The organism is Paenibacillus donghaensis, from assembly GCF_002192415.1.
In the GTDB taxonomy this organism is placed as follows: Bacteria; Bacillota; Bacilli; order Paenibacillales; family Paenibacillaceae; genus Paenibacillus_AQ; species Paenibacillus_AQ donghaensis.
This window is the reverse complement of record NZ_CP021780.1, coordinates 1903159-2133844: the sequence shown is the minus strand read 5'-3', so window position 1 is coordinate 2133844 and position 230686 is coordinate 1903159. Positions and strand designations below refer to the sequence as shown.

At 48.7% G+C, this 230686-nt stretch carries 236 protein-coding genes, 1 tRNA gene and 8 pseudogenes (2 of these 245 running past the window's edge); 53 read left to right on the top strand and 192 right to left on the bottom strand.

Annotation, left to right across the window (positions count from 1 at the left end; all coding sequences use genetic code 11):
• The 9 genes from B9T62_RS09060 to B9T62_RS09020 form a co-directional block, all read right to left on the bottom strand.
• Positions 1-515, bottom strand: partial view of a hypothetical protein gene (locus B9T62_RS09060; RefSeq protein ID WP_245864402.1) — the 5' portion only. Its footprint begins 484 nt before the window's first position; 515 of the gene's 999 nt are visible here — the first part of the coding sequence; its start codon is at positions 513-515; its stop codon lies beyond the left edge, outside the window.
• A 3-nt stretch (positions 516-518) separates the two neighbouring features.
• A complete protein-coding gene (locus B9T62_RS09055) occupies positions 519-1556 on the bottom strand; it encodes a 3-oxoacyl-ACP reductase (protein ID WP_087914955.1) in 1038 nt (345 codons plus the stop codon).
• A 41-nt stretch (positions 1557-1597) separates the two neighbouring features.
• On the bottom strand, positions 1598-2944 hold the full coding sequence (locus tag B9T62_RS09050; protein WP_087914954.1) for a phage portal protein: 1347 nt from the start codon (positions 2942-2944) through the stop codon (positions 1598-1600).
• A gap of 52 nt (positions 2945-2996) precedes the next feature.
• Positions 2997-3203 carry a hypothetical protein gene (locus tag B9T62_RS09045; RefSeq protein ID WP_087914953.1) on the bottom strand — a complete coding sequence of 69 codons (207 nt, stop codon included), beginning with the start codon at positions 3201-3203 and terminating at the stop codon, positions 2997-2999.
• Complete coding sequence (locus B9T62_RS09040; RefSeq protein WP_087914952.1) at positions 3196-3405, bottom strand: hypothetical protein; 210 nt, start codon at positions 3403-3405, stop codon at positions 3196-3198. The genes B9T62_RS09045 and B9T62_RS09040 overlap by 8 nt, the downstream gene beginning before the upstream one ends.
• Positions 3406-3526: 121 nt before the next feature.
• Positions 3527-3730, bottom strand: coding sequence for a hypothetical protein (locus B9T62_RS09035; protein WP_157685531.1), 204 nt, complete (start codon positions 3728-3730; stop codon positions 3527-3529).
• 80 nt (positions 3731-3810) lie between these two features.
• Positions 3811-5232, bottom strand: coding sequence for a DEAD/DEAH box helicase family protein (locus B9T62_RS09030; protein ID WP_425436642.1), 1422 nt, complete (start codon positions 5230-5232; stop codon positions 3811-3813).
• Positions 5225-5956: a phage terminase small subunit gene (gene terS, locus B9T62_RS09025; RefSeq protein ID WP_087914950.1), complete on the bottom strand. Its 732-nt coding sequence runs from the start codon at positions 5954-5956 to the stop codon at positions 5225-5227. Before terS ends, B9T62_RS09030 begins: the two co-directional genes overlap by 8 nt.
• 262 nt (positions 5957-6218) lie before the next feature.
• A complete protein-coding gene (locus B9T62_RS09020) occupies positions 6219-6770 on the bottom strand; it encodes a tyrosine-type recombinase/integrase (protein ID WP_087914949.1) in 552 nt (183 codons plus the stop codon).
• Between the two features lie 170 nt (positions 6771-6940).
• Here B9T62_RS09020 and B9T62_RS09015 point away from each other — a divergent pair, with 170 nt between their 5' ends.
• Positions 6941-7492, top strand: coding sequence for a hypothetical protein (locus B9T62_RS09015; protein ID WP_157685529.1), 552 nt, complete (start codon positions 6941-6943; stop codon positions 7490-7492).
• A 582-nt stretch (positions 7493-8074) separates the two neighbouring features.
• Here B9T62_RS09015 and B9T62_RS09010 read toward each other — a convergent pair.
• The 25 genes and pseudogenes from B9T62_RS09010 to B9T62_RS38880 form a co-directional block, all read right to left on the bottom strand.
• Complete coding sequence (locus tag B9T62_RS09010; RefSeq protein WP_087914947.1) at positions 8075-8731, bottom strand: hypothetical protein; 657 nt, start codon at positions 8729-8731, stop codon at positions 8075-8077.
• 166 nt (positions 8732-8897) lie between these two features.
• Positions 8898-9050 carry a hypothetical protein gene (locus tag B9T62_RS38885; protein ID WP_157685528.1) on the bottom strand — a complete coding sequence of 51 codons (153 nt, stop codon included), beginning with the start codon at positions 9048-9050 and terminating at the stop codon, positions 8898-8900.
• Positions 9040-9396, bottom strand: coding sequence for a hypothetical protein (locus B9T62_RS09005; RefSeq protein WP_087914946.1), 357 nt, complete (start codon positions 9394-9396; stop codon positions 9040-9042). Before B9T62_RS09005 ends, B9T62_RS38885 begins: the two co-directional genes overlap by 11 nt.
• A gap of 15 nt (positions 9397-9411) precedes the next feature.
• Complete coding sequence (locus tag B9T62_RS09000; protein WP_087914945.1) at positions 9412-9657, bottom strand: hypothetical protein; 246 nt, start codon at positions 9655-9657, stop codon at positions 9412-9414.
• Positions 9658-9729: 72 nt separating this feature from the next.
• Positions 9730-10140, bottom strand: a complete 411-nt coding sequence (locus B9T62_RS08995; RefSeq protein ID WP_087914944.1) for a hypothetical protein — start codon at positions 10138-10140, stop codon at positions 9730-9732.
• 219 nt (positions 10141-10359) lie between these two features.
• Positions 10360-10623 (bottom strand): hypothetical protein, encoded by a 264-nt coding sequence (locus tag B9T62_RS08990; protein ID WP_087914943.1) that lies wholly within the window; start codon positions 10621-10623, stop codon positions 10360-10362.
• Positions 10624-10754: 131 nt separating this feature from the next.
• A complete protein-coding gene (locus B9T62_RS08985) occupies positions 10755-11087 on the bottom strand; it encodes a hypothetical protein (RefSeq protein ID WP_087914942.1) in 333 nt (110 codons plus the stop codon).
• Positions 11066-11503 (bottom strand): hypothetical protein, encoded by a 438-nt coding sequence (locus tag B9T62_RS40190; RefSeq protein ID WP_211296433.1) that lies wholly within the window; start codon positions 11501-11503, stop codon positions 11066-11068. Before B9T62_RS40190 ends, B9T62_RS08985 begins: the two co-directional genes overlap by 22 nt.
• A complete protein-coding gene (locus B9T62_RS08975) occupies positions 11496-11993 on the bottom strand; it encodes a hypothetical protein (RefSeq protein WP_087914941.1) in 498 nt (165 codons plus the stop codon). Before B9T62_RS08975 ends, B9T62_RS40190 begins: the two co-directional genes overlap by 8 nt.
• Entirely contained in the window at positions 11990-12139 is a 150-nt protein-coding gene (locus tag B9T62_RS39920; protein ID WP_169834355.1) for a hypothetical protein, read from the bottom strand. Before B9T62_RS39920 ends, B9T62_RS08975 begins: the two co-directional genes overlap by 4 nt.
• A gap of 63 nt (positions 12140-12202) precedes the next feature.
• Positions 12203-12433 carry a hypothetical protein gene (locus tag B9T62_RS08970; protein ID WP_087914940.1) on the bottom strand — a complete coding sequence of 77 codons (231 nt, stop codon included), beginning with the start codon at positions 12431-12433 and terminating at the stop codon, positions 12203-12205.
• Positions 12423-12668 (bottom strand): hypothetical protein, encoded by a 246-nt coding sequence (locus tag B9T62_RS08965; protein WP_087914939.1) that lies wholly within the window; start codon positions 12666-12668, stop codon positions 12423-12425. The genes B9T62_RS08970 and B9T62_RS08965 overlap by 11 nt, the downstream gene beginning before the upstream one ends.
• 220 nt (positions 12669-12888) lie before the next feature.
• Positions 12889-13128, bottom strand: coding sequence for a hypothetical protein (locus tag B9T62_RS08960; protein WP_087914938.1), 240 nt, complete (start codon positions 13126-13128; stop codon positions 12889-12891).
• Positions 13121-13444, bottom strand: a complete 324-nt coding sequence (locus B9T62_RS08955; RefSeq protein ID WP_087914937.1) for a hypothetical protein — start codon at positions 13442-13444, stop codon at positions 13121-13123. Before B9T62_RS08955 ends, B9T62_RS08960 begins: the two co-directional genes overlap by 8 nt.
• A 74-nt stretch (positions 13445-13518) precedes the next feature.
• Positions 13519-14579 (bottom strand): annotated as a pseudogene (locus B9T62_RS08950) (DNA-methyltransferase).
• 34 nt (positions 14580-14613) lie between these two features.
• On the bottom strand, positions 14614-14985 hold the full coding sequence (locus tag B9T62_RS08945) for a hypothetical protein (protein WP_087914936.1): 372 nt from the start codon (positions 14983-14985) through the stop codon (positions 14614-14616).
• Positions 14951-15337 carry a hypothetical protein gene (locus B9T62_RS08940; RefSeq protein ID WP_087914935.1) on the bottom strand — a complete coding sequence of 129 codons (387 nt, stop codon included), beginning with the start codon at positions 15335-15337 and terminating at the stop codon, positions 14951-14953. Before B9T62_RS08940 ends, B9T62_RS08945 begins: the two co-directional genes overlap by 35 nt.
• Entirely contained in the window at positions 15334-15522 is a 189-nt protein-coding gene (locus B9T62_RS08935; RefSeq protein WP_087914934.1) for a hypothetical protein, read from the bottom strand. The genes B9T62_RS08940 and B9T62_RS08935 overlap by 4 nt, the downstream gene beginning before the upstream one ends.
• The gene (locus tag B9T62_RS08930) at positions 15519-16289 is read right to left on the bottom strand and encodes a hypothetical protein (RefSeq protein ID WP_087914933.1); all 771 of its coding nucleotides are present in this window, start codon (positions 16287-16289) and stop codon (positions 15519-15521) included. The genes B9T62_RS08935 and B9T62_RS08930 overlap by 4 nt, the downstream gene beginning before the upstream one ends.
• Complete coding sequence (locus tag B9T62_RS08925) at positions 16286-16678, bottom strand: nucleoside triphosphate pyrophosphohydrolase family protein (RefSeq protein ID WP_087914932.1); 393 nt, start codon at positions 16676-16678, stop codon at positions 16286-16288. The genes B9T62_RS08930 and B9T62_RS08925 overlap by 4 nt, the downstream gene beginning before the upstream one ends.
• A 15-nt stretch (positions 16679-16693) precedes the next feature.
• Positions 16694-16924: a hypothetical protein gene (locus tag B9T62_RS08920; RefSeq protein ID WP_087914931.1), complete on the bottom strand. Its 231-nt coding sequence runs from the start codon at positions 16922-16924 to the stop codon at positions 16694-16696.
• Between the two features lie 63 nt (positions 16925-16987).
• On the bottom strand, positions 16988-18163 hold the full coding sequence (locus B9T62_RS08915; RefSeq protein ID WP_087914930.1) for a hypothetical protein: 1176 nt from the start codon (positions 18161-18163) through the stop codon (positions 16988-16990).
• A gap of 125 nt (positions 18164-18288) precedes the next feature.
• Positions 18289-18558, bottom strand: a complete 270-nt coding sequence (locus tag B9T62_RS08910) for a hypothetical protein (RefSeq protein WP_087914929.1) — start codon at positions 18556-18558, stop codon at positions 18289-18291.
• 11 nt (positions 18559-18569) lie between these two features.
• Positions 18570-19247 (bottom strand): HNH endonuclease, encoded by a 678-nt coding sequence (locus B9T62_RS08905; protein WP_087914928.1) that lies wholly within the window; start codon positions 19245-19247, stop codon positions 18570-18572.
• Positions 19248-19309: 62 nt separating this feature from the next.
• Positions 19310-19483, bottom strand: coding sequence for a hypothetical protein (locus B9T62_RS38880; protein WP_157685527.1), 174 nt, complete (start codon positions 19481-19483; stop codon positions 19310-19312).
• A gap of 191 nt (positions 19484-19674) precedes the next feature.
• Here B9T62_RS38880 and B9T62_RS08900 point away from each other — a divergent pair, with 191 nt between their 5' ends.
• Positions 19675-19857 (top strand): helix-turn-helix domain-containing protein, encoded by a 183-nt coding sequence (locus B9T62_RS08900; RefSeq protein WP_087920197.1) that lies wholly within the window; start codon positions 19675-19677, stop codon positions 19855-19857.
• 22 nt (positions 19858-19879) lie between these two features.
• Here B9T62_RS08900 and B9T62_RS08895 read toward each other — a convergent pair whose 3' ends face one another.
• The 12 genes from B9T62_RS08895 to B9T62_RS08840 form a co-directional block, all read right to left on the bottom strand.
• The gene (locus B9T62_RS08895; protein ID WP_087914927.1) at positions 19880-20251 is read right to left on the bottom strand and encodes a hypothetical protein; all 372 of its coding nucleotides are present in this window, start codon (positions 20249-20251) and stop codon (positions 19880-19882) included.
• On the bottom strand, positions 20248-20448 hold the full coding sequence (locus B9T62_RS08890) for a hypothetical protein (RefSeq protein WP_087914926.1): 201 nt from the start codon (positions 20446-20448) through the stop codon (positions 20248-20250). Before B9T62_RS08890 ends, B9T62_RS08895 begins: the two co-directional genes overlap by 4 nt.
• 2 nt (positions 20449-20450) lie before the next feature.
• Positions 20451-20756, bottom strand: a complete 306-nt coding sequence (locus B9T62_RS08885) for a hypothetical protein (RefSeq protein ID WP_087914925.1) — start codon at positions 20754-20756, stop codon at positions 20451-20453.
• Between the two features lie 83 nt (positions 20757-20839).
• On the bottom strand, positions 20840-21967 hold the full coding sequence (gene dnaN, locus B9T62_RS08880; RefSeq protein ID WP_087914924.1) for a DNA polymerase III subunit beta: 1128 nt from the start codon (positions 21965-21967) through the stop codon (positions 20840-20842).
• Positions 21968-21972: 5 nt separating this feature from the next.
• On the bottom strand, positions 21973-22932 hold the full coding sequence (locus tag B9T62_RS08875; protein WP_087914923.1) for an ATP-binding protein: 960 nt from the start codon (positions 22930-22932) through the stop codon (positions 21973-21975).
• On the bottom strand, positions 22933-24003 hold the full coding sequence (locus B9T62_RS08870; protein WP_087914922.1) for a replication protein: 1071 nt from the start codon (positions 24001-24003) through the stop codon (positions 22933-22935).
• A gap of 80 nt (positions 24004-24083) precedes the next feature.
• Complete coding sequence (locus B9T62_RS08865) at positions 24084-24287, bottom strand: hypothetical protein (RefSeq protein WP_087914921.1); 204 nt, start codon at positions 24285-24287, stop codon at positions 24084-24086.
• The gene (locus B9T62_RS08860) at positions 24284-24697 is read right to left on the bottom strand and encodes an ORF6C domain-containing protein (protein WP_087914920.1); all 414 of its coding nucleotides are present in this window, start codon (positions 24695-24697) and stop codon (positions 24284-24286) included. The genes B9T62_RS08865 and B9T62_RS08860 overlap by 4 nt, the downstream gene beginning before the upstream one ends.
• Positions 24697-25815 carry a ParB N-terminal domain-containing protein gene (locus B9T62_RS08855; RefSeq protein ID WP_087914919.1) on the bottom strand — a complete coding sequence of 373 codons (1119 nt, stop codon included), beginning with the start codon at positions 25813-25815 and terminating at the stop codon, positions 24697-24699. Before B9T62_RS08855 ends, B9T62_RS08860 begins: the two co-directional genes overlap by 1 nt.
• A 13-nt stretch (positions 25816-25828) precedes the next feature.
• Positions 25829-26035: a hypothetical protein gene (locus B9T62_RS08850; RefSeq protein WP_087914918.1), complete on the bottom strand. Its 207-nt coding sequence runs from the start codon at positions 26033-26035 to the stop codon at positions 25829-25831.
• A 43-nt stretch (positions 26036-26078) separates the two neighbouring features.
• Positions 26079-26372 carry a helix-turn-helix domain-containing protein gene (locus B9T62_RS08845; protein ID WP_087914917.1) on the bottom strand — a complete coding sequence of 98 codons (294 nt, stop codon included), beginning with the start codon at positions 26370-26372 and terminating at the stop codon, positions 26079-26081.
• 105 nt (positions 26373-26477) lie between these two features.
• The gene (locus B9T62_RS08840) at positions 26478-26705 is read right to left on the bottom strand and encodes a helix-turn-helix transcriptional regulator (RefSeq protein WP_087914916.1); all 228 of its coding nucleotides are present in this window, start codon (positions 26703-26705) and stop codon (positions 26478-26480) included.
• Positions 26706-26801: 96 nt separating this feature from the next.
• On the opposite strand from B9T62_RS08840, the gene B9T62_RS08835 reads away from it, so the two are divergent.
• From B9T62_RS08835 to B9T62_RS08825, 3 genes are all read left to right on the top strand, one after another.
• Entirely contained in the window at positions 26802-27203 is a 402-nt protein-coding gene (locus B9T62_RS08835) for a helix-turn-helix domain-containing protein (protein ID WP_087914915.1), read from the top strand.
• Between the two features lie 8 nt (positions 27204-27211).
• On the top strand, positions 27212-27622 hold the full coding sequence (locus B9T62_RS08830; RefSeq protein ID WP_087914914.1) for an ImmA/IrrE family metallo-endopeptidase: 411 nt from the start codon (positions 27212-27214) through the stop codon (positions 27620-27622).
• Between the two features lie 77 nt (positions 27623-27699).
• On the top strand, positions 27700-28935 hold the full coding sequence (locus tag B9T62_RS08825) for a site-specific integrase (protein WP_087914913.1): 1236 nt from the start codon (positions 27700-27702) through the stop codon (positions 28933-28935).
• An 86-nt stretch (positions 28936-29021) separates the two neighbouring features.
• Here B9T62_RS08825 and B9T62_RS08820 read toward each other — a convergent pair.
• The 6 genes from B9T62_RS08820 to B9T62_RS08795 all read right to left on the bottom strand — a co-directional run bounded on the left by B9T62_RS08820 (position 29022) and on the right by B9T62_RS08795 (position 31563).
• Positions 29022-29093, bottom strand: a tRNA-Val gene (locus B9T62_RS08820).
• Between the two features lie 152 nt (positions 29094-29245).
• A complete protein-coding gene (locus B9T62_RS08815) occupies positions 29246-29614 on the bottom strand; it encodes a LytTR family transcriptional regulator DNA-binding domain-containing protein (protein WP_087914912.1) in 369 nt (122 codons plus the stop codon).
• A 14-nt stretch (positions 29615-29628) separates the two neighbouring features.
• Complete coding sequence (locus B9T62_RS08810; protein WP_087914911.1) at positions 29629-29772, bottom strand: cyclic lactone autoinducer peptide; 144 nt, start codon at positions 29770-29772, stop codon at positions 29629-29631.
• Position 29773: 1 nt separating this feature from the next.
• Entirely contained in the window at positions 29774-30301 is a 528-nt protein-coding gene (locus tag B9T62_RS08805) for an accessory gene regulator ArgB-like protein (RefSeq protein ID WP_087914910.1), read from the bottom strand.
• Positions 30294-30806, bottom strand: coding sequence for a hypothetical protein (locus B9T62_RS08800; RefSeq protein WP_087914909.1), 513 nt, complete (start codon positions 30804-30806; stop codon positions 30294-30296). Before B9T62_RS08800 ends, B9T62_RS08805 begins: the two co-directional genes overlap by 8 nt.
• A gap of 343 nt (positions 30807-31149) precedes the next feature.
• A complete protein-coding gene (locus B9T62_RS08795) occupies positions 31150-31563 on the bottom strand; it encodes a hypothetical protein (RefSeq protein WP_087914908.1) in 414 nt (137 codons plus the stop codon).
• A gap of 154 nt (positions 31564-31717) precedes the next feature.
• On the opposite strand from B9T62_RS08795, the gene B9T62_RS08790 reads away from it, so the two are divergent.
• Positions 31718-31903 carry a hypothetical protein gene (locus B9T62_RS08790; protein WP_087914907.1) on the top strand — a complete coding sequence of 62 codons (186 nt, stop codon included), beginning with the start codon at positions 31718-31720 and terminating at the stop codon, positions 31901-31903.
• A gap of 206 nt (positions 31904-32109) precedes the next feature.
• On the opposite strand, the gene B9T62_RS08785 is transcribed toward B9T62_RS08790, so the two are convergent.
• Positions 32110-32385 carry a hypothetical protein gene (locus B9T62_RS08785; protein ID WP_157685525.1) on the bottom strand — a complete coding sequence of 92 codons (276 nt, stop codon included), beginning with the start codon at positions 32383-32385 and terminating at the stop codon, positions 32110-32112.
• A 262-nt stretch (positions 32386-32647) separates the two neighbouring features.
• On the opposite strand from B9T62_RS08785, the gene B9T62_RS08780 reads away from it, so the two are divergent.
• Positions 32648-33712 carry a LacI family DNA-binding transcriptional regulator gene (locus B9T62_RS08780; protein WP_087914905.1) on the top strand — a complete coding sequence of 355 codons (1065 nt, stop codon included), beginning with the start codon at positions 32648-32650 and terminating at the stop codon, positions 33710-33712.
• Between the two features lie 154 nt (positions 33713-33866).
• Positions 33867-36302 carry a glycoside hydrolase family 94 protein gene (locus B9T62_RS08775; RefSeq protein ID WP_087914904.1) on the top strand — a complete coding sequence of 812 codons (2436 nt, stop codon included), beginning with the start codon at positions 33867-33869 and terminating at the stop codon, positions 36300-36302.
• Between the two features lie 104 nt (positions 36303-36406).
• Here the strand turns inward: B9T62_RS08775 and B9T62_RS08770 are convergent, their stop codons facing one another.
• Positions 36407-38374: a glycoside hydrolase family 127 protein gene (locus B9T62_RS08770; protein WP_087914903.1), complete on the bottom strand. Its 1968-nt coding sequence runs from the start codon at positions 38372-38374 to the stop codon at positions 36407-36409.
• A 133-nt stretch (positions 38375-38507) separates the two neighbouring features.
• Here B9T62_RS08770 and B9T62_RS08765 point away from each other — a divergent pair, with 133 nt between their 5' ends.
• Together B9T62_RS08765 and B9T62_RS08760 are read left to right on the top strand one after the other, a co-directional pair.
• Positions 38508-39383: a helix-turn-helix transcriptional regulator gene (locus tag B9T62_RS08765; protein ID WP_087914902.1), complete on the top strand. Its 876-nt coding sequence runs from the start codon at positions 38508-38510 to the stop codon at positions 39381-39383.
• 110 nt (positions 39384-39493) lie between these two features.
• Positions 39494-39712 (top strand): hypothetical protein, encoded by a 219-nt coding sequence (locus B9T62_RS08760; protein ID WP_087914901.1) that lies wholly within the window; start codon positions 39494-39496, stop codon positions 39710-39712.
• Positions 39713-39798: 86 nt separating this feature from the next.
• Here B9T62_RS08760 and B9T62_RS08755 read toward each other — a convergent pair whose 3' ends face one another.
• A complete protein-coding gene (locus tag B9T62_RS08755; RefSeq protein WP_087914900.1) occupies positions 39799-40584 on the bottom strand; it encodes a serine/threonine protein kinase in 786 nt (261 codons plus the stop codon).
• A 160-nt stretch (positions 40585-40744) separates the two neighbouring features.
• On the opposite strand from B9T62_RS08755, the gene B9T62_RS08750 reads away from it, so the two are divergent.
• The 5 genes from B9T62_RS08750 to B9T62_RS08730 all read left to right on the top strand — a co-directional run bounded on the left by B9T62_RS08750 (position 40745) and on the right by B9T62_RS08730 (position 44860).
• Positions 40745-41263 carry a DUF3231 family protein gene (locus B9T62_RS08750; protein WP_087914899.1) on the top strand — a complete coding sequence of 173 codons (519 nt, stop codon included), beginning with the start codon at positions 40745-40747 and terminating at the stop codon, positions 41261-41263.
• A gap of 100 nt (positions 41264-41363) precedes the next feature.
• Positions 41364-41945 (top strand): YitT family protein, encoded by a 582-nt coding sequence (locus B9T62_RS08745; protein ID WP_087914898.1) that lies wholly within the window; start codon positions 41364-41366, stop codon positions 41943-41945.
• 145 nt (positions 41946-42090) lie between these two features.
• Positions 42091-43353: a DNA polymerase IV gene (locus B9T62_RS08740; protein ID WP_087914897.1), complete on the top strand. Its 1263-nt coding sequence runs from the start codon at positions 42091-42093 to the stop codon at positions 43351-43353.
• A gap of 352 nt (positions 43354-43705) precedes the next feature.
• Positions 43706-44398, top strand: a complete 693-nt coding sequence (locus B9T62_RS08735; RefSeq protein ID WP_245864565.1) for a threonine/serine exporter family protein — start codon at positions 43706-43708, stop codon at positions 44396-44398.
• A gap of 39 nt (positions 44399-44437) precedes the next feature.
• Positions 44438-44860, top strand: a complete 423-nt coding sequence (locus tag B9T62_RS08730; RefSeq protein ID WP_087914895.1) for a threonine/serine exporter family protein — start codon at positions 44438-44440, stop codon at positions 44858-44860.
• 1316 nt (positions 44861-46176) lie between these two features.
• Here the strand turns inward: B9T62_RS08730 and B9T62_RS08725 are convergent.
• The 25 genes and pseudogenes from B9T62_RS08725 to B9T62_RS08625 all read right to left on the bottom strand — a co-directional run bounded on the left by B9T62_RS08725 (position 46177) and on the right by B9T62_RS08625 (position 63715).
• Positions 46177-46539 (bottom strand): aminoglycoside phosphotransferase/kinase family protein, encoded by a 363-nt coding sequence (locus tag B9T62_RS08725; protein ID WP_157685523.1) that lies wholly within the window; start codon positions 46537-46539, stop codon positions 46177-46179.
• 485 nt (positions 46540-47024) lie between these two features.
• On the bottom strand, positions 47025-47915 hold the full coding sequence (locus B9T62_RS08720; protein ID WP_087914893.1) for a DegV family protein: 891 nt from the start codon (positions 47913-47915) through the stop codon (positions 47025-47027).
• A 294-nt stretch (positions 47916-48209) separates the two neighbouring features.
• Complete coding sequence (locus B9T62_RS08715; protein ID WP_087914892.1) at positions 48210-48743, bottom strand: GNAT family N-acetyltransferase; 534 nt, start codon at positions 48741-48743, stop codon at positions 48210-48212.
• 33 nt (positions 48744-48776) lie between these two features.
• Positions 48777-49205: a hypothetical protein gene (locus tag B9T62_RS08710; RefSeq protein ID WP_087914891.1), complete on the bottom strand. Its 429-nt coding sequence runs from the start codon at positions 49203-49205 to the stop codon at positions 48777-48779.
• Entirely contained in the window at positions 49202-49408 is a 207-nt protein-coding gene (locus B9T62_RS08705; RefSeq protein WP_087914890.1) for a helix-turn-helix transcriptional regulator, read from the bottom strand. The genes B9T62_RS08710 and B9T62_RS08705 overlap by 4 nt, the downstream gene beginning before the upstream one ends.
• Positions 49409-49747: 339 nt before the next feature.
• Positions 49748-50383, bottom strand: coding sequence for an NAD(P)-dependent oxidoreductase (locus tag B9T62_RS08700; protein WP_087914889.1), 636 nt, complete (start codon positions 50381-50383; stop codon positions 49748-49750).
• A gap of 52 nt (positions 50384-50435) precedes the next feature.
• Complete coding sequence (locus tag B9T62_RS08695; protein ID WP_087914888.1) at positions 50436-51302, bottom strand: VOC family protein; 867 nt, start codon at positions 51300-51302, stop codon at positions 50436-50438.
• 391 nt (positions 51303-51693) lie between these two features.
• Complete coding sequence (locus B9T62_RS38870; protein ID WP_157685522.1) at positions 51694-51894, bottom strand: hypothetical protein; 201 nt, start codon at positions 51892-51894, stop codon at positions 51694-51696.
• 512 nt (positions 51895-52406) lie between these two features.
• Positions 52407-52661, bottom strand: a complete 255-nt coding sequence (locus B9T62_RS08690) for a hypothetical protein (protein WP_087914887.1) — start codon at positions 52659-52661, stop codon at positions 52407-52409.
• Complete coding sequence (locus B9T62_RS08685) at positions 52624-53907, bottom strand: IS91 family transposase (RefSeq protein WP_169834340.1); 1284 nt, start codon at positions 53905-53907, stop codon at positions 52624-52626. Before B9T62_RS08685 ends, B9T62_RS08690 begins: the two co-directional genes overlap by 38 nt.
• A 120-nt stretch (positions 53908-54027) precedes the next feature.
• The gene (locus tag B9T62_RS40610) at positions 54028-55695 is read right to left on the bottom strand and encodes a sensor domain-containing diguanylate cyclase (RefSeq protein ID WP_281257705.1); all 1668 of its coding nucleotides are present in this window, start codon (positions 55693-55695) and stop codon (positions 54028-54030) included.
• A gap of 8 nt (positions 55696-55703) precedes the next feature.
• Positions 55704-56561 (bottom strand): phytochrome family protein, encoded by an 858-nt coding sequence (locus B9T62_RS40605; protein WP_281257704.1) that lies wholly within the window; start codon positions 56559-56561, stop codon positions 55704-55706.
• Positions 56554-57168, bottom strand: coding sequence for a biliverdin-producing heme oxygenase (locus B9T62_RS08675; protein ID WP_087914886.1), 615 nt, complete (start codon positions 57166-57168; stop codon positions 56554-56556). The genes B9T62_RS40605 and B9T62_RS08675 overlap by 8 nt, the downstream gene beginning before the upstream one ends.
• A 189-nt stretch (positions 57169-57357) precedes the next feature.
• Positions 57358-57630 (bottom strand): hypothetical protein, encoded by a 273-nt coding sequence (locus B9T62_RS08670; protein ID WP_087914885.1) that lies wholly within the window; start codon positions 57628-57630, stop codon positions 57358-57360.
• 44 nt (positions 57631-57674) lie between these two features.
• A complete protein-coding gene (locus tag B9T62_RS08665) occupies positions 57675-58145 on the bottom strand; it encodes a DinB family protein (protein WP_087914884.1) in 471 nt (156 codons plus the stop codon).
• 130 nt (positions 58146-58275) lie between these two features.
• Positions 58276-59019: a metallophosphoesterase family protein gene (locus B9T62_RS08660; protein ID WP_087914883.1), complete on the bottom strand. Its 744-nt coding sequence runs from the start codon at positions 59017-59019 to the stop codon at positions 58276-58278.
• A gap of 53 nt (positions 59020-59072) precedes the next feature.
• Positions 59073-59249, bottom strand: a complete 177-nt coding sequence (locus B9T62_RS38865) for a hypothetical protein (RefSeq protein ID WP_157685521.1) — start codon at positions 59247-59249, stop codon at positions 59073-59075.
• 128 nt (positions 59250-59377) lie between these two features.
• Complete coding sequence (locus B9T62_RS08655) at positions 59378-59806, bottom strand: Rrf2 family transcriptional regulator (RefSeq protein ID WP_087914882.1); 429 nt, start codon at positions 59804-59806, stop codon at positions 59378-59380.
• A gap of 54 nt (positions 59807-59860) precedes the next feature.
• On the bottom strand, positions 59861-60676 hold the full coding sequence (locus B9T62_RS08650) for a hypothetical protein (protein WP_087914881.1): 816 nt from the start codon (positions 60674-60676) through the stop codon (positions 59861-59863).
• 29 nt (positions 60677-60705) lie between these two features.
• Positions 60706-61287, bottom strand: coding sequence for a DJ-1/PfpI family protein (locus tag B9T62_RS08645; protein ID WP_087914880.1), 582 nt, complete (start codon positions 61285-61287; stop codon positions 60706-60708).
• Between the two features lie 14 nt (positions 61288-61301).
• Positions 61302-61583, bottom strand: a complete 282-nt coding sequence (locus B9T62_RS08640) for a hypothetical protein (protein WP_087914879.1) — start codon at positions 61581-61583, stop codon at positions 61302-61304.
• Between the two features lie 170 nt (positions 61584-61753).
• On the bottom strand, positions 61754-62500 hold the full coding sequence (gene map, locus B9T62_RS08635) for a type I methionyl aminopeptidase (protein WP_087914878.1): 747 nt from the start codon (positions 62498-62500) through the stop codon (positions 61754-61756).
• Positions 62501-62649: 149 nt separating this feature from the next.
• Positions 62650-62790, bottom strand: a pseudogene (locus B9T62_RS41445) (MazG-like family protein); the annotation flags it as partial.
• A gap of 33 nt (positions 62791-62823) precedes the next feature.
• The gene (locus B9T62_RS41440; protein ID WP_342746160.1) at positions 62824-62952 is read right to left on the bottom strand and encodes a nucleoside triphosphate pyrophosphohydrolase family protein; all 129 of its coding nucleotides are present in this window, start codon (positions 62950-62952) and stop codon (positions 62824-62826) included.
• A gap of 133 nt (positions 62953-63085) precedes the next feature.
• Positions 63086-63715: an SGNH/GDSL hydrolase family protein gene (locus B9T62_RS08625; protein ID WP_087914877.1), complete on the bottom strand. Its 630-nt coding sequence runs from the start codon at positions 63713-63715 to the stop codon at positions 63086-63088.
• Between the two features lie 267 nt (positions 63716-63982).
• Between B9T62_RS08625 and B9T62_RS08620 the strand changes: the two genes are divergently transcribed.
• On the top strand, positions 63983-64600 hold the full coding sequence (locus B9T62_RS08620) for a nitroreductase family protein (RefSeq protein ID WP_087914876.1): 618 nt from the start codon (positions 63983-63985) through the stop codon (positions 64598-64600).
• 953 nt (positions 64601-65553) lie between these two features.
• Here B9T62_RS08620 and B9T62_RS08615 read toward each other — a convergent pair.
• The 12 genes from B9T62_RS08615 to B9T62_RS08560 all read right to left on the bottom strand — a co-directional run bounded on the left by B9T62_RS08615 (position 65554) and on the right by B9T62_RS08560 (position 78891).
• A complete protein-coding gene (locus tag B9T62_RS08615; RefSeq protein ID WP_087914875.1) occupies positions 65554-67749 on the bottom strand; it encodes an alpha-galactosidase in 2196 nt (731 codons plus the stop codon).
• Between the two features lie 54 nt (positions 67750-67803).
• Positions 67804-68427 carry a hypothetical protein gene (locus B9T62_RS08610; protein WP_087914874.1) on the bottom strand — a complete coding sequence of 208 codons (624 nt, stop codon included), beginning with the start codon at positions 68425-68427 and terminating at the stop codon, positions 67804-67806.
• A gap of 256 nt (positions 68428-68683) precedes the next feature.
• Positions 68684-69739 carry an RNA-guided endonuclease InsQ/TnpB family protein gene (locus B9T62_RS08605; RefSeq protein WP_087914873.1) on the bottom strand — a complete coding sequence of 352 codons (1056 nt, stop codon included), beginning with the start codon at positions 69737-69739 and terminating at the stop codon, positions 68684-68686.
• A gap of 160 nt (positions 69740-69899) precedes the next feature.
• Complete coding sequence (gene tnpA / locus B9T62_RS08600) at positions 69900-70298, bottom strand: IS200/IS605 family transposase (RefSeq protein WP_087914159.1); 399 nt, start codon at positions 70296-70298, stop codon at positions 69900-69902.
• A 106-nt stretch (positions 70299-70404) separates the two neighbouring features.
• Positions 70405-70566: a 4Fe-4S binding protein gene (locus B9T62_RS41720; protein ID WP_425436682.1), complete on the bottom strand. Its 162-nt coding sequence runs from the start codon at positions 70564-70566 to the stop codon at positions 70405-70407.
• Positions 70567-70922: 356 nt separating this feature from the next.
• Positions 70923-71552, bottom strand: coding sequence for a DUF1775 domain-containing protein (locus B9T62_RS08595; RefSeq protein ID WP_087914872.1), 630 nt, complete (start codon positions 71550-71552; stop codon positions 70923-70925).
• A gap of 54 nt (positions 71553-71606) precedes the next feature.
• On the bottom strand, positions 71607-72599 hold the full coding sequence (locus B9T62_RS08590) for a hypothetical protein (RefSeq protein ID WP_087914871.1): 993 nt from the start codon (positions 72597-72599) through the stop codon (positions 71607-71609).
• A 1489-nt stretch (positions 72600-74088) separates the two neighbouring features.
• A complete protein-coding gene (locus tag B9T62_RS08585; protein ID WP_087914870.1) occupies positions 74089-74778 on the bottom strand; it encodes a Crp/Fnr family transcriptional regulator in 690 nt (229 codons plus the stop codon).
• Positions 74779-74890: 112 nt separating this feature from the next.
• Positions 74891-75715, bottom strand: coding sequence for a MerR family transcriptional regulator (locus B9T62_RS08580; RefSeq protein WP_087914869.1), 825 nt, complete (start codon positions 75713-75715; stop codon positions 74891-74893).
• 59 nt (positions 75716-75774) lie between these two features.
• Positions 75775-76299 (bottom strand): hypothetical protein, encoded by a 525-nt coding sequence (locus B9T62_RS08575; RefSeq protein ID WP_087914868.1) that lies wholly within the window; start codon positions 76297-76299, stop codon positions 75775-75777.
• 139 nt (positions 76300-76438) lie between these two features.
• On the bottom strand, positions 76439-77215 hold the full coding sequence (locus B9T62_RS08570; RefSeq protein ID WP_281257763.1) for an RNA-guided endonuclease TnpB family protein: 777 nt from the start codon (positions 77213-77215) through the stop codon (positions 76439-76441).
• 179 nt (positions 77216-77394) lie between these two features.
• Complete coding sequence (locus tag B9T62_RS08560; RefSeq protein WP_087914866.1) at positions 77395-78891, bottom strand: DUF4153 domain-containing protein; 1497 nt, start codon at positions 78889-78891, stop codon at positions 77395-77397.
• A 248-nt stretch (positions 78892-79139) separates the two neighbouring features.
• On the opposite strand from B9T62_RS08560, the gene B9T62_RS08555 reads away from it, so the two are divergent.
• Positions 79140-80822, top strand: coding sequence for an ABC transporter substrate-binding protein (locus B9T62_RS08555; protein WP_087914865.1), 1683 nt, complete (start codon positions 79140-79142; stop codon positions 80820-80822).
• A 7-nt stretch (positions 80823-80829) separates the two neighbouring features.
• Here B9T62_RS08555 and B9T62_RS08550 read toward each other — a convergent pair whose 3' ends face one another.
• The 12 genes from B9T62_RS08550 to B9T62_RS08495 form a co-directional block, all read right to left on the bottom strand.
• Positions 80830-81654 (bottom strand): carbohydrate ABC transporter permease, encoded by an 825-nt coding sequence (locus tag B9T62_RS08550; protein ID WP_087914864.1) that lies wholly within the window; start codon positions 81652-81654, stop codon positions 80830-80832.
• Positions 81647-82561 carry a carbohydrate ABC transporter permease gene (locus tag B9T62_RS08545; RefSeq protein WP_087914863.1) on the bottom strand — a complete coding sequence of 305 codons (915 nt, stop codon included), beginning with the start codon at positions 82559-82561 and terminating at the stop codon, positions 81647-81649. Before B9T62_RS08545 ends, B9T62_RS08550 begins: the two co-directional genes overlap by 8 nt.
• A gap of 107 nt (positions 82562-82668) precedes the next feature.
• A complete protein-coding gene (locus B9T62_RS08540; protein ID WP_087914862.1) occupies positions 82669-83964 on the bottom strand; it encodes an ABC transporter substrate-binding protein in 1296 nt (431 codons plus the stop codon).
• 81 nt (positions 83965-84045) lie between these two features.
• Positions 84046-84237, bottom strand: coding sequence for a sensor histidine kinase (locus B9T62_RS08535; protein WP_087914861.1), 192 nt, complete (start codon positions 84235-84237; stop codon positions 84046-84048).
• A 524-nt stretch (positions 84238-84761) separates the two neighbouring features.
• Positions 84762-85199 carry a GNAT family N-acetyltransferase gene (locus tag B9T62_RS08525; RefSeq protein ID WP_087914859.1) on the bottom strand — a complete coding sequence of 146 codons (438 nt, stop codon included), beginning with the start codon at positions 85197-85199 and terminating at the stop codon, positions 84762-84764.
• A 6-nt stretch (positions 85200-85205) separates the two neighbouring features.
• Complete coding sequence (locus B9T62_RS08520; protein WP_245864400.1) at positions 85206-85721, bottom strand: histidine phosphatase family protein; 516 nt, start codon at positions 85719-85721, stop codon at positions 85206-85208.
• A gap of 48 nt (positions 85722-85769) precedes the next feature.
• The gene (locus B9T62_RS08515) at positions 85770-86258 is read right to left on the bottom strand and encodes a hypothetical protein (RefSeq protein ID WP_087914857.1); all 489 of its coding nucleotides are present in this window, start codon (positions 86256-86258) and stop codon (positions 85770-85772) included.
• 40 nt (positions 86259-86298) lie between these two features.
• Positions 86299-86844, bottom strand: coding sequence for an AAA family ATPase (locus B9T62_RS08510; RefSeq protein ID WP_087914856.1), 546 nt, complete (start codon positions 86842-86844; stop codon positions 86299-86301).
• Between the two features lie 728 nt (positions 86845-87572).
• Entirely contained in the window at positions 87573-87749 is a 177-nt protein-coding gene (locus tag B9T62_RS40600; RefSeq protein WP_245864399.1) for a hypothetical protein, read from the bottom strand.
• On the bottom strand, positions 87746-87961 hold the full coding sequence (locus tag B9T62_RS40595) for a cupin domain-containing protein (protein WP_245864398.1): 216 nt from the start codon (positions 87959-87961) through the stop codon (positions 87746-87748). Before B9T62_RS40595 ends, B9T62_RS40600 begins: the two co-directional genes overlap by 4 nt.
• A 50-nt stretch (positions 87962-88011) precedes the next feature.
• Complete coding sequence (locus tag B9T62_RS08500) at positions 88012-89445, bottom strand: NAD-dependent malic enzyme (RefSeq protein WP_087914855.1); 1434 nt, start codon at positions 89443-89445, stop codon at positions 88012-88014.
• A gap of 287 nt (positions 89446-89732) precedes the next feature.
• Positions 89733-90329, bottom strand: coding sequence for a TetR/AcrR family transcriptional regulator (locus tag B9T62_RS08495; RefSeq protein WP_087914854.1), 597 nt, complete (start codon positions 90327-90329; stop codon positions 89733-89735).
• Between the two features lie 136 nt (positions 90330-90465).
• Between B9T62_RS08495 and B9T62_RS08490 the strand changes: the two genes are divergently transcribed.
• A complete protein-coding gene (locus B9T62_RS08490) occupies positions 90466-91458 on the top strand; it encodes an acrylyl-CoA reductase family protein (protein WP_087914853.1) in 993 nt (330 codons plus the stop codon).
• Between the two features lie 552 nt (positions 91459-92010).
• On the opposite strand, the pseudogene B9T62_RS08485 reads toward B9T62_RS08490, so the two are convergent.
• Together B9T62_RS08485 and B9T62_RS08480 are read right to left on the bottom strand one after the other, a co-directional pair.
• Positions 92011-92539: pseudogene (locus B9T62_RS08485) on the bottom strand (cupin domain-containing protein); the annotation flags it as partial.
• Between the two features lie 94 nt (positions 92540-92633).
• Positions 92634-94226, bottom strand: coding sequence for a sensor domain-containing diguanylate cyclase (locus B9T62_RS08480; protein ID WP_087914852.1), 1593 nt, complete (start codon positions 94224-94226; stop codon positions 92634-92636).
• Between the two features lie 310 nt (positions 94227-94536).
• Here B9T62_RS08480 and B9T62_RS08475 point away from each other — a divergent pair, with 310 nt between their 5' ends.
• Both B9T62_RS08475 and B9T62_RS38850 read left to right on the top strand, forming a co-directional pair.
• Entirely contained in the window at positions 94537-95415 is an 879-nt protein-coding gene (locus B9T62_RS08475; RefSeq protein ID WP_245864397.1) for an alpha/beta hydrolase, read from the top strand.
• A gap of 1021 nt (positions 95416-96436) precedes the next feature.
• Positions 96437-96718 carry a hypothetical protein gene (locus B9T62_RS38850; protein WP_157685517.1) on the top strand — a complete coding sequence of 94 codons (282 nt, stop codon included), beginning with the start codon at positions 96437-96439 and terminating at the stop codon, positions 96716-96718.
• A gap of 73 nt (positions 96719-96791) precedes the next feature.
• Here the strand turns inward: B9T62_RS38850 and B9T62_RS08470 are convergent, their stop codons facing one another.
• The 7 genes from B9T62_RS08470 to dcuS all read right to left on the bottom strand — a co-directional run bounded on the left by B9T62_RS08470 (position 96792) and on the right by dcuS (position 106700).
• The gene (locus B9T62_RS08470) at positions 96792-97430 is read right to left on the bottom strand and encodes a hypothetical protein (RefSeq protein WP_087914851.1); all 639 of its coding nucleotides are present in this window, start codon (positions 97428-97430) and stop codon (positions 96792-96794) included.
• A gap of 216 nt (positions 97431-97646) precedes the next feature.
• A complete protein-coding gene (locus B9T62_RS08465; RefSeq protein WP_087920195.1) occupies positions 97647-98441 on the bottom strand; it encodes a pyruvate, water dikinase regulatory protein in 795 nt (264 codons plus the stop codon).
• Between the two features lie 34 nt (positions 98442-98475).
• Positions 98476-101169 carry a pyruvate, phosphate dikinase gene (ppdK, locus tag B9T62_RS08460; protein ID WP_087914850.1) on the bottom strand — a complete coding sequence of 898 codons (2694 nt, stop codon included), beginning with the start codon at positions 101167-101169 and terminating at the stop codon, positions 98476-98478.
• 251 nt (positions 101170-101420) lie between these two features.
• Complete coding sequence (locus tag B9T62_RS08455; protein ID WP_425436641.1) at positions 101421-102848, bottom strand: NAD(P)-dependent malic enzyme; 1428 nt, start codon at positions 102846-102848, stop codon at positions 101421-101423.
• Between the two features lie 15 nt (positions 102849-102863).
• Positions 102864-104210 carry a 2-hydroxycarboxylate transporter family protein gene (locus B9T62_RS08450; protein WP_087914849.1) on the bottom strand — a complete coding sequence of 449 codons (1347 nt, stop codon included), beginning with the start codon at positions 104208-104210 and terminating at the stop codon, positions 102864-102866.
• A gap of 175 nt (positions 104211-104385) precedes the next feature.
• Positions 104386-105096, bottom strand: a complete 711-nt coding sequence (locus B9T62_RS08445; RefSeq protein WP_087914848.1) for a response regulator — start codon at positions 105094-105096, stop codon at positions 104386-104388.
• A complete protein-coding gene (gene dcuS, locus B9T62_RS08440; protein WP_087914847.1) occupies positions 105093-106700 on the bottom strand; it encodes a DcuS/MalK family sensor histidine kinase in 1608 nt (535 codons plus the stop codon). Before dcuS ends, B9T62_RS08445 begins: the two co-directional genes overlap by 4 nt.
• 377 nt (positions 106701-107077) lie before the next feature.
• Here dcuS and B9T62_RS08435 point away from each other — a divergent pair, with 377 nt between their 5' ends.
• Positions 107078-107362: an excalibur calcium-binding domain-containing protein gene (locus B9T62_RS08435; RefSeq protein WP_087914846.1), complete on the top strand. Its 285-nt coding sequence runs from the start codon at positions 107078-107080 to the stop codon at positions 107360-107362.
• A gap of 549 nt (positions 107363-107911) precedes the next feature.
• Here the strand turns inward: B9T62_RS08435 and B9T62_RS08430 are convergent.
• Positions 107912-109543, bottom strand: coding sequence for a glycoside hydrolase family 9 protein (locus B9T62_RS08430; RefSeq protein ID WP_087914845.1), 1632 nt, complete (start codon positions 109541-109543; stop codon positions 107912-107914).
• A 19-nt stretch (positions 109544-109562) separates the two neighbouring features.
• Positions 109563-110301: pseudogene (locus B9T62_RS08425) on the bottom strand (GTP pyrophosphokinase).
• Between the two features lie 96 nt (positions 110302-110397).
• On the opposite strand from B9T62_RS08425, the gene B9T62_RS08420 reads away from it, so the two are divergent.
• Complete coding sequence (locus B9T62_RS08420; RefSeq protein ID WP_245864396.1) at positions 110398-110622, top strand: hypothetical protein; 225 nt, start codon at positions 110398-110400, stop codon at positions 110620-110622.
• Positions 110623-110697: 75 nt separating this feature from the next.
• Here the strand turns inward: B9T62_RS08420 and B9T62_RS08415 are convergent, their stop codons facing one another.
• Positions 110698-111732, bottom strand: a complete 1035-nt coding sequence (locus tag B9T62_RS08415) for an HD-GYP domain-containing protein (protein WP_087914844.1) — start codon at positions 111730-111732, stop codon at positions 110698-110700.
• Positions 111733-112000: 268 nt separating this feature from the next.
• Between B9T62_RS08415 and B9T62_RS08410 the strand changes: the two genes are divergently transcribed.
• A complete protein-coding gene (locus tag B9T62_RS08410; protein WP_087914843.1) occupies positions 112001-112306 on the top strand; it encodes a Dabb family protein in 306 nt (101 codons plus the stop codon).
• Here the strand turns inward: B9T62_RS08410 and lepB are convergent, their stop codons facing one another.
• The 8 genes from lepB to B9T62_RS08370 form a co-directional block, all read right to left on the bottom strand.
• The gene (lepB, locus tag B9T62_RS08405) at positions 112307-112804 is read right to left on the bottom strand and encodes a signal peptidase I (RefSeq protein ID WP_087914842.1); all 498 of its coding nucleotides are present in this window, start codon (positions 112802-112804) and stop codon (positions 112307-112309) included. It abuts the gene before it with no gap.
• 51 nt (positions 112805-112855) lie between these two features.
• Positions 112856-113257, bottom strand: a complete 402-nt coding sequence (locus B9T62_RS08400; RefSeq protein WP_157685516.1) for a DUF4265 domain-containing protein — start codon at positions 113255-113257, stop codon at positions 112856-112858.
• A 94-nt stretch (positions 113258-113351) separates the two neighbouring features.
• On the bottom strand, positions 113352-114215 hold the full coding sequence (locus tag B9T62_RS08395) for an SDR family oxidoreductase (RefSeq protein WP_087914840.1): 864 nt from the start codon (positions 114213-114215) through the stop codon (positions 113352-113354).
• A 63-nt stretch (positions 114216-114278) separates the two neighbouring features.
• Positions 114279-115604, bottom strand: a complete 1326-nt coding sequence (locus tag B9T62_RS08390) for a F390 synthetase-related protein (RefSeq protein WP_245864395.1) — start codon at positions 115602-115604, stop codon at positions 114279-114281.
• Positions 115601-116455 carry an MBL fold metallo-hydrolase gene (locus B9T62_RS08385; protein WP_087914839.1) on the bottom strand — a complete coding sequence of 285 codons (855 nt, stop codon included), beginning with the start codon at positions 116453-116455 and terminating at the stop codon, positions 115601-115603. The genes B9T62_RS08390 and B9T62_RS08385 overlap by 4 nt, the downstream gene beginning before the upstream one ends.
• Positions 116452-117444, bottom strand: coding sequence for an NAD-dependent epimerase/dehydratase family protein (locus B9T62_RS08380; protein ID WP_087914838.1), 993 nt, complete (start codon positions 117442-117444; stop codon positions 116452-116454). The genes B9T62_RS08385 and B9T62_RS08380 overlap by 4 nt, the downstream gene beginning before the upstream one ends.
• Positions 117441-118655 carry an ATP-grasp domain-containing protein gene (locus B9T62_RS08375; RefSeq protein ID WP_087914837.1) on the bottom strand — a complete coding sequence of 405 codons (1215 nt, stop codon included), beginning with the start codon at positions 118653-118655 and terminating at the stop codon, positions 117441-117443. The genes B9T62_RS08380 and B9T62_RS08375 overlap by 4 nt, the downstream gene beginning before the upstream one ends.
• A complete protein-coding gene (locus B9T62_RS08370; protein WP_087914836.1) occupies positions 118645-119646 on the bottom strand; it encodes a beta-ketoacyl-ACP synthase III in 1002 nt (333 codons plus the stop codon). Before B9T62_RS08370 ends, B9T62_RS08375 begins: the two co-directional genes overlap by 11 nt.
• A gap of 322 nt (positions 119647-119968) precedes the next feature.
• Between B9T62_RS08370 and B9T62_RS08365 the strand changes: the two genes are divergently transcribed.
• Entirely contained in the window at positions 119969-120778 is an 810-nt protein-coding gene (locus tag B9T62_RS08365) for a hypothetical protein (RefSeq protein WP_087914835.1), read from the top strand.
• Between the two features lie 16 nt (positions 120779-120794).
• On the opposite strand, the gene B9T62_RS08360 is transcribed toward B9T62_RS08365, so the two are convergent.
• Complete coding sequence (locus B9T62_RS08360) at positions 120795-121601, bottom strand: lipid II flippase Amj family protein (RefSeq protein WP_087914834.1); 807 nt, start codon at positions 121599-121601, stop codon at positions 120795-120797.
• An 880-nt stretch (positions 121602-122481) separates the two neighbouring features.
• Between B9T62_RS08360 and B9T62_RS08350 the strand changes: the two genes are divergently transcribed.
• Positions 122482-122625 (top strand): hypothetical protein, encoded by a 144-nt coding sequence (locus tag B9T62_RS08350; RefSeq protein ID WP_169834354.1) that lies wholly within the window; start codon positions 122482-122484, stop codon positions 122623-122625.
• 96 nt (positions 122626-122721) lie between these two features.
• Here B9T62_RS08350 and B9T62_RS08345 read toward each other — a convergent pair whose 3' ends face one another.
• The 8 genes from B9T62_RS08345 to B9T62_RS08315 all read right to left on the bottom strand — a co-directional run bounded on the left by B9T62_RS08345 (position 122722) and on the right by B9T62_RS08315 (position 128404).
• Positions 122722-123654 (bottom strand): DsbA family protein, encoded by a 933-nt coding sequence (locus B9T62_RS08345; protein ID WP_211296430.1) that lies wholly within the window; start codon positions 123652-123654, stop codon positions 122722-122724.
• 98 nt (positions 123655-123752) lie between these two features.
• The gene (locus tag B9T62_RS08340) at positions 123753-124151 is read right to left on the bottom strand and encodes a ribosomal maturation YjgA family protein (RefSeq protein WP_087914830.1); all 399 of its coding nucleotides are present in this window, start codon (positions 124149-124151) and stop codon (positions 123753-123755) included.
• Positions 124148-124747 carry a histidine phosphatase family protein gene (locus B9T62_RS08335; protein WP_087914829.1) on the bottom strand — a complete coding sequence of 200 codons (600 nt, stop codon included), beginning with the start codon at positions 124745-124747 and terminating at the stop codon, positions 124148-124150. The genes B9T62_RS08340 and B9T62_RS08335 overlap by 4 nt, the downstream gene beginning before the upstream one ends.
• A gap of 457 nt (positions 124748-125204) precedes the next feature.
• On the bottom strand, positions 125205-125735 hold the full coding sequence (locus tag B9T62_RS08330) for a putative ABC transporter permease (protein ID WP_245864394.1): 531 nt from the start codon (positions 125733-125735) through the stop codon (positions 125205-125207).
• Positions 125736-126135: 400 nt separating this feature from the next.
• Positions 126136-126309 (bottom strand): hypothetical protein, encoded by a 174-nt coding sequence (locus B9T62_RS39915; RefSeq protein ID WP_169834353.1) that lies wholly within the window; start codon positions 126307-126309, stop codon positions 126136-126138.
• Positions 126310-126422: 113 nt separating this feature from the next.
• Positions 126423-127109 carry an LrgB family protein gene (locus tag B9T62_RS08325; RefSeq protein ID WP_169834352.1) on the bottom strand — a complete coding sequence of 229 codons (687 nt, stop codon included), beginning with the start codon at positions 127107-127109 and terminating at the stop codon, positions 126423-126425.
• Positions 127109-127528, bottom strand: a complete 420-nt coding sequence (locus tag B9T62_RS08320; protein ID WP_087914827.1) for a CidA/LrgA family protein — start codon at positions 127526-127528, stop codon at positions 127109-127111. The genes B9T62_RS08325 and B9T62_RS08320 overlap by 1 nt, the downstream gene beginning before the upstream one ends.
• 195 nt (positions 127529-127723) lie before the next feature.
• Complete coding sequence (locus B9T62_RS08315) at positions 127724-128404, bottom strand: NAD(P)H-dependent oxidoreductase (protein ID WP_087914826.1); 681 nt, start codon at positions 128402-128404, stop codon at positions 127724-127726.
• Positions 128405-128548: 144 nt separating this feature from the next.
• Here B9T62_RS08315 and B9T62_RS08310 point away from each other — a divergent pair, with 144 nt between their 5' ends.
• Positions 128549-128932 (top strand): winged helix-turn-helix transcriptional regulator, encoded by a 384-nt coding sequence (locus tag B9T62_RS08310; protein ID WP_087914825.1) that lies wholly within the window; start codon positions 128549-128551, stop codon positions 128930-128932.
• A gap of 3 nt (positions 128933-128935) precedes the next feature.
• Here B9T62_RS08310 and B9T62_RS08305 read toward each other — a convergent pair whose 3' ends face one another.
• Together B9T62_RS08305 and B9T62_RS08300 are read right to left on the bottom strand one after the other, a co-directional pair.
• Positions 128936-129337: a YkvA family protein gene (locus B9T62_RS08305; protein ID WP_087914824.1), complete on the bottom strand. Its 402-nt coding sequence runs from the start codon at positions 129335-129337 to the stop codon at positions 128936-128938.
• 127 nt (positions 129338-129464) lie between these two features.
• Entirely contained in the window at positions 129465-129887 is a 423-nt protein-coding gene (locus B9T62_RS08300; protein ID WP_087914823.1) for a MarR family winged helix-turn-helix transcriptional regulator, read from the bottom strand.
• Positions 129888-130017: 130 nt separating this feature from the next.
• Here B9T62_RS08300 and B9T62_RS08295 point away from each other — a divergent pair, with 130 nt between their 5' ends.
• Positions 130018-130482, top strand: a complete 465-nt coding sequence (locus B9T62_RS08295) for a DUF2798 domain-containing protein (protein ID WP_087914822.1) — start codon at positions 130018-130020, stop codon at positions 130480-130482.
• Between the two features lie 246 nt (positions 130483-130728).
• Here B9T62_RS08295 and B9T62_RS08290 read toward each other — a convergent pair whose 3' ends face one another.
• Entirely contained in the window at positions 130729-131703 is a 975-nt protein-coding gene (locus tag B9T62_RS08290) for an acetylxylan esterase (RefSeq protein ID WP_087914821.1), read from the bottom strand.
• Positions 131704-131863: 160 nt separating this feature from the next.
• Here B9T62_RS08290 and B9T62_RS08285 point away from each other — a divergent pair, with 160 nt between their 5' ends.
• Complete coding sequence (locus B9T62_RS08285; RefSeq protein ID WP_245864393.1) at positions 131864-132727, top strand: sugar phosphate isomerase/epimerase family protein; 864 nt, start codon at positions 131864-131866, stop codon at positions 132725-132727.
• A gap of 105 nt (positions 132728-132832) precedes the next feature.
• On the opposite strand, the gene B9T62_RS08280 is transcribed toward B9T62_RS08285, so the two are convergent.
• Positions 132833-133339 (bottom strand): DinB family protein, encoded by a 507-nt coding sequence (locus B9T62_RS08280; protein WP_087914820.1) that lies wholly within the window; start codon positions 133337-133339, stop codon positions 132833-132835.
• Positions 133340-133704: 365 nt separating this feature from the next.
• Here B9T62_RS08280 and B9T62_RS08275 point away from each other — a divergent pair, with 365 nt between their 5' ends.
• Positions 133705-134451: an SGNH/GDSL hydrolase family protein gene (locus B9T62_RS08275; RefSeq protein WP_087914819.1), complete on the top strand. Its 747-nt coding sequence runs from the start codon at positions 133705-133707 to the stop codon at positions 134449-134451.
• 362 nt (positions 134452-134813) lie between these two features.
• On the opposite strand, the gene B9T62_RS08270 is transcribed toward B9T62_RS08275, so the two are convergent.
• Entirely contained in the window at positions 134814-135365 is a 552-nt protein-coding gene (locus B9T62_RS08270) for a tetratricopeptide repeat protein (protein ID WP_087914818.1), read from the bottom strand.
• 166 nt (positions 135366-135531) lie between these two features.
• Between B9T62_RS08270 and B9T62_RS08265 the strand changes: the two genes are divergently transcribed.
• The 3 genes from B9T62_RS08265 to thiD all read left to right on the top strand — a co-directional run bounded on the left by B9T62_RS08265 (position 135532) and on the right by thiD (position 138353).
• Complete coding sequence (locus B9T62_RS08265; protein WP_087914817.1) at positions 135532-136065, top strand: RNA polymerase sigma factor; 534 nt, start codon at positions 135532-135534, stop codon at positions 136063-136065.
• Entirely contained in the window at positions 136062-137420 is a 1359-nt protein-coding gene (locus B9T62_RS08260; RefSeq protein WP_087914816.1) for a DUF4850 domain-containing protein, read from the top strand. The genes B9T62_RS08265 and B9T62_RS08260 overlap by 4 nt, the downstream gene beginning before the upstream one ends.
• Before the next feature lie 120 nt (positions 137421-137540).
• Positions 137541-138353 carry a bifunctional hydroxymethylpyrimidine kinase/phosphomethylpyrimidine kinase gene (gene thiD, locus B9T62_RS08255; protein ID WP_087914815.1) on the top strand — a complete coding sequence of 271 codons (813 nt, stop codon included), beginning with the start codon at positions 137541-137543 and terminating at the stop codon, positions 138351-138353.
• A gap of 729 nt (positions 138354-139082) precedes the next feature.
• Here thiD and B9T62_RS08245 read toward each other — a convergent pair.
• From B9T62_RS08245 to B9T62_RS08235, 3 genes are all read right to left on the bottom strand, one after another.
• Complete coding sequence (locus B9T62_RS08245) at positions 139083-140321, bottom strand: MFS transporter (RefSeq protein ID WP_087914813.1); 1239 nt, start codon at positions 140319-140321, stop codon at positions 139083-139085.
• Positions 140322-140448: 127 nt separating this feature from the next.
• The gene (locus B9T62_RS08240; RefSeq protein WP_087920190.1) at positions 140449-141759 is read right to left on the bottom strand and encodes an APC family permease; all 1311 of its coding nucleotides are present in this window, start codon (positions 141757-141759) and stop codon (positions 140449-140451) included.
• 114 nt (positions 141760-141873) lie between these two features.
• The gene (locus B9T62_RS08235; RefSeq protein WP_087914812.1) at positions 141874-142329 is read right to left on the bottom strand and encodes a HEAT repeat domain-containing protein; all 456 of its coding nucleotides are present in this window, start codon (positions 142327-142329) and stop codon (positions 141874-141876) included.
• 350 nt (positions 142330-142679) lie between these two features.
• Between B9T62_RS08235 and B9T62_RS08230 the strand changes: the two genes are divergently transcribed.
• Together B9T62_RS08230 and B9T62_RS08225 are read left to right on the top strand one after the other, a co-directional pair.
• The gene (locus tag B9T62_RS08230) at positions 142680-142991 is read left to right on the top strand and encodes a PadR family transcriptional regulator (RefSeq protein ID WP_087914811.1); all 312 of its coding nucleotides are present in this window, start codon (positions 142680-142682) and stop codon (positions 142989-142991) included.
• A 17-nt stretch (positions 142992-143008) separates the two neighbouring features.
• Positions 143009-143641, top strand: coding sequence for a DUF2812 domain-containing protein (locus B9T62_RS08225; RefSeq protein ID WP_087914810.1), 633 nt, complete (start codon positions 143009-143011; stop codon positions 143639-143641).
• Between the two features lie 188 nt (positions 143642-143829).
• On the opposite strand, the gene B9T62_RS08220 is transcribed toward B9T62_RS08225, so the two are convergent.
• From B9T62_RS08220 to B9T62_RS08200, 5 genes are all read right to left on the bottom strand, one after another.
• A complete protein-coding gene (locus B9T62_RS08220) occupies positions 143830-144876 on the bottom strand; it encodes an aromatic ring-hydroxylating oxygenase subunit alpha (protein ID WP_087914809.1) in 1047 nt (348 codons plus the stop codon).
• A gap of 281 nt (positions 144877-145157) precedes the next feature.
• Positions 145158-147629 carry a transglutaminase domain-containing protein gene (locus B9T62_RS08215; RefSeq protein ID WP_087914808.1) on the bottom strand — a complete coding sequence of 824 codons (2472 nt, stop codon included), beginning with the start codon at positions 147627-147629 and terminating at the stop codon, positions 145158-145160.
• Between the two features lie 130 nt (positions 147630-147759).
• Complete coding sequence (locus B9T62_RS08210; RefSeq protein WP_087914807.1) at positions 147760-147990, bottom strand: hypothetical protein; 231 nt, start codon at positions 147988-147990, stop codon at positions 147760-147762.
• Positions 147977-149170 (bottom strand): MFS transporter, encoded by a 1194-nt coding sequence (locus B9T62_RS08205; RefSeq protein ID WP_087914806.1) that lies wholly within the window; start codon positions 149168-149170, stop codon positions 147977-147979. Before B9T62_RS08205 ends, B9T62_RS08210 begins: the two co-directional genes overlap by 14 nt.
• Before the next feature lie 20 nt (positions 149171-149190).
• On the bottom strand, positions 149191-150198 hold the full coding sequence (locus tag B9T62_RS08200) for an ROK family protein (RefSeq protein ID WP_087914805.1): 1008 nt from the start codon (positions 150196-150198) through the stop codon (positions 149191-149193).
• A gap of 330 nt (positions 150199-150528) precedes the next feature.
• Between B9T62_RS08200 and helD the strand changes: the two genes are divergently transcribed.
• Together helD and B9T62_RS08190 are read left to right on the top strand one after the other, a co-directional pair.
• On the top strand, positions 150529-152868 hold the full coding sequence (gene helD / locus B9T62_RS08195; protein ID WP_087914804.1) for an RNA polymerase recycling motor HelD: 2340 nt from the start codon (positions 150529-150531) through the stop codon (positions 152866-152868).
• Positions 152869-153021: 153 nt separating this feature from the next.
• Positions 153022-153798 carry an AraC family transcriptional regulator gene (locus B9T62_RS08190; RefSeq protein ID WP_087914803.1) on the top strand — a complete coding sequence of 259 codons (777 nt, stop codon included), beginning with the start codon at positions 153022-153024 and terminating at the stop codon, positions 153796-153798.
• Between the two features lie 44 nt (positions 153799-153842).
• Here B9T62_RS08190 and B9T62_RS40590 read toward each other — a convergent pair whose 3' ends face one another.
• The gene (locus tag B9T62_RS40590) at positions 153843-154826 is read right to left on the bottom strand and encodes a hypothetical protein (protein WP_245864392.1); all 984 of its coding nucleotides are present in this window, start codon (positions 154824-154826) and stop codon (positions 153843-153845) included.
• On the bottom strand, positions 154823-156778 hold the full coding sequence (locus tag B9T62_RS08185) for a glycosyl hydrolase 115 family protein (RefSeq protein ID WP_245864391.1): 1956 nt from the start codon (positions 156776-156778) through the stop codon (positions 154823-154825). Before B9T62_RS08185 ends, B9T62_RS40590 begins: the two co-directional genes overlap by 4 nt.
• Before the next feature lie 216 nt (positions 156779-156994).
• On the opposite strand from B9T62_RS08185, the gene B9T62_RS08180 reads away from it, so the two are divergent.
• Together B9T62_RS08180 and B9T62_RS08175 are read left to right on the top strand one after the other, a co-directional pair.
• A complete protein-coding gene (locus B9T62_RS08180; protein WP_087914802.1) occupies positions 156995-158719 on the top strand; it encodes an SGNH/GDSL hydrolase family protein in 1725 nt (574 codons plus the stop codon).
• Positions 158720-158801: 82 nt separating this feature from the next.
• Positions 158802-159770, top strand: coding sequence for a bile acid:sodium symporter family protein (locus B9T62_RS08175; protein WP_087914801.1), 969 nt, complete (start codon positions 158802-158804; stop codon positions 159768-159770).
• 12 nt (positions 159771-159782) lie between these two features.
• Here B9T62_RS08175 and B9T62_RS38845 read toward each other — a convergent pair whose 3' ends face one another.
• Positions 159783-160148 (bottom strand): TroA family protein, encoded by a 366-nt coding sequence (locus B9T62_RS38845; protein ID WP_157685515.1) that lies wholly within the window; start codon positions 160146-160148, stop codon positions 159783-159785.
• A gap of 22 nt (positions 160149-160170) precedes the next feature.
• Between B9T62_RS38845 and B9T62_RS38840 the strand changes: the two genes are divergently transcribed.
• Together B9T62_RS38840 and B9T62_RS08160 are read left to right on the top strand one after the other, a co-directional pair.
• The gene (locus B9T62_RS38840) at positions 160171-160509 is read left to right on the top strand and encodes a hypothetical protein (protein ID WP_157685514.1); all 339 of its coding nucleotides are present in this window, start codon (positions 160171-160173) and stop codon (positions 160507-160509) included.
• A 528-nt stretch (positions 160510-161037) separates the two neighbouring features.
• Positions 161038-161403 carry a winged helix-turn-helix transcriptional regulator gene (locus B9T62_RS08160; RefSeq protein ID WP_087914798.1) on the top strand — a complete coding sequence of 122 codons (366 nt, stop codon included), beginning with the start codon at positions 161038-161040 and terminating at the stop codon, positions 161401-161403.
• Between the two features lie 33 nt (positions 161404-161436).
• Here the strand turns inward: B9T62_RS08160 and B9T62_RS08155 are convergent, their stop codons facing one another.
• The 5 genes from B9T62_RS08155 to B9T62_RS08135 are packed head-to-tail and all read right to left on the bottom strand — an operon-like array spanning position 161437 to position 165392.
• Positions 161437-162408: a zinc-binding alcohol dehydrogenase family protein gene (locus B9T62_RS08155; protein ID WP_087914797.1), complete on the bottom strand. Its 972-nt coding sequence runs from the start codon at positions 162406-162408 to the stop codon at positions 161437-161439.
• Positions 162409-162423: 15 nt separating this feature from the next.
• Positions 162424-163032 carry an ABC transporter permease gene (locus tag B9T62_RS08150; RefSeq protein WP_087914796.1) on the bottom strand — a complete coding sequence of 203 codons (609 nt, stop codon included), beginning with the start codon at positions 163030-163032 and terminating at the stop codon, positions 162424-162426.
• Positions 163029-163799 carry an ABC transporter ATP-binding protein gene (locus B9T62_RS08145; RefSeq protein WP_087920189.1) on the bottom strand — a complete coding sequence of 257 codons (771 nt, stop codon included), beginning with the start codon at positions 163797-163799 and terminating at the stop codon, positions 163029-163031. Before B9T62_RS08145 ends, B9T62_RS08150 begins: the two co-directional genes overlap by 4 nt.
• 20 nt (positions 163800-163819) lie before the next feature.
• Positions 163820-164725, bottom strand: a complete 906-nt coding sequence (locus tag B9T62_RS08140) for a glycine betaine ABC transporter substrate-binding protein (protein WP_087914795.1) — start codon at positions 164723-164725, stop codon at positions 163820-163822.
• A gap of 10 nt (positions 164726-164735) precedes the next feature.
• Positions 164736-165392 (bottom strand): ABC transporter permease, encoded by a 657-nt coding sequence (locus B9T62_RS08135; protein ID WP_087914794.1) that lies wholly within the window; start codon positions 165390-165392, stop codon positions 164736-164738.
• 248 nt (positions 165393-165640) lie between these two features.
• On the opposite strand from B9T62_RS08135, the gene B9T62_RS08130 reads away from it, so the two are divergent.
• The 7 genes from B9T62_RS08130 to B9T62_RS08100 all read left to right on the top strand — a co-directional run bounded on the left by B9T62_RS08130 (position 165641) and on the right by B9T62_RS08100 (position 174364).
• Positions 165641-166549, top strand: coding sequence for an ArsR/SmtB family transcription factor (locus B9T62_RS08130; protein WP_087914793.1), 909 nt, complete (start codon positions 165641-165643; stop codon positions 166547-166549).
• A 200-nt stretch (positions 166550-166749) separates the two neighbouring features.
• Positions 166750-168072 carry an MFS transporter gene (locus B9T62_RS08125; protein WP_087914792.1) on the top strand — a complete coding sequence of 441 codons (1323 nt, stop codon included), beginning with the start codon at positions 166750-166752 and terminating at the stop codon, positions 168070-168072.
• 21 nt (positions 168073-168093) lie between these two features.
• Positions 168094-169608 carry an arabinosylfuranosidase ArfA gene (arfA, locus tag B9T62_RS08120; protein ID WP_211296429.1) on the top strand — a complete coding sequence of 505 codons (1515 nt, stop codon included), beginning with the start codon at positions 168094-168096 and terminating at the stop codon, positions 169606-169608.
• A gap of 21 nt (positions 169609-169629) precedes the next feature.
• Complete coding sequence (locus B9T62_RS08115) at positions 169630-170904, top strand: extracellular solute-binding protein (RefSeq protein WP_087914790.1); 1275 nt, start codon at positions 169630-169632, stop codon at positions 170902-170904.
• A 16-nt stretch (positions 170905-170920) separates the two neighbouring features.
• The gene (locus B9T62_RS08110; RefSeq protein WP_087914789.1) at positions 170921-171820 is read left to right on the top strand and encodes a carbohydrate ABC transporter permease; all 900 of its coding nucleotides are present in this window, start codon (positions 170921-170923) and stop codon (positions 171818-171820) included.
• 10 nt (positions 171821-171830) lie between these two features.
• Positions 171831-172628: a carbohydrate ABC transporter permease gene (locus tag B9T62_RS08105; protein ID WP_157685513.1), complete on the top strand. Its 798-nt coding sequence runs from the start codon at positions 171831-171833 to the stop codon at positions 172626-172628.
• A gap of 689 nt (positions 172629-173317) precedes the next feature.
• Positions 173318-174364, top strand: coding sequence for a Gfo/Idh/MocA family protein (locus B9T62_RS08100; protein ID WP_087914787.1), 1047 nt, complete (start codon positions 173318-173320; stop codon positions 174362-174364).
• Between the two features lie 129 nt (positions 174365-174493).
• On the opposite strand, the gene B9T62_RS08095 is transcribed toward B9T62_RS08100, so the two are convergent.
• From B9T62_RS08095 to B9T62_RS08040, 13 genes and pseudogenes are all read right to left on the bottom strand, one after another.
• A complete protein-coding gene (locus B9T62_RS08095) occupies positions 174494-174952 on the bottom strand; it encodes a hypothetical protein (protein WP_087914786.1) in 459 nt (152 codons plus the stop codon).
• Positions 174953-175026: 74 nt separating this feature from the next.
• A complete protein-coding gene (locus B9T62_RS38835) occupies positions 175027-175167 on the bottom strand; it encodes a hypothetical protein (protein WP_157685512.1) in 141 nt (46 codons plus the stop codon).
• Between the two features lie 316 nt (positions 175168-175483).
• Positions 175484-177283: a cache domain-containing sensor histidine kinase gene (locus tag B9T62_RS08090; RefSeq protein ID WP_087914785.1), complete on the bottom strand. Its 1800-nt coding sequence runs from the start codon at positions 177281-177283 to the stop codon at positions 175484-175486.
• Positions 177280-178881 (bottom strand): response regulator, encoded by a 1602-nt coding sequence (locus B9T62_RS08085; RefSeq protein WP_087914784.1) that lies wholly within the window; start codon positions 178879-178881, stop codon positions 177280-177282. Before B9T62_RS08085 ends, B9T62_RS08090 begins: the two co-directional genes overlap by 4 nt.
• Before the next feature lie 81 nt (positions 178882-178962).
• Entirely contained in the window at positions 178963-179856 is an 894-nt protein-coding gene (locus tag B9T62_RS08080; protein ID WP_087914783.1) for a carbohydrate ABC transporter permease, read from the bottom strand.
• Between the two features lie 29 nt (positions 179857-179885).
• Positions 179886-180752, bottom strand: a complete 867-nt coding sequence (locus tag B9T62_RS08075) for an ABC transporter permease (RefSeq protein ID WP_425436681.1) — start codon at positions 180750-180752, stop codon at positions 179886-179888.
• 261 nt (positions 180753-181013) lie between these two features.
• Positions 181014-182633, bottom strand: coding sequence for a DUF3502 domain-containing protein (locus B9T62_RS08070; protein WP_245864390.1), 1620 nt, complete (start codon positions 182631-182633; stop codon positions 181014-181016).
• 275 nt (positions 182634-182908) lie between these two features.
• Positions 182909-183163 (bottom strand): annotated as a pseudogene (locus B9T62_RS08065) (cellulase-like family protein); the annotation flags it as partial.
• A 170-nt stretch (positions 183164-183333) separates the two neighbouring features.
• On the bottom strand, positions 183334-183735 hold the full coding sequence (locus B9T62_RS08060; protein WP_169834351.1) for a beta-galactosidase: 402 nt from the start codon (positions 183733-183735) through the stop codon (positions 183334-183336).
• 209 nt (positions 183736-183944) lie between these two features.
• The gene (locus B9T62_RS08055; RefSeq protein WP_087914780.1) at positions 183945-184922 is read right to left on the bottom strand and encodes an aldose epimerase family protein; all 978 of its coding nucleotides are present in this window, start codon (positions 184920-184922) and stop codon (positions 183945-183947) included.
• Between the two features lie 5 nt (positions 184923-184927).
• Positions 184928-185347, bottom strand: coding sequence for a glycoside hydrolase family 2 TIM barrel-domain containing protein (locus tag B9T62_RS41715; protein WP_087914779.1), 420 nt, complete (start codon positions 185345-185347; stop codon positions 184928-184930).
• Positions 185348-185353: 6 nt separating this feature from the next.
• Complete coding sequence (locus B9T62_RS08045) at positions 185354-185662, bottom strand: hypothetical protein (protein ID WP_087914778.1); 309 nt, start codon at positions 185660-185662, stop codon at positions 185354-185356.
• A 241-nt stretch (positions 185663-185903) separates the two neighbouring features.
• Positions 185904-189083: a discoidin domain-containing protein gene (locus tag B9T62_RS08040; RefSeq protein WP_087914777.1), complete on the bottom strand. Its 3180-nt coding sequence runs from the start codon at positions 189081-189083 to the stop codon at positions 185904-185906.
• Here B9T62_RS08040 and B9T62_RS08035 point away from each other — a divergent pair, their 5' ends adjacent.
• The gene (locus tag B9T62_RS08035; RefSeq protein WP_245864389.1) at positions 189084-189884 is read left to right on the top strand and encodes a helix-turn-helix domain-containing protein; all 801 of its coding nucleotides are present in this window, start codon (positions 189084-189086) and stop codon (positions 189882-189884) included. It begins immediately after the preceding gene.
• 464 nt (positions 189885-190348) lie between these two features.
• Here B9T62_RS08035 and B9T62_RS08030 read toward each other — a convergent pair whose 3' ends face one another.
• From B9T62_RS08030 to B9T62_RS07985, 12 genes and pseudogenes are all read right to left on the bottom strand, one after another.
• Complete coding sequence (locus tag B9T62_RS08030) at positions 190349-191449, bottom strand: efflux RND transporter periplasmic adaptor subunit (RefSeq protein ID WP_245864388.1); 1101 nt, start codon at positions 191447-191449, stop codon at positions 190349-190351.
• Positions 191450-191605: 156 nt separating this feature from the next.
• A complete protein-coding gene (locus B9T62_RS08025) occupies positions 191606-194212 on the bottom strand; it encodes a hypothetical protein (protein ID WP_087914775.1) in 2607 nt (868 codons plus the stop codon).
• A 139-nt stretch (positions 194213-194351) separates the two neighbouring features.
• Positions 194352-195323, bottom strand: a complete 972-nt coding sequence (locus B9T62_RS08020; RefSeq protein WP_087914774.1) for a polysaccharide deacetylase family protein — start codon at positions 195321-195323, stop codon at positions 194352-194354.
• A gap of 174 nt (positions 195324-195497) precedes the next feature.
• Positions 195498-196241 carry an ABC transporter permease gene (locus B9T62_RS40585; RefSeq protein WP_245864555.1) on the bottom strand — a complete coding sequence of 248 codons (744 nt, stop codon included), beginning with the start codon at positions 196239-196241 and terminating at the stop codon, positions 195498-195500.
• A 23-nt stretch (positions 196242-196264) separates the two neighbouring features.
• Positions 196265-196735: an ABC transporter permease gene (locus B9T62_RS40580; RefSeq protein ID WP_245864387.1), complete on the bottom strand. Its 471-nt coding sequence runs from the start codon at positions 196733-196735 to the stop codon at positions 196265-196267.
• The gene (locus B9T62_RS08010; protein ID WP_087914773.1) at positions 196735-197442 is read right to left on the bottom strand and encodes an ABC transporter ATP-binding protein; all 708 of its coding nucleotides are present in this window, start codon (positions 197440-197442) and stop codon (positions 196735-196737) included. The genes B9T62_RS40580 and B9T62_RS08010 overlap by 1 nt, the downstream gene beginning before the upstream one ends.
• Before the next feature lie 165 nt (positions 197443-197607).
• Positions 197608-198753 carry a hypothetical protein gene (locus tag B9T62_RS08005; protein WP_087914772.1) on the bottom strand — a complete coding sequence of 382 codons (1146 nt, stop codon included), beginning with the start codon at positions 198751-198753 and terminating at the stop codon, positions 197608-197610.
• Positions 198750-200165, bottom strand: coding sequence for a sensor histidine kinase (locus B9T62_RS08000; RefSeq protein ID WP_087914771.1), 1416 nt, complete (start codon positions 200163-200165; stop codon positions 198750-198752). Before B9T62_RS08000 ends, B9T62_RS08005 begins: the two co-directional genes overlap by 4 nt.
• Before the next feature lie 4 nt (positions 200166-200169).
• Positions 200170-200871, bottom strand: a complete 702-nt coding sequence (locus B9T62_RS07995) for a response regulator transcription factor (RefSeq protein WP_087914770.1) — start codon at positions 200869-200871, stop codon at positions 200170-200172.
• A gap of 288 nt (positions 200872-201159) precedes the next feature.
• Positions 201160-201410, bottom strand: a pseudogene (locus B9T62_RS40575) (cellulase-like family protein); the annotation flags it as partial.
• 264 nt (positions 201411-201674) lie between these two features.
• A complete protein-coding gene (locus tag B9T62_RS07990) occupies positions 201675-203627 on the bottom strand; it encodes a glycoside hydrolase family 2 protein (RefSeq protein ID WP_157685508.1) in 1953 nt (650 codons plus the stop codon).
• A 33-nt stretch (positions 203628-203660) separates the two neighbouring features.
• Positions 203661-207044 (bottom strand): DUF5107 domain-containing protein, encoded by a 3384-nt coding sequence (locus tag B9T62_RS07985; RefSeq protein WP_087914768.1) that lies wholly within the window; start codon positions 207042-207044, stop codon positions 203661-203663.
• Positions 207045-207171: 127 nt separating this feature from the next.
• Between B9T62_RS07985 and B9T62_RS07980 the strand changes: the two genes are divergently transcribed.
• Entirely contained in the window at positions 207172-208068 is an 897-nt protein-coding gene (locus tag B9T62_RS07980) for an AraC family transcriptional regulator (protein ID WP_087914767.1), read from the top strand.
• Positions 208069-208132: 64 nt separating this feature from the next.
• Here the strand turns inward: B9T62_RS07980 and B9T62_RS07975 are convergent, their stop codons facing one another.
• Complete coding sequence (locus B9T62_RS07975) at positions 208133-208963, bottom strand: helix-turn-helix domain-containing protein (protein ID WP_087914766.1); 831 nt, start codon at positions 208961-208963, stop codon at positions 208133-208135.
• Between the two features lie 121 nt (positions 208964-209084).
• Between B9T62_RS07975 and B9T62_RS07970 the strand changes: the two genes are divergently transcribed.
• Positions 209085-211421 carry a beta-galactosidase gene (locus tag B9T62_RS07970; RefSeq protein ID WP_087914765.1) on the top strand — a complete coding sequence of 779 codons (2337 nt, stop codon included), beginning with the start codon at positions 209085-209087 and terminating at the stop codon, positions 211419-211421.
• Positions 211422-211525: 104 nt separating this feature from the next.
• On the opposite strand, the gene B9T62_RS07965 is transcribed toward B9T62_RS07970, so the two are convergent.
• Positions 211526-211711, bottom strand: a complete 186-nt coding sequence (locus B9T62_RS07965) for a glycoside hydrolase family protein (RefSeq protein WP_211296428.1) — start codon at positions 211709-211711, stop codon at positions 211526-211528.
• Between the two features lies 1 nt (position 211712).
• Here B9T62_RS07965 and B9T62_RS07960 point away from each other — a divergent pair, with 1 nt between their 5' ends.
• Complete coding sequence (locus B9T62_RS07960) at positions 211713-212333, top strand: alpha/beta hydrolase (protein WP_087914764.1); 621 nt, start codon at positions 211713-211715, stop codon at positions 212331-212333.
• A gap of 1154 nt (positions 212334-213487) precedes the next feature.
• Positions 213488-215317, top strand: a pseudogene (gene ltrA / locus B9T62_RS07950) (group II intron reverse transcriptase/maturase).
• A 779-nt stretch (positions 215318-216096) separates the two neighbouring features.
• Here the strand turns inward: ltrA and B9T62_RS07945 are convergent.
• From B9T62_RS07945 to B9T62_RS07935, 3 genes are all read right to left on the bottom strand, one after another.
• The gene (locus B9T62_RS07945; protein WP_087914762.1) at positions 216097-216564 is read right to left on the bottom strand and encodes a hypothetical protein; all 468 of its coding nucleotides are present in this window, start codon (positions 216562-216564) and stop codon (positions 216097-216099) included.
• Between the two features lie 123 nt (positions 216565-216687).
• Positions 216688-217056: a hypothetical protein gene (locus B9T62_RS07940; protein ID WP_087914761.1), complete on the bottom strand. Its 369-nt coding sequence runs from the start codon at positions 217054-217056 to the stop codon at positions 216688-216690.
• Between the two features lie 244 nt (positions 217057-217300).
• Positions 217301-217630, bottom strand: a complete 330-nt coding sequence (locus tag B9T62_RS07935) for an accessory gene regulator B family protein (RefSeq protein WP_087914760.1) — start codon at positions 217628-217630, stop codon at positions 217301-217303.
• Between the two features lie 70 nt (positions 217631-217700).
• Here B9T62_RS07935 and B9T62_RS07930 point away from each other — a divergent pair, with 70 nt between their 5' ends.
• Positions 217701-218396 (top strand): ATP-binding protein, encoded by a 696-nt coding sequence (locus B9T62_RS07930; protein WP_087914759.1) that lies wholly within the window; start codon positions 217701-217703, stop codon positions 218394-218396.
• A 2640-nt stretch (positions 218397-221036) separates the two neighbouring features.
• Here the strand turns inward: B9T62_RS07930 and B9T62_RS07920 are convergent.
• From B9T62_RS07920 to B9T62_RS07885, 8 genes and pseudogenes are all read right to left on the bottom strand, one after another.
• A pseudogene (locus B9T62_RS07920) lies at positions 221037-222071 on the bottom strand (NAD(P)-dependent alcohol dehydrogenase).
• Positions 222072-222157: 86 nt separating this feature from the next.
• On the bottom strand, positions 222158-222745 hold the full coding sequence (locus tag B9T62_RS07915) for an SDR family oxidoreductase (protein ID WP_087914757.1): 588 nt from the start codon (positions 222743-222745) through the stop codon (positions 222158-222160).
• Between the two features lie 46 nt (positions 222746-222791).
• Positions 222792-223778, bottom strand: a complete 987-nt coding sequence (locus B9T62_RS07910) for an aldo/keto reductase (protein WP_087914756.1) — start codon at positions 223776-223778, stop codon at positions 222792-222794.
• Between the two features lie 984 nt (positions 223779-224762).
• The gene (ascB, locus tag B9T62_RS07905) at positions 224763-226205 is read right to left on the bottom strand and encodes a 6-phospho-beta-glucosidase (RefSeq protein ID WP_087914755.1); all 1443 of its coding nucleotides are present in this window, start codon (positions 226203-226205) and stop codon (positions 224763-224765) included.
• A gap of 35 nt (positions 226206-226240) precedes the next feature.
• Positions 226241-228151, bottom strand: a complete 1911-nt coding sequence (locus B9T62_RS07900; RefSeq protein ID WP_087914754.1) for a beta-glucoside-specific PTS transporter subunit IIABC — start codon at positions 228149-228151, stop codon at positions 226241-226243.
• A 278-nt stretch (positions 228152-228429) separates the two neighbouring features.
• Complete coding sequence (gene licT / locus B9T62_RS07895) at positions 228430-229269, bottom strand: BglG family transcription antiterminator LicT (protein ID WP_087914753.1); 840 nt, start codon at positions 229267-229269, stop codon at positions 228430-228432.
• 348 nt (positions 229270-229617) lie between these two features.
• Positions 229618-230361: an SDR family oxidoreductase gene (locus B9T62_RS07890; protein WP_087914752.1), complete on the bottom strand. Its 744-nt coding sequence runs from the start codon at positions 230359-230361 to the stop codon at positions 229618-229620.
• A 135-nt stretch (positions 230362-230496) separates the two neighbouring features.
• Positions 230497-230686 carry the final stretch of an aldo/keto reductase gene (locus B9T62_RS07885; RefSeq protein WP_087914751.1) on the bottom strand. 656 nt of this gene lie beyond the right edge of the window, so only the last 190 of its 846 coding nucleotides appear in the window; the start codon falls outside the window, past its right edge; the stop codon is at positions 230497-230499.

The following is a 230686-nucleotide window of genomic DNA, read 5'->3' as shown; positions in this document are numbered from 1 at the left end:
GATGCTGCTGCGGAAACCGAGAATGTATTAGTAATTTGTTTACTCAGCCCTCGATATTGCATAGTGGTTGGAACAGATAAGCTTGTGTCGTTTCCTCTCCACAACGCTCTACCATGAGTCAAGCCAACCCCATTAATCATGTCATTTAGGTCTTTAGCTTTGAGTTCTGGGAAGTTATTTTGCTGTTGGCCCAATGTCAGATCATAATGTCCGAATACAACTTCATTGGTGATGGCCTTCATCTTCAAACTATGGGGCGTTCTTGGATTGCTCGATGCATTCGCCGATACTACGCGCGGATCTACAAATTCCCCGCCATTAATCGTATTTTGTTCATAGTACGTTGAGAAGTCTCCGGTTGCAGGAACATACTCGATCCGTCCTTCCAAGACCGAACTTCTCCGGAGGGCGTCGGTAATTTCTCTCTGAAAATCATCAACGATGATAGCGCCCGGTGCAATAATCTGCGCTGCTGCCCGGAAATCAATGAATTGTGCTACTGATTGTTCTGCCATTATTTATTCGCCTTCTTTCACGCCAAAGGAAGCTTTGGCTTTCATTTTAAGTACCATGGATTCACCAGACGGAAGATTCAGTGCATCTACGCTTGCGCAAAATGTTGAAAAATCAGACGTTGCCGACTCTTCAACCTTTCCGTATTTTGATAATAGATTTGCTGCTGAGAAAGTCTTGCGCTCCGGCTCTGGTGGGGTATGACTAGCCTTTAGGTCAGCGAGTTCTTTTTCAAGTGCCGCTGTCTTGTCATTAGCTGCTTTGAGGTCAGCAGCAGCCTGTTCCTCAGCTGTTTTTTGTTCAACTTCTGCATTAGCGGCTTTCATACTTGTGAGATCAGACTTGATAGTTCCGACCTCAGTTACCACGTTTTGTACACTAGCCGTGATTGTGCTCATGCCATCTTGAATAGCTTTCATTGCATCCTGCATTGCCTTGATTTCTTCTGGAGTCATTTTGACATCCTCCTTTGGTTTGTTGTCCCTGGCCGCAAAGCTAGTTGTTTTATAGGCGGCGGCATCGGCGAACAAGATCGCTGCACCGGTACCGCAGAATTCCATTACATCGAGCACGTTTTCCATGTCGGCGGCGTTTTGCACTGAGGCTTCCATTTCAAGCGATGCACCGAATTGATATTCAGACCAGTTGTATTCAGCTGCAAGGCCGTTGTAATAACGAATGGTCGCCACCACATCCGGGAAGTCTTTACCGTAAATGTAGCCTTCCACCCAAGCGCATCCATCCATGGAACGGTAAGCCTTATCGATCACGGCCACCTTAAAGCGCGGTTCATGGTCGGACATCCCTGCGGCGTAGTCGATGTTAAGCGCCATCCCCACGAATGTTTGAAGATATTGATCGCATACGCTTGAAGAAATGCGGATCAGTTTACCGCCTGCCCCTGAAGGCGAACCGTCACTCGGCTGATCAACCGTGAATAATACGCATTTGAAAGGTACCTTGTTGGGGTGGCTTCCAGCGTCAGAGAGTTTGAAGTCCTGGACGCGCATTTTCGAATTACTCATTTTTAATGTCTTAAGCATTTTTGGTTCTCACCTCCCTTCAGGGCAAAATAAAAACACCGTTACGTTTCCTCGGTGTTGGGGTCTTCCTTATTCAGTTCATCTTCTTGTTCTGATGGTATTGGTGGAACAGCCTTGGCCCTCTCCGCTTCTGCAAGCTCTTCTTGAGTCTTGTTTATATCAACAACAGCGATCTTGCTCGGCTGCAATAACACTTCTCCATGCTGGTTAGGGAGTGCTTTCTTCCCTTGCTTGTCCCTTACCTCATCCGGCGTGGTCGTTCTGCGATCTAGATATATTGCATCAATGTCTGCCTGAGTCTTTAGGTCCTTTAAGGACGTAGCATACAGGAACTTAAACTCGATCACGCCGCCCATTTTAAAGATGCCGTCAATGACGTGGTTATTAATATGCTCGACAATGTTCTCGGCGATGGACTGCACCGTAGCTTCCGTATCCTCGTCTTCGCTTTCCGCTGTGGTACGGTTAACGTCCTTTGTCTGACCTAACTTCTTGGGTGATACACCAAAAGAAATCGCTATGATTTCAATCAAGAAACGCTGCCATTCAAGGAATAGTGCCTTGTCGTCAGTAGCTCCTAAATCCAGGACGCTCGGGTTTTCGCCGCCAATGATCGGAAATTTCCCTTGCCCTTGCACTTCAGAGTCCCAGAATGAACGAAAGGCAGACACAGCTTTCGAATCGGCCGTTTTTCCAAGGTTAAGTATCTTTCGAAGAAACGTACCTTTGGTTTGATTTCCTGCAGATTTATGAGAATCAATAAAGTTATTCGCTGATTCCCAAACTGTTTCTAGTGGAGAAAGCCCAAATGGTGTGTTTGTTCTTGGATTCATTCGAATGTACATCAATTCCGAAGCCGTTAGGTGTACATATTTACCATTAACCCTTTGGGCGAATCGATAAGTATCAGGCTTCCCATCCCAATCTGGATGTAGGTCTACTGAAAAAGTGTCCACCGGATACATCCTGAATGGTCTTAACGGATCTCCAGCTTTGAGCATCTCTGTACTTCCAGCGCTACATACAAGCATATCTTCAACGATCTGCTCAAGCCAAGATCTAAATGAATCAGATGGGTTTGGCTTAAGCAAGGATCGCTCAATGATTTTGCATAATTCCTGATACTTTTCAGCATCGTTCTCATCAATGGCAGCTACTGACCAATTAAGCTTTGTTATACCATCCTTCACGACATTGATCGCTCGACGTGGTATAGGCGATTCACTCAATGTCCTGAGGTTTGTTGGTGTTCGCTTTGGGACAGGTTGTTTATTCCCACTGCGTCCCCACCACCCCCACGATTGGGGATAGGCATCAGTCTGTCTTTCCGGTTCATTCTTAGTTCTGCCTGCTGCAAGCCAATCGATAATGATCTGTCTTACACCCAAGGTGTTACCTCCTTTCCTTGCAGACTTCTATGAATTAAGGATAACATCTTATTTATTCAGTTTTGCTACGGATTTTCGCTTGTACACACGCATAAGCATCTACATAACATACCGCCATGAGGCAGTCGGCAGGAATGCTTTCGAATTCACCTTTTGCGTATACTTCCTCTAAATTGAGATTATGAGCACAGAACGCTTCATCTCTTTTCTCTCTCCATTGATTGATAGCGAATTGAACAAACTCAGCAGTTTCATTCATCACTTTCATCTTCCTTCAATTCCCTTGCATAGACAACGCTGGTCATAGGAAAGAAATACTCTTGATTCGAATGAACATCATTAACTTTCAGCATGGAAAATGAACTCATGGCACCATTATAGAATCCTCTTTTAAACGTGTTTAAGAACTCATGGTCACCAACAATCCCCGTACCGTCAATAAGTTTAATTTCCACTTTCACCTTAATTTCCTCCTCCAGACATAAAAATAGAAGGCAGGAAAATTTTCCTGACCTTCTGTATTCGTTCATACTTCTATGGACTAATAATATCATTGGTTTTATTCGGGATTACTGCGGAAATTTAGATATCCTCTTCAACCTTATCAGTTTCAATCGTTATTTGGTTATATTCCCCATCCAGTGGGACTAATATTCCGGTTACTTTACTCCATGACAGTATCACTTTATCCGTTTTTGTAGCTAATAGCCAATGATGGACATTGACTTCAGCATCTTTGTTTGGTATTTCTTGAAGCTTCTCTATTAATTCCGAAACTTTCATCATAGCGCCTCCTCAAATTCACGTATCAATTCCTCTTTATTGTAACACCTCCAATACTAGGAAGCATCACATGTTTCATAGCTTCATCCAAATGCAAAGCCAGTATCCGTCTGTATGTTAGCAAAGGCCAATACAAACCCATCAGCTCTATCCGGTGATTGCAGTCCGCGCTTCTTCATATCCTCTTTACGTTCCAGGTAGATCCTACCGTTACTGCCCATACGCCATTTTCTGGATGTTAATTGAGTTACAAGTTTTTCATCATCTGGCAGTTCCATTACACCAGGGACTCCAAGCATATAGTTACTCATATTATCTTCCAGAAGTTCCTTGATGTGGCCCCACATTTCTGAGCCAAGGTTTCCGTAATGCTCGTCTTCTGCGGACGATCCATTATTAACTCCTATGATTGTGTATCCGAGGTTCTTTTCGTCATTGATCTCATTGAGTCTGTCTGTAACTGCTCCACCTATGCCGCTATCATCGACTCTGATCTCTACTTCTTCCACCTCAGGACGCTCTACCCTAATATCATCAACGAGCCGAAGCACCCAGCCGGTGGTTGTCATCGTGTCCTGTTTGTGGTGGAAGTGACTCTTTACCACTTTGCCGCCGACCTGCCCGTATATGGTGGTTTCGTCGTCACCGAAACGAGCTACGTCCACCCCTACCGTGAGCTTATGTCCTTTAGGTTCAATCCGAACCTCGTTCTTCGCAAACTCAGCCGCTTCCAGCGCTATGAATGTATCGGATTCCCCGCGCGGAAACTCACCTTCAACACGTACACGCCATACGTCAGAGCCTTCACCATATTTACGCTTGAGCATGGCAATATTCTCTTTGCTCGTCCTGGGGCTGTTTAAACAGGAAACCTTACGTGTCTTATAATCAGCGCGGTCTCTGTTATGGGAATCATAGAACACTCCGCTCGTGCGTGTTGGGTTGCCGCACATTAACAGCTTATTGTATGGACCTGACAATGTACCGAGTATAGCCTCCATGATCCTGTCTTCTACGCCGGACGCTTCATCTACGATGAACAACATGTAGTCTTCATGAAAACCTTGCATATTTTCTGGCTTAGTTGCGGTCCGGGCCGTGGCAAACCAGCGTTCTTCATAGTTCCGCATGTATACCTTTGTTTTCGTCCATTTTAGAATAACCTTCAGAATCGGGCTCTTATCCTGCCATTTGCTGATCTCAGCCCACAATACATCATGCAGTTGCTGTCTTGTCGGGGCCGTGCAGACTACCTTCGGATACGGAAAACAAGACAGGAACCAAAGCGCAATTGCCGCCTCAACTCCTGTCTTGCCCACTCCCTGCCCTGATCGTACTGAAACGCGCGGATCAGTAGCTATGTCCATTAGTACTTCAGCTTGCCATTCATCCGGCGTAAAATTAAGCATTTCCTTGCAGAACAACACAGGGTTCTTCCTGTACTCCGGTATTCGCTTCTTGAAGGCATTGAGCCGGCGCTTTGTGTTTGGTGTCTCTTTAGTCATTCTCTTCCACCGCCTTAACCCAATCTTCAATAACATCCTCGTCTGTATCTCCTCCACCATTTTTCAGTTTATCAATTTCAAGCCGTTTCTTCTCAATCTCAATTTTCATTCGTTCCAACTTCAAACGTCGTTCGTCTTTTTCAGGAGCAATTTCAATAAACTGCTTTATTGCTGATCTCAGTTCTTTCATAACAACAGACTCTGCCTTTATAGCGCTGTTATGCTTATCCCAGGCTTGTTGATATTCCCATTCTTGCTCGGTTCCGAACATCCCGGGTTTTTTCTTAGTCAGGACTTTAGTGACATCATCTTTATCTTTAACATGAGTAATGCGGCGGCCCCAAATAAGCCGTTGATACAGACTAAGCACGTTCTCCCAGAGCATATCTGCCGGGCTCATGGTTTCAACAATCTCGCGGATCTCCATAAACTCAGGGTCCTGGGGCATGAACTTACTAAAATATCCGTGCTTAAGCGCCTTCTGATTCCCTTCAGGTCCACCCTTGCCGCCTTTGTTCCCCTTTGCGTTCTGATTGCCCTTCTTGGCTCCTCGCGGTCTGCCTGATGCCGGTATCTCGTCCCATTTATCAGCGCTTTTCCATCTGCGGACCATAGATGGATTGAGCCCAAGTTCTGCTGCAATCTCACTCAATTTCTTCTCCCGGCCACTCTTCAGCCAAATCTTCAGTGCTTTCTCTCGATCCGGGCTTTTCTCTCTTGTCAACTAACTTCACCTCGGCCCCACTACGTATTTGAGTTGGATACACTTTTTAAAGGTCTAAAATGGTCAAACGTTACTAATGAAAATAAGCCTCAGATTTAACTCAGGCCTTGGCTGCTCACTGTATTCTACTAATATTTGTTAATTGAATTCACTTCAGTACTAATTGTATGTCATTCGTAAAGTGCGGATTTTCATTGATGTGATTTGTTTTGTTCTTCGTTCCCCGAAATGAATTCATCATTACCCCATTGAAGTGCATTCGTTAGAGTTCAAAGTCCTCCAAAGCATCGTCTAAGGTATCCTGGAGCAAGCCCACATACCTCAGAGTCACCTTTTCCTCCGAGTGATTGAAGTGATCCATTAGTAACGCTATGTCCTTCGTTTCGAGATACAATCTGTATCCGAATGTCTTCCTCATGGAGTGGGTACCGATTTCTTCAAGATCAAGCTCTTTAGCTGCCCCTCTAATAATTTTGTATGCCATGTTTGGAGAAATGGGGTGTGCTTTACCTCTTTTACGCTTTCTGCTGGGAAATAAATATTCGAAATCTGCTTTATCTTTGATGTAGGCATCCAGTGCTTTGCGAAGTGATTTACGAATCAGTACACTTTTTACCTTCCTGGTCTTTTTTTCAGTTATTGTTATGTGCGTCCCCTTCACATCCCGGACCATTAGGGGAAGGATATCTGAGATGCGAAATCCTGTGTTGATCCCAACAAAAAACATGATGAAGTCACGAATGTTCTTAAAATATAAGTATTTTTTCATGGCCTCTAATTTTTTAGGATCTCGTATTGGTTGTACGAACTTCATTTCATCACCTCCATTGTAGAGTTAAGGAAATTTTTCCTGAGCAAAAGAAAAAGCGCCTCATCGGGCGCTCATAGGTGAAGATAGATTTGTTATACAAGATATCATCTAGTCGATGTGTATCCACTATGAGTTTTTCAACCTCTCATCAAGAAATAGATGTATAATATTGGATGAAAGTAGTTTTAATATATTCAAGAAGAGAGGGATTAAAAATGTATTCAGTCCAGCAACTTCAAGCATGTGATTTTATATTAAAAAGAATAATTTACGATCACACTTCTCCATTATTCGAAAAAAAGTTAAAGCTTGTTATTGAATTTAAAGGCACCTTTTGGTACGGCGATTTTGTTGATTTTGATGGAAGACGAGTATCACAGGATAAAATCGCTGAAGATGGCGAAGTTTTCCCTCTAAAATATTCAATTCCCGGGAACGAAGAGTTGCCGTTGATGAATAAACTTTGGAGTTATTACGCTAATGTTGCAATGCCAGCTAATCGTAGCGACTTTTGGACTAATCCATTCACTCAAATTAAAAGCTTACCATTATTATTCGATAGGCTAGTTGCAATATTAAATACGAGTACTGAAGATGAACCTGTTAGTGTTTTGTTTCCGTATTTATTTAATGCGAAATCTGTAGATAAGAAAATAGAGCTTCCCTTTATAAATCTTGAAAATGAGGTTATTAATTTAGTATCTATTATTGAAATTACTGAATAGCATCGTATCAATTTCAAAACATAAAAACAGTCGATGATGCTTAGGTTTAAACACGCTTCTCAGGCGTGTACCCAGCACTAGCCCCTGCAGAAGGCCATCGACTGTTTTTATGATGCGCTCATTTAACCGTGAGCGCTACGGCCTAATCTATTTGCAATCCACACCCCGCGATAATTGGTTTTGGGTATCAATATCGATGTGTGGTTATTGCTAAAATTAAGCGGTAATTTGTAGTATGCGCCTACCGCTAATGCGCTTCGCCCCGGATTGGGCGATTTATGCGCACCTTTAAAGCTTCGTGGTATTCCCCTCTGTACGCTGTCTCAAATGGGTTAGTCCGGTAGTTATTGACGTATCCGGTCCACGTTCTCGATCCACGTCTTTCGCCGCTGAGATCACGGTTGCCCAGGAGGTGGGTATGAGCTGCGGTGTGATATGCCCGTCACAGATTACCGCAACCAGATATGGAGTGTACGGAAGCTCTCGCCTCGGTATCTTTATTATATTTGGGGCTTATTGCTGATACGCTACGGAAATTAAGCTCTGTTATGTTGATGGACAAAAAAATACCGCTCCAGGTATCTACCCTTCGCGGCTGTTGAGTTGTCTTAATCCGATTTCGCCTTCTTTATTCCGGCCCCGTCCGTAATCGATCGTAACGAAATCAAGAGTGCCGTTGAAAAGAAGCGTATTAGTAAGAGAGGCTATAACTCGACGACGCTTCTCAGCAAATGTTGTAGCCTCTATGCTGTAGAGTGCTTCGCTGTAGCCCACTCTCATATATTTGACAGCGTCTTTGTACTTGACTTCCTTATCTCCAACAAAAAGAAGTTGTACTATCTTATGCTCGTGTATGTTTGCGATGTTATTGCTGGCATGAATAATTGCCTCTACTACGAATTTGTATATCTTGTAGTTGGACTGCCGTGTCTCGCGTGCAATCATTAGATTTTCCGGGATGTTAGATATAAGATCGGTAGTGCCGAGACGTTTGGCCGCCCCGCCCATCCCTGTTAGGTCGAAATCATCCAACCCATCAGCTCGTTTTCTCTTTTGTGCATCTTCATAGCTTTCCTTTAACTCCTTAAATCTCCTGAAATTCTTCAGGAGCCATTTTGTCTTTCTAATATCCTCTTCATCTGGGTTTTCAAAAAACTGCACTTGATAGATTCGGGATATTTCTACGAGATCATCTTTAGGATCAAAGTCGCTCTCCGGGGTCTGCAGTAATTCAATCATTGGGCATATCTCCTCTCTGCGGCTGGCTTATATATTTACTGTCAGTATAGAGTGGATTTCATACGGAGTTACTACGGATAATTGATCTTTGGTTATGCCGTAGGATTCAAGGCCACGGCGATGGAATTCTTCGAAGTCTTCGTCAATCAAGTTGAAATCACTATTATCAATGATTAGCATTCTTCTTCACTTCCTTGTGTTGGTATGCTGGTTGAAGGATGTATATCCGGCCATCCATAGAGATTACGGTTGGAATGCCTTTCTTGATTTTGATCGTCATGATCTGCGCTTCATAGATATCTCCGGGTTTAGTCTCCATTAGGTATGACCTCCAGTTTGTCTAAACGGTAATAGGCTGGTGTTGGAGCCCAATTCACTTTGCTTTTATCATAATTAGGCCAATCCACGTATGCTCGTTCCCCACTTTTAGCAATCTCCAGCACGTTTCCTATGCCCAGGTGTTTCATTTTCCGATGCTTCACTTTATCGCCAGGCTTTGGGGTGTCTGGCTGTACTGGTGTGGGGTCAAAGGTGCTAGACTCTATTTCTTGAATCAATGCCTCAAGCACAACTCCCTTTCCTTCGTTAAGATCATTCTCTTCGTCATTCCACACATGGCATTGGTAATTTCTCAGCCACGATATCAATTTTGGTTTATCGAGCATTGTCTGTATCCTCCCCTACAAATGATTTTGAATTAAATGGCATAATGTAGTGATTGCGTTATCTTCGTAATCGAAATTTACGATTTTTAACTCATCAAAAGTTACGATGTATGTTGATCTGAGTTCAGGTTTGCCAGAGAAAAAGATTTCCAATCGAATTTTATATCCGCCAAAAGGAGTCTCGTTTACTGTTAAATACCTTCCTGTTTCCTCTGGCTGCTTTGGTAGTAACTCATATGTTTTCTTCAATTCATTGATCATAGGTTTGTTGTTCCTTTCTTTATGGGTAGCCAGATGGCTATTAAACCTTCACCCGGCCCCCGCTGCGCTGGGTTATTCGGTCGCGTCTCGATGGCCTCCGGCCAAGGCATATACTCTCCTTGAATTTAATTTACCTATTTTCTCGTTGAGCCATATTTCAAGTATCGATCCGCCACCCGGAGCCTTTATCCAATCGCCTACTTTCAAAGGTGAGGTGTCAGGGTTCAGGTCCCTTGTATCGACCTCGATTTCTCCCCAAGTTTTACCCTGGTCATGGCTTATTCCCATCTTTATTAGTCGAACCTCAGACACTTGCCCCGATTTCTTGTCATAAGCTTCAATTTCCTCAACATCGACCGAGAAAGTAAGTATGAACTGCCTTTTGCATCCGCAGCAGGTGTACGGATCATCCTCATTAGCAAATCCTTCAGAATGGAATTGTTTGCAATTAGGACACTGCCAAACAAAATCAGCGTATAACATATCCTCTTCTCCCCCCTCGATTATGAAAGTTTTACAAGCCTACCTGTGGTGTCGGTGACCGTGTCAACTTCTCCATATCCTCTTTCCTTAAATTCAGCAGCTTTTTGCCGTAAATTGTACTCGTTCAATGGTTCATACCACTCAGATATACAGACAGCCTTACCGCCAGCATAGAACGAACAATAACTTTTCGACTCATACCTCTTCTCCCCCTTATACCTACTCTTGCCAGCAGATTACTTGCGGACCTTGATAGACGAAATCATTGCCGATGAAATCCCGGAAGCTCTGTTCTTTGTATGATCCGTCCTCTTGCTCAAACTTAGCCTTGGCGTCAAGGTTGATAGGCAAGACCGGAACAGCGTCCTTTGTTTCGTAATAGTCATTGCCTCCGATACGTTCCCAATGATCGTCAACCGCTTCCTCAGATGTTGCTGCTACAATAAATTCAGATTCTTCGCCTACTTGGAATACTTTGAACATAGTTTCCCTCTCCCTTTGGGGTGTACCATATCGAGGATGTGCTCGGTATGGTATCTGCCCCCTAAATTAGCGTAACAACCAAATTCCATATTTTCCGGGAATTTAACAACCAATCGGTTGTCTCAGCCCCCTTATAAGTTAAGTACAGCCAACCCTGCGGCCTCCGCTACGCTAAGTATTGCGGTCGGAACGATGCCCTTCGGCCAATTCCCTCCACGTTTTGCTTCGTCCAACATTTCACCTACATAAGCACATTCATATCCATCTGGATCGTTAAATAGAGAAGGGTGGGCATCCATAAATTCTTTAGCTTCATCGCACATGTGCCAATTTTGAAACTCTCCTTCATACTCGCCCCTGTAATTCCAGCAACTTGAACCAGATGGGATTGTACGTCCCGTTGCAGCGCATTTATGATCTTTCCGTGTCCTATTAATTCTCGTTAATTCGTTCCATTTGCCCATTGGTTATCTCCTTCCTCAACTTTACTGAGGTCTGAAATATCTAAAGTCAAGTGATAATCTAGGTCGTCAAACGAAACGCGCACCTTGGTTCCAATAATCTCCATAACGCCGCCTCGCCCGTACTCCGGATGATTAACTGTATCCCAAAGCTCTACCTCCTTGGGTGCTGGGGCTGCTGGAATTATGAGTGGCGTCCAGTGAGTATGATATCCCGGCCAATCTACATCCAGTGGGCTTCCGCAATATGGCGGCTCCTCAATTGGGAATGTCCACCACAGCACCGGACCAATATCTTCGTGCCATTCGTCGATTGATTTCGCTTCTGTCAGAGGTTTAAACAATTCATCTACAACCCAGGATGGACCAGAGGTTGCGGCTTTTAATGTCTTTTTTAACTCTTGGATTAGATCATTCATGAGTACCTCTTTCCTCACCGGTGGGTGCTGGGGTATCTGGGTAAAGGGTGGATAAAATATCATTCAGGACTGTATCAATTTCACTCATGTTTGCCTCGCTGCTGCACCATGTCCACTTTAGAGCGTTCTCTATTGCCTCTTTCAGCCGTTGTTCCCGGGCCTCTGCTGCCTCCGCACGGGCTTTCTCAGCTGTATAAGCCGTTAACGTGGCCTCGTAGGATTGTTTGTATATCTTGGCTTCTTGGAGCCAGTAGGGAAGAGCTGTACGGGCTTCAGCCAAAAGCTTTGCGTCATTCTCACGGATGTATACATAATCGCCGTGGGCGCTGATAGCGTGGCCCACGATACTGTCTGGACCTTTCATTTGAGTATGGTCATATGCTGTTCCAATCAAGGTTTCACTTACACCTTTGAATACTTTCCACGGACCACGCGTTGCAGCCTCGCACATCTCCATATCCTTTTGCCAGTCCCTCGGTGTTTGTGTCATTGAGCTTCCTCCCTTACCTCGAAATTTTCTGAACGATACAATACTCCGTCAATCAACAGCCATCCGGGCTTGTAACGGCTTGCCTGATACTCCTCGCCAATCACAAGATCATAATTGTTATGCCACTTCGCATAGCGGACTTTCATCGTGTATTCCTCCCTTGGTGGGAGAGGAGGGCTGATTACCCTCTCTGTCCCTGTATCTTCGTACTATTCATCAAGCTTGCAGTCGTTTAAGTGGTCAATCATGTTGTTGAGACGACTATTAACTCCACTTTTAAAAGATTCGATTATCTCATCATCATCTTTTCCTTCAAGTTCGATGGAAATTGCCGCTATCTCATAAGGGAATAACACATCCACCTGCATATTTTCGAGATCAATGCTTTCAATTTCAATATCACCTTTGCAAAGCTGATTCAATTTGCCTTCAAGACTCATTAATAATCCCTCCTTCATGGTTTGCGCCTTGCTTTCTTCTCATGGATTTAACCAGGAGTTGAATTTTTTTCGCTATTTCTTCTATTTCAGCAGCACTTTTTTCAATCTCGCTCAATCTGTTAGGCAAACGGTTCCCTGACTCAGTGCGTTGTATAGCGTAATAATCAATATTTTCTTTATGGTCATGGAGAGCATCCATTAATTCAAATAGTTGAGTATATTTACGATTAGCCATTTTTTCTCCTTCGCTATATGCGTCTTAAATAACGTTAAATTTTCGTACTGGACATTTATTTCGTTTATCTAAAAAGATAACCCCTGTCAGAAATAGAAGTCGGATGTATACCGTGTGTGCAAACGAACCTGAGACATACTCTAATCCTACAGTCAGCTTCTTCCAGTCCCAAAAAGTTTCAAATCGCAATACTCTCACCCTTTCTGTTACGCCGTATGCGTCAATCCTGCGGCGCTGAAGTTCCAGCATTACCCACGATAGTCCAGACACCATCTGGATAAACGTCCAGCCAGTCCCCGAGACCAATGATTGTATTTTGAACTGCTAGGCCACTTACACCCGCCTTGTTCTCCGCTTGGACAATCAGTGCCATCTCTCCGGTCTCTTCGTCCTTCAGCACATCATGCTCCTGTATAAGCTTGCCTGTTGTATCGTATCTTGGTTCGACTTTTCTACTCATCCTTTGCCCCTCCTTCATAATCAGTAAGGTCGACCTTCCCGTTTTCGTCATAGACATCGAATAGTTCTCCCGTGGACTGGAGTGTGGTTTCCCTCAGCTCCAGAATCCGCTTAAGCGTCTTGCAGGTGTATACCTTCATCCCTTGATAGCGTCCATCCAGCCCGGTGAAACTGCCACGGTAGAACCGGGAGAACTCGCGGGCCTTGTACACGATCCGGTCGTCGCTCATGAATGGTCTCTCTGGTATCACTGTTCCGTCAGTCTTGTGTATCGCCGGGAGTGTCTTAGCCTCCGGCTCCTTGCGTAAATAGAACATTGTTTCCCCTCCTAATTTAACTGCACCGTATGCGTCTACTCTGTCTTTGGGAGAGGAGGGATACTCCTACTCCCTTAAAATAGGTGCTGTTGTATGATTGCCGTCCGCCGTTGCGCTATCTCCACATACTGCGGGCCGATTTCTATGATGGTGCATTCCCGGTTGTTCTCCAGTGCAACCTTGCGGGTGGTTCCGCTGCCGCCGAAGGGATCCAGTACCGCCCCCCCTGTGGCGCACCAGCGAGAATGCATGGTTCAATCAACTTTTCTGGAAAAGTGGCAAAGTGGGCCTCTTTGAATTGCGCCGTGGCCATTGTCCATACCGAACGCTTATTACGGGATCCGGAATACTCAATGTCCTCTCGATCCTCGCGGTGCTGCTTTGGCTGACCTGGAACATCTCCTTCGTTCACCTTTCGCTTGAAACTGTACGCCCCGCCCAAAGCTTTCATTGGTCTCTCTGTTCTGGTGCCGCCGTTCGCGCGTTTGCTCCCGCTTTGAACCTCAATATTTTGCGATAATCTTGTAACGCTCGTTTCAGTCTGTTTCTCCTTGATCGCTTCGTGATCAAAATAGTATCGTTCTGATTTGGCGAGCAGGAAGAAGTATTCATGGGCCTTTGTTGGTCTATCCGTCACGCTCTCAGGCATGGGATTGGACTTACTCCAAATATTGTCCATCCGGAGATACCAGCCATCTGCTTGCAGCGCAAAGGCTACACGCCATGGAATGCCGATGAGGTCTTTGGTTTTCAAACCCTTCGGTGTACCTATTCTAGGAACGCTATTTTGTGCTTCTGGACGATTCGCTCCTACTCCCGGGTTAGATGATTGTTTCCTATCCGCTTTTGTTCCAGTTGCGTAACTATCCCCATAATTGAGCCAGAGCGTTCCATCCGGCCGCAGTAGCCGCCAAACCTGCCGGAACACCGCCACACTATGAGCGACAAACATTTCAGGTGTCGGTTCCAGCCCCAAGCATCCGGTCCATGCTGGCACAGTCACCGGCGGCAGCCCCGGCATCGGAGTATAGGTAACTTCCGGCCAGGCTGTCGGCGGAATGCCATAATCCCGCAGACCCCAGTATGGCGGGCTGGTGACGCATGTATTGAAGCTCTCGGCTGCCAGTGTCGGCATGATCAGCATGTTGTCCCCTTGCAGGATCATTCCGTCACTCCTTTTGGGATAGCGTGATATATGCCGCCTCTGCCCTCTCTCGGGGGGTGGCTGAAAGTAGTTTAATGATTTCATCCGGTGTCCATGGTGCAAAATCATCGGCATTAGGATTGGTTACCTTACTCAAGTTATGAAGATAATCTATTTGAGATTTGGCTATCGCTGCCTTTCCTGCCTCCAGAGAGGCAGCAGGGTCAGAGCAGTAATCAGGAGCGTCTGCCCAAGCGTGTGATTCTTCTGCCTGCCAATGCCCGTATGACGGCCCTTTTATGATTTGGTAGCAACTCGCAGACTTTCTTACGCTATACCCCATCAACTCCGCCAGCTTGCGGTTAAGCTCGCTGTCTGTTATCTGTACCTGTGTCATGATCCACCTCCAAAATGTCGATTTCCCAAAAAACAAGATCGCGGAGAATTTGGCGGCGCTGTACCTCTGTCATACGGTCAACGTTTGCGATCAACCACGCTGCTTGATCTGAGGTAGGCTCGTCGTGACCGAATGCGTGGCATCCAGAATTCCCTATCTTATCCACCCATGGGTAACACCCAAACTTGATGAAATTCGGAACCTTGTTGCTGTCACCATCATAAAAATTCACGTTATATTGCTTTACAAGCTTCACAGCTAGATTCTTGTGTTCTTGATAAGCGCACTCGTGGAAAACTCCATCCGGCGCAAGGAATCCCGACAGCCCGTTATACTGTGGCGCATGTGTCATGGCTGTGTCTCCTCGATCCAGTCTGTTACAGCCCTGTACACTTCGTCAGGCAAGTTATTTCCCATTTGAGCACTGACCATCTGCACCCGGGTACAATTCAATTTGGCTGCCAATCCTTCAAAATTCAGCCGTTCTATCTGTCTCTTCCGGTAAAATGCTTCTTTTTGTTCTGGAGTCAATTTCATGACTTGTCGCTCCCTTCTCGATACAGCCTGCCGCAATTGATACAGACTGTTGTATTTGTTACAAGATCATTGTTAACGGTCTGCACGTTAGGATTAGAGCAGCATGCCTCTTCCTTGTTTCCTTTAGCCATCGCATATTCAGGGCTGGGATTCTCTAATGCCCATCTATAAATTAGTTGCAGGGCTTCCGCCTGCCCCTTACCGCCGCCGGGATCACGCCACGACATCAACTCTGTTGCCATACTGACAATGGGAACCAAACTTCCCAGCCGTCTGTTCTCGGATTCTAGCCGGGCTATGGTCTGTTGTGCCTCAACCAGCTCACGGTGATATCCGCCAGCAACTTCATGTTCTACCGCACGCCATTTCTTTTCTTCTGCTAATTGTTGTTGTGCCTCTGCTAACTCCCTGCGGATATCCCCGTTTGTTTGGCACTGAACTAAATATTCCCGTCTAGCAAGCGCGGCGCACTCATTCGCCGTATTTAACTGTCGCTGGAGGTCTTGATTATTCATCAGCAACCTAGCATTATGGCCCTTTACAAATATCAGTTCGTTGTAATATTCAGATGATCTGGCGCATTGCTCATCATGAACAGCAAGTATCTTGCGTTTGTCTTTTTTAATGTCCTTGATCTGTTGTTGTGCCTCTTCTAGAGCAGCCAGTAACTCCCGTAATTCTTCGTTGGTAATTGCCGCCCCAGAGTGTTCATATCCGTCATGAGCATCACGTTTGATCTCTTCTACCCGTTCTGGTGTCATGCTCATATGACCTTGCCTCCGTGACGCTGCGGCCGAGTAGCATTGTAGGCCATCTTTTCCTGAATAGCCTGCTCCAGATCAATGCCGTACCGCCCGCAGGCGTCAAACACACGGATTACGATGTCGGCCAGTTCGGACGGGATGCCGCAGGGCTTTTGTGGATCGGGCGCCCAATCTAGCCGTTTAGAGAGATTGAGCACCTTGCCATTTGGAGCTTTGACCTCATACCAAGATTCTGTCGGCTGTTTGCCGGCCCGAAAGTCCTCAAACGCCTCCGAAGCCTCTGAATGGATCAGCGCAATGATCTCCCCGAAACTACGATCCTCGATCCACCAGCCCTTACTGACGGCGTTATCGTGGGCTTCCTGCACCAATTCATTAATAGATTTGCTCATACTGGTTATGCCTCCTCAGCCCCAATGGCCGTTTCTCTTCAAGATTTCAATTACTTCGCCCGCATAGAATTCGTCCTCGTTAATGACCAGATGAATAGGTGCCGTATCCTTCCCGCGTGCCATTCGATCCAGTGCGATTTGACTGAGTATGAGGTTTAGCAAATCCGCATATCCGGGAGCCAGCCGTGCAATATCCTCATTTTTTATCACTGTGAATTTATGGTCCATGCCTGTAATGTCAGCCATTTTATCGTCTCCTTTATAGGGTATAGGGGAGAGGGTGGTTAACCCTCGATCCCGTTAGGTCAATTAAGATACTAATGCACCTATCTCCCAGGCTAACTTCCGTACTTCCGGCCAGTAATGTGCGTCCGGTCCCTGCCCATTGCTATCCTTGCAAAACCATTCTGTAACCGTCCTTTTGCCATGAACCACGTATTCCCTGAGCGCCTTCACCCAGTAGCTTTCTGTCCCGGACATTGGTAGTTCGCGTCCATACAAGCTAAGTTTAATCGGATTCTCATGCACGGTATGGTTTCCCCATGCCTTGCTTTCGATTTCTACCAGGGACAAACGGCCATTGGATTTTAATTCAAATGCAAAGTGTCTTGAAGTCCAATCGAATTTATATAGCTTCGCCAGCATTTCATTAGCTTTCATTAAGCGACCTAATTTGCCTATGCCCTTGCATTCCTTGCTGATCTGGGATGTCGCGGTTTCGTTGAATTTAATGCGCGCTGCTGGTTTGTGATGACCAGACTTCTTAATTAGTTTTCGCTTCCGGTTTTCCTCACTGTCTAAATCGAAGAACTCAAAACTCGCAATATTTCTGTATTTATGTTCATGCAGTATGACCCACCACATGTTGTTGATATTGTGGTAAACCGTACCACGCTGCAGACACCCTTTATGATCTCTGAAATACTTAACTTCTCCGTTCTTGATTCTCTTGCCGCCCTTATCCTTGCTGTTATAACTTGGTACCTCGTACTCCGGTAATTCCTTTCCTTCCCTGTAATGGCAAGAGCTTTTAATATGGTCCATCACCTTATCGAAAGCCCTGGCTATAACGGGCTTGGATTGATCCATATACCCATCTGCCTTGCACGTTTCTTTGATGTGTTTCAATTCAGTAAGAAATGACAACCGAAGCAAGTATGGCATGAGCTTTAATTTTTCGAAGTCATAGTATCCGCCGCTTCTATTGACAGTGTTTATTTCTTGGAAAAATTCTATTTTAAATCCGATACGGTATTTTTCGGCCTTAAACTTCAGGTCGCCCTTCTGCCCCTCAAAATGATCTTTTGCCAAACAAGTGTAATCCCTTAAAATGCGTTGATCAGTCTGAATGAACCACCCTCGCAATTTCATCTTTTCAAACACATGCTCCATAACAGCCCATGAATGATCTGATTCATCTCTCAGATAAAAACTTGTTCCCTGAGAAGCGAGATTGTCCTCGAAATATTTATCATTTTCGCTCATATCGCTCGTTCTCTCCTTATAAGGGTTATGCCCTCAAAATAGTGGGTGGGTGTCTGTTCCCTCCCTGGGGCTATAACAGCCCTTAATATGTTGTTTAAGCGTTGTTATACGATGTTAAAAGACCACTACTTTGTTTTTTTCGGCCTTTTCCTCCACTCTTTTTCCCTCTTCTCCGCTATTTGGTCGATCATATCTGTTACATTTGCACGGATGTATTCGCGACAGTGATCTGCCTTTACACCACACGTAACAGCTTCACTTGAGATGAGAGCAAGCAGATGGTCGACTTCCTCTAATTTTCGATAAATCTGCAATTCATAAGATTCAAAGATAGGTATCATTTCACGTTTGTTTACAAGGTCTTGTATATAGGCTGTGTCTCTGACCTTAGCCATTTGACCAACTCCTAATCTTCAAAACGTTCGCCGTAACTATATACCAGCGCCGGTTCTACTGGTCTTCCTAAAGCATCTGCCATCATACTCGCGAACACTGCCATGTCTCTGTCTTCAAAAGATTGCAGCAAGCGTAATTCATTTGATTTGAGATTACGGCCAGCAGCGGCAGTCAGCAGATCGACAACCGGCTTGATTTGATTCTGCCGTTCTTGTTTCTCACGTTCTTTCTCCCGCTGAGCATTTTGTTTATGGTTGAATTCTTCCCAGTCTTTTTCGTCGAACCAGAAGTGATCCCCATATTTTTCGCGATATATTGAAATCCAATATTGAAGCAATTCATCAGTTATTTGGATTTTGTCATGGCAGGGCCAGCAGACCCTGAGCCCATTCGTTTTTACGCCCCGACCTTTCCGACCTCTAGGCCAGACATGGTGAGTTGTGTTTGATGCTGCAGTTTTACAACAAGGGCATGTTTCGCCTTGTTCGGCAATAAGTTCTGCCAACACATCTTTATCGAAGTCACACCGATCTTTTGAACTCTGTCCTGGTTTGTGGTGAGCAAGGATATCCTTCTTCCATTCTGGGACTTCCTTCTTAACCTTCGGTTTGTTGGAACGCAAACTGTTATATGTTTTCTTTTCTTTGACGGTTTTCGGGGGTTTCCAGTATGCTTGATGTTCTTCCATGCTCTTTTGCACCTCCTATGTATCAATTTTAATTCCCGAACAATCCGGTTCCGCTGCGGAAATCAGCAGATTCGATCCAAGTATCCAGCCTGTTCTAGCGTCGTATAATGCCGTTCGCGCTCAGCTGCGGTGAAATGAATCGGCAACACGGTATGTGCGGCGTAAAATGCAATTGCTTCTCTAATATCATTTGGTTGATCATCAAGTTCTGCGAGGTCAAGTTTTTTCTTGGTCATAATTTTGCTCCTTTTCTACCTAAGGAAAATTTTCCTCAAGGCGTTATATCCGTTATCGCATTTCGTATATTTTTCTGTAACTCAATAATATACGATATCGAATAAAGAGTCAATGTATCTTGCTAAAAAATATTCGCTATCGTATAATCGATGCGAGAGGTGATATCGTGAGCAATGTTAAGCCCAATCTGATGCCTTTATTGAAAGAACTAGGTCTTACTCAAATGCAGTTATCTGAGAAGTCCGGCGTACCTCAAGGATCAATCAGCAGATTTGATAAAAATACTCGACATGAGGCGAATCATCTTTTTTCGATTTCAGAAGCACTGGGAGTTCCAATTGAAAGATTGTTTGTGAAGGAGCAAGAGGGATAATCCTCTATGCTCCTTTTTTTGTTTATTTGAACAGTGTTGTGTTTCTCTTAAGATTTTCAATAAACTGCTTCTGCATCTCGGGGAACAATACCCATGGATGAAAATCTCCGTATAACTCATGTTCCGCCAGAGCCACTACTTTCGTTATCGCTTCTGGCCCTGTCTTTGCCCACACCAGAATCTTTCTATCTCCATATGACCATGAACAATGTTCGGGGAAATCATCGCAGAACCGAATCAGTTGAAAATCCCCTCCGTTTTCTTCAATGAACGTTTCTCTCAAGTCCCAAGCGTCATTCATATCTGTGGAAGGTGATCCCCACGTTTCGCCTTTAATTACCAGTCGATCCAGTTGTTCTCCGGGTTCCATCAATATAATTTCTTCAGCAGTCATTTACTCACTTTCTCCTTTCTATTAGGGATTGAATTTGGAGGCATGTTCGGTTTCGCGTGATGATCCCAGAATGTATCTTTGGGCATGTCACGATATTTCTGCAATTTTTCATCAGATAGATAATAGCGTTCGTATGTGCCATCTGGACCTTTGACCGTTTCAACTTCACCCGGACCTAATACTTTTGGCTCTTCCATAACTAGTCCTTGCTTCCAGGGAGAACCAAAATGTCATCGACTATTTCAAATTGCAGTTGATTAGGATCATACTCCATGACCCAGCGACCATTCTCTTTCAAAATATCCACCACCCTTTGAACATATGGTTCATCCGTGCTTATTACGAGATGAGCTTGTTCAGCTACCTTTCCATCGAGCTTCCGAAGTCTACCGATTTTCCAAAGAAACCTCGAAAGATCACTCTTTTCTCCTTCATCCAGATATTCCTCTATGTCAGCATTTTCTATAACAGTAAACTTCATTTCCTTTCCGGGGAGCTCAATCATTTTCAACTTCCTTTCGTTAAGTTTTTCAATGTATATACTTGGTTTAATTGTTTATTGAAGTCGTTCCAGTAATAGGATTAGAGTTAAATTTCTGTTCGATAAGGCTGTATAATGTACTTACTACCCTCACTCTCTTCCCCTCGAAATGTTACAGATGTCATTTTCCCAGAATACTCAATTGTGACAACGTCCGAATCTATTGCTTTGAGGAGATCAAAAATATATTTGGCATTTAATGATACTGTGAAGGGTTCTCCCTTCAGTGATAGAAGTTGAAGATCCCTCTTCGCTTTCCCCATTCCCTTGCCGTTACCGCGAATGGTCAATTCCGATTTTGAAACTATCAATCGAACCTGATTTTTCTTTTCTTCTTTTGCCAGCGTGTATATAAGATCTAAAGATTTAGAAAATTCCCTTTTATTTACCTCAATTGAAGATACAGTTTCTACTTTTGACAGCAGCCTTTCAATGTCGGGGAATTGCCCTTCGAGTACTCTTGAATAAAAGTTAAAGCGATCTGTCTTAATGAAGATTACAAATACCTCGCCTGATTGCAGCTTTGAAAACCCGAACTGGATCTCATCCTTGTCGTAGAGAATCTTTTCCAGTTCTGATAATCCTCTCGCCTCAACAATTGCATCTCCAAAATCATTGACTTCCATTTTCCGCCGCACTGAAGCAACTCTATTTCTGTCCGTAGCCAAGAATTTTATCTGGTTCTCAGACAGCGTTATGTTTACACCCGTTATTTCCGGCATCTTAGTTTCTGTTGCAACCGAAAATACTGATTTCTTAATGAATTCCTTCAAGTCCTTTCCTAACATCGTTGTTGTTTCACCCCAACTTACATCAGGAGGCTTAGGGAATTCTTCGGGATCAAAACCGGATATCTCAATTTCTTCATTCTTGTTAAGGATCGTTATTTCACAATCTTTACCGACATCAATTTCAATCTCACCTGTTAGCTTACTGATTAGCTCCAGTGCAATTTTCGGGAGGACTACTCCTCCTGATCGAATGACCTGCACATGCTCATCCGGGATATAAGACTGGATCATTGCTCTCTCGCTTGCTCCGGTAACATTTATCCCGTCATCAGTTGTCTGGATGAGAATACCAGACAATATCTCCATGACTGGCTTGGCCGAAACGGCCTTATCAGCGTCTGCTAGAGCCTCAGATAATAAGGCACTGTCCACAACTATCTTCATGAGCTTTAACCCTCCCTACGGCGATTTCTACCGCCTACATGTAGCACTTCAACAAATGGTTCTATCCGTTCTAAGATTCGTTCAACTTTCTTCACGTTTTGACGATGGTCTATTTCTTTTATATTTTTGACATTAAGTAGATGCTGCCGTAGCTCTTTCATAGTTAAATTGGATGTGTAGATTGTAACTAACCTCTCCATGCGGCGCTGGAGGATAGGTCCAAGTATTTCATCCCTTGTCCAAATGGTTAGGGCCTCCGCACCAATATCATCCAATATGAGCACAGTTACGTTCTGTAGCGCCTCTAGCTTTGAAAGGACTGTTTCCGTCTTTGAACTGATCGCGTCCTTTGCCTCGGCCATAAAGTCCGGCACGTAGACCATCGCAACGTCTACTCCCTGAGAGGCCAACTCTTGAGCAATCGCTCCGGCTATCTGACTTTTCCCAACTCCGAACTGACCATAAAGATATATCCCTCGCTTGCTCTTCCCGGCTTTAAAATTCTCGCAGAACTCCATGCATTTCATGATTGCTGCTACCCTGTGCGAGTCCGGTTCGATATCTTCAAAGGTCGCATTTACAATATGCTCAGGAATGAAATGGCTTTTGATCTTCTCCATCACCTTTTGTCGTTTCTCGTGAGATACAAGCAAGGGGCATTTCTGGAGTCTGTAAATCAAATCCTTATCGTCCTTCGGATTCTCCTCGACAATGCTACAATGGCCTTTGTGGTCGTTCTGACAGCCAGTTAATTCGGTGCATCCTCGGCAGTTATCAAAGCTAGTGATGTGTCGTGATATCGCTCCATAGTTCGTCGGGTGCGTCAGGTTAACTACTCGCTCAGGAAAATTTTCCTTGAGCCGTTTTACTTCCGGATGCTCCTCCAGTTTTTTTACCGCGGCAGCTTGGCGTTCGGCGAAGCCTTTGGGGATCAAACTCTTTAGTTCCTCGCCTAAATTCTTCACCTAAACCACAACTCCACGCTTAGCCTTTAGTTTCTCAAGCTTTTTTTGATATTCATCTTGGCTGAATTCAGGCTCAGGTGGACCTGATAGCTTCGATTGCGGTGCTTCTGGATCTTCCTTTTCCGTATCAACCTCGGCTGCTGCTTCTTGCTTGGAAAAAAGTCCGTATATAATTCCTTCGCAGTATTTCAAGCTCTTGATTTCATCGCGTTTGTTCTGTGGCTTATACTTATCAAACGCTTGGTTTATCCCATCGAGCGCAACGGAGATCGGCACACCGTCTGCAATCAGCTGGTCCAAAAGGATTTCATCCTTCACAGTAAGATCGATTCCTTTTGCGCGGCGCTTAAGATAAAGATCAGTGACTTGTCTGCGGTATTCCAAATCAGCAGCTTTCCGGTTGGAGTCGGTATCCCCGGCAGGAACGGCATCCTGGCTAATTGTTTGGAATTCGTTTTGATTTCCTTGATTCATTTCTGTGTCCTCCTTTAAACAACAACTATTGTCTTTTATATTGTTTTTAATAATGTCTTTAGGGATGCGTTTCGCCTTACAGCCGCAAGGGTTTGAGACACCTTTAACTTCTTGTTTTGAGAAGCCAGCACTTCTTGTTTTGAGAAGTATCAACTTCTTGTTTTGAGAAGTGTAGATAATCTTCCCTCTCGGCTTAACTATTTGAAACTTCTTATTTTGAGATGTTTTCGACCTACCTTCACTCAAATTTAAGGATAACAATTCTTTGAATCTCACTTCATCCCATCCACTTACTGGAGTGATTTGCCACTGCTCATAATCCTTGATTACAGAAAATACATTCCCATCACTCCAGGAAATTACCCTTGAAGAAACAAGCAACTTTAATTCCTTTTTGATGTTTTGCGGACTTATACCGCAAATTTCGAAGTCCTTTAGCTTGGGGATTGATGCCATTTTCTTTCGACATCCATAAGACATTCGAATGATTAACAAAATGATGTCTTTTTGGCGCTTTGAAAAATCGCGCCTAATGAGTTCGTTCCATATTTCATTGGCTAGCTTTACATAGCCATCTTCTGGCTGTGGGTTCGCCAATCACCTCACCTCTCCTGCCGAACATGTTGACCGCGTGAAAAGGCTGTGATACGATAAACTCGAAAATTTGATTTTGCCTTTTAAATGGCCGCGTCCCTCAACGTGGTCATTTTTACGTTGTGCTGACATACCGCTTTGCTCCTCAGAAAATCCTCAAGATCGGAAATCTCCTTATCTATCAAACCCATAGCAGCTTCTGTGAGTGATTTATTGGAACGGAAGTTCAGCAGTTCATTCAGCCTGCGCCTTGCCTCAATTCGCTGTAACAGACGCTCTAGACTCATATATAATCCTCCGGCTGAAAGTTTCTGACGAAGTCTATAGCATCATCAAAATCAATTCGGCGTATGTGACTGTATTTCGCGACACTGAAATGCTCCTTCAGCCTACTCCAGATCATTCGCCGATATTTTCCGACCATTTCCTTAAACTTCATATCAGAATCCTTAAAACGATGCTTTGTGAGTTCATTGGATCTCAATCTCACTGCCGTCTGCATCTGATCGCATTCGGCGTCAATAAGAGTGACGCTATCCCTTACTTCCTGGACCATCATTTTCATTTCTTCTTTGTCTTCAGCCATTTCTGTCTTCATAGCACCCATAGCTTCAAATAGCATCCTAACTGCCGCTCCTTGTTGTTCTGACCATTGCAATTGCTGACCTACTACTGCAAGAATTTGTCCTGTTTCCATTACTGAACCACCTTTCTGCCATTCGCGACTGGTCTTACTTGATCGATAAATGATTGAAGCATGTCCAGGCTTTCATTAAGTCTTTTCTTTTCGCTGTTGCTAGCGCTTGATATTGAACCAATCATTAAGGACGTGAGCGCTGCGGTTTCAAGAAATTTCTTGACGTAGATATTGAATTGAGTGGTATTGTAGTCAGCTTTGTATTGGAGACTTTTGAGCTTCAACTTTGCTTGCTGCTCATCGAAATCCTCAGGCTGCCGAAGTTTCAGTTCCTCTAATTCTTCTTGGATTCTTTTGTAGCCAGCGTTAAGGTCACGTACTTTCTGCGATTCTGCTTCAATCTCCTTTTTCCACTTTGCGTCACGCTCTTTAAGGGCCTTCTGAGTCTCTTTATCCTTCTGAGCTATAAATACATCATTTTCTTCTTGCTGGCGCTCTATGGCGGCCGCAACCGCCTCTTCCACTTGATCCGCAGGAACTGAGTCTTTAAATTGCTGGCGAAGCATCTCCTTTTCTCTTTCAGCAGCATCCGCACGTTCATTCGCTTCCATCGCCTCCCTTTCCGCTGACTCAAGGCGTTCTTTGGTTTTAACAAACGCTTTATGAGTGCTGATGAGTCCAGCATCCAGTTGTTCGATGATCTCCGGTGTAGCATTTTCGGCAATGTATTTTGCTTTATCATAATTACGGCCACTACCGAAACCGGCTTGCTCTGCAACAATATCTCTGACTTGACCTTTGTCGCCCTCAGGCAATTTTTCCTTTTCGGCTGCAGACATTCGTTCTTTGGCCTTGATTCGTTCTAACTCTTCGATCTTTTTCCCGTAAGCAATGCGCTCAGAAAAAGTAAAATCCCGGCGATGCTCATTCTCGCTGATCTCTAACTGTAAGTGGTGAGCATAATCACGAACCTCCATAATACTAACCTCTACCTGCTGCCTCCCAAGGTGCTGGTTCGCTCTCAGACGGCGTTCTCCGGCAATCAACTGATAATCCGAGGTGACGACAATGGGGTTGATCAAGCCATTCTCAGCGATGTCCTGGGCCAATTCTTCAATTCCGCTGAAGTCCTGCCGGATGCGGTCAGTTACTTTGATTTTGCTGATATCAATGAGCAATGAGATTCTCCTTTCATAAACTTGATAAGCAGTACGTTTCAGCGCGGTTCAACTTGACTTTGTTGGACCACATAGCCCGTTCGTGAAGTATCATCTTCAACTCCAGCGCTTTCGCCCGAGCAAGACCAGCTTCTCTTAAAACGATCTTGTCACCGGCAACTACTCCAGCAGCCACTACACGGGATAGTGCTTCATAAGCAATTTGTAAATCAGCTTTCAAAGCGTTCGCCTCCTCCATAAGTATTTTGTTCAATCAACATAGGTTAGAGTGGCTGATAGTTTCGATCTTCTTCTTCTTTAATCCATCGATCCAAACTGTTTAACCTAAAAACATATCTCGGTGACTTTGAACCATCCACTCCAATTGTCCTGAATGGTATCCGTTTCGTTTTACAAAGATTACGAAGTGTGTACTCTGACATATTGAGATGATCACATGCTTCAGTGAAAGTGAGTGACTTGTCTTTTTCCAATGACAATCTTTCCATGATCCTTTTCTCTACTGCAGCAACTTGAGTTATAATAATTTCAGTAATCGCCTGTTCAACCGCATTCATGATCATTACCTCCCTTAACTGTGGATACTTTAATTATCCATTTTAGTCAAAAAAAATCTTGACCGGATAATATAAATTACATATAATACGAAGTAGATAATTAAATTATCGCAATTGGACAGACTTATCCTGTTTAAAGTAATCCGAGAATAACTCTTCAGCTGGAACATCAAAGTATCTTGATAATCTAAACATTAAGTCTCTGCCAGGAGTAAATGTTCCATTCTCAATCATTCGAAGGTAAACGGCTGAAATTTCGTTATCTTCTGCTACTTTAACCTGAGTTCCTTTTGATTTACGGAGCCTACTAAACAGCTCCCTTTTTTTAGCCATACCATCTTGACCCCCTTTCGATATTTGAATTATAACGGATAACTAAATTATCCGTCAAGGGGTTTTGGATAATTTAAATTAAAGGATGGATTCTAAGTGGAGTTTAAAGAGAGATTAATTAGCCTAAGGGAATCTACGGGGTTAAGTCAATATGAGGTTGCTGAGAAATTAGGTATTAAACGACCTCGATATAACGCTTGGGAGCAAGGTATTTCTAAGCCTCGAACAGATATGGTTAATAAGATCGCTACTTTTTTCGATGTAAATCCGAACTATCTTTTAGGTTTTGATTCTGAAATTCCTGATTGGGCCACCCCTAAAGATACTCGGGATTTTAAAATAATGCTTGAAGAAGACGGTCCGGTAATGTTTGATGGAATTCCAATTAGCAACGAGAATAGAGAAAAAATCAAACGCGTTATGGAAGCGATGTTTTGGGATGCTAAAGAAAAAAATAAATCCACCTACGGGCGTAAGAAGAAAAATAATGATGAGTAGGGTTGCTCATGGACGATACAGTTTCAAATCTGGTAAAGAGATTTAAGACGAATGATCCTTTTGAAATTGCATTACGCCTAAATATTAGTGTTTGGTATGAGAACTTAGGCGATGGAACGCGCGGGTTATACTATCGAAAATTACGACGAAGATTCATAGTTATACATAACGGTCTTGATGAAGAATGGCAAAGATTCATCTGCGCTCATGAGTTAGGACATGATAGATTACACCCTGGTATCTCTCGATTTTGGTTAGATGAACATTCTTTATATAATGCAGGAAAGTATGAACGGCAAGCTAATAAGTTTGCCGTAAAACTTCTCACGGCATATGATGATCCTAAAAAAGATGAATCCATAAGAGAATACTTATCTCGTAATCAGATTCCCATGGAAATGGATCAATATTTTATTTAACCTTTAGTGCTTTCCAGCTGAAAGGCTGTTTATATATGCCTAAATACAGAACATACGATCTTATAGGAGGGAATTAAATGGCAAGTGGTAGCATCGAGAAGAGAGGTAAACGTAGTTGGCGACTTATTGTTGAAGTAGGCGACTCAGGAGAAAGAGATAAAGAATCAAGAACTATCAGAATAGATGATCCAGCACTTCTTAAAACTACAAAAAAGCTTCAAGATTATCTTGATGATCAACTTCACCAATTTAAAAGAGAAGTTGAATCCGGCACGTACATGAAACCTCAAAAGATGAGACTGGATGAATTTTACGAAAACGTATGGAAGCCAAAGTACGCTTCAAATCCTACAAATCTTTCTCCACTATCTTACAAGACATACCAGACATACTACAATTCACACATCAAAGAGCAATTAGGAGACAAGGAATTAGGGGCAATAAAAACTATCCATCTCGTGACTTTCGTTGCGGATCTCCATAAACCCGAAGCGCGTAAAGATGGTAAAGAAGGTTGTCTGGAGCCGGGGACTATTCAATATATCTATCGCGTATTAAAAAATATTCTCAAGCGAGCCACTGAATGGAAATTGATCAAGGAAAACCCGATAATAGGCGTGAAGAAGCCGGTAGTAGAACAATCTGAAGGAGAATTTTATGAGGAGGAAGAGGCCAACACTGTCATCTCCACTCTATATCAGGAACCTCGTAAGTGGCGCCTCTTCATCTTAGGAGCTCTAGTGGGAGGTTGTCGCCGAGGAGAGCTTGTAGGCCTAGAATGGAATAGTGTGGATTTGAAGAATCGAACAATGGATATAGTTAACAGCATCTCTTTGACTGAAGAAGGAAAAGCCGTTGAAAAAGGGCCGAAAAACAAAAGTTCAAAGCGAACTATTGCATTACCAGATTGGTATGTAGAGGAGTTGAAAATCCACCGAAAGGAATGGCTTAAAAACATGTGGGAAATGAAAGAAGCAGAACTTTGGAAAGGTGAGGATCGTGAATATGTTTTTCACGGTGGATATGGAAAACCGTTTTATCACTCTTACCCTTACCGTTGGTGGACCAGGTTTGTGAATCGGCATAAGTTGAAAAAGATCCGTTTCCACGATCTTCGCCACAGCTGCGCAACTTTACTTATCGAAGACGGCGCTCCCATGAAGGCTATCCAGAAACAACTCGGGCATGCAAGAGAGCAAACTACTTCCGATACCTATGCCCATGTAACTAAAAAGCTTAGTCGCGATACTGCGGATAGGTTTAATAAATTTGCCCCTGAAAATTCCCGTCCCCAATCCGTCCCCAAGTCGTAAAATCAATATTATTTCTTCATTTTAAATATCGCAATACAAAAAGAAAAAAGCCTTATATATCAAGGCTTTTCCGTGGTCTTACTGTATAGGACGGATGGGGTTCGAACCCATGACCCCTACCCTGTCAAGATAGTGCTCTCCCGCTGAGCTACCGTCCTGCAACGAAATTTATAATACCACAGGAAGATTGAAGAATGCAACTGTTTTTTTCTCGTCCACTCTCTCATTTTTGCTCGACTACTCTTTCCCTAACGCCCCAGCCAGACCTGACATCCCGCTGGGTGTTAGAGTTGGCCCCTCCTGCTCAACATCATATAAACGCCACGGTTGTTTCCAGATGGCCCAGCTGCTTTTTGAGATCCTCGTAGCCATTTTTGGACAACATACAGCCAATTTTACTGTCATCGAAGTATGCGGTTTTGAAAAAATTATTCATTCTGACCACCTTGCGCAGATTGATCGCGGCGGTTCGGTCGCCCTCGGAGAACTGATACCCGCTGCTGTTGAGGGCATTGCACCAGTAACTGAGCGGTCCTACAAGATAATAAGACTGACCGGCGGTGTAGACAATTACTCTGCGGATCGAGCTGCTATATTGCATATACAAAATATCCTCTATCGGCACGTCAACTGCGCCGGCGTAGCCATGAATATCATTGGTGACTGATAAGGTAATCATTTATTCGTTAGTCCTCATTTCAGCAGTTCTTCAGGTGCTTGCGGTTGATGGATGTACAGGACACTGGGAGCGGAGACGAATATTACGGCTACGAGAGAAAGACAGGTGGCTGCATGATATACGAAGCTGCGTCTGGCATGGTTAAGCAATCTACTCATTTTAAATCACCTCCCTTCGTGGAAAATGAATCAAGGTCAAGGCCTGGGCAAAGAAACTAACCGCTATAACCGGTGAAGCTACCACAAAATTGATGCCGATCAGCAAGGCGGCCATTATTTTCAGCACAGGATAATAAGCTCTGGGGATGCGGCTCTGCTGCTCGATCCGTGACGGTGCGTACTTGGACACCAGCAGCAAGCTGATGACATTAAGTATCTGTGTAAGCCCCATATCTGGACGAATCCACGACAAAAGGGTGAATGCAGCAGTGGTAAAGATAACGCAGCCGACCCCCGACTTGAGATGTTTGCCGCCGCTGATCTGCCGCAGGAGTGCAAAAGAGATCAGAATCGTAACCGCTTCTGCCGTACGCCCCGTAAACGCTGAGATGAGCAAGGTGCCTACTATAATCAATAATGCGTTATAGACGCCTTCCAGCGCATATTTCAATACCGCCTCACTGGCCGGATGATGGGGAACGATCCGTTTTATCGCTTGTGCTGTGCATGCCGACCATTTCTCAATCATGGCTCCGATCCTTTCTGACCGCATAATACAGCAAGTACATCGACGTCGCAGCGAAATATAGGATGTTTATGTATATCTTGTTGTAATATAATACAGACGAGATTGAAATCAGAAACAACAGGATCATTAAGATCACTGTGATGTCTTCAAATCTGAATCGCAGCCTGTCCATCTCAAAAGTGAACCCGTACCCGAGCCGGTAAAGCAGCCAGGAAAAAACAATAATCACGATCCCGCTCGATGTCTGCAATACATATCCGTGGCTAAGTGAAGCCTGCGCCGATTCAATAGATCCAAATAACAGCAGCGCCAGTCCCGTCTGGACAACCCCAAAGATAACAAAGCCCGAGATCGTGGCCAGCACAGACAATACCAGGGACATACGAACCAAACTGGAAAAATATAAAATAAAGCAGAGAATCGTCACCAGCGGCATCATATTTCCGAGAGAGAAATCATTCCTAAACACGTAGCTCTGGAGGTTGATCAGCAAGCTCAGAGCCATCGCCTGCCAGGCATGCTCCTGAAACCGGAAACGAAATAAACACATTATTAGAAAGTACAACGAGAACATCTCTATCCCTGAAAAGAACATAAACCCCACAGGTTCCCACGACAACAACAAACCACCCCGCCTGACTTCATTTTCAATCACAATTTAAATGGTATAATACATTAATTATATAACTGTCCGAGCCTGTGCGTATACAGCAGATTTATGGTGAATGGGAGCTTCCTAACGGACCGGGGGAGCCCCTATTTGCGCTTATAAACGACATTTATGCTATTTGCGGACTCAGGCGCTCTTAATTGCCTAATATAAAAAACCGGCCATCGGCCGGTTCTAATTATTGCTCTGCACGTTCCTTATACGATTCAAATGGCGCCACGATAACATACATAAGGGCAAGCTCTTTCTGGACGGTTTCAAACACTTCCTCAACGGAGGATTCCCACAGCAAGGTGTCTTGCTTGATGTAAGACAAAATCAAGTTAAAGCTATGCTCATATTGACCCAGATAAGGACTTCCACATTCTTCAAGCAAGCTGCGGTTCACCGCAGCCAGCCTCAGGTAATTATCTATAAGAACCTTCCGGAATTGCTGAGCCTCAGGACTTAGTTCAGACCATACAAACATTCCGCCTTCAACAACTTCGGACGAGTGCTCTACATATGTAAGTTGCGAGTAATCCTTAATGAGAATTCTGCTCTGTTCCTCGATGTATCGGTATTCATTCTTCAAGATTAAATTGGTGTTCATTTAACACTCCCTCCGGCTTAGCGCACAGAACATAAACCTCATGCAAAATACTACAAAAGTGTAAACTTTAAATGTAGTTAAAGTAAGCGCAATGTGTTTAATACTATATCATAAACTTAATTGGAACTGCTCCAAAGGAAATGAGGCTACTGTCTTGCTAAAGAGAGAAATCCAACAACTGTTATTAGAGAATGTTACCCACAGCATCCATCTGATCAGCGGAGAAACTTATATAGGAACATGCGAAATTAACGAGCAATCGGATTCTATCCAGATGATCACCGGACAAGAGAAGGTATCATTCCCCTATTGGGCCGTTAAACGGATCAAGCAACTCTAGGGTGCCCCTTATTGTATATATGCCCAAAGTCCAAAACCATACGTCTATTTACATTCCCAATAAAGCGAACATTTGTTTGTATTATACTTGAATCTTCAATTTGAATCAATGCAAAATTATCCAGATGCTGCTAACACCGCCCCATAACCTGGAAAAAGCACCGCTCTGGGTGCTTTTTTAGAATATAAACCAGGTTAAGTTTCACTTTAGTACTCTCTGGATTCCTGCATGTGAATATAATTGCTGCCTTGCGCTGTTAACGTGGAACCTTCGAGATGAGCCGTAACCTGTTTCTTAACCTTGCCTTTGGATTTCCCGCTCTGTGTGAAACTGATATGCGTAGCCAGCTTGTTCTCCATAATCTGCTCCAACGCACTATGGAAGCCTTCAAGCGTTACGCCCTCCAGATCAGCCAGTTTGGGCTCTTTGCCGCTCTCAATCACCTTAAGAATCTGATAGATCAACGATTTTGTTTCAGCCATTTCATTGTTCACCTCCGTCTCTATCCTCAATTCGACAACCGCTTTCATCTACCTCTTTTTGCCAAAAAATATCTTTGCCCACATACATTTATAGAACGTGAACTTAAGAATGTTACACACGAAGTGGCTAGAAAGCCCTATGCATCAGGTTTCTGGCCACTACACTATTCCATTCTTAAGTTCATCTTATATAGCGATTGATTTCTGATCACGTTTATTTTACAATGAACACATAAACGCGCGTTTATGAAAAGGGGGCAGCATGCGCAGCGAAGATATAGCAAGGTTGGCCGGGGTTTCCCGAAGTACGGTATCCCGTGTCATCAACAACTATTCCAACGTTCCTGAAGAGACCCGGATCAAGGTGCTGAAGGTGATTGAACAGTACCAATATGAGCCTAACAGCTTCGCAAGGGCTCTGGCCGGCAAGAAGACCGATACCATCGGGTTGTTTGCGATCAGCATGAATGAGAAGGAGAACACGACAAGGATCTATCAGAACAACTATTTCGCTCCTTTCGTCGATGCCGTTGTCGACACGTCGAATGAGCGCGGCTGTTATGTGCTGATTCATACCGTCTATTCTCCCGACGATTTCCTGAAAGTGAAGCAGGCCTTCCTGCAGAAGCGGATTGACGGCGGCATTATCGTCGGCACGCAGAAGGACATTGATATTGTCCGCGAGATGGTTGGCCTTGAATACCCTTTGGTGCTGATTGACTATGACATTACCGAGATTATGTCCGAGCATCTGGACCGCAATCATCTGGCTATTGTGAATTCGAAGGATTACGAAGGCGCCACCGAAGCCATGGAGTATCTGATCAGTCTTGGACATACAGACATTGGCATTATCTGTGGGCAAATGAATACCTATTCCGGCAGGGAACGTTATACAGCCTATGAAGATACGCTGAAGCGTCACAACCTTACAGTGAACGAACGTTTTGTACTGAAGGGTGATTTCCTGAAGGATACTGCCTATCAGGAGGTCAAGCAGCTGTTGTCCTCCGGCGGAACCTTACCGACAGCTATTTTCTCGGCGAATGACGACATGGCTATCTCCGCTATGGAAGCGTTATCCGAATTCGGGCTGACCGTGCCGGACGATATCTCGATCGCTGGCTTCGATGATATCCAGATGGCGTCGCGTATTCAGCCGAAGCTGACTTCCGTCCGTCTGCCCATCTACGAGATGTCCAAGGCTGCCGTAGAGAAGGTCATTGAGCTATGCGATTCACAGCAGCCAACGTTCAGCACCATCAGTTTTCCCGCTCGCCTGATGATCAGGGATTCCTGTCAGCAGCCGAAGCCGAATCACGTATAGTCACCGGCTCTGCCGAAGGGCTCCACCCTTTGGCACCCATGCTCTACGTAAAACCAGCATCATTTAGGTTTACACGTAACAAGCCGCTCTCCCCCAAGAGCACTTTTACGGCTGAATAAACGCGCGTTCACAATCGAAAGGAGATTATTCTCTTATGAAATTCGGAAATTTTGACGACACTCGCAAAGAGTATGTAATCAACACACCCAAAACGCCTTACCCATGGATCAACTACCTCGGCAATGAGCAATTTTTCGGCCTAATCTCTAATACAGCCGGAGGTTATACCTTCTACCGTGATGCCCGTATGAGAAGATTGACTCGTTACCGTTACAATAATATTCCGCTCGACGCTGGCGGACGTTACTACTATCTGTATGATGACGGCGATTTCTGGACACCGGGCTGGATGCCGGTGAAGCGGGAGCTTGACTTCTACGAGTGCCGCCACGGCCTTGGATACACCTCCATCACAGGCGAACGCAACGGAATCTCCGTAAACCAGCTCGCTTTTGTACCGATGGGCCACAATGCCGAAGTACACCGTCTGGTCGTGAAGAACACCGGAGCTGTTAAGAAAACAGTCAAACTGTTCTCCTTCGCCGAATTCTGTTTGTGGAATGCCCAGGACGATATGACCAACTTCCAACGCAATCTCAGCACCGGTGAGGTTGAAGTACAGGATTCAGTGATCTACCACAAAACGGAATATCGTGAACGCAGAAACCATTACGCCTTCTATTCCGTGAACAAGCCAATCGACGGTTTTGATACGGACCGCGAAGCTTTTGTCGGCATGTACAATGGCCTGGAAAGCCCGCAGGTTGTCGCTGCCGGTGAAGCTACCAACTCCGTAGCCAGCGGTTGGTCCCCTATCGGTTCCCATGCGCTGAACATTACTTTGGAGCCGGGCGAAGAGCAGAGCTTTATTTTCGTGCTGGGTTATATTGAGAATCCGGAAGACGAGAAATGGGAAGCACTCAATGTAATCAACAAGAAACCGGCCCTGGCTGTAGCTGCACAATTCGCTACCGACGCCCAGGTGGATGCCGCGATGGCAGAGCTTGCTGCCCACTGGGATAACCTGCTGTCCAAATACCAGATCAAGAGCGGCGATGAGAAGCTGGACCGCATGGTCAACATCTGGAACCCGTACCAATGTATGGTTACCTTCAACATGTCCCGTTCCGCCTCCTACTTCGAATCCGGTATTGGCCGCGGCATGGGCTTCCGGGATTCCAATCAGGACTTGCTCGGATTCGTGCATCAGATTCCTGAACGTGCGAGAGAACGTATTCTGGATATCGCCGCCACCCAGTTCGAAGACGGCAGCGCATACCACCAATACCAGCCGCTCACCAAAAAAGGCAACAACGAAGTCGGCACCGGCTTCAACGATGATCCGCTGTGGCTGATCTCCGGAACGGCTGCCTACATCAAGGAAACCGGCGACACTTCGATTCTGGATGAGCAGGTTCCTTTTGACAGCAATCCCGACAACACGGCTACCCTGTTCCAGCATCTGAAGGTGAGCTTCGAGCATGTTACCAACAATCTCGGACCTCACGGCCTGCCGCTGATCGGCCGCGCCGACTGGAACGACTGCCTGAACCTGAACTGCTTCTCAACAGAGCCGGGTGAATCCTTCCAGACTACGGCGAACATTGAAGGCCGTGTAGCTGAATCCGTCTTTATCGCCGGGCTGTTCGTGTTCGTAGGACCGGAATACGCTGAAATCTGCCGTATGCGCGGTCTCGATGACGTAGCTGCTGACGCTGAAGACAAGATCGAAACCATGCGCGGCATCACCCTGACTCATGGCTATGACGGCGACTGGTTTCTGCGTGCCTATGACCACTACGGTGACAAGATTGGCAGCAAGGAGAATGAGGAAGGCCAGATCTTCATCGAGCCGCAGGGCATGTGTGTAATGGCGGGAATCGGCGTAGAGAGCGGCGAAGCCGAGAAAGCCCTGTCTTCGGTCAAAGAACATCTGGATACCGACTACGGTATCGTGCTGCAGCAACCGCCTTACTCCAAGTATTACCTGAACCTGGGTGAAATCTCCACGTATCCTCCGGGCTACAAAGAGAATGCCGGTATTTTCTGCCACAATAATCCCTGGATCATGATTGCCGAAACCGTACTTGGCCATGGCGACAGAGCGTTCGAAATCTATGCCAAAATCGCTCCGGCCTACCTGGAGGACATCAGCGAGATTCACCGCACCGAGCCTTATGTCTACTCGCAGATGATCGCCGGCAAAGACGCTGTGCGTCACGGCGAAGCCAAGAACTCCTGGCTCACAGGTACCGCTGCATGGAACTATGTGGCGATTACACAGTCGATCCTGGGCATCCAGGCGGACTTTAACGGTCTGAAGCTGGACCCTTGTATCCCTGCTGAGTGGAACGGCTTCGAGATTACCCGCGTCTTCCGCGGCGACACTTATGTCATCCAGATCAACAATCCGAACCATGTCTCCAAGGGTGTAGCCAGCATCACACTCGACGGCGCAGCTGTAGAAGGCAATGTTATTGCCCCTGCAGGGGACGGCGGCGTGCATACTGTGGTGGTTGAGCTGGGCTAATCGCTGTTCGGGCTGCTATAGAAGAGCAGCTGGATGTAGTTGTACTTGTATTTCAAAAAGAGTGTCTCCAGGCCAATATGGCCCGGAGACACTCTTTTTGTTACTTATACGCCGGATTCGGCCACCCATACCGTCATTTCGCCGCTGCCGCGGTTCCCCCACAGATAATAAGGCACGGCCCGTACAGTGACAGGCTTACGCGGCGCCCGCTCCCGACCATACAACCCGCCGGTCCAGCTCCCGGCCTCTGTGCGCCAGCCCTCTGCTGCAACGGCCACCGCACCTCCCGGCAGCGCCTCGTCGAAGACTTCCTTGAAGCCACCTTGCCGGCTAAGCATAATCGAGCTGAGCGGCTCGGCGTTGTCTGCACCTTCCAGGCAATAGACCAGCGGTCCGCGCTGAATCGCCGTTCTGTGTGCATCTGCACGCAGGTTCGGGTGGGCATACACCCGGTGCGCCTCCATGGGGATCATCACCTCGATGATATCCCCCTCGCTCCACACTCTGCGGATAACCCGGTAGCCGTTCTCCATGTTCTCAGCGGCAGCAAGCGATGCACCGTTTACGCGGATCTCCATGCCGGTGCTCCAGGAAGGCAGGCGAAGCGCCACTCCAAACTCCGCCGCCTCAGCCGGATGCACGGTAAGCTTGACTGCGCCTTCCCAAGGGAAGCTGCTGGTCTGCTCTATGCGCACCGCTGTTCCGCCCAGCTCTGTCTCCAGTTCACTGCCAATGTATAAGTTGGCATAGAGCACATCGCTATGGACCGTGTAGATATATTGATTCAGCGAGGTCAGCAGCCGCGCCACATTCGGCGGACAGCAGGCGCAGCCGAACCAGCCCTGGCGCTCTGCCTTCACATGATGTTTGCCCGGGTTGCAGCTGCATGCCTGCGGCCAGACCTCCAGCGGATTGACATAGAAATAATGTTTGCCGTCCTGGGCCATCGAACCCAGCACGTTGTTGTACAGTGCCCGCTCCATCACATCGGCATACCTGGCCTGCGGCGCCAGCATCAGCATCCGCCGGGCGAAGAAAATGAGTCCGATCGAAGCGCAGGTCTCGGCATATACCGTATCATTAGGCAGATCATAATCGAACGTAAAGGCCTCGCCGGCATGCGTGGAGCCGATTCCGCCGGTAAGATACATCTGCTTATCCGCCAGATTATCCCACAATCTGACACAGGCCTGGTGCAGCGCTTCATCCCCTGTCAGCGCAGCCAGCTCGGCCATCGCCGTGTACATGTATACCGCCCGCACCGCATGACCGACCGCTTCGGTCTGCTCTCTTACCGGAAGATGGGACTGGTTGTATTTCAGATCCAGCTGCTCCATGCGGCTGCCGCCCCAGAAGCTGAGCTGCCCGCGCTGCTCCCATTCCTGCTGCAGGAAATGTGGCTGCTGTCCCCGCTGGTCAATGAAGAATTGACTCAGCTCCAAATAACGCGCTTCTCCCGTATAGCGGTATAACTTCAGCAGGGCCAGCTCAATCTCCTGATGCCCGTCATACCCCTTAAGACGTCCTTCACCAGGACCGAATACGCTCTCAATATGCTCTACCATCCTGCACATGATCTGCAGCAGCTTCTCCTTGCCGGTAGCTTCGGCATAAGCCACTGCCGCTTCGATGAAATGCCCGGCACAATAGAGCTCATGGCAATCGTTAAGATTGGTCCATCGCTTGCCCGGCTCCTTGATCGTAAAATAAGTATTCAGATAGCCGTCCGGCTGCTGGGCCTCGGCAATCAGCTCAATGATCCCATCCGCCTTCCGTTCCAGTTCCGCGTCCCGCCGGATGCTCAGCGAATATCCGGCCGCCTCCAGCCATTTCGCCACATCGCTGTCCTGGAACACGAATCCATGAAATTCCCCTGTCTTCCTGCCTGCGGCAATTTCGAAATTGGCGATCGCATGGCTCAGCTCGGCCCCCTCCACCCGGTCATGCAGCGTCTCATATTGATAAGGAATAACCACATCCTGCGCCAGCCGGATGTAACGTTCCCAGAACTCGTCCCTAACAGCTGCCGTCAGCAGCGGCTGTGTGTGATAGTCTTGCACAGTTTTGCCCATTCTCATCTTCCCCTTCAACTTGTTTTCTCTGGCTAATTGCAATTATAGACGGTACAATGGATTAAAAATATAAGCATAAGCAACTCTGTTTTTGTACAATTTCACACTGCAACCGGATTGGAGTGATCACAGCATGGCTACCGGCAATACTTCCTATATCCATCTCGCGGCCCCGCCGTTCCCCTATTTCCTCGAAGGTGCCCGTACGGTATATCAAGCCGGGGAACAGCATCCAAACCGCAGCCATATGGGCATGTTTGACCTGTTATTGGTTGAGCAGGGCTGTCTCTTTATCGGGGAAGAGGACAAGCAGTGGGAAGTCTCCTCCGGACAGATGCTGCTGCTGCTTCCGGACCGCTATCATTATGCCGTCAAGCCCTGTGAGGAAACCACTTCTTTTGTCTGGATTCATTTTCACACCGCCGGAGAATGGGCCTGCTCGGAAGGGGAAACGGTATATATAGACCGTGAAGCGCATCTGCGGCAATTTCTTACCGCTCCCTACACCATTCGGGTACCCCAATTCGCTCCGCTTCCCGATCCTCTGGAACGCAGCGTATTGGCAGACCAGCTGCTGCAGCTCTCCAGCGGACCGCGATCCAGTACCGTATGGCAGCAGCAGCGCATCTTCGAGGAATTGCTGCGGATGATGGAGCTGGCGCAGCGTGAAGCCTGGGGCAGCCCTGCGCTGGAGATTGCCGGACAGACCGAGACCTACCTGCGCAATCATTACGCAGAGCCGATAACTAACCGTTCCCTGGCAGAGGCGCTGCATTTCCACTACAACTATCTCGGACGGTGCATGAAACAGGTGTACGGGCTGACGCCGCTGGAGTATTTGACGGACTACCGTCTGGAGCAGGCCAAGCTGCTGCTGCTGAAGACGGAGACCCCGATTGCCGCCATTGCGGAACAGACCGGCTTCGAGAGCACGGCTTATTTCTCACGCCGGTTCACCCGAAAGACCGGAATATCCCCCCTCCGTTACCGTAAACGTTATTCCCGTTAAGAAACATTTGGCAATGGCTATCGTAAGATGGAAATAAGGGTAAGTAGTAGTGTGAATCTGCAACTCGAGGCTTTAGTAGTTGCTTTTACTTATATTAAGGGGGAATCGTAATGTTCAAAAAGCTGATCGGAAAGGTACTCCATTCCATTGAGCATTCCAAATCAGGCCCCGGCCGCCACGGCTCCAGCAGTGCCAAAGACAGGCGCAGAATGGCCCGCTCCTCCAGCAGCCGCCGGGGCTATGCAGGCCACTCATCCTCCGATGCGCGCCACAGCGGCGGCCGCCATGGCCACAAGCATTACAAGAACAGATCCGGCAGCTCCAGCTGATCTTGTCCGCTGAGCGCCAACCGACCTGCTAAAGCAGGCCACCGTTCCTGTTATGAGGAACGGTGGCCTGTTTGAGTTTATTCCGGCTACCCACTATCCGTACGATGGCACTTCTCTAGATCTTGGATCAGCTCTTCAGCACACACATAAGGCTTCCCCTCCAGCTTAAGCAGCCGGCACAGGATCAGCTCCAGCGAAGCAGACAGCTTCAATTCCTCCCGCCAGCTGCCTTCCTGCTCCGCAGCCTGCGGCTCATAGGCAGAATACAGCATAAACAGCATCAGATGGGCAGCATCTTCTAAATCCGAGTCAATCTCGGGAGGCATCCGATCTGGCGGCCTGCTGTAATCGCCTATGTTACGCGCCAGACCGAAATCAATCAGGTACACCTCTTCATCACAGATCATCACATTGGGAATCCGCAGATCCAGATGCACATACCCTTTGCTGTGCACATGGGCTATCGGGTCCAGCAGCCGCAGCGCCCACCGCAGCACCTCCGGCTCTGTGAATACCCGGCCCTGCTCAAAAATCTGCTGCTCCAGCGTTTCTCCCTCCACATAATCCGTAACCAGCCATGCAGATTGCTGATACTCGAAATAATCCCGGCAAGCCGGAATATAGGGGTGCTCCAGCTGCCTCAGAACAGCCTGCTCACGGGCCAGCAAGCTGGTGGCAAGCTTCCTGCGGCTGGGCTTCGCTTGCTTCAGCAGCACTGCTGTTCCATGCTGACCGTCAAGGCAGCAATAGGTTAAGCCGTAGCTGCCCATACCAATGACGGATAGCACCTGATACCTTCCGTTGATCCAGGCCCCTTCTTCCAACGGATAATCCCGCCAGGCACGTATAAATGCACGCCAGCCTACCAGCATGGTTCTCCCCCCTTTCTCTGTGCTCCGACAATTCTGCCGTATTCCACATTCTTATATTTTAACAAACTGCTGCTTCTAATGAATCCCTGGCATAAAACATCTCTCCCAGGACAATCTAATCGAACGATTATAACTTATTCATAAAGGAGCTGTGCCGAAAATGGGAATTCTAAACGGCAATTCCAAAGACGAACCGATGCACTACGGTGAAATATTCAGTATATGGCAATTCTCTGCCAAAGCCAAAGGTACCTTGTCCAACCTGCAGGCTTATCTGTATCATGCCGGAGATAAAGGGCTGAAGAGCATTATTGATGACCTGATCGACCAGTCCCACCGTGAGATCAAGACCTGTGACAAGCTGCTGAAGGACAATGGCATTGCACCTTTCCCACTGCTCCCGGACCGCCCTTCGGTCAAGCTGGAGGATATTCCGGCCGGCGCACGCTTCTCCGACCAGGAGATTGCCGCTGCTGTTTCTGCGGGCATTGCAATGAGCCTGGTGGAGTGCAGCCAGATTATGAGCATGTGCATCCGTGAGGATATCGCCGCGCAGTTCCTCAAGATCCACACTCAGATGGCAGCCCTTGGCCACGCCATCCTGAAGCTGAACAAACAAAGAGGCTGGCTGATTCCGCCGCCGCTTCAGCTCAAACGACCAGAGCTTGTTCACGCTTAAGTTTTTCCCATCCTGCGCAAGCAGGATTTTTTGCTGTATAGAAATTTTTGCCATCTGCCAAGCATATTCATAAGCATGTCTTAATATGGAGATGTGAACGATGCGGTCATGGCCTAAACTCGCGATTATTTTGGTATCCAGCCTGCTCATAGCTGCAGGAACTAACTTCTTCCTGGTGCCCTATAAGATTCTGGACGGGGGAATTATCGGAATTGCGCTGATTATCAATTATTTATCCGGCGCCAAAATCGGACTGGCCATCGTGCTGTGCAGCCTGCCTATCTTCCTGCTGGCCTGGCTGAAGGAAAGGGAGATTTTCTATAACAGTGTGGTGGGCTTGTTATCCTCCTCCATTCTGATTGAGCTGCTGGGTCCCCTGCAGTATCATTTCCTCTACTATTTTGAATTCGGCTCCATCTCCAGCGCGATTATGGGCGGTGCACTGATGGGAACCGGGCTCGGGCTGATGCTGCGCTTCAAGGCCAGTACCGGCGGAACCGATCTGCTGGCTCACTATATCCAGCGATATATTCCGCTGAATGTGGGGGTGCTTATTTTCATGACAGACGCCATGATTATCGCTGCGGGAGGACTGCTGATCTCCAAGGAGACCTTCCTGCATTCCATCCTCACCATTGTGTCCGGCGGGGTAGCCACCGGTCTCTGCACGCTTGAAAGTTGATGAACCTGGAAATAAATATGCATATACGGGATCGTATGTTCGTATTATAATGCTATATTATGCACGGCGCCGGATCGGCGTATTTCTGGGGATGGCAAGCACGCCCTGAGGGCGCAGGCACATGCCCCGGCTGGAGAGTGGTTCCATGAAGAAAGACCGAGTCATTATGCTGTCCGACTGCCAGAGCTTCTATGCCTCTGTGGAGAAGGCTTCCCATCCCGATTACAGCAATCAGCCGCTGGTTGTCGCCGGTGATCCAGCCAGACGCAGCGGCATTGTGCTGGCTGCCTGCCCGCTGGCGAAGCAGAAGGGCATCACCACCGCCGAGACGCTGCGGGAAGCGCTGCAGAAATGCCCGGAGCTGATTGTTGTCAGGCCGCGCATGCAGCATTACATTGATGTCTCTGCCCAGATCACCAACATTCTGGGCACCTTCAGCGATCTTGTCGAGCCTTATTCCATTGATGAGCAATTTATTGATATTACAGGCAGCCTCTCTTTATTCGGCAGTCCGGAGCAGATTGCCACGGCGATTCAGGACCAGATCCGCAGGGATACAGGAGTCTATGCGCGTGTCGGCACTGGCTACTCCAAGGTCACAGCCAAGATGGCCTGCGATCTGTGGGCCAAGAAGAACACCACAGGCCAGTTCACCCTCACTCAGGAGCAGTTGCCTTCCCTGCTCTGGCCGCTGCCGATCAGCCAGCTGTTCATGGTCGGACGGCGGATGTCCGCCCATTTCCAGAGCATGGGCCTTGGCACAATCGGCGATCTGGCCCGGCTGCCTCTGGCTGAGCTGAAGTGGCGAATGCGCGAGAAATTCCGCAAGAAATGCGATATTGATGCCGAGCTGTACTGGCGGATCGCCAACGGCATCGACGACAGCCCGGTCAGCCCGTCCACCTATGAGGCCGCTCCCAAAAGCGTCGGCCATCAGATGACGCTGCCCCGTGATTACCACACGCTCCAGGAGATCAAGACTGTGCTGCTTGAGCTGTCCGAGATGGTCAGCCGACGCTGCCGCAGGCTGAAGGTCAACGGAGCCGTCCTGTCGGTCGGCTGCCAGGGTGCAAGCTTCGAGACGCCCACCGGCTTCTCCAGGCAGACCACCTTGAGCGATCCGACCAATGCCACCAGTCTCGTCTATGAAGCCGCCGTACCGCTGTTCCGGCAGCACTGGGACGGCCAGCCTGTGCGCAGAGTCCACCTGAGCCTCTCCGGGCTGTCGGACGAAAGTGAATATCAGCTGACACTGTTTGAATCCCGGCCGCGCTACCGTGAGCTGGAGCGGGCCACCGATGCCCTGAAGAACAAATTCGGCGACACCATCATCGGCCGCGCCTCCTCCTTCACGGATGCGGGATTGATCAAAGACCGCGCCGGCAAGATCGGCGGGCACTACAAGTAGAAACGGCTTCGCCGTCCTCAGCAAAGCGTATGCTTCCGAAGCAGCGATACTACGTATCGCTTTCAGGCATCCGTTTCTGCGAGAAATAGAAGAATAATTTATGGCGTGAAACATATAATTTTTTATATTTCAAATAAACTTAGCAGCAGGTTATAATTCATATTCATGATTTATGCCGATAAGGGTTGATCTTTTGGGTGAATGCGGCGACAATCGGATATATAACATTCCAGGGGAGGATCAAGAGAAGTTGGAAAGCACAGACCCCATCAGCGATACTGCCGATACCGGCAGTACCGGCAATACCTCAACCTATGAAATTATCGATCTGTGCCTGCTGGCCGGCAAGATTATGCTGCAGAGCGGCGCGGAAACTTACCGCGTGGAGGATACAATGACACGTATGGCTGCCGCGCTTGGCTTCCCCGGCGCGCACAGCTACGTCACTCCTACGGTCATTATGTTCACCACCAGCCGGACCGAGCCGGTCAAGCTGTTCCGCATCGCCGAGCGGACGACCGACCTGCAGAAGGTGTCCGAGGTGAATGACATCTCCCGGCGGCTGAGTGAACGCCAGATCACGGCAGCAGCAGCCCGCGAGCGGCTCGGCAAGGTGGATGATGCCGCACATGCCTACCCGGTGTGGCTGCAGATTGCCGCCGCCGCGCTGACGGGCGGCTGCTTCACCATCATGTTCAAGGGCAGCGTGCAGGATGCGCTGCCAGCGCTGCTGGCCTCGGGGCTGGGCTACGCGGCGGTCATCTACCTGCACCGGCTTGTGCAGGTCCGTTTCTTCGCCGAGTTCAGCGCCTCCTTCCTGATCGGCCTGCTGGCGTTCTTCTCGGTCCAGTTCGGCTTCGGCCGGGAGATGGACAAGATCATCATCGGCTCAGTCATGCCGCTCGTTCCCGGCCTGCTGATCACGAATGCCGTCCGGGATCTGATGGCCGGCCATCTCGTATCCGGCATCTCCAAGGGCGCGGACGCCTTTCTGACCGCATTTGCGATCGGCACCGGCATCGGGCTGGTGCTTTCGCTGTTCTAATCGCTCTGAGATCCCTTATGTGAAAGAGGTTGGCTGTTCATGCTTTTGCAACTTGTAACCAGTTTTATCGCGGCCTCCACCTTCTGCATCCTGTTTAATGCGCCGCGGCGTGCACTGCTGCAGTGCGGCTTGGCTGGCATGGTCGGCTGGATCGTCTACCTGCAGCTGGACCGGCAGTGGGGCATGGTCACCGCCACCTTTGCGGCTACGCTGATTGTGGGCATTATCAGCATCTTTTTCGCGCGTTCCTTTAAGCTGCCGGTGATTATCTTCAGTGTGGGCGGAATTATCCCGCTCGTCCCCGGCGGCCTGGCATACGATGCGATGCGCAAATTCGTTGAGAATGACTATATCGAAGCGGTAGAGATTGCCGTCGAGGCCTTGATGCTCTCCGGGGCCATTGCCGCCGGCCTTGTGCTGAGCGAGGTGCTGGGCCAGATGTTCCGCCGCTCCGGCAGCTAGAGCAGCTTGGGAAGCAGCAGTCAGCTCACTATGTTGCGGAGAGCGGTAACGGAGTGGTCATCGAAGGTCTGAATGTCGGCACAAGGCGATTGGAGTTTGTTTGCACACGTACGCCAGATTTAGTTGCAAAAGTGGTTACTACTTAGAGCCCCCTTGTGTTCCTTGTGTTACTCGTCCGAGCCTGTCATACCACACCGCGCGACAAGGAGGCTGAGCATAACCAAAGGAAGGCTGTCACCCGTAACCAGCGATTACCTTTCAGACTATTAACGGACTCAGGAGCCCCTATTCAAACCGAAACCCACTAGGTAAGGCCTGTTTTTCCGATATAGAGGCTATGCGGTCCGTTACATTCCAAACCAGCGCAGAAATGAGGAAATTGGAGCTATACGGTCCGTTACCTGAAGTTCGGGTGGGGAGGGTTTGGATTACGGTAGTGCGAAAAGGCATCTAATTTAAGATTTTGAGCGTAACAGGCCCGATTTACTCGAGGTTATAGAACGTGAACTTAAGAATGTTACACACGAAGCGGCCAGAAAGCCCTATGCATCAGGCTTTCTGACAACTCGACTACTCCATTCTTAAGTTCATCTTATATAGTTGCAGATTTGGTTACTACTTAGGACCCTGGTTTTTCCCATATAGATTTGAGCGTTCTAAGTCCAAACACGTAGGTGGCTATGGGGATAATCTACCGTTAACTCCCCAGCTAGTGTTTGGTTTTCATGTCATATAGGGAAAAGTTACCACTAAATTGGCTTTCGAGGGCATTATGAAGCGGATAGCACGTAATTAGCGGTAGAAACTCCCTATACCCCCATCGAATCCCCATTCTGAGACCAACTAGCGGTACATTTTCCCTATAATTCTTCGTTGGGCCTAAGTAGTAACCAGATTCGCACTTATTCGCCCCGCTGCTTGGCGATTGGGCTAAATTAAGTGCGCTTTCGCATCTATTTACTCTGAACGACGTTCCACACCCAATAAAAGAAACAGCGGCAGCCATGGACGAGAACATAAAGTCCTAGACTGCCGCTGTTTTATTGAACTAACGTTCACAGTTAACGTAATGTTGTGTCCAACAACTTAGGGTTTAATTGCTTTCCATATATATTTGTGTTCTCTTACTCCAAGTTTTCCTCCAATAACATTTCCTCTAATCTTTTCTTTAAATTCTTTTCTATTTTCTGGTAACGTATAATCGGGATTACCGGGTACATCATATCGAACCATTCGATTCCCATACGTCACCTCCAGCAGTGTATTTTACTAATCTTGATGGTATTGGATATCTAAATTAAGACCATAGGTCGGTCCTATAATTGTATATCGCAACCATCAAACATCTGACCATTGTGGATAAGATTAATGGCTTGGGTAATTGCAGTTTGCTGAAATTCAGACAGGCGACTCTCATCTCCATCCCAGCTATTGAGCCACCAGAAGTATGAGCATATATTCCTATAGTCCATAAACATGGGAATCTGCCGAACCCAGTAGGTATCTAAGTCATTATGCTTGAAGTAGCCTGTTAAAAATTCTTTTAAGAATTGTTTTGTAAATTCATTTTTGGATTTTCGATCATCTGCGGGAGATCCCCACCATACGGCATGAGTTGCCGCAATTGCAATATCCAGCGCATACCAGCCATATATACTGTCATCAAATAAACTAATCATCAAGTACAAATCATTTTATTTCCATACTGTTCATTAAATCTCGGACATATACTATGATTAGACAAGACTCCTTTTCAAGGGGTCTTTTTCAATGTTTGAGACCTCCATAAGTTCTCTATTGAATTCGAATAAATCAACTCTTTTACTGGAGAAAAGACAATCATGAAACATGCCGTTCCCTATGATACGGTTCAGCATATCACAAATAAACTCTCCCGCCCGTTAACTTAATGACTTATGGCCAGTCTAAGAGTTTATTTTCTTTTAACGCCTAAATTCTTTCCAGACCTAGCTTCGCCCTCCTCTGAAAGAGAAGGGGCATCCGTTTCTGCGAGAAACAGAAGGATAAATTAGGGGGTGAAACCTATACATAACACAAAAACCAGCGGACCCACACTCCGGGACCTGCTGGTTTCTTGGATTCAAGCGAATTTCGCCCAGCGGGATCGCCGGAAGATATCTGCTAAATAAGATTAAGTTCACGCTTAAGCCTGAAGCGCAGGCTCCAGCCCCTTGTCCTCCACAGCAATACTGTTCATGGCTGTATTCTTGATCCACGAAAGCGCAAGTGTGCCTTCGCCCATATGAACGCCCACCACCGGCACAAAGGTCATGATCTCCGTGCGCACGGAGGGAGACATCTCCTTGATGGCTGACTCCAGGCTCAGTGCTTCTTCCATATTGTTGGCATGCATAATGCATATATCCTTGATCAGCCGGATATCCTTGCCCAGCGTTTCCAGCAATCTTTGCTTCGTCTTTTTGAAGGTGCGGATTTTGTCCTCGACGATAATTTTGCCTGCCTCGAACTTCAGCAGCAGGTGAATCCGCATCAGTTGGCCCAGCACAAGCTGGGAGCCGGAGAGCCGCCCGCTGCGATGCAGCTGGCTGAGGCTGGCAGGGATCAGGTAAAAGGACATCTCTTCAATGATATTCTCGATTCTACTCTTGATCTCCAGCGCAGAGCAGCCTGCCTGCTGCCAGTGAAGGCCACGCAGAATCATCTCACGGATCGGGTAAGCACCCACCTTGGAATCAATGCCAATCACGGTAACTCCAGCGATGTCCGCCGCCTGCATGGAGGTATGGAACGTACCGCTAAGCTCGGAGGAACAATGTACCGCAATAATCTCGTCGTACTCTTCCTTCAGCCGCTCGTATAATTCCACGAACTCGCCGATCGGCGGCTGGGAACTGCCTACCTTGTCATGCTGGCGCATTTTATCATAGAACTGGTCGGCGGTGATTTCGATATTTTCTTTATAACATTCATTATTGACAATTAGCCGCAGAGGAATAATATAGACATGGTTATTTCTAGCAAATTCCGGATCTATTGTACTGGTGCTGTCGGTTACCCAGGCGATGGATTTCATGGTCACTGCTCTCTTTCGTGAGGGATTGGTTTCGATCAGGAATCAGCAGCTTCAGCTATCTGCATATTCGTAAATTATACAGGAAACCAAGTGATCGTATAGCGATTTGGCGCGGTTTTGCTTACTTTTTTTCAACTTAATTCGACATAAATTCACATTATACATGATAAATATACCTGTTAAAGAACAGACTGCGTATGGTATGTGAAGACGCCAAAAAACGGCTGCAGCCCCCTGTTAAGGAAGCCACAACCGTTCATGGATCATGTGCGAAGCTGGATGAAGAGCTATGGATTACCTGCCAGAAACCTGCGTGTTCCCGACAATCTTCTGGTAGCTGGCAATGTCCAGCCAACGGCCGAACTTGCGGCCAATTTGTTTGAAATACGCACTTCGTTCATATCCGTTTCGGGCAAAAAGCTGCTGACTGCGCTCATTCTCGGAGCATATCGTAGCCACCAGCACATGAAATCCCAGCTCGACAGCCCGCTTCTCAATGAACCGTAGCGCCTGCTCGCCGATTCTGCGGCCGGTGCACTCCGGATGGAGATATACGCTGATCTCACCCGAGGTATCATAAGCCTGCTTGTTCTTGTGTCTGGCAATCAGCACGTAGCCCAGCAGTTCCCCCTGCTCCTGGATGGCGTAAGACCGGTACCTCTTGTCCCCACTGAGCACCGACTGGCGCATCTCGGCCAACGTCAGCAATTCGGTGTGGAAGGACACCGTGCTGTTGCGTACATAATAATTGTAAATCTCAAGCACCCCAGGGAGATGCTCCTCACTGATTTCGGTGAAATCCAGCCCGCCCACCTTGCAATCATCCATTGCGAATCCCCCTATACTCCCTGATAAGCCCTTCTACATTCTGCGTGAATAATAACTGGTTAAGGTGATGGCAAGTACAAGCTCCAGCAGCAAGATAGAAGTTATCATTACTATAACAATAACAGGCGTTCCCATAAACCCCAGAATAACCAGGAGACAGCAAAGGGCATAGATTACAATCTTGTTGAGCGCCGCTCCTACCTTATCTTTGATCCTGCTGTTGCGTTCATCGGCCATTTCAATCTGTTTCCTGCGTGACATTTCGGCAAACTGGGCCTTCGATATGCTTAGAGAACCGATACCATTAGCCGTACCCAACCCAAATACAGCGGCCCCCAATCCTATCAACAAGCCCGAAATCATCCGGTAGTCCTCCCCTGTGACCACGAAGCCGCCTACAACCATAGCCACCGCCCCAAACACTGCTGCCGCCGCATACAGCCATATCTTGTTCCTGTTCATCCTCTGGCTTCCTCCTCATAAATAAAAATGTCCTCAATGCTCAGCTCAAAATATCGAGCCAGCTTAAAAGCAAGCACAATCGACGGGTTATACCGCCCATTCTCCAGTGAACCGATCGTCTGCCTGGATACCTCCAGCGCATCTGCAAGCTCCTCCTGCTTGATTCCGCGCTGCTTGCGAATCTGTTCAAGCCTATTCTTCACTGACGTTGCACCCCGTTTTATTTCAGATCATGTAAAGCAAACTTTCCATCCTTAAAATACCATAAATCAGGAATCATGTAAAGCTAGCTTTCCAAATTTTCGGAGGATATGACTCATATCCTGAGCGCACTAAGAAGAAACGGCTTCGCCGTCCACTGCAAAGCGTATGCTTCCGCAGCAGCGATACTACGTATCGCTTTCAGGCATCCGTTCCTGCGGGAAATAGAAGGATAAATTATAGCGTGCAACCTATAAATATATTTAAAAAAAGACACTTCAGACCGGAGTCTGAAATGCCTGTTTCTACAGCTTATTCTAGTATGCTTGGCCCGTGTTCAATCAGGATTCCGAAACCACGGTAAACCGTTCACGGATATGCTGCGGCTGCTCGATTTCATCAATGATGGCAATCGCATAATCCTCATAGCTGACATAACTTTCTCCTGTGGAATTGACCAGCAGCTGGTCTTTGCCTTTGACATAAGCACCGGTTCTTGTGCCTACGGCGAAGTTAGCCGAAGGGCTGACGAATGTCCAGGACAAGGCATCCGTTCCTTGCAGAATCTCCAGATTCTTGCCCTGGTTCAAGGCTGTCGGTTTCACAAAGTCAGGGAATCCGGGAGTATCTACAACCTTAAGTGTCTTCGCTTCATCCACATACAGGCTGCCTGCGCCGCCGACCACAATCAATCGGACTGCCGGTGTGGCCTTCAGTGCATCAATCAGCACATTCCCGGCCTCCACATGCAGATGCTCCTGGCCAAACGGTGCGCCAAAGGCATTAACAACCACATCAAAAGAATTCAAATCAGCGGCTGTCAATGCGAAAACATCCTTCTCCAGCACGGCTGCACGGCTGTCCGTTACCTTGGAGGCATCGCGGACAATGGCTGTAACCTGATGTCCACGATCCAGCGCCTCCTGTGCGATCCGACTGCCTGCTTTACCGTTTGCTCCAACAATAGCAATGTTCATCTTGTACCTCCTGAGTGTTTTTACTATGATTATTTGTGATTATTGATTGTGATTACTTGTTCAATACCAGTCTGATGCCGATATTCCATGGATCTGTAAAGGACGGCACGCCGGCGGTCTCCATCACTTCATATCCGGCCCGGCGTACACGCTCCAGCACAGCGGCACGTTCCGCTTCGCTCGGCAGCACCAGTGTGAAATAATCAATTCCCGGAGCATCAGCAGGAGCGGCGGGAGCGCCCTGGCCTGCCCAAACGTTAAGACCGAGATGATGGTGATAACCGCCCGCCGAGATAAACAAGGCAGCATCCCCGTAATGCGCTGTGAGCTCAAAGCCGAGCGTCTCTACATAGAACTTGGAAGCCTCTGCGAGATCGCCCACATGAAAATGCACATGTCCGATAACGGTTCCGGCAGGCAGCCCCTCCCACTCCAGACCTTCCGAAGCGGCCAGCAGACCATCCACATCCACAGGGTCCGTTGTCATGGACACGTGATTATCCGCGTTCCAGGTCCAGGTATCACGGGGACGGTCCCGATAGATCTCAATCCCGTTGTTATCCGGGTCCTGGATATACAGCGCCTCGCTTACCAGATGATCGCCCTGTCCGACATGAATGCCGGAAGCAACCAGATTGCGCAGCACCAGTCCCAGGCTGGGACGATCCGGCACAAGGATGGCAAAATGATACAGCCCCGCCGCAGAATTACGGCGCAGTACCCGCGCATGCTCAATCTCCCTAAGAATCAACAATGTCCGTTCGCCATCCGCAGTCATCTCCACCTCGCGTCCATTCCGGCGCAGGATGGCCAGACCGACCACCTCTTGGTAGAACTTCAGGGAACGTTCCAAATTACTTACTCTAATCTGCACAAGACCGATTTCAACCTCTTGATGCAATACAGCTGCAGCTGTCATATTCTCGCCTCCAAATGAATGTATTTCAGCTATTGCCTAAAATGCCATACCCTATAACTATTCAATATCATCCTGTAACTTACTCGGTTACATATTAACTATATTTAGTATAGCTGGTTTCATTATGTTTGTAAAGTTATTAATCGATCGATTGATTGATCCCTCCCAAACCCTCCCTTCCAAGGGAGGGCCCCAAAGGGTTGCACCCTCTGGACTCCTGCAAATTTGGCGAAGGAGTCTGGCGGTACAGTGTTTAGGAGGCTGGGAGATAGGAGCGCTTATCCCTGCGGGACCGCTTGAACGCCGCACTGTACGGCCCGCTATCCCTGACGGGATGCAGGCCGGGGGCTAAGGTCAAAGGCTGGCTGTTCCTTCGGAATGCGCAAGACCTTTAAAGGCAAAAGCGGGTAATGACAAAGGCGGCTGTTCCTTCGGAATGCGCAAGACCTTTAAAGGCAAAAGCGGGTAATGACAAAGGCGGCTGTTCCTGCGGAATGCGCAAGACCTTTAAAGGCAAAAGCGGGTAATGACAAAGACGGGCTGTTCCTTCGGAATGCGCAAGACCTTTAAAGGCAAAAGCGGGTAATGACAAAGGCAGCTATTCCTTCGGAATGCGCAAGTGCTTAACGGAGAAAACGTTACTACTCAGGTTCCAGCCAGGATTTATAGTCTGCCCTGGAGCCTTCCCAGTAATTAGATGCGAAACTGCAACTAAATTCAGCCGAAACGTCCATTAGCAGGAAAATAAGTGCAAATCTGCAACTAATTTCGAGTAAATCACTCCTGGAACGCTCAAAAGTCTAAAATAGATGCGTATTCGCACTTATCTCCTCCAAAACGGAAAAAAACGGTTAAATAGATGCAGTTTCGCAACTAATTGTTCTGCTCCTAAAGATGGAACAGATTCTGCATAATATTTTGATAAGGAGTCCTAAGTAGTAACACCAAAAGCGGGCTCTTCCTTCGGAATACGCAACACCTTAACGGCAAAAGCGAGCTCTTCCTTCGGAATGCGCAAGACTTTATCTACAACAAAAGTAAATCATAATTTCCTGTAGAAAGAACAAAATCACCCTGGCGGGTGAATAACTTTCTAGCCAGCGGTTATTTATCCGCTGGCTCTTCTTTTCTCACCAAGGTTCCATTACAAACAGGACAGAAAAACTCTGGGGATTCTCCGCCTTCCAGTTCATACGAACACTCGGCTACTATAAATTCAGGTACAGGGTCCATCATCCCACATTTCACGCAGATATAATCGATCCATACCTCTGACTCCTCTTCTTCCTCCCATGGATTCCATAGGTCCAGTTCTTGTTCTTTATCCTGTCCGGACTTTTGGCCCTGTTCTTTTCCCATGACTTCGTATCCCCCATTTCTTTTGGTTTTCATATTCTCGCTGCTCGTCATAATAATAAATTCTCCCATATTCCGCATGCCAAATCACCACAAGCAACATCCGGTGCTTGCAGCAGGGACAAAGCATCGGGTCTCGCCCATAGCTCTCCAGCATCCGCTGGCGGTAGCTTTTCTTCTTCCTTTCCTCCGCTGGAAAAGTCATCTCGATTTGTTTGTGCACCATGTACCGCCACAGATTAATTACCTTTTGTGACTCTTTGTTTTTCCCCCGGCTGTATAGACCATAGCGCCCCACCATCCGAAAATGCTTGGGCGGAATGTGCTGCACCAGATCGTAAATGAATTTCATTACCGGCGATACCACATCCACCCGTTTGCCCGTTCGGTGATCCTCATACCAGTAGTGCACCTTGTGGTAGTTGTAGCTTACTACCCGGTACTCCGCGATCGCCGGACGCGCCAAATAGCGCCCAATGTATTTCGCTGCTCCTCGGGCATTTTTCATCCGCTGCTCCGCATTCACATAAAACCCCTGCGAATAGCGCTGGTATAACTCATTCACCAGTCTCTTTATACGTTCTTCCTCCGGATACCATTTCATCATTAAATCCAGTAGCAGTTTCTGCCACGATTTCCGCAAGTACTCATACGAGATATACTCCGCCTTCTTCCACTCCTTGTTCCGGTCTAGCGCGCCTTCCGTAATTAGCGCATGGATATGCGGATTAAACTTTAAATCACGGCCAAAGGTATGAATCACGGTAATCACACCGACTTCGTATTTCTTGCTCTTATTTTTCCGCCGGTAATAATATTGAATGACCTTGGCCACTTGGTTACTCAGTTCATTTAACTTCCGCCGGTCTTGAAAGAATACCTTGCGTAGTTCTTCAGGCACTGTAAATACGAGGTGGCGATGAGGTACATCTAGTATTCGTTCTTGCTGCTTTTCCGCCCATTCATCCGTATATTTCTTCCCACATCCATGACAAAAACGGCTTTTACAGGTGAAGCAAATAAACACGGGTTCCGGCGTTCCCTCCGTGCATCCCTTGCACTCATATCTGGCATAGCCCATATCCCGTGTACCACAGCGTATCGCTTTATTCACGGTTTCTATCATGCTACTGTGGAGTTCCTTGGGCAGATGATGTCCGTGCATTTCCATGAATCCATGAAAGTGATCTTTTAAAATCTGCCGGATGACTCCTCGTTTCTTCCACCTCTCCTGATTCTTCACGTCCATCCCTCCTCCTTTTTTCATCGGAGTTATCCACATTTTTTTACACTCTATAATTTCCTATACAATAAAAAAAAGCCTCTCAAGCCAATAATCCGGCTTGAGAGGCTTCTTCAACTGATATATCTAAATAATTTCAACCCGGTTTTTACCCTGGTCTTTGGCCTTAAACAAGGCTTCTTCGGCCTGCTGTATCAGTACAGATGGACTGAGTGCAGAGTCCGGCTGCTGCACCACTCCGCCTACACTTACCGTCACAAAACTGTCCGCATGGTCGCGGGGGATTTGCAGCGCAAGGACGTTCTGACGGATCTCCTCCGCAAGCTCCGACGTCTCCTCATAGGAAGTGCCCTTCTGCTTCAGCATGAAGGTGCCTCCATTGGTGCGGGCAATCATCACCTCGTGCTGGGTGCCGATAACGGACAGCACATCTGCAATCCATTGCAGGCAGACATCTCCTCCCTGAAGCCCGTAAGTGGCATTGTAAGTGCGGAAGTCATCGATATCAATAATCAGCAGGGATAACATACATTTGTCACGGAGGCAATCTGCCCAGTCCTCCTCCAGCTCCTGCTCAAATACTTTCCGTACCGGAAGCTCTGTCAATGAATCTGTATTCAAATAATTCTGCAGCTGATCGGTCATCAGGCTGTATCCGTCTTGCTTGTCTCCGAGTACTTCCTCACGTGCCAGTACCATAACCGACGGTTTGCCGGCATGGGTCACAGCAGCAAATGTAATATCCAGATTCAACACCTTGCCATCTACGGTTTCGAAGGTTCCTGTGCCCGATTCAAGCGGCGACAGATGATTCTGCAGTTTGGACAGCTGCTGGGTCAGCTGCTCCTTGGAGACATCCTTCACAAACGAATGAAGATCTTTGCCGATCAGTGATTTGGGGTTGTCCAGCCCCAGCAAGGCCGCTCCCATGCTGTTGGAATGAATAATCCGTCTGTCGCTTATCACATAAAAGGCAGCAGGAGACAACTCCATCAGCTGCAGGTAACGCTGCTCATTCTGGCGGAAGATACGCGAGTTCTGGAGTGCCTGCTCTTCCGCCTGGCGCAGCTGGTTCTCCGTCTGCCTGCGCACAATCACCTTCAGCTCAGGCAGCGTATTGAGCTCCTTAAGCGTCCAAGGCAGTGAGGTGGACTGAACCACCTGACGCCACTTCTCGAAGGATTTACGCGGAGAGAGCCGGATGCCATCCGCCTCTTGAATCACAGCCTTAGCCGGATCACCCGCCCAATCCACGATTCCGACTACTTCAGGCCGGAACCACATAATATAGTTCTGCTGGCCTGGAGAAATGGCCAAGTACATTACACCCGAGGCTTTTTCCTTATAGGCTTTGGCTGTATCATATTCCAGACTAAGCCGTGACGTATGATACGAATAATCCTGCGCTTTGCCAACCAGCCAGCCGGACAATTCACGCACCTGCTCCGGCGCAGGCGTATCCCCATAGAGTAGAAGCTTGTCCTGGTAACTGACCGCTGCCCCGGATGCCCCCATCAGCGAGAGCAAGGTCTGCTCTTCTTCCTGAAGCTCTTCCATTACCCTCACAAAGCTGCTGTTGCCGATAAAAATCTGCGCAATCCGTGAAGCCGATTTGCGCAGCTCCAGCTCACTCTGGTAATCATCCAGCTGCTGGCGCTGAAACAATTCGTTGGAGAAAAAAGAGCCCAGAAAGTTGCACAAATTACGGACCCGGTGGGTGATATATTTAGGTGAATAATGATGGCAGGTGATCAGACCCCACAGCTTGTTGTCGTGGATTAATGAGATTGTCACAGTCGCACCTACACCCATGTTGTGCAAATATTCAATATGCAGCGGGGATTGCTGCGCAGGACCGACAGACTTAGATTAAGCGGCTTGCCTGTCAGCGGCTGGACCATCGGCACAATCTCCACCGGCCGATAACTCACATCCACAATGATCCGCAGCCAATTGCGCAGATACAAAGCACGCGCCTGCTTGGGAATATCCGACGCCGGGTAGTGATGGCCGAGAAAAGGCTCAAGGTGCTGCTCCTTTGCTTCTGCAATCACCTTTCCGTTCCATTCCTCGTCGAACTCATAGATCATGACCCGGTCATAACCAAGCATTTCCTTCACCTGCTCAGCTACAACCTGGCTGGCTTCCGTGCGGTTGCGGGCAAATTTAATCCGGCTAAAAAAAACGCGTATCCAATCGAAATCATTGCCGGCAGCAACGGTTTCAGAATAGACCAGCTCCAGTTCCAGAATAAGCAACCCTTCGCTCTCATGAACAATTCCAGTGAAGCTGCATTCTTCTCCGGCAACCGAAATTGTCAGATCAAGATACTGCAGATCAGAGGTAGCCATTCGGATGATGTCCTGCATCTGCAGCGCCGGAAGCTGCTGGTCGCCGAGCAATTCAGCCAGCGGTTTGCCGAGCAGCTGCTCGACAGGCCGACCAAGTAATTCAACCGTGTTGCGGCTGCATTGGACAATCGTAGGGGCATCTCCCATGGTGACTGCCAGCAATACACCATGAGGCTGGATCATTCCGGGGATATGAATAGGCTCCTTATCACAGTTGGTCAAATCTATAGGCTCTTTAAGGACAAAATCTCCTTGTGTAAGCAATGTGCGGTTAAGCATCTCATCTTCATTATTGACAGGATCAGGCATGCTCAGCCTCCAGTTTCTGTGGTTCATCCAGCCAACGGCCCAGCTTAACGAAGGTATCCTGCGCTGCATCCACCACAGCTTGCCGATCCTCTTCCGACAGCGCAGCAGACAGCAGCGTCTCGCGGAATTCGCTCCAGCGCACCCGTGTGTCCTTGCCGTAGCCGTTGAAGTAATGCAGCCCGGCCTCCGGCTCCAGCGCCAACCGCTGCTTCAGCATAGCCGTAATCATCTGCCCACCCAGTGTAGAGCCTTCCATGACATACAGGAAACCATATTGCGCGGCAGGCGTAGAGACATCGGGCAGTGCTGTACAGAGCGGAAGCTGACCGATGTCCTCCTGCGTTAAGCCTAACTGGAGCAGATCCAGCACCAGCAGCCCCGATTTGGTTCTGTCCGTCGCTCTAAGTGTGCTCCCCTTCCATTCTATAGTTGAAGGAAGTCTGCCTTCCATAGGGTATACGAAGCCATAGAATTTCTGCAAGTACAGACGGTATTCATTCAGCGTTAACGTCTGGTCTGTAATTGCTCTGGCATAGCGGTTGGATTCTACTTGTCTATGATAAGGGCCTGTTTCTGCCTTCAGCCGTTCCATAATATTGGATTCCATCAATTAATCACCAAATTTCCTCTATAAGTTGCACTAAATCTCCCAGAACAGCCGTTAGATTTAGAATCAACTTAGTGTAGCATGGGCACTGACTCTAATCAATCAAGCGGGTAATATAACCATTTTATTGAAAAATTACTCATTAAAAAAGCCTCACCGCTAACAGGCGAGACTTTCAGAACAGGCCACTTATTCTTCAAGCCGGTCCAGTTCGGCATCCAACTCCGCGATTTCTTGTTCGGCCGCTGTACACAGCGCCTGCTGGATGGAAGTTTGTGTAAGCAGGTCTTCCTGCTCCGCCGTCTCGTCCCCTTGCGGGGATGCCAATTCGGCTAACCGGAGTTCATAGCTGCTGATCAGCTTCCTGGACTCTGTCAAGCGCTGCTTCGCTGCCTGCAGGCTCTGCTCCAGATGAAGAATATCGGAGATCAGTGAGGGAGATAATTTCTGTGAATAGGACATACGATCCCTCCTTTCTAAACATAGAGCATTCAGCTTTATTCTCCTTAGCCCTGCCATAGGACTGTATGGTGGCCGCTTTCACTGAGAATATGGTTGCAATAGCCGATGTGGTGCTGAATATGCCGGATCTGCATAATGACCACATCGGCCTGCGTCATAGGGGGATAGACCGCCGAAGCTGCCAGCAATCCGCTGTCGTCCAGCTGCTTCAGGAAACCTACTGCTTTGTCCTTCATCTGCCGGATATAGCCGGTCACTTCAGCCATGGTTGGGCTGGCAGTACTTTCATCCTCGAAGTCGGGTGAAATGCCGTTGCCGAAATCCGGCAGTTGAAACGTTTCGTCCTGCTGCCGCATCCAGAACGCAATCCCAGTAATCGCATGAAGCACATGTTTCCAGTAATTGCGTCTGCGGTCCAACCAGATGTCCTCCGGACACACCTCTACCAGCTGCTCCAGCATAACCAGCACCGGTTCAAGATGCCTGTCCAGAACATTAACCATCCCGTATTCCATCGTTATTGTCTCCCTCCAAGCTTCGTTATACTGATCCCGTTACGTTCTCCTGCCGGATAAGTACAGTAACATCTTACAGCTGCCGCCACGAAGCTTTCAGTGACCTTAATCTCAGTTTCCGCTGTTTGAGCTAATCCTGCTTGGGCTGCGGAAGTCCCCGGTACTGCGCGGTACGCAGCTCTCTGATATACGGCTCCAAATAAGGCATTTGCGCTTCCACCGCTTGCTGAACAGCCTGTTCAATATCGTAAGGCACTCTTTCGAAACGGATGCTGAACGGAGCCGGTGTCTCCCCACCGTATTCGCCTTCCAGAATGACATAAGAGGCCTGTGTGATATCGAGCGGATTACCTACACTTCCGGCATTGAACAAGGTCCGTCCCCCGAGATTCTGCAGAAAAGCATTGTGGATATCGCCATAGCCGGCCACATCGGCAGGCCGCTGCACCAAGGATAACTCGGATGCCGCAAAGAGCGACTTCCTCTGCTCTTCATCATCCCAGGGCTGAACCCGTTCATACATGCTGCGCGGAGAAGCATGGAACAGCCGGACGAATCTGCCGCTCATCATGAACTCGATCGAGAACGGCAGGCTGCCGAGATATTCAAGCCGCTCGGAACCCATAAGCTCCTGATGCCATTTCGTGAAATCATGGACGCCTACCTGGGAGATCAGATCATCCCAATTGCCCTTGACCACCTGCTCGCAGGCTGAGCGAATCGTGTCAACAACCAGATCAGAGCTGGGTCCTTTGCCGGCAATATCCCCCAGACACATGATTCTGCTGATGCCGTGCCGCTGTATATCCTGAAGCACCGCTTCCAGAGCGGGCATATTGCCGTGAATATCAGAGATGATTGCAATTTGATCCATCGGTTGAACCTCCTGTAAGCAGGCTAAGCCGCTGCTTTTACTTTTTTATCTTTTTATACTTTTTTATCTATAATATGCTTGTTGTCTTTAATTTCCTTCCGCAGCAGCCGGATCTCCTGAACCAACAGGTCCAGCTTGCGCGACGTCTTCGAGCCATCAATCGCATTGCGGATTACCAGCACAAACACAAACAGGCTTAACAACCATAATCCGGCGAATATAAGTTCCATCTGAATATCTCTCCTTATAGGCCACTAATGCATCATAAAAAGCGCACGCATTAAGATCAGAGCCTGCTCTTCTCTTCCGGTGCACTCTCTTTCGCTTCATTCTTGGCCGGGAATCCACCTGGGCTTGGCTATGATCCGTCGGCAGGTATCGACTCGACGATCTGCGCCAAGGTAACCTCCTGTAGCACTTTCTCCATGGCATGCTGGGCTAATGAGAACACCGGCACGATTGCTCCGGCGATGTTCCGGCCAACCGGACAGGCCGGATTCGGATGCTCATGCACGGAGAACAGGGAATTGGCCTCCACGGCATTCACCGCCTTATAAATCTGCAGCAAGGTGACCTCTTCAGTCTTCCGGGTCAATCTCGCTCCGGCGATACCGGGCCGCACATCGACCAGTCCGGCCTTGCTCAGCATGCCTGTGATTCTGCGGATCACCACCGGATTGGTGTTGACGCTGCCGGCAATCCATTCTGAGGTGCTGCGCCCTTCCTTGTTGCTGTCGATCAACGTCAGGATATGGATAGCCACTGCAAATCTGGTGCTGATGTTCATGATAAGCTCTCCTTCCGTTCAGAACACATAAGATGCAACTATAATAGTTACAATTTATAGGGTTGTCAATCCGGCCAGGAGTTCAGCCACTTCAGCCGCATAACGTTTGCTCAGTCGCGTTTTGCCCAGATTGCTCTTCACAATCCGCAGCAGCCGTGGGTCTCCGGTTGCTGCGAACCTGCGCAGCAAGGCGAAGCCCGGCTCCGGCGCACTCGCCGTAAAGACGCTCAGGCTATACTCCAGCCCTTTGGACAATACGCGGTAATCTTCAGGATTGGCCTGCGCGGTCGAACCGGACAGGATGCCATCCATGATGCCTTCCGCCAGCCGGAGGGCATACATTGCATTCTCCTGCCGCTTCAGCAGCGGCGGGTGAGCCAAGGCCGCCATAACCCCCCGCTGCTCCAGCAGCGTCGCCTCCGGCGCCCAGACTTCTAGCAGCTTCCGCAGCAGGCCGAAATCGGCTTCGCCGAGGCTCTGCAGCCCAATGGCCCCGGCTTCGCGCAGCCGCCACCGTGAATCATTCAGCGCTGATTGCAGCAGCGCTTCCAGCACGCCGCGCCGCTCCGCTGCGGCATAGCTGTAGTAGACACCTGCCGCCTGCACCGCGCAGAACGGCAGAAACTCGCGTCGCTCGTTCACCCCGGCCTCCGCAGCCGGCAGCGCCGCCCAGGCGAGCAGCAGCTCCCAGGCCGGCTCATCAAGCTCCGCACGGGCATATTGCTGTGCAAATTGCCCGCTTAGTTCCAGATTGGCCCGCGGGCCGGGCAGACCACTCTGCTCCAGTAAACAGGCAGCCAGTCTTTCCCATTGCGCTCTATCGCCGATCCATTGATCCATTGGTATTTCTGTCAGCTTCTGCCTGCTCATCACGTTTCCTTCTTCCTTAACTTTACCTTCTACACACAGATTACGCCCTGCAGCTCATAAGGATAGTCGATCTGTTTCATAACCTCGCGTTTCGCTGCATCACCCGCCAAAAGGGCAATAACGTATAGTCCCAGATCTATCGAGGTTGCCACTCCTCCGGCGGTAATCAACGTACCGTCCTGTACAATGCGGGCCTTCTCCACCTGCCGGCAATATGGGGCAAGCAGATCATAAGCCGCCGGATGGGTTGTCGCCGCTTTGCCTTCCAGGAAACCCGCCGCTCCCAGCAGCAACGATCCCGTGCAGACAGATACGAGATAAGGCACATGCCGAGCGCTTCTTAACCAGGCGACAAAAGCTTCATCATACCGCAGTCGCCTTGTTCCCATGCCTCCCGGCACAAACACCAGATCATAGGAAGCCAGATCGGGCAGCACCTTGCCCGCCTTGACCGTAAGTCCAAGCTCATCCGTCACTTCCGCCCTAGCAGCACAGATATCCAGAATCAGCTCTCGATCCGGGGTATAGTTGCCCAGACGGTTAACGACATCATAGAACCCGGCGAAATCCAGAAAGGTAATTCCGTCAAAAAGAATACAGGCAATCTTCATCCTCTGCTCCTCCTTCAATCCATAGCTTCATCCAGAGCAGCGGGAACCTTATATAAGACATAGCTGCGGGTCCACATCTGGCTGACCGCCACCGCCTCCCGCTCGCTGCCATCCTCCGCCTCGAATATATAGCCTGCGCCAAGCTGCTCCTTGAAGCTCCACTGGGCCTCTCCGGCGTTCCGAATCAACTGACGGCTGCCCTCTGCCTGATTTCCCCGGTACGCATACCAAGCTTGCCCCTGCAGCGCGGTCAGCTTCACAAGCTCTCCGCCATTGCCCTGCTGCACGGCAGACAACAATTCCGCCTTGGAGAGACCCGGAACCGGATGATTGGGGTAGTAACTTTTGGAAGTATATAGTGTAAGGCCTGCTACAGCAATGACCAGAACGCCAACAACGACGGCTATCCGCAGTTTCCTGTTGATTACTCTCTCCCTCCTGTTGACTGCCCCGATATCCCCACAGCTTAAGCGCTGGTCAAGATGATCGGAGCGCCCTTGGTAACGATGATAGTGTGCTCATACTGGGCTACACGGCTGTTGTCCGTAACACTGAGTGTCCACCCATCCGCCTGCTGCTCCACATAATCCGTTCCCGTAGACAGAAACGGCTCCACCGTAATTACCTGGCCTTCCTTCAGCACAGTTGTCACACGCGGATTATAGAAAGGAAGAATCTCATATGGCTTCTCGTGCAGGGCTTTGCCGATGCCGTGGCTGCACAGATTGCGCACCACTTTATAGCCGCGTTTCTTGGCTTCGCGTTCCATGACCCGGCCAATCTCATTGACCTTCATACCAGCGCGCAGATGGTTGATCACACTCATCATCGTTTCCTCCGTGCTGCGGCAGAGGTGCTGGAGCTTCTCATTATAAGGCGGCAGCTGAAAAGAGACGCCCGCATCCCCGTAATACCCGTTCAGTTCTGCCGACACATCGATATTGATCAGGTCACCCTCCTGGATCACCCGGGAGCCAGGTATGCCGTGGGCAACCTCTTCATTGATACTGATGCAGGTACTGCCGGGGAAATTGTAGGTAACCTTGGGAGCCGAGTTGGCGCCAAACTGCTTCAGAATTTCTTCACCTATCTGGTCCAGCTCTGCAGTAGTCATGCCGGGAGTCACCTTGCTTTTCATTACTGCAATGGTGTGTCCCACTACTTGCCCGGCCAGCTGCAGGCCCTCCAGATCCTTGACTGAATCACTTGTCATCTGTTCACTTCCCTCTCATGTGCACTGCTTCATGCTCCGCCGTTTGCCGTGCATTACAGTACTATGTATACCTGCATTATACCAGTGCCTTTAAAAATAGAGAAATCCCTCGCTGACTGCGTGGGATTCGCAATAAAACGGCTGCACTGCTATTCAGCTGGATTCAGCGGATATTTCTGCGCGTTTTTGACCATTTTATGGCGGATAATCGACTCTATATCATAATCCATCGCGTGGGCCATGGTGACACAATAGATCAGCACATCGGCCAGTTCGTCGCCAATCTCCTCGCGTTTCTCCCGTGCCGGCTCAGGCCAGTCACCTCACTGGAAGTGCTCCAGCAGCTCTGAAGCCTCCAGGCTGATCGAGATGGCAAGATCCTTCGGATTGTTGCGCTCGCTCCAGCCGCGTTCATCGCGGAAACGGATAATGTCTTGATATAATTGGTTCATGAGTTGTGCTCCTTTAATTGGTAGTTTGGTGGTTAGGTCGGTAAGAACATATCTGCAAAAAGACCAAACCCGCCGGATTCAGCGGATTCAGTCCTCTTCATGCCTATTTGATATGTAAAGAACCCGCTGCGGTCTAGCTTAATACGCCCACGGCTCTTAGCCATGCGTCGGTAATCAGCGCATGTCCGGCAGGGGATGGATGCACGCCGTCCGGTGCCCAATAGGCCGACTCCGCCTTGGCTGAGGCTGCGCTAAACAAGCCGTCCAGCGGCACCAGCAGCGCACCGTATTCACGCGCCAGCTCGCGCACGATCTGAATTTTCGGGTCGAGATCCTCACGCCAGCCTTTGCGGTCTTCCGGTACAGGAAGGACAAAAGGCTCAAGCAGTATCAGCTTGGCATCCAGCGTCTTGCGGGTCCGCTCAATCAGATCACGGTAAGCGGCTTCGAAATCGGCAGCAGACGTTTCCTGGCCAGAATCATACCGCCGCCACGTGTCATTGATGCCAATATAGATCGATACCCAGGTCGGTTTCAGCTCCAGGCAATCCCTGTCCCAACGCTCCTGCAGATCCACAGCCCGGTTGCCGCTGATTCCGCGGTTGATAAATTTCAGGTTCAAGTCCGGATACAGATGGCCCAGCCGTCCGGCAAGCATCAATGCGTATCCTACGCCAAGCGATGACGGATCTTCGTAATTGCGCCCCCAATCTGTAATACTGTCGCCTTGAAACAATACAACATCATTCTGATTGAAAACCATTTCAGGAATCCTCCTAATAAAAAGCAATGTAGTATTAAAAAACATACTTATTATAACAAACAATGCAGAACAGTAGTGCACATTTGTTGCTCTTACAGGCAGCTTCTACTGTGAAGAGTAGTTGCCTCGCGAATTGAGGAACAGATCACAAAATGTTCATTGACGTCAGCTACTCGGTGTGATATGTTTACCAAGTAACTAATAGTAAGTACATTTAATTTTAATAGTATTGCTTTCTCCCCATTATAATCCTGGAGGTCATTAATCATGAGCAACTTTACAGACCTGGTGTCGTCTCGCAGATCAGCCAATAATTTCGTTGAGGGGGTTACGATTCCCCAGAAAGAGCTAGAGGAACTGTTCGCCACCGCCCGGCTGGCACCGTCGGCTTATAATCTGCAGCATGCGCATTATAAGGTCATCACCGATGAGAAGATGAAGGAAACGATCCGCAGTGCAGCCTACGGCCAATACAAAATACATACAGCATCCGCTGTAATCGCCGTACTTGGCGACAAAGAGGCTTACCTTAATGCACCGGAAATCTACGGTGGACTCAAATTGCTGGGCGCGCTTACTCCCGAGGAATTTGATGCACAGATGGACATGATCCAGGGCGCCCATACAGGCAAAGATCAGTTTCTGCGCGATGAAGCCATCCGCAACGCCTCGCTGTCCGCCATGTTATTCATGCTGGCCGCCAAGGACCAGGGCTGGGATACCTGCCCGATGATCGGCTATGATGAAGAAGCGGTCAAGAACGCCCTCCAGCTGCCGGACAACCTGATCCCGGTCATGCTGATTACAATCGGCCAGGACAACAAGCATAAGATCAGACCGCGCGGCTACCGTAAGCCGGTGAATGAATTTGTAGAATTTATCTAAACAGCCTGGGGCCGTCCCATACTGTTTCGGTCCCAGCGAGAATTTAGAATGTTGTCCTGGAACGTTCAGAGTAATTAGATGCGAAACTGGTTACTACTTAGGACCCCAGCCATCCCCAAGTAGGTTTGCGCCTTCGGAGTAGTACAACAGAGATAGCTATGGGGAAAAACTACCGTTAATACCTGGCTCATGCTCGATTGTCGTGTCTTATAGGGAAAAGTTACCACTACATCGTCCATTTAGGGCTTTTCGGAGCGGATAGGACCTCATTAGTGGTGAAAATTCCCTATAAGCTCACCAGAACGCCCAACCTTCGTCCAATTAGCGGTAGAATTTCCCTATCATTCCTCACTGGACCTAAGTAGTAACCGAAACTGCAACTAAATCCAGCTGAAACTCCTGTCAGCCCTAGAACTAGGTAACCTGTATTCTAGCGGACCGTATAGCCCCTATTTCCTCCTATCTGCGATCTTTTGACGTCTTACGGACCGTATAGCCCCTAAGTCGTCAAAACAAGACCTAACCCAAGGTTGTTCTGTGGTATAGAGGCTCCTGGGTCCGTTAATCCTGCAAAACGGCCTATTCACAGCAAATAGAGGCTCCTGAGTCCGCAACCGTCTGAAATCGAAGCGAGGGTTACGAGCGAAGAGGGCTAGGGGACCTAAGTAGTAACCATTTTTGCAACTAAATCTGTTCGGCCCCTAATTATGAAGCTGAGTTCTGTTGTTCTTACCATACGGAGTCCTAAGCAGTAACCCTTTTTGCATCTATTTGCTTCAGAACAGAAAGAATCCGCAAATTAGATACATTTTCGCAACTCCTTCTGGTAGATTGGACTTATGAAACTTATCATGGAGCTGATTCAACCAACAATAAAGCGGCGATTCCCCCACAATTGGAGGACCGCCGCTCTTTTTGACTATTATTGTGCCTTGATCAAACGGCTGCGCTGCTCAGCCCTTCACCTTCTTGAACCGCCAGAGCAGACTCTGAAAATCACCAGGCAGTGCGGGCAGCGGCAGGCCGGCATACATCAGATGATCGCCTCCGTACACACCGCCCTCTTCAGCCCACTCATAGTCGGCTTCCGGGTCCAGACCCTGCAGACGCAGGTAATGCAGCGAGTCATTGGGCTCAGCGAGCACACGCGCATACATCACAACCGCCTCCGAGCGGTCCTCGGCCACAATCATCCAGGCCGTCTCGTTGCCTTCGAACGGGCTGAGCAGCCTGTACTGCTCACCGAACTGGATTACCGGCCGCAGCTCCTTGTACAAGGACACCTGCTCCTTGACCGTCTGCTTGTCCTCATCCGAGAATTTGCTCAGATCCAGCTCATACCCGAAATTGCCGGACATGGCCACATGTCCGCGCATCGCAAGCGACGTACTACGGTGTACCTGATGGTTAGGCACCGCAGATACATGGCTGCCCATCGAGCTGATCGGATACACGATACTGGTGCCGTATTGGATCTTCAGTCTGCTGACCGCATCCGTATTATCGCTTGTCCAGGTCTGCGGCATGTAATACAGCATGCCGGGGTCGAAACGCCCGCCTCCACCCGAGCAGCTCTCAAACAGCACATCCGGGAACTGTGAGGTAATCGTCTCCATCACACTGTACAGGCCGAGCATGTAGCGGTGAGCCGTCTCACGCTGGCGTTCCGGCGGCAGCAAGGCTGAGCCGATCTCGGTCATATTGCGGTTCATGTCCCATTTCACATACGTGATCGGGGCACTGCGCAGGATGGTGGCCATACGTTCTGTAATCGCCTGGCATACATCCTCGCGGGAGAAATCAAGCACCAGTTGGGAGCGCCCCTCCGATCTGCGGCGGCCTGGCACATGCAGGCACCAGTCCGGGTGGGTCCGGTACAGCTCGCTGTCCGGCGAGATCATCTCCGGCTCGAACCATAATCCAAACTTCATATCCAGCCTATTCACCCGCTGGACCAGATCCTCCAGTCCGCCCGGCAGCTTGGCAGGGTCCACGAACCAGTCGCCAAGCGAGCTGCGGTCATCATCGCGGTGGCCGAACCAGCCGTCATCCAGCACGAACAGCTCGATCCCCAGCTCGCTTCCCGTACGGGCAATCCGCTCGATGCTGTCTGCCGTGAAGTTGAAATACGTAGCCTCCCAGTTGTTGATGAGCACCGGACGGGTCTGATCGCGGAAGCTGCCCCGGCAGAGCCGGGTCCGGTACAGCTTATGATAGGTGCGGGACATCGCGCCAATTCCTGACGCGGAGAAGACCAGCACCGCCTCAGGCGTCTGGAAGGACTGGCCGCTCTCCAGCAGCCAGTTGAAGTCAAAGGAGTGGATGCCCATCGTCAGCCGCGATGTCTGGTAAGGCTCCACTTCAACCTGTGCGCTGAAGCTGCCGCTGTATACCAGGCTGACCCCGTAGACTTCGCCCTGCTGCTCGTCGGCCCCCTTCGAGAGCAGCGCAAGGAACGGGTTCTGGGCATGGCTGCTTGCCGCTCTGCGGCTCTCCACTCCCTGCATGCCCGAAACCAGCGCCCGGCGCTCTACATAACGCTCGCGCGTCCAGGAGCCGGACAGCTGGAGCAGCTCATAATCCGAGCTGCGGAAATCGGCGCTCATGCTGAATGCGCGCAGCAGCCGCAGGGACTCCGTGCCCTCATTGACGAAACGCACGGAACGGGTAATCGCATTCAACTGCTCAAATACGGTGTACAGCAGAATAATGCGCAGACCCGCCACGCGGTCAATCAGCTCCAGCTCCAGTGTCTGCGCTTCGTCTTCATGCTCTACATAAGTGGAAGGCAATCCTTCCAAGGCCGGCTTGCCGTTGTAGATACGGTGACTATGGTAGACGGCTTCAGATATCGTAGCCCCGTTCTCCGCCTGAATCTGATAGGCCGGATGACGGAAATCCCCTGCGCCATAAGCCGGATATTCCAGCGGCAGCGTGTCATAGGAGATCGACATATCCTCCGGGAACAAGCTGGGTGAGAAAGAACAGCGTTCCGTACGCTGGAGAATGGAAGCCAGATTGCCGCCACGGATTCTGCGGCCCCAATAGACATGAACCGGAATCCCGTCATGCACCAGCTGGATCACATAGCTGGTCTGCTCACTCTGAATATGAAAAACACGTTCCTCTGCGTTGTATTTGATTCCCATAATAGCCTCCGTATATTTAATATTGGTTTCCTATGCCTATTCGCTCCATCTGATTCATCTGGCATAATTCAGCAGCGCGGCCGCAGCCCGTTCACGCCTCTCGACATCCTCACAGCGCAAGGCCGCCGTGAGCACTTCAATCGCTTCGGCCAGCGTGGCCTCATCCACCTGGACCGGCTTCTGCTTCGGCTGCTCACCGGGAGGAAGCGCACCGGCCAGCCACAGATCAAGCCGCGCAGGCGGCAAGGGGCCGCTGTAACGGCTGACCTCACCGGCTGTTTCCAGCCAATCCTGCACAGGCTGATTCAGCTCCGATACCAGCAGGCTTCTCAGCCAGGTTACCCCTCTGCGGTGGCAGCGGCAATCCTCCGGTGCATCATAGTCTTCCTCGTAGAAATAATCCCCCAGATCCCCGAGATGTGCCCAGCCCCCGCTGTGCAGCAGCACATAGTCGCCATCCTGCATAGAAGCTGCGAACAGCATCACAGACTGAAGCGCATCTGCCAGCTCTTTGCTTGCAACAGCATACCCTTGTTCCAAAGACTGTCTTACCTCAGCTTCGCTGCGGTTCTCCAGATTACCGATGCCCGGCCAGCCGATACATATATAGTTGTTCTCCAGAAATTCGGCCATCCGGTCGACTCCCATAGGCTGTGCTGAAACGCGGAACAGATTCATGTTGTATACCTCCTTGCCTCTCCAGTGCTGCAGGTCATCCTTAAGATATTCGATTAAATGTTTATATTATCCTCTGGAGCCAGCCGTGATGAAACGGCCGTCATTACTTTCGTCTTTCATTAGCTTATTTGACACTCCCACAGCTAAAGCAGTGGGATTCTTGGGTGATTAAGTCGAAGTGCATTTCTGCGATCGAAGTATGACCCCAAGATTGGGCTGTGCCATCAGCCCTCCTAAGACAGTGCGTTTTAGCATCTTAGGCTGATTGACTATTACCACCAATCACAGGTGCGTGAATAATATTCATTGCACCGACTTTATCACGATGAGTATGAAACCCACATGGACACGAATATTTTCTATCTATCGCTTTATTTAGCGTAGAGCAAGATGGACATTTTTGCGATGTATACGCAGGATTCACATATTCCACTTTGATCCCTGCCATATTTGCTTTGTATTCAATGAATTGTGCCAAGCGATTGAATGACCATGTGTGCAAATTCTTTTCGTTTTTACGACTTGTTCTTGTCGTTTTTCTGATGTTTGTCAGCTTCTCTAAGCGTATGACAGACACTTGATTCTCCATGGCAAAATTGACAATTTGTCTACTTACTTTGTGGTCCTTATCTTTCATCCATCTTTGTTCTTTATGATCCAGTTTACGAATAGCACGTAGCTTTTTCTTCTTTCCTAATCCTTTTCGTTCACTACGGAACTTGCGTTTCATATATTTGTTTTCTCTACCATTTCCAAAAAATCTTGTCTTTCCTTCGCTAGTCACAGCAACAGCAGGGACTTTTAATCCTAAATCAATGCCTATTGCCTGTTCGCCTGTTGTTGTCTCTGTAGGAATTTCAAGTGAAACTTGAGCAAACCATTTTCCTGATTTCTCAACGATTCTCATAAGACCACATTTTGCATTTTGAAGAAATTGTTTATCTCTTTCTGTTAAAAGAGCAGGAAAAATCGTCTTTTTCACTTTGTTGTCCACGATGATAGGAAAAGCAATAGAGGAATGGCCAATGGAATAGTTTTGGTTGTTGATATAGTAGGTTGGTTTCTTTAATATTGGACGCTTCATTTCCTTCTTCGTTTTCTTAAATATGCTTTTAGCATCACGAATCGCTTGATTAAGTACAGCAGAAGGAAGTTTAGCTTCTACATCTTTCGTTGTGAGTTTGGAGAATGAACCTTCTTTTCCTGCTTGTTCTGTTAATGAATTAATAGCTCGAATATATTCTCTACTTAATAACTTTAATTCGATTGAGTTACTTGGAAAGAATCTTATCTTTATAGTGACGGACTGCATAAGTTTTCACCTCTCTCCTTAATTTGTTTGGCTCTTTTGATTGATTTATACTCGTCAAATGTTGATTCTCTAATTAAAGACCAGCCACCTATATAGCCAAAATATTTGTCGTATATATCCCTTTGGCATTTTAATTTGAGACTTATCGCAATCGTTTCTATCACCCCCTTGTTTTTTGTTGTTCAACATATCTTTTGATCGTTTCACTAGACACATTTCCTGCGGTACTTACAAAGTATGAACGTGTCCAAAGTGAAGGCAAATGAGCTAAATGTTTAAACTCCTCTCTCAGTCGTTTAGATGTGACTCCTTTAATTTTTGCCATAATATCAGCAGGACTAAATGTCGGCAAAGCATTCAAAAATAGATGGGCGTGATCTTGATCTGTTTCGATTGCGATAATCTCTATTTTCAAATCATCACAAACATCTTTAATCAACTCCTTAAATCTACTTTCAACATCAAATTCAAGAAAGATTTTCTTTCGATATCGTGGACAAAAAACAAAGTGATAATTGATTAGCGATACGGTTGTGTTGGTTCTTCTATAATTATCCATACATTAATTGTATCAGTTTATGTTTAAAACTGAAACATGATAACCAAAAAATGTTGGAACATTAACGTGTCTTAGGACACGCCTGTTCCAATCTCGCTATCATCCCTCACCTAAAGGAGTGGGCTTTCTCGCTCAAAAAATTCTGTAATTTAGGGCCGCCATGGTAGGGGTCCACCACGCTGCCGCGAAGCCGTCGAGTCTTGATCGCCTGCCGGGGACAGATATAGACACAACGCATGCACAGCATACATTCCCGGCCAAAAGCAATCCCTTGCGCCCCTTGCTGATATTGCCCGCGGCATCCTGGGCATTCCTCCTATTCGCTGCACCCCCAAGCTCGCTTGCGGATTCATCCGGTATAGAACGCTTCCATTAGAGAAATGAATAAAAAATGGACGAATCCGCCCATCGGGCATTTTTACGAACGCTGCATTCTCAGGATATACTGTACTCCGTCTCTATCAATCAAGCAAAGGAGTGTCAATTGTCGAGGAACTATCCGTATTTCCTGCCGCTGCTGTGCAGCAGCCGTATTGCCGAATTCGCTGCCCGTCTGCAGGAATTAACCGCAGAAGAGAATCTCCGCGGTTAATCCGTTATCCGGCATCCGGTTTCTAAGTGGTGCTACGCCCTGCGGCCGCGCACCAGAGCAATGATGGATAGCAGCAGCGCCAGCAATGCTGCGCCAAGGGTCATATAGAGCAGCGGCGAAGTGCTGCCGGCTGCCGCTGCTGGCGCCTCGGCGTGATTGTCCATCCCAGCCATGTCGCCATGGCCATGACCGCCTTCGCCGGCAGCGGCAGCCGAAATCGCCGTGATGGCATGCGGCGTTTCTGTTCCCGGCTCGCCGGACCATTGCACCACCGTGCCGTCGGCATAATGCTGGTAGGCATTCCAGGCGATATCTCCGGCGACATCCGGGTTCTTGACCGTGAAATAGAAACGCTGGAATTGGTCTTTCAGTATGCCTTCTCCTGCAGCCTTCCAGCTGACCTTGTTGCCTTCAACCGATACGGTCCAGCCGGGTGTGGGTTCATATTGCTTGAACTCTGCTCCTTCCGGGATACGCAGGTCCACCTGCACCGTAGCTTCATCTTTCTCAGAAGGCACTTTAATCGTGTAAGTCTCCCAGGCTCCAGTGCTGGACTGGGACGGCATTACGGTAACATGCGCGCTGGCAATGGCCGCACTCAGCAGCAGCAGGGCGGCGGCTGGCGCTGCCAGCCATTTTATTTTGCGTAACAAACTGTTCATGGTGTGATATACCCCTCTCTTCTACTGTGGATCGTTTCATACTTGCAGCCTCTTCTACAGAGGCGAGGTATAGCGGCTATATTGAATGTCGAGTTCTTTAAATCCGGCACCTTCCCGGGTCACAAAATAGGTGATAACCCCTTCCGCTCCCCACCATTCCAGACCAAGCAGCAGCCCATTCTTCGTCTGTGCGGCAAAAATAACCGAGAACGTCTCCGGCATAATCTCCCCGCCATCATCCACCCGCCAAACCGAATATTCATTATCGCCGATCTCGGCAGGATAATCCATAAAAGCAAGCGAACCCCGCTCGCTCACAACGATGCTGAACAGCATATCCTTGTCCATTCTCACGAATTGAACCACATATACTTCCCGTTCCTCTGTCAGGTCGGCCAGCTTCCATATCTTCTGAATCTCCCGCCCTTTCGCTGCCGTGATGCTGCTCCGCAGCTGGTCAGGCACGGCTTCTGCCGCGGCCTGTGTTGCCGGAGTCTTCACCGGGATCAACGACTGCACATCCAGCTGCGAGCTGTCCGCCAAATAATAGTTGCGGTCTTTTACAGCCCCGCCGTCCTCCAGTACAAACAAATATCCCGGCAGATTGGCAAAATTATGCGCCGCTTCGCGGGCATTCGATTTCTCGCTGCCTGGCTGCCATTGCTTAAATTTCACAGACCACACCTGTCCGTTCACACCTATAGCCGTGTCCAGCCGTTCCATCTGCTCCTGCTCGCCTTCTTCATGTCCGGTCACCAGAATATAGCGGCCGCTCTCATCGGCGAAGCCGAAGTTTGGCTGTAGCTGCTGCGGGCCCAGAACATACTGAACAGCCGAATCGGATGCAGATGCCGTGGGCGGGGCCGTTGCGGGTGGTGATGCAGATGCCGCAGATGATGCTTGGGCTGCTGGTGATGCTTGAGCTGTCGATGAAGCGGGTGATGCAACGGATGATCCCCCCGAAACTTCGCGGCCGGAATCGGACGCCGAACCCGCACAGCCGGTCAGCAGCGGGATGATGAGCAGAATCACAGTCATTTTGTTCATTACATTCCCCTACCTTTCGCAGCAGTAACACCTATTGTAACGTTTGAGCCAAGCTTCTGTCGAACTCCTGCCCACACTCTCAGTCTTTCCATTCTCTGTTCCGTTTACTTAAGACGCGAAGAAGAAGGTCCTCCGTCTCCCTCACGGCTGAAGTTTCTACAAGATGATGTCTTATATTATATATCACTAGGCTGGCGTCGCCGGGAAGCTGTATAGATAGTGTATTAGTGTATGGGAGGCTTGGGTTGGACGACGGGGCCAGCTTGGCGCGGGGACTTAGTAGACAGGGTGCTCAGACTTGGACGGTGAAGTAATGGTGCTTTGGATGTTGGGAGGCTTGGGTTTGGTGGGACACGGTGAGTTAGGACGAAGGGACTCAGGTTGGTGGGTAAAGTAATGGGATTGGGATGTTGGGAGGCGCAGGCTTGGTGGGTACGGTAATTTGGACTATGAGGCATGGTGAGTTAGGCGGCTGGACGCAGGCTTGATGGGACACGGTAAGTTAGGTGGCGGGAGATGCAGCTTGGTGGACAGTAACTAGTTAGTTCCAGCGAGGATATAGGAGGCTGTTGAATGAATTAGATGCAAAAGTGCAACTAAATATTGCGGAATCAGCAGATAGAGAGTGAATAAGTGCGAAACTGCAACTAATCTCGAGATAAACAGGCCAGGAGCGCTCTAATCCTGAAATTAGATGCCTTTATGCATCTATTTCCGCTAAAACGAAAAAATGAAGCCAATTAGATGCATTTTTGCAACTAATTATATATTCTAACTTATACAAAGCACCTGATGTACCTCTGAGCAGAGTTCTGAACACTCATCATCCTGAGGCCTAAGCAGTAACGTAACACGGGGTTCTTAAGCGGCGGTAAGGTTATGGTTGAAAGACAAGTTGAGCAGTAAGCGGACTGAGGAGCCCTTATTTGTGAAAAAAAGCCCTTTTTGCGGCTCTTGCGGACTGGAGAGCCTCTATTCCTGCCAAAGCAAGCCAAAAAACAGAGCAAACCGCGAAATAAGCGCCTCTGAGTCCGCAACCACCCACAAAACCGCCTTAAAACACAAAATAGCGGCTCCTCAGTCCGTAAGGAGGTACAGAGGCAGACTAGTTGGTGGTAGACAGATGTGCAGACGGCGTGCGGACTGCGGCCAGCGGACTACAGCGTGCGGACTCTGCAGCGTGCGGACTACAGCGTACGGACTGCAGCGTACGGACTGCAGCAAACGGTGAGCAGCAGGCCGTGCACAGGCAAGCTTGCATGCAGCTTAATCGTTCTTATCGCTAAAAAAGCCTGACCGCAGGCCTCCCTGCGATCAGGCTAAATCTACAAAGCTTCACTACCAGCACTACCAGCACTACCAGCACTACCAGCACCAGCACTGCACCACCAGCACTTTCAGCACCAGCACTGCACCACCAGCACTTTCAGCACCAGCACTGCACTACCAGCACCAGCCTCATTACAACACTCCAGCACCACCAACCCCGCTATTCGTACAGGCTCCCCGTTGCCAGCTCCGCCAGCTTCGCTTCATCGAGGATGATCAGCTTGCCGCGGTTGCGTTCGATCATACCTTCATCGATGAACTGGCGCACAACGCGGTTGAGGTGGCGGTAGCTGGTTCCGAGCAGCTCCGCGGTCTCCGTCAGGCTGGAGGTGCGGATATCCTCTCCGCGCGCGCCGCCCTCATATAAAGACATCAGATAGCTGGCAAAGCGGTTCTCTACCGGATAGAGCAGATTGATCGCCGAGGTCTGTCCGAGTCTGTACATCTTCTGGCTCAGCTCGCTGACCAGGAACCGCAGCAGCTGCGCATTATGCTCTATCTCCCGCAGCAGCAGCCTGCGGCCAGCCACCAGCAGCAGGCTCTGGCCAACAGAATCCACCTGGTTCTTGACCGGATACCCGTGGAGCAGCTCCACGTCGCCGATGATCGACATCGGCCGCGCAAAGCGGACCAGCACCGATTTGCCGTTCTGCAGCAGCGTCTGGATCTTCAGCTTACCTTCCACGCAGAAATACAAGCCTTCCAGCTGGTCGCCTACTGAGCAGATCGTCTCTCCATGCCCATAACGCCGCAGCTCCATTTCCTGCGTACAGCCCGGACTAAAAATCTGCTCCAGGCCAAACTGCAGGGCCAGTCTGTTAAGCAGTTCTCTGTCTTGCACCGTCTGCATTCCCTACACCTTCCTTATCCTAACTACTGTGTAGTTTAGCATGTCCGGCGGATAAAGGACATCTGTCCTTTATCCCTGACGGGCTGGACGCTGAAGCAGCGTTCAGCCTGCTTCAGCTGCCGGAAACTACCGGAAAACACGCCTCAGTCACCCAGTTCTCCGGATCAGGGTCCTGCGCAGGCGAGACATGATAGATGTTAAACATCGACCCCGCCAGCCTGTAGCCGTTGTCCTCCATCCATTGAGCCGCCGTCTCAAAAACAGAGCCCATTTGATCGTATTCTCCATTCATTGTAATGCTAGCCACGCGGGTTTCCGGTGCCATTTTATAAACAACGCCTGGGCTCAGCTGATCGCCGCTTCCGCCCACAGCAAGCTGGACCTCAACATCCACATCGCTGTCCTTATGCTCCTGGTCATGGAAGATTGCCAGGCCGTAGGGCGGCGCTGCAATCGGCAAGTTCTGTCCGGCAAGCTCACTGTACAGCTGGCCCCACAAGAGATGCTCATCGGCATAGGTGGGGATGATCCGGCGCGCACTGATGACGGCACGCTCGGGTATGCTTTTGACAAGAACATGATATTCCATCGGAAGAACATCCCTTCTCAGGAGTTCCAGCGAGCTTGCCAGCAGTTGATTCTGGGTATTCAGCAGCCACAGCTCCTCCTGCAGCTCCGCTTCACGGACGGCAAAATAAGCCCTGATCTTGGCCAGATCGCCATCCGAGCTCAGCATCTCCTTGATAATAGCCAGGCTGAAGCCCATCTCTTTGAGCATCTGAATCTTGTTGACCGTCCGCAGTTGAGCAGCTGAATAATAGCGGAACCCTGTATCCTGGTCAGTCTTCTCAGGTATGAGCACTCCCAGCTTGTCATAATGCCGCAGCATGCGGATGCTGATATTCGACAGTTTCGAGAAATCGCCTATTCTGAACATTGGAACCTCCATTACGAGTTTGCGCACACGATTTAATATCACTCAGCCAGCCAAAAACCTCACATAGTTACAGAGTCCACACTGTAGCGAATCATCTGGACTTTACTTTTGTACAGCCAGAATTCCAGGCTACGGTGGTTCTCCTTGTCCACATAGCCGATGATGCTTGTGCCCTGCTCTTCTCTTTTATAGAAGGCTTGGCCGTAAGCGTCCAGCACCTCCTGCCGGGAAGATCCTGCGTGGATCCCCTTATGGGTCGACCTGTCGGGATTGTCATACACCACAAGGAGCACAATCTGGTCACTCCCGTGTTCGGTGGCGACAGTCGTCTCATCCTCTAGCGTGTAATAGGGATACAGGTCATTGTCCTGTTTAGGTGTGGGGGCTGGCTCAATTGTGCGGATGCTCTGCTGCAACTGGATACCACCCAGGCTCTCCTGCCCCAGATCGGTGGTCTCCACCTGCCCATAATGGGCTTGGCGCGGGGCGTAGTAGAGATAGAACTGGTACCCGGCGTAAGCCAATGTTACCAATACAAGAATAATCAGAAAGGTTCTGCGTTTTTTTAAGGGGGTAAGCTGCATAGGTGTCCACCTTTTTTATCATTGTTATCAGTTGGTGAACTACACGCCACCTAAGAGGTGGGTGCTTCTTGGTCAATAGAGCTACTGCTCCAAGTTTACCCAAGCTTATAGGCTAGTTCCTAGCCCAATCGTTGCAATCTTATATGGCTAATTTTAGTAAGTTTTTAGCTGCATTTACATCTCTATCGTGTTGGGCACCACATTCAGGACAAGTCCATTCACGTACAGCAAGGTTCTTCACTTCTGCGTTTTTGTAGCCGCAGCAGGAACATAGTTGGCTACTTGCCAAGTTATTGGGTGCTATCATCAAGGTTCTCCCGTACCACTTTGCCTTATATTCGAGCATCGCTCGAAACATGCTCCACGATACTTCTGAAATGGCTTTAGCTAATTTGTGATTCTGCATCATGTTCTTTACACGCAAGTCTTCCAGCACGATCACTTGGTTATCGCGTATCATTTGGGTTGACGTTTTGTGCAAGAAGTCTTTACGCTGATTCGTTATTTTTTCATGAAGCTTGGCAACCTTCAGCCTTGCCTTATTTCTGTTATGGCTTCCTTTCTTCTTTCTCGACAAGTTCTTTTGCAGCTTGGCTAATCGTTGTTCAGATGTACGAAGATGCTTAGGATTAGCGATCACTTCACCATCCGAAGTCATCGCAAAGTTTTTCAGTCCTAGATCAACGCCAATCTTCTTGTCGGCTTTCGGCAAAGGCGTTCGTTCTGTTTCAACCAAAACGGAAGCAAAATAGGTACCCGATGGAGTCTTGGAGATGGTGCAGGATTTGATTCGCCCCGTGAATGGACGATGCACCTTGATTCGGATTCTTGTCTTTAGTTTCGGAATTTTGATCGTTCCATCTTCAATGGCTATCGTACCGTTCTGATTGTTCGTTGTGAGGCTGTTGTTGTTCAGGGTTTGGATAGATGCGGTACTTATACGCTTGGAGTACTAACATGCTACGCAACTCTTTTCCAGGAATTTACGAATCCATTATAGCACAAACGTTCGTATTCATGGAAGTTGATTTCCTTTGGATTAGAAAGACCGTTGACATTCATCCCACCACTTTAGAAGTGGGGGAATTCTGACAACTAGTGGTTAAAATAGTTCTCCAGCGCCCGCCGGGCGCTGTATTTCGCTGCATTAAAGGACTGCCAGCTCCGCCCTGTCTCTGTTTCAAGGTCAGCCCGCAGGTAGCTGTCCAGCACACCCTCATGGTCCCGGCTGAACCGGATTAGCACCTTCGTCGCTCCCGGACCCAGTCTGGATAGATAATCGGCATCAACCTCACCGCCAGTCTGATAGCGAGCGACATTCTGTTTGGCGATAATGTCATCCATGTTCAGGTAATTCATCAGCACATAACCCAACAACAGCACTACCAGGCTGCATTTGACCAGCGGGAAGTGTTCGCGGCCAATCCGCACAGCAGCAAGCACAAGCAGCAGCCCCAGCATAAGCATACAAGCATGCACGAGGAAGCGGATATACGTGTAGCCATAGGCCTCCTCATAAAGCGTCAGCCGTGTAAAGGCGGAATATAACATCACCAGGGAACAACCAACAAGCACATAGAGCAGCAGAGAAATCATTCTGCGCAGCAGCGGTGTGACTGCACTGTTAGCCGGCAGCAGAGCGAACATCAGGATCACGAAATTGATGCCGGTCACCAGTACCAGCTCGAAGAATCCGCTGCGCGCATATTCGGCATAGGAGCTGCCTGCCGGAAGCACGCCATCCCAGGCACCGAACAGATAGGTGAATTGCACGAACACGAACAATACGTAGACCGCATTCACCGCGACAAGCACCGTAGTCAGGATGACAGGGTCCATACGCAGCACCACAGGCTCCAGCACCCCTTCAAGCCCTGCAGGCCGCTCATTCCAGTTGTATTTATGGGGAACGACATATCCCCACACCAGGCCGAAGAATCCCAGCCCCAGAAGAACCAGCCAGAGGGTGCGTCCAATCCCTTCGCCGAAGGAGGCCCGCGCCAGCAGCTCCGGCAGTTGGCCCAGCATCTGCTGGAAGACGCCATCGGCTGCACCCAGCAGCGAGACCACCACCAACAGTAACGGGAAGGCTATACAGAGGCCAAACAGTATCTTGACCAGTACCTGCTTGCGCTCCGGCTGTATGCCTTTGCCTCGGCCTCCGCGCACCATGCGGGCTGCGGTTGCCCAGTGGCGCAACGTCTGCGGGAACAGATGCTCCAGCGTCTGTCCGATCAGTGTCCAGCTGGCCCAGGCAGGCCTTTCCCTCCTGAGCATATAGGTCATATGCAATACGATCAGGACGGGAATCACGGCCAGGTTCAAGGTATAGAACAACTGGTTGTAGAAGAGTACGTATGTAAGGGAGAGCAGAACAATCACTCCCAGCCACAGGTAAGCAATCCAGGTTGGCTTGCGTATTTGATCACGGGCAATATACAGCGTATAAGCATAGAACAAGCAGACAAATATCGGATAAGAGATCCCCGGCATCACGCCATAGAATAAATATTGATGTGCTGCCGCCAGCACAAAAGCCAATATCAGAGCGGCCAAAGAACGGTCAGGCTGTGCAGCTTGTTTATCGTGCATGGTAAATACCCCCCATTTTCTTGCTTTCTATCCCTTATTTTAGATGATAAAATAAGAAGATAAAGAGAAAGAATGATTATATTATTTCCTATTTTAAAATATAAGAGTTTATATGCTTTGCGCTATAATTTTTCCTTATATTTCTTGCTGAAACGGATACCTGAAAGCGGTACGTAGTAGCGCTGCTTCGGAAGCATATGCTTCTTAAGGACGGTGTAGCCGTTTCCACTTACGAAAGGAAGTCGCCATTGAAGCTGCATAACCAATTCCTGAAGCTGCACTCTCACTACAGCGGGGTAAGCGACGTATCCGCCACGCTGGATGAGCTGGGGCTCATTCTCGGCTGCACCCACCGCAATGCCTTGCATATCATTAACAAAATGGTGCTCCAGCAGTGGATTCGCTGGACACCCAGCCGCGGGCGGGGACGGCGCTCCCGGCTGGAGTTTCTGGTCCCTTCTGAAGAGATTGCCCTGCAGTCCATGATGAAGGCAATCAGCCGCAAGGATGTCTTAAGCTCGATTGATGGCATCCGTACCCATGCCAGGTCCTCCTCCCTGCAGGATACCCTGCAGGGCTGGCTGCTGACCTACTTCGGCCATCATTCCGAGATTCACAGCGACAAGCAATACGACACGCTGCGCCTGCCGATTACCCAGCAGCTGCATACGTTTGATCCGCTCTATATGAATCTGTTGGCCGAGTCGTTTGTGTCCAGCCATGTCTTTGACGGACTGGTCCGGCGCAGCGGCGAGACCGGCGCCATCCTGCCCGGCCTTGCCCATGCCTGGGAAACTGACAGCAGCCGCACGGTCTGGACCTTCTACCTGCGCAAGGAGGTGCTCTTCCACCATGGCAAGGTGCTGACCGCAGGCGATGTGGTCTATTCTCTCAAGCGCTTGATGCTGACGGAACAGCGCACATTGTATAGCTATATCTTCAAGGAAATCCAGGAGGTTCAGGAGTTGGGTCCGTCCACAGTCCGCGTGATCCTGACGAAGCAGAGCGAGCTGTTTCTGCCCTTCCTCTGTACCAGCCGGGCGGCGATAGTGCCGCGCGAGCTGGAGAGCATTGGCGAGAGTGCCTTTGGCCGCAGGCCGGTAGGTACCGGACCGTTCAAGGTGGTCGAGATGAATCAGGATACCTGTGTGCTCGAGGTATTCCCCTATTATTTCCAGGGCCGGGCCCATCTGGACCGGGTGGAGATTATGTATGTTCCACTGGACAGCGGGTCAGCAGCATCGGAGGCCGGCTCAGCCTTCCATGTGATTCATAATGCCTCCTCCGGGGAGGAATCCGGCTGGAGCCGGATTCATTCCGAGTCCTTTGTCCGCAAGTTTGTAACCTGCAACACGAAGAAAAAAGGACCGCTAAGCGATCCTTTTCTAAGAGCAGAAATCTTATCCAGTTTGCAGGATGAGACGGTACGTATCACCCCTGAGCGGACTCCTGCAGCACAGGCTCAGGTTCATTTACAGATTGCTACAATTCCGCAATATGCAGGCGACGCTGCCGACCTTGCAGACAAGCTGCAGCGCCAAGGTTATGGCTGTACGGTGGTCTCGGTCTCTCCCGAGGAATTCAAGGGTCCGATCCGCCTGGCCTCCGACCTGATCGTCTTCTCACTGCTGCGTGACCAGGATGAGCAGCTGCGCCTGTTCGATCTGTACCTGACGCTCTCGCAGCACCTGGACCCGCATACCCGGGTAGACATAGAAGCCTGGCTGCAGCAGATCTCCCGGGAACCGGACCCGGCAGCCCGCGCCGCAGACTTCAAGCGAATAGAAGACCGCCTGACCCATGCCCATCTGCTCCATATTCTGTACGAGAAGCCCACCCGTACGGCCTACCTGCCTTCGGTGCGGGGCGTAACGTTCAACAGCCAGGGCTGGGTGGATCTGCGCCATGTCTGGTTTCCGCCGCAGTTGTAAGGCTGTGCTACTTCACCGAACCGGTCATTCCGGCCACAAACTGCTTCTGCATCAGGAAGAACACCAGTGCGGTCGGAAGTGTGCCGATCACAATGGCAATCAGGATCATCCCGTAATCCGGGGCATACCCGGAGCCGAGATTGGAGATCAGGAGCGGCATTGTTTTGGTCTCGGGCGTCTGCAGCACAATCAGCGGCCAGAGGTAGTTGTTCCAGCTGGACATGAAGGTGATGATCGCCCCCGCCGCATAGGTTGTTCTCATTGTCGGCAGATAGATCCGCAGGAAGATGCCCAGTTCGCTTAGTCCGTCAATCCGGCCCGCTTCCAGCAGCTCCTTCGGGAACATCTTCGTGCTCTGCCGGAAGAAGAAGATCAGGAACGCCGTTGTCACCGTAGGCAGAATGACTGAAGCCATCGTATCAATGCCCAGCCATGGCACGGTGTTCGAGATGCTGGCAAACATACGGTACAGCGGAACCATCATCGCCGCGAACGGGATCATCATCGACACCAGCAGAATATTGAACACAATATCCTTCGTCCGACTGCGGAACACCTCGAAGCCATAGCCGGCAAGTGAAGCAATCAGCAGCGCCAGAATCGTTGTAGTAATGGAGATTTTGGCTGAATTCAGCAAGGACTGCTGCAGATCAGTCGTTTCCAGCAGATTGCGGAAATTCTCCAGCAGATGAGAGCCGGGCAGCAACCTTCCCTTGGTGACATCAACCGATTGATTGGTTGCGCTGATTACCATCCAGGCGAACGGGAAGATCGAGACGAAGGCTATGATGCCAAGGAATAGGTATGTGAAGAAACGTTTGCTCTTAGCCATTTTTATCACCTGCCACTTTGAACTGGAGGAACGACAGCAAGACGATCATAATCACAATCGAATAGGATACAGTAGCCGCATAGCCGAAATCTGCCGAATATTTAAACGACAGGTTATAAATGTACTGCGAGATTGTGAGCGTGGCATTGCCGGGACCGCCCTTAGTAATGTTCATGACCTCATCGAACAACTGCAGTGTTCCGATGGTTGAGGTGATGGACGTGAACAGAATGATCGGCTTCAGCAGCGGAACCGTGATTCCGAAGAATTGGCGGGGAGCGGAAGCTCCGTCAATCCTGGCCGCTTCATAGATGGAAACGTCAATATTCTGCAGCGCCGAGAGATAAAAAATCATATTGTAGCCCGTCCAACGCCAGGTGATTGCGATAATAATCGTAATCTTGGCCCAGAACGGATCAGTGATCCAGCCAATCGGAGCATCAATCAGCTGCAGCTTGAGCAGCAGCGTGTTGACTAGTCCATCGCCGGCGAACAGATATTTGAACACTACCGAATAGGCAACCAGAGAGGTTACACAAGGCAGGAAGATTGCCGTGCGAAAGAATCCTTTGAACTTCAGCTTGCTGTCATTGAGCAGCACCGAGATGAACAGCGCAAGCAGGATCATCACCGGCACCTGAACCAGCAGGTAGATGAAGGTGTTGGTAACGGCGGTAATAAACATATTGTCGTCGAACAGGCGCTGGTAATTGCTGAGGCCGGTGAATTCAAGATTACTGCCGGTCCCGGTCTGGAAGGACATGATTAATGCCTGCAGCATCGGATAGAAATAGAAGATAAAGATCATAACGACGGACAATAAGATGAACGACCATCCCGTCCATATGTTTCTGCGCCGAATGTTCAGGCTGGAACGTACAGGCTTCACTTCGCCCACCCCTTTCATGATGATTGATGATACCTAACCGGAAAAGATGAACCTTGAGCGTCTTCCGCTCCCTTGCACCGGGATTCGAAGCTGTGCCCAAGGTTCGGTCCATTCACAGTAAAGCTTTATTTAATCTGCGACTCGGCCTGGGCCTGGGCATCGCCCAGCACCTTGTCGATCGCTTTGCCATTCAGGTAATTCTGCATCTCCACGATCAGGATATCCTCAATCGCATAGGTATGGATACCGTAGTTGACACTTGGGATCTGCTCTGTCCAGGCTGCGAAGTCGGATACCGTCTTCTGTCCGCCGAAGAATTCGCTGGCCTGGCTGTAGGCTTTCCCGCTGGAGGCTGCCTTGAACGTGCCGATGACGCCGATATCGGTAAGCAGTTTCTGATACATCTCGGCGTTTGAGCCGAAAGTAGTCGCCATAAAGTCAGCTGCCGTTTCCTTGCCGTCTACATTCATGACATACCATGAGCTGCCGCCAAGGTTGGAGGCATGAACCGAATCCCCATTCCCCGGAAGTGTCGGCAGAGGCGCGATGCCCCATTTGCCCGATTGGGACGCTTCCGCCATGATCGACGGAGTGATCCAGTTGCCCGTAGGCACTGAGGCTACCGCTCCGCTGTTCAGAGCAGCCACGAACTGGCTCCAGTCGGAATGAACATTGGCCACATTGGAATCAGTCAAACCTTTATAGATTTCGAAGGCTTGCTTAAGCGCCTCGTTATTGGAAATATTCGGGGTTTTGCCGTCTTCGGTCAGATACCAGGAGCCGGCCGATTGAATCATCATACGGATCAGACCGAGGTCGTTAGGGTCAAGCGTAATCAGTGCTTTGCCTGTAGTTTCCTTGACTTTTTTGCCAATCTCAATATATTGCTTCCAGTCGATATCCTGCAGATCAGCCAGTTTGTAGCCCGCCTGCTCCAAATAATCGGTACGGACATAGAGCCCGGTTACACCGGAATCGAATGGCACACCATATTGCTTGCCGTCCAGACTGGTAGGACCACTCTTGTAATCGGCGAAATCCGTACCTTTGATTGAACCGCTGAGGTCCATGAACGAATCCTTGTAGGACTGGAGGAACCCTTGCGCCCGGTAATCCTCAATCAACACAATATTGGGCAATCCTTTGGTCGTGCCGGAGTTGAGTCCGGTGTTCAGCTTCTGGATAATATCGTTCTGGGCGTATTCAACAATATTGATTTTGACATCAGGGTTTGTTTTGGCGTATTCCGCTTTGGCTACTTCAAGTGCGGCAATATTAAATGCCGGGTCCCAAGCCCAAATTGTAATTTCCTTGGCCTTGGCGGTGTTTCCGCTGGCAGCATTGTTGTTTTTGTTCGAACTCGCACCGCAGGCGGTTAGCAGCAGCATACAAACCAGCACTAGCATCAAGCTTTTTTTCATTTCTTATGCCTCCCTAATTGTGTGTAATCTGTGTGTCACGATTGGATTTGTAAGCGTTTCCTGTTTGCATGAATTATCTTATCACCGCTCATGCACATTGTTGATCCCAATACCGCTGAACAGCCGGCTTCTATTCCCCATGCCAGTCAGCGGCAGCTCGGCGTTCCCGGTATCCATTCCATCTCCGCTATCAACTACCTCGCAGATCAGACTGCTGCTGTCCTTGGAGATTAGAATATGGATAACTCCCTCTGTTTTTGCGTGTGAAGCCATGAAAGAAGGCATTCTCAATGAACGGCTGAATCATCTGCTTGGGCACATGGTAATCCATTCAATCCGGCGAGATGAAAAAATTCACCCGTATCCGTTCTCCGTACCGAATCTGATTGATCATCATTAATCTCATCCAGCATATAGTTATAAGCATGTCCAAGTTCCTGAAATTCAAAACTGCCGATTACGGAGATATAATTATGGAAATTGCGCTGGGTAATCTTGGGCATTTGCCGGGTAAGCAGGGCCAGTCAAAACTCGCATAAAAAGGCTTAAAGTCTATCTCCTGAATGGTTATGTACAGGCTCACGCAACTATACTGCTGATCTCCGAAATCGGGGCTTCCCCCTGCCCGCAGCAGCGCTGCCGCCTGATCCGTGCCGATGATTGAACAGATTATAAAGCGCTCTCGCAGAATGGACAAATGAATCATTGCAGCGGTAAAAGTTACCTATGACAAAGGGACCTCTCAATGAGAGGCCCCTTTGTCATAGCATATAGCTGACGATTAAGAATCCGTTGATTTAGGATATAAACTTCTTGAACCCCTGAACTCTATCCTCCCCGTAGCCCATCCGCTCATAGAACCGATGCGCTTCCTTCCGCCGTTCTCCCGATACCAGAATGATATAATAACAATCCAGCTCCTGCGCTTTGGCTTCAATGGCGGCCATCAGCAGGCTGCCGACCCCCTGGCGGCGGGCGCGCACAGACACCACGACGTTCTCAATCACCATAAAAGAGCGGCAGTCTCCCACCAGATCCTGGCACACTATGCCCATTAAAGACCCGAACAGCTCTCCTTCCACAAAAGCCCCCAATAGGACGTACCTGCCGTCCCCCTGGATATCGGCAAAAGCCTGCTCCAGCTTGGATAAGTCCGTCGTTTGCTGGGTCAGCTCTTGATACAGCTCCGCGAGTTCAGGCAGCGATTCCCGATCAATCTTTTTGATGACAACCATCGGCTTCTAGTCTCCTTCGAACTGAAATAAATACAGCTTCCCATTGCGGGGATGCAGAATGCGCGAGCCTTTGTACCCCCTTGTCCTAAGCTCCTTAACCAATACCTGCATAAAGGCTCCATGGGTTACAGTCAGGACATTGGCGGCACTATACTCTGTCTGCAGCAGGTCGGCCACCTCTCGAGCACGGTGCTCGGTCGCCTGTCTGCCTTCAGGCTGCGAGCGGTGCCCGAAATACCAGGCCAGCCGCCCCAGCAGCAGCCAAAGATTGTAGTGCAGCCTCACGCCGGGAAGGTTCACTGCGGCAAACTTGATCTCTCTAAGCTTGTCCGTATAACGCACGGTACCGGAAAAAATTCCCCCTGCCGTTGCCGCAGCCCTGGGCAGATCACTGCTGATACACTCGTCCCACTCCTGACCGTTAGGGTCAAAATCCGCCGGCTCTATATCCGCATAATCATACAGATCCATCCAGGCATTAAACTGCTCTGCGGTCAGCCATGCACGCTTGGGCCTACGCACGACCACCCTGAAATGTCTTACCAGTCCAATGCTCCTCATAATAGGGCGCTATTGTTCACCAACAGCTGTCCATTTCACATCCTTATCCTCGGCTTCAAGCCGGAGCTTCACAGAACCCTTGCCTTGATTGCCAACAAGCTTGATTGTGCTTGTACCGGCTGCAAGCAGCAGCTCGCTGGCGCCTTGGCCGCTGCCTTCGGCTATCGTTACTACCTCTTGGCCCGGAGTGACCAGCACCAGCTTCAATTTACCGCCGTCTATTTCCTGATCATATTCTACTTTTAGAGCTGCTTCACTGTCTGCATCTATCGTCCAGATGGAATCCGTGCCGTAGAATTTACTGAAGGACAGCTCACTTTCGTTGTCTTTGGTTTCTCCCGTACGGTCTCCAAACGTATAGCTGTCAGCTGAACCCGCTATGGCTGAATTGCTGCCGTACATTTGCTTCTGTGTCTCTGACGCGGCGCTGCAGCCGGACAGGCTGAGCGCAGCCAGCAGGACCGCACATGCGACGGCAAGCTTCATTCGATTCATCATTACTCTCCCTCTTCCATATCATTGATATGCAGTATTATACTTACATTCTTCCGACCTCTTCTATGTATTTCATTACAGCCTTCACTCGCTCCGCCGGGGTCAGGTTCTCTTCCAAGCGCAGCAGCGGACAATTCAGCCGGGTTATCCAATCCTCATGAAGCGCCTTGCTTCTAACCTCCAGACCTGCGGTGTCATACAAGGAGGCCCATTCCAGAAAAGCTTGTTCCGCCTCATAACGCACGCCGCCGGGCAGAATCTCATCGCCATAACGCCCATATTCCCTTGCTCTCAGACGTTCCAGCCGAACATCCGGCGGTACCCACAAGAAGATCACAAGATCAAACAGCGGCCTTAGCGAATCTCCCCAGCCGCAAACCGCGCCGGAGAGAATATACGGCTCTTGCGCCAGCAGATCCGCTTTTATTCTGAGGAGCCGTTCCTGCGGATCACTTTGCACGGTAAATTTATGCTCCCAGAAATAATCGTCCGTGTCGAGATGAGCATGGGGCAGCACCTGGCAGAGATCCCGGCCCAGCGTGCTGGTACCCGCACCCGACGCTCCCATGATATGAATCCTGGTGTAGATGCGAATCCCCTCCTCTTCTGGTCGGCCTCCGTATGATGAGAATATCGAAGTTTTAACTTCGTAGTGGTTTCATAAAGTCCGAGCCATTCAATTAGTTGCGAAAGTGCATCTAATTAGCCGATTTTTTACGTTTTGGAGCAAATAGTTGCCAAAAGGCACTTAATTCAGGCGTTTGAGCGAAAAGGACTCGATTTACTCGAAATTAGTTGCATTATCGCACTTAATTGCCCGCTGGCGCACGATCCGGCTGAAATTAGTTGCAGTTTCGGTTACTACTTAGGGCCCCCTTTTTTTCCATGTGTTACTCGTCCGAGCCTGTCATACAACACTGCGCGACAAGGAGGCTAAGAATAACAAATGAAGGCCGTCGCCAGTAACCTGCACTTAAATTTCAGACTACTAACGGACTCAGGAGTCTCTATTTGCTGTAAAAAGGCTGTTTTGCAGGTATAACGGACTCAGGAGCCTCTATTCAGGCAAAAATCCACTAGTTAGGGCCTGTTTTTCCAATATAGAGGCTATGCGGTCCGCTAGACTCCAAACCATCGCAGGAATGCGGAAACAGGAGCTATACGGTCCGCTAGGACGTGGGTTACCTGAAGGGGGGAGTGTTTGGGGGGGTAAGGTAGCGCGATCCCATAACCTTCGCAAGTAAACCTTCTATACCCTCGCAGGGATCTGAGTAGTAACCAGTTTCGCATCTGTTCGCTCCAAATGTCATCCCTCTCCTATTCCTCCGTTTCATGCAGCGGCTCCTTTAGTGCCATCCCCGACAGGTCCAATAACTCACTTTCCACGACAATGGCGGTCAGTGAGCAGTCTGTTAACGTTTCATGCCACTCTCCCTTGCTAAGAAGAAACAGCTTCGTCGTCCTCTGAAAGAGGCGGCATCCGTTTCTACTCACTTATATTTCCAGAACACCGCATCACCGGCCTGCACCGGACAATATACCTCCTCAGCACCCTTAACCTTTCCCTCACCGGCCACAATCAGCAGCAGCCGGGGTATCGGCGCCTGATGGTAGCCAATGCTGCCGCCGGCTTCAAGAAACATTGCGCCCAGATGGGCCGGCTGCTGTGTGTGCAGAATTCTGGACATTACCAAAATCGGAATCAAATTTGTTTATTTTTCTGCCTGCTTCCCGGGCAAAACTATATAATTTCAATTCAATTCTCCTTAATCAGCGGTTCGATTCCCGCGACATCCGGCGGCACACGGCGGGCAACACCCGTAGACATGGCTGCCCGGATTACCGCCAGGCGGACCTGTTCGACCACTTTGTCGTTAAATATGCTGGGGATAATATATTGCTCGTTCAGTTCCTCCTCCAGCACCACTGAAGCAATCGCCTTCGCCGCTGCCAGCTTCATCTCCAGATTCACCACTGCAGCCCGGCAATCCAGCGCTCCCCGGAAGATACCGGGGAAACAGAGCACATTGTTGATCTGGTTGGGATAATCGCTCCGCCCTGTAGCCAGCACCCGCACATGCGGCTCAGCCAGCTCCGGCTCAATCTCCGGGTTCGGGTTAGCCATCGCGAACACGATGTTGTTCGCCGACATGCTCTTCAGATGCTCCACATTCAGAATTCCGCCTCCGGCTACGCCGATGAACACATCCGCTCCCTGCATCACCTCTGCCAAACCACCCTGCACATTATCGGGATTCGTCCGTGCAGCCAGCTTGGTCCATTCCGGATTCCCGTAAGCAGCTTCCCTTACCAGCACCCCTTCACGGTCGACCGCATAAATGCAGCGGGCCCCCGCCGCCAGCAGCAGATTGCAGATGGAGACACCGGCAGCGCCTATGCCCACCACAACAATTCTGGCTTCAGCGAGGGTAAGGCCGACTACCTTCAGCGCGTTCAGCAGCCCCGCCAAGGCCACCACTGCAGTTCCATGCTGGTCATCGTGGAACACGGGAATGTCCAGCTCCTCCGCCAGCCTGCGCTCAATCTCGAAGCAGCGGGGCGAGCTGATGTCCTCCAGGTTAATGCCGCCAAAGCCCGGAGAGACCGCTTTCACAATCCGAATGATTTCCTCGGAGTCCTTCGTATCCAGGCAGAGGGGGAATGCGTCAATGCCCGCCAGCTGCTTGAACAGCATGGCTTTGCCTTCCATCACCGGCATCGCCGCCTCCGGCCCGATGTCGCCAAGACCAAGCACAGCTGTCCCGTCTGTAACGACGGCTACCGTATTTCTTTTTATGGTGAGTGAGTAGGCTTTGGCAGGATCTTCGGCAATCGCCATGCTCACCCTGGCTACGCCGGGAGTATAGACCTGTGAGAGGTCTTCGCGGTTCTTAATCTTCATCTTGGGCATAATCTCAATCTTGCCCCCGAGGTGGGCCAGGAAGGTGGAATCCGATACGTTAATCACCTTAATGCCGTCCATAGCGGACAAGATACGATGAATTTCTTCATTCGTGGCATCCTGCACATTGACAGTGATGTCCCGTGTAGTCACTTCCTTACCGGCCCGAATCACGTCAATCGCCACAATATCTCCGCCCGCAGCGGCAATGCCGGAAGCCACATCCGCGAAGGATGCAACCGATTTGCGGATTTCCAGCCGGATAATCATCGTTGTTGCTATTGACATGAGCGAATCCCCCTTTTTTGGCTACAAGCTATCTCCAATATACTACACTACGGACCTATCCCCAAGTCATAGATTAGCTTCAGTTCAACCCTCAAACAGCTGAATATAGAAAGTGAATCTTATATAGTTGGAAAAAGCTCCTGCCAATACTGTTTCATCGTCGCCAGGACCTCTTCCTTGACCTTACCGGCCACGTGAAGCTCAGCCGCCGCTGCAGACCTCGACCCTAACGGTAATTCGTATAACTGGTTAGGAAATGCTGCCACGTCGCAAGCTGCCTTCCTTATTTATATACCCAGCAGCTTCCTGACCGCCTCTTCACAGGACTGCCGGTATGTCTCATGCAGCGCATCCTCATCCGTCATCAGCCATTGGATCAGACAGCCGTCAATAAGAGCACGGATCTGCGGTGCCGTCTGCTCCGCTGACAGGTGAGGCGATACCATCCCTTCCTTCTGGCCAAGAAGAAGAATCTCCGTGCTGATGCTGGTGCAGTTGTCGTAGAACCGCTGGTTGATCTCCCGGTAAGCCGGAATCCGGCTGGCGCGGGCCAGAAAGTCCAGGTAGACGCGGTAGAACGCGCGGTTCTTCTCCGGGGAGACAAACGCCGAGCCAATATAAGCGGCAAGCTTCCCGGCAGCGGTCTCCTGCTCTCTGACAGCTTCATGCTCTTTCAGATAGATTCTGGAGGTCAGCCATTCCAGCAGTTCAATCAATACCGCTTCTTTGCTGGCAAAATAATAATGAACGACTCCTTTGCTGACCTGTGCATGATCGGCAATCATCTGCAGGGTCACTGCATCGTAGCCCTGTCCAGATAACGCCTGAAAGGCAGCATACAGAATCTGCTTACGTTTCTCTTCTGATTTCTTATACCGTACCATAGAACCTCCGTTGTTATGGGGATGATGCTGTACATTATATCATAGCCATAAAAAAGTTGACCAGTCAGAATAAATCATATATAAAGAACTTATATCAACCCGTTTAATAAATTCATTCATAAAAGGAGCTTATACCATGTCCGAAACTTTTCAAGCGCTAGTGGTGAATAAGACTGAACAGAGCTTTACCGTTGAGGTGAAGCCAGTTGCCCTTAAGGACTTGCCGGAGGGCGAGGTGCTGATCCGCGTTGCCTACTCAAGTGTGAACTATAAGGATGGACTGGCAGCCATTCCTGACGGCAAAATCCTCAAGAGCTACCCGTTTATCCCCGGGGTCGATCTGGCAGGAGAGGTGGTATCCTCGACGGATGAGCGGTTCCGCGAAGGCGACCAGGTCATTGCTTCGGGCAACGGCATCGGCGTAAGCCATTTTGGCGGTTACAGCCAATACGCCCGCATCCCTGCGGATTGGGTGATCCCGATGCCGGCAGGTCTGACGGCAAGAGAAGCAATGATCTATGGTACGGCAGGCTTCACCGCCGCCTTGTCCATCCATGAGCTGGAGCAGCATGGACTGGATAAGGATAAAGGCAAGGTGCTTGTTACCGGAGCGACGGGTGGAGTGGGTGGAGCGGCAATTGCCATGCTCGCAGGCCAAGGTTACCAGGTGGTTGCCAGTACGGGCCAGGCAGACGCAGTCGCTTATCTGGAGGGGCTTGGGGCATCCGAGGTTATCTCCCGCGAGGATGTGCTCGGCACAGGCAAGCCGCTGGACAAGCAGCTGTGGCAGGCGGCAGTGGATTCTGTGGGTGGCAGCCCGCTGGCTTCCATTCTGAGCAGGCTTAGGTACAAGGGTTCGGTTGCTGCCAGCGGCCTGACCGCAGGCACCAGCGTGCCCGCTACCGTGCTTCCGTTCATTCTGCGCGGGGTCAATCTGCTGGGCATTGATTCCGTGATGTGTCCGGCAGACATCCGCCAGCTGATCTGGAAGCGGATGGGCGCTGATCTGAAGCCGGCCAATCTGGAGCAGCTGGTAGACCGTGAGGTTACGCTGGAATCGCTGCCGGAAGCACTGGGCGACATTCTCCAGTCGAAGACAATCGGGCGCGTGCTTGTCCGCTTGTTCTAAGAAGCCCCCAAAGCACTAATACCTGGACCTAAGCAGCAACAATATAAGGAACACCCCTCCGGAAGTTTCCGGAGGGGTGTTTTCGAGTGAATATTGGCGCGCCCTTTTTCATCAGGAAGTTGAGAACTCTGCTTGCATTCTTAGCAAGAGTCTATTCCTTGCCAGCTGCCTCTGAAACGTCGACGAACTGCGGCAGGACATACGGCTGCGGCTGGAAGCCACGGGGATAACCCATCCCCATCGGATATACGGGCATCGGGTATTGATGATAGCCATAAGGCATCGACGGCATATTGCCGGATATAGGCATCATATTGTTCGGCGGCATATTACCGGACATAGGCATCATATTGTTCGGCGGCATATTGCCGGACATAGGCATCATGTTGTTCGGCGGCATATTGCCGGATATAGGCATCATGTTGTTCGGCGGCATATTGCCGGACATAGGCATCATATTCGGCAGCGGCATTCCATTGCCCATTGGCATTCCATGATAGCTGTTTTCCTTCATGTTAGGTGTTGCGGCTGCTTGAACCTGCCCTGGCGGACAGCAGTCCGCCGGAGGACCAATGAAGGTTCCAGGCTGGATAGGCGCGAGCGCTTCTTTGAGCTTGGCTTCGTTCAGACAATACGTATGGGCCAGCACTTTGGACGGCGTCAGGCTCAGCAGATCCGAGCCGAGGATCACTTCCGGTACCGGGGCATCAAAGATCGCCAGCAGATGGGTATTATCCACCGTCGCTGTCTCATAATGCCACCAGCCTTGCGGCACATTGGCCACCTGGCCGGGACAAATCGGGAAATGCAGCAGCTCATTGGTGAACGGATTAATCAGAGAGACCACGGCTTCCCCGCAGATGCAATAGACCAGTTCGGCGGCATTCTGGTGATAATGAGGTTCTACGACATTGCTTTTGCTCAGAAAAATATCAAGCAGCGAAGTTCCTTTGAGCGTATTCAGCTGCTTCACGGACAACAGATTGATGTAGTTGCAGGCATCTTTTCTAAACAGTGTTTTGTTGCTTAAATCGTAAGTAAACTCTACATCGGGTGATGTGTAATCCATGTATGCGGTCATTTCAATTCCTGCCCTTCTGCTGTGCAAACGTTCTGCACTTCTTAACAGTAGAGTATGCATATGCCTATGCCCAGGTGCACACAAAAAGCAGAGTTTATTCACCAGAGACCACCGTCCGGTTGCGCCCGCGGTTCTTGGCCTCATATAGCGCCTCGTCTGCACGCTGCAGCAGCTCCGCGCCTGATCCAGCTTGTGACGGGTAATGCGCAATCCCCTGCGATACCGTAATCCGCGAGCCTGTCGGTACCCGGCTCTCCTCCAGACCCACACGAATTCGCTCGGCAACGGTCAGGGCTTCAGGTGTGCGGGTGTTTAACAGCAGCAGGACAAATTCTTCGCCCCCATAGCGGCAGCAGATATCGCTTGGACGGACCGAAGCGGAGATAATCGCGGCCACATGCTTCAGCACCTCGTCCCCGGTCAGATGGCCATAGGTATCATTAACGAACTTGAATTTATCCACATCCACCACAATCAGCGAGAAGGACAGCTCAGCGGCAATCCACTCCTGCAGCTTCTGCTCCAGCATTCTGCGGTTGTCCAGACCAGTCAACGGGTCGGTCATAGCTTCCTGGGTGAGGGATTCCGTCTGCTTCTGTATATTGTTATAGGCAAGAAAAATAGCTTGGGTCAGCAGCTCGGCCTCTCTGTTCCAGTGGGATTTAGGCTCAGGCAGCTCTATTTTTTCCGTACTAAACTTGCTGACCAGATCTGCCAGGTAGACAAAAGGCTGCGCCAGCCGATGCGAAACATAAATAACGCCAAACAGCAGCAGCACAAACGGGATCAGTGTGTACATGAACGTCATTCGCAAATACTGGTACAATTGGTCGAAGATAACACTGCTCGGAGAGACCACCACCACGCCCCAGCCATTGGACGGCACATGGGCATAACCTGCCAGCAGATTGACGGATTGCAAATTAAATGCCTGCGCCTGTCCGCTCTCTCCTCTCATGAGCTTCTGAACAATGCTATTCCCGCTGATATCATCTCCGATCCGCTTTTTGTCCGGATGAAACAGCAGATGACCCTTGGAGTCGACGATATAATAATAGGAGCCGGAATCATCAATCGCATTCGCCCCAAAAGCCATGCTTAGGACATTATCCTGCTGAAGATAGAACGAGCCTCCAATAAGTCCGACATACATTCCTTCCGTATTAAATACCGGCTGACTCATAAACACGATCATTCTCCCGGTGCTGGAGGTTGTGTAAGGCTCCGAGACATAAGGCTTCTGCAGCTTCAGCGCGTCGAGGGCGGTGGGAGAAACGATATATTTGCCCGACATATTCAGTGACTCTGGTGCCGAATGCAGCACAAGCCCGCCTTTTTCAACGAGGACCACCGAATTAAAATAATTGCTGCTGTTGCGCATCAGCTCCAGTTCCCGGCTAACTACATCTGAATCCATCTGCTCCATGCTGGAAAACGTCCGGGCGCTAAACTCCAGACTGCTGCGCATGGAAATAAACAGCGAATCCATCGTCTGACTTAATTTGTGGGCATTAAAGGAATTCAGATGAAGCGTTGTTTCGATCAAGGATTGTTTCTTGGATTCATAAGAAGCGATAAGCAGTATCGTGGATGTCAGAAGGACTACCAGTGAGACCAGGCCCGTTAACAATGTGGTGAGGCTAATTTTGTGTTTCTGCCGTGTTTGTCTATATTTGTGATCCGGCATGATCTACCCCCTATCTACCAAAAAACACGCAGTCCGCTTAAATTGAAGAATTCACAACAAAATGCGAAGAAATCCGACAGCAACCTGCATTTTCAGTCTCCATTATAAACGATTGTTAGACACAATCACTAGGAAGGAACGTCCTTTAGTTCCATTTAATGGTCTCCGAGTAAACCCGCCCTCTTTGGGGCAATCTTATAGATAGAGTAGTAACGGTTTCACCTTCCTCTGAAAGAGGGGGGACGTCCGTTTCTGCGGGAAATAGAAGGATAAAAATCAGGTGCAACCAAACCTCAGGAGGATGCCCAAGATGAAGCATTTTCGCCAGAGTCTGCTATGGATATGGATCATGACCAGTTTGATGTTCTTCTCCCTCATTGGCTTCACCCCTATGAACTCAATGGCCCGAGCCGAAGCAGCCACCCCACCGAAATCTGCGGCCATCGAGAAACCGCTTATGTTTGTGCTTATCCACGGTTCCTGGGTCGATGCCGGTTTCTGGAAGGAAACAGCCGCCGAGCTGCGCTTAATGGGGCACGAGGTCTACACACCGGAGTACGCCGGCCATGGCGGAGTTGGTTCGACGCAGCTTGGCAGTGTTACCCATGAGCAGATGACCCGATCTGTAGTGGATTACATGAACCGGAAGAAGCTGAAGGATGTGGTACTGCTGGGACACAGCTTTGGAGGAAGCATTGTGCAAAAAACCGCCGAGCAGCTCCCGGACCGAATCAGACGGCTGGTCTTCTTCGATGCCTTTGTGCCGTTGGACGGACAGAGTGTGGCTGACCAGTTTGCAGCACCGGTGAGGGAATCCTTTGAGCAGCTGCGGAAGTCTTCCGGCAACAACACGATTAGCCTGCCGTTCCCGCTGTTCCGTGAAGCTTTTGTCAACACCGCTACCCTTGCCGAAGCTCAGGACTACTATACTTATGTCATTCCCGAGCCTGCAGGTCCAGCCTTCCAGAAGCTTGACCTGAAGAAATTCTACAGCCTGGATATTCCCAAAAGCTATCTTTTCCTGACCGAGGATACTGCCCTGCCACAGACTCCCTTCGGCTACCACCCTTCGCAGTCCGCCCATCTGGGGGCCTACCGGTACATTGCCGGGCACGGCGACCACATGACCACCGCGCATAAAGAGCCCAAACGGCTGGCTGAGCTGATCGTTCAGGCCTCGCGGGACTAGTGTTGCAACTCATCTGCCGTTTAACGCAGACTGACGTTGAACGGATTGGCGAGTTGCTTCCGTCTGAACTGACTGGGTGGCGGCGCGGCGGGTAAGTCTGTGGGCTCGGCGGGTGATGAGTCTGCGTGGCGGCTGGCATGGAGCGCGAATGATGAGTCTGCGTATGCCGATAACATCAAACTTCGCGATGGCTTCCTAAGTTTCGAACCATTAATTTAGATGCGAAAATGCATCTAATTGGCGAATTTCCTCCATTTTGAGGCGAATAGATGCAAAAACGCATCTAATTTGGGGCTTTGAGCGCTAGATGCTAATTTCACTCAAAATTAGTTGCAGATTCGCACTTAATCACTCGTTAGCTCACGATTCGGCTGAAATTAGTTGCACTTTCGGTTACTACTTAGGACCCTGCGAGGATATAGAAGGTTAGGGATTGCACTAGCGTAATCCAAACCCTCCCCCACCCGGAACTTCAGGTAACCTACGTCCTAACGGACCGTATGAGCGTGTCGATTCATTGTGGACAACTGTAAACTTGGTTCTCTCAAATCGATTTTTGTGTTGGAAAACGAAAATTTCCATCAGAAAATGGATCTGAGCGTCTCTGAGAGGAGATTTTGGGGTTGCTCAACTGCATTTTTGATTTATCCACAATGAATCGACAGCCTCCGTATAGCTCCTATTTCCTCATTTCTGCGCTGGTTTGGAATGTAACGGACCGCATAGCCTCTATATCGGAAAAACAGGCCTTACCTAGTGGGTTTCGGCTTGAATAGGGGCTCCTGAGTCCGTTAGAGCTGCAAAACAGCCTTTTTACAGCAAATAGGGGCTCCTGAGTCCGTTAATAGTCTGAAAGTTAATCGCTGGTTACCGGCGACAGCCTTCCTTTGGTTATGCTCAGCCTCCTTGTCGCGCGGTGTGGTATGACTGGCTCGGACGAGTAACACATGGAACACAAAGGGGCTCTAAGTAGTAACCACTTTCGCATCTATTTACTCCGAATGTCCGGGCGACATGCTTAATGTTACTTAAATTGTTGATTCAGAGTGCAGAGGGTAATCTTCAAGCGTCATCGCCAGCCCTAACCGGCGTAACGACTGCCTTAAGTCAGCGTAACATCAGTGTTACGCGAGTGTTCACAGGCGTCGGTGCTATTGCCGCCGCCACTGCAAAAAGAGCAGGGCGGAACAGTGAACCCACTGTTCCCCCTGCTCTTCGTTGTCCCTCCGGCGGTGCTGCGCACGCCGGAGCCGGACTAGCGCTGCCAGCGTCAGCAGCGCAGCGCCCCCGCGAGCGCCGCTGATAGCAGCAGCGGCGCACCGCCAACGCACGCGGGTAGGCTGCGCCCACACCCGCAAGGCCCGGCGGCCGCGGCGTCAGGACGCGGCTCCGCCCGGCTGCGCGGAACCGTGCCGCAGCAGCACGCCTTGCGGCTTCACCGGCAGGCCGCTGCGCGGCAGCTCGCGGTCCGTGGCCGCACCATCAACAGCCCAGCTGCCATGCTCCAGCACAAGCCGGAGGGTCAGCAGCACGGGCGCTTCGGGACCGCCGGAGGTGGCGGTCGTCAGCTTCAGCTCCAGCAGCTTGGTTCCGCTCCCGGCTGCGACCTCCTTCTCTACCTTCCAGCCGGTGATCCAAGGACTGGAGCCGCCCGTATTCCAGTTCAGCTCCATGAAGCGTGGATACATCTGCTTCTTGAAGGCTTTGGAGAATACCACATACTGGATGGAAGCATTACGCTGCTGCAGGCCATAGGCATACAGCTCCGCAGCCTCGCTGGCCGCAGTCAGAATCATCCGCTTCGACTCCGTTGCCTTTCTTGGCATGGCGCTGACCGGAAGACTCAGCCCAGGCTCCATCTTCTCGGAGAATGGCGCATTCACAGCCGTTTTGTACGTCACCGCTGTTACCGTCTGTATAATATCTCGGGTTGCCGCAGCTGATGCCATACCGGGGTGCAGCAGCATCACGGCCAGCAAGCCCGCGGTCCATCTCTTCTTGTTAACTCCAAACAAACAATCCATCCTCCTTTAAGGAATAACCTGGCTTACCACGCAATTCTTCCCTTAACCGATGAAAATTATGTATAAGACACAAGTAGAAACGGCTTTGCCGTCCTTTTAGGGACGACAACCGTTTCTGCGGGAAATAGAAGGATAAAGATTCAGGTGTTAACTTTCTTATATATGCAGAAGAGGACCGCATAGCGGTCCTCTTCTGCAGACAGCCTCTCACAAGCAATCCAGGATTAGTCCGGCGGACTCCTCAATGGATTGGTTCGTGACGTCTATAATCTTGCAGCCTAGCTTCTTCATCAGCTCCTCGGCGTAGCTGTATTCCTCCAGCACCTGCAGCTCGGAAGCATACCCTGCACTGGTTGTCAGCCCCAGCGCGCGGAGCCGTTCGGTACGGATCTTGATCAGCGCCTCCATATCCATTGTCAAGCCGAAGATCCGATTGCGCGGAACCTGCAGCAGCTCGGGCGGCGGCGGGACTTCCGGGGTCAAGGGGCAGTTGGCTACCTTGATGCCCTTGTAAGCCATATACATGCTGAGCGGCGTCTTGGAGGTGCGCGAGACGCCGACGAGCACCAGGTCGGCTAGGCCAATCCCGCGCCCGTCCCGCCCGTCGTCATATTTAACCGCGAATTCGATCGCTTCAATCCGGCGGTAATAATGGTCATCCAGATCGTTATGACGCCCTGGCTGCTGAAGCGGAACATGATGGAATGATTGGCTGAACGCGGTAATGACAGGACCCATCACGTCTACGATCGCAACGCCCAGCTTCAGGCTGTGCCTGGCGATGGCCTCGCGCAGTTCCTGCTGGACGAGGGTGTACACGATAACCGACTGCTGCCTATGCGCCAGTTCAACGATGTCAGCTATCTCCCGCACGCTAGTTATCCGCCGAAATGGCCGGACCGCCACCGTTTCCAGATTAAATTGCCGGATCGCTGCACCGGCCACCGCTTCTGCCGTCTCTCCAATTGAATCCGAGCAGATAAATACATGCTTCTCCGTCACCCTGATAACCCCTCTCACCGTATAGCCCGACAATTTACAGCGATGGACTCTCCTCCGGCAAGCTGGCAAATGCCTGCTTTCTACGAGGCCAAATCAGTGCCGCCTTGGCTGCCGAAATCCGGGCATACGGAATCCGGTACGGGGAACAGCTGACGTAGTCCAGCCCAATCTGCTGGCAGAATGAAATCGAGCGCATATCGCCTCCATGCTCGCCGCACAGTCCGGTCTTCAGGAAGAACTTGCGGGCTTTGCCTTTATCCACAGCCCACTGGATCAATACACCCACGCCTTCTTCATCCAGCACCTGGAATGGATTATCCTGAAGAACCCGTTTCTCCAGATACCCGTTCAGGAATTTGCCTTCCGCATCATCACGACTGTAGCCGAAGGTCATCTGTGTCAGATCATTGGTGCCGAAGGAGAAGAAATCGGCATGTTCCGCAATGGCATCGGCGACTATTGCCGCTCTTGGCACTTCAATCATTGTACCGACCCGATATTTGAAATGCTTCATCTCTTCCGACAGGACCTGGCTGGCAACCTCATCCACCAGCGCCCGCATCGCCTTCAGTTCATCGGGATGGCCGACAAGCGGAATCATGATCTCGGGACGTACCTCCAGTCGTTCGCGGACCACCGTTGCCGCCGCGCGAAAAATCGCTTCAATCTGCATATCGTAAATTTCCGGGAACATCAACCCGAGGCGGCAGCCGCGCAGACCCAGCATCGGGTTGCTCTCCTGGAGCGAACGTACCTTGGCCATGAGCCGCTTCAGCCGCTGCACCTCTTCCTTATCGCTGCCCTCCGCCACTGCAGCACGGTATTGTTCCACGATCTGCTCGAGGTTAGGCAGGAATTCATGGAGCGGCGGGTCCAGCAGACGAATCGTTACGGGCAAGCCATGCATCACCCGGAACATCTCCTCGAAATCGGATTGCTGCATCGGCAGAATTTTGCCCAGCTGATGAATTCGCTCTTCCTTGGTCTCCGCCAGAATCATCGCCTGTACAATAGGCAGCCGCGTATCGGAGAAGAACATATGCTCCGTCCGGCACAGCCCGATCCCCTCCGCCCCCCATTCCCGCGCCTTGGCAGCGTCTGCCGGAGTATCGGCATTGGTGTAGATCGACAGCTCACGGAACTCGTCGGCGTATTGCAGCAGCTTCAGCAGTCCGGGCGAAACGACCGGATCGCTGAGCGAAACGCTGCCCAGGTATACCTGGCCGGAGGTGCCGTCAAGGGAGATCACATCCCCTTGGCGCAGCGTATGCTCGCCGAGGGTAATGGTCCCTTGCTCACGGTCGATGGCCAGCCCGTCACAGCCGCAGATGCACGGCTTGCCCATGCCTCTCGCTACAACAGCGGCATGGCTGGTCATACCGCCCCGGCTGGTAAGCACCCCTTCGGCGGCTAGGATGCCATGGATATCCTCCGGCGAGGTTTCGGAGCTGACGAGAATGGTTCTGGTACCGGCCTTGGCCCATTCCTCGGCCGTATCGGCATCCAGCACCACAGCGCCGGTCGCCGCCCCCGGAGAAGCGGGCAGTCCGGCCGCAATCACTCTGAGACCCTCCGGTCCTTCGATGGAACGGTGCAGCAATTGATCCAGATGCCCGGCTTCGATTCGGCTGACCGCCTCCTGCTTCGTAATCAGACCTTCCTCCACCAGAGCAACGGCGATGTTGACAGCCGCCTGCGCTGTCCGTTTGCCGCTGCGGGTCTGCAGCAGGAACAACTTCCCGTTCTCCACAGTGAACTCTACATCCTGCATATCTCTGTAATGTTGTTCCAGTTGCCCGGCAACCCGGCTCAGCTCCGCATACACCTCCGGCATTTCTTCACCCAGCTCACTCAGACTGCGCGGCGTACGCACGCCAGCCACCACATCCTCACCTTGGGCATTGATCAGATATTCGCCGTACAGCTCTTTGGCTCCACTGGAAGGATTGCGCGTGAACAGCACTCCCGTTCCGCAGTTATCCCCCTTGTTGCCGAAGACCATAGCCTGCACGTTGACCGCTGTCCCCTGCTCATCCGGGATCTGGTACAGCTTCCGGTACACCTTCGCCCGGGTATTGTTCCAGCTGCGCAGTACGGCACAGACCGCCATTCTGAGCTGTACGTACACATCCTGTGGAAACGCCTTGCCGCTCTGCTCTTCCACAAGCCAGTGGTATCGCAGCACCAACTGCTTCCATTCCTCGGCCGTGACCTCCTGGTCGTTCTCCCGGCCCTTCTGCTCCTTGAGCTGTTCCAGATGCTTGTCGAAATGCAGAGCGGGTATCCCTAGCACAATCTCACCGAACATCTGAATGAATCTGCGGTAGCAATCATAGGCGAAACCTTCGTTGCCCGTCTGCTTGGCGAGACCCTGGATCGTGAAGTCATTCAAGCCCAGATTCAGGATGGTATCCATCATCCCGGGCATCGACGATACCGAGCCGGAGCGCACAGACACCAGCAGCGGATTGTCTTCATCACCAAAAAACGTTTGTTTGCTGGTCTCCAAAACCTTCAAGGCAGCACAAATCTCCGCAAATATATCGTCTGTAAGCTGGCCGCCTGCTTGATGGAACGCCCGGCACACCTCTGTTGTCAGGGTGAAGCCTGGAGGAATTGGTAAGCCCAGCCGTGTCATTTCTGCCAGATTGGCGCCTTTGCCTCCAAGCAATGTCCCCATGTCGCAATTTCCCTCTTCAAAACGATATACTCTTTTCACTGCGCTCATAGGCTGCCCCTCCATCATAAATTGGATTTATAGAACGTGAACTTAAGAATGTTATAAATGGAGTTGCCAGGAAGCCCTGTATATCAGACTTTCTGGCAACTCTACTGTCCCATTCTTAAGTTCATCTTATATAGGATGATATGAATTTAATCGCCGACATCATCCAGTCTTGAACTGTTGCTTGTATCTCTGTTTATCTATCTCTGTTCATCTCTGTTTATCTGTGGTTATCTATCTTTATTTATCAATCTCTATTTGCTTCCCAGCAGCAGACCGGGATATCTGGCTACACCATTGTCCACCGCTGCACGGATGACCGCTTCACGAATGCGCTCCACCACTCTAGGGTCAAAAGCGTTCGGGATAATATTCGTCTCGCTAAGCTCGCTCTCCTCGATCACCGAGGAAATCGCCCGGGCCGCCGCCAGTTTCATATCCTCGGTAATATCGGTCGCTCCGCAGTCCAGCGCCCCTCTGAAGATGCCAGGGAAGCATAATACATTGTTGATCTGGTTCGGGAAATCCGAACGTCCGGTCGCCATTACTCTAACAAACGGAGCGGCAAGTTCCGGATCAATCTCGGGCGTAGGATTCGCCATGGCGAAGATGATCGGGTCCTTGGCCATGCTTTTCACATCACTCAGCTGTAAAATATTCGGCGCCGACAATCCGATAAATACGTCTGCCCCCTTAATCACCTCAGACAGCGAACCTGCTTCTGTAAACGGGTTCGAGATCAGCGAGAATTCCGTCCAATGCGATTTGTCATATACCTCCAGACGGTTAATCGCCCCTCTACGGTCGACACCGATCAAATTGACGGCTCCGGCATGCAGCAGCATTTTGGATACGGCAATTCCGGCCGCTCCGACTCCATTCACCACGATCTTCACATCCTTGATGTCCTTGCCGCATACCTTCAGTGCGTTTAGAATGCCCGCAAGCACCACGATCGCTGTTCCGTGCTGGTCGTCATGGAAGACTGGAATGTCCAGCTCCTGCTTCAGCCGGGCTTCAATCTCGAAGCAACGTGGCGAAGCAATATCCTCCAGGTTAATGCCGCCAAAAGCAGGCGCGAGCGCCTTCACAATCGCAATAATCTCTTCTGTGTCCTTGGTATCCAGACAGATCGGGAACGCATCCACACCGGCGAATTGTTTGAACAACGCCGCTTTGCCTTCCATGACCGGCATAGCTGCCTTAGGCCCGATATCGCCCAGACCCAGTACCGCCGTTCCGTCACTTACCACGGCTACCGTATTTTTTTTGATCGTATACTCATAAGCCGCATCTTCATTGGCCGCAATGGCCTGGCAGACCCGTGCTACTCCCGGTGTGTAGACCTTGGACAGATCCTCCATCGATAGAATCTCATTCTTCAGACCGGTTGTCAGCTTCCCGCCAAGGTGCAGCTGCATTACTTCATCGATCATTGTCATTACTATCCCTCCAGTCAATTGTTGAGCGTTAATCTCGATCAGCTTTCTGCCTGTAGCGTCAGAAGCCTTGAACACAATGTCTTGAGCCAGCTCTGACCCCGTTGCTGCAACATGCCGGACCTCTGAAATATCGCCGCCGTAGCATTCGATCAGCCGTAACATGTCTCCCAGATAACTTCCGGCAAGCGGATACTGAATCCGCATCCTCAGGCTAACCTGCTTCAGGTCTGCAGCAGTCATTCCTCCCCACCTCCCTTAATGCCACATCTGCAGCAGGAGGGTGGCCAGAATCACGGTACACGCTCCGCCAATCCGGGTTGAGATTTGGGCAAAAGGCATTAACTCCATACGGTTCGAAGCCGACAGAATGGCCACATCGCCCGTTCCGCCCAATCCGCCGCGGCAGCCTGTTACAATAGCGGCTTCTACCGGATACATCCGGATCATTTTGCCGACATAGAAGCCAGAAATAATCATGGCCACGATGACAGCGGTGCAGGTCAGAATATAAGGCACAGAGATGATTGCAGCTACGTCATTCAGTGGCACATAGAGCATGCCCAGACCCACCATCAGTGGCCAGGTCAAGCTGGAAGATACGAATTTGTACAGGTGAAACGCACCCTGCTCGATTTTCTCCGGCATCGCTTTGAAGCATTTAATGAGTGCAGCGGCAAAAATCATCAGGATCGGACCGGGAATGCCAACTACGCTGGAAGCGAGGGAACCGAAGATAAATAATCCGCAAGCAAGCAGCAGCCCGCCTCCCATTAATGTGAACACTACAGGCTTATCCTCATAGCTTCCGCCTCCGAGCTTCTCGCCGTCCTTCTCCTTGACCAGCAAGCCGTTGCCGGACAGTGCGGGTCTCTTGTCGCCGAGCTTCTTCAGCAGTCCCGCACCGATGATGGCTACGATATTGCCGATAATGGCTGCCGGAATCATCTGGGCTACGAACGCACCGGATTCACCGCCGACAATTTGCGAGTAAGCAATCGACAGAGGCAGGATGCCCTCACCAATACCTCCGCAGATGATCGGAACAATAATGTAAAAGATCGTGTGATGCACGGTGTAGCCAAGCATAGTTCCAACTGCAATCCCTGCGCCTACAGCGGCTATGGTGCCGACTACCATTGGAATGAAGATTTTGACAACCCCGTTAATCAAGGTCTTGCGGTTCATCCCCAGGATACTGCCTGCAACCAGACAGGAGATGTACAGATACAGGAAGTTCGAGGTCTTCATCAGCGTCTTGACGGAATCCATCGCCGAAGGGCTGAGCACATTCCAGAAGACCAGGAACGAGGGCACCATCAGGGCCAGAATAGCCGGTCCGCCGATATTTTTGAGCAGTGGCATTTTGAAGCCGATATCGCTCAGCAGCATGCCGAGGATCATAATGACGGCGAATCCTCCGATCATGTCGTTCGGCAGATTTCCTGTAACTGCAGCGCCGTAAATGATCAATGCCAGGATGACATACAGGGGAAGCGGAATGACCCCCACCTTGATTTGAGTCAGTCTTTTTAGGAATCCGGCCTTTTCCGGGAGGGGAAGGACATTCCCTTGGGGAATCGGTGATGATACTGCTTTTTGCATGTTTGCTACCTCCTTATCTCGTTTACACCCTTACTATAGCGAGAATGAAAGCGCTTTTGTTTTTATGTAAATATTGATTGAGTTATGTAAATTATTAAAGTAAGCGTTATCAAACTAAAAAAACCAAAAAGCCGTTTCCCCTCATAAATAATGGGGAAACGGCTTAATCTGTGGGTTATATAAACTTCGATATGACCGATCCGCCATGCGGCGAGACCCTGTAACGCTGAACTGGTCTGCCCAGCGCCCCGTAATTCAATTCACAGATCAATGCTCCCATCTCGGCCAGCTCAGCCAGATACTTGCCGACCGAAACACGGGAGATGCCGGTTGCCGTGGCAATATCCTCGGTGGAGAATGTCTCTGCCTGACAGGACTCGACCGCTCTCCAGACCGTCTGCAGGGTGCGCCTGGTGAAGCCCTTGGATAACTCCTGTGACGGGCCTTGCTCCCAGCGGAATCTGGACAGCTTGTCCAGCTCGCTCTGATCCAGCGAATCCTGCTGCCGGAACACCTTATGCCGTTCCCGGTAAGCGGTAAGCGCCGCACGAAACCGGTTGAACTCAAACGGCTTGATCAGATAGTCTACCGCGCCGTTCTGCAACGCGTGGCGGATGCTCTCCTTGTCGCTTGCCGCCGATATGACAACCACATCGACCCCAAGCTCCCGGTGGCGGATGGCAGACAGCAGTTCAAGCCCGTTCGTTTCCTTCATGTATACATCTAGCAGGATCAGCTCATATGGACCGTTCTCCAGCAGCATTTCCATGGCTTCGTCCGCAGACCGGGCCCAGCCCTGCCACTTGAAGCCTTCCACCTGCTCCAGATAGAAGCGGTTCATCTCGGCTACCATCGGATCATCTTCCACAATCAGCACTCTAATCATAAGCTGTCCCCCTTCACCTGATATGGCAGCTTAACCGTAAACCTTGTTCCTTCGCCTTCACCTGTCTCACAAATAATTGTTCCTCCTGTCTTCAGAAGACTCCGTTCAACCAGATAGAGTCCGCTCCCCCGGTCCTTGCCCTTCGTGGAATACCCCTGGCTGAAGATATGAGGCTGGACCCCCTTCGGCATCCCGCGTCCATTATCGCTTACCGTTATTATAAGTCCGCCTTCCTTGTATTGAAATCCAATATGAATCCGTTTGCCGGCTACCCCCTCCGGGGCCTCCATGGCGTTGTCCAGCAGATTGCCAACAATCGTAATCAGCTCGCGCGAAACCTCGGGATCACCAGCCTCGGGCAGAATACCATCCTCCAGCACGACCAGGCGAATGCCAGCTTCTCTTGCACGACTCAGCTTGCCCAGCAGGAATCCGGCCATCACGGGGTCCCTCACCTGGCGGACCATCATGCCTACCTCCTCCTGCACCTTGGACACAGTCCCGGTTATGTATTCCTCCAGCCGGTCATAGCGGCGCATGTGGGTAAGGCCGAGTATCACATGCAGCTTGTTCATGAATTCATGAGCCTGAGCGCGCAGTGCCTCGGCGTACAGGGAGATGCCAGACAGTCGTTCCAGCAGCAGGCTGATCTCAGTCTTGTCGCGGAACGTAGCGATCGCCCCCTCCACCTTGCCGCTGACCCGCACCGGTAGCACATTCATCAGCAACGTAATGCCTCCCAGCTCGACTTCCAGATCCTGGCTGGCTTCTCCACTCTCCAGCACGGTCTCCATGCGCAGCGAAGGCCAGATATCGGCAATCGACTGGCTAAGCGGCTCGCCTTGCATCCCTGTATCCGCCAGCAACCGCCTGGCCTCGGCATTGACAAGTGTGATCCGCGAATGTTGATCGACAGCGATAATCCCCTCGCGGACGGATTGCAGCATCGCGCTGCGTTCCTCCAGCAGCTTGGCGATGGCGGACGGCTCCATTCCGAACATAATCCGCTTAATCTTGCGGGCCAGCAGCAGCGCGCCTGCCGCGCCCATGGCGCAACCTATCAGAATACCCCAATACAGAATGCCTTCATTCTCCTGTACGGCCGTTTGCACACTGCTGAGCGAGATGCCTACGGATACCGCTCCGACCTGTGTTCCATCCGTTGCCCTCACTGGAGAGAACGCTCTCACGGATGAACCGAGCGACCCCTTCGCTTCAGAAATACTCTCCCGGCCTTCCAGCACCGCCTGTTCGTCCCCGCCAGTAAAGTGCTCGCCGATCTTGTCCAGATCAGGATGCGTATACCTGATGCCATTCATATCGATTACGACCACAAACTGTACCGCATTAATCTTCTGCATCTCCTCGGCATACGACTGCAGCTCTGCAGTGTTACGGGTGTCCTCAAGCGATTCAATCACCAGCGGAGTCCGGGAAATCGTACGGGCCAGCATCACGGCCTGCTGCTCCAGCGAATCCTTCGTTTGCGTAGCTACCTTCAGCCCAAGCATGATATAGACAACGAGCAGCACCACCGCCAGTACACTGCAGATCATCAGGCTGATTGTCGTCTGCAGCCGCAGCGTATGTTTACCGATTCTCACAAGACTCACCCCGATGTTAAGGTTTTTTCCCTATGTAGAGCTGCGGCGCAGGATAGGTTAAGGCCGCAGGCTACACATCATTATATAGGAGCCTACTTGAAATTCAAACGCTCTAGAAACGTGAACTTAATTTTATTCAAGTAGAAACGGCTTCGCCGTCCTCTGAAAGAGCGTATGCTTCCGAAGCAGCGATACTACGTATCGCTTTTAGACATCCGTTTCTGCGAGAAATAGAAGGATAAAGAATCAGGTGAAACTTATACTTTCTTATATTTTCTTATATTTTCAAAAATCCTGCAGATTTGCAGGTTTTTCCATAAATTTTAGCGAATAAGAGAAATGAACATCCACAACCAAGCCAGAACGGAGTTGACTAAATGAACAAAGGATTACGTATTTCCCTCACAGCATGCCTGGTGCTGTCTTTATCCACAGCTGCAGCCGCGCTGACGGGTACAGGTACCGCTGAAGCCAAAACCAAAGCCAAGACCTACAAGAACTGCACTGAGCTGCGCAAAGACTATAAAGGCGGGGTAGCCCTCTCCAGCTCCACTACCAATGAAGGCGGCAAAACCAAACACAAACCCCATGTCTCCAAAGAGCTGTACAATGCAAACAAAAAAAGCGATCGCGATAAAGACGGGATCGCCTGTGAGAAATAAGCAAATAGTTTCATAAGTCCAATCCGCTAATTAGATGCGAAACTGCATCTAATTAGCGGATTTTTTCCGTTCTGGAGCAAATAAGTGCGTAAGCGCATCTAATTTCGGATTTTGAGCGTTAAAGAAGCGATTTACTCGAAAATAGTTGCAGATTCGCACTTATTTACCCGATAACATGAGTTTCGACTGAAATTAGTTGCAGATTCGGTTACTACTTAGGACTCCAGCCTTCTTCCAGTAGGTTTGAGCTTCGGAGTAGGGAAACAGAGATGCTATGGGGAAAAACTACCGTTAACTGCTGACTTTTGTGCGATTCTCGTTGCCTATAGGGAAAAGTTACCACTAATTTGTCTATCCAGGGCTTTTCGGAGCGGATTCACCCCCCAGCTTTCATCCAACTAGCGGTAGAATTTCCCTATCATTCCTCACTGGACCCAAGTAGTAACCAGATTCGCATCTAATTTCTCCTAAAGCTCTAGGACAGCGCTCTAAATCCTCGCTGGAATCTAGGTAGTAACTGTTTTGCATCTAATTACTCTGACGTTCCAGCTATTTCAGTAGATTAAACCTCGCCGCCACAAACACCGCCGGTGAGTTCCAATAAATCGTAACCTCGTTCGTGGAATAGCTCAGCTCATGGTCGGCGAAGCATTGGGCCGCCGGTTTGCCTTGCAAGTGCTCCACGACATATTCGTCATGCAGTCCTCGGTCAGGGCCCCCCGCAACAAGGCCGGGCACAGGCGCTTCTACTCCGTCTCCCACCGATGGGCGGTGATGCGGATGTCTGACCGACTGATCGCCAAATCCGGTCACATAGCTTATATCCAGCACATTTCGGCCTAGCAGGTAATGCAAATGATCGAGCGCACATGCTGCATAGCGCCTGTCTCCGCTGACATGCTCAGCCGCCAGCAGCAGCAGGGCATGGTTCATCACCAGCATATTGCTGCCCCAGATGTAATCCTCTTCGCGAAGTGAAATCCGGTAGCCGTCCGCTGCGCTCTGCTCCATCAGCCTTGCCGCTTCGGCCAGCAGCCCCTCCTTCAGGGTCGCATACAGGGCAGCATCGGCTATCGTCTCGCCACGCAGCAGGTAGGCCAGCGTGCCGTAACCGCCCATATCCGCCCAGCCCAGGCTGTATTTCGGGTAATCGAGCTGTGCCAGCTCTTGAACAGCCGTATGATACTTCTCCTCGCCCGTCGTGCGCAGCAGCTCCGCCGCTGCCCAATAGCGCTCATCCGTATCCACGGCATCCCCGTATTCTCCGGTAACAATGTCCGGAGGATTCACGAATCCCGGCACCTGCGGATGCCGTTCCAGCCACTCCCAAGCTCTTAATGCGGCTTGCAGGCATTTCTCCGCATAAACGTGGTCAAACGGCTCATAAATCCGCGCCGCCAAGGCCATCACAGCTGCCACATCGCCGGTTGCCGCAGCAGAAACCGGCGAGAAATATAGCTCTGCCCTATCATCCTCTGGCATAACATCAAGCCCGGGGAACTTCAGGGTTGTCAGCTTATGGAACACGCCCCCGGTTGCAGGATCGAACATCTTGAACAGCCAGTCCAGCTCCACCTTGCATTCATGCAGCACATCCAGCATTACCCCGTCGCTCTCGGGAAGGGGGATAGCGCTTTCAAAGGACGAAGGATATAACTCATACGCCAGCAGCAAGTCCGCTACCGCCTTGGCTCCAGGTCCGCTGTATTTGCCATAATCGCCCGCATCATGCCAACCGCCGGCACTGTCTTGAACAAGCAGCTCATTGCCGTGCACCCTCCCTTCAGCGGTATGGCAGGCTTGATGTGCCCAAGGTCCGGCGAATTCCTCCGTCAACGTGACCCCGCAGCGGTAATAATAAAAAGCCTTCAACAGTCCCTGCTGCAGCTCATGGTAAGGCCGCTCGGCCAGGCTGAATACCGCCGATGCCGCCCCGTCTACCTGCTCAATCCGGTAACGTCCCGGAGCCGTAAGCTCCGAGAAATCACCGGTGTGTAGGGTTGCCCCACAGGACACATCAAATCTTGCCGGACCACTGACACCTTCCAGAACGACCGCTCCGGTCGCCTCCTCTACTACCCGGAATTGATGGCTCCCGCCGGTAAATACCGCCAGCTTCTCACCGCGCAACGGATAACCTACCTGATTCACAACAATCGGACGAACTGAACATTCTCCCATATTCATTGCTCCTCTATTGTTATTCTCCCAGCAGCTTAATGAAATTGGCCGGAAGGGTAAACTGCTGGTTGTTAATAAAAATACGCCGCAGCTCATCGTCAGCAGCATCATCATTGGCATCCTTGATCTCCTGGATCTCGCGGTGCAGCCGTTCCATCTGCAGGTCGAGCGCATTAGCCGTATCGGCCGCGTTCTTCAGTTCCCGCGTCATACTCTCCGGTACGGATTGATTGTATTTATAGAAGATTTTGTGTTCCAGGCTAGCCCAGAAATCCATCGCAATCGTTCTGATCTGAACCTCGGACGCACACCAGCTCCTGGCAATCCGACATAAATACCGGCACCTGAACCAGCAGATGCAGACTCTGGTATCCATTTGGCTTAGGATTCTTGATATAGTCTTTTACTTCGAGAATCGTCAAATCATCCTGCTTCTGCAGCATTTCGCTGACCTGGTAAATATCAGAGATGAACGAGCAGGTGATCCGCAGGCCGGCAATATCCTTAATGCTGTTTCGGATCGAGGGCAGGGACAGCTCATTATTTTTGCGGAGCATCTTGTTCATAATGCTCTCGGGGGATTTGATGCGCGACTTGGTATGTTCGATAGGACTGTAATCATGCAGGGACTGAAATTCCTGCTTCAGAATTTCGATTTTGGTTTCCATTTCGTCCAGGGCAAATTTGTAAATCAGCATAAAACGGGTAAGCTCGTATTTCATTTTTTTAAATTGTTCAAGCTGAATCTCGGGTTTCATTATTCATTCTCCTCTATTAAAGCTACATCAATCATAGCCAATCTCCTGGGAGAATTCAATCATGCCGTGATCAACTAGTTGCGGGCGGCGGGAGATGTGCAGTTCTCACTGATGATGGCGATCATCTCCATGTGGGGTATCAAGGTGCCTCTTGCCTATTTCCTTGGCATCCACCAGGGCTATGACGTGCTGGGCGTGTGGTTTGCCCATGCCGCCGACGAATGGGTGCGTGGAGTGTTTCATTATTTCCGCTGGAAGGGCCGCAAGTGGCAGCAGAAATCGCTGCTCACTCTCGCGATGAGCAAAGCCGAATCGGCCTAAATGAAACAAGAAACGGCAATGCCTCCCGTTAAGGGGGACATTGCCGTTTCTTGTTTCACATATTTAACTATTGTCCTACATAAAAACTTCTTCCACAGACAAGCTGCGTTCCTTCGACAGGTCTCTGAACGTATTGTTGACCTTCACCAGCGGCTTGAACATATCCAGTGGATTATTCATCACGATCGTTCCCATCTCGCCGTTGCTTAACTGTACATTCTTGCCTACAAAGTTCGGCAGCAAATGTCCGGTCAGCGCCTGTACGGCATTCCCGTTCAGCTTGCCGAAGCCCAGCTCATGCACCTTGCGCAACACCGCAACCAGCCCCTGCTTCGGCTGATTGGCCCGCGTTGTAGTCATGCCCATATACACATTGGCAACCGCCACGATCTGGGTATAGGGATGGATGTCATTCTTGAACAGACGTTTCGGATACCCCGTGCCGTCCTCGAATTCATGATGCTGCAGTGCCACCAGCGCTGTTATCTCGTCATCCATCGAATTGCGGATGATATCGTAGCCATACAGTGTGTGGCGTTTCATTTCATCCTCTTCCTCTGCGGTCAGAAGCCCCGTCTTATTAAGGATGGAGGGGGAGATCCGGCTTTTGCCAATGTCGTGCAGATAACCTGCCTTACTGATCTCATACCGTTCTTCCTTGGAGCGGCCCATCCAGGCGGCAATATAATACGACAGCAAACCCACCTGCAGGGAATGGTTATAAGTATCAATATTGTCGCGGTCCAGCAGCAGCAGCAGGGAAACTACATCCTTCTGCTCATCGAGTGTCTCCAGCAGCGGCTTCAGCGTATCGTCAACCATCGACTGTGTGAAGCTGCCTTTGGTCAAGGCTTCCAGAAAGATCGACTCATAGCTCTGGATTGCCAGATCAATATTCTCATTCAGGTTATGCTCCAGCGGGTTATTCTCTCCGGAATCCACTACCTTTCGTGGTTCGATATCGGCATAATCAATCTTGTGCCGAATCAGAATCGTGATCTCCTCGCTGTATACTACAGTGCCTTTGGGAAGCACGTGCAGGCCTACACTATTGAAAGTGTCAGTCAAAAGACAATCGCCGTGTTTAAGATCCGTGACATGAACTTTCAAGAATCAGCACCCCTTCTTATGTATTAGGTAAAATCCCCCTAAGTGTTTACTTGATCATAGCTAAAAGGGAGCAAAGTAACAATATGGTTAAAGTCACGGGTCGTTTCGACAACTAGGACAAATGAATCGCTACTTTAGCCACCCCTAAAACGCTGCAGCGGTGGAACAACCGGGATCTTGGCCTGGGCAGCAGAGTTGACATTTTATTCTGAGACAGGTTAAATAGACCCGTATAATGAATGTGTTCACCAATAAAGGAGGCTGAGGCATGTTTGAGCATTTGGTTGCTTTTCGATTCAATGACAGTTATAACCCGGAGGAGGGGGACCTGCTAATTCAGACACTGATATCGCTGAAGGAGCAGATCCCCGGAATTGTGGAGATCACGGCAGGGGTTAATGTTACAGAAGAAACCGCCAATATTCATGGCTATACGCTGGGTCTGCGGGTGACGTTCGAGAGCCGGGAGGCGCTGCTCGCTTATGGGCCGCATCCGGCTCACCAGTATTTTGTAGGACTGCTTGGAGGCATCCTGGACCAAGTCGTCGTTGTCGATTATCCGGTCAACACATAGTTAGAAAGGGCTGCTGAACTCGGCAATCACCTTGCCGACCAGCTCGTCTTCGGACACAAATTTGTTCTCCCAGAGATGGCCATCATAGCTGATATTGCGATTGTCCCCCATGAAAAAATAATGCGCCGCAGGTACGGTAACCGGTCCAAAGTCGTAATCCATCGTCAGCTGAAGGTAAGGCTCATCGACCTGTGCCCCATTTCTGTACAGCACGCCTTCCTTCACCTCCACGGTATCGCCCGGAAGCCCGATCAGACGTTTCACTAACCTCATGCGCTCCTCGGCTACGGATGGTTTATGATTGAAGACGATGATATCTCCATGCTCCAGCGAGGATGCCCAGAGCATCTTTTCAACAATTAAATGGTCGTTGATCTGGATTGTAGGAATCATCGACCCGGTAGGCACTCTCATCGCTTCTGCTACATATGTACGTACAAATAAGGAAATTACAATCCCGATAACGATACTAGGTACCCATTGCTTCAGAAATTTCATTTGCACAAATCCTCCTATTATATAAAATAGATACGTCCGGCATTCTGTTCTTCAGCGTTCAAAACGCTCGATTATCCGATTCATTTCCGTTTCCACATCGATCACACTATTCTTGGGCATATGAACCACAAACAGTCCGCCAAAAATCTGCTCCCATTTGCCGCCCGAGGCTATAATCCGTTCCTTGAACGCGGCGATCTCCGCAGAAATGACTGTCTCCTTGCTAAGCAGCCAGGCCATTCGCCGGAAAGGTGATTTCTCGACGGTTTCCACATAATAATAGATGCCATGTTCTTCCCTGACCCGGATTACATCACCCATAGTCACCGCCGGATTAAAAATCGGAGTTTCCTCAATGCGGTATTTGTCCTCATCCACACGAATCACATCCAGAATCTCAATCTCGCGGCCTTGCTCATCAAAGCTCAAATGCAGTCCGATAGCTCCCGGCAACGGCGCACCTCCATTCACTTCTGACTCTTTATCTCTTTCCAGCTTAAACGAAAATAATCAGTTCCGCCACTTCAGCCCGCCTTCGGCTCTAACGCTACCCCAAAACACGGGCGATGATCCGCTCCAGCCACTTCCAGGGCAGCAGGGTCTTACCGAGAATCAGCAGCCGGGTGCCGCGTCCGATCGGGTAGCGCAGACGGGGAGCTTTCATCCTGCTGATCCGGCCAATCAGATCCGCCACCTGCTGTGGATCGGGAGCGGTCTCCGCAGCGCTCTGGGAATAGCGCAATACCGCCGCAAGCTTGGCTGTGTAGGGGGAATCCGGCTGCTGAGCCATATCGGCGATGCCTTTACCCCATATCGGGGTTCGGAACGAACCAGGCTCGATCAGCACCACTTTGATGCCAAAGGGCAGCATCTCATGGCGCAGACTCTCACTGAAGCCCTCGACAGCGAATTTGGAAGCGGCGTACGGAGCATATCCGGGGAAACCCGCCAAACCGCTGATGCTGCCTACATTAATAATCATCCCGCTCCCCTGCTTGCGCATTAGCGGCAGAACAGCCCGCGTCACGGTAACCAGCCCGAAGAAGTTGGTCTCCAGCTGCATCCGCCAGCGTTCCATGGGTACCTCCTCCACAAATCCGCCAACAGCGAGGCCTGCATTGTTCACCAGCAGATCAATTCTGCCAAAGCTTCCGCTTACCTTCTGCACCGCAGCAGCTATGGATGTTTCCGAGGTGACATCGAGGGTGACGAAGTGCAGCCGCTGCAGTACCCCCGCTTCCTCAGCCTGACGCTGCAGCTCGCCCCTGCTGTTCAAATCCCGCATGGTGGCAATCACCACGAAGCCTTGGCCCGCCAGCTTCAGCGCACTCAGCAGCCCGAAGCCGCTGGAGGCGCCCGTAATCAAGGCTACACGGTCAAGTTCATTAGCCGCTAACCGTTCAGCATTCATCACTTCCATCATTCCTACTTTCGGCTAAAGTTGTATAGGTTTCATTTGCGTTCACGGCTCCGCTCAAAGGATCCATCTGCGCTCCACCCGCCGCAGCTTCACAAGTCCCGGGGTGAATTCATATTCAGTAAAACTGAGCTTGGGCAGGATGCAGTGCAGACGTCCGCAGAGCTGCTCCAGCTGCCCGGCGATCAGCCCTTCCGTCTCCGCACGACTGCCCTCCGCCAGACTGAAGGAGATCTCCATATCCAGCGGGCTGTGCTGAATCACACGGTAATGATGAATATGTGCTGAAGCCGCCATCACTGCCCGGGTGGCGAAATCGGGAAACAGCGTAACCAGCTGCCCGGTTTCGGTATGCGGCAGATACAGGATGTCATCACAGCGCCCTTCAATCCGCTCTATAGCGGTAAGCGGCGAGCCACACGGACAAGGTGCAGCCGCTTCGGTAAGGATATCACCCAGCCGATAGCGGATGATCGGCTGGGCCGTCCGCGAGAAATCGGTAATGATCGGAACAAACCGCCGCGACTGCGGGTCCAGGTATTCCTTCTCTATATGCACAATATCCTCATTTAAATGCAGCATGCCGTGCTGACAGGTGGAGCCAAGAAAACCTTCGGTACATTGGTAGGCCTGCTGGAGAGTCAGCTGGAAGCACTGCTCAATATAAGTCTTGTCCAGCGGGTCCAGCACCTCTGCCACCGAGATCAGCGTGCGGGGCTGTATACCCAGCCGCCCAGCCTGATGTTCCTCCGCCAGCAGGCGAAGCATGGAGGGCGGCGCAATCCAGATGTCCGGGCGGTAGCTCTCCAGGCGTTCCACCAGCTTGCCCACCGGCTCCAGCAGATCGAAGTAACGGAACTCGAGACGACCGCGCTGCACGGATTCGTACAGATTACTGTTCGCCCGCAGAAAAAAAGCAATCCGTGCCCGCTTCCACAGCCCGCCGGGCAGCAGCTTGCCCAGCACCGCTCCCGTCCAGGCGGCCTGCTCTGAGGGACTGACCAGAAAGATTCCCCGGTTGCCCGAGGTACCGGAGGACAAGCCTACCGTAACTCCGTTCAGGGTAGGCTTGAAGTGGCGGCTGTTCTCCGCTTCATAAGCCACGTCAAACGCCTGTGATTTGGATATTCCGACGGTATTCAGGGTGTCGAAATGATCCATCATTGCCGCCTTGTCAATGATGGGGAACCGGCGCCACTCTTCCGAAGGAATTCCCGCCCACAGGCTACGGTAGAAGGGCGATAGCTTCCGCAGCTTCTCGATATGACGCCGGATGCGCCGCTCCTGCCACTGCGCAAGAGCTGCAGGGTTCCTCCATCTCCCCCCTCTGCCTGCCCTGCGGGCCAGCCAGTAATGATAGACCGTCAGCAGGACCCGCTTCACTGCACGCCTCCCGTACCCCAAGCCGCGAGCGCCTCGCGGCAATGGCTGGGTACAATGCGCAGCTCCGGATGCCCGCTGTGCAGCTCGCACAGCCGGTCGAAATTCAGCGCATATTCCTTGCGACTGGACATAATCAGTCCTGCTGCCGGATGTGGCCTGCGGTTCTCACGGAAGGCCCGGCTGGACCAGACCGTGTCCGCGCAGAGCAGATAGTCGTGTCCGCCAGAGGACAGGAAGACACCGATCATGCCTGCTGCATGACCCGACAGCTCCACCGCCAGCAGGCTGCCGTCCTCCAGCAGGTCATAGCCCTCACTGAAGGGCAGCCCCGCCGGCAGCGGCCGTTTCGGTGAGGCCCCGTTCACCGGCCGGGACCGCTCCAGGAAATCCTCCGGCAGCAAGCCCGGCAGGAAGCCTGCCCGCACCGCCTTGACCGGCCCCAGGTCACGGACCGCGTCATAGGATTTCTGCAGGTAGATGAATTCGGCCTGCGGGAAATCCCGTACGCCGCCGATATGATCGGCGTGGAAATGCGACAGCACTACAAGCCGCACCTCCTCGGGCGCAATTCCCGCCTGGCGCAGGCGGTGGGCGGCGCTCTCCTCCTCCATGAAGACTACCGGCGTAATATGCCGGTACAAGGCTGCAGGCAGCTTGGCTGTTTCTTGAAAGAAACGGCTGCTGTAGCCCGTATCGAACAAGATCGGGCCGAACTGAGGATGCCGGATGACGGCATAACCCGCCGGAAAGGCTACCGGCCGCAAGGAGCCGCCGCGCAGCGTAAGAAGCTCCGGGTGCCGGCAATAACCGGCTGACAATATCGATAATACAACAGGACTAGCTGTAATCATTTCTGTTCCCTCCACCAATCCGCGAAGTTCTGAAGACCCTCCGCTACCGTTATCCTTGGTTCATAGCCAAGCAAGCTGCGGGCAAGCGAAATATCCAGGGTCTGGGACAAGGCCAGCGACCCAACCGAATAACGGGTCAGCGCCGGCTCCCCAAGCCCGGGCAGCAGCCGGTGCAGACCTTCTAGCAAGCCCGCCGCAAGATGCGCCGTCCGGTAGGAGACGCTGCGGGTATGCAGCGGGATATCCAGCTTGGCGAACAAGCTGGTGAGCAGCTCCACGAAAGGCATCGGCTCTCCGTTGGAGATATTATAGATCCTTCCTGTCGCTGCATCCGGAGCACTGCTGCCCAGCAGCATGGCATCGACTACATTATCGACATAGGTCAGGTCGATCAGGGCAATCCCGCCATCCAGCAGCGGGACCCCCTTCCCCTCATTTACACTTAATATTCGTGGAAACAGGGCGTTGTCCATCGGGCCAAAGATCGCTCTGGGCCGCAGAATGACCGAGACCAGCCCAGAGCTTGCTGCCCGCTCCACTTCCAGCTCTGCCAGCCGCTTCGTAGCGGCGTAGGCATTCGCAGGCTTTAGGGCCAGTTCAGCCTCTTCCGACAAGCCGAGCCGGTTCTGATAATTGAAATATACGCTGGGCGTGGAGATATGAATTAACCGCCCCACCCCGTGCTTCAGACAACCTGCAACAATATTGCGTGTACCCTCGACATTGCAGCCGTAGAACTCGCTGTACTTGCCCCACGGGGATGACAGGGCACCACAGTGAAATACATAATCCTGGCCCGCACAGGACCGGATAATCTCCGCTGTATTGCGCAGATCCTGAGCCATAAAAACAGCCCCGTCACGCTTCAACTGCTCCCCGGCCTCACGGCTGCGCCCCAATGCGCTGACTTCCCAACCCAGCTGTATCAGCCGCCTTACCGTGTGCCGGCCCAGAAACCCGGTGGCACCGGTTACAAGTGCTTTTGTCATCGTTCACCGTTCCATTCTATATCCTCTGTCAAGGCTTCGGTCATCGTCAGCTTATGTGCAGCCGCCAATCGCCAGGCCTTGTATACTATCCGCAGCTGTTCTATTGAAGGGCGGAGATCGCTCCTCCGGTGCACCGCATCTCCCGCTGTGCGGAAGGCCCCCCACCAGCTGGCCAGATTTCCTCTGCCTGCAGACAAACCGCAGGCGAGCATTGGCAGCGCCAACATCACTTTTTTGCCGGTGTGCGGGGTAATTACCTTGCCTGCGGCGGCCAGCGTGCCCGGTGACAGCAGCGCCTGCGGCAGGTGATCTGCCGGAGCAAACAAATGCAGTCCACTGGTCGCGCGCGGATTGCATTCAATCGGATAGAGCGTCCCGTCCTCCGCCTCTATGAAATCAAAGCCGATCTGGCCGCTGAAGCCGATTGCCTGCACGAACCGGCGGACAAAATCCATAGCGGACGGATGATTCAGCGCTTCAAAATAAACGCTGGCCCCCACCTGCCCCGTGCGATATTGGCTCCCGTATGCTGCATGAGCCACCACGGTTCCTTCATGCACAATACTATAGGTGCAGATTGCCGTTCCTTGAATATACTGCTGTGCCACCCAAGGGAAAGACTGCGAAATGGCGAAGGGTGCGGCAGGATTGTGGCCACGCTTAGCGCTTCCTTCCGGCATGATCACCTTAGACGCGAAACGTGAATACACCGGTTTGAATACACGCTGGGGCTGCTGCACTTGCGCTTCCATCGCCCGGCTCCATTCCTGGGGACTGGCAATCAGCTCTGTTGCCGGAACGGCGAGTCCAAGCTGCTTGGCTTGCGAGATAAATTCGGCCTTATGATGCAGACCATGCAGCAGTTCAAGCGGGGAGCAGAGCACCCGGCAGTGGCTGCCCAGCAGATCAAGACCTCGGGCAATGTAGAAAATCTCCTCACACATCGGCACAAGGAGATCGATCTTGAAACGGCGGACCAGCACTTCCAGCTCCGCGATGAAGCCTTGCGGGTTCTGCCTGGGCGGCGGCACCCTGAAGCTCTGCTCCACGGCAGCGGACACGCGGCATAAATGATAGGCGGCGCTTTCCGCCACATATACCCGGTGTCCCGCCCCATGCAGCAGACGGGCCAGTTCCAGTGCGACCGGGGCGCGCCCTCCGGTTATCAGGACATTCCTGCTACCCACATCCACCGGAAGATCAATATTCAAGGATCATGCCTCCAAGCGACAGTCCAGCCGCTGTGCCAATCAGCAGGATGCGGTCTCCGCGCTGGAATCTGCCCTGCTGAATGCCTTCATGCAGGCCCATGGGGATGGAAGCGGCAATCGTGTTGCCATGGTTCGGCGTAATGTTCATAAAGCGGGATTCGGCAATCCCCAGCTTCTTGCGCATCAGCCTCATCGCCATGGCACTGCCCTGATGCGGGATCACTAGCTTGAAATCCTCCATTGCCATTCCGGCTTGCCCCAGCATGCCGGCAATGAAGTCTGGCAGCAGCTTGGAGGCCATCCTGAAAATCGCCTGTCCGTCCATATGAAACAAATAGAACTGCTTCTGCTCCTCACTGTATCCTCTGGCATGCTTCCGGGTACCACCGCCGGCAATCTCGGAATAACGCGCCCCCTTGCTGTACGTATTCAACGAGGTATGGATGATGCTTGAAGATTCGCCGGCCCCCGCGGGACCGATAATCACTGCTGCTGCACCGTCGCCAAACAGCGCCGCGCTTTCCTTCTCGTCCCAGTTTAATCCGGCGGAAGCAATCTCTGTGGCAACCAGCAGCACATTCTTGTAACGTCCCGCATCGACCAGGTATGACATCACATCAAGCCCCACCAGAAAGCTGAGACAGGTGGCATCCATATCAAAAGCGGGAACTCCCGAGTCCTCCTGCCCCATCGCCTGTTGAATAAATACGGCTGTACTTGGCAGAGGCTGCTCTTTCGTTCCGCTGGTGCAGACCAGACAGTCAATGTCGGAGAAGTCAAGCCCGGCGTCTGCCAATGCTGCATAGGCCGCCTTTGCGCCCATGCTGGAGGAGGTTTCTCCTTCGCCGACATAATGACGCTTGCCGACACCGGTCGTCTTGTTGACCCAGCCCGCCGGCACCTCCAGCTTGAGATCCAGTTCCTCATCCGTTACTACATGTTCGGGTAAATATTTGCCGGTTCCGATTATTTTTACACGTCTAAGCTGCATATAGTGTCATCTCCCACTGGAATTGGCTATCTGTTCGTTAGCTCAGGTGCAATCTATGAAACTGCCTTTATTCTGGTATTAAAAAGTATATATACATATATTCTACTATATAAGCACCTCCTAAAAAACTAAACTTGTCTGAAATCCTTGCAACACAAACAAACGTTCCATTTAACCGTTGACGTTCCATTAATTTCAAGTTATAGTAAATGAACAAATCATAACGTGCGGGCGAAGCACCTCGCAAGACAGGCAAAGATGCCTGTTTTGGGGGTGCTTTTTGGCGTGGATTTGGACTAATAAAAGATGGGAGCTGAAGCAAATGAGTATTCACAGTGGTCAAGCGGCAGAACGTGGCAGGTTGGGGGGTGGACACAGATGGAGAGGTCTCGCAGGACTGATCCTTGTAATATCTCTGCTGACGAGTACCGGACGGGTGCATGCCGCCACGGACTGGGATGCCGCGCTGGATACGATCAACGACCTTTATAGCAATTATTCCGCGTTGCAGACAACGCTTAAGAATGACAGCTCGAAACTCCAGCAGCTTCGCAAGCAGAATACCGCCGCACAGAAATCCGTCAAGACCAGGCTGCAGGCTGTGGATCGGGCACTATTGGACCGGTTGCAGAACGAAGCCGATACGATTCGCAAGAAACATGCTCCGCTGCTGGACCAATATACCACGCTCGGCAAGCAGGCAGCAGCGGCCAGGAAAGTCAAAGACCTGAAGGCGGCAGCCCTGCTTGATCTGAAGCGGAACCGGCTGAAGGCTTCAGCAACTGCGGCCCGGGCGGACGTGAAGGTTAAAGCGGATGCCCTGGCTGCGGCCAGGAAACAAACAGCGGCCCGCATCAAGCCGGTCAAGGATGCTCTGGCCACAGTCAGCGAGTTGAAGAAGCAGATCACCAGCAGCAACAAGACACTCAGCACAGCACAGAAAGCCCGCTCGGAAGCGGACAAAGGGTATAATGCTGCAGTTAAGCAAGGCAATGCGGTTGCCGCCGCAGCGGAGATGAAAGCGTCCTATTCGCAAATGGCGTCGATCCAGACGCTGCAGCAGACGTTATACACACTGGAGCAGAAGGTCGCGCAAGCGCTGCGCACAGCCGAATCGAAACTGCCCAACTAGCAGCGCCTCCTTCTGCTCACAGCAGCTTCACCAGCATTGTAATGAAATGTGCGGACGGCTCAAGAAACAGCTGGGCCAGCAAGGTGCCGAGAAACCGGGAGCCCATCAGCAGGACGTAGATTTTGCCTAGCTGGTCGCGGTATTCAATGTTCTCAATCGCTTTGTGAGTAATGAGGCCCAGCTGCGGGTCAATGAAGATTGTCAGCAGGATGGTCGCCATCCCGTTGATCAACCCCGATGCCTGGGAGGCTGTAGTGCTGAATGCAGGCACTAGATGGGCAGCATACAGCGAGGCGAGCACCCCTACCGTATAGAACGCGGTGACGAAGATATTCAGCACAATAAACCGTTTGGGGATGCCGAGGTATCTGAAGCTGTACAGCTTGATTTTTGGCTTCCTTATGTACTTTCGGGTGTTCTTAAGCTGGCCTATGGTCACACTCCCCAGTAGCTTGGGCAGCGAGCCCTCAATCTCCAGCCTGGCGATAATACGCTGAAACAGGCCGACAAAGGTCGGAAAAACCGCGATCGCCAGCAGAGTGCCGAGCGAAGAAGCCAGCAGGATAATCCGCAAATAGTTCTCCAGCGGAAATACAGGCCCTCCGTTGGAATTGACGGTATTGGCATAATCGACAAACTTGGCGGTGAGCGGTGCCTGTACCATATTCGCCGTGCGGGAGACCAGCACGATAATCCCGGTCAGCGACAGGGCAATCGCAATTTTATTCAGCCGGACTCCGGCAAAACGCACCGAATAGGACAAGGTTTCCGCAGTGTGGATGATCATCGTCAGCAGGCATACTACAATTAAACTATTTGTCATTCAGGCTTCATCTCCTTTATGGTGAAATCGATCCCTCCCAAACCCTCCCTTCCAAGGGAGGGCCCCAAAGGGTTGCACCCTCTGGACACCTGCAAGCTTGGCGAATGAGCTTGGCGGTACAGTGATTAGGGGGCTGGGTGGTAGGAGCGCTTATCCCTGCGGGACCGCTTGGACGTCGCAGGGTATGGCCGCTATCCCTGCCGGGATGCACGGCCGAGGGCTAAGGTCAAAGGCGGGCTGTTCCTTCGGAATGCGCAAGATCTTAAGGGCAAAGGCGGGCTGTTCCTTCGGAATGCGCAAGATCTTAAAGGCAAAAGCGGGCTGTTCCTTCGGAATGCGCAAGACATTATCTTTATATAAACCTTATTCCCAAGAAAAGTAAATCATAATTTTCTCTACATAAATAAAAACAGACACCGGATGAAGGTGTCTGCTCTATAACTTACTGAACATCTTGTTCAAGCTTCGCTCATGCGTAAGAGCTATCTAAATGTTGCCGGTGGATGAACATTCCGCATGATCTGCGCTTTATGCCCGTACCGGCGGCTGGTAAACGGAATCGGGGACAGCGGCTGATAAACAGGGGCGTGGCAGGCTATAACTGTATTCCGTGCAGCTAAAGTCGCGGTTTGGGCGGCTGATTCAGATATAGCTGCATTTCGTACAGCTATATTTGCTCATTTAGACGTTTTAGAGCATTTTGCCGAAAAATAAATGTACAAAATACAGCTAAAGTTGCTCAGGCCCAGTATTTACCTGAAATAGCTGTACTGAATGCAGTTAGCAGCGGCGGCGAGCAGCGGCAGCAGTTGGCGGCAGCGAGCGACAATAGCAGCGGCAGCAGTTGGCGGCGGCGGGCGACAGTAGCAGCGGCAGCCAGTTGGCGGCAGCGGGCGACAGTAGCAGCGGCAGCCAGTTGGCGGCAGCGGGCGACAGTAGCAGCGGCAGCCAGTTGGCGGCAGCGGGCGACAGTAGCAGCGGCAGCCAGTTGGCGGCGGCGGGCGACAATAGCAGCGGCAGCTGAAGCAGCGAATCCGCCAAATCATAAAAAGGCTGTCACACACGCAGTTTGGTGTGTGACAGCCTTTTTATCGATTCCTGTGCCACTGGCAACGTGGCCTCAGGATACCTTGTTCCAGCGCCAGAACTCGCCGAATTTCACCGGCACCCGCTTCAGCTTCCCGGCAGCCTCCAGCGCGGCCAGCTGGCTCAGCGCACCGGCCTGGTCCAGATCCAGCAGCACTCGCACTTCCTCTGTACCGAGGAACCCGTATTTCTGCATCGTCTGTTCCACGCCGAGCTCTACCGGCTGGCGCTCCAGACTATGCCCCGCCGCCTTCTCCAGCAGCTGTACATATTGCTCATACGGGCGGATGCCGGACTGGGCATACCCTTTGCCTGCAGGCCCCACGAAGATCAGGGTAGGAAATCCGCGCACATTATAGCTGCGGCCATCCTCCATGTCTTTGTCGAAGGCTATCCGGGCCGCTTCACTGTGGAAGTCGGCGAGGAACAAGCCGGTATCCAGCCCGACTTCTCCGGCGGCCGCCAGCAGATGTTCCTCCTTAGCGATGTTGGTCTTCTCCAGAAATACCATCTCACGGATGCGGCGCAGATAAGCTTCAGCCCGCTTCTCGCCTTGCAACTGAGCCGCCTTATAGGCAATGGATGGCGGATAGGAGGAATCCAGCGGGTCCTCCAGCCAGACGTCGCCGTCCATCGACATGTTGAAATGGCGGGCAATTTCCTCCCAATGTCCGGCTACGTCGGAAGGCTTGGAGATTCCGTTCCCGGCATCGCTGAACGCCTGCCAGCCGGGAAGCAATCCGCCCATGCGGTACTCCAGCTTAAACTGGCTGCCATATTCCTCCTGCAGCTTGCGGATCGAAGGCTCCAGCGCCCAGCAAGCCGAGCAGATTGGGTCGGTGTAATAGATCACGCTTACTTTGGGCGGCTCCTGAATCCATATCTCTTCAGCACCATTGTCTTCTTGTGGACTGCACAGGCCTGTCTCCAGATCGCAAGACACGTTTCCCATTTCCTCTGCTTTCATGTGCATCTCCCTCGTTAGTTGTCCTGGTCAACCTTACATCCCATTTTATATACTATATTATGTATAGCGACGGAGGAATAGTATCATAACTACATTTATTAATCAAGCTGCTGTTTGCGCGTTCGGAGATAGCCGTCAGCGGCGAACGTTAGCAGAATTCCTACCGCATACCGGAGCAAATCGATCCACAGAAACCCTTTTCCCAGAACCAATGCCCCCAAGGTCGTGGCACGTAACCCATTGATCCAGTCACTCTGATAGAGCTGGCTGAATTCGATCCCGAAGCTCAGCAGCAGACTTAGCTTCAACGCAAGGAGCCGGCTTCGGTCCACCAGCAGCACACGGAACATCAGGTAAACCATACTGGCCCACAGCGCATCTCCCGCATGAGCATGAACGAACTCCGGCAGCAGACCGCCAAACTTCCTGGACCCTAATCCCAGAGCCATAACCAGCAGCGTGAAGCCCGCGTACACCGCTCTATTTGCCCACATCATATTCCCCTTGGGGCTGCTTCGCACGAAGCAGGCCAAAGACGCTCAACCCTAAGTAATTTCAAATCATCCAATTCCAGCTTATAAATATCGGGTTTGGAGGTTTGTGCGAAGAATGCATATCCATATTCCTGATCAAAGTAATTCAGAATGATTGTCATAATATTGCCGTGCGTACCTACTGCGACCTTTTTACCTTTATACTGATTGATTATCTTCTCTATGAGCGGAATGACTCGCTTCTGAGCCTCCAGCGTGCTTTCTCCACCCTGCATTTTATAATTCACATCGCTAAAAGAACGCTCTATCCCCCGCAGAATTTCTTCATGCGCAATCTCAATCTCCGTGCTTACGATCGCTCTTTCCCTGAGTTCCTCATACCTATGAATCTCCTGATTTAAGGCTTCTGCCAAAAAAGAGATTGTATCTATAGCCCTTTTGTAAGGGCTTGATATCAGCAGCGCTATCTCCTCATTCATCAAAATATCACTAATTACTCGCGCGTCCTTCAGCCCCTGCTCTGACAGCCCCCTCTTCAACTCTTCTCCTACAACGAATGGTGAAGCGGCATGCCGCACCATATACAAAGATGTTATCATGATTCCCCTCTTTTCCTCTCAATGCCTCTAACTTCGCTTACAGCTCATTTTTCCAGAACACAGCAACCCCAAGCTCCTGCTCTTCAGGAAACTGCTTCTTCCTCAATTCCTATAGCCCGCAGACATATTCGGTCCTTGCCGTCTCCCCGCTCGGCAGCATTGCAGCCTGGATGTATTTACCTGTATTTTAGCAAAAAAAGCCTCCGCGCACCCAGAATTCGGATGCCGGAGGCGGAAAAAAGGACTGCTCTGCTTTATGATTTCCCTTTGCTGCTGGCCAGCTTGATGATCATAACGACAAGAACGAGCAAGGATATGAGCTGATCGGTACTCATGCGTCCGCCTCCATTCCCACAAGGTGTAGGATGGCTCTTCGGACAATCGCGTCTCCTCTCCCAAAAAGACGTGCTACGCTCCCCACTATCAGCCTATGAGCCTTAGGGAGGGGATATGCCAATCAGCCTTCACTTGGCTCCAGTTCTGTCTGCCCACTCCGCCGCGTGCGCCAGGTCCACAGCAGATCGGCGGCGAACAGCAGCATGAAACCCGGCGCTGTCCAGTTCCATACCGGCTGAACCAGACGGTACAGCCAGCCTGCCAGCGGCTGCAAGCCAAACAAGCAGGCGGCTGACAGCCCCCACCAGTAGAGCGAGAACCGCAGGCAAATATGACCCTGCAGCTGATAAGGCATGGCAGAGTAATCCCACCACTGCTTGCGGAACAAGGTCTTCAGCAGCCAGCCGCTGGCATATTCAACCGCCGAAGGAACCAAGAGAGCCAGCACCAGGAGCAGAGGCAGCGGCCATCCGAGGTCCTTGCAGGCCAGCAGCAGTACCGGAGCGAGTCCATACATTGGCTTAAACGGACCTTTCAGGAATCCTTCCTTACGAAAGGTTCCCGCTGTGTACAGTTGATAGGAGCCTTCGAGCACCCAGCCCAGAAAGGAATACAGCATGAAATAGAAAAAATAGGAGCCCGCGGCAGCCACCGCGTAACCCTCCTGTGTAATTACAGCTGTAGTGTTGATAAGTTCCGCCTCCAGTTCATAATGTCTGCAATAATGCTTCGCCGACTATTATGCCTTGGTGCGGACAGAGATATGCGTGCGGGTGGCGCATGAACCTCAGCAGTGCCAGTGCTGAACGGCTGTGTGGGTCGCCTTCACAAGTAGAAACGGCTTCGCCGTCCTCTGTAAAGCATATGCTTCCGAAGCAGCGATACTACGTATCGCTTTCAGGCATCCGTTTCTGCGAGAAATAGAAGGATAATTGATGGCGTGAAACATATAAATTCTTAATCTTTACATAAAAAACGCCCTCATCATGCCCAAAGGCATGCGAGAGCGTTACCTGTCTCATGTACTCCTCTACAGTTCTGAGCCGTTCCCGTTAATCCTTGGGCAGCGGGTCAGGATGCGCAGTCTGGGCAGGCTTCGCCACCCATTCATCAGCCTCCGGCTCAATATCCACCCCGGCTTCCATCTTCTTCTGCTCCGCCAGAGAATCGTCGTTCTTATTCTCTTTATTGCGGATTTCCGCTTCATTCTGAATAGAATCGCTCATTGTGAAACCCTCCTTCAAATGGACTATACATGATTCGTTACCTAGTTATAGTTACCCGTTAAGGTCAATCGCAAACATAGCTAACCCATGCATATCCGTGAAGCGGACTTCGGTTACGGATACATCAGCCAGGCGACAAGCGGGCCAATCACGGAGCCTACCACCGCACAGACCGTCATAGCTACGGAACTCATCGAGACAGACTGCTCGCCGTACTCCAGCGCTTTGGCTGTCCCCAGGGCATGGGAGGCTGTACCGAAGCCGATGCCGATCCCCACCTCACTGCGGATTCGGAACAGCTTAATGATATATGGGCCGCCAATGGCCCCCGTAAATCCGGCAACCATCACGAAAACGGAGGTCAGCGAGGAATCCCCGCCCAGACTGTCCGAGATTTGAATTGCCACCGGCGTGGTAATCGATTTGGGCAGCAGCGAGAGCACATAGCTTTTGGAGAAGCCTAGTCCGGCCGCCAGCAGCAGCCCGCTGAACATGCCCACCAGCAATCCGGCAATCGTTCCACCCAGAATGGCGGGCAGATTCTGCACAAGCACATGGCGCTGCTTATACAGCGGATAAGCCAGTGAAACCACGGCAGGCCCCAGCAGCTGGTTGATCCATTGACCGCCGATCATATAGGTATCATAGGGGATTTTGAACCATAACAGGATGGCAACCACAGCGGCAGTAGCTGTCAGCGCAGGGATCAGGAACGGAAGGTGATACCGTCTGTAGATCACGGACATCATCAGATAAATGGCAACATTCAGCAATACAATTCCGGCAGCAAGCATTACCATCAGATTTCCTTCCCCTTCTCTATGCTCCTTCTGCCCAGCCAGCGGCTCCGTCCGGGATGCCTCCCGTTAAGCGTGGCAAGCCATTGACTGGCATGTGCGGCTGCCGCCATCGTCAGCACACTGCTGATGATCAGAATCAGGATGAGCAGCAGCCCTTTCCCGCTAAAAATATCCAGATGGTTCACAATGCCTGCCGTTGCCGGAATAAAGAATAACGGGAGGTAGGACATTATAGTGACAGAGCCGGCTTCAATCCATTTCAGCGGCACAATTCTGCAGAGCAGCAGGACAAACAGCAGCAGCAGCCCCACGATGCTTCCCGACACCGGAAGGTGCAGCAGCCTTTGCAGGAAGTTTCCGGCTTGGAAGAACAGGTACAGCAGGATCACCTGGGCGATGATGATAATGATTTTTTTCATGAGTCAGAATCCCTTCAATCCGTTAGATAGTAAGAACCGGCCGAAATGCCGATCCCTCTTACCTTATCAGAATTTTCATGAAAATTTCAATGATTTTTCGAAGCTTATATGAAACTTGCTGACACACAAAAAACCGCACCGCAAGAACCCCGGGGTTCTTGCGGTGCGGCTAGGCTATATGAGATCAGCAGGAGATCAGACCCACTGAATAATCTCTTCGGAGGATTGGCGCGACTTGGGACGCGGCTCATTCAGGCGGTAACCAAAGGCTGCCATCACGGAGATCCCAAAATGTTCCGGGTCCATAATGCCTTCTTCCGTCAGAACCTGCTCGATCCGCGCTTTGTCAAAACCTTCAATCGGGCAGGAATCCACACCAATCTGTGCAGCGGCTGTCATCATATTGCCCAGCGCCAGATAGGTCTGGCGGCAGCCCCACTCAAACATAGCCCTTTCATTGTGGGCAAGCGCAAAATCAACCTTCAAAAACTGGTCATACACTTTGCCTCTCCCCGCAATTACCTCCTCCGGCAGCTCATGCACATCCTGCATCATATGCTGGATATATGCGGAATCCGCCATCATATCCTGGGGAAGTCTGGCCAGAATCAGCACGAAATGGCTGGCGGTCGACAACTGCTTCTGCGCTCCCCAGGCGTGAGCCCGCAGCTTCTCCCGGATTTCTGGATTCTGCACCACGACAAACTTCCAGGGTTCGAACCCGAAAGAGCTGGGCGACAGCCTTCCCGTCTCCAGAATGAAGCGGAAATCCCGCTCTGGGACGACCCGGCTGGAATCAAATTCCTTGGTGGCATGACGGAAGCGGTAAGCGGACAGAATCTCTTCCTGCTGCTGAGTTAAAGCTAAGGTTTGCATATTAATACTCCCTTCCTGCGATTAATTTTGAGTTTGACGTACTGTCTTTCACACGCTTAATATTAGAATATAGATTACGTAAATTGAAGTACGCACAATAATGTGGTGTAGTATACAAAATGATACTAAGGGAGCTGAAGCACTATGCGCAACCGTAAAGGCGGTTTCGGGAATATCCAGGGCTGCGATAAAGCAGCCTGTCCCGTCGAATATACACTAGATGTGATCGGAGGCAAATGGAAAGGCATTCTGATCTACCATCTCATGGATGGCACGAAACGCTTCAACGAATTCCGCCGCATCTGTCCCGGCATTACCCAGCGGATGCTGACGCTACAGCTGCGTGAACTGGAAGAGGACGGGGTTGTCCACCGCGAGGTGTACCATCAGGTGCCGCCCAAGGTTGAATATTCCCTGACTGAGTTCGGGGCCACACTGATTCCGATCATCCTGCTGATGAAAGACTGGGGCGAGGTGTACACAAATAAACAGCTTTCCGTGGAAAGCTGCCTGGAGAAGGAACTATGATGTTTACAGATCGGTAGAATCCTTCTGGGCCGGCGAATCTCCGAAAAACTCTTCAGCCTTGTGGCGGTGCTCATCTGTCACTTGGCCGGACAAAGCCCTGAACCCAGCTGCGATAATGGCCGCATCATCAGTGAGGCCCAGACCCACAAACACATCGGGAATGGCATCCACCGGTGCGATGAAATAGGCCAGTGCGCCGAAGGCAATGCCTTTGGCCCAGAGCGGCGTTCTGGCATCAAGGGCACAATAATACATCGCTATCGCTTCGCGGGTAAAGGGGATTTTGCCGGCAAAGGCCTTGGTCTTGGACCAAAACTTCTTCTTCACCAGCTTCTCATTCTCCACGCTGTAAGGGATTCCCTGCACAGCTGTTTCTACCGCCAGCTTCTCCTCATTCTTGTCCATTAGCCAATTCCCTCCGGTCTCTATCAATCTCACTCTTAAATTAACCGCAAAGACATGTCCCTGAATCCTTGGGCACCCTACGAAGCGGTGTGTTATGTTGGGCTGTCAGTTGTAACCCCTGCACTAATTAAGAGTCCAGCCAATCCTCTTTCAGCAGCGTTTTGATTAGCTCCACATGGCTATTTCCCAGCTTATCGATGATTTGCTGCTCTAATTGCTTTTTGAGAATCAGCATTTTTTTATTGCACTCTAACCCCTTAGAACTTAGAACGATATGCTTATCGCGGTTATTCCCCGCAACATCTACAGCCTCCACATAGCCTTGTGACAACAGACCTTGAATACTCTTATGCGTTCCTTGCCGCGAGATATTAATTATTCGGCTTATTTCAGAGATAGAGAGCATTTGCCGAGCCTCAAGGACAGCCAAAATATGAGATTCGGTTTTATTAATACTATCCGGGTACAGTTCAGTCACTCTTTTACGTAAAGCCAGATGTTTTTCGCTAAGCAAATCAATCAGATTCATTTCCTGCAAATTCTTGTTCATCTGAACACTCCTGATAGCGTTTTCTATAGTATAAAGCATCCGATAACATTGTCAACTTGGTTGACTTTAAAAAAAGATCTGTGATATTGTAAACCAGGTGGACAATACAGAGAAAATAAGGAGTATGAGCATGGGAAGAAACAAAAGAGAAGGATTTATTTTTACGCTAATCATGTGTGCATTAATGGTATTGGGAATGAGCATCTATAATACTTTGCTAATGGAAGGATGGTCGACTGCAGTAGTACAAAAAGTGATCATCGGCTACCTTCCCGCCTTCATCGTCGCTCTAATCCTGGATGTGTATGTAGTAGGTAAAGTCGCCAAAGGCATTGTACGTAAACTGACTAAAGAATCCGATCCTATGATCAAAAAAATTCTGCTTATATCCTCTTTTATGGTTATGGGTATGGTCATGTTTATGTCCCTGTATGGCGCTTTGCTCCATGTAGGCTTTACTGCAGAATTACCCATGGCTTATCTCGCTGCACTGGGTAAAAACTTTATTTGTGCTTTGCCCCTGCAGCTGATTCTCGTGGGTCCTCTGGCCCGGTTTATATTCACCAAAATCATTCCTACACCTGTGCCGAATTGAAAAAAAGGCATCAATTGTAGTCACTTACAGCCGATAAGAATCATTCTTATACAGGCATTGATCCTGCTTGTAAGTTTAAACAGCCATCCTGGAAGGGTGGCTGCTTGAAGATCATTTGGTTACTGCTCAAGCTTAAGGATAGCTATGTTTGACATCCTTAACAAGTTTTCTGCAGGAGATACGGTTACATCACAAGCTGTTGCATACCATACCTGCGTTTATACATCTTTTAGGAGGAGATCGAAACTACAGCAGCGTCTGCTTACCGAGATACTTCTGCATAAACTCTACCGCCAGGCGGTTCTGATATTCACTCACTTCATGCCCGGAGAACGGATAGTCATTGATCTCCTTATAGGATTCGATTCGGTTGTACGCAGCGTAGATGGTTTCCGGCATACAGACCATATCCTTCCAGCCTACCGACATCAGCACAGGGGCTGTAATGCGTCCGGCCAGATTGACAATATCGAAATAGGACAGGTTCTCGAACACCTGATCCATCCGGTCAGGGAACCGTTTCACATAATCGGCCACTTCCGTCAGCGAGCTGCTGGAGTTCAGCACTCCGAAATCGATGCGGCACAGGTTGGGAATGTCGGCGACTATGGCAGAGATCCGCTTGCTGAGCGCTCCCGCCAGCAATGCGATTCCGCCGCCCTGGCTGCCGCCGGTGATGCCGATCCGCGCCGGATCTACTCCAGGCAGCTGGGCTGCAACTTCAACGGCACGAACGGTATCCATGGCAATCGCCATGTAATAGGAACGTTCCTTCTCCATAATGCCTTGGGTGATCCAGCCCTTCACCGCGCCGCTCTCATAGGGCAGCAGATTGCCGGTCTCCCCTTTCTGGCCGCGTGCATCCACGGCGAGTACGGCATGTCCGGACAGCAGCCACGCCGAATACCGTTCGGGATAGCCGCGGTCACCTGTGTAGCCGGGAAAAGTAACAATCAACGGCAGCTGCTCCGTTGCAGCCGCATGGCCTGCCGGTTGAATATGCCAGGCGTAGATCAGCGTGTCGTCGAAACCTTTGAAGCTCACCTTGCTTACGCTCATTCCGGGATACGGGGTCTCTTCAGGAACAATGACTAGCTCCAGCGGCTTCTGCTCATATTCCGCCAAGGCGTTGTCCCAATAATGATTTGCCGTTTCGGCATCCAGTGTAGCTGCCGGACGGCAATTCTCCAGCTCCCGCTTGCGTAATTGAATCGTGTTCATAGTCTTATTCTCTCTCCTCTGAGACCTGTCAGTGATTTGATGAAACTTCCAGCTGTTATTATACAGAACATTGCTTCTCGTTTGGCAAAAAAGTACAATAAGTATTATACTGCTTTGTGGATATGAAAGCGCTATTAGTTCTATTTGCATTCATCGGTTGTTGATTATTACAAAGTTAAAGGAGCTGTTATCCATCAGTTACGGAACTCTGGCCCATACCGCAGGCCACCTGCCTTTGAAAGAGCTTACAGCGGCACTGCAGAACTACAATATCGAATTCGTACAGCTGGCCTTATCCAAGGCTATCGCCGACATTGATCTTTCACCCGGCAAGCTTAGCCCCGGTCTCGCCAGCCATATCGGAGAGCAATTCGACAAAGCGGGCATCCGTATCGGAGTCATGGGCTGCTACATCAACCCGGTTCATCCCGATCCGATCGTCCGCCGCGCCGAAATCGACCGTTTCAAGGAGACGATTCGCTACGCACGCCAATTCGGCGCACCCATGGTCGCCACCGAGACCGGAGCCTTAACCACCTACAAGGAGCTGGACCCTTACCGTTATGAGGAAATCGGCTGGGAAGCGCTGAAGTCTACCATTGAGGAATTGGCTGAGGAAGCAGAGAAATGGGGAGTGTTCATCGGATTGGAGGGCGTAAGCCACCATACCCTGTCTACCCCGGACAAAATGCGCCGCATCCTAGATGAGGTTCCCTCCAGTACCCTTGGCGTCGTGCTTGACCCCTGCAATCTGATCGGTGAAGCGATAGAAGAGCAGGACGCCCTCGTTGACAGCTGCTTCAAGCTGTTCGGCGACCGTATTATTCTCGCTCATCTGAAGGATATCTACCAGGAGGGCAGCCGGGTATATCATGGACAAGCCGGAGCCGGCTTGTTCCACAGTGCAGACTTCCTGCGTAAGCTGCATGAATACAAGCCGGGCATTGACATCTCCCTGGAGGACACTCCCGGCCCTTACATCAATGAAGCTGTGGCCCGGCTGAACCGGATGTTCAGTATCTAGCCCGGCCTAATTCCTGCCTAACCTACCAACCCACTGAGCAGCTGGACAACTGCTCAGTGGGTTTTTTAATTTGGCAATAGTGTATGAATCTTTACAACTTCCCTATCAGTCGTAATGCTTCCAGTTCAACAAATGCCTGTCCGTATCCTGCAGCAGCTTGGCGGCATAGACGATCTGGCCGGTATGGTAGGAATAGTGCTCGGTAGCCCCGATCAGAATCTTCTGGATACTCCAGGTGTAATCATTCATCCCCGCCTCCGCTGTATGGCGAATTGTAACTCCCCGTTCCAGATCATCTTGCGTCAGCGCGCGGACCACTTCCCGGCTCTCCTCTCTTACTTCCCTCAGCTGACCCAGCAATTCCTCCGGCGAATAACCTGACCGGGTCAGGAATTCATCAGGACGATTCCGCTTGAAAGGCCTGCCGCCAATCCCGCTGACCAGATGCTGGTATTCGCTGCCTGCTATATGCAGACATAGGTTGCCTATCGCATTCATCTTCGGCCTGGGGCGGTACCATACTTGCTCTTCTGACAATCCGCCAAGCGCCTGTTCCAGATAACCCAGTGACTGGTCCAGTCTTCTCAGACATTCATCAATGATTTCACTCATCACTGCTTCCTCCTTTGAATTGGGTGAGTAAGGGTACAACTTGAGCACCGGAATCCGGTACTTTTTTGTTCTCTATGAATAAATTAGCAAGTAGGACGCAGTTTGTCTATTCAGTTTACAACTCTCCAGAAGGGAAGCGGTCGCAGAATTTGTGACACAGACTACCCACCACCTTCCCCTGCCCGTCGGTCTGCGGCGCAAGCTTGGCGGAATCTACAGCAGATCCCGCAAGGCTTAGGCTTCTATGGACGCAAACCTGTCAGCCTGGTGTTTCCGCGGAAACGTCAGGCTTTTTATCACTGCAATCCCTGGGCGAATAGTTTACACTGGAGTTATCTATACTAATGCTGCAGGAGGTGAGCCCTATGAACCACAACCAAACTACAGGACCGCAAGAGCTTGAATACAAGTATATCGTAAGCGGGGATTCGATCTCCAAAGGTGTCGTCTATGATGAAGACCGCAGCAAATATGTGATTCTTGAAGACAATTATGTATCCCTGCTGCAGGGCAAGCTAAGTGGAGCGCTGCGCAATACCGCCCGTTTCGGCAATACGCTGCTGAAGGGCTTAACGAATCTCAAAAGAGATGTGCTGAAGGAGAAACCGGATGTTGTGCTGATCGAATACGGCGGAAATGATTGTGATTTCTACTGGAAGGAAATCGCTGAGCATCCGGAAGCCGAGCATAATCCCAAGACGGATTTCAACGCTTTTGAGCAAATGCTGCATGATATGATTGACTTCCTGCGCAGCCAGCAGGTGATGCCGGTCTTGATGAGCCTGCCGCCGCTGAATGCCGAGAACTATATCAAATGGGTCAGCCAGAGTAGTCCGGATACCGAAGCCATTCTGCTCAAATGGCTAGGCAGCGTGACCAAGATCTATTGGTGGCAAGAACGCTACAACTCGGTAATCATCAAGGTCGCAGAGAGGACCAAGACCCGCATCATTGATGTGCGCGGCGCATTTCTGCAGCATCCCGACTTCACCCGGTTTATCTGCCGTGACGGCATCCATCCCAATAAAGAAGGACACCGGATCATTTATGACAAAGTCATGGATTACTTCAGCCATAGCGAACCTCAGTTGCTGCTGAACAGCTCTGTATAGGCGATCCCTCCCAAACCCTCCCTTCCAAGGGAGGGCCCCAGAGGGCTCTGCCCTCTGGACACCCGCAAGTTTGGCGAATGAGCCTGGCGGTACGGTGATTAGGCGGCTGGGGTGGAAAGAGCGCTTATCCCTGCGGGACCGCTTGGACGCCGCATGGGCTGGCCCGCTATCCCTGACGGGATGCGCGCCCTAAGGTCAAGGGCGGGCTGTTCCTTCGGAATCTGCAAGATCTTAAGAGCAAGAGCGGGCTGTCCCAGTAACCATGAAATGGTTGCTTGGGAAAGCCCTTTTTTCTTTGCGTAGGATTAACTGGCATTCTCTAATTATAGGCTTCCCCCGGCAAAAATCCACATTTTTCCTAATCAGCTACCCAACTCCTCATACTCTGCTCCCAGCAGATTACGAAAATAATTGCGGTTGTACAGCATGCTCGGATGCCCCGGATTCAGCTGCAGGGCAGTCTCATTATGACGATTTGCCCGCGGGTGCTGCCCCAGGCGATCATAGCAGAGGGCCAGCTGAAGATGTCGCAGCCAGGTGGCATAAGCCTCATTGACGATCCCCATTGAAGCTGTCTGCGGCGGAAGCTGCAGCGCCAGCTCATACCAATAAACGGCCTGCGGCAAGGCCCCCTGCTCCAGCAAATATCCGCCAAACCAGCAACAGAACTCTGCCCGCGGCGTGTCATATTGCAAGGTTCTGCATAACGCCTCCGCCGTTCCTTGCTTATCCCCCTGCCGCTCGCGGCATTCAGCCAGCTTCAGGCAAGCCTGCAGGTTGTCTTCCACCCAGCCTGCCCCACCGGCCAGAAACCGCTCATAATATTCGCAGGCTTGTGCATCCTGCCCATGGTCTCTTAGCTCATTGGCATAATAATATTGGTCGCGCGGCGAGAACACCTCCCCCTTACCCATTCATTAGCATTCGCATGTACTGCGCTGCTATATAAATATGTAATCTTTGCAGATTCGCACCTCTGGCTCACTCCCGTCAGGCCACCCAATTCAAATTATTGTTGTATAGTAAGAAACTTTTCACCTGGATAAGGGGTCAGATAAGTAGAACCAAAGGAGGGGCAGGATGTCCGACCAGCTAAATGAACCTACGACGATGAACGCAAGCACACTGAGAGAATTAATGAATACGTATGGCGAAGATGTGTGGAATTATGCTTATTTCCTGTCCCGCAGCGGGGCTGTAGCTGACGATATCGCCCAGGAAACCTTTATAAGGGCCTACAAACATATGAATTCCTTCCGCGGCGAAGCCAGCGTCAAGACCTGGCTGCTGCAGATTACCCGCAACCGCTGGTACACCTACCGCAACAGCGGATTTATGAAACGTGTAATCCTGAAGGAGCAGCCTGAGCCTGGAGCGGCGGTCTCGGCAGAGGACGCTTTTCTGGAGCAATCCTTGAGCGGCGATATCTGGCGGCTGGTCCTTCGGCTACCCCGCAAGCACAGAGAGGTACTGATTCTGCATGCCCACTACAACCTGACAATGGAGGAGTTAGCCCTGACACTAGGGCTATCCTTGTCGGGAGCCAAATCACGGCTGCTGCGGGCGAGAAAACAGGCCAACGAATGTTGGAATAAGGAGCTGGAGCGGCTATGAACAAGAATGAAGTGGATTGGGACAAGGAATTGAAGGGCGAACCCTTCAGCAGCAAACATTTCACACCGCAAATGCAGCAGCAGGTGGAGCAAAGGCTGGAGCAGAAACGGAAGTTCTCCTTCACCAGATGGAGTCTCGCCACTGCGGGCTGTGCCCTTATGGTAGTCGCCTTGTGGCTGGGCTACAGCCACTTGAGTGAGCGGGCAGTGGTTCCGCCGCTGGCAGAGCAGGCAGACCCCGGCATGGATACTGACACTCCAGCCGCTGTAGGATGGCTCTCTTTTCCGGTAGCGGAAGGCGGATCAGAGAAAGTCCGAGTGAAGCTAAACCATGTGATGGCAGAGGTGTATACAAGTGGTGAGGTTTCCCGGAAGATTCACTCCCCCGCCAAGCAGCTTCCGGCGATGACGTTCCCACTGCCCAAAGACGTGGAAGGCCGTCTTGAAGCCACCTGGGTGACCCGGCCCGATCTCACCACCAGCTACCTGCTGCTGGCTCCGGCCGGGTGGGCCGCTAAGGTTAGTATTGCCGAGAACGGCTCCTACGGCGTAACCTTTCAGGACCCGGATAACCCGGCTCAGAGTCTAAAATACACGGACAATAACTGGGGCTGTGCGGGCTGTGCCATTGGCAGTATCGGCAGCTATTTCCCAGATCAAGCGTCTTGGGCGGATGGCATGGGCTTCCCTGTTTACGAGCCGCTGGCCTTTACGAAACATCAGCTGCTGGGTGAATCGGGCGCCGATTCACGCACCGCCAGATACACGTTGGAGCTGAACGACCAGGGAATCCAGCATCAAGGCGCAGCCTATTATGATGTCGGAGAGTGGGGATATTTGTTCAGGCTGCTAGAAATGAAGCTGTCGCTGCAATTCTCCCAGAGCGAGCTAGTGGAAAGTATCCTGGGATTCTTTGCCGCCAACCACGGACCGTTGGCCATTCCCGGAGCCGAGGAGGATCAGGCTAATGAAGAGTATACGCTGAAGGCGCTGAAGAGCGCGCTGGAGGAGCAGGGAATGGAATTGACTGCCGTAGGACAGCACGAAGAGCACCAGTTCAATAAGAAGCTGGCCGGGGTCTGGCCGGATGAGCTGCTGGTAGATGAAAGTAAATCGGCGGATATGCATGAGCGTTTGTCCGTATATGCTTACGGCAATGCGGAGGAATGTGCCGCAGGCCTGGAAGCGCTGAAGCTGGAGATCAACCGTACGACCTACGATGGCGGAGCGCGTATTTATCCGCATGTGTTCCGGGGCGCCAATTTCCTGGTGGCGTATTGGACCAGAGGCAACAGCGAGGTGGCGTTCTCCTATGACAGGACGATCAAGCAGACATTGAGAAGCTTCGAATCCTGATGGAAGGGTTCTGCAGCACCCTGGCGTCCTGTTTTTACACAGACGCGGGTGCTGTTTTTTGTTATAATCAATTCAATTCGTAATTTATGAATTGAGAACTTGCTAAAGGGGACGTTTACTTTGCCAAAGATCATCAAGACACTAACCATTGCCGGAAGCGACTCCAGCGGAGGCGCAGGCATTCAGGCTGATTTGAAAACTTTTGAGGAATACGGCACCTACGGTTTCAGCGCCTTAACGACCATTGTCACAATGGACCCCGACCAAGGCTGGCACCACAATGTGTATCCGATCGATGCCGCTATCGTTGCCGAGCAGCTGAAGACAGTGTTCGCCGGCGGTCCGGTGGATGCAATGAAGACCGGCATGCTGGGCAGTGTGGAGATTGTACGCGTAACTGAGCAAGCCATTCGGGAGAACCTGCAGGCCAATGTAGTCATCGACCCGGTGATGGTCTGCAAAGGTGAAGACGAGGTGCTGAATCCCGAGAGCGCCCAGGCGATCCGTGATCTGCTGCTGCCACTGGCAACCGTAGTTACGCCTAATCTGTTCGAAGCAGGAGTTCTTTCGGGACTCGGCAAGCTGTCTACTGTAGAGGATATGAAAGAAGCGGCACGCCTGATTCATCAGCTTGGCGCACATAATGTTGTGGTCAAGGGCGGCAAGGCCCTGGGCGGTGACATGGCCATCGACATCTTCTACAATGGCACGGACTACACCGTCTTCCAGACAGCGAAGATTGAGCCAGCCCACAACCACGGCGCAGGCTGCACCTTCGCCGCTGCGATTACCGGCGGTCTCGCTTGTGGTCTGAGCGTGGATGAAGCGGTGGCAAAAGCCAAGGATTTCGTATCCGCCGCCATCCGCAACGGATTTGCATTCAACGAATATGTAGGCCCTGTCTTCCATGGCGGTTACCGCCTGGAGCAATAAGAGCGGACAAGCCTTAAGCAGATCAAGTAGAAACGGCTTCGCCGTCCTCTGTAAGAGGCGGCATCCGTTTCTGCGAGAAATAGAAGGATAATTGATGGTGTGAACCATATTAATTCTTATATTTAAGCAAAAGAGTAGGCCCATCTCATCGACACGGGCCTACTCTTTTGCGTTCACAACCGTCAGAGGCTGCCTGTGAATGGCGGCTTGGCGGAATTTTTGCTCATCCCATCCACCCGCCGATTTAGCTGCGAAACCGGTTGCTGCTAGGTCTCGGGATGCGTAGAATATCAAACATTAAGCTCCATGGTGGCTTCCTAAGTTCGAAACTAGTATTTAGTTGCAAAAGCGCATCTAATTTCCGTTTTTTTTGCATTTTGGAGGAAATAGATGCAAAAAGGCATCTAATTTCGTCATTTGAGCGCATCAGAGTCGATTTACTCGAAATCAGTTGCAGTTTCGCACTTATTTGCCTGCTGAGATGAGTTTCAACTGAATTTAGTTGCACTATCGCATCTAATTGCTCCAAACGTTCCAAAGCAAACTCCCTAGCCTCGCCAGCACCTAAGTAGTAACAACCTCGCATCTAATCCCTCTGCAAAGTAAGCTCAGCACACCCGTCTAACTCCCCACTGAACCCAACAAGTAATCAATGTTGTTGTGGATGGATATAAGCGCGGCAGCGTAATGAAATGTTCCTATGTTGTGATGTATTGTGATGTGTTGTGATCAGATCAGCTCCTGGCGCGCCTTCAGGTACCTGTATAGCACGCAGCCTGACACGGCGCAGATCAGGGCGCATAAGCCGATGAATCCGTAGCCGGCCTGAAGGCCGCGCAGCAGGCCTAGCTCACTCCCGCTGCCGTAGCTGCGCTTGATTCCGCTCGTAATTCCGCCGATTGCGTAATTGCCGATTACACTGCCTACCCCCATCAGGGTAACGGTAAAGGTAATCGCGGTATCGCTGCCCTTGGGATACCTGCGGGCAATAAAAGCCATGACCGTCGGATAAATCGGGGCGATCCCGATCCCGGCGGCAGCGAATAGGAATGCCGCAGGCTCCCCGCCCAGAATGGCGGCAAACGTACACAGCGCTGAGAAGGCCGACAGCAGAATCAAGGACAGGTTGAAGCCGATTCTGTCGGTCACCGGGCCGAGAAACAGCCGTGCGGCAGAGAAGCACAGGAAGAACGCCGACAGCATGCCCGAAGCTGCGACGGTGTCCCAGCGGTATGCTTTTTCCAGGAAATTCACCAGCCAGCCGCCCACCGCCAGCTCCGATACCACCCCAAAGGTCAGGATTAGCACCAGCAGCCACAGCGCGGGGTCCCGCACCAGCGTCTTGAGCGGAATCCGGTCGGCTTCCGCCAGATCATCACCGGGGAAGGAGCTGAGAAACGCCGGAATCATCGGCAGCACCGACAAGCTCAGCATAATTAGATACATCCATCTCCAATCAAGCAACTGCCCGAACAATGTCACCGACATCAAGCCCGTGGCAATCATCGGCGCAACCGTTGAACTGAGGCCATAGAAGAAATGCGACAGATTCATCATCGTGCCGGTATTGCGCACAAAGATCCGCGCGCCTAGAATCGCCAGCCCAATTTCCAGCATCCCGTTGCCAATATACATCACGAAATACGAGGACGCGAACAACGGATAAGTGCGCGACATAAAGATCAGAATTCCCGATAACACCATCGAGCCAAAAGCCATTAGCGTTACCGCCTTGATCCCCCACTTGCGGACCAGATAAGCCGTGAAGGAGCAGGCAATCAGATACCCCAGCGCGTTCAGCGACAACATCGTGCCGAGCTGCTGCTCATCCAGATTGAAATCAAATTGAATCCGCGGAATGGCCGGACCTTTGATATTCTCCGAGAAGCCGAAAATAATAAAACCCAGGAAGATCGTTGCCAATTGCATGATATATACTCGATTATTGCCGCCCAGACGTTTGCGCATTTCTGAAATACCCCTCTTATTTCCCAATATGATTGTTAGATATCAAGTTCACATTGTATATCATACCGATTCAGGGCTTAGAATGCACGCTAAGATATGAACGCCAAAAGCCACTAATTATGCTCTTCTATACTGTTTTCTTCGCGGCCATGAAATAATAGATGGGCAGTCCGAGCAAAGTGATTCCGATCCCAACCAGCGAACGGACCGGATCGCTTATCACCGTGCTGACTAGAATGTATCCTCCGCCCACCACACCGATAATTGGTGTAACCGGATAGAACGGCACTTTATATCTGCCTTTCTGTGGCGGCATTTGCTTGCGCAGCAGGAACACGCCAAACACACCCATTGTGAAAAAGATCCAGAGCACGAACACCAGCAGATCGGTCAGCGTATTGAACGTCCCCGAGAAAATGTAGATCACCGCCAGCAGCGCCTGAAAGATCAGAGCGTTGGCAGGTGTCCGGAACTTGGGATGAATTCTGCTAAGTACGGCTGAAAAAGGAATCTCGCCCTTCTCCCCCATCGCCTGAGGCACGCGAGCCGCTGTCATCAGGTAGCCGTTCATCGCACCTAACACCGAAATAATGATACCTGCCGTAATAAACGCCCCGCCCCCGTTGCCGAACAACGCTTCCGCCGCATCCGCACCCGGAGTAGTCGAAGCCACAATGGATTCGTAAGGAAGCACCTGGAAGATCGCCAGATTAAACAGCACATACACCACGATTACAAAAATAACACCGACCGTAATGGCCCGCGGCAGCGTGCGCGCAGGGTCCTTGATCTCACCCGCCATATTAGTCACGCTGATCCAGCCATCATAAGCCCACAACGTACCCAGGATCGCAGCGCCGAAGCCGGCCCCGGACACAGTAGCTGTTATGCCGCTGAAGCCGGGAGCCAGATCGGAGATCAGCCCAAAGGCGACAATACCTACTACTGGAATCAGCTTGCCGATGGTTGCGATGGTCTGGATCATCCCGCCGAAGGTCGTGGAAATGACGTTCATGGCCAGAATGAACAGCAGAATAAATACCGCGAGCAGCTTCTGCTGTATCCCGTTCATTGGCAGGAAGAAATTGGAGTAGGTGGCGAAGGCAATCGCCAGCGCAGCAACGGAGGCTGGATAAGAAATGACCGCCTGCACCCAGCCGAGCAGAAACCCGGCAACATTGCCGTACAGCTCTCCAAGATACGTGTACAGCCCACCCGATTTGGGAATGGCGGCGGCAATTTCTGCCACTGACAACGCGGAGGCCAGGGTGATCACGCCGCCTGCTACCCAGGCAAGAATACTCAGCCAGGGGGTGCCGGCATTACTCAGCACAATACCCGGCTTCAGGAAGATGCCCGATCCGATAATCATCCCTACCACAATGGCCAGAGCCTGCACAAATGTGATGGATTTCGTTATTGTTGTGTTCTTCTCCATAGATTTCAAAATGACCCTTTCTCTCTGTAAGTTAACTAACATAATCATGCATAAATATACTTTACACTATGCATCGACCCTTGATTGTGAATTAAATTACAGAGAGCCTAGCCCTCAGCTGATCAGCCAGGTTAATACGTCCGCTCTGCGTTCACCCAGCAGACGCCGGGTGCTCTGCAAGCGAACTTCCAGCAGAGATGTGGCGGTAGACAGCGGTTTGGCGGCGAATTGGCGGTTGAAGCCCGCGATCCAGCCGTCCAACTGCTGCAATAATTCCTGCCGGACAGATTCTGTTGCAGCAGTCTCCAGCATGCCCAGAAGAATATCCAGCTGCTCCCACTTATTCAACGAGCCAAGTACCCGCAGCGTATTCCGCAGCACATGTAAGGACTGCTCCCTAGTCGCTATTGCCGATAGTTCCTGTTTTGGAATCAGGTAAGGGATACACCCCAGCGCCTTGGCAGCCGCCCGCGATACGCCCGGGTGCTCATCCTGCAGCTCCTGCAGAAACAGCCCCAGATAAGCTTCAGGCTGCAGTCGGGACAAACCGTGGATGACGGCTTTACGCACCGTTACAGACTCCCCGTCGGCATAGGCTGCAATGACCTCGGCAACCTCCGCTGTCCCTGTCTCGCCCAGACCATATAATGCCGCTGCCAGTTGCCCGGTCGGACCGTTCCAGACTGCATCCAGGTAGAATTCTGCGAAATCACAGGTGATGTCCTGCTACCGCAGTCCCAAGCTGAACAATGGGGCAGATCTGCCCGTTCATTCCGCTGGGCCTCCACCCTATTCATAGAAACCGGATTGGATTTAATCCCTTTTTCCATGTTGCAATATAAAGTTAAACTGTATATAGTATAACTATACAGTTTAACTTTATACAGTTAGACGATATATTTTTTTCACAGGAGGTAAGCATGGAAAGAGATAAGCACTTGCCGTTGACTGAAACTGTTTATTACATTCTGTTGGCCTTGGTCGAGCCTGCTCACGGTTATCTAATCATGCAGAAAGTGGAGGAACTCAGCGGCGGGCAAGTTCGAATGGCTGCGGGAACCCTGTATGGCGCGATTGAGAATCTGGTAAAGCTAAAGTTCATTCAGCCTGTGGCCAGCGAGGACAGCCGCCGCAAGGTGTATGCCATTACCCACAAAGGGTTGGATATTTTACGCCTTGACCTTGAGCGAATGCAATACATGATTGACAGTACGATAGATCGATTGAAATGAGAATGGAGGAACCGCGAATGAGAAAATTCAAGTTTTTTACTAACTTCGACAAAGAAGAAAGCTGGCTTACTGACATGGCGAGGCAGGGTTACCGATTCACCAAAAAAACGGCGTTCGGCTATGAATTCAAACCTGAAAGGTCTGAGAATTCAACTATAAAAATGGACTACCGCATCTTTAAAAAACGGGAGGATTTCGATGATTACTGTTCTTTATTTGCGGACAGCGGCTGGGAACATATCACGGGGACAAAAAGCTCGGGATATCAGTATTTCAAGAAAAAAGGCACACAGGGAAGTGAAGAAATCTTTTCGGATGTCGATTCCAGAGCCGGTCGGTACAAGCGGCTGTCGAATATGTGGGCTATGTTGGCTTGTTCCTTCATCCTTGTACTGGCAGCACTCATTTCTACTGATGCGATCGATCTGGAAGCATTGCTTGATCCGAAATTACTATATTATACTCCGGGACTATGGGATCTGAACGGAGTGGCTTTCTGGAGGGCCTTTCTTTTCGAAACACCATTCGCCCTGGGTAGAGGTTTTATGTGGATATTATTACCCTTTATAATAATGATATATCTGTATTTCGCATTTAAGGCAAATAAACAATATAAAAGGACGCAAGAAGATAAACTTACACACAAATAAGAAGAAACGGCTTCGCCGTCCTCTGCAAAGCGTATGCTTCCGAAGCAGCGATACTACGTATCGCTTTCAGGCATCCATTTCTGCGAAAAATAGAAGGATGAATTATAGTGTGGAACATATAATTTCTTATATTTTAAAAAAACCGCCCCGATGCAGATTCTTGTCTGCATGAGAGCGGCCAACTGCTTCTATGAAGTATAAGATTGCCCAAGTCCCAATGAAGTAAGTACCTGCCGGTAAGCAATCGATGTGCGGTCTGCCGGGATGTGGGCTTCGGCCTGCAGGTCGAGCGGAAGATCCTCCGGGGTCTGCGCCTCCACCATCTCTGCATCCTCCTGGAAGACCTGAAGGTTAAAATTGATCGTATCCTCCACAGGTGCGTTTTTGTCAAAATTGCGTGAGATTGGACAGAACAGCCGCGTGTAGCGGGCCGATACCGGCGAAGCGCAGTTCAGGATATTCAGCCTGCCTTCATCCGGAAAATACACTTGGAGAGAAGCGGCGAACGGCGGGAACACCCGGAATTCACGCAGCCACTCGAAGCCCTCCGGGGCCGGGTTATCCTGGCCTTTGCCGTAATTGCTGACCGTGCTCCAGTATTCGGCCACCAGCTGGTCGCCTTCACGTCTGACTTTATATTGCGGAACCTCTGTATTATTGCGGTCTCCGAACGTTGCGGTGTGGACATAAGCGAAATGCGACACATCCAGAAAACCTTCCATCTGCCGCCCGGCCGAACCGGCAATATCGAAGCTTGGGATCAGAATATTGATATAATCGGGATCGTCCCAGGCCGCAAAATCCGGAATCTGCTCAGACGCTGAACCAAGACAGGTCCATACCAGTCCATAACGCTCCACAGCAGGATACACGATCAGCTTCAGCTTGGGTGAGATTCTGGAGCTGGGGTGTGCCGGCACTGCCGTACATTTGCCCTCACAATTATAACGAAAGCCATGATAAGGACAGACAATCTCCCCGTTATCAACCCAGCCCTTGCTGAGCGGCGCTCCACGGTGGAAGCAGAGGTCACGGGCGATCACGATCTTCCCGTTGCTGCGGTAACAGACCAGCTTCATATCCAGCAGTTTCACGGCTACCGGCTTATCCTGCACCTCATCGGCAACCGCGACAGGGTACCAATATTCGGCAAGCACCCGCCAGTCCTCGGGAGTGAACGTACAGTCACGAGGCAGCTCAAGCTCTTTTGGTGGTGTCGTTGTCTCATTCGTCATGACCCTCATCCTCTCATCTGTCCGTATATTTGGCCGATCTTTCGATTATTATATGTCACTTTATATCACTCGGTACATCTATTTTAAACTGAATGCCGTCTCGTTATCAATCATAAACTAGATGTATTAGTGAAAATACACAAAAAACACCCGCTAATGTTATGCATGCTAACATCATAATATCTTCTTCATGGCTTAAACTTCTGCCTCAAAGAAATACCAAAAGCCCTGATACCATAAATCGTATCAGGGCTTGCCCGCGCCAGGTTCAGGGCCAATCGTTAATGCTCTATAATGATATAATTCTTCAGTTCATACATCTGCGCGTTCTCCTGTTTGTCCGGTGCAACTGCACTATAAGCCGCGGCCGTCTGGTTCATGATCTCATCATCATCCAGGTCAGCGCTTAAACGAATGACGATAGAGCTTCCGCCCGCTTTCAGCTCTTTAATCAGCTTCGATTTATATTCAGCCAGGGTTGCTGCCTCTAAACCATGGCTCACATAATAATCCTGCGAGTTGTCTTTGGAAGCAAACTTCTTCAGCTCGGTGTCGATCCAGTAGTCCTTATCCTCATGAAAATCCAGGGCTACCGCCGTTTTGTCATTGGTGTTATACAGCATATAAGGAACTCCGGCGTTGGTCTCATTATTGGTAGGGTCTACATTCACCCATTGCTTGTTGATCAGCACCTTGTTCCAGGCATGCGGCCCTGTTCCAAGTTTGCCGGTAACCACAATGCTGTCTAGACCGGCCAGATCGCTTAACATTTTGTAAGCAGACGCATAGCTGGAGCAGACCCCGATCCCGTCAACCATAATTCCATAAGCATTAAAAGAATCGTTATACTCTTTATCGACTTTCAGGTAGTTGTAGGCTTCTGCGTTGGCCAATGCATCATCATCATAGAGTGCATTGTCATTCAGATAGTCGTATACCACTTTACGCTTGACGTTATTATTCATATCCGGCTTGATAATAGTGTCCACAATCCGCTTGGCGGCTGCAACCGTCTCCTGCTGCTTCTGTTGAATGTTCTCTCTGGAATCACTGTAACTCACATAGAAGCTTAGGGAATTATAATCATAGCCATAGTTCTCTACATCCATAATCAGCGGATTCTGGTACATCACCTGCTGGAACGTATCGGATAGCGTTTCGAAATTCTGCGCTTCAGGAAATGCGTCAAGCGGAATAACACCGCTGACATTCACCAGGTGCAGAGCCAGATACTCCTCCAGTGCAGAATTGGCATTCACTGGAACCTGAGTCTCTGTTCTCAGTATGGGGACCCGGGCTTCATTAGCCTTCTCCACCAGCTTGCGGGTATTCGAGAGCTGTGCGGCAATTACATCCTCCTTATCGCCGAAATCGAACATACTGCCGCCTATGAACGTGGGTACATCGAGTTCAGGAATATGTGCGGTAGTATTCAAAGGTTCGATATATCCGTTGAAATTATTATTCTGATTCCCTTCCGAGCTGCTGCGCAGCTTCTCGTAAGCCTGGAGATCGAAGTCGAACACCAGCACCGCACCGTGGAGCGCAGTGCCTTCAATCTTGAAATCAATGATCCCGAACCCGGATTCATCCAATTTGTAATCTCCATAAATCACATTCCTCGTAACTTCGGACTCATCAATGAAGAGAACTTTGGTCTTCCGGGGGAGTTCTTTGACTGTTTCATAGTTGGAATAGAACATTGCATTATCGGAGAGACTCATCGGCAGATTCTTGGATAACGAATGGGTGCTGACAACCGGACTGAAATTGGACTCCTTGTCCCCTTTTACTGCAGTCACATAGTAATCTCCAGTCACCAGCAAATTCTGAGAGATCACGCCGTCCCTTCCGCTTTCGCTGTCATCCGTATATTGACCGTCATAATTATCCTCGGCAAAATTTGTGAACTCCGTACCCTCCACCTCCCCAATAAGAGCAGGGAAAGAGCCGGAATAGCCTTCTTCAGGGCCCAAGGTCTTTTTGTTGTGATCAAAAGAAGAGACATTGTACACCTTATAACGGTCCGCACCAGGCACCTTATCCCACACCAGCTTCAGCCTGTTGTCGGAAGTGATCTCGTAGGACAGATCGGGCGACTCAATCGGAGCTTTGACCGTAAAAGGAATAATCAGCGGCTTGGCGAGCTTCGTGGGTGTCGTTGTATTCAGATCGTAGTTCACACGCAAATAATAAACCGGTGCATATCCCCAGGATTCCTCATCTCTTGTCGTATCCAATGAGCTTAGCAAGGCATAATAGGGCTTCACAGTAATGGAGGTTTGACCCGGAATAGAGACATCGGCATCCAATAAACTGTAAATTTTGCTCTCAGGCAACCCTTTAATATCCGTATGTACAGTAACCGACTCGAAATAATCCACATCCAGCATATCGGCTTTGAAATGAAACGTAAACGGCTGGCTCTCATCCACATTATAGAGCGGCATAATCTGCTGCTCTTTCTCCGTGCCATATTTCTTCTTCAACTCCTGCACGCTGGTTGTGTAGCTTAAATCATCAATTAATTCGGACAGCTCCCGGCTTTTCTCTGCCAACTCCTCATCTGCAGAGCTGTCTGCAGGTGCATCCGAACCCTCTCCGCCTCCTACAATGTCGCTGTTGGCAGTTCCTGCAATGTCGCTGTTGGTAACCAGCTTGCCGGTCCATGCCCCCTCATCATTGGCTAGGCTGTTGTCACACCCCGTCACCACCAGAGCCAGCAATACGGCTACAATCCAATACTTTCTCACGGTATTCCCTCTCTTCTCTAGTTAATTAATTCTATTAACCGTAAGATTAGTATGGGGAATCATTGATCATTTGTAAAATATTATATTTATATTATTCGCTGAACAGCTCATACAATGGATTCATAAACGATTATTGCTTCAGGTCTGTGTTCTTGGAGATATCCCGACATAATTGGTTCACAAATGCCATAGGAGACACTCCTTCGAAGTCAGCACCCGCTTTGATCAGGGCGGTCAGGTAGGCTTGTGATTGCTCAGGAGAGAACCTGTTGACCATTTCCTTGATATTCTTATAATCTTCACACTCCACTCTGTGAACTTCCGCGGCGAAGGAACGGAACAAGTTCTTAAAGCCTATCATTGTGTACCCTCCTCACTATAGAGTTTAATTGTTCAGAGAATAGGAGCATAGCCGCAGCAAGTACCGCCACATAGAGTGGGAACATAGCAATCGTTATATTGGAAGCCAGAAATCCAAACAGCGGTGGAAGCAGGCAGGTTCCTGTATAGGCCATGGCCATCTGGTAGCCCATAATGCTCTGAGAATGCTTTTTGCCAAATCGTACGGGCGTTTCATGCAGCATACAAGGGAAGATTGGAGCCAGCCCTAATCCAATGATGATAAAACCCGCTAACGAGAAGGCGGATGGCAGCGGCAGGAGAAGAAGCAACGCACCAGCCAATGCCGTCCACTGACCTGCTCGGATCAGCATGCGATTGCTGACTTTGAAGGTAATAAACCCCGTAACCAAGCGGCCCACCGTGATCCCGCCGAAATACAGCGATACCCACTGGGCAGCCGTTGCCGGAGGCAGGTCCTTCATATTGACCAGAAAGCTGCTCCCCCACAGATTAACGGTTGCTTCCACACCACAGAAGAAGAAGAAGGTGAACATCGCCCATTTCACACCTTTGATCCGCAGTGGTTTGACCGTATCGAATGACTGCTCCTGTTCTTCCGCACCTTCATTGGACTTGTGCGGGTTATTCTCTTCAATCCGTTTCCACAACGGGAGCGTCAAGGCAAGAACTACCACTAGCAGAAGCTGAATCCCGGAGACTGTTAAATACCCCCATCTCCAATGATTCTCTCCTGAAATGAACTGGGCCATAATGATGGGACCCAGGGTAGCCCCCACTCCCCAGAAGCAGTGCAGCCAGCTCATATGATGGGCCTTGTAATTTGCAGCGACATAGTTGTTAAGCCCGGCATCTACCGAACCCGCGCCAAGTCCCAGGGGAATCGCACAGAGAATCAGCCATAGCAGAGACGGCGAATAGGCAATGCCTGCCAGTGCTCCGGCTGTCATGATACAGCTGATCAGGGTAACTCTGCCTGTTCCAAGCCGTTTCAGCACCGCTCCGCTGGCCAGACTCGATAGGATAGTCCCCGCCGAAATGACCATAAACAGCAGACCCGCCGTCTCCAGGGGAGCTGCGAAATCCAGGCGCATAAGCGGCCAAGCCGACCCAAGCAAGGAGTCAGGCAAGCCCAAGCTGATAAATGCCAAATAAATCACGATTAAGAAATAAGTAGCCATAGATTGATGTTCATCCGTTCTCAGAGTTGATTTTGTAGTTTGGGTTCCAGCGCTTGCAGTGTCAGCCACTTCATGCCTTCCTTGAAGTCCTCATAAAAGGCGTTGGATATCCTGATCTCAGGAGCAGACGGCAATCCGTGGGTGGATTGATAAGAATCCCATCCGGAGCGCCAGGCTTCCACATCGATCTGTTCGCGGTAGATCACGATTTGATCCGGGGCAAGAACCGCACTTAAGGTCTGTACAATCGTACAGACGGTTTCAATGAATACTTCAGCTGTCATGGCACGGTACCAATCCACATTCAATGGAAGAAACTTGATCTCTCCGGCCATTCCATTTTTGCCTTTTACAATACCTTCGTTCAGGTAAATCCCTACCCCGGGCGGATACTTCTCCGGAAAATAAATCCCTAGAATACATTGCTCCTCAGCAGTCTGCTTGTGATGGCAATACCCGCTCACAGCGGCATTCACGTCATTCTCCAGCACCACAGGCAATCCATATCTTCGCTCCAGCTCTCCGGCCAGTTCAACCCCTTGCAGCTCTTGGTGGCTGCTGACGATAATCTTGCCGTTTACCGACTGACCGGGGATGCCAATGCCCATCACTTTAATGGATGGAAAAAGAGCCAACAGCTCATCCAGCATACGGTAGAAGATCTTCCGGTTGAAAATATCCTTGAAGGAATATTCCCGGTTAAGCAGCGGATCTCCATTCAGATTAAAGACGGCCACAAACACAATGTCTTCGACCTGTAATTCGTTCATATGGATCACCAGAGCCAAGCTGTGATTATAGTTGAACCGGTAATTTAATACCGGGCGTCCCCCATTGGATGGAATCAGCGCATCCTCCTCGACCTCACCAAGCTCGATCAGTTCTTTCATCAGCGACTGAATGGTAACCACACTCAGCCCGGTAAGGGCCGCCAATTGCGGCTTGGTTGCTTTGCCATGCTGCTTCATTGCCCGGCGGACGGTGTTCAGATTGATTTCTTTCATTAGGTTAGGGCTGGCTTTGTCCATACGCACCTCACGTGTTCATTTAATAAATACACTTTATAAAGTATCCTTATTTATTGTGTGCCAATTGTGATTTACTGTCAAGATCTCTTTCATGTCAGGCAGTCGGAAGGTAAAAAATAAATTAAAAAGAGTGCTCCAAGTATCCAGTGAAAATGGATCTTGGAGCACTCTTTTTTTATTTGTAAAAACAAATTGAACTGAAAATGAGTATATGCTAAAATCATAAGAGGTTTATTTTCTCACATTATGTAATATGTTACATTTATACTCCAATGTTATCACAGTTCAATTATGTTGTCAAATACGGGTATGGAGGAGTGGGTTATTACGATGAGTGCTGAATTTGAGAGCCGGGATGAGGAACAAAAGCGTGTGGATGAAGTGGTCGGCGAAATTGACAAGCAAGCGGCAGACCTTGCAGGTGAACTGGGCCAGAAAAAAACGGATATCGTAGAATTCCGTAAAAATTTCTGGGAAGAGGTCTCTTTGAATTTCGAAGATGCGGGCACTTATGCCAGTTTGAAGCAGCAGACCGAGATTTTATCCGAGAATGAGCGAACCTATCAGCTGAGCCAGAAGAAATTGCATACACTAACACGGCTGAAACAGTCGCCCTATTTCGGTCGCATCGATTTCCGGGATGGCGATGCCCGGCAGCCAGAGGTCATTTATTTAGGGATTGCTTCCTTGCTCGCCGCTAATGGCCTTGATTTTCTTGTATACGATTGGCGAGCTCCAGTCTCCAACCTCTATTATGACTATTCTCCGGGTCCTGCCAGATACGATACCCCCAGCGGAGTGATCGAAGGAGACATGACCTTAAAAAGACAGTACGTTATTCGCAACGGGAGAATCGAAAGCATGTTCGATGCCAGCCTCACTATCGGGGATGAATTGCTGCAGGAGGTGCTGGGACAACAAGCCAATTCACAGATGCGCAGCATCGTAGCCACGATCCAAAAAGAACAAAATCTGATTATCCGCGATGTTACCAGCCAACTGCTTATCGTTCAAGGTGCAGCCGGCAGCGGCAAAACGTCGGCAGCCCTACAACGGGCCGCTTATCTGTTATACCGTTTCCGTGAGCATCTGCGTGCAGACCAGATCGTGCTGTTCTCGCCTAACCACATGTTTAACAGCTATGTGGCTACGGTTCTGCCGGAGCTAGGTGAAGACAATATGGCTCAGACCACTTTCCAGGAATATTTGGCGCACCGCATCGGTAGCCTTTTTCAACTGGAGGACCCGTTCCAGCAAATGGAGTATATTCTTTCGGGAATGAGCGAGAGCGATTATGCTCAACGCATCGAAGGGATTCAGTGGAAAGCCTCCAAGGAATTCATGCTTTTCCTTGAACACTATGTAGATTATTTGGGACACGAGGGTATGCTTTTCCAAGACATCATTTTCCGCGATGAAATCCTGCTGTCAGCCCAAACAATCGAAGACCAGTTCTATACCTACGCCTCCAGTCTGCGGCTGCCCAACCGTCTGGGGCTGCTGTCCGAGTGGCTGCTGAAGGAGTTGAAGAAACAGGCCATTCAGGAAAGAGAAAAGCCTTGGGTTGAAGATGAAATGGAACTGCTGGACAGAGAGGAATATAACTGGGCCTATCAGGAGCTGCAGAAACAGGAACGCCTTGCAGACCCTGCCTTCTCCGATTCCAGGAGCGAGCGGGATATTCTGGCTGCCAGAATCGTAGATGTCCATTTCAGGCCTCTGCAGCAGGACATCCAGCAATTCGCATACGTGGATATTCCCGGAATTTACCTTCAGCTGTTTGCTTCTCTTGAGAACTTACCGATCTTTAATGAAGGTTTGGGATTACCTCAACATTGGCAGGCCATTTGTAAACATACGGTAGGCCCATTGGATCAAGCCAAGCTTTTGTATGAGGATGCCACACCCTTCTTGTATCTTACCGAATGTATCGAGGGATTCCAGACCAACAATACGATCCGGCATGTGTTTATTGATGAGGCCCAGGACTTCTCCACCTTTCAGTTTATGTTCATCAAGCGATTGTTTCCCCGGAGCCGAATGACCGTGCTGGGAGACTGGAACCAACGAATCTTCATTCATGACCAGGCGAGCGAAGACACAGAACTGCTGCAATCTCTATATGGAGACGATAATACACAATCCGTAAGACTAACACGCAGCTACCGCTCGACACAGCCGATCATTGAATTCACGCGGGCAAGCATTCCGGGCGGGCAGACGATTGAAGCTTTTGACCGCCAAGGCAACAAACCGACCGTCAAGCAGGTCCGGAGTACCGATGGACTTATTGCCCAAGTGCTGAGCAGTATACTTGAGCTACAGAATAAAGGCCACCGAACCATTGCCATCATTTGCAAAACCGCCAATGAGAGCATAGAAGCTCACCGCGCTCTACAAGCCAAGCTCCCTATTCGGCTGGTTGAAAAAGAAACGGCTGCTTTTGCAGCAGGTATAATCGTAATTCCTGCTTATCTGGCGAAGGGGATTGAGTTTGATGCGGTGGTTATATACGATGCCTCGCAGCATAAGTATGGCCAAGAGAGCGAGCGAAAGTTATTTTACACGGCCTGCACAAGAGCCATGCATGATCTGCATGTGTGTTTAAACGGCGATTTCAACCCGTTTCTGTCAGATGTTCCGCCGCATCTGTATCATCTGATACAGTGACATTATTAAATATTAATCTGGTGGCAAACCTCAGTTAATAAGAGGTTTACCACCAGATTTAGCAGATAAGTGGTACCCCTATGCATCCTTTTTGTATAATATACCCATGGGTATTTGTGCAGCGCTGGTTGACGGAAGGAGCAAATACTGAAAATGGACATTAACAAATATGAAAACCTTGTTCCGAATGTTTTTTTGTTCGTCGATCGCAGATCCTTCCCGGATTGGGAAATTGTCAAGAGCACCATCGATTTCCATGATCTTACCTTCATCGTTGAAGGCAAATCGAACTATTACATTAACGGGGAGAAGTTCACCGTGGAAGCTGGCGATATGCTCTATGCTCCTGCTGGCTGTGTTCGGGAAGCCCAGACCTTCAAGGAGGCACCGATGCGTTCCTTTGCGTTTAATTTCACCTGGGAGACAGGCGATCCTGTGCCGCTTCCTTTTGAGACCGTAACCAAGAACTGGAGGACCAAAGAAATTCTGGAGGACATCAGAGAATTCTCGCATGTATGGATGGGCAAACAGCCTTTATACAGAATGAAAGCCCGTGCCCTCTTTCAACTGATTGTGTATCGCCTGCTCAGCATCGCCCACCATCAGGAGACACCGCTGATTGATCCGAGAATCCATAAAGCCATGTCCCACATCATGGATCATTATTCGGAGAACGTCACGATCCAGGAGCTGGCAGATATCGTCGCCCTGAATCCTGTATATCTTGGCAAGCTGTTCAAGCAGAACACCGGCTCCACCTATAAAGAATTTATGAACAGGGTGCGGGTGAACAACGCCGAGATGATTCTGTCGGCAGGTGGTTTTAATGTGTCTGAAGTGGCAGAGCACTGTGGTTATCATGATGTCGCCTATTTCAGCAATGTCTTCAAAAATATAAAGGGATATCCTCCGTCATCTGCCCTGAAATAACGGAGGACCCGCAGTACCCCGGGCATACTCCTTTCCCGATTAGCCTAACTATTAATGGCCGGACTGCCCGTATAGAAACTCTCCTCCGGCCCAAAATACGAATTGGGAAGCGGGGAAGCAGACAATACAAGCTTCTGCAGAACCAGACCGGCATCCAATCTGTACAAGCGGAGAGTATGGATACCCTTCGTTAAAGTATGACGGGTGGTCATAATATGAATATTATCCATAACAGCGCGGCACCACGGTTCATTATCATGATTGCCCCCCTCAAAGTTCAACGGCAAGGTGTCCGTAATGACTGGCGTTTCCGCATCGAAACCTGCCGCATATCTCAATCCACTGGTTGGTGACAGGTTGTTCGTCGGCGCAATATAAATGGTTAGGCTATAATCCGCGTCCTGCCGCACCAGAATCCGATACTCCAGATAAGGCGCATGCTCCGGTTGTGCAAAAGATACAACATCCGGAAACATCTTCACGGAGGATAAGGAGCGCCCATAGTTATTAATAGTCTTCCACTCGACCCCTGATTTCGCAACACGGCTTACTGTATGCTCCGCTTCAATGGACACGACATGATGCGTTTCGATGAATGTCATCGGCGGTACATCCTGGATGTCCGTCCATTCTACTGCTGCTTCCACTTTAACTGTACCTCCGGCACCGGAAATCGAAATCTCACCCGTAGATGTTCCATCTGCTTTCTCCCAATCTACAGACACCTGAAGGGTCTCCCCTGATTCAATCCAGCCCTGAGTTTTCTCCAGTTGGATCCAATCCACGCTGCTGCTCGCTTGATAATCAAATCCCGCTTCTCCGCCATTGCTGATCGTAATACAATAGTTCTCTTGCTGCAGATTTGTAAACACCGGTAAACGGGCTGTACCCGAAACATAGGCTGTCTCCGTCCCCTCCACATCGACTATCAGCAAAGAGCCCTTGGCAGGAACCACCGCAGTCACATCCGGATATTTCCACCCTGCCGCATCCCAGTTTACATAGCCGACATGAGGGGAACTCATCATACCCTTCCATTTCCCCCCGAGATTCCGGTATTATAGATTTGCTCCAGATCCTTGTCCCGCTGGATCGCCTCATTTGTCAGCGTAGCATAGGTATTCGCCAATACGCTGCCCCGCTTAGCGTATAGGCTGTTAAGCCCCGCATAGATTTGCATTTTGACCACATTGGCCGAGGCGGCAGCAGGGTAATACACGAGCTGATAGTAGGCATCTTGGTGCGATTCCGGGATGAGCTCATCATATTTATCGGCAGCATTCTCGATATTAATTGCTTGCTTCAATACTCTCTGCGCCTCATTGTTATGAAGCGGGCTGAAGGTTGACGGATAGATAATTTCCGGTTTGCGCCGTCCGTTCATCCGGGTATAATCCGCTAACAGCTGCGCGATTGCCCGACTCGTCTCTTGTTCCACGACATGTCCGAATTGCTGCTCCACCCACCGGTTGGTATATTCCGCAGTCCGGTTGATTGCTCCGGTTCCCCAGGCATCGAAGTCATACGCCAAATCCAAAAAGTAGGATATCGGCAGTTCCATAGGCTTCAAATCCCCGACATTAACAACCCATACCTCACGGATGCCGTAATCGAACGCCATGCACATCTGCTCCCAGGTCTTCTCCAGCGGGCTCGTATTTAACCATTCATAGGAATGAGGACCGCCATGATAATCGAAATGGTAATACATCCCCCACCCGGCGCTGCGGTGACGTTCATGCTCCACAGGGATTTTGCGCAGATTGCCAAAGTTATCATCAGCCAGCAGAATTGTAACATCATCCAGGACTTCCCAATCCTTCAATCCCTCCACTTCGGCAGTACCGTACCAATATTTCTCTACTTCCTTATACACGGCCAGGATTTGAGGTGCATGTTCAAGCTTATATTTCTTCAACAATCCTTTCTGAATGCGGATAATATCCTTCAGCAGCTCAATATTCTCCCGGTCAGAGCCTTCCAGGGCAGAATCGCTCTCCCCCCGCATCCCAAGGGTGATCAGGTTGTCAAAGCTCTTATTGCGTTTGATTCCGTCTTCCCAGAACGCTGTGATGGCCTCTTTATTCTTGGCGAAATCCCATAAGTTGCTTGTCCCGTATTGCTTATATACCTTCTGCCATTCGCTGCCTGCACGGAATAGCGGCTCGTGATGGGAGGTTCCCATAACAATACCGTATTCTTCGGCAAGCTTGGCGTTGGCGATCGGACTGCTTCGTCCGTTCAGGCTGAATTCGGCACTCCACATAGCGGGCCATAAATAGTTCCCCTTCAATCTAAGAATCAACTCAAATACCTTCTCATAGAAATCCTCATTGAAGTCTCCAAACGCATGGGTGACCCAAGAACCCAAGGACGGCCAGTCATCATTCAGGAAGATACCTCTGTATTTAACAGACGGCTCTTTGGATATCCTGTTCAACTGGCTGTCTGGAATAATCAAGGCCGGATTCTTCTCCGGGACCACGTCAGCCCAATATACCCATGGACTAACTCCGATCATTTCGGAAATCGAATACAGCCCATAAATCGTCCCCCGTTTATCAGTCCCTGCTATAACGAGCGCCTTGTCCACTCCCGCTGCCGGTTGTTCAACCACCTGGATTTTGTAGCATTCCCTTTTCCCTTGGATCGCGGATACATCCACTTTCCCCGCTGCAATTAAGGTATCGACAAGATCATTGCCGCCAATCGAACCTGCGATTACAACGGTTCCTTCCAATTGCCCCATGTCTGTTAAGATTTCAGGGGTTTCTCCAGTCACCAATCTCACATCTGAAGCAAAAGACTCTGCTACCCGGCGCAAACCGTTATAATCCTTCCCTTTGGGGTCCACGTAAATCCTGGCCGCTTTCCCTTGATCCACAAGCTTCAATTCCTTGACAGCCGAAGCAGCCTGCTGTTCTATTGAAGTGCCCGATGCTCCGTCCCGTTCGGCATCCAAACCAAGATTCGTTATCATGAAATTCTCCCCTTGTCGTCCTCATTTTCATATTTCTAGGCATATTATATCTGTAAGCGATTTCAGCTGCCATGAGTAAACTAGCAACTTTTTGTAATTACTAAATATTGCGTTGGCAGCCCAAACATTTGGTGTTAATGTGAAAGCGTGTCCATATCAACAATGTTAGACCTTTACATTAATGAGAGGATGGTACAAGTGGAGGGAAATCACCAAATGACTACAAGCGGCATAACTGAAGGTCCCACAGCACCCAAGGACCCCGTGGAACGGAGAAGTGGATTTTTTGTATTGTTCGAAACAGCCATTGAGGCGACAGCCCGTGCTGAAGGCAGACCTTCACAGGAGGTTTATCTGGAAGGCAACTATCTGATCGACAAGGCCAGGTATATAGGCGGCGTCACAGATGAGCTTATACTGGAGCTTTTGGGGAACTGCGCGGGATTCCGCAAATTAGTACACAGTATCGGCATATCCGTGAGAACGATAAAGAATCAGGAAGAGCCTGTCTCTTTTCTGCTGCAGAACTGGGGTAAAACAAGCAAATATGAAACGGGTACCCGTCTGTTTGTGCCCTGTCCCTCTGACGGGACAGAGGTCACTTTGAAGCTGGAGGATATCGAATGGTCCGAAGATGACGATGTTCCCGGCAAATTTGCCTTTGAATTCAATCACGAGGGTGACCTGGCAACGGCGAGTATTATTTTTTATTTGAATGAGGGTTATTCTGTACCTGAGCTAATTACTGAAACACCGGTTCCATTTGGAACGAGCGAATACCAGGACATCATTGCACAATCATGGCTTCATGCTGGCAATAATACAAGATTGAAGGCTGCCATTGACAAGGCGGAAAGAGGCCAGGATGTCACGATCGCTTATATTGGGGGTTCGATTACGCAGGGAGCCGGAGCTAAGCCGATACATACGGAATGTTATGCCTATCAATCCTATTTGAGATTTAAAGAAAGGTTCGGTAAGGAGGGTGGAGATAATATCCACTTTGTGAAGGCCGGGGTAGGCGGGACGCCGTCGGAACTTGGGGTGATCCGTTATGAAAGGGATATTCTCAGAGACGGTTCGGTGGCACCGGATATCGTAGTGGTGGAATTTGCGGTTAACGACGAAGGCGATGAAACCAAGGGCAATTGCTTTGAAAGCCTATGTCTTAGAATCCTTTCCGCCGATAACCGGCCAGCTGTGATCCTCCTGTTCAGCGTTTTTCTGAATGACTGGAACCTGCAGGAGCGGCTCTCCCCCATAGGCCGGCGTTATAATCTCCCCATGGTCAGTGTCAAGGATGCGGTGACAGAGCAGTTCAAGCTAGGCAAAACTGAAGGGAACATCATTTCGAAACGACAATTTTTCTATGATATCTATCATCCAACGAATGATGGCCATCGGGTAATGGCCGATTGTCTCGCTTACTTGTTCTCTGAAACCCATAAATCGTTCATGAATGACGATGATATCCTGCTGGATCAACTGCCGGTCATCGGGAATGACTTTGCGGATACCCATTTGCTGGATCGCCAAACCCATATGGACGCTGCCAGGATTGAAGTGGGCGGATTCACGGGGATCGATTCGGAAGTGCAGCGGGTAGAAATGGATGCCAATCCCTACGGAACTCCGCAATTCCCTCACAATTGGATGCATTCGGCTGCGTCAGGGGAAGAACCTTTTAAGCTGACTATAACGAGCAAGAATCTCATCCTCGTATACAAAGATTCCGGCAGCAGCGAGTTCGGCAAAGCGGATATTTACGTGGATGGCAAGCTCTTGCTTACCGCTGATCCTCACGTGAACAACTGGACCCATTGCAATCCGGTTATTCTGTACCAAAATAAGGTTAGCCGGGAGCATCAGATAGAAATCAGCATGGCGCCCGAAGATCGGGACAAGTGTTTTACCATACTGGGCTTTGGCTATAACGCTTAGGCTTTTCGGCGGATTTTTAAACATCCATCCTTTTTCAAAAGGTGTATAATAGGAAGAACTTATTGAAAAAGGATGTCATGACATGCTTCTTGCTGTGAATCGTGTACTCAACCGGATGATGCCGCTGATCACACCGCTTAGTATCCTGACTGGAGTGCTCTGCGGCAGCAGTCTTTCCCCTTACACCTATCTGTCCCCCTGGCTGTTTGCCTTTATGACGTTTGCCGGCAGCATCAGTCTTGGATTCAAAGATTTCGTGAACGTGCTTAAGAAACCTCTGCCCTTGTTCGCCTGTTTGTTCATCCTGCATATGGCTATGCCGCTGGTCGCCCTGGGTCTGGGCAATGTATTCTATCACGCGGATGAATTCACGATCACCGGCCTTGTGCTTGCAGCAGTGATTCCTACAGGAATAAGCAGCTTTATCTGGGTCAGTATCTATAAAGGCAACACCGCACTTACACTCTCCATTATTCTGATCGACACCCTGCTGGCTCCTTTTGTCGTGCCGGGCGTGCTGTCGCTGCTGCTCGGAACCAGTGTGGCGCTCGACACAGGGGCGATGATGAGCAGCCTCTTCTGGATGATTGTCGTGCCCTCTCTGCTGGGCATGGTGCTCAATGAATGGAGCAAAGGCGCAGTCGCTCCGGTATGGAGTCCGAGACTGAATCCGGTCGCCAAGCTCTTCATGGCGATCGTTATTATGATCAACGGGTCTGTTATTTCGCCTTATCTGGCTGAACTCAACCTGCATCTGATCGGCCTGGCCGCCGTCATTGTGCTCATGGCCTCCACCGGCTATGCCCTGTGCTTTCTCACCGCAAGGGTCTTACGCTGGAATGAAGCAGATGAAGTTGCCCTTATCTTCAATGGAGGCATGCGCAATATCAGCGCCGGCGCCGTCCTGGCCGTGTCCTACTTCCCCGCCCCGGTTGCTGTCCCCGTCGTACTCGGCATGGTGTTCCAGCAATTGCTCGCTTCACTGGTCGGCTTGCTGCTCGGCCACCGCTCCAAGGTCCATCATCCAGCTGATCAATCATCGGCTGCTTGAAGCTTGGGGCGATTACGGTTTTATCAGTGCAGCCTCCACCAGATCAAGGGATTTGCTCTTTATGTTGGGATAATCCCCGAACACCCATTGCGGCATGATGTGCAAATTACCCGCTTGTACAGCTTTCAGGTTACCCCAAACCGCCGATTGCTGCATCTCGGCCAGCAGCTTCTCGGCATCTTCATCCTGGCTGACGGTTGATTTGCCAACGGTCATAAAGATATGATCCGGGTTCAGCTCAGGCAGCACTTCAAGGGATAACGTTACATAGCTTTGCTCCTGATTCTCCAGCCCTGCTACATAGGTTAAGCCCAGATCCTGCGATAACGTGGCAGCCAAATGGACATTGGGGCTGGCGACCTGCCGGGATGATTCCATATGGACGATTTGAGCCTCTTAGATGGAACATCCGATAACCGCTTTCGGCGATATGCTGAATCGTTTCATCTGTTTCCAGCAGAAGCCGGGCAGCCTTCTCCATGTACCGAATCGCCTGATCTACGATATCCGGTTTGTCAGCCACAAAAGAAGGGTTATCCAATTGGCGCAAAACCTCGTGCATAAACAAATAAAATACGGTTTTTGTTCTAAAACGGGACAAATCTCCTTCGTTCAGCCAGGCATTGTACATCTCGCGGGCATGCTGATGGAGAAGCGCCGGGAATTCCGGGACGAAACTCAAGGGGGCAGTCATAAGAGCATCCACTTTCTCCGTTGTTGCCTGAAGGGAAGAGCTTGATGACCTGGGCTCGCTTTTATACAGGATCAAATAAAATTTCAACTGCTCTAAGCTGTCAATTTGCAGGTGAAGCCCCTTGCCCCCATGCAGCAGGCAGCTGCGCGAGAGAGTAAATGCACGGCCGTTGAGCCTGGCGGTTCCCTGCCCACGGCACAGCAGCACAAAAGCATTGGCAGGAAGCGGATAAAGCGGCATAGCTTCCCCGGGCAACAGAATAAAGTGGCGGATATCGAATATGTGAAAGGACGAATGGACCCAAAGCTGGATAAGGCTCTGATGATTCATGTGCTCCTCCTGAACATGCATGGCAAAAGTGTAGTCTTCATTATAGGTGATAATGATTCTCACTTCAATCCATTTCAGTTCTCATCAATCTCTATTTGTCTATTTTGCTCTCCTTTATCAGATTGTGGCTCCTGCTTGTTATATTTAGCTTCAAACACTATGATAATGATGCAATATCATTTTTGGAACCTTGCATGCTTTTAATGATATAACACTCTTTTTGTAACTATTGGAGGACAGAATATGCTAACTAAAGATGAACTTCCCTTTTGCCCGGTTGCCGTCACAGTGGGATTGATAGGCAATAAATGGAAATTGCTGATTTTGAGAAACCTTTTGGCTAAATCCAATCGTTTTACTGAACTGCGAAATACGATCCCCGGAATCAGTCAGAAAGTACTGACGGACAATCTTCGCTCTATGGAACAAGACGGAATTATAGTGAGAACGGTTTACGCCGAAGTTCCGCCACGGGTCGAATATTCCTTAAGCGATTTAGGACATACGATGCGCCCCGTCATCTCCGCAATGGAGCAATGGGGTAATGGTTATCAAGAAACATACAAGGACAATCAGACAGCAGCAACAGATAAAAATTCAGCTGACTAATCAAGTCCCCTAATATACCGTGATGAGGCGCCTCTAGAGCTTGCTATTTACGATTACAATTTTACCGTTAGCTGAGTTGCTCTCCATCAAGAGATGTGCCTCATGAATCTGTTCGAGCGGCAGCACTTTGGCGATAGGCACTTTAATCCCATGCCGCTCAATATGCTGGAACAGCTCCACCAGCAGGCTTCTCTTGATAGGCGTGCTTGTGAACGATGTCAGGTACACATTAGTCGGAACGTCAACCATCGGTTCGAACCCGTCCAATACCCACTCGCCGGCTAAAATCCCCGTGACACACACGATGCCGTATTCAGCGGCAAGTCCAAGTGAATGCTTCAGCGTAACCGTTCCTACAAGTTCCAGTACTTTATTTACGCCGTCCGGTGTAATCGCATAAAGCTTCTCCGACAAGCTGTCGTCGTCAAGCAAGATATGATCAGCGCCGAATTGCTTTAGAAGCTCTATCTTGTCTGGATTTCTTGTCGTTGAGATCACAGTTGCTCCAATACTCTTGGCAAGCTGCAGGGCTGCGAGTCCTACCGAACTGGTGCCTCCGCGAATCAGCAGTGTCTCTCCCCGTGTCAGCTTCAAGGTGTCAAATAACGAAGCATAGGCCGTATAATACATTTCCGGAATGGCAGCCAGCTCAGACCAGTCCAGCTGAATGTCGATAGGATACACCTGGTCTGACGGAATCAGCGAATACTCCGCATAGCTGCCGTCAAAACCGCGTCCCAGCCCGCCCATTAAAGACACAACGGCTTGTCCTTTGACTAGACTACTATCCGACGGATCTTCAATTTCACCCACACATTCAATCCCGATAATACGCGGAAGCTGGACGGAAGGAGAATGCCCCTGCCTTGTAAATATCTCCGAACGGTTAATGCCAAAAGCCCTGATTTTGACCAGAACCCAGCCTGGCTTCACTTCAGGTAACGGTACCTCCCGCACCTTCAGATCCTGCGACTCGCAGGGGTGCTCCAATACTACTGCTTTCATGCTGCAACTCCCCTTCTAAATGCTTTTTTCTATTCTAACGAGCAACGCATTGACACCAACCGCCATTCCGGCCGATAGCACGCTGCCCCACACGATTTTATACACATTCATCGTCCGAAGTCCGTCAAACAGGATATCGCCTAATCCGCCCGCGCTAATGAACGCAGCGATCGTAGCCATCCCTATCGTGGACACTACCGCAAGCCGTATTCCGGTAAAGAAGGCCCTGATAGATAATGGAAACCTAATTTTGTACAGCACCTGCAGGTTACTCATACCAATGCCGGTAGCCGCTTCAATGATGGCAGGATCCACCCCATTCAGGCCTGCAATAAAATTGCGTAAGAGCAGATATTGATTGTACGCCACAAGCACTGTAATGGCTGTGGTCTTGCCCAGTCCTGTTACAGGAATCATCATCGCAAACAGAGCCACACTGGGTATCGAATAGATGATGGAGAACAAATAAACCAGGAACCTGGACAGCGTTTTGGATGTCATGGACATGAACGTCAGAATCGAAGCAAGCAAAAGCGAAGCCATTAATGTGATGCCCACGATTTCCAAATGTTCCACCAGCGCCTTTGCCCATTTATCGGGGTGGCCCATGATATATTCGATCAATCTAACCCCTCCCAGAACTTCTCCTGCTCACGGGAAGAAGCAATTAAGGAGGATACGAAGCCGTCTGCAGGGAAGGATACAATATTCTTTGGCGTATCGAATTGACAGACCCGGCCTTTGTCCATAACAATAACCCGGTTCCCCAATTTAAATGCTTCATTGATATCATGGGTCACGAACAGCAAGGTTTTCTTAAGCCCTCCGTGAATACGCAATAGTTCATCCTGCAAATTCATCCGGGTTATGGCATCTATTGCACCAAAAGGCTCATCCAGCAGCATGATCTTCGGATCTGACGCAAGTGCTCTTGCCAAGCCGATTCTTTGTTGTTGGCCGCCTGACAACTGGGAAGGATAACGGCTCTTAAACTCCGCTGGTTCCAGTCCGACGAGTGTCATTAATTCATCTACTCTTGCTTCAATCTTTGTTGTATTCCACTTTAAGAGTTTAGGCACAGCAGCAACATTCTGTCTGATGGTCATATGCGGGAACAGGCCCACCTGCTGAATGACATAACCGATGCGTCTTCTTACCGTAACTGGATTGAGAGCTCTAATATCTTCTCCAAAAAGGGTAATGCTCCCCTCGTCCGGTTCATACAGACGGTTAATCATTTTCAGCAATGTAGTTTTGCCGGAACCCGAGGAGCCCAGAATGGTAATGAACTCCCCCTCTTCAATGGACAGACTTACATGATCCACCGCGTAATAACCGGATTGATTATATTTCTTGCTCACATTGCTGATTTCGATCGCAGTCTGTGCCATGTTCTCCTCCATGAATCCGTTTATTTAATAGAATCGTGAAACTCCTTGGCCACATCTTCATATTCTTCCTTGTCCACATCCACTTTTGCGTTCAAGGCTGTTATCGTTTGGGTATCCAGCGCAGCGCTTACCTCGTTAATGACTTCCGCAATATCCGGGTTAGCATTCAATATTTCGTCACGTACAACCGGAGCCAAGTTATAAGGCGGCCATACCTGCTTGTCGTCTTCAAGCAGTGTGAATTCATCCGTATTCACCAGCATGCCTTCTGTTGTATAAGCCGGCGCAACATCTGCTTCCTTGTTAGAAAGCACCTCATATTTCAAACTGTTATCATACACCTTCGATGACTTCCACTTCAGCGGACCATAGACCTTCTCCAGCGCCGGGATGCCGTCTTCGCGCTGATCCACTTCACCTTGTGAAGCAAACCGCAGTTCACTGGCATGCTTCTGCAAATCAGAAATCGTTGTAATCCCCAGCTCCTTGGATACAGCAGTGCGGACAACCAGCCCGGCTCCGTCGTTAGCTTTAGAATAATCCAGCCAAGTAACCTGGAACTGCTCTTCATAGGCTTCTTTCACGGTATTGTAAACTTCCTCGGGATCGGTCATCAGAAGCTTTTTAAGAATGGTTAACAAGCCTGTCCCTGTGTATTCGGGATATAGATCAACTTCATTATTAACAAGCGAGGTGTGAATGACGGAACCTGCAATGTTGAAGACTCTCTCGACTTGGTATCCTGCATCTTCCAACGCCAAAGCATACAATTCACCAACCAGTAAATTTTCTGTAAAGTCTTTACTCCCGACACGTAGGGTCGGCTTGCCGCCTTCTTCCTTGTTCTGGCTGCCACAAGCGGCCAGCGTAAGCATTAATAGTAGAACAATTGCAACTGCTGTGAATGACTTTGTTTTTCTCTCCATCGTTAGAACCCTACTTTCCGGTGAATTTATATTTGAATAACCATTTCTCAGCACTGTCTAGGATGAGCCCGGCGGCAATGGACAGCACGGCAACCGATATACCGCCAATCAGGAGTAAGTCGATTCGGTTTAGGCCAAGACCTGTAAAAATAATGCTCCCAAGACCCCCGGCACCGATCTTTGCGGCTAGGGTCGCGCTCGCCACGATCTCAATTGCAGCTGTTTTGATTCCGGTCAGAATCAGCGGCGCAGCTAACGGAAGCTTAACCTTCCACAGCACCTGCCAATCCGACATCCCTACCCCGTAAGCTGTTTCCAGCATAAACGCGGGCACCTCTTCCAAGCCGGAAACAGTGTTCATCAGAATCGACGGAATGGCGAGTAAGATCAGTGCTATCATCGCCGGCTGAAACCCTGTCCCCATCACAGGGATCAACAGAAAGAGGATCGCCAGACTTGGGACGATCCGCAAAACCTGAAATATGGAGACCATCCATTTTTCGTATTTTTTGCGTTCCGCGCACAAATACCCCAAAATGATTCCAAGCAATGCCGAGACTATTAAAGCCAACGCGCTGATGATGATGTGCTCTTTTACGGAGAGCAAGTAAGCACCTGTGTCGGTTGTAAAATAATCCGTAATCTGCTCCCATAAGCTGCTGTCCAAGCTGAACCCCGCCTTTTACAATTGCATTTTTCTAGTGCTGGGTTAATCTTAAGTTATATAGTTACTTACTGGAAGTAGGCACTTTTTTATAATAGAGTTACCTTTTTGTAACTATTGAATCATCTTCTTGGATGTTTCAATAACGCCTGCGGTTAGCACCAATCCCCTTCTTTACTAAGTAGTTTAAACAAACATAAAATAGTGTTATAATAAAAAATCATAATTAGTACTGAAAGGAGTAGCCAAGGATGGTATATATAGACAAGTTATCCGCCGGAGCTTCTATATTCAAGGCTCTTGATTCTCCGGTCCGGATCAGCATCATTGAAGTTCTGACCGGACGCAACGGTATGAATATGAATGAGTTGGCCAAATATCTGAATCTGAGCAACGGCGCGGTCACCATGCATATCAAGAAGCTGGAAGAGGCTGGCCTGGTTCAGACCTTTTCCAATTATGCCAAGAATGGAATTCAGAAGAATTGCTTTCTGGTCGAGAACAAAATCCTGATTGAATTCGGAGACAACAGCAGCAATCACGTATATGAGTCTGATCTTAAGATTGGCCAATACAGCAATTTTCAGGTGACGCCAACTTGCGGCATGGCAACCAAGGAAATGATCATTGGGGAATTTGACAACCCCCAGGTTTTTGCCGATCCGAAGCATATTGAGGCTGGTATCATTTGGTTTACCACCGGTTTTCTTGAATACCGGATTCCCAATTATACCGCAGGGCGTAAAGTGAATGAGATCCAGATTTCTTTCGAAATTGGCTCTGAAGCGCCTTACCATAATAATGACTGGCCGTCGGATATTCATTTCACTGTCAATGGCGTGGATATCGGTGATTGGCAGAGCCCCGGAGATATCGGCGGCATCAAGTACAGCGGCAATCCGGTCTGGTGGCCGCCCCATCTGAACCAGTATGGCTTTCTGAAGCTGCTTCGCATCAATCACGAGGGCTCTTTTATTGACGGACGTAAAATTTCTGCTGTCACCATTGACCAGCTTCAGGACAAACGCGAGGAGGAGCCATTTGTCCTCCGCTTCAGCGTTGATCCCGCAGGTGAGAATCCGCGCGGGCTCACGTTATACGGACAGAACTTCGGACGCTACGAACAAGGAATTCTCGCCCGTGTGATAACCGAACCCTAACATTTGATATTTTTCTCTGGAAGCATAAACACCAAGCCTGCGGCTAGTTTGACGCAGGCTTTTTTGTTGTGCCAGTTGTCAATTCGACAAACCCTGTTGACAACGCTTCCAGATTTGTTTTATAATCTGGTTGTATTTTAGTTATACATGAAGTATTTTAGTTATATCTAAAATACAAAAGAAATGAAGGGGATGACGTAATGGATGCAGCTCAAGGTCAGGCCGCTGCCCAAAGCTGGGCCGACCGCAAACGATTTACCCGAATTATCCCAATGCTGGCCGTGATGTATCTGTTGGCACTGATCTGCCGCAACAACATTGGCTACGCTTTCGACGGAATGAGCCAATCTTTCAACTTGTCGGCGACGATTTCCGGTCTGGTGGGAGGTATATTCTTCATTGGATATCTTCTGCTCCAGATTCCTGGCGGCCATCTGGCCCAGAAGGTCAGCGCCAAGAAGATCATTACCATCTCCATGGTGGCGTGGGGGCTTGTATGCATCTCGATGGGCTTCATCCAGAGCGGAGGACAGCTTCTGACCATGCGCTTCCTGCTGGGACTGAGCCAAAGCATGCTGTATCCGACGGCGCTGATCCTGATTGGCAAGTGGTTTCCGCAGCGTGAGCGCGCACGCGCCATCGGCTACTGGTCGATTGGGGCCACCGTGTCCAATTTTATTGTGGGGCCGCTTTCAGGCTTTCTGGTGGACACATTTTCATGGAAGATGCTGTTTGTGTTCCAAGGTATCCCGGTACTGATCGGCGTATTCTTCTGGATCGTGCTAATCGCTGAAACGCCTGCACAGGCGAAATTTCTCAGCGAGAAGGAGAAGGCATATCTGGAGGCTGAATTTGCCAGCGATGCTGCAAGTGCAGATCAGAGTGGCAGCAAGGGCGGCATGGGCCTGGTGCTGAAGAACAAATTCGTCTGGCTGCTGACCGCCGTGTTCCTGCTCAACAACATGTTTAACTATGGCCTGAGCATCTGGTGGCCAACCATTGCCAGTTCGGTGACCGGGTCCAGCTACACCCTCGTCGGCATCTTATCCACGATCGCTCCACTGCTCGGATTACTTGTTATGTTTATTGTATCCGGACACTCGGACCGTACGGGCGAGCGGAAATGGCATGCTGCTTCCATTCTGATTATTTGCGGCATTGCCCTGGCTGTCTCCGCACTGACCGGAGGAGCACCGTTTGTTTCTATTGCCTTTATCTTGATTGCCCAAGGAATCTGGGGTGGATTCAGCCCGGTATTCTGGACGATTCCTTCTATAGTAATCAGCTCGGCGGCGATTGGGGCAGCGACAGGACTCATTAACGGTGTCGGCAATCTGGGCGGCTTCGTCGGCCCTTATCTGTTCGGGTATCTGATTGACCTTACCGGCAGCACCCAAATGGGACTATTCTTCATTGTCGGCGTACAACTGATGGCCGGTCTGCTGCTGGCAACGCTGAGGAGCCCCAAGCTGAAGACGGCACAGCAAGAGATTCAACTGAAGAACGGACTGAAGTCCAAATAAGAGAAACGGAGTGGATGAATAATGAGCAACAAGGCGAGATTTGTATTTGACAAGGATTATGTTATTTCCAAAATTGACAACCGGATTTATGGCTCTTTCGTGGAGAATCTGGGACGTTGTGTTTACGGGGGGCTTTATGATCCGGAAGATCCTACAGCTGACAGCGACGGCTTCCGCCAGGATGTTATCGATGCGGTTAATGAGCTTAACGTTCCAATGATTCGCCTGCCCGGTGGCAACTTCGTTGCTACTTATGTATGGGAGGATGGCGTGGGGCCAAGAGATACGCGCCCGCGTAAACCGGACCTGGCGTGGAAATGTATAGAGACCAACCAGATCGGGACTAACGAATATATGGACTGGCTGAACAAGGTCGGTGCCGAAGCGATGATGACAGTCAATGTAGGCACAAGAGGCATTCTGGATGCGCTGAATCTGCTGGACTACTGCAATCGCGAATCCGGAACTTATTATAGTGATCTGCGTGTCTCCCACGGCTACAAAAAACCCCACCGCATCAAAACCTGGGCAATAGGTAATGAATTGGACGGGGTATGGCAGGTAGGTCAGCAGACACCATTCGAGTATGCGCGTGTTGCAAGAGAAACAGCCAAAGCGATGAAACGTCAGGATGGCAGCATTCAAGTGGTTGCTGCAGGCAGCGCGGGTCAGGAGTATCCGACTTTTGGGGAGTGGGAACAGACTCTGATCCAGGAAGCGCATCCCTTTATCGATTATTTATCCTTACACCAGTATTATCTTAACGTGGAGCAGGATACGGCGAATTTCCTTGCAAAGACCCTTGCCTTTGATGATTATATCAAATCGATTGGCAGTTTGATAGATTACATGAAGGTGAAGAACAAGTCCAAGAATGACATTCACATCTCACTGGATGAGTGGAACGTCTGGTACCATACCCGTAAGGATGATATGGCTTCTATCCGCGACCGTGGCGAGGACTGGCCGATTGCGCCGAAGCTTCTGGAAGAACCGTATAACTTTGAGGATGCGCTTGTGGCCGGAGCTATGTTGATAGCCCTGCTGCGGAACAGCGACCGGGTCAAAATCGCAGCATATGCCCAATTGGTCAATGTGTTGGCTCCGATTATGACCGATAAGAACGGCCAGCTGTGGAAGAATACCATTTTCTATCCGATTTATTATACTTCAAAATATGGGCGGGGTACGGCCATCCAGGGAGTTATAGAATCGCCGAAATATGACAGCAGGGATTTCACAGACGTGCCTCTGCTGGATGCCGTCGCGGTGCTGAACGAGGATGAAACCGAGCTGACTGTATTTGCAATCAACAAATCGCTCAAAGAGCGTCTCGATATCCAGTGCGACTTCCGCTCCTTCGGCCAGCTGGATATGATCCAACATATTGCTCTGGAGAATAGTGATGTCTATGCGGTGAATACATTGGCGGATCCTAAGCGTGTACTGCCTACCGAGAAAGAACGGGCAAAAGAGGCCGGGCAACTATCTCTGGAACCGTTATCGTGGAACATGCTGCGTTACCGGATTAAATAATACAGCCCAAGGGGTGTTAGGATGAAACGAAAGCTAATGCTTATGGCGGCAGGCGTGTTCCTGATCGCATTGCTGACTGGCTGTGCCGGTAGCGGGACACACGCTGCTAAGGAAAAAGAAGTGATTCATCTATGGCATCCACTCACCGGGGGCGACGGAGACTATTTCAATGAGATCGTGGACCGGTTCAATGCCGTGAGCCAAGACTACCGTGTGAAAGTATCCGTGTTCAAGTGGGATGATTACAACGCCAAGCTGTCCAACGGCATAGCTTCCGACGCCGGTCCCGAGCTGGCGGTTGCCCGCAACTCCTTTTATTCTTTTCTAAGGGCAAAGGACCTGACGCTGGATCTGACCGACGCCGCACACACAGCGGGCATTCCGTGGCAGGACTACAACCCCTTGGCGCTGTCCCTCGTGAAGGAAGACGAACGTTATTATGGCAGCCCGATCGATACCCATCCTGTAGTGATGTTCTACAACAAGGATCTACTTGACCGAGCTGGAGTGCTTGATCCCGCGGGACAACCTGTATTTGAGCGTTCGGAGGCGGGGTTTCTGGAGTTTCTGGATAAAATCGCGGCAGTGCAACCGAAGGGACAATATCCGCTGGCGCTGCCGACCTATTCCAAAAGCGCCGAGCATTGGTATTTGTGGAACACCTGGTATGCGCAGAACGGCGGAACCGGCCTGCTGAATGCCGATTTCAGCGCTGCCGATATTAACCGCAAAGCTTTCTACACAAGCGCGGGGATGGAAAGTAAGCTGTTCAATCATCCTTACATTCTGCCGGATGATACAGATTTCACACAGACCTTTGTCAGCGGCCGGGCGGCAATCATCATTACTGGAGTGTGGGCGACGAGCAAGTTTATGGACCAGGTTCCTTCGCTGGGAGCCGCAGCTATCCCTAATCTCTGGAATGACCAAGAGTTGTATTACGGCGGATCTCACGTACTGATCGTGCCCTCCAATGTGATGGAGACGAGCAAACAGACGGGAGCGGCTCAATTTATTAAATTTTTTAATGAAAACGGCCTAGAATGGGCCAAAGCAGGGCATGTTCCCGTCGACACCAAAATCTGGACCTCAAAAGCGTATCTGGATATGCCCTTCCGTGACCTATATACCAGGTTAGCCGGACAATTACAATACGTGGAGCCACAGAAGGATATTTTCGGAATCTATGAGAATCTGCTGTCTCCGCTTATGGAGTCGGTCTGGAGGGGCAAGTATACGCCGCAGCAAGGTTATGAGGAACTGACAGCTGATCTTAACTTTCAGCTAAGCTATTGAAGAAGGAGACAGGAACATGCCGCATAACAGACTGAACCTCAAACGGCGGTACGGCTACTTAATCTACATCCTGCCTTTTATGCTGGTTTATCTGGTATTTACGCTCTGGCCGATTCTCTACGGCTTCTATATGAGTCTGCACAAATGGGGGATTACCGGTCCAATCTCATTCGTTGGGCTGCATAATTATCAATATTTGCTGAAAGATGAAATGTTCTGGTCTTCTCTTGGGCACTCTAGTCTCTTCGTGTTCATCTCTACGCCGTTGATGGTAGTACTGGCGCTGGGGACTGCCCTGCTCTGCAATCTGGGCACACGCTGGAAAACGTTCTTCCGGACAGGGTTCTTCCTGCCAACGGTGCTGTCGGTCACGGTGGTCTCCTATTTGGGAACCTATATCTTCAATCCATCGATCGGGCTGGTCAACACGCTGCTCCGCTATGTTCATGTGCTGCCGCAGGGCAGCAATATTGACTGGCTAGGCAATACGCCCACCGCCTGGCTGGCCATCACCCTGGTAACTTTGTGGTGGACGGTGGGAACTAACATGCTGCTGTTTCTAGCTGCGCTGCAGGATATTCCGGACAGCTTGTATGAAGCAGCTGCGCTGGACGGGGCAACCCCCCTTCAGCGGTTTATATACGTCACCCTTCCCCAGCTCCGCTCGATTATGGGTGTCATTATAATGCTGCAGATCATTGCGTCCTATAAGATTTTCCCACAGATCTATTATATGACCAAAGGCGGGCCGAACAACACAACCAAGCCGATTATCCAATACATTTACGAACAGGGCTTCATGAATGACCGGCTGGGCTATTCTGTTTCAATGTCCGTTCCATTATTCATCATTCTGTTGGCCCTGGCACTTATCCAGCTTCGGCTGCGGGGGAGAAGCGAAGGAGGTATCCAATGAAAACAAGGGTATGGACCGTTATACTGGCGATACTGGCTACACTTCTGTTTCTGCTGCCAATTGCCTGGATGTGCATTATCGCCCTCAAACAGGACGCCAGCCAAATCCGTTCCTTCAGCGACTGGTTTGCGCCCCCTACTCGCTGGACACGCTCTCTGGTATCTTGTCGGATACGCTGCTCCTGCGCTGGCTGGGTAACAGTCTTATTGTAGCGAGCCTTCATACACTGCTGGTGCTGACGCTCTGCTCGTTGACCGCGTATGCGTTGTCCAAGCTGAATGTGCCTGGAGGCAAATGGATCTACCTGCTGATTCTGGCCGGACTGCTGATTCCACTGGAGGTAATTGCTGTCTCCCAGTTTCAGGTTGCCAAGAATCTGCATCTGCTCAATACATTGACCGTGCTGATCGTTCCCGGTGCGGCGGCGCCATTCACCGTAATTGTGCTCAAGACGTTTATGGATGCCATCCCGGATGAGCTGATCGAAAGTGCCGAGATTGAGGGAGCGGGCAAGTTCCTGATCTTCCGCAAACTTATTCTGCCGATCAGCGCCTCCTCGATGTTTGCGCTGGGCATTCTGGCCTTCCTACAATCCTGGAACAGCTTTCTCTGGCCGTTCCTGGTTATTACCGATATGAACAAATTTACGTTGCCCGTAGGGATTCCTACCCTGCTGAGTTCCTTTACGGTGGACTATGTAACTCCAATGGCTGTCAGCATGTTGTCTTCTTTGCCGGCAATGCTGCTGTTTCTGATCTTCCAGAAGAAAATCGTCAAAGGAGTAGCCTTTACCGGCATCAAAGGGTAGCAATCTCAGCCTGCCGTGGCCGGTCAACGTTGGTTGGATTGGCGCAATCGTGTGCAGCGGCCGCAGAGTGGGAAGCCACTTGCCGGTGTGGCGGTTCACCGATATGTGACGGGTAGGTAATTCAGAAGAATTTGCGTATCTGCACCTTAGATCAACATGAAGCAGCCGATCGTCATGATCGGCTGCTTTTTGTCTGCATGGCTCTAACGTCTGCCGTTAGAGTGATGTAGTGGTTATGAGAACGATGAACAGGCGCGAAGCCATATTTCGGGGGCTCACGGCTTCAACTAAGAATCCCTTCATATTAAAAATTAAAAAAACACGACAACATAAAATTCATGCTGTCGTGTAAGGTTATGAACACGATACGATGTCAAAAAACTATCCGCCCTTATTTTCCACAAGGGATGAAAAAGTCTGCTGCTTCTTACTTGCTCCAGCAGCAGATTTATCGGAGTCCGACCGAAAAAATTCCCTTGGGTACGATCGCATGCACCCACACTGTAAACATAATTGGCCACGCTTTGGCTCCTGCCAATATGGGTTGCTCCGATTGTTATCCAATGAGACTATGTCTGTATTTCTACAGATGCATTATCGAAAGTATTCGTTTCGCGTCGGAATGACCAAATTAATTATTTATGTTACGCTCTACACATCACAAGTAAAAAATTGAGGTGTTTATTGCGATGAATAAACCTATACGTTTTGGGATTATCGGAAGTGGCTGGAGAGCGAATTGTTATTTGACGCTGGCTCAAAAACATCCGCAGCAATTTCAGGTTACCGGCTTATTGATCCGTAACCAGTCCAAATATCAGTATCTAATCGACAAATGGAATCTTCCAGTATACAGTTCTATAGAAAGTCTTGCTGCTGACTGCGACTTTGTGGTCTTGGCGGTTTCCAAGGACGCCGCTGTCTCTTTACTACTAGAACTGGCCGCTTTAAAAATACCGGTACTGGCCGAAACTCCCACTGCTGCAACGCTTCTTGATTATGAGACACTCCTCCCCATAGCTGATTCTCCTGCCATCCAGGTTGCAGAGCAGTATCCTCTTCATCCTCACCACCAGGCCAGAACAGCATTAATCCAAGCCGGATATCTCGGCCAGGTGTGCCATGTTCAAGCCTCTGTGGCGCATGGCTACCATGGAATCAGTCTGATCCGCAAATGGCTCTCTGTTTCTGAAATATCATGTGAAATCACAGCCCGCCGGCTGGAGGTGCCAATCATGGACTTTTCATACAGAGGTAAAGAGGCTGAAGATACCCTAAAGATGGAGCAGCAAGATATCGCTATTATGGTTTTTCCATCCGGCAAAAGCGCTGTGCTTGATTTTACACGGTCCCAATATTTCTCACCACTCCGAACCAACCGGGTACTGATCCGCGGTTCACATGGTGAAATCCGGGATAATGATATTATCCGCCGTCTGGGTACCGACGAAACAGAATATCTCCAAATGAGACGGATACAAGGAGGACAAGAGGGCAGTTTGGACAGTCTCGCACTCTATGAATTGCGTGCAGGCCAGCAATGTCTGTTCCGGAATCCCTTTCATCCTTCCCCTCTATCTGATGAAGAAATAGGTATGGCTCAATCCTTGTTAAATATGTCGGACTACTTACGGACGGGAATCTCATCCTACTCCTTGTCAGATGCTTTAACAAATGTAAGACTGTCATTAGCGATAGAAGAGGCCACTACTCTCGGGAGTGCTGTAACGTTATAGGAAAGTAATCCTGTTACATAACACAAACAGGAGTCACCGGTACCGGTGACTCCTACAGCGTATCGCTCTACTCAGGTCTAATTACAAGCTCATATACAGGGACTGCGCGAATAGAAGCAATATCTGCAATCAGTTCTTTAGCCGTCTCGTTCCACCCTGCCATCGTGGTGTTACTGTTAACGACAAATAGGGAACCTTGTCCTGGGGAACAGTCAGGATTAAGAAGCTACCGCTCATTTCACCATATAGCCCCGAACGGCCTTCCGGAACTTTATCACGGTAATAAAACTTTCTGCCATCTCCGGTAACTACAGGAGAAATCAGCGATACATCATCCCAGGCATACGTCTCCCCATTCTTCAGCGAATGGCCTTCGTACACACACAGTATTTCCTCCATGGACTCCGGGAGCAGAATACGGGTCGGTTCCGTGACCGCGATTTGCGGATGAGGCACCCACAAAAAGGAGATTGGTTGGTCGCTTAAATTGTCAGCGCGGTAATCCAGCCTTATCCGATCTGCTGAAGAAAATGAGATGGCTCTCGTGAACTGATAGGGAAGCCGTGTACTCCGGACCGAGCTGACCATTGAAATTTCTCCAATCCTGCAGTCCCATGGAAGTGACCACACCTCGCCATGATCAGGAAGGCTGATGGTCTTGTCTATTCCAAAGGAGGTACGGTTTCCAGCCGGATCTGTTCACTTTCCATCACGATAGATTTGAAGCCTTTGTAGGTACCCTCGGTTATGCTGACTGTACAAGCTTGCATCACAAAATCATGCGGTACTGCTTCACTCAACATTCTCACTCCCCAAACATACTATCTTTACTTTAACTTGGGAGAAGGCTGCCGCCAATTGACAAAACGCTTATTATAATGGACTATATTCTTGTTCAATAGAAGATTTCTATATGGAAATGCCCCTTATTGCCGGGAATGCCCTGAGGGAAGCAATTCACAAGCTACTACGCTGTCACAACTTCCAAATTCCGTTTCTGGCATGCGGAGAAATGAAGCCGATTGGACACAATTCATCCGCGGGAATGATAAAAATCCTGACAGTCACCATTTGGTGATCGTCAGGATTCATTAATATAACGATATGTTTTACAAGAATTTAGACTTTAAGCCTATTACTCTTTAATGGAATACGCATATACACACGAGTACCTTGTTTGGGAATGCTCTCGAATTTCAACCCATATGACGCTCCATAAGCAAGCTTTAATCTCTCATCAATGTTGCGGACGCCATACCCCCCACCTTTTCGTTTTCTGTTATCTCCTTTGAAGATAGCATCCAGTTCCTCAGCTTCCATACCGATTCCATCATCTGACAGCTGTACAATAAGATCATCCTGCTCAGCCCAGGCTGTCACCCGTATGATCCCTTCTTCAGGCTCTTTTTCCATAATACCGTGCAGAATCGCATTTTCCACCAATGGCTGCAGAATAATCTTCGGCATTTCGCATGTATACCATTCGCGGGTTACCTCAAGCTCAAGTCTGATCCCGCCTCCAAAACGTATATTCTGTATGCTTGTATAGGCCTCAATATGTTGAAGCTCGCTCTCTAAAGTAACGAATTCCTTGCCGTTTGACAGACTAAGCTTATAAAATGTTGCTAGCTCATCTACAACGCGTTGGATTTCACGCTCATCGGCTTCAATCGCCATGATATTAATCAGATCCAGTGTATTGTAGAGAAAATGCGGATTGATTTGCGCCTGAAGAGCTTTTAACTCATTGCTCTTCACTTCATTCCCGAGCTTGTAGGTTTCGTCAATTAACTCAGATATATTTTGCACCATGACATTGAAATTTTGTGTAAGCTCTCCGATCTCATCTCCCTTTACGGGAAGCGGAGTGATATTGAAGTTGCCATGTTTAATCTTCCGGGCATGCAGGATCAGCAGGCGAATCCGCTTGGTTGCTGTACCTGCGGTAAAATAGGCTAGGGGCAGCATCAGGGGAATGACCAGCATAAATATGGAGATGATGCGGCTTCTGGCTTTTATTGTCGATTCGGTAATATCCGAATATGGAACTACAATAGCTACCTTAAGATTCGTATTCGGAATGTCCTCCACCCCAAGGAGATGGCGCTTGCCTTCAATAAGATAATCGTCATTGTAATATCCCTCTCTTGCTGAATGCTCAGTTGTATTCTTCAATACATCCGTCACCAGTGTATCCTGGTAGTCGAAATGATCTGAACTGCTCAGCAGATCTCCCCGGTCATTAAATAGCAGTGAGGATGTATTGGGTGTCAATACCGCATGATTTAGAACAGTCTGCATCGCGCTTGATTCAATACGGGCTTGAACAATCCCTTTAAATTTCCGGCTATTGTTAACATCGAGCACTTTCCGTAATATCGCTATTTCTCCCGTACTTGCACCGGGGTCCAGCACCTTGGTGGGAAGCCAATCAAAAAAATCGTCTGTTGAGGCAAAATCACGGTACCAAACCGTTGATTTCACCTTGTTCAGTTGTAAGAAATCAGGACTTTCTGTCGCACCCGCTAATCCCTTTTCCATGTAGATTTGGATGCTGTTAATATCCTTATTGTACAGAAATTGATTAACCAGTTGGGTCAGCACAATCGCCTCATCATGCCACCTAATAATATTCTCATAGGGCGCTGAATCGGCGGCAACTCCGTTCTGAACCAGAGGGTTGAATGCTAAAAAGTTAAGCACCTCTGTCATTGCCTCAGACTTGTAAGCAACATAAGATTTAGTTTCATTCAGCATCTTGCGTGAGGAATCTATCGCCCGTTCTTCATCTTCCTTCTGCGTAAGAGTGATATGAATAATCAGAAGTAATATAAAAGGAATGGAGATGACGAGAAGGTAGGTAGCAAACAGCTTATAGCGAATGCTTAGATTGGATAACCTGCTCAACCAGATCTTCATCGCAGCATTCGCTCACGATACTCGCTGGGTGTACAACCGACGTATCTTTTGAAAAAAGTTGTAAAGTAACCTGCATCCGTAAAGCCTAGCTGCACTGTGATCTCAAATAATTTCATACTCATATCTCCCAGCAGTTCCTTTGCTTTATTTATTCTGACTTCAGTAATATACTCTTTAATGGTTTGCCCCTGCTGTTTTTTGAAATACGCGCATAAATAAGTTTCGCTAAATTGAACATGATCGGCAATCGCCTTGATTGTAAACCCGCTCTGATGAAAATTGGCATGAATATACTGGACGATTATCTGCATTTTCCGGATATTCGCATCTTTCGGTTCTCCTTGTCCGGCAGCAAACAATTCATCAATTGTATTCATTACAAACCTCTCAAGTGCATTCAGGCTGGGAATACCGTCGATTTCCTTCCACACATAACGCCTTTCCTTATCCTCCGTCTGCTCCACCAGATTCAGTTGAACGGCAGTCTCTGTAATCGCAAGCATAAATTGAAAATAAGTATCTTTCAGCCGTAGAATATCAAGATCCATACAGGCACGTGCATACCGCGTCCACTCCCTCAGTGCAACTTTTGCGGCATCAATCTCTCCTTTGCGTAAATGGTTGCGAATGCGGCGTACCTCGTCCCAATTGGTATCAATAGACTGGGAAGGTCCGATCGAATCGAAGAAAATATTGTTCTGATCATGATAATACTGAAAAGCACTGATTCGAACGGCATTATTGTAGGCTTCAGGTATTTCCATGAGCGTTTGGGCGCTGGAACCGATGCCGAGTCTTAGCTCAATAGCTTCACCTGCGATTTGACATAGCTCAGCGAATAATTCTTCAATCGTTCCACGTCCATCCCGGTAAGCGTTGCCGAAGCGTCCAGGAATAATCAGTACCAATTGATTCTGCCAATTAAACCCTGCTATTAATCGTAGAGACGGGAAATTCTGACTCCGGTTAATCATATCCAGGATGATATTCTGTTGTAGTGAGAAATCCTCGGGATGAGACAATCCTTTCCAGTAGAGATTGGCTGTGGCAACCGTGTATGGCCCCTTAAGCGGCAACAAAAATGTTTCCTGATTGTGGATCGCGGGGCCGACATTCGGCGAAGCCGGATTGGAAATCAGCTTGCGGACCATTTCCTGCCGCAGATACGGAAGGCTCCGGTCAATATCCTTTTGAACCTGCAATTCCACATTGTACTTCTTTTCCTCTTCTTGGCAGAGCAGGACGGCAGCTTTAACCGCAGAACGTACTTCTAACGGATTTACTGGCTTCTCTATATAAGTCAATGCCTTTAGATGTATAGCCGATTTCAAATACTCTTTATCCGAATACCCGCTTAAGAAGATAATTTTACCTTGCGGTGCAATCAAGCGGTATTGGTTGGCAAACTCTATGCCGTCCATTTTTGGCATCCGCACATCACAAAGTATAATCTCCGGCTTCCATTCTGTTGCATATTCAAGTGCCTTTATTCCATTATGGGCTGTCCTCACTTCATCAACTCCGATTCCCTCCCAATCGATATGACTTCGCAGCAATTCTCTTGTTCGTGTCTCGTCATCAACAATTAGTAGTTTCAAGCGGGTATCCCCCTTTACCGGTTCATGAAGTGAATATGTGCCTAGATTCTTTAGATTATACACTGAACTCTGGGGATCTCATTACCCTTTAACCGCACCGATCGTGATGCCGGACACGAAATATTTCTGCACAAAAGGGAATGCCAGAATAATTGGACCTGTAGCTATGACAGTCATCGCCAGCTTGAAGGTTTCTTTCGGTGTATCGAGATTCGCTACATGCTCTGCCATGGCCGATGATAAATTAACAGAGGATAACATTTTATAGAGCAGATACTGGAGCGGCACCATATTATTATTGTTCGTGAACATCATTGCCGTCCACCAGTCATTCCAATAAGCCAAAACCATAAATACACCAATGGAAGCAAGTGCAGGCTTGGACAACGGCAGAATCATTTGAAGATATATCCGCAAATAGCCGGCTCCATCTATTTTTGCCGATTCGATAAGCGGTTCGGGCACTGAACCCTGGATAAAACTCCGTAGAATCAAAATATACATCACATTAAACATAGGGACCAGGATCAGCACCAAATAAGTATCTGACAAATGTAAATTGCGTGAGATCCAGATGTAATAAGGTGCCAGTCCCCCGCTGAACAACGTTGTGAAGAACAAGAAAAAAGCTAGTACATTTCGGTACCTGATCTCTTTGCGGCTAATGACAAAGGCCGACATGGAAGAGATCAGCAAGGAGAGCGTCGTCCCGATAACAGTGATGATGATCGAGACTTTATAAGCGGACAATACATCTTGAGGGTAGCGGAAAATAAATTTAAAGGCGTCGAGTGAAAAGTCACGCGGCCAGAACCAGTAACCATCCTTGATTACTGAACTCTCTGTAGAGAGCGAGCCGGAGATTAAGACGATAAAAGGCAGTACGCAGACAAGAGCGATGATTAACACAATGGCATAGGAAGTAAATGCGAACCATGGTGTCGAATTTATTTTACGGTTGCTTGTAGTAGTCATTGATTACACCTCTTCTGAAATGGATAGGTTTAAAACAGGGCTTGATCTTTGTCATATCGTCTTACAAGCCAGTTCGCCGTCAAGATAATAATCAGTGTAAGAACGGACTGATACACACCAACGGAGGATGCCATTCCGAAATCCGCAGTGCCTATTAGAGAGCGGAAAGCCAGAGTATCTATAATATCAGTTGCGTCCATGAGTCTTCCGTTGTTGCCGATGAGCTGATAGAACATATCAAATTCCCCGCGCATGATCCGGCCTAACCCCAGCAGAATCAAAATGATCATTGTCGGTTTCAGAAGAGGCAGCGTAATTTTCGTTATTTTCTGGAAGCGGGTAGCTCCATCAATCGTTGCTGCTTCATATATTTCCTGATCAATACCCACTATGGCCGCCAGATAGAGAACACTGCCGTAGCCAACCCATTTCCAGACATAGAGAAACGGCAGAAGAATATACCAGTAACTGGTTTCCGAATAGATATCTAATGCCGCAATATTGAAATATTCCAGCATTTTATTGACAATACCGTATTCATAATTCAGAAAGTTATACACGAAGGCCGAAACAGTAACCCACGAGATAAAGTAGGGTAGAAACATTAACGTTTGGGAGAGTTTCTTAAACCACTTCTTTTGAATTTCAGATAAAAAAATAGCTGCTCCCAATGAAAAGCATGTATATGCAGTCAGGAAGATCACATTATAAACAACTGTATTGCGGGTAACGAGCCAGGCTTTGCCGGACGAGAAAAAATAATCAAAGTTCTCAAACCCTACCCACGGGCTAGAAAATAATCCACCCTTTAACGTATAAGACTGAAAGGCCATTACAATCCCGCCCATAGGGATATATGAGAAGATAACATAGTAAATCGCAATTGGCACAAACATTAAATAGAGTACACGGTTCTGCTTCAAATCCAAAAGCAGATTTCCTTTTTTAAATTTTTTCCTTTGTTTCAGCCCGGCTGGAACATCAGTTTTGATCTGCATTTACTCTCCATCACCTTTCGATATGCTCTATGATTTATGTGTTAAGTCTACCGCTATCTCAACCTCAAAAGTACCGGACAGTCTTATGATTAGCTTTGATTTCTTAAGGTATCTGTAAATGAAAAGCCGCCCCATGGGAGCGGCCGTTTAAGGGGATTTTTATTGTCTGTTTTTCAAAAACTCAGCGGCTTGAGCTTCAACTTCTGCTTTTACTTTGTCAATTCCGGCTGCTTTCATTTTGGATTCCAGAGTTTCAAAAGCTTTATTTACATCTTTGACTCCACCGATAACTATCGGTTGATAGTATTGCGAAGATACAGTCTTCAGGTTTGCCATTTCGGATTTAACCTTCTCTGTATTAAAGGTAAATCCTAGATAGGTTGGTGGAGCAAGATAATTCTTAACCTTGCTTTGTAACTCAATATAAGATTCTGGCCAGGTTACACTCGGTTTGCCAAAATCCTTATCTACAAACCAGAAACCAGATGCATCCGGCGGATAGCTGTTATTCTCTGCATTGACTCCTTCTGGTAGTCCCAACTTACCATCAGCCGTAGTTATATAATTCTTCCCTTCAATACCGTAATACGCCAGGTTAACGTAAGACTCATCTTCCATTAACAAATCAAGTGCCTGCAGCGTACGTTCAGGATTAGCAGAGTTGGCGGCAATGGCCACCCCGTTGTTCAACCAGCTATTAGATGGGGATTTCCCTGTAGGACTAAGGGTCGGCATAATGTATGTTTCTATACCTTTATTCTGAGCAGATGTTACCATGGATGAAATGCTCAGGGAGTTGCCGAAGGCTACTCCTGCTTTCCCCTCAAGAAAGTTATCCGCCGATTTCACTTTATTGGCGAATGGATTTTTGTTGACATAACCGGCATCATACCACTGCTTCATGATTCCGGCGGCATATTTAAAGGAGCTCAGTACCGGTTCATCCGTAAGACTCAAAATTCTACCTGCAGGATCCTCTGAGTCGGTGTAAGTACCAACTTCGGATGGATTATTGGAATCAATAGGCGCACTTGTAAATGCAAACTTCTCATTAACGAGAGCATTAAATGGTTGAGCCAGATCATATTGTGAATCCAGATTCAGTGGGGTCATTTCAGGATGATTCTTTTTAAGTTCAGCAAAATAGGGTCCCAGTTCGGAAAGATTGGTTGGATTCTCCAGTCCGCTTCTATCCAGGATGTCTTTTCGAAGTACAACTATGCCTACTTTCCGGTCTGGGGTAGTCGTCGGAATCATATACTGCTTCCCGTTAACAATAGTAGCCTTGTATGCTGCAGGATCTTGTTTGGCGAAGTATTTCGGCATGTAGGTCTGGAGCATATTCTCATTAAGTGGCATGAAAGATCCCTTGTTGGCTTCCGAAATATAATAATTCCAGTCGGCTGCAAAGATGAAATCCACATCCTGACCAGAAGCGAGCACTAACGGATATTTGGAAGCCACATCTCCCCAGCCAATATAGTTGATTTCAAGGGTAGCGTTAATGTCTTTCTTGAGTTTCTCATTGATTGCGGCCAAGACTTCAGGCAAACCTTTTGGTGCTTCACCAATCAGGAATCCAGTAAGCTTGACCTCCTTGGAGTTGTCCGGTCTATCAGCATTTGTTGCTGCCGATGCCGATGAATGGGTTGCCGCCAGATCTGACGTTTCACTTGCCGAGTTGTTCGTATTGTTGTTGCCACCACATCCGGAAAGAGTGAGCGCGAACATTAAAGCGATTACAAGAGACGAAACTGTGTTTTTCTTTAACCTTTTCACTTTGAAACCTCCCTTTATATTCTTAATTCTCCTTACAATTTAATTTTAGTGATTCCTGCTTTGGGAGGGTACCAGTCAAAGTTACGATAGACTTAGAATTCCTAACATTACACAGTCAGTTTGAGTAGTAAACATCGCTTTTACCTATTATTCTGCTTCAAGAATAAACCGGTTCCATTTCTGCTGCCACGCGATATCGTTCCAGAACGGATGATGCGGTGCACAGTTGGAGCAAAGCGTCATTCCCCAGAATCCAAGTGACATGCCTTTTCGCAGTCCAGCAAATGCGCATGTCCGTCCAGCTCGGCTCCGCCGCGGCAGTTGTACCAGCGTGTCCGCTGCCCGACAGCTCCCAGGCTGCCGAAATGTTAAGGGCCTGGCCGTTTGCCTTCCGCAGTGAACAATAAGAAAGGCATCGCACAGATTCGAATCGTATTGTACCCTCTATCCACCGCTTCCTTAAATCTTGCAGCAAGATCACTGTAAGGCTCACCGGGCAAGGTCATCGTATACCAGGAGAAATCCCACATGGTGATAGTCAGTTTACGCGGCAAATTATTATAATCCGTTGATTCGAGCTTTATCTCAAGCCTGATACAAGCAAATTGGCGTTCGTGAATAGGACGCGCTGCTTACCAAGGATGTCCGCCTTCCATAACCCGAATCCCTCCCCATCCTGTACATGTATAGATGGGCGTATCTATACATGTCTGGTCGCCATGTTCCTTAGCCGCAGCATATCTTCATTACCGTTACTGCCGCCATTAAGCCACATATTGTTGATGCCAGTTGTCTGGCCCCACTGTGCCGAGAGATGGTTATGTTCATTCTCAATTTGGGTGCCGATGATTGGGCCTCCCTCTTTATACAGTAAGCCTTGGGATCTGTAGGCCAATTTCTGTGTCCAGCCTCCGCACATACGCCAGATAACCTTCATCATTGGAGCGAATCTCAAACGGACGGCCGAATAGCCACTCCGCATGCCGCCGTTGCGGATCTCAGCATGACAGAAAGGTCCACTGCGGATCATGATGACATACAGACTCTGCCAGATCACACAGCTGAATGAATTTGCGTAAGTCTTTATTTCCTTCCCATTCAAACACTCCGACTTCGACTTCCTCATGCAGGTTCCAAAAATATTTCCCAGTACCGTTCATCGTAACCGGAAAAATGGAGTTCACCGTACACGCCAAAAAACGGCTCACTGTTCTTCTCCATATAATAGTTCGTAAAACTAATCCGCTCGCCGGAAGCGTTAACGACGCCAAGTTTAATAATGACCTGCAAATATATTCTTTTGGTCCTCACTTACAACGATACGATATTCTTCATATAGGTCGCGCGCTCCTCAATCCCCAGATTGTTGATTCCAGCGCCTATAAACAGCTCTAAATGCCATGAAAAAGATGATTGTGCAGCTATCACTTGTGCCGTCCCATTGCCGACTGCTATTTCTAACGAATCATAATAGCCGATACTTGGTTCGAGTGCACAAGTGACCCGGTCATTAAACATACCTTCGTCCACCCAAACTCCTAAATAGGGAACCTTGTCTGCCGGAACGGATAGGATTAAGAAGTTCCCGCTCTTTTCTTCGTATAGCCCGGAGCATCCTACCGGAACTTGATAACGATAATAAAATTTTCTGCCATCCCCGGTAACCTCAGAAGAAATCAGTGATACCTCATCCCAGTCATACGACTCTCCACCCTTCAACGAATTGCCTTCGTATACACACTGCATGTCCTCCATAAACTCAGGGAGAAGAATGCGGGTCGGTTCCGTAATTGCGAACTGCGGATGGGGCACCCACAAAAAGGGGATGGGCTGGTCACTCAAATTGTCAGCGCGGTAATCCAGTCTTATCCGATCTGCTGAAGGAAATGAGATTTCTCTCGTGAACTGATAGGGAAGCCGTGGACTTCGCACCGAACTGACCATTGAATCCCCTCCGATTCTGCAGTCCCATGGAAGTGACCATAGCTCACCATGATCTGGAAGGATCACGCTTCTATCTATTCCTGAAGAACAGCTATTGATCGTCGGAAAACATTCATCCCAGCCGCTCATATCCCAATCTGAGAAAGTAGAGCCGTACTCCGGCTGCAGCATAGGACGGTCACCAGAGTCCAGCATCCACTCCTTACCTGCAGGCTTATAAAGGATAGAGACCAGCTTACCGCCGATTTCCGGTACGGTTTCCAGACGAATCTGTTCACTCTCCATCACGATAGACTTAAAGCCTTTATAGGTTCCCTTGGTTATGTCCGTTACTACTTCTCTCAATATCCTCACTCCCTAAACACACTATCATTACTATCATTAATCCACTTCGTCCGACTCTCACATACGGGTATCCAAACTGCCTGCCGATGTGTAGTATAGGTGATAAGTCTGCTGTTATCTAGCTCGCGGACACGATCGGTAAGCAGCTTTGTGAACCCAAGACCTTCTGACGTATTTGTATCACATTCATTATGAACGGACCAGAATAGCACACTAGGATGATTGAAGTTATACGAGATCATTTCCTCCAGCATGTGCATGGCACGCTCGTGGACTAGCGGATCTGTCATATGCTGGACATGATCAAAGCAGGATCTCACTCCAGAACACAATGCCCGCTCGTCAAGCAGGTCAAGCCAATATGCACTTTGTGGATAATTGGACCCTCTAATGCTATTGCAGCGCAATTCTTCGATAATATCCAAATTTTTTTATCCATCCAGCGTCGGATCCTCATGCTCCCACAGACGCAGATTTCTCCAAGCCTGCCGGACATGCACCTGTAGATACTCCTGCTTTTCTGGCCAAGCCTCTTCTACCGTATACACAATTTCACTATTCAGCGAATTCGTAACAGGTGAATTCCGACCAGCGCCTGCGAGTTTGCGAAGAAGACGCCCGGAAATGTCAGCATCCGATTGTTCCTGAACTCCGCGATTATGTGCGTCCACAGCAAAATCCCAGTACCCGTCCACTAGCATGCTCTCTCGTTTAACATGTTGCGGAAACATGCGAATCATGAAATATCCCCTCCCTGAACATATTATCTTTACCATACCTTGGGGAAAGGCATTCGCCAATTGACAAAACACTTAACATAATGAATTAAATTCTTATTTATAACAAAGACTCGCAAATTATAGAAGCATTCCAAACGGGTGAAGGATCATTTATATGCATAGCTACCAAGACCGTGAACTTTCATTTCCCATACACCCGGAGAGAGGACCACTATATTACACATTCCTCACAGCCGTTAAGTTACTTCCCATATACCTCAAAATGATAATGTCCAGCCTTCTGTGAAGCCGGCAATCCATTATAGACAATCCGGACGTATCTCGCAGTTACGTTGAAGCGGTCCGTTCGGATTTGCTCCGTTGACGTTTGACCTGTCTGATTGACCATGACTTTCCATTCGTGGCCGTCACTGGATACTTGAATGACATATAAAAAATTGCCTGGTTGATGAAACTTCACCCTGGTGCCGCTAATTATCCTGTCCTTTCCCAAATCCACCTGCCACCAATGGCCGGCGACCTCGTCGGCTGCAAGCCACTTCGTATGCTCAATCCCGTCGTTTCCTTTGGAAGGCGAATGTTCGGCTTCCAGGCTGCTATCGCTTAGTGCCTCCTTGCCGATGGCCAGTTCACCTCCTGTGAGCACAGGCCAACCATCCGGTTGCCCTGTCGTACGGCTGTTCAATAATTCCCGAAGCGTTTCGATCTGGATTGAAGCATTAGGACGGAATGCATCACTGCGCATATAACCGGTCAAGCTCTGTCGTAGTGCTAATGCGGCTGGACGATCCGCCAAATCCTGCTGGATATCAATGCCGCAGACGAGAAGTCTGCCTTGACCAACGCGGTATTCAAACAAATTGGACATCTTCCGGTTATGGTAGAAGTTCGGTATCACCTGCACGATAGGATCGAAAGGATCATCTCCTGTAAAGACAACCGACACGGACCGGTCCAATAGATCTTGCCAAGGATACTCCGCGTAATCGAGTGTCGGGAATACTTGGAACGCCGGATGTTCATGCCGGACGACAATGCCGCATGGATTCTCGCTGGAGAAATGAACCGAGCTCCAAAATACAGGATAAAATTTCCCGGGCGCTGATCGGATCAAATTCGCACTTGCAGCCAGGAACAACACGCGGTCCCCCGCCTGCAGCCTGCGTTCCGTCTCTTCGTCGAATACATCCGTCACATGAATGGACGAATCTGAAATTTCAGTTGCTGCCGAATCCACAGCATATACCCAAATCGGCCATTCATTCCGGATGCCGATGCAAGGTATGGCCAACGAAACGATCAGCCGGGCGTTCCGGTCAAATTCCTTGAGCGCATCCGTCTCAAATTCACCGATCGGCAACCCGGAACCGCAGGGCAGCACCCCCGTTCGCATGATACCGCTACCGAGCACACGGCCGGATTCTTCTGCCAGTGTCCACTCTACATCAGATGCCGGCAGTCCGGAACTCCCGAAATGCGCGATATCCACGCTGGCCCGGAACGTTTCACCGCTGATGTAAATCCGTTTCGGCATGCGGAGCAAAAGCACGGTCGGTGCGCAAAATTGTCTGAATGCCTCCGGCTCAACCAATCCTTTCGATTCCCAGAACGCGTTCAGTATGCCGACAGTTGCCGTGCTTTGACCCGGGAAATCGTGAAGATCGAGTAATTGAAAGCCGCCTAAACCTGGCGTTCGTAGCGCAGCTTCGATTTCATCCCGGTACAGCTGCAGCGCCAGCATCCCCGATCCGCGGACGAATTTCCGGATGTCACCGAGCATCCCTTTCTGCAGAAGATCCTCCTTGATTGCTTCCAGATTCACCGGGCGAAGTACGCCGCTGTAGCTTTCAATCTCGTCTACGTCGGGATAGACCGTATACTGTCCGACCTCGTGCGTGATCAAGGGTACGGGGCTCTTGGCGATAGCGGAGCGGAAATCCAGCGTTGTGGCAGCAGCCAGCTCTTCGGGGAAATACTGTCCTCTCGCACCCGTACCATCAACTGTCTGTGCGCAGAACAAGTCGTCCGCCGGGTCTAGCGGCCGATCCCAATTCGTCGTTAAAGTATACAGTCTTCCCTCATCCGAAGCCTTAAGGTCAGCGGCGATTTGATGAAGAAGATTGAAATCTCCATTCAACTCGTTGCCGTTGCTAAAAATGCAGAAAGACGGATGACTTCCATACGCGGCAACGATTCTGCGGGCTTCTTCCGGCAAATAAGCATAATGCTCAGGGTGAGCACCCACAGGCATATTCCAGGTATCCATCCATACCGGACCTTCCGCTTGCACGTAAATGCCGAGTCTGTCAGCAGCATCGAATGCAGCTTCTGGCGGACACCAGGAGTGAAAACGGATATGGTTTAGACCGTAATCCTTGGCGATTTGAAACAATCTGGTCCAGGGCGCCTGATCCATCGGGGGATGGCCGGTGAGCGGAAAAATGCAGCATTCCAGCGTCCCACGCAGCAAGGTATTCCGGCCGTTGATTTGTATTTGATTGCCCACACTTCGGATGGAGCGCAAGCCAAACGGATAGCTTTGCTCAGTCTCCAGCCACTCTCCTCCGATGTTAATACGTGCATGGAGCTGTAACTCGTACACATGAGGCTCGAATTCGTCCCACAGCCGCGCATCCGCTCCTAAATCATAATCAAGACGGAACGCTTCGTCCGTCCTGGCGGGAATGCGGAATTCGAACTCGCGGGGAGAGACGCGATGCGGACGTGAACCGCTTTTCGTAATAGCAACAACCTCGACCATCGCCAATGCATCTTCATTCAACTCATTTGTCCATGTTCCAGTTATAGTCATCCGCCTGTTGTCCGCGTCCGGATACAGCCGTAACTCGGCCATTCTGACAGCTTCCGAAGCCCAGAGCTCCAGCTTGCCGATCATACCGTTCCAGATCGTCTGCGTCTCATCCGTATATGCACTCGGATAAGCACCCAAACGATGGATATCGCGGTTATCAATCCGTACGGTAATCCTATTAACGCTTCCAGTCACAATAAGCGACGTCACATCGAATTGATGGGGAACAGACAAGCTGTCTTGCCGTCCCGCATACTTGCCGTTCACCCATAAGGCAGATTCGAACATGACACGCTCAAAATAGAAGTTCAGTTGTTTAGCCGCCCAACCGGCGGGCACTATGACTTCACATTCATACCAGGCGGCACCGATATATCGATGCCTCTGCCGAAGGGAACGAACCGCTTCCCGGCTCAATCCTTCCTCCCATTGCTCGCTCTCCCCAATGCCGTTACCGGATAAAGTTCCAGGAAGCTGCACGCTGCCCTGCTGCACGGCCTGTATACCTTCATACCATTTCCCCTGCTCGCCTGCATCTTGAGGGTCGAGGGCAAACCGCCACATTCCGTCTAAAATAACTACCGAATGATCCTGCTGAATTGTATACATATGTCCGACTCCTTCACGAAAGACTGGCTCGTTATGTACACGATCGCAGGACAGGGTTATGTCAATAATGGGGATGAAAGTGAGCTCTTGTGCACACAAGGTACGATAACTATCATCTCTCCTGGAGTTAGACAGGACTACTATACCGTCGAAGGAAGCGTATGGGAGAAGTTCTGGGCGCATTTCATTCCGCGAATCACATGGATGGATTGGATTCCTGCCAGTAATACCGTGGGGCCAATCTATCATCACTTGATTGAAGACGAGAACACCCGGCAAGCGATTGAGTCTGCATTCCGCCGCGTGCTGTCCTACAAGTTCTCTAACACTTCCCTTCAAGATGAACTCACAATGAATGCATTAGAGGAAATTGTGCTGCTCGTCGCCGGGATGCATAAGGTGAAAAAGACGGTGGACCCTAGAATCAAGGAAATTCTCGGTTTTCTGGCCAAGCACTATGCGGAGGATCATCATATTGAAGATCTCGCCCACAAGGTTTGCTTGTCACCGTCGCGACTATCGCACTTGTTCAAAGAGCAGGTCGGCGACTCCATAATCGAGACGCTTACGAAATACAGGCTGAAGCAAGCGGAGAATCTCCTGCAGTATACGTTACGTTCGATCACTGACATCGCACTGGGCGTCGGATTCAGTTCTCCTGATTATTTCGGGAGGCAATTCGCAAGCTTCTACGGCGTCACTCCTTCCAAATTCCGAAACCTGCATACGGAGAAACGAAGTGAAGCCGATCAGACACCCTTCTCAGCGAATGATAAAAAGCCCGACAGTCGCCATGGGTGATCGTCAGGCTTCATTATAATCATCTGCATTTCCCGGATATTCGCTTCTTTCGGCTCTCCTTGTCCGGCAGCAAACAATTCATCAATCGTATTCATTACAAACCTCTCACTGATTCACACGACATTGTTGTAGGCTTCAGGTATTTCCATGAACGTTTGGGCGCTGGAATCGATGCCGAGTCTACAATCGGTACAAACATTAAATAGATTACACGGTTTGCTTCAAATCCAATAACAGACTTCTTCCCCAAAAACATGATGAAATTAGAGATGCATGCGAAATCGTAGCCCGCCGAATTCAGGTTCCAATCATGGATTTCTCACACCGGGGCGAACAAGGGAAGAATACCACGACAAATGAGCAGCAGGATATTGCAATAATGACTTTCCCTTCAGGTAAAAGCGGGGGCTCGATCCTCCACTGTCAATTAAGCTCTATAAAGTCTTCTCTGACTTAAGGATCATCTACTGAAGAACTACAGTGTCTCCAGCCTTTAGTCCAGACAGCACTTCAACCTTATCAGTTGTTTCCAATCCAATTTTTATTTCTTTTCGTTCTATTTTTCCGTTACCTTTATCCAGCATAACATAAGAAAGGTCTCCTTCATGAATAACAGCAATATTGGAAAGCACAGTGACATTTTCTTTACGTATGGTCTCAATTTCGCCGTTCAAGCTAAGACCACCGATCAAAAGCTCATTCGACTCGAGCGAAATAACTACTTCGAACTGAGGAGGTTGAGTAGAAGCAGTTTCTTTACTTGATGTAGCTGTTGCGAATTTTGAAATTTTTTCCACTATACCAGACAACTTAGCATCCTTGGACGCTGTCATTTTGACAGTAACCTTCATGCCAGCTTTAATACGGAATAATTCCTGTTCCCCCACAAGAGCTATAAACTCCAGTTTATTTAAATTCACAATTTTTCCAATATACTGGTTATCCGTAACTAATTGTGGGGGCTCACTATTACTCTCGAACAAGAAAATCCCAGAAGAAGGGGCCTGAAAAATCGCCGATTGGATCTTTTTCTTCTTCTCTGCTATCTCCCGCGCTTGAACATCTGCATTCACCTTATTTAGGTCTTCGCTAATTCGTCCTGTCTCCTGTGCAGCCAAACTCTTTAGCCGTTCTGCTTCGGATACACCAACTGTGATCGTCTCTTCATTCTGCTGGCTAACAAATGAATTTAGTTCAGCTTCCAGCTTTGCCTTGCGTATAGTCGCCTCTTGGGTTGCGATTTCATTCTTGAGTGTGCTGGTATCAAGGGTATACAGCAGATCCCCCTTCTTCACTTGATCACCGTTCTTTACTTTCCAGTTTGTCACCTTGGAGGCAAACGGAGCGTACACAAGGGTCTCGTGCTCATATTTGGATGTCCCTTTAACTTGTAAGGATTGAGTAATCGTTTCTTGAGTGACCGGAAAAGTAATGACCTCCATCGGTACTTCGCTCACTACTTCCTCCGCCTTGTTAAAAACCTTTGCATACAACAAGTAACCTGCGGCAGCGATGATGGCTATGATAATAACCCACTTTATTATTCTCTTTATGGTACTCTTCATCACTTTGGCTTCCTTTCAACTAAAAGTGGATAATTATATTTAATGGTGATACGCGCATTAGTTCTTTATGCATTAATCATCACCATTCTTAGGCGTGGAAGCTCTATTCTCCACGCGCAGCAAGGTACTTCTCATTTGTTTACTTATATAATGGAATCACTTTTTATCGTCTGGCGGAATCACCCGATCAATCGTCATGTTATACACCTGGCTGGCCAACTCAATCCGTTCACCCTGGAACTCATCGTACAAGGTAAGCTTGTAGGTTCCTCCTGTAATGGATTTATAGATGTGGTTGGTGAAGGAAGCCGCATAAGTGTTGTTAGTCCCTTCTGTCAGTTCTGTTCCAATGTTAAGACTTCGCTCCTGGGATTGGCCGAACGGATCAGTCATCTTGAGCACCAGCTTATGGCTGAAGGTGCCCATATCGTAGCTGCTGTCACGGGTCAAATTGTAATTCATGGTGACATTAATGGAGTCGCTGCCTATCTGCGTGCGTCCCTCCGATCGGGTCACGGCCAAGGTATATGGATATAAGGCAACCTTTAGCAGATTAGTATCAGCTACATTCACCTGTGGATTCAGCTGCAGCGCGGCAATGTTAATGAAGCCCGTCGGCTCCTGTCCAACCTCCGTCAGCTTGGTTCCGGTAATGCCCGGACCCATATACAGCTGAAGATCCGTGATGCTGACCGATCGGGGCAGCTTCGCCCAGAAGGTGATCAGCTGTTTGCCTCCCGGTGCCGCAGACGTTTCGGGCTGATTCGATACAGCTTCATAGAACTCCCCGTCGGATGTTCTGTAATAAGCCTGTATACGGGCCATCTTGCTCTGTCTCTTCTCCTCGCTGGTAAGCAGCATTTCGGAGTAGAGCACCTTGGAATTCACGCCTTCATAGACGGCGGTCTTGTTCTCCAGGACCTTCGCATTCTTCCCTTTGCCCACCACGGAATAGCTCCCGCCCGTCTTCACTGTCTCCACGGCATTCATTACGCTGTCCGTTGTGAAGCTAAGGAAGGGTACGTTCTCTTCCTTCACTACAGAATACAGGTTTAACTTCAGATTGTTATATTCCTCTGTATAGGGCACCTTGGCCAGCACATCGATCTCCACAGTAGCTCCGGGTGCAATCGTTGTGGTGTCCTTGTCCACGAACAGCTCTGTGCCTGCGGTATAATCATCATTGTCCAGCTTGATGGCTCCTTTTAGCGCCGGCAGGGTCAAGCTGTCCTTCTGCGTGTTGGTCAGGCTCAGTCTGGCGACCAAGATGTCATCATCTTTCCAGGGCAGACGCTGCAGGGAATGCAGGTTGTAGGAGAAGCTGCCATACTGGTTGGTCATGCTGTAAACTTGCCCTTTCTGGGCCTCGGTTTTGAGGGCCAAAGGCATGGTGAAATAGGCAACAGGAACCCTAAGCGTGGCTGTAGATGTTGGTACAGTGGTTGGTGCAGACGCTTCTCCACCTGCTTTGCCACCCGCTCCTCCCCCCACTTCCACAGCGTCAGGTGCTGCCGAGACAGCTTCAATCATCTGCAGCTGCAGCGAGCTCTGATCCACCTCCAGTGGAACCTCTGCGGTTAGCTGGACGACCTTCTCCTCCAGCGGCTTCACCACGATACCGTTCAAGGCCTTGGCATTCACCGGAAACGTGGTCCCTGTGGCCGTCTTCACCGCCAGTTCGTAAGTAGGCAGGGTAACCGCCTTCTTGCCGGAATTCTTAACCTTAAGCTGTAAAGACCACTTGGCGACACTATCTTCCGAAAACACGTTGGCATTGGCCAGCCGGAATTGCAGCGTATTGCTGTTGATGCTGATTTTGCGGACGCCATCCGGACCTACGACAAGATTTGGAATTTTGGCTGCAGGCAGCATAAAGGAATGCTTGGCCATTTCCAGCTTCAGGGTGGGGTCGGTTTGTGTAAATTGCAGCTTCATATTCTCTGTCTTCAAATAAGAGGGGATTTCAGTCAGGTAATAGATGATCTTCTTCTCCTGTGGCTGAATCTTATATCCGCTCTGGGCACTGTCCAGCGCCAGCTCGAAGTAACTGCCGCCTGCGGATTGCAGATAAGCGGCATACCCCGGATCGCTAAGCACCTTGTTGCCACGGTTGGTGAAGCTGACACCGACTTTGGCGAATACCTTGCCACCATATTTGTAGATCTGCAGAGATTCAGAAGCTACAGCCACAGGAATGTTATTAATGAAGCTGTTCTGACTTTGTCCGCTGGCTGCAGTCGGAGAATAATCAGCTGGAATACTGAGGGCCCCCGAATATCTCAGGTAGCCCTTGGTTTGGGGATCCCATACATACATTGAGATTTTAAGACTCTTTAGTGAGTTGATTTTGCCAATGTTCACATAATAGGTCACACGTTCGGTTTGTTTGGAAACTACCTTGCTCTTAAGCGCATCGGCGGTAACCGGTTGTCCTGGGATGATTGAGCCTCCGGATGTAACCACTCGCGAAAAATAATGAATTAGATTAGCAGGGCTTTTGCCCGAGTTGGAATAGTTAAGAGTGTAGGTCAGAATATTCCCACTTGCCTGAGGCCAGATATTAACATCCTCTACGGTAGCTTTGACATTCGCATCCACCATGATGGCTCCCAGATTCTTTGCTGTAGCGTTTGCCACTGCAGACATTTTAGAACCGGCACTGCCCACTGTTGCGGGATCTGCCAAGACAGTATATCCAGATAGTTGGCTGATAAGAAAAGTGCTTAACAACAGAGCAGCATATTTACTTCTATCCAATCTCATGGTTTCCTCCTAAAAAATCTATACAAAATTTAATACTATATATAACTGAGCAAAACGGATGGAAAATTATTCCTAACGTATGATAGTAAAACAGATAGCCAATTTAATCATTTATAGGAGATATCACATTTTTTTGAGATTATTTCATTATTCTGAATTTGTAGTCATGTTCTTTCAGATACTTTATCATTTCCGGCAAAGCCTTAGCGGTCTCTTCCTTGCCATAAGTATCGTGCATTAATATCACAGCTTTCTCTCTGCCTGCTACTGTATTCGTGAATTCACGCATTAATTCTTCTGCGTTCTTGGGTGCACCTTCTGCATCTTTCGGCAATACATTCCAATCTACGTGGTGATAACCCTTGGCTTCTAGGGCTTTATCCAGTGAAGCTACACCTGTTGGATCATTTTTTGCCCATGTCATATGACCGCCAGGATACCTGACTGCCCTGGTGATGAAATCTTCTCCTAATACGGTTTTTAAGGAATTATTAGTCTTCTCGATGTCATCCATAAAATGTTCTAAATCTACCTTCTTATTGGGATACAAATAATCATAATTATGTGAATATGAATGATTGGCTATAGCATGTCCTTCTTCAATCATTCTTTTGATCAAACTTTTAGTAACATCACTTTTATCCACTTCCCGGCCCAGCACAAAAAAAGTTGCAGGTACCTTTGCTTCCTTTAAAACATCCAGTATTATTGGAGTTACGGTTTCGGAGGGCCCGTCATCAAATGATAAGTAAGCAATTTTTTCTCCATTCGCCCCATCAGGCATATCCCCTGAAATTTGCTGCTTCAGATACTTCTCAACAAAGGCAATGTCTTCAACTTCATAATCATTTTTTAATAGAGCCTCTACATTTTTTGTACCCTTATGAAGCTCATCCTTTTTCTTGGAAATCACCTTTTGGACTGCTGTCATTTCTTCTTTATTTGCAATGGAAGATTGAACTTCATGTTTGTCAACCGTTGGCTTCTTCACGATCATCGTATTAAAGCCAACTATAAACAGCAAAATCACAATAAACAACAATATCCTCCGGTTCCTCTTTATACGGTGGTTTCTTTTTATATTATGTGCAAAATGCTTATACTCTTCCATTGGCTTATTCCCCTCGTTGCTGACTTATTATTTTCTGTAAAGCCTAGTCTTTCTTGATCGCTACCAGAGCATTAGTATTGGAAGCACTAATTGCCGGATATATCCCTGATAGAACACCCGTCATTACAGCAAATGAAATACCTAGCGGGATATTTTTTAAAGACATAGAAATCGTCATCCCTGTCGTTGACTCTCCAAGGGGATAATAGATGTTGTTGCAAGCAACTCATTCACTCCAGATATGGTTAAATAAGAAATCAACACCCCGATCCCCCCGCCAAGCAATCCCAGCAATGCAGCCTCAGCGATAAACATATTACGTATTTGCCATAAATTAGAACCCAGAACTTTCATAATACCGATCTGTCTGCGCCGCTGATGGGTGGACATGGTCATCGCTACAATAATAGATATAGAAGCAATCACAAGAATGAACAAACCAATTCCGAGGGCCGTCTTTTTGATCATGTTGAACTTCTCATTCACTTCGACTTGATGGTGTAAGTTTGTTTCTGTAGACAAGATCAGCTTTTGAATTTGCCTTTCTACTTGTGCAACATTATCCTGACTGTCTACCTTAACCAGAATTGAATCATAGCCTGGTACCTCTGAAGACTCCCCTCTTAAACTAAACTCTTCTGAAAGCAATTGTGCAGTTTCCAGCGAAACATAGGCTTTCTTATCGTAAGCAGCATCCTCCTCTCTAGCTCCATTTTGCTGTGTTAGTATTCCAATGACACGAAGAGAAGAGCTGAGAGTGTTTTTTTTGAACTCCGCATTATAATACTGATATTGAATTTGCTGCTGGTATAATTTCGAAGGCATCATGTTCAGTTTATTGAATTGTTGTAATAAGCTATCATTATAAGGATCTTCTTGTAACCTCTCCATCATCTTTTTGACCGTTTCGCTATCCATCAAGCCAATAGTCGCCCCATAGTTTAATACAACTGTGCCCCCGAATCTGAAGCGCCTCCCTGTACAAAAGTTTTGTCAAAGCTGGTGAGTGATTGGAGATCCGTGCCAATGACCTCTACATAGTTAATTTTATTGTCTATCGTGATCATCTCAAGGCTTTCAATCTGCATAAAAGGTGCTACTGCTGTAACATATGGGAGTTTCTTAATAAGCTCTAACTTCTGTCTGGTCAGCTTTCCTCTATCAAAGTTCCCTTTTTCCGAAGTGCCGCTGCCTTTTGTAGATATCCCTTCATTTGGTTTGACGGTGATTTCATTCATCTTGAAGTTCCTGTTCATCTCATCTAAGGAATACTGTTGTGCAGATTCTCCAACACTCATGGCGACTATGAGAGAAGCACAACCTATCGAAATCCCTGTCATGCACAATGCCGTGACTACTTTACGTCTTTTAATTTGATCCCAAGCCAAGCTTGTAATGTCACGAATACGCATTAAGCCCCCCTCCCTGCTGGCAAGCCTTCTCTATCACCTTGTTCTGTTACCAGATATCCGTTCCGGAGTGTAATAACGCTCTGCATCTGCTCCGCAACCTCCGCTTCATGTGTTACAATGACGAAAGTTGTATTTCTTGCCTTGTTTAGACGCTGCAGAATTCCGATGATCTCTTCCTCTGTTTTGGTATCCAAATTTCCGGTAGGTTCATCGGCAAAAATGATGGAAGGCTCTGTAATTAGAGACCTCGCTATACTTACGCGCTGCTGCTGGCCACCCGACAGTTGTGAAGGAAAGAGCTCTGATTTGTTCGGTAGACCTACCTCCTCCAGCAGAGCAAGCGCCTTCTTTCTACGTACGGAGGGACGTACTGATTGAAAAACAAGCGGTAATTCCACATTTTCACGTACCGTCATTGTAGCGATTAATTCATAGGACTGAAAAACAAAACCGATATGTCCACGCCTGAATTCGGCCAGTTTATTCTCACTCATCTTGACAATATCCTGATCAGCAATATAAATTCGGCCTTCTGTTGGTTTCATTAAGCCTGCCATAAGATTTAACATGGTCGATTTACCCGATCCTGAGCTCCCTAGCAGAGCGACCATCTCTCCCGGCTTCACTTGAAAGCTGACTTGATGCAGCACCGGGACTATCTCCGTGCTGTTACTAAAAGCATGTGATAAATTCTCTACGCGCAGCATGTTACGACTCCCTTTTATAATGAATTGTGTTTCGTTACCCCCATTATAAAAAATGATTGTATCGGTCTTCGACAGACTTGTATCCAAGTTGTAAATTATTCGCTGCCGCGCACAAATAAGACCAGCGCAGTTAGATATACGCTGGTCTATTGGCAATAGCCGTGTCTAAAATGTAAAACGGTATATTTCGCTTTTACTTAATTGGCTGCTGATGATGAATAGATCGTCCTGATGCCATTTCATCGTTTGTACAGAATGGATGTTTCGATAGATCACTGTATCTGAATCCAGGCTCCCATTGTCCAAATAAACAGTATGCAGGTCCCACATTTGGTTATTGTTCACCATAAAGTAGGCGATTCGGCTTTCATCGGACTGCAACGCATAATTCGTTATCATGCCTTCCTGTAAAAGCTTGAATTGGCCGGCCGCTTGATTGTACAGAAAGAGTCCATCTGTATTTTCTACTTTTCCCTGGAGCAATAAATTGCCGTTCTTCATTACCATAAATTGATTAATTTGTTGACCTTGGGCCACTAACTTTACCTTGTTTGTATTCTTCAAATCCATTTCAAATATAGCCGAGCTGCTGTTAAGATCCGCTAAAAAATATACCTTATTCTGTTCTGCCTTCCGGATGAGATCCAATCTAATTGTGATTCCGTTCTGATTATCGGAGCCACTGCCAGCTGCTATTAATTGCAGTAATCGGTCATACGTGAACAACTGCTGAACTTTGCCCGTAGTGACATTAGTCAGTGCAAAGGCGCTCCCGGAGAATCCCAAATAACGTTCATGATCAATGAAGACCCTGAGGTAGGAATAATCCTTCAGCTGTTTCAACTCCTTATTCAACTGTAGGCTGTACACATAAGTTCTTAAGTTCTCCCCACTATAATCTGACTTCGTATAGATAAGCTGTTTCGCATCCGGAGTCAAGGTAATATCATTTCCAACATTCTCAGCAATATCAGACAATTGATTATTATCCAGATGCAATTCTGCTATTTTCAATCCACTAAAAGAGTGGTCTGGCACATTAATAATAACATTATTGTGATCTCGCACTTGAAGATCATATAGGGGATAATCATTGGTCAGCTTGGTTACAGCTTTAATCTCAAAAGCCTCAGTATTTATTGAGGTAAGACTCGTACTGAATTGACTATTTTTCAGAACCACAGTTCTAGATCCAATACTGCTTAAGGCATAGATGCTGCCAAGTCCATAGAATCCCAATATAAATACAAGCAGTAAAAGACCCAAGATGATGTATTGCCGGTAATTCCCTAATAAATTTCCTCTCTTCATTTCCCATCCCCCGGCAAGCTGATTTTGATTTCTGTGCCTTCATTCAAAATGCTCTGTAGTTTAATTGCTCCATGATGATCATCGACAATGTTTTTTACAATAGTTAAGCCGAGTCCGGCACTTCCCTTTTCTTTTGGGGCGTTTCTCTTCGCTCTGTAGAATGGTTCGAACACATAATTGAGCTGCTCTGCCGGAATCCCTTCCCCCTCATCTTTGATTTTGACTACAGCCGTATCTCCCTCTTTCCAGGATTCCACGTAAATCATTGAGTTCACGTAACCATATTTAATGGAGTTATCTAGCAAATTCAGAAAGACCTCTTTCATTTTATCCCGGTCCCCTAAAGTAAATAATCCCTCTTGAAGTTCGAAATGAATATCAATATTATATTTTCTGGCTTTAATTTTCATATCCTCACATGCTTCTTTGGCAATTTCCGACAAATCAACCTTTTCGAAGTGATAGGTGGTGCTCAATGTTGCCGATTGGGATAGTTCCAGAATTTCAACGACCGTTCGATTTAACCGCTGACTTTCATGGATGATATAATTAAGCCCTTTTTCAAAAAAGAAAGCATCTGTAAATCCGTTGTCTTTCACAATCTGTGCATAGCCGAGAATGGTTGTTAAGGGAGTCTTCAGTTCATGCGTAACATTGTCAAAAAAAACTTTGCTTTGGGCCTGAGCCTGCTTGACTTCATCCCGTTCTTGTTTAATAATTTCGATCTGATTTTTTATGTGTTTAATCATGATCTGAAACCGGCGGGCTAACTCGCCAATCTCATCCCGGGATGAGATTGAAATATCTATGTTGAAATTGCCTAAAGTGACCTGATTGGAACGTTCGGTCAGTTCTCGAATCGGCTTGGTGATTTTTCTGGAAATAAAGATGGAAGCAATAAAGATAAAGCTGAAAATGACAGAGGCAAACATTTTGATGATGGATTGAAAACGGGCATTTCTCTGGTAGAGCTGGCTGTAATCTTTCTGGTATTCCAAAAAACCAATGGTCGACTGCTTCTGCAGGATAGGGAAGGACAAACTGACAATGACTTTATGGTCTACCCTATTAATCGTGTAAGCGATTTGGGAGCGTAAGGTAGATTCGGCCTGGTTCTTGTCCCCGTTCATATAGAAAATCGTCACAGGCCCGCCAATCCCCGCTGTTAATTCCTGTGTGAGCCTATTTTTTTCCGAGACCAATGATTCTTTACTCATCCTCTTCTTATGGACCAGAAAATATTGATTAATATAAATATCCAAATTTGTTTTAGTATTAAACATATCCTCATCAATGATTTGGTACATATTTTGTTCCGTAACTCTATAGGACACAAACAGCATTGCAGAAAGCCCCACAAAAATAATAATTGAAAACACAACCACAATCTTAAATTGAATTGGAAATTTCATGTTCTCACCTCGATACCAGCTTATACCCGATGCCGAAGATCGTCTCAATCATGGATAAGCTGTGCTCCTCATCCAGTTTTTTACGGATTCTTTGCACGTGGATATCTACAGTCCTGGTATCTCCAGCAAAATCAAAATCCCATACCTTATCTAAGAGGTCGGATCTGCTGAATACTCTTCCCTTATGCTCTGCAAAAAATAACAGAAGATCATATTCCTTATTGGTGAGTCCAAGTTTCATTCCACCTTTCAGCACTTCCCGTTTCCCTTTATGAATCTGAATCTCTGCCTCCAAACGGATGACTTCAGAGGTGTTGTTCTCCAAAGAATCTCCAATTAATTCAATTCTGCGGAAAATCGCCCGGATTCGGGCAATCACTTCTCTAATATCAAAAGGTTTGGTGATATAATCATCGGCTCCCAGCTCCATGCCCAGAACTTTATCTAATGTATCAGATTTGGCTGTAATCATGATAACCGGGATCGCGGAGTTCAAAGAAACTTGTTTACAAATATCAAAACCGCTCATGTCTGGCAACATCAAGTCCAGCAAAAGCAAATCCGGTTTGAAATGCTTCAGAATCTCCAGACCCTGCGTGCCTGTAGCCGCTTCTCTGGTAACAAAACCTTCTTTGCGAAGGGAGTAAGCAAGCAAATCACGTATGGGGTCTTCATCTTCAATTAATAAAATCGTTTTCTGCTTCATGGCTGTGCAAATCTCCCTAATTACAATATCTAAAATCATCTTTTTATCTTCTTTATTTTATCAGATATTTCTTCATTCATCTTACTCTTTGATCAACAACCCTATAAGTTACAATTTGGATACAACTCTGGACTCTACAGTAGAAGCATGTTTTTTCTTTCTGGAACGGTTTCAGGAATAGTAACCGTAAGTTCATTTATACATTTAAATCTTCAGATTGTAATTTCAAAAAAACATCCAAATAATCATCAAAGAATCTGATGATTATTTGTGCATCTATTACTAATCGGCTCCACCGCGGCAATTGTACCAGCATGTCCGCTGCCCGACAGCTCCCAGGCTGCCGAAATGTAAGGGACCCGGCCGTCTGCCTTTCCGCTGTGAACAATAAGAACGGCATCGACAGATTCGAATCGTATTGTATCCCCTATCCACCACTTCCTTAACTCCCGCCTCAAGATCGCTGTAAGGTTCTACCAGGAGAAATCCCACATCGTGATGGTCAGTTTGCGCGGCAAATCGTTTATTACTGAATCCATTATCATCGCTCCCTAATGTTTTGTTTCGGGCAATCCAGCTCACCAGAGGATCTGGCCGCAGACAGTGATTTTGTAGTACTTGCGGTCTCTCTGCTGCAGACGCTTGCCGCATTGAAGATACCTGTGCTGGCGGAAACTCCCACACCCTCAACTCTTGAAGAGGTTGAGGCTATTCCACTCGGGAGCGTTGTCACATTATAAGAGTGTTGTTATCCTAGCAAACTACCCGGCGGATCTTCGCGATCGCCGGGTAGTTTGCTGGATTTATTTGTTCAATTCCTGTTCAAGTACACTGAATCCATTCGGACGATAGATGGTAAGCACTTGTTCCAGCAGAGGATTTGCTGATACAGTGATGTTCATTGTCAGAATATCTCCCGGTTGCATCTCAGGAATTACTTGTTTGACTACCATTTCATCTGCCGAAGACACAATTAAATAATAGTCTTGTACGGCATAGCTGGGAATATCATTCCGGCATTTCAGTGTCACCTCGAGTTCACCTTCGCGCCACACGGGTGCTTCCGCCAGTAAGAGCGGTGAAGAAATCTCACGCAAAGCGGCAAACGATGGCTTCACTCGGTTATGAATATCCAACGAACCATGAACCCGCTGCTTCAGTTTACCTTCACCGTCTTCTCCCATTTGCGTACGGTAATCATTTAAGCTGAAAAAGATTAACGCCGCAAACTGAGGATACTGACGGTAGATTTCGGTTTTTCGCAAAAGGATCTCAGTTCTTCTAATGTCTCCTCCTTCATAAACCGGCTCACAGAGTCCGTATTCTGCCACAACAATTGGCTTATCCGGATAATCGGCAATAATCTGCCTGATCACCTCATGCTCGTCCAAATCACCATGCCATGTTCCGATATAATCATTCCACATTAACAGGTCCCCTGCTCCGGTAGCATCGGTGCCCGGTTGGAAGTGAATCGTGTTGCTTACATAGTTAATCAGCCGCTGTGAATCCAGTTCGCTAATCTCCTGTTTCAGCTGTTCCATGTAACGCCGGGTGATCTCCGATTGGCCATTCAGTTCATTGCCCATTCCCCAGGCCAAAATACACGGGTGGTGAGAATGATCCGTAATCATCTCCTTAGCCTGTGATAACGCTAAGGCGAAAGTGTTATGATCCGGCTCTTCTGGCTGCTGCCAATGCGGGATTTCTTCCTGCACCAGGATTCCGTTGCGGTCACACCAGTCCAACAGTTCGCTGCCTTGCTGCCAGTGGAAACGTGTGAAGACACAGTTTGCTTCCTTGAGTCGTTCAAGCATCGCAATAAGATCTTCCTGCTTCTCGGCCATCCCGGTCACCGGGTTAGAACCTGGCATCCATTCTACTCCCATCAGGCGGACAGGCTCACGATTTAACCAGAGCTCATGTCCTTTCACAAGGATCTCCCGGAAACCAAAATTCACAGCTATGTGGTCTTCAATCTGTTCTTCTTCCCGAAGGGTGAGCTGAAGCTGATATAGATGCGGATGATCAAAATGCCATAGATCCACCGGAGACAACTGAACATCTGAAAGCTGCCAGGTCATCGTTTGGGGAGGTAAGGGCCGTACATCATGCCAGATGCTTACTTCATCTTTAAATATCCCGATCTCCACAGTCGCAGCAGCGGATGGTTCAAACAGATATACTTCTGCATATAACTTTCCAGTAGCCTTATTATCACCTTGTCCGAATTGGACTTCCGGGCTGACTTTTATGTGTTTAATTGCTGTTTGCCCGGTTACTATGAGCTTTACGGGCCGGATTAACCCGCCGTCATCCGCCCAATCAAAGCTATTCCCTAGAGGAAGCGCCTGATCACTATTCGAATTATTCACTTTTACCGTAATCCGGTTCTCCACGCCACACTGAATATTTGCTGTCAGGTCTATTTCAAATGCGGTATAACCCGAATTGAAGTGCGAACCGGATTGATGTCCATTAACCCAGATCACCGCATCACGATACACAGCTTCAAAGTGTATACGGATCCGGCAGCCCTGCCATTCCTCCGGAATACTAAGGGTATACTCATACCACCCGGCTCCCCGGTAATCCTCCAGACCTTCCTGCACATTCCATGTGTGCGGAACAGTAACGTTTACAGGAGAAGGCAAGCCTATGGCTTGCCACTCACCCTGTTCTCCCAAATTTGCAGCGTCCGGTTGAAATCTCCAGCCTTCGTCCATACTCACCAATTGACGCCCACTATTAAGCAAAATATTCAGTCCTCCTCCTTGTTCGAAAACGCCCTAATTCGCCGTACTGCTGCCTAATCGGTTATGAACCATCGCCCCTTGATGATTAGGTTCCATTTCCAGAGCTAATCCAAGTTCGGTTCTTGCTTCTTCGTCGCGTCCAAGCCCTAGAAGTCCCAGGCCCCTCATGTACCGGCAATGAATGACATTGCGCCGATTCAGGTCATCCTCAAACACCAGGAAGTCCGGCAAGGATACGGCAAAGTAATCGATTTTGATATCGTCAAAAATATGCTTCTCGGCATAATCAATCAGTTTATTGAAGCGGCGCTTGGCTTCCTTCTCATTATGGAGTTTCAACCAGGCCAGCCCTTGGTAGAAGATCATTTCCGGCGGTTGATCATTGTAGAACATCGCACTTGTCGGCTCAGCCAGACCTTGTGAAGCTATGGTATAACTGGCGATGGCTTCTTGCTCCTGCTGAAGACCTTCGTAGGCCATGCCGAGATAATAATAGATATTATTCTCCTGGGCTCCTTCCAGCTTACCTTCACCCAGATTTAGCGGATAGACCAGCGCTTGCTGTAAATGCTGGGCTGCTGCTTCATAGTGACCCTCTTGCAGCGCCTGCTTGCCAAGCTCGGTATGAGCAAACTTATATTGCCCGGTCACTTTACCTTCTCCGCCTTCCCACGGATGGAAATTACGCTGAGACAGGGCAGCAATAGCGTCTTGATAGCGTTCAAGATTGTTCAGCAGGGTCACATATTCCACGTAAAGATCGTCCCGCCTCTCAATCAGCTCCCGCCGCTCTTCAAGGATATGCAGGCGTTCTCCTGTAGACCAAGACAGCTTCTTGCGCAGCTGATCCAGTTCAAACAGGATACGCACATCCTGCGGTGCACAGGCAAATGCCTGTTCCAGCGAAGCCAGTGCTGCTTGCGGATTATTCTGCTTATTGTAATAAGCCAGCCCCAAATTGCGGTGTACGGTCGGATAATCATCCCGCAGTTCGCGGGACCGCTCCCAGCTTGCAATCGCATCGATGGGCCGTTTCTTGTCATAATAGAAATTCCCGAGATAGTAATGGGCCTTGTCATCCTCCGGATTAGCATGAACTGCGCTTACCAGCAGCTCAAGTTCAAACAGGGTGTTCGGGAAGCAATATGTTGGATTGGCCGATTGTCCCTTGCGGCGAGCCTCCTGAGCTTGTTCATGTTGTCCTGTACGTTCATATAATTCACCGAGCGCATAGTGCAGTATCGGATAGACAGAATCCTCCTGGTTCGCTACTCTTTTCCCTACGGCAATAGCTTCTTCGTAGAGACCGCAGTTCATATAATCCGCGATGACATTGAGATAGTTGTGAGGGTCATTTCTCATCAGCTGTTGTAATTCAGATAGAATGCCTTGCGCAGCAGCGTTATCTTCCAAGGCTGCATTAGCCAGCGCCAGCTCATTGTACGCCCCGAAATCTGCGACATCCATTTCCAGGGTTTCAAGCGCAAAAGTCACGGATTGACCGGCAAGTCCCAGCTTACGCAACATAGCTGTCTTCAGATTACGCGCTTTGTAATTACGTGAATTGCGGATGAGCGAGCGCTGGGCCTGCTCCAGCGCCTCGGCATACTGGCCTTTGAGGCTGGAAATTTGCGACAAAGAGAAATACCCTGCATCCTGCCAGGCTGCCGACCATACCGTTTTGTGAAACGCAGTAAATGCTTCATCGAACCGCTTCTGCCCGCGGAGCGCCACTCCCAGCTGATAATAGGCCTCGCTGTCATACGGGTTAGGATTGCGCCAGGTCAAACGCTCGATCGCTTTGCGGAAATACTGCTCGCTGTCTGTATATAGTCCACGGCGAAGCAGCAAGGTTCCATAAGCTACATTAAGCCGGATATCGCCACTATCCCGTTTCAAGCCTTCCAGATAGTAGTCTTCGGGCTCAAAAGTAGCATGACGGTATTGCTCCAGATGCAGGCCGGCCAGATACAGTTCCTCCGTCGAACGCAGTTCTTCAGGCGTTGCCAGTGGTTTAGCTGCTTCAGGGACCCGTTCAATATCCGGACGTTTCGGTTGATAGGAGATCAGCAGTCTGCCTTCCGCATTCCGGACAGACAGCTTCAAATCATGCTCCTGCTCCCCGCTGTCCAATGTTACAACTGTCTGGTAAACATCCACCGGGGACAAATCCACAGTTTCCTGCAGATAGCGGCTTGCTGCTCCGCTCAACTCCACGACTGCATGTTCAAGTACCGAGGTCGCATACACCTTGATCACTGCCTGTCCGGCTTCAGCATCAACCTCCAGATTGACGGCTGCCTCAATGGAAGCATTTTTTACGACGCCAATGTTTTTGTAAGGCATGAAATACTGGGTGAAGGTCTTCTCCTCGTAAGGCTGCAGCCAGGTAAAGTCAGGCTGATTATCTGTGTACACTCCAGTCATAAGTTCAATGTACGGGCCATCTTCATCCGTCAATTGACGGTCCCACGCCTGGCCGAACTCCCCGTTCCCCCAGGTCCATTGTTTCTTGCCGGGAGAAATATGATGATTCGCCACATGCAGCAGTCCGGCTTCTACGCCGTGATCATATCCGCCGACGAAATTATAATCGGATTTGTAAGCCATGTACGAAGTCGGAACCGGGATGTTCTTATAACGGGAAATATCTACGCCTTCCGAATAATCCTGTTTGTAATAGGTTCCGGTAGCGATAGGGAAACGGGAAACATCGCGCTTACCATGGTCAAATACAGCCGTTACGTCCGGAGGAAACACGGATTGCGTATAGTCATTAACCGCTACAGCCGGATTTGCCCACCACAGGAAGGTCTGCGGCTCAGGTGTCCGGTTGTATAATTGAGCGTTGATTTCCAAGTAAGCCTTGCCCGGATAGAGCTTAAATGCGGCAGTTACTTTCGTGCCGTACATCCGGTCAATCTCGCTCACCCAGACTGTAGCGCTGCCATTGTCGGTTACTTCGTATTTGTATTCTACCGGACCGAACGTATTCGGACGGTGATGCTGCGGCCAGTTAAATTCAATCCCTCCGGAGATCCAAGGTCCGGCAAGACCTACCAGTGCAGGCTTGATGACGCGGTTATAATAGACGAAATCGTAATTGTTCGTCTTGTCGAGAGCGCGGTAGATTCTGCCCCCGATCTCCGGCATGATCTCAATACGGATATATTCATTTTCCAGAATAACCAATTTGTAATTTTTATCATGCTTCACATCCGAGATGCTCTCGATCACCGGATGCGGATACACACGGCCGGAGCTTCCTTGATAGACTCTTTTCTCCAGAAACATAGGATTGGGGTCTGCTTCACCCGCATCATATGTTGGAATCAACACGCTCGTCTCCCATACCTGTACTTGGCCAGATCCAGTTGGAGCCGCCTCCAGCGTATGATCCTTAGCTTCATGCTTCATGTTTGAACTGCCTCCCTTGTCTTGATAGTTATACTTTATCTTCTGGCAACGAAGGTTCCAATTGACGAAATGCGGGAAGTGATGGATTATATTCTTATTCTGATTATTAATTACGGGGGTAACTGGAATGAGTACTGACAATATTCGCAAGCCTGAAGGTTTTGTCGAGGAGAAGTTATATGTGCTTCCGGAATACTGGATGAAAGAACTGGAACAGGAGGAACTGACTTCCTCCTTATTTATTACGGACATTGGCTATTTCCCTAATGCCGAGTATCATTTCAGGGAACGCCTGGAAGGCAGTCCGTCGCATATATTCATCTTTTGCGAAGCAGGAGAGGGCTGGATTGAGCTGAACCATGGAGAACGAATGATTCTGCAGCAGGGAGACATGATGATTATTCCTCCCGAAATTGCACATCGTTATGGGGCAATGCAGAAGCGACCATGGAGCATCTATTGGTTTCATTTCAAAGGCAGCCACGCGAATAGATTGGTGAAGCTGTTTGGTTTATCTAACGCTCCACTCTCATTATCACCAAGCGGTAAAGCCCGTTTAATTGAATGGTTCGTACCTGCCTACGAAATGCTGGCCGAGCGGACATATGCCCTCACTACCCATGTACATGTTGCCCAGACTGTAAGACAGCTGCTCTCCGGCATTGGATTAAATGCGGGGAAATCGGCACAGGAGAAGAAACGTGAGACTTATTTGGAGCAGGCGATTCAATATATGAATGGACATATGAGCGGATCCATTTCTCTTACAGAACTGGCTAATCAGGTCGGGGTATCGAAACAGCATCTGATCTATTTATTTAATTCCGAAACCGGAGTCTCCCCGATCGAATATTTCTTGCGGCTCAAAATTCAGCGGGCAGGTCATCTGCTTGATCTTACCGAACTCAGCATTAAGGAGGTCAGCTCTGCAGTAGGTATTAGCGATCCCTATTATTTCTCCCGGCTCTTCAAGAAGATTTCGGGCTTTTCCCCCTCCAGTTACCGGAAAATCCCGAAGGGCTAAATTTCTCACAACCTAATTACCTGCATTCGAAAGCAAGAACTCCCTTCTCCGGGTGAATTTAGTGCTAGTTCCGCTTTTGTTGTCTGTACTTCAAAGGAGTCACTCCGAAATGGGAACGAAACATACGTGTAAGATGGTCGTTGCTCTCGTAGCCTACATCCTCTGAAATCTCACTAATTTGCCGCTTGGTATACAGCAGGAGCTCTGCCGCCTTCTCCAGACGAAGCTTGTTGAGTGTATTCCCAATTGTGTCGCCAACCTGCTCTTTGAACAGATGGGACAAGCGTGAGCGCGAAAGGCAGCTGATTCTCGCCAGCTCTTCCAAGGTCGGCTTCTCACGGAAGGATTGCCGCAAATACTCCATAACATCAAGGATGCGCGAATCCATCTGATTCTGCTCTTCCGAGCAGCCAGCGCACAAGAGCAGCAGTGCCTGCTCAAGAGCATTCAGCGCAAGTCTGCGGTTCAGTTCCATGCCGCTGTGTCCAGCATAATACAGCATTCGTTCCAAGGCTTCCTGTAACGAATGCTTCTCAGGGAGGGAATGAACGGGCAGATGAATAAACCGGTCGGCTTGTCCAGGCAAGCGGAGCCAACTGCTCCATTCCGGATGGGGGATGAAATGAACCCAGGTGAAGGACCACTCTTCACTGCTGGCTCCATAGTGATGGGGAATTCCGGGAAGCAGAATGACAACTTCGCCTTCGTGACACTTCATAGTCTTCTGGTTGATTACAATTTCCCCGCTGCCGGAGTGGGTATACATCAGCAGCCAATCAATGCTTCCCGATGGCCGGTGAATATAATATGGCCTTTGTTCTGTGTAATGCCCGGATACGAGAATACCATAGGGGCGATATTCTTCAATAGCATAATCCGTCGGTTTTTTAGCCATAAACGCACTTCCTCCTGATGAAATAATACGTTTAAATAAAGACGTAGCAGGTTCGATTATTCTTGATACACAAGAGAATATATCGTAAACTGCCAATGACTTCAAGGAGGAAAAACAAAGTATGAACACTATTAACCGAACCGTATCCTATACGCTTGATACCCCAGACAAAAGAATTACTCCCGGAAAGCTGTCGAACCAAGGAGGCAATAATCCGGATGGGAAGTCCTTTGGCTTTACCAATTATTACATGACCCAAAACGGCCTTCCGTTTATCCCGGTCGTCGGCGAATTCCACTTTTCCCGCTTCTCCTATCTGCAATGGGAAGAGGAATTGCTCAAAATGAAAGCAGGTGGCGTGCACATCGTTGCCACCTATGTTTTCTGGAATTTCCACGAAGAGGAAGAAGGAAAGTTCGATTGGTCTGAAAATCGCAACCTTAGACATTTTGTAGATTTGTGCACCAAAATTGATTTCCCGCTGATTCTGAGAATTGGTCCTTTCTGTCATGGAGAGGTGCGTAATGGCGGGATTCCAGACTGGGTATTTCATTCCCCTATCCAAATCCGCTCCAATGACCCCGCATATCTGACATTAGCTACCCGTCTCTATCGGCAAATTTCCAGACAAATTAAAGGCTGCTACTTCCAAGAAGGTGGGCCGATCATCGCTATTCAACTGGATAATGAGTTCATGCACTGTGGAGCACCCTTTGACTCCTGGGGTTATAAGGGCGGCGTATACCTGTCATCTGGAACCGGCGGCAGAGAGCATCTAAGCGAACTCAAACGGATTGCTCTGGAAAGCGGAATTTCTCCGCTTCTGTTCACCGTTACCGCTTGGGGCGGTGCAGCAGTTCCTGCGGAGGGTGCTCTTCCTATGCTTGCAGGTTATGCTTATACTTCATGGATTCCTAATCAACCGCCAAGCAGGGAATTCATCTATCAGGATCTTCACCATACCCCGGTGGAACCGCTGGATTTCGAAACGACGGAATATCCGGTAGCGTACTGCGAAATGGCTGGTGGCATGCAGGTCAGCTACCACGCGCGTCCATTTGTGCCTGAAGCCAGCATTGAAGCCATGACCTTGGTGAAATTGGCCAGTGGCAGCAATATGCTGGGCTATTATATGTATCATGGCGGCTCTAATCCGGTGGGTAAACATTCTTATATGAATGAAACTTCCCTGCCTAAGATCACATATGATTATCAATCGCCACTTGGTGAATTTGGACGAGTTGGCCCTTCTTATCACCGCATTCGCACACTTTCTCTCTTTCTAGAGGCCTTTGGTGACATCTTGGCTCCCATGGGGACGGTTATTCCTGAAGGTCAAAATGAACTTAAGCCAGAAGATACCACTTCTCTCCGCTGGTGTTTGCGGCAAAGAGATGACTCCGGTTTTGTGTTCCTGAACAATTTCCAGGATCAGCTGGAAATGCCTGAACGGGATCTGCGTATCGAGCTGCTTACCAAACGAGGACCCGTTAGTTTCCCACACAGCGGCTCTATTAAACTGGGAAAAGATTTAGGTGTCGTGCTTCCCTTCAATCTGAATTTGGACGGACTGCAGCTCATCAGCGCCACAACCCAATTGCTCACCCGCTTGAAGGATGGTGCGCATACCACCGTTGTTTTCTTTGCGCATGAGGGGATGAAGGCAGAAATTATTCTCCATGCTGAAGAGATTCAAAGCATCGATGCAGGCGCAGGGTCTGCGGAACTAACCTTGGATCAATGGATCATTACCCCTGCGGTGGGAAAAAGCCATCAGGTTAATATCACGCTGAAGGATGGGGGAACCTTTACCCTCCTCACCTTAACCCGTAAGGAGGCTCTCGGCACCTATCTCTTCTCCCTCTGGGGACAAGAACGATTAGTCATTGCTGACAACGGAAACAAGGGTTTGCATTTATTTACTCAGTCTAACCAATTGATATGTAATTCCCCGGATGCAGCAGAATTCACAGCCTCTATCTATCCAGCCCCGGATTTCCAGATGTCACTCCGCACTGGTTCGATTGACGCGGCAGAACAAGACGGTGTGTTCCTCACTTACCGCATCAGTGTAGCGGAATACACACCTCAAGTGAATGTGACTTATCCATCTGATCGCGCAGCTCTGCTGAATATTGATTCAGAGTGGCCTGAGCAGGTAGAAAATGTGTCGCTCCAAATTAATTACGATGGAGATGTAGCGAACGCATTTCTGTCAGGCCGATTGCTTACGGATCATATTCATTATGGTCATCCGTGGAATATTGGACTCAAGGAATTCAAAGATGAGCTGGAGAATCAAGAACTACACCTGACCATTTCCCCGCTTCGCAAAGGCACTACACACAGCTATGTGAATCAGGCTTTTATCGAAGTCTTTGAAGGTATTGAAGTTGCGGAATTCCATAATATTCAGGCAATTCCTCATTATAAAGCAGCAATATTCCCGCAAGTATAATGAACTGAGTTTGTGCCGGACCACATGAACAGAGGGCATTCTCAAGCTATATTTCTTAGCTTGGAGAATACCCTCTTCATATTTTGGTATTTTAGTTATCAGGATTAATCGTCGCCGAACGCCTTCAGAAGATGACTGCCTTCTTCAGCAGTAATAGGAAGGATTCTGCCATGGCGTTTCTTAGTTTTTCCTAAATCAAACGATTCTTCGGACAGCACCTGGAAGTCGCCGCTTTCAAGGTGGGAGGTCAGTAAGGGAAGGTAGCCCTTTTTCTCGGCAAAGCGGTCCACGATGTTTGTTCATGGTGGCGGTTTTTTAGCTGGAGATAAAGCATTAGGGGATCCGAATGGTGCTACGGCTGGCATACCTGCATATCGTCAAATTTTCTTTGATTTAGGTTATAATCTCGTTGCTATCAACTACGCATTCTCACCAGAGTATGCTTATCCAGTACCAGTCATTCAAATGACACAGGCCGTTAAATTTTTACAAGAGAATGCTGAAAAATACAATTTAAATATGGCTAAAGTTGTGATTAGTGGTGGGAGTGCAGGCGGAAATATTATCGGGAAATTCGCAGCGATACAAACGAATCCGGCCTATAGTCAAGCAGTTGGTATCGAGCCGATACTAACGAACAATGAATTGAAAGCTGCTATTTTTGATAGTGCACTTTTTGATTCAATGCGTGCACACAAAACAGGTAATGCTATTGTCGACTTTGCTTTCGGAGAGATGATACGTGCTTATATGCAGGATAGTTTGTTAAAGGATGTAGACAAAAATTATATTCAATCAGCGAATTTTATCTCTAACGTGACTGCAAACTATCCCCCTCGTTTATCAACGATGGTACTGTTTCATCATTCTCTGACCAAGCAACAGATATGTACAACCGGTTATTGGAGCTAGGGATTCCTGCTGAATTAAATATCGCTGAGGGAGAAGAGCATATGTATACAAATGGAACGTCAACAGCTGCCAAAGAAAACCTTGTTAAGATGAAAGCTTTTATAGAGCATACTGTGAAGTAATTCAGAGAGGATAAAAGAGAATTGGAGACGGATATTAAGGAGGATACCCTGAAACAAGAACAGAGCAATCAGTCTACTGATGGGTCTAACAAATCAATTAAAAAATTTAGGATTGGGAAGAAAACCGGAATCACACTAAGTACTATAGCCTTCCTGATCGGGGTGTTGACATTACGAGTGTCTATTGGACAGGTAGTGGAAATAACTTGCCTCATGATTACATCTACCAACTCCAAAAGGAACCTGCGCAAATAGCCCATGAAGAGGTTGTCAAATTTCTAAAAGATAAATCGCAACAATAAGAAGTAATACAGAAAACCTTACCAGGAGTAATTTGTTTCACTAACAGGGGAAGTATGACAAGTTCTGTATAAGCACTACATAGTGCGAAAAACAGGGGATTCAAAGTCTCATAGAATCCTAACTTTACAACCGAGGATGGGAATGACGGAACCATGTATCCCGAAACCATCCCACCAATACTCCTGCATGCGTCATGACTGACAGGTTATGGGGTTTGAAGTACAGGTAGATTCGGCAGAACAAAGGCTAGAGCCATTCGAATAGAAAAGGTATGCTGACGGATATGCCGCGTGGCTGAAAAGCTGGATATGGTGAGAATGTTCATAGAAAAGAACTGACGAACTTCCGAATGTACAGGTCTATAGTTAGAGCATAAGGAAACTTATGTACCATCCTACGATGGGGTGAGTGGCGTAAAGTAAAAATTTTCCCTATGAAATACGCTATGCCAAACTAAGGAGGCATCCTGCTCACAGGCCCAGAGGAAGCACCTAAGTCCAGAACAAAAAAAAAAAGGCTAGGTTGTAAGGGACTTGGAAAGCAAGGCACGTCGCAACAAGGGCTGTTACCCAAGACGGTTGCAATAAGGCACGGGCCGAAATGCATTAAGCTTTGTGAGGGCAGGGGCACGACTGATGAATCTCCTGTAATGGGAGTGGAAGAACAGCCCCAAGTCTAACAGATAAGAACGATCATTTTCCAAACGTGAATTGCGCCGGTCGGGTAAGAATGTGGGAACATCACCTCAAAAGGATTGATGCCACAGTGCAAGCTTTGCGAAATTGGGAGTACTACGGCATGACGGAACCTTTCACAGATTTGCACGAAAGAGCTGGCAATCATGAATCTTTCTCGCATCTCTACGATCTAATCACATCTAGAGAAAATATTCGGCTGGCTTATCGAACAATGAAATCGAATAAAGGATCAAAGACGCCAGGAACAGATGGAAAAACCATCACAGACATTGAAAAATCGTCCGAAGATGAACTAGTAAGTGAAATCCAAAACAATCTAAAATGGTATCGCCCTAAGAAAGTCAGACGGGAATTTATAGAAAAAGACAACGGAAAATGGCGACCGCTCGGCATTCCTTGTATACTGGATCGAATCATTCAGCAATGCTTCAAGCAAGTGCTTGAACCCATAGCTGAGGCTCATTTCTACAAACATAGTTATGGTTTCAGACCACTACGGTCTACACACCACGCGATGGCAAGAATACAATTTCTTGTGAATCGGGCACAAATGCACTATGTGGTAGATATCGACATCATGGGGTTCTTCGACAATGTGAATCACACGTTGCTATTGAAGCAGCTATGGAACATGGGGATTCAGGATAGAAAGGTGTTAGCGTGCATCTCCAAGATGCTGAAAGCAGAAATCGATGGATAAGGTATACCTACAAAGGGTGTACCTCAAGGGGGTCTGTTGTCGACATTACTTTCAAATGTCGTCCTCAATGACTTGGATCATTGGGTGGCTGGTCAATGGGAATTCTTCCCCCTGACTCAACCTCACAAGACAAGAAGTGGTGAATTGTATACGAAAAATCGCACTTCCCTCAAAGAAGGATATATGGTGCGTTACGCCGATGACTTCAAAATCATCTGTCGAGACTACAAGACTGCCTACAAGTGGTATCATGCTGTCGTTTCCTATTTAAAATATCGTCTGAAACTGGAAGTTTCGCCAGAGAAATCGCAAATTGTAAATTTACGAAAGCGAGAATCTGAATTTCTAGGATTCACGATCCGAGCGAATGTAAAGGGTGAAAAGAGAGTAGCGCATACAGGCATTAGAAATAACAAAAAGCAGAAGATCAAGATGGAAGCCAAAAAGCGCATTCAGAAGTTGAGATCGTCTCCAATTGCCCTAAATGCAGCACTCTTTAATAGCTTTGTTTTGGGAATCCACAACTACTTCAGTCGGGCAACCCATGTCAGTGTTGAGTTCTCACGTCTTGCCTATGACCTGCGAGCCTTCATGTATAATCGTCTGAAACAAATCGGGAAATACGAACATCCTACTAACCCGCCACCAACATACAACAAATTCTACAGCAGGGGTTACAGAACGTTCAAAGTAGCAGGTGTATACTTATATCCTCTTGCCAACGTGAAAACAAAGAACACGATGAACTTCAGTCAAAGTCTTTCACTTTATACAACGGCAGGAAGAGAACAAATATACAAAAAGCTTCGTCCGGATATACGTCAAGAAATACTTTCTTTGATGGAATCCAGCATCCCGAGCCAGAGTGTGGAGTATATGGATAATCGTATAAGTCGGTACAGTATGAAGATGGGGAAATGCGAAATCACAGGGATGTATCTTTTCGCATCAGACGTCTACTGTCACCACTATATGCCATTATATCTCGGTGGAAGCGACAAATTCAACAATCTGCGCATTCTCCACAAAGAGGTATATGAGCTTATCCACCATACTCACAAAGAGACGATCGAAGTACTCATAAATAGACGGGGTATCACTGACTTGATGAAAATCAAAATCAATCAGTACCGTAATAAATACGGACTAGAACCAGTCTAACCTTCCCAAATCTATGAGTAACGAGGAACTTATGATCTAGTACATTTTGTTAGAGGGAACGCGGAGTGCGGGGAAACTCGCACGCTCCGTGTGGAGCAGGGGAAAAGCTGGAGATCGTATCAAAGGCTTACCTATTGCTACCGTTAGTTCAATAAAACAGCGGCAGCCTAGGACATTATTTTCTCGTCCATGGCTACCGCTATTTGCCATATTAACCTATGGTGCTAAATAAATATTTGGCTGTGGAGGTGTAGTCATTCCCTCTACAAGATAATAATCAGTCAAATGCGACTGTGTATATCCTTTTATGGTTATGGTTTAAATTGATTTTTCAAATTCTCATCTCCACCAGCATTTTTGGTCACCGTTCATTTAAAATACTCTTCTGAACACCATTTTATCTGCTCTGCTCTACTCTTCTCATGAAGGATGATTAATTGATTCAACACGAATATCCGCTGAACAATATCTTGGGCAATATAAAATTGTTCCATTAGTGTTTCTTTCTTCATGTATTAATTCATCAGTCTCTTATATTTCAGAGTATATAAATATACATTTTCTCCTTTTGCACTCCTTTCATCAAGAAGAAACGGCTTTGCCGTCCTTTTAGGGAGCCTATGCTTCCGAAGCAGTGATACTCCGTATCGCTTTCAGGTATCCGTTTCTGCGAGAAATATAGGGATAAGTTATAGCTTAAAACATATAAATTCCCATATTTTAAAAAATGCAAGGATCTCCACTTCCGGTATCGGCAGTGGAGATCCTTGCATCTGGTCTCAAACAAAACAGTCAACTTCTCCTTCATAGCGGTTTGCCCGTTCAAGCAGCGGTCCCTTGGCTCCCATAACAAAGGCATAACAGCTACCGCGGATGGACAGCAGCCGGGTACCCGGTCCAATGTCCAGAATCTTCAGCATCTCTTCGGTCAGCGTCAATGTCCTGTCTTCGGAGATGGTCAGCCAGCAGTATTTTCTTCCTTTATAGCTGACAAAATGTCCCTCTGGACGCTCATAGCTGGCCAAATCCGGATTGTCCGGAAGGACTCCCAACGGCGATTCCTGCAATAAACCATGGCGGGTAACACAAAAGCCACCCGTCTTTGCACTTCCGGTAAACAAGACCACCTTACCTTCCGAAGCAATGTTATATTCCTCAGCAGCCATATCAGGCAGTCTGACTTGACCATTAGAGCGCACAACAGACCAACCAAAAACAAACTTGCCGCCTTTTGTGATTTGAGGCAATGCGGCACTCTCCTTTCCTGAAAAATTCCTGTAAATCAGCATATTCTTTAGAAATTATATAATTCCTTATTGCTCAAAAATTTAGTCCATTCATCGAAATTGCAGCTCCCCCTCAGCACAAACTTAACCTACACTCACGTGAGAATGGGTAATATTCAAGAGCATCCCTTCGCCAGCTGGCACCTGGATCAGTTCTGCTCCGGAGAACATCAAGCGGGACTGATCCTCCCAAGCGGAGTTGGTGTAGCGGATCGATATTTCTGACCTGGCGCCGTCTTCCATACACTGAAGCTGATTGCTATAGCCGCAGGCATAGAATGCCCGGCTGCCTGCAAAACGGATCTGCAACTCGCCTTCCTGGAAAAGCTCTACCTTTGTTCCTTTTTTCACAACCATCAATTCGAGAGGGGGACACATGGTATTGGCACTGGTAAAAGCAACAAAAAATGTGAACAAGGACAGCAGCTTGCATAAGGATCTGGAGATTCGCATGGTCATACCCCTTTATTCTGGAATAGTCTGGACAATTGTGATACCAATACGCCCAAGGAACAGGTAAGGAACACATCGTTCCTGATCCCCAGACAGATTGCCGATAGTATGAATACTTGATATGCACCGTTCAGGACGTAATGGATTCTCCGGAAAACATAGCGTTCGCTTTCATCCAGCTGCCTGTTCTTGCTTCCGGACAACGGAATTTTTACGGTTAGAACAGCTGCCCCTACAGCGCATATCAGTTGGCAATATCGTACAGTTCTACAGGAAGCCATTTGATTACCGTCAATCCAGCTACAAAAATCAATAATGAAATGAAATAGCAGCTTTTGAAGGTATTCGCATGATAACCTCCGCCAAAGCTTCTATATACGGAAATTATGCCCACGAACATAGCGGCTTCAATAAGGCAATTCATTCCGATGGAAATAAACAGCATCGTCGACATGATCATGAATATTTCCAGGATCGATATCAATCCGTAACGGAATACCGGTAAATCCTTGTCCTCAATAACACCGTAACCCACAGCTTTTCTGGAAACATGATATACGATTTGGTCTATCAATCTCCCACCTCCTTACAGATTTTTACTATAGCATAACCAAGCATATATGGAGTAAAATGGGTACGGATGCTTGAATATTGAGGGTGAACAGCATAAATATGTAACCTACCTTTTCATCACGAGCCTGTTGAATTTGCTCAGCGCCTTTCTTATTGCATCCTTGTATCCGTCACGCCTGGAAGCCCGGGCTATATACTCTGTTATTCACCTTGTTTTGGGGTTCACTGCTGAGATCATTTCTTATTATATGATTACCAGGAATGCAATTATCAAAAAACGTGAAGCCATACAACACATACATAATATGTTTGAAAGAATAGAAAGCTCCTATAAAAGAGTGAATACCGGCAATTTGGTTATCGATGCTCTAGTTAGTAATGCCTTGCGCCCCGCCTATGAACATAACATTGAGTCAAAACATTCGATTAACATTTCTGCAGAAGATATCACAATGGAAGGATACGATCTGTGTGTTATTCTCGGCAATATGCTTGAAAATGTAATTGAAAGCGCATCGGCGGTACCGCCAGGTACGAACAGGAGTATCGAAATCTATATTATTTCCAATCACCACTCTTTAATGCTGCAGGTCATGAATACCTATCAAAAACCTTGTGGGCCTGTAAAAAAAACTCTGAAGAAAGACCCCGAATTTCATGGGATAGGACTTTTGAATATTCAAAAGACAGCTGAGAAATATGGAGGACACCTTAAGCTGAACGCCACAGATAATCAATTTGAAACCAGTGTGGTCTTGCCTCTATAGGAATGACCGTGTCTGTGAAAGTTCCCTTACCAAAACAAGCGATCATTCGAGATAACGGTTTGGCTGCCGTCTCGAAGATCGCTTGTTTCCAATGACTACGCTTAGTCACAATTTTATTTTTACTATTTGTACAAAGTTCATTCAAACACTTTATCGTGGAACACAACGAGAATATTGATTCATGAAAATGAATAAATATTTAGTTTTGAATATTCATGCAAAATGATGAATGTTATAATTTGTAGCGAATTTCGCAGCTTCAATGATCCCTCAACACTCATTGTGATTTTTCATTGGGATTGAGAATTCCCTGTTAGAAAACCCTTATACAATAAGGGGAAGTGTTTCATTTCAAATGAGAAAATAGAGTTCCGTCTAGTAGACCACCTCAAATATTTCATTTTAATTGAGAAAAAACGCATTTCTGTTTTATACACCATTTATGCATACTATACATTCGTTTAAATGTAGTTAAAACAGGATATTTTAGTCAATACGAATGAAAGGAAATTATGCACCTTACCATTAATATCGATCTCTATATTCGTTACTGTTTCTGCAGGGTAGAATAAAATCCACTGGACACATTCGTTAGTTGCCGTTGGGTATACGTAGCTTGGGCGAATTTGTCTTAAATAATTCCTGATTAAGTTATTAGATGGTGTCTCAGCATGATTTGATGAGTCTTCATGTTCGGAGGATTTACTCAGATTTTCGTTTGAAGCCGGAGTACTGGTTGTGTTTATCATCCGAGTCTCCAGATTCCGCTACACTAGATGCATCCATAATTCGGGAAGCATCTGATACAGTCTTTGAACTTGTATTGCCACCCGATATTTCTCCACTATGGAAGGTGGTTTTAATCTTGAATGAATATCTTTAAATTTCATCAGCATCGGGAATTTGAGAATTCAGCCAATTAAAAAGAATACATTTTCCTTTGAAATGATTAGCAACTTCGCGCTCATATCTGGGGCCTATAAGCAAATTGAGTCACTGTTTTCGGCACATTCTTGTAATTGAATAACTATTTGTGAGATGACTTCAACTCAGTCTGTATTTTATTACAGAAAACAACGTCAAAAAATCACCAGTTATTTGTCCATCCTGTAATTATTCCAGAATGCTTCAGTTTTCACTCCTTCCAGGAACAAATGATAAATCGTCCAATAAAATACCTTTTTGCACATTCTGAATAAGCAATAAAGCTAAAAGTGGAGAGCGACGTATATTTTTAAATATCTCATGTATTTGTCGAATATGTTCTCCATCTGTTAAGTATGTATTTAGAACCAATGACAGTTCTTTAATATTAAGTTCTCGTATGATCCCTGTTCGAAATGTTTGCATCAATTCGTTAAATGAAGACTCCATTGGCCTAGAAGTAAGTAAAACACTTAAATTCCCAACATCTCTTGAATTTATTTCCAATATTTAGGAGATGTAATCATTTTCCTATCATAGATTGAAAGTTCGTCAAGGCCATCTATTATTAAAATGACATGACTTGTTCGTAAATGCGGTTTAAATAGACGTGGGAATGTCCGAACACCCAGTTCTTCACAAGACATCTGCAATGCTGATGGCAGGTCGAAAGGTATCCCTCTTAAGCGGCTCACGTAAATAGGAACTATTATAGAACCAGATTGTTGGGCATAGCAAGATATATGATAAGCAACTCGATGGCTTAAAGTAGTTTTCCCATCTCCCGCCTCACTTGTGATAAATACACGTTCGTTAGTATGACGCAAACATTTCGACAATTGATGAGAAATCAAAGTTCATCCGGCCTGCCCCCTCTAATATTTCATTTTATATGAGAAAAATCGCTATTGGGGTTATACAGCAATTATTCATAATATACATTTCATTAAATTTCATCGGTTACTGTAGACTCTCACCATACTAACGATCCAACTACATTTTTTATAACTCGATAACGTCTTGAAAAAATGACACGTATTCACCAGTACTTATATCTAGCGAGAAAACTTCCTTATTTTCAAGTACATTTGTAGCCCATTCACGTATTTCCAAATTGACATCTAAAGCAAATACTATCAATTTTATTAGCAAAAATTTTTCGTTGAAATCACTTGTTATATTAATTGTTTCAAAAAAAAAGAACATACACATCTAAGGAAAACCAGCATTTTGGCGATTGAACAATCGTACTTATAAGCGCCTCAATATTTACTAAATTCAGAAAGCTACATTAAAGATGCTAATTCCTTTGCTGTAGCTTCCTGAAAACTTGAGCCTGATTGTGTCAACATACATTTAATAAAATAAAGTTTTGCCCAATGATATCCATAATTAATTTAGTAACTGCTCGACGTATAACTTCTACATTTAAAAGGATCTCCCTTTGATTGAGCATATATTCCGTTTTACCTTCTTGGTTGCAAAATCATGTTATTATCAAAATTAGATATACTCAAGAAGTTGTGCAGCTGCTACCACTAATCATGCGTTTGTTCCATCCACAGAAGGCACCTGAAACATCATCATAAATTCCCAGAATTGAAGATCGATTACTTAAGTGATTTGTATGTCAGCATGCTGGCAATTTGATCCGCTGAACATAAAGATGGGTCAACTTATCGAATTAGCTGACCCATCTTCATTAAATCTAGTGAATTACAGTGTAGACATATCGATAACAAACCGATATCGAACGTCACTACGAAGGACGCGATTATATGCTTCATCAACCTGGTCAGTACGGATCACTTCAATTTTTGGAGCAATACTGTGCTCTGCGGAGAAATCAAGCATCTCTTGTGTTTCCCATATTCCTCCAACATTTGAACCTGCCATGTTGAGACGGTCCGTGAATCAGAAAACACATTATACTTTTCTGGCTGAGCTGGAAGACCGACATTGACAAGCGCTCCATCCACACGAAGCAGGGATAAATACATATCAACGTCAAGATTAGATGACACGGTGTTTAAGAAGAAGTCGAATCGACAGACAACTCCGTGAACATAGCGGGATCACTAGTTGCAAAGTAATGGTCTACGCACATTTTCAGGGCTTCATCTTTCTTACTTATAGTCTGACTCAAGACTATAACTACAGCACCCATTATATGCGCATATTGGACTGCTTGGTGGCCAAGACCTCCCATCCCGACAATGGTAACCCTCTTACCTGGACCAATATTCCAGTATTTCAAAGGAGAATACGTAGTGATTCCTGGACACAATAGCGGGCTTGCCACATCTATTCCATATCATCAGGAATGCGGACAACAAAATTCTATATCACAGCGATTTTTTGACTATACCCTCCGTACTTAAGATTCTCTTCAGAGTCTAATGAATTAAAAACCACGACGACACCATTCGTGCTAATCACCACGGATGCAATATTCGCATTCTCCGCATGAGTCCACAAAGCAACCAACTCCAACACGATCGCCAACAGCATATTTTGTCACCCCTGTTCCTAATGCTGTCACGACTCCAGCAATTTCTTGACCAGGAACCATAGGGTAGATTCCGCTACCCCAATCATTAAACACATGATGAATATCGGAGTGATAAATACCGCAGTATTTAATATCTACTAAAATATCGTTTAATCTCAAATCTTTACGCTCAATATAGTCTGTTCAAAGGGTGCTTTGGCACTAGGTTCACTTAGCGCACGAACCGAAATGTTTATGATTACTACACATGATAGGCGAAACTATCCTTTCTTATTAACTCTAAATAATTTGGAAACACACAATTCAATTCCCAATGTCTCTCCTATCACTCGGGTTTATTTACTCCCACACTGCAGCGAACTTCCATTTCTGGCGATTGAGCTAGTTTAACAATCAAATCTGCAACACTCTTGCGAGATACTTCATGTCCTTTAAATGGTTCACCTTTCTGAGTTGTCTCATAATCAATTTCATCAATATTGGTAAACCAACCCGGTCTCAAAATAGTATAATCGAGGTCTGTGTCTTCGATAATTTTAGCTGACTTTCGATATGGATCCAATATACCTCCGTACTTTTCTCCTGGGACTTCATCATAAATCCCCATTGAACTAATCCAAATTAGACGTTTAATGCCTGTCGCGTCCATTGCCTCCACAATGCTTTTTGCCATTTGCTCTAGACCACCCGCAAGATTAGCATATATCACATCCTGTCCAACCATGGCTTCTTTTAATTTTTCAATATTTAAAACATCTCCTTCGATTGTTTTTATGCGATTAGGTTCCATGTTTATTAGTCTATTAGAGTTACGGAGATAAAGCGTCAAATAGTGATCCGTTTCGTTCAGGAATAAATCAATAACATGACGTGCTATTGACCCATTTGCCCCAATAATCAATACATTACTCATTCCTTTTTCCTTTCATTATTTGCTCAGTAAATATACCTTCGTTATCTTAATTCTGGAACATACCAAGTACGGGATGCGGAACATATGGTTCTTCCAATAACACCATTTCTTCAGGAGTCAATTTAATTGAAAGAGCGTCTACTGCTTGTTCAATATGAGAAATTTCTGTAGTACCGACAATCGGTGCTGCTACCGGTTCCTTCTGTAGTAACCAGGCAAGTGCGATTTGAGACATTGGTACACTGTATTTTTCAGCCATTTGTGCAACACGTTCAACAACCCTACAGTCAGAATCTGCTGTTGCAGAATAAATCGCATTTCCTATTTCATCTACTTTAGAACGATTATCACTTTCGCCCCATGGCCGTGCCAATCTTCCTGCAGCCAGCGGACTCCATGGAATTATACCGATGTTTTCTTCCTGACAAAGAGGAATCATCTCCCTTTCCTCCTCACGGTAGAGTAGATTGAGATGATTCTGCATTGATACGAATTTTGTCCATCCATTTTGCACAGCTACATGGTTTGCCTTCATTAACTGCCAAGCATACATGGAGGAAGCACCAATGTATCTTGCTTTACCAGCTTTCACTACATCATGCAATGCCTCCATTGTCTCCTCGATCGGAGTGTCATAATCCCAGCGATGGATTTGATATAAATCCACATAATCTGTTCCAAGCCTCTTGAGACTTTTATCAATTTCACTCAAAATAGCCTTCCGAGAAAGTCCGGCGCCATTTGGGCCTTTACGAACACGGAAATAAACCTTCGTCGCAAGGACAATCTCATCTCGATTGGCATAGTCTTTAAGAATCCGGCCTGTAATTTCTTCACTTGTCCCGTCGGAATAGATATTTGCAGTATCAAAAAAATTAATACCTAATTCAAGAGCTCTTTTAATCATTGGACGACTGTATTCCTCATTAAGAGCCCAAGGAAAATCCCCTCGTTCTCCAACACCAAAGCTCATACATCCAAGACAAATGCGAGATACATCCAATCCAGTGTTACCGAGTTTTGTATATTCCATTAAATTCATCCTCACCTTCCAAACAAAATTTAGTCTAGCCGAAACTTATATTTGCTGTAGATTTACAAGATGTAGTCAATTACATCTATGTATAATTGATTATTTATTTTATTCTATTCATGCCTTACGAACAGACTTTGGATCACAACGACTCCTCTTAGAGTCAACCAACGTAAGATCCCTATCCAACAGATTTATTGTGCTTTTCAGCAAATGACATTACAACTTCATTTTGAAAGATGTTGTTTCTTCCTGATGTAAAAGCTGCTTAATATTTAATTTAAGCATTGTTACTTTTCATGAGTATGTGCTTTCTATTTGCTGCCAGAAAGAATACATTTCAATCTAATTTACGCAGGAACAGTTTTGTTATGAGTAATTAAATCCACCAGATGGTCCAATTGAAAGTTACTAAATTTGATAAATACCAAAGTTGAGTATAGGAATCTCAACACCTTTATTCACAATTACTTTTTGCCAAATGAAAACCTCCTAGGTTGTTAATTATTGCGCCAAGTCACTTAGTACTTTGCTCATATTTAGATCTCTTAATTCAAAGATTTACAGGTTAGCGGACTTGAACTATATTCAGATTAACACCTTCGAGTCACACGAAGTCAATAGATTCTGGTAACTTTAATATCATTTTTTGAACAGGGACTTACAATATTATTTCTATTGTTAACTAAATGGCTAAGTTTTCTTAAGCTTACCGATTATATGGATAAAGAATTATTCACTAAATATGGAATGGTGAAAAAACAATAATCTTCTTTTTGATGACAAATTTACCTTAATGATCATCGCCGTGTGCTGGTCCTCTAGATCAAAGTTATAAACTCACACGCAAACAAGCCGTTCTAGCACTCAGAACGGCTTATTCCTTTTACAACAGAATGTATTTTCTGGTTAAACGAATGTAAAAGTATTCCCCTTTTTAACAGAACAGCGCTTACCTTCAAGCGACCTCTTTTGTATTAGGAATCAGAAATATTGTGCTCCATTGTTTGCAATGACGTCTTTATACCAGTGAAAGCTGCTCTTTCTGACTCTTCTCAGCGAACCAGTCCCATCATTATTTCTGTCTACATAAATGTATCCGTAACGTTTCTTCATTTCTCCGCTACCCGCACTGACCAGATCAATAGGCCCCCAGCTCGTGTAACCTAGAATCTCTACCCCGTCCTGAATCGCTTCAGCCATTTCAGCAAAATGACTGTTCAAATATTTAATGCGATAGTCATCATCAACGGTGTCATTCTCCAGCAATACATCTGTTGCCCCAAGCCCATTTTCTACAATGAACAAAGGCTTGCCATATCGGTCATGCAGCTGATTACATGTGATCCGAAGCCCCTTGGGATCAATGCCCCATCCCCACTCGGATACCTGAAGATACGGATTCTTCACCGAACCAAACACATTTCCTTCTGTTGAATTCTTTAAGATTTCTGGATCGGTACTTGTGCAACGGCTAGCATAGTAGCTGAAACCGATAAAATCTACCGTGTTCTGCATCAGAATATCCGCATCCTCAGGCTTCATCTCTATTTGAATGCCGTTTTCCCTGAAAAACCTCTTCGTATAACCTGGATAAGCTCCCTTAGATTGAATATCGATGAAGAAGAAAGAATTCCGATCCTCCTCCATCGCTTTCCAGACATCCTCCGGATTGGGGCTGTAAGGATAGACTGTGCCTGCAGCAAGCATGCAACCAATCTGTGCACCCGGTATGATCTCGTGACAAGCTTTCACGGCGAGGCCGCTGGCAATCAGTTCATGATGCGCTGCCTGATACAGAACTTGCTGTTTGTCTTCACCTTCCTGAAGAACAATACCCGCCCCAATATAAGGAAGATGCAGCAGCATGTTGATTTCGTTGAACGTCATCCAATATTTTACTTTTCCCTTGTAACGAATGAACAATGTCTTCGCATATTTCTCGAAAAATCCGATCATCTTACGGTTCTTCCAGCCGCCGTAGATCTCGACCAGATGTACAGGTACATCGAAATGACAGATGGTTACCACAGGCTCGATGTTGTGTTTCAACAACTCATCGAAGACATCATCGTAGAATTTAAGTCCAGCATCATTCGGCTCCGCATCGTCACCATTTGGAAAAATCCGTGCCCAGGCAATAGAAAGCCTGAAGCATTTGAATCCCATTTCAGCGAATAGTGCTATGTCTTCTTTGTACCGATGATAGAAATCAATCGCTTCATGTGAAGGATAAAACTCTCCCTCTTTTGGCTTATACGAATCCAGATTACCCAAAGCAATATTGAGTCGATGGTCACCAATCGGAATCAGGTCAACCGTAGTCAATCCTTTGCCACCCTCAAGATAGGCTCCTTCGAGCTGATTCGCCGCCGTCGCTCCTCCCCAGAGAAAATCCTCCGGGAAGGCTGTTAACTTTTCATACATTGTTGTGTTCCTCCCATGCGTATAAAATTTTTATTTCAACCAATAACAGTGATCAATTTATCTTTTTCTTTAACATTAGCGTTGTTCGTGCCTACGACATCCAGATAAGCGGAGGTGTTTGTAATAATAATCGGGGTAACCGTCTCATAACCGGCATCCTTGATCGCTTGCAGATCGAATTCCACAATCAGATCGCCAATGCTAACGCGGTCGCCATCTTTCACATGTGCTGTGAAATGTTGGCCTTTGAGTTGCACGGTATCCTGACCGATATGAATTAGCATCTCAACACCTTGATCGGTTACAAGACCAATCGCATGTTTAGTACGATACACCGTTTGCACAACCCCATTAATCGGCGAGACCACTCTGCCGCTGGTTGGACGAATGGCAATTCCTTTCCCCATGTGCTCTCCTGCAAATGTAACGTCATTAATTTCTTTCAATTCAACCACTTCTCCAGCCATTGGACTGAAAACTTCAAATCTGTTGTTCGGGTTTAGATCAAGTACAGGCGCTGGTGCTGGTGTTACTTCCACAGAATCCTTGAATCCAGTGATAAGCACAAGAATGAATCCAAGAACAAATGCGATAACCAACGCTAAGATTAAGAAATACCATTTTAAATCGATGCCCGTCTCCGGATTTATATAGTTTGGTAAAGCGAAGATTCCCAGACCACCAAGAACATAAGCTTTTGTTCCTGAAAGTCCTATAATACCTCCACCAACAGCAGCTGCTATACAGCCCATAATAAACGGCTTTTTCAAAGGAAGAGTGATACCGTACATCGCAGGTTCAGTTACTCCGAAGACTCCCGAAATTATAGCCGGAAGACTCAGCGCCTTCATTTTCTTATTTTTGGTTTTCAACATAACTGCAAGTACCGCTCCGACTTGGGCGAAAGTAGCCGGTAAAACAATCGCCAAGAAAGGATCTGACTTTACTGTTGACAAGTTCAATAGTACGATGGGAACAAAAGCCCATTGAAATCCGAAGAGAGTCAATACTTGCCAAAATCCAGCCAAGATAATACTTGTAATAATAGGACTAAAATCATAAATACTAGACACTCCGGCACCAATCACTTGCCCCGTCCATGTAGCTATAGGGCCAATAACCAGAAAAGTAATAGGGACTACAATTAGCATTGCGAAGAATGGCACCAAGAACGTTCTAACTACACTTGGAATCACCTTATTGAAAAACCTCTCAACACGCACTGCGAATAAGCTGGCCAAAATAATTGGGATAACGGATGATGAATATGACATCAGAATCACCGGTATGCCGAGGAACGTGATATGAATTGGTGACTCAATCAATGTGCCTTGAAACAACGTGTAGAGGGGAGCCCCCGTTGTAATTCCTGAAAGAGCTGGATAAACTAGGGCTGCACCAATTCCCATACCAAGAAACGGTGTACCCCCAAACTTTCTCATTGCAGTAAATCCCAAGAAAATAGGGAAGAAGTAGAACATGCAGTCACCAGCTGCGTTTAACAGCTGAGAAGTACCCGAAGTAGCTTCTATCCAGCCAAACGAAACAAACATGACATTCAAGCCCTTGATCATTCCAGCAGCTCCCATCAACCCAAGAACAGGAACGAAAACACCGGAAATCAGATCAATTAAGCGGCTTAGGAAGCCTCCTTTTTCTCCTAAAACCTCCTGATCTTCTGGAACCAGATCTTCGGATCTGATACCCCCCTCTTTAACTAGTGCTTTATATACACCTGTCACTTCATTGCCGATGACAACTTGATACTGTGTCCCGGTCTGCATGACGGTAATTACTCCGGGTAAATTTTTAAGTTCCTCGGTTTTAGCTATACTTTCATCTTTCAACTTGAAGCGTAGTCTAGTAACACAGTGGACTACGCTATTCACGTTCCCAGCCCCACCTATACGCAATAATATATCCTTGGCCAATTGATCATAATTCATTGTAATTTCCTCCCCTGTGTAAAATCGCACGTTATGAAACAAAGAAAACCTGAACCACTGAACGTACACAACATACCGGAGTCCGGATTAAGTCGTGTTATTCAGCAATTCAGGTTTTGCCTTTTGGTTGCAACCCTGTAAGACTGTAAGACTGTAAAAAGTTATATGAGATTGTTAAACTAACAAGTTTAAAATAAAATAAGTTACGTCCATTCTACTGACATGGATGGTCAGAATTGCCTGATTCAACAGTTACAATCCAATTTTTCTAACAGGATTTATTCTGTTGTTGCATTTACAACTCTCTCAATATGAATGGATAAATACATCATTTCTTCGTTAGTCAGTTGATACGTGTAGTTACTTTCAATAAACTTTTTGATTTTCTCCGAGCACTTATACGCTACAGGATATTTTTGCTGAATAATCAAAAACAGTTCCTCATCATTGTTGCTCTTGTAATGTTTCCCCTTAACCAAACGTTGAGCAAAAAATTTTAAATGCGACACAAATCGATAAAATGCCAACGAATTTTCATCAAAATCAATCTTGAAATGATACTTAATGATTGTTAGAATTTCCTGCATGACCTGTGTCATGCTCTTAATATTAGGCATTTCCTCATTCAAAGCGGCATTAACAAAATGAAGTGCTAAAAACCCGGCTTCGTCCTCAGGCAAGATGACACCAAATTGATCACAGATCATGTTCAGTGCTTCTAGCCCTACATCGTATTCTTCTTTGTATAACTGCTTCGTTTCCCAAATTAGTCCATTTCTAATCGGCAGACCCTTGCGATACCGCTCAATTGCGAAATGAATATGATCTGTCAGATGAAGGTAAATGCTTTCATTCAATTTCTTGCCAAGTTTCACTTTGGCATAAGCAATGATTTCCTCTGATATCTTCATATATTCAAGAGGAATACTTGAGACTAATGTTTTGAAATTTTCTTGGATATCCTCATTCTGTAAAGTAAACATCTTATCGATATGCTGCTCAGAAACTATATCCCCGGGCCGCTTCTGGTAAGCAATCCCCCGGCCAATGATAATAACTTCCTGCTCGCCATTCATTGCAACTACAGCATTGTTATTAAGTACCTTCTCGATTTTCACGTTATCAACTCCAATGTACAAAAAAAGACCAAGCCACCCCATTTCACAAGGTACACGGCTTTGCCTGATTTAACAGTTACAACCCGATATAATGTTAACGCTTACCTTATGATATCACGATATTCTACACAGTACAACAAATAATTAATAAATCGCTTTGTTTAATCCCTCTTCTTACCTTCAGAACTGTGGCAACGGCTCTTGTTGAGTAATGGAATGGTGGTTTACGAATAAAAGTCTATCCAAACCAGTTCCCCTTTATTACACCGTACTTTAGATTTCAATAATTAAAAAGGAAGCGAACAAAACTACTCCCTTTTTAATCTTACTCTTCAGTTATTGCAGTGATTACATTACTTGTTTTGTTGGACGAATAATAACTTCGTTCCATGCCGCATCATCTGGTAAATCAATAGCTTGTTTGATAGTCAAAGCGACACGTTCCGAGGAAATCCCAAATGTCTCATAGAAATCTTCGAAATTACTTTGGAACCCTTTATCAGTTACAGATTCTAATAATTCAGTATTGATTGCTCCTGGTGAAATGATGGTAACACGAACATTGGTTTGATCTTCCGCCATCTCTTCACGTAATGATTCACTTATTGCACGAACTGCCCATTTAGTCGCAGAATAGACAGAACCACCTGAATGAGCAAAGTGACCTGCTACAGATGAAATATTGATGATGTGTCCAGCTTTTTGTTCTTCCATATATGGTATTGCTGCACCAATACCATATAAAGTTCCTTTTATATTGATATCAATCATACTATCCCAATCATCAATTTTCTTTTGTTTCAATAATGATTGCGGCATGATACCTGCATTATTTAACCAAACATCAATGCGACCAAATGTATCGACAGCAAGTTTTGCAAGTGATTCAACTTGGTTTACTTTAGTCACATCAGTAACAATATACATTGCTTCGCCACCTAGTTCTTCCACTTCTTTTACAAGGTCTTGCAAGCGATCCTCACGACGAGCGCCTAATACTAATTTCGCACCATCCTTAGCTAAGATTTTTGCAGTAGCTTCACCAATACCACTTGAAGCACCAGTAATTACAACAACTTTCGAGTTTTCCATTTTACGATCACTTCTTTCAAATTTTATTTCAATCAGATATGTTCTCTTTATACAAAAACTATTCTAGTCCCATTGTTATGCCTCTACCTATCAATCCCGTTGTTAATACCGGAGAGGGATAAGCAGTATTCCTGATTATTTTCCTAGTCCTGTTAAAAATTCAACTGTTTCTGGATCGTAATGTGAGAAGAACAGACTTTGTTCTTGATCTAATTTAGAAATTTTTTCCACATCTACGTTCGTTAAGGCAAAACCAAAGATATCAAAATTTTGTATCATTCGTTCTTTTGTCACTGTTTTAGGAATGACAACAACATTTCGTTGA

What these genes read in the sequence shown, in the direction of transcription:
- B9T62_RS08695 (WP_087914888.1), bottom strand. Translation starts at nt 51,302, where the DNA reads ATGACAGCTGCAGCTGTATTGCATCAAGAGGTTGAAATCGGTCTTGTG.
- B9T62_RS08930 (WP_087914933.1), bottom strand. Translation starts at nt 16,289, where the DNA reads ATGAGCATGACACCAGAACGGGTAGAAGAGATCAAACGTGATGCTCAT.
- helD (WP_087914804.1), top strand. Translation starts at nt 150,529, where the DNA reads ATGAGTGCTGAATTTGAGAGCCGGGATGAGGAACAAAAGCGTGTGGAT.
- B9T62_RS08965 (WP_087914939.1), bottom strand. Translation starts at nt 12,668, where the DNA reads ATGGCTAATCGTAAATATACTCAACTATTTGAATTAATGGATGCTCTC.
- B9T62_RS38880 (WP_157685527.1), bottom strand. Translation starts at nt 19,483, where the DNA reads ATGACCAAGAAAAAACTTGACCTCGCAGAACTTGATGATCAACCAAAT.
- B9T62_RS08000 (WP_087914771.1), bottom strand. Translation starts at nt 200,165, where the DNA reads ATGAAATTTCCAATTCAATTTAAGATTGTGGTTGTGTTTTCAATTATT.
- B9T62_RS08335 (WP_087914829.1), bottom strand. Translation starts at nt 124,747, where the DNA reads ATGATAACATCTTTGTATATGGTGCGGCATGCCGCTTCACCATTCGTT.
- B9T62_RS08105 (WP_157685513.1), top strand. Translation starts at nt 171,831, where the DNA reads ATGGACCGTTATACTGGCGATACTGGCTACACTTCTGTTTCTGCTGCC.
- B9T62_RS09035 (WP_157685531.1), bottom strand. Translation starts at nt 3,730, where the DNA reads ATGATGAAAGTTTCGGAATTAATAGAGAAGCTTCAAGAAATACCAAAC.
- B9T62_RS08385 (WP_087914839.1), bottom strand. Translation starts at nt 116,455, where the DNA reads ATGATTACAGCTAGTCCTGTTGTATTATCGATATTGTCAGCCGGTTAT.
- B9T62_RS08435 (WP_087914846.1), top strand. Translation starts at nt 107,078, where the DNA reads ATGAACAAAGGATTACGTATTTCCCTCACAGCATGCCTGGTGCTGTCT.
- dnaN (WP_087914924.1), bottom strand. Translation starts at nt 21,967, where the DNA reads ATGAAGATAGTTGTGGACAGTGCCTTATTATCTGAGGCTCTAGCAGAC.
- B9T62_RS07900 (WP_087914754.1), bottom strand. Translation starts at nt 228,151, where the DNA reads ATGAATTATGATCAATTGGCCAAGGATATATTATTGCGTATAGGTGGG.
- B9T62_RS08650 (WP_087914881.1), bottom strand. Translation starts at nt 60,676, where the DNA reads ATGAGCAGGCAGAAGCTGACAGAAATACCAATGGATCAATGGATCGGC.
- B9T62_RS08920 (WP_087914931.1), bottom strand. Translation starts at nt 16,924, where the DNA reads ATGGCTGACATTACAGGCATGGACCATAAATTCACAGTGATAAAAAAT.
- B9T62_RS08770 (WP_087914903.1), bottom strand. Translation starts at nt 38,374, where the DNA reads ATGGGCAAAACTGTGCAAGACTATCACACACAGCCGCTGCTGACGGCA.
- B9T62_RS08500 (WP_087914855.1), bottom strand. Translation starts at nt 89,445, where the DNA reads ATGTCAATAGCAACAACGATGATTATCCGGCTGGAAATCCGCAAATCG.
- B9T62_RS08115 (WP_087914790.1), top strand. Translation starts at nt 169,630, where the DNA reads ATGAAACGAAAGCTAATGCTTATGGCGGCAGGCGTGTTCCTGATCGCA.
- B9T62_RS38865 (WP_157685521.1), bottom strand. Translation starts at nt 59,249, where the DNA reads ATGGAACTTATATTCGCCGGATTATGGTTGTTAAGCCTGTTTGTGTTT.
- B9T62_RS38835 (WP_157685512.1), bottom strand. Translation starts at nt 175,167, where the DNA reads ATGTTGAGTGAAGCAGTACCGCATGATTTTGTGATGCAAGCTTGTACA.
- B9T62_RS08200 (WP_087914805.1), bottom strand. Translation starts at nt 150,198, where the DNA reads ATGGACAAAGCCAGCCCTAACCTAATGAAAGAAATCAATCTGAACACC.
- B9T62_RS38840 (WP_157685514.1), top strand. Translation starts at nt 160,171, where the DNA reads ATGGAACATCCGATAACCGCTTTCGGCGATATGCTGAATCGTTTCATC.
- B9T62_RS39920 (WP_169834355.1), bottom strand. Translation starts at nt 12,139, where the DNA reads ATGAAAGTCCGCTATGCGAAGTGGCATAACAATTATGATCTTGTGATT.
- B9T62_RS08960 (WP_087914938.1), bottom strand. Translation starts at nt 13,128, where the DNA reads ATGAGTAGAAAAGTCGAACCAAGATACGATACAACAGGCAAGCTTATA.
- B9T62_RS08860 (WP_087914920.1), bottom strand. Translation starts at nt 24,697, where the DNA reads ATGGAAACAGGACAAATTCTTGCAGTAGTAGGTCAGCAATTGCAATGG.
- B9T62_RS08495 (WP_087914854.1), bottom strand. Translation starts at nt 90,329, where the DNA reads ATGGTACGGTATAAGAAATCAGAAGAGAAACGTAAGCAGATTCTGTAT.
- B9T62_RS08745 (WP_087914898.1), top strand. Translation starts at nt 41,364, where the DNA reads ATGCGGTCATGGCCTAAACTCGCGATTATTTTGGTATCCAGCCTGCTC.
- B9T62_RS08345 (WP_211296430.1), bottom strand. Translation starts at nt 123,654, where the DNA reads ATGAAAGCAGAGGAAATGGGAAACGTGTCTTGCGATCTGGAGACAGGC.
- B9T62_RS08040 (WP_087914777.1), bottom strand. Translation starts at nt 189,083, where the DNA reads ATGTATACAATTCAGCAGGATCATTCGGTAGTTATTTTAGACGGAATG.
- B9T62_RS08940 (WP_087914935.1), bottom strand. Translation starts at nt 15,337, where the DNA reads ATGACACATGCGCCACAGTATAACGGGCTGTCGGGATTCCTTGCGCCG.
- B9T62_RS08585 (WP_087914870.1), bottom strand. Translation starts at nt 74,778, where the DNA reads ATGCAGACGGTGCAAGACAGAGAACTGCTTAACAGACTGGCCCTGCAG.
- B9T62_RS08905 (WP_087914928.1), bottom strand. Translation starts at nt 19,247, where the DNA reads ATGGAAGAACATCAAGCATACTGGAAACCCCCGAAAACCGTCAAAGAA.
- B9T62_RS08925 (WP_087914932.1), bottom strand. Translation starts at nt 16,678, where the DNA reads ATGAGCAAATCTATTAATGAATTGGTGCAGGAAGCCCACGATAACGCC.
- B9T62_RS08805 (WP_087914910.1), bottom strand. Translation starts at nt 30,301, where the DNA reads ATGATTGAGAAATGGTCGGCATGCACAGCACAAGCGATAAAACGGATC.
- B9T62_RS08550 (WP_087914864.1), bottom strand. Translation starts at nt 81,654, where the DNA reads ATGGCTAAGAGCAAACGTTTCTTCACATACCTATTCCTTGGCATCATA.
- B9T62_RS08220 (WP_087914809.1), bottom strand. Translation starts at nt 144,876, where the DNA reads ATGACGAATGAGACAACGACACCACCAAAAGAGCTTGAGCTGCCTCGT.
- B9T62_RS08765 (WP_087914902.1), top strand. Translation starts at nt 38,508, where the DNA reads ATGGCTACCGGCAATACTTCCTATATCCATCTCGCGGCCCCGCCGTTC.
- B9T62_RS08160 (WP_087914798.1), top strand. Translation starts at nt 161,038, where the DNA reads ATGCTAACTAAAGATGAACTTCCCTTTTGCCCGGTTGCCGTCACAGTG.
- B9T62_RS07975 (WP_087914766.1), bottom strand. Translation starts at nt 208,963, where the DNA reads ATGGCTAAAAAACCGACGGATTATGCTATTGAAGAATATCGCCCCTAT.
- B9T62_RS08295 (WP_087914822.1), top strand. Translation starts at nt 130,018, where the DNA reads ATGGGAAGAAACAAAAGAGAAGGATTTATTTTTACGCTAATCATGTGT.
- B9T62_RS08975 (WP_087914941.1), bottom strand. Translation starts at nt 11,993, where the DNA reads ATGACACAAACACCGAGGGACTGGCAAAAGGATATGGAGATGTGCGAG.
- B9T62_RS08755 (WP_087914900.1), bottom strand. Translation starts at nt 40,584, where the DNA reads ATGCTGGTAGGCTGGCGTGCATTTATACGTGCCTGGCGGGATTATCCG.
- B9T62_RS08595 (WP_087914872.1), bottom strand. Translation starts at nt 71,552, where the DNA reads ATGAACAGTTTGTTACGCAAAATAAAATGGCTGGCAGCGCCAGCCGCC.
- B9T62_RS08620 (WP_087914876.1), top strand. Translation starts at nt 63,983, where the DNA reads ATGAGCAACTTTACAGACCTGGTGTCGTCTCGCAGATCAGCCAATAAT.
- B9T62_RS08885 (WP_087914925.1), bottom strand. Translation starts at nt 20,756, where the DNA reads ATGATTGAGCTCCCCGGAAAGGAAATGAAGTTTACTGTTATAGAAAAT.
- B9T62_RS08225 (WP_087914810.1), top strand. Translation starts at nt 143,009, where the DNA reads ATGAGAAAATTCAAGTTTTTTACTAACTTCGACAAAGAAGAAAGCTGG.
- B9T62_RS08900 (WP_087920197.1), top strand. Translation starts at nt 19,675, where the DNA reads ATGCCTTTATTGAAAGAACTAGGTCTTACTCAAATGCAGTTATCTGAG.
- B9T62_RS08265 (WP_087914817.1), top strand. Translation starts at nt 135,532, where the DNA reads ATGTCCGACCAGCTAAATGAACCTACGACGATGAACGCAAGCACACTG.
- B9T62_RS08610 (WP_087914874.1), bottom strand. Translation starts at nt 68,427, where the DNA reads ATGAATCTGTTCCGCGTTTCAGCACAGCCTATGGGAGTCGACCGGATG.
- B9T62_RS38845 (WP_157685515.1), bottom strand. Translation starts at nt 160,148, where the DNA reads ATGGAATCATCCCGGCAGGTCGCCAGCCCCAATGTCCATTTGGCTGCC.
- B9T62_RS08575 (WP_087914868.1), bottom strand. Translation starts at nt 76,299, where the DNA reads ATGCAGCTTACCCCCTTAAAAAAACGCAGAACCTTTCTGATTATTCTT.
- B9T62_RS08315 (WP_087914826.1), bottom strand. Translation starts at nt 128,404, where the DNA reads ATGCAAACCTTAGCTTTAACTCAGCAGCAGGAAGAGATTCTGTCCGCT.
- B9T62_RS08715 (WP_087914892.1), bottom strand. Translation starts at nt 48,743, where the DNA reads ATGGATGATTGCAAGGTGGGCGGGCTGGATTTCACCGAAATCAGTGAG.
- B9T62_RS38885 (WP_157685528.1), bottom strand. Translation starts at nt 9,050, where the DNA reads ATGGAGACTAAACCCGGAGATATCTATGAAGCGCAGATCATGACGATC.
- B9T62_RS08535 (WP_087914861.1), bottom strand. Translation starts at nt 84,237, where the DNA reads ATGGCTTCACACGCAAAAACAGAGGGAGTTATCCATATTCTAATCTCC.
- B9T62_RS09005 (WP_087914946.1), bottom strand. Translation starts at nt 9,396, where the DNA reads ATGCTCGATAAACCAAAATTGATATCGTGGCTGAGAAATTACCAATGC.
- B9T62_RS08360 (WP_087914834.1), bottom strand. Translation starts at nt 121,601, where the DNA reads ATGACAAATAGTTTAATTGTAGTATGCCTGCTGACGATGATCATCCAC.
- B9T62_RS08890 (WP_087914926.1), bottom strand. Translation starts at nt 20,448, where the DNA reads ATGGAAGAGCCAAAAGTATTAGGTCCGGGTGAAGTTGAAACGGTCAAA.
- B9T62_RS08915 (WP_087914930.1), bottom strand. Translation starts at nt 18,163, where the DNA reads ATGAGCGAAAATGATAAATATTTCGAGGACAATCTCGCTTCTCAGGGA.
- B9T62_RS07940 (WP_087914761.1), bottom strand. Translation starts at nt 217,056, where the DNA reads ATGCGAATCTCCAGATCCTTATGCAAGCTGCTGTCCTTGTTCACATTT.
- B9T62_RS08815 (WP_087914912.1), bottom strand. Translation starts at nt 29,614, where the DNA reads ATGATTACCTTATCAGTCACCAATGATATTCATGGCTACGCCGGCGCA.
- B9T62_RS08515 (WP_087914857.1), bottom strand. Translation starts at nt 86,258, where the DNA reads ATGATGAATCGAATGAAGCTTGCCGTCGCATGTGCGGTCCTGCTGGCT.
- B9T62_RS08865 (WP_087914921.1), bottom strand. Translation starts at nt 24,287, where the DNA reads ATGAGTCTAGAGCGTCTGTTACAGCGAATTGAGGCAAGGCGCAGGCTG.
- B9T62_RS08100 (WP_087914787.1), top strand. Translation starts at nt 173,318, where the DNA reads ATGAATAAACCTATACGTTTTGGGATTATCGGAAGTGGCTGGAGAGCG.
- B9T62_RS08325 (WP_169834352.1), bottom strand. Translation starts at nt 127,109, where the DNA reads ATGGTAATGCTTGCTGCCGGAATTGTATTGCTGAATGTTGCCATTTAT.
- map (WP_087914878.1), bottom strand. Translation starts at nt 62,500, where the DNA reads ATGACAAGTGATTCAGTCAAGGATCTGGAGGGCCTGCAGCTGGCCGGG.
- B9T62_RS08025 (WP_087914775.1), bottom strand. Translation starts at nt 194,212, where the DNA reads ATGAGATTGGATAGAAGTAAATATGCTGCTCTGTTGTTAAGCACTTTT.
- B9T62_RS08395 (WP_087914840.1), bottom strand. Translation starts at nt 114,215, where the DNA reads ATGAATGCTGAACGGTTAGCGGCTAATGAACTTGACCGTGTAGCCTTG.
- B9T62_RS08580 (WP_087914869.1), bottom strand. Translation starts at nt 75,715, where the DNA reads ATGTTCAGAATAGGCGATTTCTCGAAACTGTCGAATATCAGCATCCGC.
- B9T62_RS09055 (WP_087914955.1), bottom strand. Translation starts at nt 1,556, where the DNA reads ATGCTTAAGACATTAAAAATGAGTAATTCGAAAATGCGCGTCCAGGAC.
- B9T62_RS08045 (WP_087914778.1), bottom strand. Translation starts at nt 185,662, where the DNA reads ATGATTCGCATGTTTCCGCAACATGTTAAACGAGAGAGCATGCTAGTG.
- B9T62_RS08995 (WP_087914944.1), bottom strand. Translation starts at nt 10,140, where the DNA reads ATGTTATACGCTGATTTTGTTTGGCAGTGTCCTAATTGCAAACAATTC.
- B9T62_RS09020 (WP_087914949.1), bottom strand. Translation starts at nt 6,770, where the DNA reads ATGAAGTTCGTACAACCAATACGAGATCCTAAAAAATTAGAGGCCATG.
- B9T62_RS08830 (WP_087914914.1), top strand. Translation starts at nt 27,212, where the DNA reads ATGGACGATACAGTTTCAAATCTGGTAAAGAGATTTAAGACGAATGAT.
- B9T62_RS08615 (WP_087914875.1), bottom strand. Translation starts at nt 67,749, where the DNA reads ATGGGAATCAAATACAACGCAGAGGAACGTGTTTTTCATATTCAGAGT.
- B9T62_RS08825 (WP_087914913.1), top strand. Translation starts at nt 27,700, where the DNA reads ATGGCAAGTGGTAGCATCGAGAAGAGAGGTAAACGTAGTTGGCGACTT.
- B9T62_RS08775 (WP_087914904.1), top strand. Translation starts at nt 33,867, where the DNA reads ATGAAATTCGGAAATTTTGACGACACTCGCAAAGAGTATGTAATCAAC.
- B9T62_RS08380 (WP_087914838.1), bottom strand. Translation starts at nt 117,444, where the DNA reads ATGACAAAAGCACTTGTAACCGGTGCCACCGGGTTTCTGGGCCGGCAC.
- B9T62_RS09045 (WP_087914953.1), bottom strand. Translation starts at nt 3,203, where the DNA reads ATGAATGAAACTGCTGAGTTTGTTCAATTCGCTATCAATCAATGGAGA.
- B9T62_RS08260 (WP_087914816.1), top strand. Translation starts at nt 136,062, where the DNA reads ATGAACAAGAATGAAGTGGATTGGGACAAGGAATTGAAGGGCGAACCC.
- B9T62_RS08990 (WP_087914943.1), bottom strand. Translation starts at nt 10,623, where the DNA reads ATGTTCAAAGTATTCCAAGTAGGCGAAGAATCTGAATTTATTGTAGCA.
- B9T62_RS08110 (WP_087914789.1), top strand. Translation starts at nt 170,921, where the DNA reads ATGCCGCATAACAGACTGAACCTCAAACGGCGGTACGGCTACTTAATC.
- B9T62_RS07910 (WP_087914756.1), bottom strand. Translation starts at nt 223,778, where the DNA reads ATGGAATATACAAAACTCGGTAACACTGGATTGGATGTATCTCGCATT.
- B9T62_RS08005 (WP_087914772.1), bottom strand. Translation starts at nt 198,753, where the DNA reads ATGAAGAGAGGAAATTTATTAGGGAATTACCGGCAATACATCATCTTG.
- B9T62_RS08300 (WP_087914823.1), bottom strand. Translation starts at nt 129,887, where the DNA reads ATGAACAAGAATTTGCAGGAAATGAATCTGATTGATTTGCTTAGCGAA.
- B9T62_RS08785 (WP_157685525.1), bottom strand. Translation starts at nt 32,385, where the DNA reads ATGGCTGAAACAAAATCGTTGATCTATCAGATTCTTAAGGTGATTGAG.
- B9T62_RS08185 (WP_245864391.1), bottom strand. Translation starts at nt 156,778, where the DNA reads ATGATAACGAATCTTGGTTTGGATGCCGAACGGGACGGAGCATCGGGC.
- B9T62_RS07995 (WP_087914770.1), bottom strand. Translation starts at nt 200,871, where the DNA reads ATGAAGCAGAAAACGATTTTATTAATTGAAGATGAAGACCCCATACGT.
- B9T62_RS08190 (WP_087914803.1), top strand. Translation starts at nt 153,022, where the DNA reads ATGGACATTAACAAATATGAAAACCTTGTTCCGAATGTTTTTTTGTTC.
- B9T62_RS08210 (WP_087914807.1), bottom strand. Translation starts at nt 147,990, where the DNA reads ATGATAGGCTTTAAGAACTTGTTCCGTTCCTTCGCCGCGGAAGTTCAC.
- B9T62_RS08840 (WP_087914916.1), bottom strand. Translation starts at nt 26,705, where the DNA reads ATGGCTAAAAAAAGGGAGCTGTTTAGTAGGCTCCGTAAATCAAAAGGA.
- B9T62_RS08475 (WP_245864397.1), top strand. Translation starts at nt 94,537, where the DNA reads ATGAAGCATTTTCGCCAGAGTCTGCTATGGATATGGATCATGACCAGT.
- B9T62_RS08685 (WP_169834340.1), bottom strand. Translation starts at nt 53,907, where the DNA reads ATGGACGTGAAGAATCAGGAGAGGTGGAAGAAACGAGGAGTCATCCGG.
- B9T62_RS41440 (WP_342746160.1), bottom strand. Translation starts at nt 62,952, where the DNA reads ATGAACCAATTATATCAAGACATTATCCGTTTCCGCGATGAACGCGGC.
- B9T62_RS08735 (WP_245864565.1), top strand. Translation starts at nt 43,706, where the DNA reads ATGCTGCAGAGCGGCGCGGAAACTTACCGCGTGGAGGATACAATGACA.
- B9T62_RS08945 (WP_087914936.1), bottom strand. Translation starts at nt 14,985, where the DNA reads ATGACACAGGTACAGATAACAGACAGCGAGCTTAACCGCAAGCTGGCG.
- B9T62_RS08430 (WP_087914845.1), bottom strand. Translation starts at nt 109,543, where the DNA reads ATGGGAGAATGTTCAGTTCGTCCGATTGTTGTGAATCAGGTAGGTTAT.
- B9T62_RS08455 (WP_425436641.1), bottom strand. Translation starts at nt 102,848, where the DNA reads ATGACTGCTGCAGACCTGAAGCAGGTTAGCCTGAGGATGCGGATTCAG.
- B9T62_RS08080 (WP_087914783.1), bottom strand. Translation starts at nt 179,856, where the DNA reads ATGACTACTACAAGCAACCGTAAAATAAATTCGACACCATGGTTCGCA.
- B9T62_RS08710 (WP_087914891.1), bottom strand. Translation starts at nt 49,205, where the DNA reads ATGAACAGGAACAAGATATGGCTGTATGCGGCGGCAGCAGTGTTTGGG.
- B9T62_RS08525 (WP_087914859.1), bottom strand. Translation starts at nt 85,199, where the DNA reads ATGGTTGTCATCAAAAAGATTGATCGGGAATCGCTGCCTGAACTCGCG.
- arfA (WP_211296429.1), top strand. Translation starts at nt 168,094, where the DNA reads ATGAGCAACAAGGCGAGATTTGTATTTGACAAGGATTATGTTATTTCC.
- B9T62_RS08700 (WP_087914889.1), bottom strand. Translation starts at nt 50,383, where the DNA reads ATGAACATTGCTATTGTTGGAGCAAACGGTAAAGCAGGCAGTCGGATC.
- B9T62_RS09015 (WP_157685529.1), top strand. Translation starts at nt 6,941, where the DNA reads ATGAAAGTAGTTTTAATATATTCAAGAAGAGAGGGATTAAAAATGTAT.
- B9T62_RS08035 (WP_245864389.1), top strand. Translation starts at nt 189,084, where the DNA reads ATGTCCGACTCCTTCACGAAAGACTGGCTCGTTATGTACACGATCGCA.
- B9T62_RS08810 (WP_087914911.1), bottom strand. Translation starts at nt 29,772, where the DNA reads ATGAGTAGATTGCTTAACCATGCCAGACGCAGCTTCGTATATCATGCA.
- B9T62_RS08280 (WP_087914820.1), bottom strand. Translation starts at nt 133,339, where the DNA reads ATGAGTGAAATCATTGATGAATGTCTGAGAAGACTGGACCAGTCACTG.
- ppdK (WP_087914850.1), bottom strand. Translation starts at nt 101,169, where the DNA reads ATGAGCGCAGTGAAAAGAGTATATCGTTTTGAAGAGGGAAATTGCGAC.
- B9T62_RS08675 (WP_087914886.1), bottom strand. Translation starts at nt 57,168, where the DNA reads ATGGAATCCAATATTATGGAACGGCTGAAGGCAGAAACAGGCCCTTAT.
- B9T62_RS08750 (WP_087914899.1), top strand. Translation starts at nt 40,745, where the DNA reads ATGGGAATTCTAAACGGCAATTCCAAAGACGAACCGATGCACTACGGT.
- B9T62_RS08985 (WP_087914942.1), bottom strand. Translation starts at nt 11,087, where the DNA reads ATGGGCAAATGGAACGAATTAACGAGAATTAATAGGACACGGAAAGAT.
- B9T62_RS08935 (WP_087914934.1), bottom strand. Translation starts at nt 15,522, where the DNA reads ATGAAATTGACTCCAGAACAAAAAGAAGCATTTTACCGGAAGAGACAG.
- B9T62_RS40590 (WP_245864392.1), bottom strand. Translation starts at nt 154,826, where the DNA reads ATGATGAGTTCCCCTCATGTCGGCTATGTAAACTGGGATGCGGCAGGG.
- B9T62_RS08230 (WP_087914811.1), top strand. Translation starts at nt 142,680, where the DNA reads ATGGAAAGAGATAAGCACTTGCCGTTGACTGAAACTGTTTATTACATT.
- lepB (WP_087914842.1), bottom strand. Translation starts at nt 112,804, where the DNA reads ATGAAATTTCTGAAGCAATGGGTACCTAGTATCGTTATCGGGATTGTA.
- B9T62_RS39915 (WP_169834353.1), bottom strand. Translation starts at nt 126,309, where the DNA reads ATGAGCGATTCTATTCAGAATGAAGCGGAAATCCGCAATAAAGAGAAT.
- B9T62_RS08590 (WP_087914871.1), bottom strand. Translation starts at nt 72,599, where the DNA reads ATGAACAAAATGACTGTGATTCTGCTCATCATCCCGCTGCTGACCGGC.
- B9T62_RS09030 (WP_425436642.1), bottom strand. Translation starts at nt 5,232, where the DNA reads ATGACTAAAGAGACACCAAACACAAAGCGCCGGCTCAATGCCTTCAAG.
- B9T62_RS08645 (WP_087914880.1), bottom strand. Translation starts at nt 61,287, where the DNA reads ATGAAGATTGCCTGTATTCTTTTTGACGGAATTACCTTTCTGGATTTC.
- B9T62_RS08240 (WP_087920190.1), bottom strand. Translation starts at nt 141,759, where the DNA reads ATGGAGAAGAACACAACAATAACGAAATCCATCACATTTGTGCAGGCT.
- B9T62_RS08490 (WP_087914853.1), top strand. Translation starts at nt 90,466, where the DNA reads ATGTCCGAAACTTTTCAAGCGCTAGTGGTGAATAAGACTGAACAGAGC.
- B9T62_RS08725 (WP_157685523.1), bottom strand. Translation starts at nt 46,539, where the DNA reads ATGATTAGTTTATTTGATGACAGTATATATGGCTGGTATGCGCTGGAT.
- B9T62_RS08010 (WP_087914773.1), bottom strand. Translation starts at nt 197,442, where the DNA reads ATGCTGCGCGTAGAGAATTTATCACATGCTTTTAGTAACAGCACGGAG.
- B9T62_RS08205 (WP_087914806.1), bottom strand. Translation starts at nt 149,170, where the DNA reads ATGGCTACTTATTTCTTAATCGTGATTTATTTGGCATTTATCAGCTTG.
- B9T62_RS08660 (WP_087914883.1), bottom strand. Translation starts at nt 59,019, where the DNA reads ATGGATCAAATTGCAATCATCTCTGATATTCACGGCAATATGCCCGCT.
- B9T62_RS07985 (WP_087914768.1), bottom strand. Translation starts at nt 207,044, where the DNA reads ATGAAGCATGAAGCTAAGGATCATACGCTGGAGGCGGCTCCAACTGGA.
- B9T62_RS08275 (WP_087914819.1), top strand. Translation starts at nt 133,705, where the DNA reads ATGAACCACAACCAAACTACAGGACCGCAAGAGCTTGAATACAAGTAT.
- B9T62_RS08445 (WP_087914848.1), bottom strand. Translation starts at nt 105,096, where the DNA reads ATGATTAGAGTGCTGATTGTGGAAGATGATCCGATGGTAGCCGAGATG.
- B9T62_RS38850 (WP_157685517.1), top strand. Translation starts at nt 96,437, where the DNA reads ATGTTACTTAAATTGTTGATTCAGAGTGCAGAGGGTAATCTTCAAGCG.
- B9T62_RS08480 (WP_087914852.1), bottom strand. Translation starts at nt 94,226, where the DNA reads ATGCCGGATCACAAATATAGACAAACACGGCAGAAACACAAAATTAGC.
- B9T62_RS08780 (WP_087914905.1), top strand. Translation starts at nt 32,648, where the DNA reads ATGCGCAGCGAAGATATAGCAAGGTTGGCCGGGGTTTCCCGAAGTACG.
- B9T62_RS08130 (WP_087914793.1), top strand. Translation starts at nt 165,641, where the DNA reads ATGGTATATATAGACAAGTTATCCGCCGGAGCTTCTATATTCAAGGCT.
- B9T62_RS08155 (WP_087914797.1), bottom strand. Translation starts at nt 162,408, where the DNA reads ATGAAAGCAGTAGTATTGGAGCACCCCTGCGAGTCGCAGGATCTGAAG.
- B9T62_RS08030 (WP_245864388.1), bottom strand. Translation starts at nt 191,449, where the DNA reads ATGAAGAGTACCATAAAGAGAATAATAAAGTGGGTTATTATCATAGCC.
- B9T62_RS08665 (WP_087914884.1), bottom strand. Translation starts at nt 58,145, where the DNA reads ATGGAATACGGGATGGTTAATGTTCTGGACAGGCATCTTGAACCGGTG.
- B9T62_RS08410 (WP_087914843.1), top strand. Translation starts at nt 112,001, where the DNA reads ATGTTTGAGCATTTGGTTGCTTTTCGATTCAATGACAGTTATAACCCG.
- B9T62_RS08690 (WP_087914887.1), bottom strand. Translation starts at nt 52,661, where the DNA reads ATGGGAAAAGAACAGGGCCAAAAGTCCGGACAGGATAAAGAACAAGAA.
- B9T62_RS07980 (WP_087914767.1), top strand. Translation starts at nt 207,172, where the DNA reads ATGAGTACTGACAATATTCGCAAGCCTGAAGGTTTTGTCGAGGAGAAG.
- B9T62_RS08605 (WP_087914873.1), bottom strand. Translation starts at nt 69,739, where the DNA reads ATGCAGTCCGTCACTATAAAGATAAGATTCTTTCCAAGTAACTCAATC.
- B9T62_RS40580 (WP_245864387.1), bottom strand. Translation starts at nt 196,735, where the DNA reads ATGCGTATTCGTGACATTACAAGCTTGGCTTGGGATCAAATTAAAAGA.
- B9T62_RS08140 (WP_087914795.1), bottom strand. Translation starts at nt 164,725, where the DNA reads ATGGAGAGAAAAACAAAGTCATTCACAGCAGTTGCAATTGTTCTACTA.
- B9T62_RS08450 (WP_087914849.1), bottom strand. Translation starts at nt 104,210, where the DNA reads ATGCAAAAAGCAGTATCATCACCGATTCCCCAAGGGAATGTCCTTCCC.
- B9T62_RS09010 (WP_087914947.1), bottom strand. Translation starts at nt 8,731, where the DNA reads ATGATTGAATTACTGCAGACCCCGGAGAGCGACTTTGATCCTAAAGAT.
- B9T62_RS08625 (WP_087914877.1), bottom strand. Translation starts at nt 63,715, where the DNA reads ATGGTTTTCAATCAGAATGATGTTGTATTGTTTCAAGGCGACAGTATT.
- B9T62_RS40605 (WP_281257704.1), bottom strand. Translation starts at nt 56,561, where the DNA reads ATGCCTGATCCTGTCAATAATGAAGATGAGATGCTTAACCGCACATTG.
- B9T62_RS07960 (WP_087914764.1), top strand. Translation starts at nt 211,713, where the DNA reads ATGTTTGTTCATGGTGGCGGTTTTTTAGCTGGAGATAAAGCATTAGGG.
- B9T62_RS08245 (WP_087914813.1), bottom strand. Translation starts at nt 140,321, where the DNA reads ATGCGCAAACGTCTGGGCGGCAATAATCGAGTATATATCATGCAATTG.
- B9T62_RS08730 (WP_087914895.1), top strand. Translation starts at nt 44,438, where the DNA reads ATGCTTTTGCAACTTGTAACCAGTTTTATCGCGGCCTCCACCTTCTGC.
- B9T62_RS09000 (WP_087914945.1), bottom strand. Translation starts at nt 9,657, where the DNA reads ATGATCAATGAATTGAAGAAAACATATGAGTTACTACCAAAGCAGCCA.
- B9T62_RS40190 (WP_211296433.1), bottom strand. Translation starts at nt 11,503, where the DNA reads ATGAATGATCTAATCCAAGAGTTAAAAAAGACATTAAAAGCCGCAACC.
- B9T62_RS08180 (WP_087914802.1), top strand. Translation starts at nt 156,995, where the DNA reads ATGACTACAAGCGGCATAACTGAAGGTCCCACAGCACCCAAGGACCCC.
- B9T62_RS08540 (WP_087914862.1), bottom strand. Translation starts at nt 83,964, where the DNA reads ATGAAAAAAAGCTTGATGCTAGTGCTGGTTTGTATGCTGCTGCTAACC.
- B9T62_RS40585 (WP_245864555.1), bottom strand. Translation starts at nt 196,241, where the DNA reads ATGGATAGCGAAACGGTCAAAAAGATGATGGAGAGGTTACAAGAAGAT.
- B9T62_RS08740 (WP_087914897.1), top strand. Translation starts at nt 42,091, where the DNA reads ATGAAGAAAGACCGAGTCATTATGCTGTCCGACTGCCAGAGCTTCTAT.
- B9T62_RS08560 (WP_087914866.1), bottom strand. Translation starts at nt 78,891, where the DNA reads ATGCACGATAAACAAGCTGCACAGCCTGACCGTTCTTTGGCCGCTCTG.
- B9T62_RS08795 (WP_087914908.1), bottom strand. Translation starts at nt 31,563, where the DNA reads ATGAACACCAATTTAATCTTGAAGAATGAATACCGATACATCGAGGAA.
- B9T62_RS08340 (WP_087914830.1), bottom strand. Translation starts at nt 124,151, where the DNA reads ATGATGTGGGCAAATAGAGCGGTGTACGCGGGCTTCACGCTGCTGGTT.
- B9T62_RS08365 (WP_087914835.1), top strand. Translation starts at nt 119,969, where the DNA reads ATGAGTATTCACAGTGGTCAAGCGGCAGAACGTGGCAGGTTGGGGGGT.
- B9T62_RS08845 (WP_087914917.1), bottom strand. Translation starts at nt 26,372, where the DNA reads ATGAATGCGGTTGAACAGGCGATTACTGAAATTATTATAACTCAAGTT.
- B9T62_RS08970 (WP_087914940.1), bottom strand. Translation starts at nt 12,433, where the DNA reads ATGAGTCTTGAAGGCAAATTGAATCAGCTTTGCAAAGGTGATATTGAA.
- B9T62_RS08545 (WP_087914863.1), bottom strand. Translation starts at nt 82,561, where the DNA reads ATGAAAGGGGTGGGCGAAGTGAAGCCTGTACGTTCCAGCCTGAACATT.
- B9T62_RS08955 (WP_087914937.1), bottom strand. Translation starts at nt 13,444, where the DNA reads ATGTTCTATTTACGCAAGGAGCCGGAGGCTAAGACACTCCCGGCGATA.
- B9T62_RS08895 (WP_087914927.1), bottom strand. Translation starts at nt 20,251, where the DNA reads ATGACTGCTGAAGAAATTATATTGATGGAACCCGGAGAACAACTGGAT.
- B9T62_RS08175 (WP_087914801.1), top strand. Translation starts at nt 158,802, where the DNA reads ATGCTTCTTGCTGTGAATCGTGTACTCAACCGGATGATGCCGCTGATC.
- B9T62_RS08125 (WP_087914792.1), top strand. Translation starts at nt 166,750, where the DNA reads ATGGATGCAGCTCAAGGTCAGGCCGCTGCCCAAAGCTGGGCCGACCGC.
- B9T62_RS07970 (WP_087914765.1), top strand. Translation starts at nt 209,085, where the DNA reads ATGAACACTATTAACCGAACCGTATCCTATACGCTTGATACCCCAGAC.
- B9T62_RS08910 (WP_087914929.1), bottom strand. Translation starts at nt 18,558, where the DNA reads ATGGCTAAGGTCAGAGACACAGCCTATATACAAGACCTTGTAAACAAA.
- B9T62_RS08760 (WP_087914901.1), top strand. Translation starts at nt 39,494, where the DNA reads ATGTTCAAAAAGCTGATCGGAAAGGTACTCCATTCCATTGAGCATTCC.
- B9T62_RS08290 (WP_087914821.1), bottom strand. Translation starts at nt 131,703, where the DNA reads ATGAACACGATTCAATTACGCAAGCGGGAGCTGGAGAATTGCCGTCCG.
- B9T62_RS08095 (WP_087914786.1), bottom strand. Translation starts at nt 174,952, where the DNA reads ATGGTCAGCTCGGTCCGGAGTACACGGCTTCCCTATCAGTTCACGAGA.
- B9T62_RS08090 (WP_087914785.1), bottom strand. Translation starts at nt 177,283, where the DNA reads ATGAAGATCTGGTTGAGCAGGTTATCCAATCTAAGCATTCGCTATAAG.
- B9T62_RS08145 (WP_087920189.1), bottom strand. Translation starts at nt 163,799, where the DNA reads ATGGCACAGACTGCGATCGAAATCAGCAATGTGAGCAAGAAATATAAT.
- B9T62_RS08310 (WP_087914825.1), top strand. Translation starts at nt 128,549, where the DNA reads ATGCGCAACCGTAAAGGCGGTTTCGGGAATATCCAGGGCTGCGATAAA.
- B9T62_RS08075 (WP_425436681.1), bottom strand. Translation starts at nt 180,752, where the DNA reads ATGTTTGTGCCAATTGCGATTTACTATGTTATCTTCTCATATATCCCT.
- B9T62_RS08270 (WP_087914818.1), bottom strand. Translation starts at nt 135,365, where the DNA reads ATGGGTAAGGGGGAGGTGTTCTCGCCGCGCGACCAATATTATTATGCC.
- B9T62_RS08020 (WP_087914774.1), bottom strand. Translation starts at nt 195,323, where the DNA reads ATGGAAGAGTATAAGCATTTTGCACATAATATAAAAAGAAACCACCGT.
- B9T62_RS08305 (WP_087914824.1), bottom strand. Translation starts at nt 129,337, where the DNA reads ATGGACAAGAATGAGGAGAAGCTGGCGGTAGAAACAGCTGTGCAGGGA.
- B9T62_RS08670 (WP_087914885.1), bottom strand. Translation starts at nt 57,630, where the DNA reads ATGTCCTATTCACAGAAATTATCTCCCTCACTGATCTCCGATATTCTT.
- B9T62_RS08320 (WP_087914827.1), bottom strand. Translation starts at nt 127,528, where the DNA reads ATGAAAAAAATCATTATCATCATCGCCCAGGTGATCCTGCTGTACCTG.
- ascB (WP_087914755.1), bottom strand. Translation starts at nt 226,205, where the DNA reads ATGTATGAAAAGTTAACAGCCTTCCCGGAGGATTTTCTCTGGGGAGGA.
- B9T62_RS08800 (WP_087914909.1), bottom strand. Translation starts at nt 30,806, where the DNA reads ATGGCTCTGAGCTTGCTGATCAACCTCCAGAGCTACGTGTTTAGGAAT.
- tnpA (WP_087914159.1), bottom strand. Translation starts at nt 70,298, where the DNA reads ATGGATAATTATAGAAGAACCAACACAACCGTATCGCTAATCAATTAT.
- B9T62_RS08655 (WP_087914882.1), bottom strand. Translation starts at nt 59,806, where the DNA reads ATGAACATCAGCACCAGATTTGCAGTGGCTATCCATATCCTGACGTTG.
- B9T62_RS08720 (WP_087914893.1), bottom strand. Translation starts at nt 47,915, where the DNA reads ATGAAATCCATCGCCTGGGTAACCGACAGCACCAGTACAATAGATCCG.
- B9T62_RS07890 (WP_087914752.1), bottom strand. Translation starts at nt 230,361, where the DNA reads ATGGAAAACTCGAAAGTTGTTGTAATTACTGGTGCTTCAAGTGGTATT.
- B9T62_RS08370 (WP_087914836.1), bottom strand. Translation starts at nt 119,646, where the DNA reads ATGCAGCTTAGACGTGTAAAAATAATCGGAACCGGCAAATATTTACCC.
- B9T62_RS07915 (WP_087914757.1), bottom strand. Translation starts at nt 222,745, where the DNA reads ATGAGTAATGTATTGATTATTGGGGCAAATGGGTCAATAGCACGTCAT.